This is a genomic window from Streptomyces pluripotens, from assembly GCF_000802245.2.
In the GTDB taxonomy this organism is placed as follows: Bacteria; Actinomycetota; Actinomycetes; order Streptomycetales; family Streptomycetaceae; genus Streptomyces; species Streptomyces pluripotens.
Genome location: NZ_CP021080.1, coordinates 230,687 through 461,372, shown reverse-complemented (window position 1 = coordinate 461,372; position 230,686 = coordinate 230,687). Strand labels below are relative to the sequence as shown.

At 71.1% G+C, this 230,686-nt stretch carries 190 protein-coding genes and 9 pseudogenes (2 of these 199 cut by a window edge); 105 read left to right on the top strand and 94 right to left on the bottom strand.

The window, feature by feature from the left end; translation table 11 throughout:
• Positions 1 to 1,197, top strand: the 3' portion of a protein-coding gene (locus LK06_RS01940; RefSeq protein WP_043405255.1) for a cryptochrome/photolyase family protein. It extends 180 nt beyond the left edge of the window; 1,197 of the gene's 1,377 nt are visible here — the last part of the coding sequence; its start codon lies beyond the left edge, outside the window; its stop codon occupies positions 1,195 to 1,197.
• 2 nt (positions 1,198 to 1,199) lie between these two features.
• Positions 1,200 to 2,707 (top strand): annotated as a pseudogene (locus LK06_RS01935) (cryptochrome/photolyase family protein).
• Positions 2,708 to 2,729: 22 nt separating this feature from the next.
• Here LK06_RS01935 and LK06_RS01930 read toward each other — a convergent pair.
• The gene (locus LK06_RS01930; protein WP_043434518.1) at positions 2,730 to 3,974 is read right to left on the bottom strand and encodes an NAD(P)/FAD-dependent oxidoreductase; all 1,245 of its coding nucleotides are present in this window, start codon (positions 3,972 to 3,974) and stop codon (positions 2,730 to 2,732) included.
• Positions 3,975 to 4,204: 230 nt separating this feature from the next.
• Here LK06_RS01930 and LK06_RS01925 point away from each other — a divergent pair, with 230 nt between their 5' ends.
• Positions 4,205 to 4,786 carry a DUF4383 domain-containing protein gene (locus LK06_RS01925; RefSeq protein ID WP_043405262.1) on the top strand — a complete coding sequence of 194 codons (582 nt, stop codon included), beginning with the start codon at positions 4,205 to 4,207 and terminating at the stop codon, positions 4,784 to 4,786.
• A gap of 108 nt (positions 4,787 to 4,894) precedes the next feature.
• On the top strand, positions 4,895 to 5,818 hold the full coding sequence (locus tag LK06_RS01920) for an SDR family oxidoreductase (RefSeq protein ID WP_039653883.1): 924 nt from the start codon (positions 4,895 to 4,897) through the stop codon (positions 5,816 to 5,818).
• A gap of 16 nt (positions 5,819 to 5,834) precedes the next feature.
• Here LK06_RS01920 and LK06_RS01915 read toward each other — a convergent pair whose 3' ends face one another.
• The 4 genes from LK06_RS01915 to LK06_RS01905 all read right to left on the bottom strand — a co-directional run bounded on the left by LK06_RS01915 (position 5,835) and on the right by LK06_RS01905 (position 9,665).
• Positions 5,835 to 6,314 carry a TspO/MBR family protein gene (locus LK06_RS01915; protein WP_039653994.1) on the bottom strand — a complete coding sequence of 160 codons (480 nt, stop codon included), beginning with the start codon at positions 6,312 to 6,314 and terminating at the stop codon, positions 5,835 to 5,837.
• 325 nt (positions 6,315 to 6,639) lie between these two features.
• On the bottom strand, positions 6,640 to 8,202 hold the full coding sequence (locus LK06_RS01910) for an FAD-dependent oxidoreductase (protein ID WP_039653885.1): 1,563 nt from the start codon (positions 8,200 to 8,202) through the stop codon (positions 6,640 to 6,642).
• Positions 8,199 to 8,348 (bottom strand): hypothetical protein, encoded by a 150-nt coding sequence (locus tag LK06_RS32950; protein ID WP_159025136.1) that lies wholly within the window; start codon positions 8,346 to 8,348, stop codon positions 8,199 to 8,201. Before LK06_RS32950 ends, LK06_RS01910 begins: the two co-directional genes overlap by 4 nt.
• A gap of 114 nt (positions 8,349 to 8,462) precedes the next feature.
• Positions 8,463 to 9,665 (bottom strand): lycopene cyclase family protein, encoded by a 1,203-nt coding sequence (locus LK06_RS01905; RefSeq protein ID WP_043405373.1) that lies wholly within the window; start codon positions 9,663 to 9,665, stop codon positions 8,463 to 8,465.
• Between the two features lie 243 nt (positions 9,666 to 9,908).
• Here LK06_RS01905 and LK06_RS01900 point away from each other — a divergent pair, with 243 nt between their 5' ends.
• From LK06_RS01900 to LK06_RS01885, 4 genes are read left to right on the top strand one after another with little or no spacing between them, the layout of a single operon-like run.
• Positions 9,909 to 11,249: a polyprenyl synthetase family protein gene (locus LK06_RS01900; RefSeq protein ID WP_086083010.1), complete on the top strand. Its 1,341-nt coding sequence runs from the start codon at positions 9,909 to 9,911 to the stop codon at positions 11,247 to 11,249.
• On the top strand, positions 11,246 to 12,805 hold the full coding sequence (gene crtI / locus LK06_RS01895) for a phytoene desaturase family protein (RefSeq protein ID WP_043435482.1): 1,560 nt from the start codon (positions 11,246 to 11,248) through the stop codon (positions 12,803 to 12,805). Before LK06_RS01900 ends, crtI begins: the two co-directional genes overlap by 4 nt.
• Positions 12,802 to 13,821 (top strand): phytoene/squalene synthase family protein, encoded by a 1,020-nt coding sequence (locus LK06_RS01890; RefSeq protein WP_043405269.1) that lies wholly within the window; start codon positions 12,802 to 12,804, stop codon positions 13,819 to 13,821. Before crtI ends, LK06_RS01890 begins: the two co-directional genes overlap by 4 nt.
• Positions 13,818 to 14,828 (top strand): DUF5914 domain-containing protein, encoded by a 1,011-nt coding sequence (locus LK06_RS01885; protein ID WP_043435479.1) that lies wholly within the window; start codon positions 13,818 to 13,820, stop codon positions 14,826 to 14,828. Before LK06_RS01890 ends, LK06_RS01885 begins: the two co-directional genes overlap by 4 nt.
• An 87-nt stretch (positions 14,829 to 14,915) precedes the next feature.
• Here LK06_RS01885 and LK06_RS01880 read toward each other — a convergent pair whose 3' ends face one another.
• Positions 14,916 to 15,968 carry a MerR family transcriptional regulator gene (locus LK06_RS01880; protein WP_043435478.1) on the bottom strand — a complete coding sequence of 351 codons (1,053 nt, stop codon included), beginning with the start codon at positions 15,966 to 15,968 and terminating at the stop codon, positions 14,916 to 14,918.
• Positions 15,969 to 16,234: 266 nt separating this feature from the next.
• Between LK06_RS01880 and LK06_RS01875 the strand changes: the two genes are divergently transcribed.
• From LK06_RS01875 to pglX, 3 genes are all read left to right on the top strand, one after another.
• On the top strand, positions 16,235 to 16,858 hold the full coding sequence (locus LK06_RS01875) for an RNA polymerase sigma factor (RefSeq protein ID WP_043435477.1): 624 nt from the start codon (positions 16,235 to 16,237) through the stop codon (positions 16,856 to 16,858).
• Positions 16,859 to 17,282: 424 nt separating this feature from the next.
• Entirely contained in the window at positions 17,283 to 21,980 is a 4,698-nt protein-coding gene (pglW, locus tag LK06_RS01870; protein WP_043435474.1) for a BREX system serine/threonine kinase PglW, read from the top strand.
• On the top strand, positions 21,977 to 25,585 hold the full coding sequence (pglX, locus tag LK06_RS01865) for a BREX-2 system adenine-specific DNA-methyltransferase PglX (RefSeq protein WP_043435472.1): 3,609 nt from the start codon (positions 21,977 to 21,979) through the stop codon (positions 25,583 to 25,585). The genes pglW and pglX overlap by 4 nt, the downstream gene beginning before the upstream one ends.
• Here pglX and LK06_RS01860 read toward each other — a convergent pair.
• On the bottom strand, positions 25,512 to 26,129 hold the full coding sequence (locus tag LK06_RS01860) for an ATP-binding protein (protein WP_234367329.1): 618 nt from the start codon (positions 26,127 to 26,129) through the stop codon (positions 25,512 to 25,514). The two genes, pglX and LK06_RS01860, sit on opposite strands and share 74 nt — an antisense overlap.
• Before the next feature lie 176 nt (positions 26,130 to 26,305).
• Between LK06_RS01860 and LK06_RS01855 the strand changes: the two genes are divergently transcribed.
• The 8 genes from LK06_RS01855 to pglZ all read left to right on the top strand — a co-directional run bounded on the left by LK06_RS01855 (position 26,306) and on the right by pglZ (position 37,362).
• A complete protein-coding gene (locus tag LK06_RS01855; protein ID WP_043435467.1) occupies positions 26,306 to 27,136 on the top strand; it encodes a helix-turn-helix domain-containing protein in 831 nt (276 codons plus the stop codon).
• On the top strand, positions 27,133 to 27,336 hold the full coding sequence (locus LK06_RS01850; RefSeq protein ID WP_043405283.1) for a DUF397 domain-containing protein: 204 nt from the start codon (positions 27,133 to 27,135) through the stop codon (positions 27,334 to 27,336). The genes LK06_RS01855 and LK06_RS01850 overlap by 4 nt, the downstream gene beginning before the upstream one ends.
• 353 nt (positions 27,337 to 27,689) lie before the next feature.
• The gene (locus tag LK06_RS01845) at positions 27,690 to 28,712 is read left to right on the top strand and encodes a hypothetical protein (protein WP_159025262.1); all 1,023 of its coding nucleotides are present in this window, start codon (positions 27,690 to 27,692) and stop codon (positions 28,710 to 28,712) included.
• A 45-nt stretch (positions 28,713 to 28,757) separates the two neighbouring features.
• Entirely contained in the window at positions 28,758 to 29,267 is a 510-nt protein-coding gene (locus LK06_RS01840; RefSeq protein WP_159025261.1) for a DUF4916 domain-containing protein, read from the top strand.
• 95 nt (positions 29,268 to 29,362) lie between these two features.
• Entirely contained in the window at positions 29,363 to 29,869 is a 507-nt protein-coding gene (locus LK06_RS35015; protein WP_308355298.1) for a tetratricopeptide repeat protein, read from the top strand.
• 95 nt (positions 29,870 to 29,964) lie between these two features.
• Complete coding sequence (locus tag LK06_RS35010) at positions 29,965 to 30,126, top strand: hypothetical protein (RefSeq protein WP_324618348.1); 162 nt, start codon at positions 29,965 to 29,967, stop codon at positions 30,124 to 30,126.
• A 415-nt stretch (positions 30,127 to 30,541) separates the two neighbouring features.
• Positions 30,542 to 34,450 (top strand): BREX-2 system ATPase PglY, encoded by a 3,909-nt coding sequence (gene pglY, locus LK06_RS01830; protein WP_086083008.1) that lies wholly within the window; start codon positions 30,542 to 30,544, stop codon positions 34,448 to 34,450.
• Entirely contained in the window at positions 34,447 to 37,362 is a 2,916-nt protein-coding gene (pglZ, locus tag LK06_RS01825) for a BREX-2 system phosphatase PglZ (RefSeq protein ID WP_043433816.1), read from the top strand. The genes pglY and pglZ overlap by 4 nt, the downstream gene beginning before the upstream one ends.
• Before the next feature lie 165 nt (positions 37,363 to 37,527).
• Here pglZ and LK06_RS01820 read toward each other — a convergent pair whose 3' ends face one another.
• Both LK06_RS01820 and LK06_RS34145 read right to left on the bottom strand, forming a co-directional pair.
• Positions 37,528 to 37,743 (bottom strand): hypothetical protein, encoded by a 216-nt coding sequence (locus LK06_RS01820; RefSeq protein WP_043405301.1) that lies wholly within the window; start codon positions 37,741 to 37,743, stop codon positions 37,528 to 37,530.
• A gap of 299 nt (positions 37,744 to 38,042) precedes the next feature.
• Positions 38,043 to 38,153: pseudogene (locus LK06_RS34145) on the bottom strand (CBS domain-containing protein); the annotation flags it as partial.
• Between the two features lie 126 nt (positions 38,154 to 38,279).
• Between LK06_RS34145 and brxD the strand changes: the two are divergent.
• Positions 38,280 to 39,629, top strand: coding sequence for a BREX system ATP-binding protein BrxD (brxD, locus tag LK06_RS01810; protein WP_043405303.1), 1,350 nt, complete (start codon positions 38,280 to 38,282; stop codon positions 39,627 to 39,629).
• Positions 39,629 to 41,827, top strand: coding sequence for a DEAD/DEAH box helicase (locus LK06_RS01805; protein WP_039653914.1), 2,199 nt, complete (start codon positions 39,629 to 39,631; stop codon positions 41,825 to 41,827). Before brxD ends, LK06_RS01805 begins: the two co-directional genes overlap by 1 nt.
• A 130-nt stretch (positions 41,828 to 41,957) precedes the next feature.
• On the opposite strand, the gene LK06_RS32940 is transcribed toward LK06_RS01805, so the two are convergent.
• Positions 41,958 to 42,134 (bottom strand): hypothetical protein, encoded by a 177-nt coding sequence (locus tag LK06_RS32940; protein WP_159025260.1) that lies wholly within the window; start codon positions 42,132 to 42,134, stop codon positions 41,958 to 41,960.
• A gap of 510 nt (positions 42,135 to 42,644) precedes the next feature.
• Between LK06_RS32940 and LK06_RS01800 the strand changes: the two genes are divergently transcribed.
• The 4 genes from LK06_RS01800 (at position 42,645) to panD (ending at position 47,082) form a co-directional block, all read left to right on the top strand.
• Positions 42,645 to 44,012: a wax ester/triacylglycerol synthase domain-containing protein gene (locus LK06_RS01800; protein ID WP_052269998.1), complete on the top strand. Its 1,368-nt coding sequence runs from the start codon at positions 42,645 to 42,647 to the stop codon at positions 44,010 to 44,012.
• Positions 44,013 to 44,474: 462 nt separating this feature from the next.
• On the top strand, positions 44,475 to 45,047 hold the full coding sequence (locus tag LK06_RS01795; protein ID WP_043405305.1) for a TetR/AcrR family transcriptional regulator: 573 nt from the start codon (positions 44,475 to 44,477) through the stop codon (positions 45,045 to 45,047).
• A gap of 107 nt (positions 45,048 to 45,154) precedes the next feature.
• A complete protein-coding gene (locus tag LK06_RS01790) occupies positions 45,155 to 46,138 on the top strand; it encodes a zinc-dependent alcohol dehydrogenase family protein (protein ID WP_043405308.1) in 984 nt (327 codons plus the stop codon).
• Between the two features lie 524 nt (positions 46,139 to 46,662).
• On the top strand, positions 46,663 to 47,082 hold the full coding sequence (panD, locus tag LK06_RS01785; RefSeq protein ID WP_039653918.1) for an aspartate 1-decarboxylase: 420 nt from the start codon (positions 46,663 to 46,665) through the stop codon (positions 47,080 to 47,082).
• A gap of 738 nt (positions 47,083 to 47,820) precedes the next feature.
• Here panD and gndA read toward each other — a convergent pair.
• Positions 47,821 to 49,260, bottom strand: coding sequence for an NADP-dependent phosphogluconate dehydrogenase (gene gndA, locus LK06_RS01775; RefSeq protein WP_039653919.1), 1,440 nt, complete (start codon positions 49,258 to 49,260; stop codon positions 47,821 to 47,823).
• 271 nt (positions 49,261 to 49,531) lie between these two features.
• Here gndA and LK06_RS01770 point away from each other — a divergent pair, with 271 nt between their 5' ends.
• Positions 49,532 to 50,743, top strand: coding sequence for a transglycosylase family protein (locus LK06_RS01770; protein ID WP_039653920.1), 1,212 nt, complete (start codon positions 49,532 to 49,534; stop codon positions 50,741 to 50,743).
• Here the strand turns inward: LK06_RS01770 and LK06_RS01765 are convergent.
• Positions 50,733 to 51,887, bottom strand: a complete 1,155-nt coding sequence (locus LK06_RS01765; RefSeq protein WP_071659057.1) for a DMT family transporter — start codon at positions 51,885 to 51,887, stop codon at positions 50,733 to 50,735. The two genes, LK06_RS01770 and LK06_RS01765, sit on opposite strands and share 11 nt — an antisense overlap.
• Before the next feature lie 309 nt (positions 51,888 to 52,196).
• Here LK06_RS01765 and LK06_RS01760 point away from each other — a divergent pair, with 309 nt between their 5' ends.
• The 4 genes from LK06_RS01760 (at position 52,197) to LK06_RS01745 (ending at position 58,697) form a co-directional block, all read left to right on the top strand.
• On the top strand, positions 52,197 to 52,970 hold the full coding sequence (locus LK06_RS01760; protein WP_039653921.1) for a (2Fe-2S)-binding protein: 774 nt from the start codon (positions 52,197 to 52,199) through the stop codon (positions 52,968 to 52,970).
• A 257-nt stretch (positions 52,971 to 53,227) separates the two neighbouring features.
• A complete protein-coding gene (locus LK06_RS01755; RefSeq protein WP_039653923.1) occupies positions 53,228 to 55,555 on the top strand; it encodes a GH92 family glycosyl hydrolase in 2,328 nt (775 codons plus the stop codon).
• Positions 55,556 to 55,701: 146 nt separating this feature from the next.
• The gene (locus LK06_RS01750; RefSeq protein WP_039654006.1) at positions 55,702 to 57,033 is read left to right on the top strand and encodes a wax ester/triacylglycerol synthase family O-acyltransferase; all 1,332 of its coding nucleotides are present in this window, start codon (positions 55,702 to 55,704) and stop codon (positions 57,031 to 57,033) included.
• Positions 57,034 to 57,173: 140 nt separating this feature from the next.
• Positions 57,174 to 58,697 carry an SDR family NAD(P)-dependent oxidoreductase gene (locus LK06_RS01745; protein ID WP_039653925.1) on the top strand — a complete coding sequence of 508 codons (1,524 nt, stop codon included), beginning with the start codon at positions 57,174 to 57,176 and terminating at the stop codon, positions 58,695 to 58,697.
• A 161-nt stretch (positions 58,698 to 58,858) separates the two neighbouring features.
• On the opposite strand, the gene LK06_RS01740 is transcribed toward LK06_RS01745, so the two are convergent.
• The gene (locus LK06_RS01740; protein ID WP_039653926.1) at positions 58,859 to 59,254 is read right to left on the bottom strand and encodes a hypothetical protein; all 396 of its coding nucleotides are present in this window, start codon (positions 59,252 to 59,254) and stop codon (positions 58,859 to 58,861) included.
• Between the two features lie 501 nt (positions 59,255 to 59,755).
• Between LK06_RS01740 and LK06_RS32445 the strand changes: the two genes are divergently transcribed.
• Positions 59,756 to 59,929: a hypothetical protein gene (locus tag LK06_RS32445; RefSeq protein WP_107067991.1), complete on the top strand. Its 174-nt coding sequence runs from the start codon at positions 59,756 to 59,758 to the stop codon at positions 59,927 to 59,929.
• A gap of 365 nt (positions 59,930 to 60,294) precedes the next feature.
• Here LK06_RS32445 and LK06_RS01735 read toward each other — a convergent pair whose 3' ends face one another.
• Together LK06_RS01735 and LK06_RS01730 are read right to left on the bottom strand one after the other, a co-directional pair.
• Positions 60,295 to 61,647: an amidase gene (locus tag LK06_RS01735; protein WP_043433812.1), complete on the bottom strand. Its 1,353-nt coding sequence runs from the start codon at positions 61,645 to 61,647 to the stop codon at positions 60,295 to 60,297.
• A 276-nt stretch (positions 61,648 to 61,923) separates the two neighbouring features.
• A complete protein-coding gene (locus tag LK06_RS01730; protein ID WP_052318942.1) occupies positions 61,924 to 63,000 on the bottom strand; it encodes a LacI family DNA-binding transcriptional regulator in 1,077 nt (358 codons plus the stop codon).
• A 238-nt stretch (positions 63,001 to 63,238) separates the two neighbouring features.
• On the opposite strand from LK06_RS01730, the gene LK06_RS01725 reads away from it, so the two are divergent.
• The 6 genes from LK06_RS01725 (at position 63,239) to LK06_RS01700 (ending at position 71,301) form a co-directional block, all read left to right on the top strand.
• A complete protein-coding gene (locus LK06_RS01725; protein ID WP_039653930.1) occupies positions 63,239 to 64,525 on the top strand; it encodes an ABC transporter substrate-binding protein in 1,287 nt (428 codons plus the stop codon).
• Positions 64,526 to 64,531: 6 nt separating this feature from the next.
• Positions 64,532 to 65,428, top strand: a complete 897-nt coding sequence (locus tag LK06_RS01720) for a carbohydrate ABC transporter permease (RefSeq protein ID WP_039653931.1) — start codon at positions 64,532 to 64,534, stop codon at positions 65,426 to 65,428.
• Positions 65,425 to 66,330 carry a carbohydrate ABC transporter permease gene (locus LK06_RS01715; RefSeq protein WP_043405314.1) on the top strand — a complete coding sequence of 302 codons (906 nt, stop codon included), beginning with the start codon at positions 65,425 to 65,427 and terminating at the stop codon, positions 66,328 to 66,330. The genes LK06_RS01720 and LK06_RS01715 overlap by 4 nt, the downstream gene beginning before the upstream one ends.
• A gap of 29 nt (positions 66,331 to 66,359) precedes the next feature.
• Positions 66,360 to 67,610 carry a glycoside hydrolase 5 family protein gene (locus tag LK06_RS01710; RefSeq protein ID WP_234367328.1) on the top strand — a complete coding sequence of 417 codons (1,251 nt, stop codon included), beginning with the start codon at positions 66,360 to 66,362 and terminating at the stop codon, positions 67,608 to 67,610.
• Positions 67,611 to 67,820: 210 nt separating this feature from the next.
• Positions 67,821 to 68,000: a hypothetical protein gene (locus LK06_RS35005; protein ID WP_043405317.1), complete on the top strand. Its 180-nt coding sequence runs from the start codon at positions 67,821 to 67,823 to the stop codon at positions 67,998 to 68,000.
• Positions 68,001 to 68,277: 277 nt separating this feature from the next.
• Entirely contained in the window at positions 68,278 to 71,301 is a 3,024-nt protein-coding gene (locus LK06_RS01700; RefSeq protein WP_043433810.1) for an alpha-mannosidase, read from the top strand.
• A gap of 214 nt (positions 71,302 to 71,515) precedes the next feature.
• On the opposite strand, the gene LK06_RS01695 is transcribed toward LK06_RS01700, so the two are convergent.
• Together LK06_RS01695 and LK06_RS01690 are read right to left on the bottom strand one after the other, a co-directional pair.
• Positions 71,516 to 71,998, bottom strand: coding sequence for a GNAT family N-acetyltransferase (locus LK06_RS01695; protein ID WP_043433809.1), 483 nt, complete (start codon positions 71,996 to 71,998; stop codon positions 71,516 to 71,518).
• 100 nt (positions 71,999 to 72,098) lie between these two features.
• The gene (locus tag LK06_RS01690) at positions 72,099 to 73,520 is read right to left on the bottom strand and encodes a lipase maturation factor family protein (protein ID WP_086083006.1); all 1,422 of its coding nucleotides are present in this window, start codon (positions 73,518 to 73,520) and stop codon (positions 72,099 to 72,101) included.
• Between the two features lie 405 nt (positions 73,521 to 73,925).
• Here LK06_RS01690 and LK06_RS01685 point away from each other — a divergent pair, with 405 nt between their 5' ends.
• Positions 73,926 to 75,992, top strand: coding sequence for a SpoIIE family protein phosphatase (locus LK06_RS01685; protein ID WP_039653940.1), 2,067 nt, complete (start codon positions 73,926 to 73,928; stop codon positions 75,990 to 75,992).
• Positions 75,993 to 76,048: 56 nt separating this feature from the next.
• Positions 76,049 to 76,948, top strand: coding sequence for an Fpg/Nei family DNA glycosylase (locus tag LK06_RS01680; protein WP_039653941.1), 900 nt, complete (start codon positions 76,049 to 76,051; stop codon positions 76,946 to 76,948).
• 3 nt (positions 76,949 to 76,951) lie between these two features.
• Here LK06_RS01680 and LK06_RS01675 read toward each other — a convergent pair whose 3' ends face one another.
• From LK06_RS01675 to LK06_RS34135, 3 genes and pseudogenes are all read right to left on the bottom strand, one after another.
• The gene (locus LK06_RS01675) at positions 76,952 to 77,608 is read right to left on the bottom strand and encodes an anti-sigma factor family protein (RefSeq protein ID WP_039653943.1); all 657 of its coding nucleotides are present in this window, start codon (positions 77,606 to 77,608) and stop codon (positions 76,952 to 76,954) included.
• 175 nt (positions 77,609 to 77,783) lie between these two features.
• Positions 77,784 to 78,290 carry a hypothetical protein gene (locus LK06_RS01670; protein ID WP_039653944.1) on the bottom strand — a complete coding sequence of 169 codons (507 nt, stop codon included), beginning with the start codon at positions 78,288 to 78,290 and terminating at the stop codon, positions 77,784 to 77,786.
• Positions 78,291 to 78,433: 143 nt separating this feature from the next.
• Positions 78,434 to 78,625, bottom strand: a pseudogene (locus LK06_RS34135) (sigma-70 family RNA polymerase sigma factor); the annotation flags it as partial.
• Positions 78,626 to 78,830: 205 nt separating this feature from the next.
• Between LK06_RS34135 and LK06_RS01660 the strand changes: the two are divergent.
• Complete coding sequence (locus tag LK06_RS01660; RefSeq protein ID WP_039653948.1) at positions 78,831 to 79,985, top strand: CapA family protein; 1,155 nt, start codon at positions 78,831 to 78,833, stop codon at positions 79,983 to 79,985.
• On the opposite strand, the gene LK06_RS01655 is transcribed toward LK06_RS01660, so the two are convergent.
• Both LK06_RS01655 and LK06_RS01650 read right to left on the bottom strand, forming a co-directional pair.
• Positions 79,986 to 81,410 carry an amino acid permease gene (locus LK06_RS01655; protein WP_039653949.1) on the bottom strand — a complete coding sequence of 475 codons (1,425 nt, stop codon included), beginning with the start codon at positions 81,408 to 81,410 and terminating at the stop codon, positions 79,986 to 79,988. It lies immediately after the preceding gene.
• Between the two features lie 173 nt (positions 81,411 to 81,583).
• Positions 81,584 to 82,054, bottom strand: coding sequence for a universal stress protein (locus LK06_RS01650; protein WP_039653951.1), 471 nt, complete (start codon positions 82,052 to 82,054; stop codon positions 81,584 to 81,586).
• Between the two features lie 91 nt (positions 82,055 to 82,145).
• Between LK06_RS01650 and lysX the strand changes: the two genes are divergently transcribed.
• Positions 82,146 to 85,427 carry a bifunctional lysylphosphatidylglycerol synthetase/lysine--tRNA ligase LysX gene (gene lysX / locus LK06_RS01645; protein ID WP_078858883.1) on the top strand — a complete coding sequence of 1,094 codons (3,282 nt, stop codon included), beginning with the start codon at positions 82,146 to 82,148 and terminating at the stop codon, positions 85,425 to 85,427.
• On the opposite strand, the gene LK06_RS01640 is transcribed toward lysX, so the two are convergent.
• The gene (locus LK06_RS01640; RefSeq protein WP_043405328.1) at positions 85,372 to 86,868 is read right to left on the bottom strand and encodes an MFS transporter; all 1,497 of its coding nucleotides are present in this window, start codon (positions 86,866 to 86,868) and stop codon (positions 85,372 to 85,374) included. The two genes, lysX and LK06_RS01640, sit on opposite strands and share 56 nt — an antisense overlap.
• 171 nt (positions 86,869 to 87,039) lie before the next feature.
• Between LK06_RS01640 and LK06_RS01635 the strand changes: the two genes are divergently transcribed.
• Complete coding sequence (locus LK06_RS01635) at positions 87,040 to 87,888, top strand: polysaccharide deacetylase family protein (RefSeq protein ID WP_043405330.1); 849 nt, start codon at positions 87,040 to 87,042, stop codon at positions 87,886 to 87,888.
• Positions 87,889 to 87,940: 52 nt separating this feature from the next.
• Here the strand turns inward: LK06_RS01635 and LK06_RS01630 are convergent, their stop codons facing one another.
• Positions 87,941 to 88,612, bottom strand: coding sequence for a class F sortase (locus tag LK06_RS01630; protein WP_039653956.1), 672 nt, complete (start codon positions 88,610 to 88,612; stop codon positions 87,941 to 87,943).
• A gap of 333 nt (positions 88,613 to 88,945) precedes the next feature.
• Here LK06_RS01630 and LK06_RS01625 point away from each other — a divergent pair, with 333 nt between their 5' ends.
• Positions 88,946 to 89,641: a hypothetical protein gene (locus tag LK06_RS01625; RefSeq protein WP_039653957.1), complete on the top strand. Its 696-nt coding sequence runs from the start codon at positions 88,946 to 88,948 to the stop codon at positions 89,639 to 89,641.
• A gap of 249 nt (positions 89,642 to 89,890) precedes the next feature.
• Here the strand turns inward: LK06_RS01625 and LK06_RS01620 are convergent, their stop codons facing one another.
• Both LK06_RS01620 and LK06_RS34130 read right to left on the bottom strand, forming a co-directional pair.
• Positions 89,891 to 90,655, bottom strand: a complete 765-nt coding sequence (locus LK06_RS01620) for a bestrophin-like domain (protein ID WP_043405333.1) — start codon at positions 90,653 to 90,655, stop codon at positions 89,891 to 89,893.
• Between the two features lie 31 nt (positions 90,656 to 90,686).
• Positions 90,687 to 90,824, bottom strand: coding sequence for a hypothetical protein (locus LK06_RS34130; protein WP_234367650.1), 138 nt, complete (start codon positions 90,822 to 90,824; stop codon positions 90,687 to 90,689).
• Between the two features lie 822 nt (positions 90,825 to 91,646).
• Between LK06_RS34130 and LK06_RS01615 the strand changes: the two genes are divergently transcribed.
• The 3 genes from LK06_RS01615 to LK06_RS01605 all read left to right on the top strand — a co-directional run bounded on the left by LK06_RS01615 (position 91,647) and on the right by LK06_RS01605 (position 95,839).
• Positions 91,647 to 92,606, top strand: a complete 960-nt coding sequence (locus tag LK06_RS01615; RefSeq protein WP_039654553.1) for an SCO0930 family lipoprotein — start codon at positions 91,647 to 91,649, stop codon at positions 92,604 to 92,606.
• 279 nt (positions 92,607 to 92,885) lie between these two features.
• Positions 92,886 to 93,698: an SAM-dependent methyltransferase gene (locus LK06_RS01610; RefSeq protein WP_039654554.1), complete on the top strand. Its 813-nt coding sequence runs from the start codon at positions 92,886 to 92,888 to the stop codon at positions 93,696 to 93,698.
• Entirely contained in the window at positions 93,695 to 95,839 is a 2,145-nt protein-coding gene (locus LK06_RS01605; RefSeq protein WP_039654555.1) for a putative bifunctional diguanylate cyclase/phosphodiesterase, read from the top strand. Before LK06_RS01610 ends, LK06_RS01605 begins: the two co-directional genes overlap by 4 nt.
• 180 nt (positions 95,840 to 96,019) lie before the next feature.
• On the opposite strand, the gene LK06_RS01600 is transcribed toward LK06_RS01605, so the two are convergent.
• Positions 96,020 to 96,904: a LysR family transcriptional regulator gene (locus LK06_RS01600; RefSeq protein WP_039654556.1), complete on the bottom strand. Its 885-nt coding sequence runs from the start codon at positions 96,902 to 96,904 to the stop codon at positions 96,020 to 96,022.
• Positions 96,905 to 96,988: 84 nt separating this feature from the next.
• Here LK06_RS01600 and LK06_RS01595 point away from each other — a divergent pair, with 84 nt between their 5' ends.
• From LK06_RS01595 to LK06_RS01575, 5 genes are all read left to right on the top strand, one after another.
• Complete coding sequence (locus LK06_RS01595) at positions 96,989 to 97,696, top strand: succinate dehydrogenase (protein ID WP_052270075.1); 708 nt, start codon at positions 96,989 to 96,991, stop codon at positions 97,694 to 97,696.
• Positions 97,697 to 97,698: 2 nt separating this feature from the next.
• Complete coding sequence (locus tag LK06_RS01590) at positions 97,699 to 99,645, top strand: fumarate reductase/succinate dehydrogenase flavoprotein subunit (RefSeq protein ID WP_039654557.1); 1,947 nt, start codon at positions 97,699 to 97,701, stop codon at positions 99,643 to 99,645.
• Positions 99,642 to 100,391: a succinate dehydrogenase/fumarate reductase iron-sulfur subunit gene (locus LK06_RS01585; protein ID WP_039654558.1), complete on the top strand. Its 750-nt coding sequence runs from the start codon at positions 99,642 to 99,644 to the stop codon at positions 100,389 to 100,391. Before LK06_RS01590 ends, LK06_RS01585 begins: the two co-directional genes overlap by 4 nt.
• Before the next feature lie 364 nt (positions 100,392 to 100,755).
• A complete protein-coding gene (locus LK06_RS01580) occupies positions 100,756 to 101,526 on the top strand; it encodes a GNAT family N-acetyltransferase (protein WP_039654559.1) in 771 nt (256 codons plus the stop codon).
• Positions 101,526 to 102,392, top strand: coding sequence for a lysophospholipid acyltransferase family protein (locus tag LK06_RS01575; RefSeq protein WP_078858718.1), 867 nt, complete (start codon positions 101,526 to 101,528; stop codon positions 102,390 to 102,392). Before LK06_RS01580 ends, LK06_RS01575 begins: the two co-directional genes overlap by 1 nt.
• On the opposite strand, the gene LK06_RS01570 is transcribed toward LK06_RS01575, so the two are convergent.
• Entirely contained in the window at positions 102,368 to 104,716 is a 2,349-nt protein-coding gene (locus LK06_RS01570) for an excinuclease ABC subunit UvrA (protein ID WP_039654560.1), read from the bottom strand. The two genes, LK06_RS01575 and LK06_RS01570, sit on opposite strands and share 25 nt — an antisense overlap.
• Before the next feature lie 69 nt (positions 104,717 to 104,785).
• The gene (locus LK06_RS01565) at positions 104,786 to 104,974 is read right to left on the bottom strand and encodes an antitoxin (RefSeq protein WP_039654561.1); all 189 of its coding nucleotides are present in this window, start codon (positions 104,972 to 104,974) and stop codon (positions 104,786 to 104,788) included.
• A 126-nt stretch (positions 104,975 to 105,100) separates the two neighbouring features.
• Here LK06_RS01565 and LK06_RS01560 point away from each other — a divergent pair, with 126 nt between their 5' ends.
• Entirely contained in the window at positions 105,101 to 105,592 is a 492-nt protein-coding gene (locus LK06_RS01560) for a phosphatase domain-containing protein (RefSeq protein ID WP_039654562.1), read from the top strand.
• A 14-nt stretch (positions 105,593 to 105,606) separates the two neighbouring features.
• Here LK06_RS01560 and LK06_RS01555 read toward each other — a convergent pair whose 3' ends face one another.
• Positions 105,607 to 105,822, bottom strand: a complete 216-nt coding sequence (locus tag LK06_RS01555; protein ID WP_039654563.1) for a dodecin — start codon at positions 105,820 to 105,822, stop codon at positions 105,607 to 105,609.
• A gap of 293 nt (positions 105,823 to 106,115) precedes the next feature.
• On the opposite strand from LK06_RS01555, the gene LK06_RS01550 reads away from it, so the two are divergent.
• Positions 106,116 to 107,372: an extracellular solute-binding protein gene (locus LK06_RS01550; RefSeq protein ID WP_039654564.1), complete on the top strand. Its 1,257-nt coding sequence runs from the start codon at positions 106,116 to 106,118 to the stop codon at positions 107,370 to 107,372.
• 17 nt (positions 107,373 to 107,389) lie between these two features.
• Here the strand turns inward: LK06_RS01550 and egtD are convergent, their stop codons facing one another.
• From egtD to egtA, 4 genes are read right to left on the bottom strand one after another with little or no spacing between them, the layout of a single operon-like run.
• Positions 107,390 to 108,352, bottom strand: a complete 963-nt coding sequence (gene egtD, locus LK06_RS01545) for an L-histidine N(alpha)-methyltransferase (protein ID WP_039654565.1) — start codon at positions 108,350 to 108,352, stop codon at positions 107,390 to 107,392.
• Positions 108,349 to 109,125, bottom strand: a complete 777-nt coding sequence (gene egtC, locus LK06_RS01540) for an ergothioneine biosynthesis protein EgtC (RefSeq protein WP_039654566.1) — start codon at positions 109,123 to 109,125, stop codon at positions 108,349 to 108,351. Before egtC ends, egtD begins: the two co-directional genes overlap by 4 nt.
• On the bottom strand, positions 109,125 to 110,528 hold the full coding sequence (egtB, locus tag LK06_RS01535; RefSeq protein ID WP_234367327.1) for an ergothioneine biosynthesis protein EgtB: 1,404 nt from the start codon (positions 110,526 to 110,528) through the stop codon (positions 109,125 to 109,127). The genes egtC and egtB overlap by 1 nt, the downstream gene beginning before the upstream one ends.
• Positions 110,525 to 111,877 carry an ergothioneine biosynthesis glutamate--cysteine ligase EgtA gene (gene egtA, locus LK06_RS01530; RefSeq protein WP_039654567.1) on the bottom strand — a complete coding sequence of 451 codons (1,353 nt, stop codon included), beginning with the start codon at positions 111,875 to 111,877 and terminating at the stop codon, positions 110,525 to 110,527. The genes egtB and egtA overlap by 4 nt, the downstream gene beginning before the upstream one ends.
• 271 nt (positions 111,878 to 112,148) lie before the next feature.
• On the opposite strand from egtA, the pseudogene LK06_RS01525 reads away from it, so the two are divergent.
• Positions 112,149 to 113,017, top strand: a pseudogene (locus tag LK06_RS01525) (TIGR02452 family protein).
• A 65-nt stretch (positions 113,018 to 113,082) separates the two neighbouring features.
• Here the strand turns inward: LK06_RS01525 and LK06_RS01520 are convergent.
• Positions 113,083 to 113,529, bottom strand: coding sequence for a type II toxin-antitoxin system PemK/MazF family toxin (locus tag LK06_RS01520; RefSeq protein ID WP_039654569.1), 447 nt, complete (start codon positions 113,527 to 113,529; stop codon positions 113,083 to 113,085).
• A gap of 816 nt (positions 113,530 to 114,345) precedes the next feature.
• On the opposite strand from LK06_RS01520, the gene LK06_RS01515 reads away from it, so the two are divergent.
• Positions 114,346 to 116,226 carry a dynamin family protein gene (locus LK06_RS01515; protein ID WP_159025166.1) on the top strand — a complete coding sequence of 627 codons (1,881 nt, stop codon included), beginning with the start codon at positions 114,346 to 114,348 and terminating at the stop codon, positions 116,224 to 116,226.
• A gap of 112 nt (positions 116,227 to 116,338) precedes the next feature.
• Here the strand turns inward: LK06_RS01515 and LK06_RS01510 are convergent, their stop codons facing one another.
• The 4 genes from LK06_RS01510 to LK06_RS01495 all read right to left on the bottom strand — a co-directional run bounded on the left by LK06_RS01510 (position 116,339) and on the right by LK06_RS01495 (position 120,622).
• Positions 116,339 to 117,826 carry an SPFH domain-containing protein gene (locus tag LK06_RS01510; RefSeq protein ID WP_052270076.1) on the bottom strand — a complete coding sequence of 496 codons (1,488 nt, stop codon included), beginning with the start codon at positions 117,824 to 117,826 and terminating at the stop codon, positions 116,339 to 116,341.
• Between the two features lie 160 nt (positions 117,827 to 117,986).
• Positions 117,987 to 118,205: a hypothetical protein gene (locus LK06_RS01505; RefSeq protein ID WP_071659186.1), complete on the bottom strand. Its 219-nt coding sequence runs from the start codon at positions 118,203 to 118,205 to the stop codon at positions 117,987 to 117,989.
• Positions 118,206 to 118,231: 26 nt separating this feature from the next.
• Positions 118,232 to 119,686 (bottom strand): amidase, encoded by a 1,455-nt coding sequence (locus tag LK06_RS01500; RefSeq protein WP_039654573.1) that lies wholly within the window; start codon positions 119,684 to 119,686, stop codon positions 118,232 to 118,234.
• A 372-nt stretch (positions 119,687 to 120,058) separates the two neighbouring features.
• A complete protein-coding gene (locus tag LK06_RS01495) occupies positions 120,059 to 120,622 on the bottom strand; it encodes an NADPH-dependent FMN reductase (RefSeq protein WP_039654575.1) in 564 nt (187 codons plus the stop codon).
• A 96-nt stretch (positions 120,623 to 120,718) separates the two neighbouring features.
• On the opposite strand from LK06_RS01495, the gene LK06_RS01490 reads away from it, so the two are divergent.
• The gene (locus tag LK06_RS01490; protein ID WP_174673794.1) at positions 120,719 to 121,399 is read left to right on the top strand and encodes a TetR/AcrR family transcriptional regulator; all 681 of its coding nucleotides are present in this window, start codon (positions 120,719 to 120,721) and stop codon (positions 121,397 to 121,399) included.
• Positions 121,400 to 121,587: 188 nt separating this feature from the next.
• Complete coding sequence (locus LK06_RS01485; RefSeq protein ID WP_043432403.1) at positions 121,588 to 122,589, top strand: LacI family DNA-binding transcriptional regulator; 1,002 nt, start codon at positions 121,588 to 121,590, stop codon at positions 122,587 to 122,589.
• 86 nt (positions 122,590 to 122,675) lie between these two features.
• Here LK06_RS01485 and trxA read toward each other — a convergent pair whose 3' ends face one another.
• On the bottom strand, positions 122,676 to 123,050 hold the full coding sequence (gene trxA / locus LK06_RS01480; RefSeq protein WP_043432395.1) for a thioredoxin: 375 nt from the start codon (positions 123,048 to 123,050) through the stop codon (positions 122,676 to 122,678).
• A gap of 139 nt (positions 123,051 to 123,189) precedes the next feature.
• Here trxA and LK06_RS01475 point away from each other — a divergent pair, with 139 nt between their 5' ends.
• Complete coding sequence (locus LK06_RS01475; RefSeq protein ID WP_043432402.1) at positions 123,190 to 124,620, top strand: dihydrolipoyl dehydrogenase family protein; 1,431 nt, start codon at positions 123,190 to 123,192, stop codon at positions 124,618 to 124,620.
• Between the two features lie 35 nt (positions 124,621 to 124,655).
• On the opposite strand, the gene LK06_RS01470 is transcribed toward LK06_RS01475, so the two are convergent.
• The 3 genes from LK06_RS01470 to LK06_RS01460 form a co-directional block, all read right to left on the bottom strand.
• Positions 124,656 to 125,300, bottom strand: coding sequence for a peptide deformylase (locus LK06_RS01470; protein WP_039654578.1), 645 nt, complete (start codon positions 125,298 to 125,300; stop codon positions 124,656 to 124,658).
• 200 nt (positions 125,301 to 125,500) lie between these two features.
• A complete protein-coding gene (locus LK06_RS01465; RefSeq protein ID WP_039654579.1) occupies positions 125,501 to 125,956 on the bottom strand; it encodes a MarR family winged helix-turn-helix transcriptional regulator in 456 nt (151 codons plus the stop codon).
• Positions 125,953 to 126,441 carry a MarR family winged helix-turn-helix transcriptional regulator gene (locus LK06_RS01460; protein ID WP_039654580.1) on the bottom strand — a complete coding sequence of 163 codons (489 nt, stop codon included), beginning with the start codon at positions 126,439 to 126,441 and terminating at the stop codon, positions 125,953 to 125,955. Before LK06_RS01460 ends, LK06_RS01465 begins: the two co-directional genes overlap by 4 nt.
• A 607-nt stretch (positions 126,442 to 127,048) precedes the next feature.
• Between LK06_RS01460 and LK06_RS01455 the strand changes: the two are divergent.
• From LK06_RS01455 to LK06_RS01440, 4 genes and pseudogenes are all read left to right on the top strand, one after another.
• Positions 127,049 to 127,726 (top strand): annotated as a pseudogene (locus LK06_RS01455) (ATP-binding cassette domain-containing protein); the annotation flags it as partial.
• A gap of 11 nt (positions 127,727 to 127,737) precedes the next feature.
• A complete protein-coding gene (locus LK06_RS01450) occupies positions 127,738 to 128,388 on the top strand; it encodes an ATP-binding cassette domain-containing protein (RefSeq protein WP_043432393.1) in 651 nt (216 codons plus the stop codon).
• A 494-nt stretch (positions 128,389 to 128,882) separates the two neighbouring features.
• On the top strand, positions 128,883 to 129,329 hold the full coding sequence (locus tag LK06_RS01445) for an SPW repeat domain-containing protein (protein ID WP_052270078.1): 447 nt from the start codon (positions 128,883 to 128,885) through the stop codon (positions 129,327 to 129,329).
• Positions 129,330 to 129,637: 308 nt separating this feature from the next.
• Positions 129,638 to 130,417: a COG4705 family protein gene (locus LK06_RS01440; RefSeq protein WP_039654582.1), complete on the top strand. Its 780-nt coding sequence runs from the start codon at positions 129,638 to 129,640 to the stop codon at positions 130,415 to 130,417.
• 153 nt (positions 130,418 to 130,570) lie between these two features.
• Here the strand turns inward: LK06_RS01440 and LK06_RS01435 are convergent, their stop codons facing one another.
• The 5 genes from LK06_RS01435 to LK06_RS01415 all read right to left on the bottom strand — a co-directional run bounded on the left by LK06_RS01435 (position 130,571) and on the right by LK06_RS01415 (position 135,144).
• On the bottom strand, positions 130,571 to 131,944 hold the full coding sequence (locus tag LK06_RS01435; protein WP_039654583.1) for a sensor histidine kinase: 1,374 nt from the start codon (positions 131,942 to 131,944) through the stop codon (positions 130,571 to 130,573).
• Positions 131,941 to 132,603 (bottom strand): response regulator transcription factor, encoded by a 663-nt coding sequence (locus LK06_RS01430; protein WP_043409845.1) that lies wholly within the window; start codon positions 132,601 to 132,603, stop codon positions 131,941 to 131,943. Before LK06_RS01430 ends, LK06_RS01435 begins: the two co-directional genes overlap by 4 nt.
• Positions 132,578 to 133,291 (bottom strand): phosphatase PAP2 family protein, encoded by a 714-nt coding sequence (locus LK06_RS01425; RefSeq protein ID WP_043432391.1) that lies wholly within the window; start codon positions 133,289 to 133,291, stop codon positions 132,578 to 132,580. Before LK06_RS01425 ends, LK06_RS01430 begins: the two co-directional genes overlap by 26 nt.
• Positions 133,288 to 133,617, bottom strand: coding sequence for a hypothetical protein (locus LK06_RS01420; RefSeq protein ID WP_039654586.1), 330 nt, complete (start codon positions 133,615 to 133,617; stop codon positions 133,288 to 133,290). Before LK06_RS01420 ends, LK06_RS01425 begins: the two co-directional genes overlap by 4 nt.
• 192 nt (positions 133,618 to 133,809) lie before the next feature.
• A complete protein-coding gene (locus tag LK06_RS01415) occupies positions 133,810 to 135,144 on the bottom strand; it encodes a pyridoxal phosphate-dependent decarboxylase family protein (protein WP_159025257.1) in 1,335 nt (444 codons plus the stop codon).
• A 552-nt stretch (positions 135,145 to 135,696) separates the two neighbouring features.
• Here LK06_RS01415 and LK06_RS01410 point away from each other — a divergent pair.
• Together LK06_RS01410 and LK06_RS01405 are read left to right on the top strand one after the other, a co-directional pair.
• Positions 135,697 to 136,578, top strand: a complete 882-nt coding sequence (locus LK06_RS01410; protein WP_039654588.1) for a GNAT family N-acetyltransferase — start codon at positions 135,697 to 135,699, stop codon at positions 136,576 to 136,578.
• Positions 136,579 to 136,755: 177 nt separating this feature from the next.
• Positions 136,756 to 137,700, top strand: a complete 945-nt coding sequence (locus LK06_RS01405; protein ID WP_052270079.1) for a SecDF P1 head subdomain-containing protein — start codon at positions 136,756 to 136,758, stop codon at positions 137,698 to 137,700.
• Positions 137,701 to 137,939: 239 nt separating this feature from the next.
• Here LK06_RS01405 and LK06_RS01400 read toward each other — a convergent pair whose 3' ends face one another.
• Together LK06_RS01400 and LK06_RS01395 are read right to left on the bottom strand one after the other, a co-directional pair.
• Entirely contained in the window at positions 137,940 to 138,851 is a 912-nt protein-coding gene (locus tag LK06_RS01400) for a hypothetical protein (RefSeq protein ID WP_234367326.1), read from the bottom strand.
• A gap of 186 nt (positions 138,852 to 139,037) precedes the next feature.
• Entirely contained in the window at positions 139,038 to 139,385 is a 348-nt protein-coding gene (locus LK06_RS01395; RefSeq protein WP_039654589.1) for a VOC family protein, read from the bottom strand.
• Positions 139,386 to 139,692: 307 nt separating this feature from the next.
• Between LK06_RS01395 and LK06_RS01390 the strand changes: the two genes are divergently transcribed.
• From LK06_RS01390 to LK06_RS01380, 3 genes and pseudogenes are all read left to right on the top strand, one after another.
• The gene (locus LK06_RS01390; protein ID WP_039654590.1) at positions 139,693 to 140,256 is read left to right on the top strand and encodes a GNAT family N-acetyltransferase; all 564 of its coding nucleotides are present in this window, start codon (positions 139,693 to 139,695) and stop codon (positions 140,254 to 140,256) included.
• Between the two features lie 279 nt (positions 140,257 to 140,535).
• Entirely contained in the window at positions 140,536 to 141,786 is a 1,251-nt protein-coding gene (locus LK06_RS01385; protein ID WP_167747955.1) for an IS701 family transposase, read from the top strand.
• A 108-nt stretch (positions 141,787 to 141,894) separates the two neighbouring features.
• Positions 141,895 to 143,166: pseudogene (locus LK06_RS01380) on the top strand (Na+/H+ antiporter); the annotation flags it as partial.
• A 160-nt stretch (positions 143,167 to 143,326) separates the two neighbouring features.
• Here the strand turns inward: LK06_RS01380 and LK06_RS01375 are convergent.
• The gene (locus tag LK06_RS01375; protein ID WP_039650013.1) at positions 143,327 to 144,193 is read right to left on the bottom strand and encodes a helix-turn-helix domain-containing protein; all 867 of its coding nucleotides are present in this window, start codon (positions 144,191 to 144,193) and stop codon (positions 143,327 to 143,329) included.
• Positions 144,194 to 144,442: 249 nt separating this feature from the next.
• On the opposite strand from LK06_RS01375, the gene LK06_RS01370 reads away from it, so the two are divergent.
• From LK06_RS01370 to LK06_RS01350, 6 genes and pseudogenes are all read left to right on the top strand, one after another.
• A complete protein-coding gene (locus LK06_RS01370; protein ID WP_052269806.1) occupies positions 144,443 to 144,715 on the top strand; it encodes a carboxymuconolactone decarboxylase family protein in 273 nt (90 codons plus the stop codon).
• Between the two features lie 55 nt (positions 144,716 to 144,770).
• Positions 144,771 to 145,190: a (R)-mandelonitrile lyase gene (locus LK06_RS01365; protein ID WP_039650017.1), complete on the top strand. Its 420-nt coding sequence runs from the start codon at positions 144,771 to 144,773 to the stop codon at positions 145,188 to 145,190.
• Between the two features lie 12 nt (positions 145,191 to 145,202).
• Positions 145,203 to 145,391 (top strand): zinc-binding dehydrogenase, encoded by a 189-nt coding sequence (locus LK06_RS35000; RefSeq protein WP_324618363.1) that lies wholly within the window; start codon positions 145,203 to 145,205, stop codon positions 145,389 to 145,391.
• Between the two features lie 60 nt (positions 145,392 to 145,451).
• Entirely contained in the window at positions 145,452 to 146,486 is a 1,035-nt protein-coding gene (locus tag LK06_RS01360; RefSeq protein ID WP_043435046.1) for an alcohol dehydrogenase catalytic domain-containing protein, read from the top strand.
• A 227-nt stretch (positions 146,487 to 146,713) separates the two neighbouring features.
• Positions 146,714 to 146,872: pseudogene (locus LK06_RS33930) on the top strand (IS256 family transposase); the annotation flags it as partial.
• 100 nt (positions 146,873 to 146,972) lie between these two features.
• Positions 146,973 to 147,446, top strand: coding sequence for a hypothetical protein (locus LK06_RS01350; protein WP_039650022.1), 474 nt, complete (start codon positions 146,973 to 146,975; stop codon positions 147,444 to 147,446).
• A 222-nt stretch (positions 147,447 to 147,668) separates the two neighbouring features.
• Here the strand turns inward: LK06_RS01350 and LK06_RS01345 are convergent, their stop codons facing one another.
• A complete protein-coding gene (locus tag LK06_RS01345; RefSeq protein ID WP_039650025.1) occupies positions 147,669 to 148,550 on the bottom strand; it encodes an SDR family oxidoreductase in 882 nt (293 codons plus the stop codon).
• Between the two features lie 88 nt (positions 148,551 to 148,638).
• Here LK06_RS01345 and LK06_RS01340 point away from each other — a divergent pair, with 88 nt between their 5' ends.
• Complete coding sequence (locus LK06_RS01340; protein WP_039650027.1) at positions 148,639 to 149,217, top strand: TetR/AcrR family transcriptional regulator; 579 nt, start codon at positions 148,639 to 148,641, stop codon at positions 149,215 to 149,217.
• 864 nt (positions 149,218 to 150,081) lie between these two features.
• Here the strand turns inward: LK06_RS01340 and LK06_RS01335 are convergent.
• From LK06_RS01335 to LK06_RS01295, 9 genes are all read right to left on the bottom strand, one after another.
• Positions 150,082 to 151,047, bottom strand: coding sequence for a pirin family protein (locus LK06_RS01335; protein ID WP_039650031.1), 966 nt, complete (start codon positions 151,045 to 151,047; stop codon positions 150,082 to 150,084).
• Positions 151,048 to 151,336: 289 nt separating this feature from the next.
• On the bottom strand, positions 151,337 to 151,678 hold the full coding sequence (locus LK06_RS01330) for a hypothetical protein (RefSeq protein ID WP_039650032.1): 342 nt from the start codon (positions 151,676 to 151,678) through the stop codon (positions 151,337 to 151,339).
• Positions 151,675 to 152,355 carry an RNA polymerase sigma factor gene (locus tag LK06_RS01325; RefSeq protein ID WP_043435049.1) on the bottom strand — a complete coding sequence of 227 codons (681 nt, stop codon included), beginning with the start codon at positions 152,353 to 152,355 and terminating at the stop codon, positions 151,675 to 151,677. Before LK06_RS01325 ends, LK06_RS01330 begins: the two co-directional genes overlap by 4 nt.
• Positions 152,356 to 152,419: 64 nt before the next feature.
• The gene (locus tag LK06_RS01320; RefSeq protein ID WP_043435052.1) at positions 152,420 to 152,875 is read right to left on the bottom strand and encodes a hypothetical protein; all 456 of its coding nucleotides are present in this window, start codon (positions 152,873 to 152,875) and stop codon (positions 152,420 to 152,422) included.
• A 340-nt stretch (positions 152,876 to 153,215) separates the two neighbouring features.
• Entirely contained in the window at positions 153,216 to 154,568 is a 1,353-nt protein-coding gene (locus LK06_RS01315; RefSeq protein WP_039650039.1) for a VWA domain-containing protein, read from the bottom strand.
• Positions 154,565 to 155,431 carry an AAA family ATPase gene (locus tag LK06_RS01310; RefSeq protein WP_039650041.1) on the bottom strand — a complete coding sequence of 289 codons (867 nt, stop codon included), beginning with the start codon at positions 155,429 to 155,431 and terminating at the stop codon, positions 154,565 to 154,567. The genes LK06_RS01315 and LK06_RS01310 overlap by 4 nt, the downstream gene beginning before the upstream one ends.
• 283 nt (positions 155,432 to 155,714) lie before the next feature.
• Positions 155,715 to 156,356: a LutC/YkgG family protein gene (locus LK06_RS01305; protein ID WP_039650043.1), complete on the bottom strand. Its 642-nt coding sequence runs from the start codon at positions 156,354 to 156,356 to the stop codon at positions 155,715 to 155,717.
• On the bottom strand, positions 156,353 to 157,831 hold the full coding sequence (locus LK06_RS01300; RefSeq protein ID WP_039650045.1) for a lactate utilization protein B: 1,479 nt from the start codon (positions 157,829 to 157,831) through the stop codon (positions 156,353 to 156,355). The genes LK06_RS01305 and LK06_RS01300 overlap by 4 nt, the downstream gene beginning before the upstream one ends.
• Positions 157,828 to 158,583: a (Fe-S)-binding protein gene (locus LK06_RS01295; protein WP_043435055.1), complete on the bottom strand. Its 756-nt coding sequence runs from the start codon at positions 158,581 to 158,583 to the stop codon at positions 157,828 to 157,830. The genes LK06_RS01300 and LK06_RS01295 overlap by 4 nt, the downstream gene beginning before the upstream one ends.
• A gap of 243 nt (positions 158,584 to 158,826) precedes the next feature.
• Between LK06_RS01295 and LK06_RS01290 the strand changes: the two genes are divergently transcribed.
• On the top strand, positions 158,827 to 160,128 hold the full coding sequence (locus LK06_RS01290) for an alpha/beta fold hydrolase (RefSeq protein ID WP_039650211.1): 1,302 nt from the start codon (positions 158,827 to 158,829) through the stop codon (positions 160,126 to 160,128).
• A 600-nt stretch (positions 160,129 to 160,728) separates the two neighbouring features.
• Here LK06_RS01290 and LK06_RS01285 read toward each other — a convergent pair.
• Positions 160,729 to 161,244, bottom strand: coding sequence for a linear amide C-N hydrolase (locus LK06_RS01285; RefSeq protein WP_267894057.1), 516 nt, complete (start codon positions 161,242 to 161,244; stop codon positions 160,729 to 160,731).
• Between the two features lie 114 nt (positions 161,245 to 161,358).
• Between LK06_RS01285 and LK06_RS01280 the strand changes: the two genes are divergently transcribed.
• Complete coding sequence (locus tag LK06_RS01280) at positions 161,359 to 162,171, top strand: amidohydrolase family protein (protein ID WP_039650049.1); 813 nt, start codon at positions 161,359 to 161,361, stop codon at positions 162,169 to 162,171.
• An 8-nt stretch (positions 162,172 to 162,179) separates the two neighbouring features.
• On the opposite strand, the pseudogene LK06_RS34125 reads toward LK06_RS01280, so the two are convergent.
• Positions 162,180 to 162,489 (bottom strand): annotated as a pseudogene (locus LK06_RS34125) (site-specific integrase); the annotation flags it as partial.
• Positions 162,490 to 162,604: 115 nt separating this feature from the next.
• Between LK06_RS34125 and LK06_RS01270 the strand changes: the two are divergent.
• A complete protein-coding gene (locus tag LK06_RS01270) occupies positions 162,605 to 163,348 on the top strand; it encodes a PIG-L deacetylase family protein (protein ID WP_039650051.1) in 744 nt (247 codons plus the stop codon).
• 67 nt (positions 163,349 to 163,415) lie between these two features.
• Here the strand turns inward: LK06_RS01270 and LK06_RS01265 are convergent, their stop codons facing one another.
• Entirely contained in the window at positions 163,416 to 165,011 is a 1,596-nt protein-coding gene (locus tag LK06_RS01265; protein WP_039650053.1) for a cytochrome P450, read from the bottom strand.
• A gap of 118 nt (positions 165,012 to 165,129) precedes the next feature.
• Here LK06_RS01265 and LK06_RS01260 point away from each other — a divergent pair, with 118 nt between their 5' ends.
• Together LK06_RS01260 and LK06_RS01255 are read left to right on the top strand one after the other, a co-directional pair.
• Positions 165,130 to 165,732: a TetR/AcrR family transcriptional regulator gene (locus LK06_RS01260; protein ID WP_043435058.1), complete on the top strand. Its 603-nt coding sequence runs from the start codon at positions 165,130 to 165,132 to the stop codon at positions 165,730 to 165,732.
• 218 nt (positions 165,733 to 165,950) lie between these two features.
• The gene (locus LK06_RS01255) at positions 165,951 to 166,676 is read left to right on the top strand and encodes a DUF2470 domain-containing protein (protein ID WP_039650057.1); all 726 of its coding nucleotides are present in this window, start codon (positions 165,951 to 165,953) and stop codon (positions 166,674 to 166,676) included.
• A 67-nt stretch (positions 166,677 to 166,743) separates the two neighbouring features.
• On the opposite strand, the gene LK06_RS01250 is transcribed toward LK06_RS01255, so the two are convergent.
• From LK06_RS01250 to LK06_RS01235, 4 genes are all read right to left on the bottom strand, one after another.
• Complete coding sequence (locus LK06_RS01250) at positions 166,744 to 167,796, bottom strand: hypothetical protein (protein ID WP_039650059.1); 1,053 nt, start codon at positions 167,794 to 167,796, stop codon at positions 166,744 to 166,746.
• A 47-nt stretch (positions 167,797 to 167,843) separates the two neighbouring features.
• Complete coding sequence (locus LK06_RS01245) at positions 167,844 to 169,097, bottom strand: FUSC family protein (protein WP_174673792.1); 1,254 nt, start codon at positions 169,095 to 169,097, stop codon at positions 167,844 to 167,846.
• Between the two features lie 275 nt (positions 169,098 to 169,372).
• Positions 169,373 to 169,867 carry an FBP domain-containing protein gene (locus LK06_RS01240; RefSeq protein ID WP_043405479.1) on the bottom strand — a complete coding sequence of 165 codons (495 nt, stop codon included), beginning with the start codon at positions 169,865 to 169,867 and terminating at the stop codon, positions 169,373 to 169,375.
• A 259-nt stretch (positions 169,868 to 170,126) separates the two neighbouring features.
• On the bottom strand, positions 170,127 to 170,798 hold the full coding sequence (locus LK06_RS01235; RefSeq protein WP_039650061.1) for a PAS domain-containing protein: 672 nt from the start codon (positions 170,796 to 170,798) through the stop codon (positions 170,127 to 170,129).
• 291 nt (positions 170,799 to 171,089) lie between these two features.
• Between LK06_RS01235 and LK06_RS01230 the strand changes: the two genes are divergently transcribed.
• Positions 171,090 to 174,266, top strand: coding sequence for a cytochrome P450 (locus tag LK06_RS01230; RefSeq protein ID WP_043435061.1), 3,177 nt, complete (start codon positions 171,090 to 171,092; stop codon positions 174,264 to 174,266).
• A gap of 80 nt (positions 174,267 to 174,346) precedes the next feature.
• Here LK06_RS01230 and LK06_RS01225 read toward each other — a convergent pair whose 3' ends face one another.
• On the bottom strand, positions 174,347 to 175,378 hold the full coding sequence (locus LK06_RS01225) for an SDR family oxidoreductase (protein WP_039650065.1): 1,032 nt from the start codon (positions 175,376 to 175,378) through the stop codon (positions 174,347 to 174,349).
• 225 nt (positions 175,379 to 175,603) lie between these two features.
• Here LK06_RS01225 and LK06_RS01220 point away from each other — a divergent pair, with 225 nt between their 5' ends.
• Positions 175,604 to 176,488, top strand: coding sequence for an alpha/beta fold hydrolase (locus tag LK06_RS01220; RefSeq protein WP_052269790.1), 885 nt, complete (start codon positions 175,604 to 175,606; stop codon positions 176,486 to 176,488).
• Between the two features lie 4 nt (positions 176,489 to 176,492).
• On the opposite strand, the gene LK06_RS01215 is transcribed toward LK06_RS01220, so the two are convergent.
• On the bottom strand, positions 176,493 to 176,777 hold the full coding sequence (locus LK06_RS01215; protein WP_043405472.1) for a hypothetical protein: 285 nt from the start codon (positions 176,775 to 176,777) through the stop codon (positions 176,493 to 176,495).
• Between LK06_RS01215 and LK06_RS01210 the strand changes: the two genes are divergently transcribed.
• On the top strand, positions 176,776 to 177,021 hold the full coding sequence (locus LK06_RS01210; protein ID WP_039650069.1) for a hypothetical protein: 246 nt from the start codon (positions 176,776 to 176,778) through the stop codon (positions 177,019 to 177,021). The two genes, LK06_RS01215 and LK06_RS01210, sit on opposite strands and share 2 nt — an antisense overlap.
• Positions 177,022 to 177,131: 110 nt before the next feature.
• Here LK06_RS01210 and LK06_RS01205 read toward each other — a convergent pair whose 3' ends face one another.
• The gene (locus LK06_RS01205) at positions 177,132 to 177,533 is read right to left on the bottom strand and encodes an anti-sigma factor antagonist (RefSeq protein ID WP_039650219.1); all 402 of its coding nucleotides are present in this window, start codon (positions 177,531 to 177,533) and stop codon (positions 177,132 to 177,134) included.
• Positions 177,534 to 177,708: 175 nt separating this feature from the next.
• Entirely contained in the window at positions 177,709 to 178,665 is a 957-nt protein-coding gene (locus LK06_RS01200) for an NADP-dependent oxidoreductase (protein ID WP_043435062.1), read from the bottom strand.
• A gap of 65 nt (positions 178,666 to 178,730) precedes the next feature.
• On the opposite strand from LK06_RS01200, the gene LK06_RS01195 reads away from it, so the two are divergent.
• Positions 178,731 to 179,687 (top strand): GlxA family transcriptional regulator, encoded by a 957-nt coding sequence (locus LK06_RS01195; RefSeq protein ID WP_039650073.1) that lies wholly within the window; start codon positions 178,731 to 178,733, stop codon positions 179,685 to 179,687.
• A gap of 314 nt (positions 179,688 to 180,001) precedes the next feature.
• The gene (locus tag LK06_RS01190; RefSeq protein ID WP_039650075.1) at positions 180,002 to 180,466 is read left to right on the top strand and encodes a pyridoxamine 5'-phosphate oxidase family protein; all 465 of its coding nucleotides are present in this window, start codon (positions 180,002 to 180,004) and stop codon (positions 180,464 to 180,466) included.
• Positions 180,467 to 180,517: 51 nt separating this feature from the next.
• Here the strand turns inward: LK06_RS01190 and LK06_RS01185 are convergent, their stop codons facing one another.
• Together LK06_RS01185 and LK06_RS01180 are read right to left on the bottom strand one after the other, a co-directional pair.
• Positions 180,518 to 180,826, bottom strand: coding sequence for a DUF4235 domain-containing protein (locus tag LK06_RS01185; protein WP_039650077.1), 309 nt, complete (start codon positions 180,824 to 180,826; stop codon positions 180,518 to 180,520).
• A gap of 535 nt (positions 180,827 to 181,361) precedes the next feature.
• Positions 181,362 to 181,805: a nitroreductase family deazaflavin-dependent oxidoreductase gene (locus LK06_RS01180; protein ID WP_039650079.1), complete on the bottom strand. Its 444-nt coding sequence runs from the start codon at positions 181,803 to 181,805 to the stop codon at positions 181,362 to 181,364.
• A gap of 363 nt (positions 181,806 to 182,168) precedes the next feature.
• Between LK06_RS01180 and LK06_RS01175 the strand changes: the two genes are divergently transcribed.
• The 3 genes from LK06_RS01175 (at position 182,169) to LK06_RS01165 (ending at position 184,461) form a co-directional block, all read left to right on the top strand.
• Positions 182,169 to 183,425: a cytochrome P450 gene (locus LK06_RS01175; RefSeq protein ID WP_039650081.1), complete on the top strand. Its 1,257-nt coding sequence runs from the start codon at positions 182,169 to 182,171 to the stop codon at positions 183,423 to 183,425.
• Positions 183,426 to 183,437: 12 nt separating this feature from the next.
• On the top strand, positions 183,438 to 183,626 hold the full coding sequence (locus tag LK06_RS01170; RefSeq protein ID WP_039650082.1) for a ferredoxin: 189 nt from the start codon (positions 183,438 to 183,440) through the stop codon (positions 183,624 to 183,626).
• A gap of 301 nt (positions 183,627 to 183,927) precedes the next feature.
• Positions 183,928 to 184,461 carry a flavoprotein gene (locus tag LK06_RS01165; RefSeq protein WP_043435065.1) on the top strand — a complete coding sequence of 178 codons (534 nt, stop codon included), beginning with the start codon at positions 183,928 to 183,930 and terminating at the stop codon, positions 184,459 to 184,461.
• On the opposite strand, the gene LK06_RS01160 is transcribed toward LK06_RS01165, so the two are convergent.
• Together LK06_RS01160 and LK06_RS01155 are read right to left on the bottom strand one after the other, a co-directional pair.
• Positions 184,458 to 185,315: a hypothetical protein gene (locus tag LK06_RS01160; protein ID WP_043435067.1), complete on the bottom strand. Its 858-nt coding sequence runs from the start codon at positions 185,313 to 185,315 to the stop codon at positions 184,458 to 184,460. The two genes, LK06_RS01165 and LK06_RS01160, sit on opposite strands and share 4 nt — an antisense overlap.
• 218 nt (positions 185,316 to 185,533) lie before the next feature.
• Entirely contained in the window at positions 185,534 to 186,103 is a 570-nt protein-coding gene (locus LK06_RS01155; protein WP_043435069.1) for a TetR/AcrR family transcriptional regulator, read from the bottom strand.
• Between the two features lie 291 nt (positions 186,104 to 186,394).
• Here LK06_RS01155 and LK06_RS01150 point away from each other — a divergent pair, with 291 nt between their 5' ends.
• Positions 186,395 to 187,447, top strand: coding sequence for a nitroreductase family protein (locus tag LK06_RS01150; protein ID WP_199806279.1), 1,053 nt, complete (start codon positions 186,395 to 186,397; stop codon positions 187,445 to 187,447).
• Between the two features lie 118 nt (positions 187,448 to 187,565).
• Here the strand turns inward: LK06_RS01150 and LK06_RS01145 are convergent, their stop codons facing one another.
• A complete protein-coding gene (locus LK06_RS01145) occupies positions 187,566 to 188,411 on the bottom strand; it encodes an endo alpha-1,4 polygalactosaminidase (protein ID WP_043405459.1) in 846 nt (281 codons plus the stop codon).
• A gap of 139 nt (positions 188,412 to 188,550) precedes the next feature.
• Between LK06_RS01145 and LK06_RS01140 the strand changes: the two genes are divergently transcribed.
• Positions 188,551 to 189,519 carry an aldo/keto reductase gene (locus tag LK06_RS01140; RefSeq protein WP_039650094.1) on the top strand — a complete coding sequence of 323 codons (969 nt, stop codon included), beginning with the start codon at positions 188,551 to 188,553 and terminating at the stop codon, positions 189,517 to 189,519.
• A gap of 353 nt (positions 189,520 to 189,872) precedes the next feature.
• Positions 189,873 to 191,699 (top strand): ricin-type beta-trefoil lectin domain protein, encoded by a 1,827-nt coding sequence (locus tag LK06_RS01135; protein ID WP_234367322.1) that lies wholly within the window; start codon positions 189,873 to 189,875, stop codon positions 191,697 to 191,699.
• A 9-nt stretch (positions 191,700 to 191,708) separates the two neighbouring features.
• Here LK06_RS01135 and LK06_RS01130 read toward each other — a convergent pair whose 3' ends face one another.
• The 3 genes from LK06_RS01130 to LK06_RS01120 form a co-directional block, all read right to left on the bottom strand.
• Positions 191,709 to 192,941 carry a lipoprotein gene (locus LK06_RS01130; protein WP_043405453.1) on the bottom strand — a complete coding sequence of 411 codons (1,233 nt, stop codon included), beginning with the start codon at positions 192,939 to 192,941 and terminating at the stop codon, positions 191,709 to 191,711.
• Between the two features lie 196 nt (positions 192,942 to 193,137).
• Positions 193,138 to 193,848 carry a DUF4232 domain-containing protein gene (locus LK06_RS01125; protein ID WP_039650097.1) on the bottom strand — a complete coding sequence of 237 codons (711 nt, stop codon included), beginning with the start codon at positions 193,846 to 193,848 and terminating at the stop codon, positions 193,138 to 193,140.
• A 187-nt stretch (positions 193,849 to 194,035) separates the two neighbouring features.
• On the bottom strand, positions 194,036 to 195,427 hold the full coding sequence (locus LK06_RS01120) for a serine/threonine-protein kinase (protein ID WP_043405450.1): 1,392 nt from the start codon (positions 195,425 to 195,427) through the stop codon (positions 194,036 to 194,038).
• A 47-nt stretch (positions 195,428 to 195,474) separates the two neighbouring features.
• Here LK06_RS01120 and LK06_RS01115 point away from each other — a divergent pair, with 47 nt between their 5' ends.
• Entirely contained in the window at positions 195,475 to 196,023 is a 549-nt protein-coding gene (locus LK06_RS01115; RefSeq protein ID WP_039650101.1) for an RNA polymerase sigma factor, read from the top strand.
• 40 nt (positions 196,024 to 196,063) lie between these two features.
• Here LK06_RS01115 and LK06_RS01110 read toward each other — a convergent pair whose 3' ends face one another.
• Positions 196,064 to 198,472, bottom strand: coding sequence for a SpoIIE family protein phosphatase (locus LK06_RS01110; RefSeq protein WP_039650103.1), 2,409 nt, complete (start codon positions 198,470 to 198,472; stop codon positions 196,064 to 196,066).
• 440 nt (positions 198,473 to 198,912) lie between these two features.
• A complete protein-coding gene (locus tag LK06_RS01105; protein ID WP_039650106.1) occupies positions 198,913 to 199,905 on the bottom strand; it encodes a GlxA family transcriptional regulator in 993 nt (330 codons plus the stop codon).
• A gap of 53 nt (positions 199,906 to 199,958) precedes the next feature.
• Between LK06_RS01105 and LK06_RS01100 the strand changes: the two genes are divergently transcribed.
• The 4 genes from LK06_RS01100 to LK06_RS01085 all read left to right on the top strand — a co-directional run bounded on the left by LK06_RS01100 (position 199,959) and on the right by LK06_RS01085 (position 203,418).
• Positions 199,959 to 200,354, top strand: coding sequence for a cupin domain-containing protein (locus tag LK06_RS01100; protein WP_039650108.1), 396 nt, complete (start codon positions 199,959 to 199,961; stop codon positions 200,352 to 200,354).
• Between the two features lie 189 nt (positions 200,355 to 200,543).
• Positions 200,544 to 200,783 (top strand): hypothetical protein, encoded by a 240-nt coding sequence (locus LK06_RS01095; RefSeq protein WP_043435072.1) that lies wholly within the window; start codon positions 200,544 to 200,546, stop codon positions 200,781 to 200,783.
• A gap of 3 nt (positions 200,784 to 200,786) precedes the next feature.
• Positions 200,787 to 201,164 (top strand): hypothetical protein, encoded by a 378-nt coding sequence (locus tag LK06_RS01090; protein WP_039650112.1) that lies wholly within the window; start codon positions 200,787 to 200,789, stop codon positions 201,162 to 201,164.
• A gap of 499 nt (positions 201,165 to 201,663) precedes the next feature.
• Positions 201,664 to 203,418, top strand: coding sequence for an RICIN domain-containing protein (locus LK06_RS01085; RefSeq protein ID WP_039650114.1), 1,755 nt, complete (start codon positions 201,664 to 201,666; stop codon positions 203,416 to 203,418).
• Positions 203,419 to 203,634: 216 nt separating this feature from the next.
• Here LK06_RS01085 and LK06_RS01075 read toward each other — a convergent pair.
• A pseudogene (locus tag LK06_RS01075) lies at positions 203,635 to 203,999 on the bottom strand (alpha-hydroxy-acid oxidizing protein); the annotation flags it as partial.
• Positions 204,000 to 204,374: 375 nt separating this feature from the next.
• Here LK06_RS01075 and LK06_RS01070 point away from each other — a divergent pair.
• On the top strand, positions 204,375 to 204,806 hold the full coding sequence (locus LK06_RS01070) for a subtilase-type protease inhibitor (protein ID WP_039650118.1): 432 nt from the start codon (positions 204,375 to 204,377) through the stop codon (positions 204,804 to 204,806).
• Positions 204,807 to 205,383: 577 nt separating this feature from the next.
• Here LK06_RS01070 and LK06_RS01065 read toward each other — a convergent pair.
• Positions 205,384 to 207,003: an FAD-dependent monooxygenase gene (locus LK06_RS01065; RefSeq protein ID WP_043435075.1), complete on the bottom strand. Its 1,620-nt coding sequence runs from the start codon at positions 207,001 to 207,003 to the stop codon at positions 205,384 to 205,386.
• A gap of 330 nt (positions 207,004 to 207,333) precedes the next feature.
• On the opposite strand from LK06_RS01065, the gene LK06_RS01060 reads away from it, so the two are divergent.
• Genes LK06_RS01060 through LK06_RS01050 form a run of 3 tightly spaced genes read left to right on the top strand, consistent with a single transcriptional unit; the run spans position 207,334 to position 209,964 of the window.
• A complete protein-coding gene (locus LK06_RS01060) occupies positions 207,334 to 208,188 on the top strand; it encodes an SDR family NAD(P)-dependent oxidoreductase (protein ID WP_043405440.1) in 855 nt (284 codons plus the stop codon).
• Between the two features lie 6 nt (positions 208,189 to 208,194).
• Complete coding sequence (locus LK06_RS01055; protein ID WP_052269792.1) at positions 208,195 to 209,163, top strand: DMT family transporter; 969 nt, start codon at positions 208,195 to 208,197, stop codon at positions 209,161 to 209,163.
• 3 nt (positions 209,164 to 209,166) lie between these two features.
• On the top strand, positions 209,167 to 209,964 hold the full coding sequence (locus LK06_RS01050) for a polysaccharide deacetylase family protein (protein WP_078859033.1): 798 nt from the start codon (positions 209,167 to 209,169) through the stop codon (positions 209,962 to 209,964).
• Between the two features lie 176 nt (positions 209,965 to 210,140).
• On the opposite strand, the gene LK06_RS01045 is transcribed toward LK06_RS01050, so the two are convergent.
• On the bottom strand, positions 210,141 to 211,187 hold the full coding sequence (locus LK06_RS01045) for an MGDG synthase family glycosyltransferase (RefSeq protein WP_052269794.1): 1,047 nt from the start codon (positions 211,185 to 211,187) through the stop codon (positions 210,141 to 210,143).
• Positions 211,188 to 211,464: 277 nt separating this feature from the next.
• Here LK06_RS01045 and LK06_RS01040 point away from each other — a divergent pair, with 277 nt between their 5' ends.
• Positions 211,465 to 212,301, top strand: a complete 837-nt coding sequence (locus LK06_RS01040; RefSeq protein WP_052269795.1) for a ribonuclease BN — start codon at positions 211,465 to 211,467, stop codon at positions 212,299 to 212,301.
• A gap of 796 nt (positions 212,302 to 213,097) precedes the next feature.
• Positions 213,098 to 214,432 (top strand): S1 family peptidase, encoded by a 1,335-nt coding sequence (locus LK06_RS01035; RefSeq protein ID WP_039650127.1) that lies wholly within the window; start codon positions 213,098 to 213,100, stop codon positions 214,430 to 214,432.
• A 103-nt stretch (positions 214,433 to 214,535) separates the two neighbouring features.
• Here the strand turns inward: LK06_RS01035 and LK06_RS01030 are convergent, their stop codons facing one another.
• Complete coding sequence (locus LK06_RS01030) at positions 214,536 to 216,677, bottom strand: SpoIIE family protein phosphatase (RefSeq protein WP_043435107.1); 2,142 nt, start codon at positions 216,675 to 216,677, stop codon at positions 214,536 to 214,538.
• A gap of 368 nt (positions 216,678 to 217,045) precedes the next feature.
• Between LK06_RS01030 and LK06_RS01025 the strand changes: the two genes are divergently transcribed.
• Positions 217,046 to 217,651, top strand: a complete 606-nt coding sequence (locus LK06_RS01025; protein ID WP_039650129.1) for a response regulator transcription factor — start codon at positions 217,046 to 217,048, stop codon at positions 217,649 to 217,651.
• Between the two features lie 132 nt (positions 217,652 to 217,783).
• Here LK06_RS01025 and LK06_RS01020 read toward each other — a convergent pair whose 3' ends face one another.
• From LK06_RS01020 to lanKC, 4 genes are all read right to left on the bottom strand, one after another.
• On the bottom strand, positions 217,784 to 219,631 hold the full coding sequence (locus tag LK06_RS01020) for an ATP-binding cassette domain-containing protein (protein WP_052319036.1): 1,848 nt from the start codon (positions 219,629 to 219,631) through the stop codon (positions 217,784 to 217,786).
• A 5-nt stretch (positions 219,632 to 219,636) separates the two neighbouring features.
• Positions 219,637 to 221,403, bottom strand: a complete 1,767-nt coding sequence (locus tag LK06_RS01015; RefSeq protein ID WP_043435080.1) for an ABC transporter ATP-binding protein — start codon at positions 221,401 to 221,403, stop codon at positions 219,637 to 219,639.
• 231 nt (positions 221,404 to 221,634) lie between these two features.
• Positions 221,635 to 221,748 carry a SapB/AmfS family lanthipeptide gene (locus tag LK06_RS01010; protein WP_039650133.1) on the bottom strand — a complete coding sequence of 38 codons (114 nt, stop codon included), beginning with the start codon at positions 221,746 to 221,748 and terminating at the stop codon, positions 221,635 to 221,637.
• Positions 221,749 to 221,799: 51 nt separating this feature from the next.
• A complete protein-coding gene (lanKC, locus tag LK06_RS01005; protein WP_043405434.1) occupies positions 221,800 to 224,520 on the bottom strand; it encodes a class III lanthionine synthetase LanKC in 2,721 nt (906 codons plus the stop codon).
• A 191-nt stretch (positions 224,521 to 224,711) separates the two neighbouring features.
• On the opposite strand from lanKC, the gene LK06_RS01000 reads away from it, so the two are divergent.
• From LK06_RS01000 to LK06_RS33605, 3 genes are all read left to right on the top strand, one after another.
• Entirely contained in the window at positions 224,712 to 227,189 is a 2,478-nt protein-coding gene (locus LK06_RS01000; protein WP_174673791.1) for a SpoIIE family protein phosphatase, read from the top strand.
• Positions 227,190 to 227,249: 60 nt separating this feature from the next.
• Positions 227,250 to 227,522, top strand: coding sequence for a hypothetical protein (locus LK06_RS00995; RefSeq protein WP_039650137.1), 273 nt, complete (start codon positions 227,250 to 227,252; stop codon positions 227,520 to 227,522).
• Between the two features lie 389 nt (positions 227,523 to 227,911).
• Complete coding sequence (locus tag LK06_RS33605) at positions 227,912 to 228,088, top strand: hypothetical protein (protein WP_086083000.1); 177 nt, start codon at positions 227,912 to 227,914, stop codon at positions 228,086 to 228,088.
• An 83-nt stretch (positions 228,089 to 228,171) separates the two neighbouring features.
• Here the strand turns inward: LK06_RS33605 and LK06_RS00985 are convergent, their stop codons facing one another.
• The 4 genes in view from LK06_RS00985 to LK06_RS00970 are tightly spaced (at most 47 nt apart) and all read right to left on the bottom strand, a layout consistent with a single transcriptional unit that may run on beyond the window.
• On the bottom strand, positions 228,172 to 228,378 hold the full coding sequence (locus LK06_RS00985; RefSeq protein ID WP_043435083.1) for a hypothetical protein: 207 nt from the start codon (positions 228,376 to 228,378) through the stop codon (positions 228,172 to 228,174).
• 47 nt (positions 228,379 to 228,425) lie between these two features.
• Entirely contained in the window at positions 228,426 to 229,088 is a 663-nt protein-coding gene (locus tag LK06_RS00980; RefSeq protein ID WP_039650141.1) for an SRPBCC family protein, read from the bottom strand.
• Between the two features lie 16 nt (positions 229,089 to 229,104).
• Positions 229,105 to 230,211, bottom strand: coding sequence for an XdhC family protein (locus LK06_RS00975; RefSeq protein WP_043405431.1), 1,107 nt, complete (start codon positions 230,209 to 230,211; stop codon positions 229,105 to 229,107).
• Positions 230,204 to 230,686, bottom strand: the final stretch of a protein-coding gene (locus LK06_RS00970) for a vWA domain-containing protein (protein WP_078859034.1). The gene runs 738 nt beyond the window's last position; the window shows 483 of its 1,221 coding nt (coding positions 739-1,221); the start codon falls outside the window, past its right edge — the gene reads right to left on this strand; the stop codon is at positions 230,204 to 230,206. The genes LK06_RS00975 and LK06_RS00970 overlap by 8 nt, the downstream gene beginning before the upstream one ends.

Here is a 230,686-nt window from a genome sequence, read left to right as displayed (position 1 = left end):
CTCGACGCCTCCCTGCGCGAGCGCGGCGGACGGCTCGTGGTGCGCTCCGGTGACCTGGTGCGTGAGGTGTGCCGCGTGGTGACCGAGGCGGACGCCGACGAGGTGCACATGGCGGCGGCGCACAGTGCCTTCGCCGGCCGCAGGGAAGAGCGACTGCGACGGGCGCTGGAGGCCGACGGGCGCCGGCTGTTCGTGCACGACGCGGTGACCGTGGCCGTACCCCCCGGTGAGGTGACGCCCTCCTCCTCCGACCATTTCGCCGTCTTCACGCCGTACTACCGGCAGTGGTCGCAGGCCCGTTGGCGCGCGGCCGTGGCCGCCCCGCGCCGGGTGCCAGTGCCGGACGAGGTGGAGGGCGAACCGCCGCGGGCACGCGGTGACATCAGCGGCGTCTCGCCCGCCCTGCCGGCCGGTGGCGAGAGCGAGGGCCGCAAACGGGTGACCGCCTATTGGCGCAAGGGCCTGGACGCCTACGACGACACCCGCGACGACCTGGCCGCCGACGCCACCTCCCGGCTCTCCGCGCATCTGCATTTCGGCACCCTGTCCCCGGTGGAACTGGTCCAGCGGGCCCGCCGCCACGGCGGCCCGGGCGCCGAAGCCCTCGTGCGGCAGCTCGCCTGGCGCGACTTCCACCGCCAGGTACTCGCCGCCCGCCACGACGCCGCCCGCACCGACTACCGCACGAAGCACGACCACTGGCGCACGGAGCGCACCGCGCGGGCCGACATCGAGGCCTGGCGTCAGGGCCGCACCGGCTACCCGGTGATCGACGCGGCGATGCGGCAGTTGCGCCAGGAGGGCTGGATGCACAACCGGGCCCGCCTGCTGACCGCCAGTTTCCTGACCAAGACGCTCTACGTCGACTGGCGCGTCGGCGCCGCCCACTTCCTGCAGTGGCTGGTCGACGGCGACATCGCCAACAACCAGCTCAACTGGCAGTGGGTGGCCGGCACCGGCACCGACACCCGGCCGGGCCGAGTCCTCAACCCCGTCATCCAGGCCAAGCGCCACGACCCCGACGGCACCTACGTCCGCCGCTGGGTGCCCGAACTCGTCGGCGTCGACGCCCCGGCCGTGCACGAGCCGTGGAAGCTGCCCGGCCTGGACCGTGCCGCGCTCGACTACCCGGACCCGATCGTGGACCTCTCCGAGGGCCTGGACCGGTTCCGCCGGGCCCGCGACCGGCAGGAGTGAGCGTGACCGGCCCCCATTGGTTGTTCGGAGACCAACTCGGTCCGCACTTCCTCGCCCCCGCGACGGCGGTCCGGCCCGCGACGCCCCGGTGGTGATGATCGAGGCCCGCTCGGTGTTCCGCCGGCGCCGTTTCCACCGGGCCAAGGCCCATGTGGTGTTGTCCGCGATGCGCCACCGGGCCGCCGAACTCGGCGACCGCGTGCATCACGTGCGCACGGAGACGTACCGGGAGGGCCTGCGCGAGGCCGTCGGCGACGATGCCGTCACTGTGCACCATCCGACCTCGCGCGCCGCCCTGCGCCTGGTCCGCTCCCTGGAGCAGATCAGCGTGCTGCCCGCGCGCGGCTTCCTGCTGCCGCACGGTGCGTTCCGCGCCTGGGCGGAGGGACGTGACGGGGGGCGGTTGCGTCACGAGGACTTCTACCGCTGGGTGCGCCGCGAGCTGGACCTGCTCATGGAGGACGGCGACACACCGGCCGGCGGACGCTGGAACCACGACCACGCCAACCGCGAGCCCCCGCCCCGGGGGAAGCGCACCCTCAGCGCACCGCGGCCGTACCAGCCCCGCGAGGACGACATCGACGAGCAGGTCCGCGCCGATCTCGACCGCTGGGAGCGCGAGGACGGCATCCGCTTCGTCGGCCGCGACGGGCCCCGCCTCTTCCCCGCCACCCGACGTGAGGCCCTCGCCGCCCTGCGCCGCTTCACCGAGCACCGGCTCGCCGGGTTCGGTCCGCATGAGGACGCCATGCTCGCCGGCGACCCGGTGTTGAGCCACAGCCTGCTGTCGTCCTCCCTCAACCTCGGGCTGCTCGACCCGCTGGAGGTGGTCACCGCCGCCGAGGATGCCTGGCGTGCCGGCCGCGCCCCCCTCAACAGCGTCGAGGGCTTCGTCCGGCAGGTCGCCGGCTGGCGCGAGTTCGTGTGGCAGTTGTACTGGTACTTCGGTGAGGAGTACCGGCACCGCAACGCCCTGCGCCACCACGCCCCGCTGCCGGACTGGTTCCGGGAACTCGATGCCCACGCCGTGACCGCTCGCTGCCTGGCCACCATCCTCGCCCAGGTGCGCGACACCGGCTGGACCCACCACATCCCGCGCCTGATGGTGCTCGGCAACTACGCCCTCCAGCGCGGCTGGGACCCGCGGGCGGTCACCGACTGGTTCCACCGCTGCTTCGTCGACGGCTACGACTGGGTGATGCTGCCCAACGTCACCGGCATGTCCCAGTACGCCGACGGCGGCCTGATGACCACCAAGCCCTACACCTCGGCCGGCGCCTACATCCACCGCATGAGCGACCTGTGCGACGGCTGCGCCTACCGCCCCGGCGACCGCACCGGGGAACGGGCCTGCCCCTACACCACCGGCTACTGGGCCTTCGCCCGACGCCACCGCGCTCTGCTCGCCGGCAACCGACGCACCTCCCGCGCCGTGCAGGGCCTGGACCGGCTCGGCGACTTGGACGAGGTGCTGGCCGCCGACCGGCGCTGGGACCGGCAGCCGCCCTGACCCGGTCCACCAGCCCACGCGTTCAGCCGAGGTCCGCGGCCACCTCCCGGGCCGCCCGCGCCCCCGAGGCCAGTGCCCCCTGCAGCGACCCGGTGGCCCGGTGGTCGCCGCACACGTACCGTCCGGCGGTCACCCGGGTACGGCGGCTGAGCGGCAGCGGCGGCTCCATCGCGGGCAGGGCGGCGGCCACCGTGCGGACGGTGAGCAGTTCCCAGCCTGCCGTGTCCGCGTCGTAGCACTCGGCGAGCGCCTCCCGCACCGCCTCCTCGCGGTCTCGGCCGTCGCTGCCCAGGACGGAGGTCGCCACCAGCGCGTACCCGCGCGGCGCGTAACCGGGGTGGACCTCGCTCAGCACGACGCTGTTGGCGAAGCGCCGCCGCACGTCCGTGAGCAGGGTCGGCTCGCCCAGCGGCGAGCGGGGGGCGAGGTGGTAGAGGGTGGTGACCGAGCGGTACGGCGGTACCACCACACCGGGCAGCAGCCGGGCCGCCGTCGCCGCGTCCGTCGCCACGACCACCGCCCGCGCCGGCACCGTACGCCCGTCGTGGTCGAGGACGCCGTCATCGGTCAGGGCCCTCACCGGCGACTCCCGCGCGACCGTGTCGGGGGGCAGTGCGGACGCCAGCTGTTCGGGCACGGCACCGATCCCCGCGGCGGGCAGGCAGAGCGTGCCGCGCGCCATGCTGCGCCACACCAGGTGGAAGAACCGTCCGGAGGTGACCAGGTCGTCTTCCAGGAACACCCCCGACAGGAACGGTCGGAAGAACCGCTCCACGAATCCGTCGCTGAAACCGGCCGCCGCCAGTGCCCGCCGCGTGGAGACATCGGGTGCCCGCCGTACCAGCACCGCCGGGGCCAGCGCGTCGCGGCCGGTCAGCGCGGCCAGCGCCGCCAGGTCCCGGGGCCCTGCCAGACCACGGGCCAGACCGCTCAGCGCCTGCCCGGGCGCCCGTCTCGGATCGGCGAACCGCAGCCGCAGCCCGCCGTCGTGCATCAGGAAGCCGGGCGTGAACGGCCGCAGTCGCAGGTCGCGCAGCGGCAGGCGGCCGCGCACCTGAGGGTAGGCGGTATTGAACACCTGGAACCCCCGGTCCACCACGCAGCCCTCGACCAGGTCGGTGCACACCCGGCCGCCGACCCGGTCCCCGGCCTCCAGCACCCGTACCCGCAGCCCCAGCGCGTGCAGGTCCCGGGCACAGGCCAGCCCGGCGAGCCCGGCACCCACGACGATCACGTCCCACGGCTCCGCCGTCCGCCCGCTCGTCATTTCCGTCCACCCTTCCGGCGCGTCCGGCCCGGTGGGACGCGCACCGTCCGTCTCTTCCTTCCCCTTCACGCACGGTTGCGGATGCGCGCCGGCGTCCGGACGGCCTTCACCCGCGGGGTCTGCAACCGATCGGTGTCTGCCACCGGAAGAGGTCGGTGACGCGTGGGTGAGGCCGCACGGCCGCAGCCCACGGAAGACAGGGGGCTCGCAGGCGTCGGAAAGGACGTTCCATGAGACTTCGCGACGAACTGCCGGTGGACCACCACCTGGCCACCGTCTACCGCTACGGCGCCGGACTGTGCGGTGTCGTCCTGCTGGTCTTCGGTGCACTGGGCTTCGCCGACCGGCTCAGCCCGTTCGACACCGACGGCACCCGCATCGCGGGCATGTCGACCAACGGGCTGCTCAGCCTGGTCTCCGTGCTGTTCGGGCTGCTCCTGCTGACTGGCGCGGCGATCGGCGGGAACGTCGCCTCGGCTGTGAACATCACCATCGGGGCGCTGTTCGTGCTGAGCGGGTTCGTGCACACCTTCATCCTCGATCGGCCCGCCAACATCCTCGGCTTCGGTATGGCGAACGTCTTCTTCAGCTACGTCATGGGGCTGCTCATCGCGACCTTCGGCATGTACGGCCGCGTGTCGGGCAAGCTGCCGCACGACAACCCCTACTGGCGCCGCCGTCATCCGCGCGAGGCGGCCCAGGAGTCGCTGGCCGCCCGCCGCCGGCAGCATGCGCCGGCGGCCCGGCAGATGTCCGGAGCACCGGCCCTGCGGCAGGGCTCCGTTGCGTCGGCGGCTCGTTCGCGGCAGTGACGTGCAGGCACGTCCCGCAGCACGGCCGGTCCACCTCGTGCTGTTCCTGCACGGGGAGGCCGGCCCCCTGCGAGGTCGTCCGGAACCACCGAAAGCGAGGGACTTCCCATGTACCCCACCGGCAGAGCCCAGAACTCGCCCCTGCGAGGCCGTGTCGCCGTCGTCACAGGAGCCGCCCGCGGGATCGGCGAGGCGCTGGCGCGGTGCCTGTCCGAGGCCGGTATGCGCGTCGCCCTACTCGGCCGCGAGGCGCAGCCCCTGCACGCCGCCGCGTCCGCGCTCACCACCCCCAGCCTGTGCGTCGAGGCGGACGTCACGGACACGGAGGCACTCGACGGGGCCGCACGGCAGGTGGCCGACCGGTTCGGCGATGCTTCGGTGGTCGTGGCCAACGCGGGCGTCGCGGCGGGCGGTCCCTTCCGCCTGACCGACCCCGGCCTATGGCGGCACGTCGTCGACGTCAACCTGACCGGCTCCGCCAACACCGCCCGTGCCTTCTTGCCCCAGCTCGCCCACACGCACGGCTACTTCCTGCAGATCGCCTCCACGGCCGCCTTCGGCTCGGCGCCGATGATGAGCGCCTACTGCGCGTCCAAGGCGGGGGTGGAGTCCTTCGCCCAGGCCCTGCGCGGCGAGGTCGAGCCCGACGGGATCGCGGTCGGCATCGCCTATCCGCACTGGACCGCCACGGACATGATCACTGGACTGGACGACCACCCGGTGCTGCGTGCCCTGCGCGCCCACCAGCCAAGGTTCGCCCGCCGTGTGCACACGCCCGAGCAGGTGGCCGCCTGGCTCGCAGCCGGTGTCGAGCGCCGCTCCGCCCAGATCTACGCCCCGTCCTGGCTGCGCTGGTGCCAGCCGCTGCGACCGCTGTTCCCCGCCCTCGTCACGCGCGTCGCCCGCCGCGAGCTGCACCGCACGTCCGCCGTCGAACTCGCGTCGGACACCGGGGTCATGGGTGCGGTCGGGCGCGCTGACTGGGAGGCCTACACGTCCGCCGCACGCGGCCGATCCGCACCATCGCGGTAGCCGGGCAGATGCCCGGCTACCGGTTGCGGCGGACGATCGAGGCGTTCAGCGCCGTCGCGAAGCAGCACCAGGCGGCGTACGGCGCGAGCATCAACGTCGCCGAACGGTCGACGCGGGCGGTACGCCGCAACAGGTCGGCGTTGCTCACATCGAGGAGCAGCGTGCCGGCCAGCCCGGCGGCGGGACTGCGGAGGGCGAAGAACAGCCAGTTCCAGCCCGCGTTCAGCGCCAGGTTCACGGCCAGGCTTTGCACGAGCCTCCGGCGCCGGCCTACGTCCCCGGTCCGGCCCAACGCGTGACCGGTCGCATAGGCGATCGCGGCGTACAACGGCGTCCACACGGCGCCGAACGCCCAGGAAGGCGGTTGCCAGTTGGGCTTGCGCAGCGCGCGGTACCAGGCGCTGTCCGCGTCGACCGCCCAGGCTCCGGTCACGGCCGCGGCGGCCACCGCCGTCGCCGCCGCGCCGTAGCGCAGCCGGGCGCTGGGCGGGGGCACGTCGCTGAGTGTGCTGATGAGCCTCATACGGGATGAATTCCCCCGCGCACGCGTTTTTCACGAGCCAGATCACGAGCCGTGAACCTCGCAGGGCACCACGTCCAGCCGGCCCGTGGTGCGGTCACGCGCCGCTACGGCACCGCGGGTGGGCGGGACCGCAAGCGCCGGCAGGGATATGTGCGCCGGTCGCCGACCACTCACCCGCAGTCGCAGTCGACCGGTGCCACCGAGCCGCGTGCGACGGCGAGGCCCCCCGAGACCTTCTTCCCGCTGCCCGGCGCATCCGCCCTCGGTGCCGAGGACCGGGGAGCGGCCGTCGAAGGCGTCATCTGCCGTCGGCGAGCCGAGCGGCCCGGCGCAGGACAGCGCCGCGACCTCCGTCGGGCACCGTCCACAGCGGGTGCCCGCGCAGGCCCCAGCGGCCGAGGAGGGTGTTGGCGGCGAGGAAACCGCTGGTCGCCGCCCGCTCCATCAGCGCCACCGGCAGTCCGGTGCGCACGGCGTCGCCCGCGACGACCAGGCCCGGCGTGGGTGTGTGCACGGCGGGCCGGTCGGCGTAGCCGCCGACGGGGAACAGCGGGCAGTCGGCGTGCCACTCCTGGCGGGAGTCCACCACCCGGGCGGTGCACGTTTCGGGGTAGACCCGGTGCAGCTCGCCGAGCAACTCCTTCTGCCGCGTCTTACGGCTGGTGTCGCCGGGCAACGCGTAGGCGTGCAGTTCCAGCACCGAGCCGCCCGTGCGGGCGGCCCAACGGGCGGCCTCGCCCTCCCAACGGTCCAGGACACTGACGTTGTCCAGTGGGCCGTACCCGCTGGTGCCCAGGAAGCCGGGCCGGTCGTCGCGGACCGGCCGGTCCAGCCACAGCCGGGAGACCAGGAACGCCGGCGCGGTGCGCAGTCGCGCCACTCGGGCACGCCACGGTTCGTCGCCCAGGGTCTCGGAGCGGGCGACCAGGGCACGCAGCGGAGCAAGGTCTGTCGCGAGTACCACCGCGTCGTGGTGTTCCTCGGCTGTGCCGTCGGCGACGGTGAAACCACCGTCCGGCAGCGCTGTGACCGCCTCGACGGCCGCCGATGTGCGCAGGTCGGCCCCGCGGCGGGTCAGATACCGGGCGAGCGGGGCCCACAGGGCCTGCGGGAACGGTTCGGTGGGCACGTCGAACAGCAGGCCTTCCGCCGAGCCGAGGAAGTAGATGTGGAACATCAGCGCCATCTCGGCCGCGGACAGCAGGCGCGGGTCGGCGAAGAAGCTGCGGGAGAACACCTCGAAGGCCAGGTGCCGTGCCGCCGCGGGGAAGCGGATCGCCTCCAGGAAGTCGTGGGCGCTGGTCCGGTCGAGCCGGTCGTACACCTCGGGCACCCGCACGTCCAGCAGCGGCAACGCCGCCCGCACGTTCATCCCCGCCAGGTCGCGCACCTGGAAGGAGGGGCTGAGCGCGACGAAGCCGAGCGCGCTGAGCGGCGGGGTGCGCGGCACGTGCCGGAAGCTGTCGCACGCGCCGGAGGCGTGGCGCAGGGGGTAGTCGGGCAGACCGGTAAGTCGGGACAGGGCAGGATCGGTACGGCGCAGCAGGGCCCGCAGGTTGTAGTACTGCGGGAAGAAGGCGTGGAACCCGCGGCTCATCGTCACCGTGCTGGTGTCGGCCAGCCGGGTGGGCCATCCGGCCAGCCGTCCCCCTAGCTGCGCCTCACGCTCGTACAGGGTGACCCGCACCCCGCGCTCGGTCAGCGCGGTGGCCGCGGCGAGCCCGGCGATGCCGCCGCCGACCACCGCGGCGTGCGGCGGCATCGCCGGGTCCGCGCGCAGGGCGCCCGGACCGGCGGGCAACAGACGGGCCCGCCGGTCCCGTCCGGGGCGGGGCAGGGGGTGCCGGGTGCGCTGGGTCATCGCGGGTTCTCCTCGTCTCCGGTGCTGCGCGGCTGCGCACTGTCCGCCGACCAGCGGGTCACCACGGAGTGGTCGAAGGCTCCGGCCAGTTCGGCACCTCGCAGCAGGGGCGTGCGGCGCTGGGCGTCGGTGTCGTCGGGGGACATGCGGCAGCGGCTTTCTGCGTCGGGCGGCGGTGGGGGGCATCACCCAGGAGGGGTGCTGGGGGTGTAGCCGCTGCCCGCGGCGGGGCATGCGGCCATGGCTCGCGGTGTCAGACGTCAGACGGCGGGAGGGCTCCGGCGGGGGGTGAAGGGCAGGGACAGGGCAGAGACGAGCATTGCCGCGACGGGCACGTGCAGGCCGATACCCAGGTCCTCCGTGAGACCGGTGCGGCCGTCCAGGAACCGCAGCAGCCGCGGAGTGGGCACGGCCGTGAAGAGGCGGGTGAAGAAGGCCGGGCCGTCCACCCGGCCGCGGTCGAGGGCGTGCAGCAGCGTCGCGTCCATCAGGCGGGCGCGCGCGGGGTGGGGCCGCGGGGGCAGCGGGTCCCGGCCGTCGTGGAGCGCGGCGGCCACGACGCACGTCTGCCGTTGGACGGCGCTGAAGGTGTAGCCGGTGGAGGGGCGGGTGGCCCCCGCACAGGCACCGATCCGGTACACGCCCGGCGCGGTCCGCCGGGGGAAGACGGCGTCCGTCATCGGGACCACACCCTGTTCGCACCCGATGACCTCATAGCCGTCCAGACCGAGCACCCGTGTGCTGTAGTCCCGCAGGGCCTTGTCGTACGCGGCGCAGTCGAGGGGGCGGTGGGAGAACTCCGTGTACTCCACGAGCGCCTCGCTCGGGCCGACGGGCAGGACGTAGCCGAAGGACAGCCCGCGCGCCGGCTGCGGCGTGCGGAAGTCCATCAGCTCCACCACGGACGGCTCGAAGGCAGGACCCGTGGTGCGGACGAACCAGCCGCGGAAGTGCTGGAGCAGCGTCGTCCGAGCGGGCGGGAGACGGGGCAGCGGCCGGGAGTCGAACACGTGTCGGGCCCGTACGGTGACTTCGGTGCCGTCCGAGCGCCGGGCGTGCACCACGACGGCGCCGCCCTGCGCCGGGGTGATCCGGTGGACGGCCGCCTCGACACGCGTCACCCGCCCGCCGCTGTCCGCAGCAGCGCGCTCGGCCATCGCCTCGAAGGCGTCGGAGCGCAGCATCTTGTAGCGCAGGGGGGTGGTGCTCGTCGTCACGGCCGTGCCGTCGGTCCCGTGTACCCGCAGCCGTTCCCAGGACGCGGTCAGTTCCCCGTCGTAGGGGCCGCCGTCCGGTTCCCAGAAGCACCAGGTGCGCGGCGCGGTCCGCACGGGACCCGGCGGGGCGGCCAGCAGGACCGTGCGCGGCGGCTCGGCGCCCGTCGGCGGCCGGGCCAGTCGTACCGCGAGCGACAGCCCGGCCGCTCCGGCGCCCACCACGGCGACGTCGGCCTTCAGTTCCACCCCGGACGCTCCTTCCCGTGTCGCCGACGCCGTGTTGCCGACGCCTCGGCGGTCTTCCTCGTCCCGCGCTGTCGCACCGGGCCGGGTACCACGCATCTTCCAGACGACCGGACCGTCCGGATGCACCGCGCGGCCGTTCGCGTGCGGCCTGTCCCCGATGCATCAGCCGAACGGCGCATCCGGTTCGGTGCCGCAAGCGGAATGTCAGATGTAGCGATGTCACGACGTGCGAGAGGAACCGCGATGCGCTCCACCGAGGCCAGCCACCGGCACACGGCACCGCCGGGTGCGCCGCCCGACCGCTCTCGAAACGACGGACCGCCCGACGGCACCCGCGGCCCGGCGGCCGAGTACGGCGAGCACGGCGAGCACGGCGAGTACAGCGAGGACGGCCTGGGCCGGGGCGGAGACCCCCGTGTCGTCGACGGCGACGTCGCGGGTGCGGTCCGCGCGGTGCTCGCCCGGCTGCTGGCCGCCCGGCTGGCCCGGGGCCGAGCCCTCGACACGCTCTTCGCCCGGGACCTGGCGGAGCGGGTCGCTGACTTCGCCCTGTGCGGTGGACGGCGTATCCGCCCCCGCCTGCTGTGGTGGTCGCTGCGGGCCTGCGGTGGTGGCGAGGCATCCCAGGTACGGGCAGCCCTGCACGCCGGCGCGGCGCTGGAGCTGCTGCAGACCTGCGCCCTCGTCCACGACGACCTGATGGACGCTGCCCCGACACGCCGTGGCCGGCCCGCTCTACACCGTGCCGTTGCCGAGCAGTACGCCGATTCGGCGCCCATGGCGGCGCGCCGGCTCGGCGAGGCAGCGGCCGTGCTCGCTGGCGACCTGGCCCTGGCCTGGGCCGACGACCTGGTGACAGACCTGCTGGTTGAGGAGGGCGACCTACCGCCCGGCGCCGCCCGGGGGATGCGGGACGTCTGGCGTGCCACACGCATGGAGATGGTGGCCGGCCAGTACCTCGACGTACAGGGCCAGGCGACCGGCGTGCGCACCCTGACCCCGGCCGTGCGCGCCGCGTGCCTCAAGAGTGCCCTGTACAGCGTCGAGCGCCCCCTGGAACTCGGCACCGTCCTCGCGGGCGCCAGCGCAGGCACCACGCGCGCACTGTGCCGGGCCGGCCGCTGCGCCGGCCTCGCCTTCCAACTGCGGGACGACCTCGACGACCTGTTCACCGACCCCGCCGTCACCGGCAAACCCTCCGGTGGCGACGTGCGCGAAGGCAAGCCCACCTACCTCCTGGCGGTGGCCCGCGCCCGCGCCGCCGCGGACGGGAACCGGACCGCGCTCGCCGTGCTGGACACCTCGCTGGGCCGGCCCGACCTGAGCGAGGACGCCCTGGACCGGGTGCGCTCCGCCGTGACCGCGACCGGCGCCCCTGACCTGGTCCGGGGCAAGATCGAGCGGTTGTCCGGGCAGGCCCTGCGCCACCTCGCCGACGTGGACCTGGAGCCCCGCCCGGCGGCCGAGTTGCGCACGCTGTTCGCCGAGGTCACCGGGGCCCACGGAGCGGTGCCCGAACCGGCCGGCGGTCTGCCGCTCGCCGCCGCGCTCGTCGCTTCCCCGGCCGTGGGGGGAGAACGGTGAGTCGATCCCTGAAGGGACCCACCGACCACGTGGTGGTCGTCGGCGCCGGGCTCGCCGGCCTGTCCGCCGCCCTGCACCTCCTCGGCGCGGGCCGCCGGGTGACCGTCGTCGAACGCGACGCCGGTCCCGGCGGGCGTGCCGGCCGGATCGAGCGCGCCGGCTATCGCATCGACACCGGTCCCACCGTACTGACCATGCCGGAGGTCGCGGACGAGGCGTTCGCCGCGGTCGGCGCGTCGATGTACGACCGCATCGATCTGATGCCGCTGCACCCGGCCTACCGCGCGTCCTTCGCTGACGGCGCTACGCTCGACGTGCACACCGACGCCGACGCGATGGAGGCGGAGGTGGAACGCTTCGCCGGCCCGGCCGAAGCAGCCGGCTACCACCGGCTGCGGCAGTGGCTGACCGAGCTGTACCGGGCCGAGCGACACCGTTTCCTCGACGCCGACTTCGACTCCGCCCGGCAGCTGCTCGGTCCCGACCTGGTGCGGCTCGCCGTGCTCGGCGGCTTCGGACGCTGGGAGTCAGCCGTGGCCCGCCATCTGCGCGACGAGCGGCTGCGCCGTGTCTTCACCTTCCAGGCCCTCTACGCGGGCGTGCCCCCGACGCGCGCCCTCGCCGCCTATGCGGTCATCGCCTACATGGACACCGTCGCCGGCGTGTACTTCCCGCGCGGTGGCATGCACGCCCTGCCGCGTGCGATGGCCGAGGCGGCCGAGGAGGCCGGCGCCGTCCTCCACTACGGCCGGCCCGTCACCTCACTGGAACGCTTAGGCGACCGGATCACCGCCGTGATCACCGACGAGGGACGCATCCCCTGCGACGCCGTCGTCCTGACCCCGGAACTGCCGGCGGCCTACCGCCTCCTCGGCCGCACCCCGCGCCGCCCGGTGCGGCTGCGGCACGCCCCCTCGGCCGTCGTCCTGCACGCCGGCTGTGACCGCACCTGGCCCCAACTGGCCCACCACACCCTGTCCTTCGGACACGCCTGGCGGCGCACCTTCGACGAACTCACCCGCACCGGCGAGCTGATGAGCGACCCCTCCCTGCTGATCACCCGTCCCACCGCCACCGACCCCGCGCTGGCTCCGCCAGGCCGGCACCTGCACTACATCCTCGCCCCCTGCCCGCATACCGGCCTCGGCCCCGGGCTCGCCGACTGGCACGACCTCGGCCCTCGCTACCGCGACGGCCTGCTACGCGAGCTGGAACGCCGGGGACTCGACGGCATCGCCGCGTCGATCGAGGAGGAGTGCCTGGTCACCCCGGCCGACTGGACGGCGCAGGGCCACGCGGCCGGTACCCCCTTCTCCGCCGCGCACAGCATGGCCCAGACCGGCCCGTTCCGCCCCCGCAATCTGGTGCGCGGCACCACCAACGCCGTCCTCGCCGGCTGCGGCACCACGCCTGGCGTCGGAGTACCGCCCGTCCTGCTGTCGGGCAAGCTCGCTGCCGCTCGCCTCACCGGTGTCACCAGCGGGACCCGCGCCGGCCGCACCACCGCCTCCCGGGGCATCCGGACCCCGGGTTCTCCCCAAGGAGCCCGCCCATGACCGCCCGGGAGCTGGACGCCGCCGGCGTCACCGACCCGGAGCTCCGCGCCGCGTACACCCGCTGTCGCGAGCTGAACGCACGGCACGGCCGCACCTACTTCCTCGCCACCCGGCTGCTCACCCCCGGCCAACGCCCTGCCGTGCACGCGCTGTACGGCTTCGCCCGCTGGGCCGACGACATCGTCGACTCCCTCGACGACACCGCCGGCCCGGACGTCCGCGCCGCTGCCCTCGACCGGCTGGCCGCCGACCTCGCCCGCGGCCTGGCCGGCGGCACGGGTGCCGAACCGGTGGTGCGGGCACTCGCCGACACCGCGCACCGGTACGCCATCGACCACCGCCACCTCACCGACTTCCTCGCCTCCATGCGCAGCGACCTGACGGTCACCGACTACGCCACCTACGCCGAGCTGCGCGGCTACATGCACGGCTCGGCCGCCGTCATCGGCCTGCAGATGCTGCCCGTCCTCGGCACCCCGGGCCCGCGCGAGGAAGCCGAGCCCTACGCGGCCGAACTGGGCGTTGCCTTCCAGCTCACCAACTTCCTGCGGGACGTGGGGGAGGACCTGGACCGCGGACGGGTCTACATCCCCCAGGACGTCCTGGCCGCCCACGGCGTCCACCGCGACCTGTTGCACCACTGCCGCGACACCGGCACTACCGACCACCGGGTCACGGCGGCGTTCGAGGAGTTCGCGTCGCTCACCCGCGCCGCCTACCGTCGCGCCGCGCCCGGCGTGGCCCTGCTCGACCCGGTTTCCCAGCCCTGCATCCGCACCGCGTTCGTCCTGTACGGCGGCATCCTGGACGCGGTCGCCGCCACCGGGTACGCCGTGCTCCGCCATCGCGCCGTGGTGCCTCGGCGGCGCCGGGCGCTGGTCGCGGCCGACGGCCTGATCCGGCTGGCCGCCGCCCGCACCGCCGCCCGCAGGACCCGCGGCCGGCCCGCACCGGCCGCCGTACCGCCCGTGCACCGCACCGCCCACGCACCGGTCCGCCACGAGGAGATCGTGTGAGCCCCGTCCCACCGTCGCGTCGCCGTCGTGTGCCGGTGAGCCTGCGCCGCGCCCCCGTCGCCTGGGAACGCCAGCGCCCCACCTGGCGCGAAGCGAGCCCCGCGCTGATCGCCGACGCACTCGCACGCGCCCAGGCCCGCCCCACCGGTAACTGGTACGTCGTCGGTGCCTCCCGCGCGCTGCGCCCCGACCGCCCGATGGCCCGCTCCGTGGCCGGGCGGGAGGTCGTCCTGTGGCGGAACGGAGAGGGGCGTCTGGTGGCCGGGCCGGGCAGCTGTCCGCACCTGGGGGCGCCCCTAGGGGACAGCCCGGTGCGCTGCGGCACCCTGGTGTGCCGCTGGCACGGGCTCGCCCTGGACGGAGGGCCGTTCGCCGGCTGGGAGCCGTGGCCGGCCCATGACGACGGGGTACTGGTCTGGGTGCGGCTGGACGAGGTCGGGGGAGAACAGCCCGTAGACCGCCCGGCGGTGCCGGAGCGCCCGATGGTGGCCGCGGCGCTGACGGCCGTCTACACCAGGGTCGGCGCCTGCGAACCGGAGGACGTGGTCGCCAACCGCCTCGACCCCTGGCACGGTGCCTGGTTCCACCCGTACTCCTTCGTCGACCTGGCTGTGGTCCGAGCCCCCACCCGGGGCGAGGAGGACGACTCGTTCACGGTGGACGTGTCCTTCAAAGTGGCGGGGCGACTCGTCGTCCCGGTCCGCGCGGTGTTCACCGCTCCCGGCCCGCGCACCGTCGTCATGCGGATCACGGCGGGCGAAGGGGAGGGCTCCGTGGTGGAGACGCACGCCACCCCGCTCGGGCCGGACGCCGGCGGACAGCCGCGCACGGCAGTTGTGGAGGCCGTCATCGCCACGTCCGGGCGGACCGGCTTCGCTGTGGCCCGTCGCGCCGCCCCGGTGCTGCGCCCGGTCGTGCGAGCCGTCGCCGGCCGGCTGTGGCGCGACGACCTGGCCTACGCCGAGCGCCGCTGGGCGCTGCGTTCCGCGGGACGATTCCCCGGCTGAGTGGGACGGTCCCCGGCTGGGCGGGACGGTCCCGGCACCCGGTCCGGCTTGCCCCGCCGACCGGGGGCTGCTGCAGGCCCGGGGGCGTCAGCCGGCCCCGACCGGCGCGGGGCGTGCGCCGCGGTCCTCGTCGTAGAGGCGGCTCAGGACTGCCACCGCGTCCCGCAGCCCGGTGCAGTGTGGAAAGCCCGACCTCGCCGGCTGGCCCCAGCCCGGTCCGGCCGGCAGCACCACGGGCCGTCGCCGCGCGCCGGCCGCTCCCCACTGGAGCCCGGCCACGTGCCGGGCCAGCGGCACCGAGGCCGTCGAGCGGGTCTGCGCCCACAGCACGACAGCGGTCGGACCGGTGCGGCGTACGCACGCCTGCAACGCCTCCGCCGGCACGGCCGCGCCCAGTGTCCGCGTCGGTACGCCCCGCTCGCCCAGCGCGGCGGTCAGCGCCTCCAGGGCCAGCGAGTGCTGCTCGCCGGGTGTGCAGGCCAGCACCACGGGCGGGGCCTTGGCCGGCGGCGGAGCGCTGGGCAGCAGCAGCGGAGCGCTGCGCAGGGTGCTGGAGATGTGCCAGGACAGCAGGTGCTCGACCTCCACGTAGCGGTCACCGGACGACTCCCACTTGCGGCCCACCGCGCGCAGCGTCGGCACCATCACCTCCTCCCACGCCACCGCCAGGCCGTGGTGCCGTACGGCGTCCCGCAACCGATGGTCGAGCTCCGGCGCGTCCAGCCGTACCGCGGATCGGGCCAGGCCGCGGCACTCCTGCCGCACGTCCCCGAGCGGTAGCCCGCCGCCGGGGCCGCCGGGGCGCGCCGCCGCGGCGGCCGGCGGGACGTCCGGGACCGCTCCAGGGCCGGGCGGTCGGGGTGCCGGCGCCTCGCGGCTCTCCTGCCCACCGCCCGGTGCGAAGCGCAGCAGGGCCACGCGCGCCGCCTCCGCCGGCGGGGCTCCGGAGGCCGTGAGCCGGCACATCTCCTCCGCCATCGCGATGTCCGTGGGCGACCAGCGGCGGTGGCCACCGGGCGAACGCCCGGTCGGACCGAGCCCGTAGCGACGGTCCCAGGAGCGCAGGGTGGTGGGCGAGACACCGAGCCGGCGGGCGAGCACACCCGTGGTGACGGCCGCTTCGGCGGGTGGGCCGGTCATGGTCTGGCCTGCCGGTGGGGCGCCGTCCGGTTCGGCGGTGGGGGTGGAGGTGGGGGCGGGGTGCTCGTGGTCATGGCGAAGATCAGCGTCCTGGTGCTGTCGGCTGGCCCGCGGAAGCGGGACACGACGGTGTGGAAACGGGACACGACGGTGACGAGAAGCTATCGATGCGAGAACGATGCGAGTTGTCCCCATACTTCCCCCGTGCGCAGTCTGAGGCAAGGCCGGAACGACGTACCCGGCGCCGATCGCCCAGGAGGCACGCGATGAACCGGCTTGCGACGATCCATCCCGAGACGGCTCTCTCCTGCGCACGGACCGTCGAGTCTTCCGCCCCCGAGTCTTCCGCCCCCGAGTCTTCCGCCCCCGAGGCGGACGGCCTCGGCACGGACTGGTCGGAACTGCACCAGCGGTGGTCCGGATACGTTCACGCGCTCGCCCGGCGGACGCTGGGAGACAGCCGGGACGCCGAGGACGTGACGCAGCAGGTGTTCGCAGCCGCCTGGCGCGGGCGCGCCGGCTACCGTGCCGAACGGGGACCGATCCCCGCCTGGCTCGCGGGCATCACCCGGCGCAAGGTGGCCGACGCCCTCGCCGCGCGCGCCCGCCGCGCCGAACTGACCGCGCGGGCTGCCGAACGACCCGCGACGAGTCGGGCCCCGGAGCGCGACCCCGACACCGCGCTGGACCGCCTGGTCGTCACCGCCGCCCTGGCCCGGCTCTCGGCTCCCCAGCGACGCGTCCTGCGGCTCGCCTTCTACCAGGACCTCACCCAGACGCAGATTGCGGCGGTCACCGGATGGCCGCTGGGCACGGTCAAGAGCCACACCCGCCGCGGGCTCGACCGGCTTCGGACCTGCCTGCAGGACGACGGCGTGCGCGCCGCCTGAGGCGCGCGTATTGGACCGCTGCACCATCGATGCGACGAGGAGGCTGCGCCGCCGGGCGAGGCGCACGAGGCAGCCCCAGGTATCCCCCGCAGCGGCATCGACGTCCGGCGCCGGTACGGCTCCGCCTTCCGGCCCCCACCGGGTGCGCTGCGGCGGAAGACCGTGACCGGGCGCGCCAGACCCTCCTGGCACAGGAGTGGGGCCGCGACCGCGAGGCGACCGAGGGGGCGGGCGTCCAGCGCAACCGCATCGAGTGGCTCGTCGACGACGCCTGAGCGAAAGAATCCCCGCCGCCTGAGCAGCGAGCCGGTATCCCGTGTTCCAACGTCTCTTCCCGTGTCAGAGACAGGCACTAGGATCTGCCATCTGGGTCTGACCGCGGGGAACGGCGACCCTTGCGGGAGACGAGAAGCGGGGAACAGGCATGCGGGAAGGCCGGTGGGTCACGGTCACCGAGTCCGAGTTCGATCACGAACGCCGCGGCCTGGAAGCGATCCGCGCGAAGCTGCCGGACTCCGACCCCTGGCGCGCCTGGTCGAACTTCACCTTCACCGCGCACACGGGCCATGTCCGCGAGGTCGACCTCCTGGTCGTCGCCCCCGGCGGCGTCTGCATGATCGAGCTCAAGGACTGGCACGGCTCGCTCACCTCGGAGAACGGCACCTGGGTCCAGACCACGCCCCGCGGACGCCGCCGCACGCACGGCAATCCGCTGCACCTGGTCAACAAGAAGGCCAAGGAACTGGCCGGGCTCCTCGCGCAGACCGGCGGCAAGCGGGTCTGGGTCGCCGAGGCCGTCTGCTTCACGGACAACGGCCTCCGCGTACGCCTGCCCGCCCACGACCAGAACGGCGTGTACACCGTCGCCCAGCTGGTCGACATGCTCCAGCAGCCCCCGCGTGACGAACGCCGCCGCATCACCGCGATCGGCTCCCGCGAGATCGCCGCGGCCCTGAAGAAGGTCGGCATCCGCAAGAGCGAGGCGCAGTACAAGGTCGGCCCGTACGAGCTGGAGCGGAAGTCCTTCGACTCCGGACCCACCTGGGCCGACTACCTCGCCCGCCACAGCGACCTGCCCGAGGCCGCCCGGGTCCGCATCTACCTCAGCGAGCGCGGCTCGGACGCCTCGCTGAGGCAGTCCGTCGAGAACGCCGCCCGGCGCGAGGCAGCGGTGCTCGGCCGCTTCAAGCACCCGGGCGCCGTCGAACTCAAGCAGTACTTCCCCTCCGGCCACGCCGCCGGCCCCGCGCTGATCTTCGACTACCACCCGGACACCCTGAAGCTGGACGAGTTCCTGGTCCAGTACGGTGAGAAGCTGGACATCCTCGGCCGGATGGCGCTGGTCCGCCAGCTCGCCGAGACCATGCGCTCCGCGCACTCCAGCCGCATCCACCACCGGGCGCTCGCCGCCCGCTCCGTGCACGTCGTCCCCCGCCCGCGCGGCCGGAAGGGCCGGGCCGTCGGCGAGGAGGCCGCCTGGCTCGCCCCACGGCTCCAGATCTCCGACTGGCAGATCGCCACCCAGCGCAGCGCTGACTCCTCCCAGGGCGTCACCCGGTTCGCGCCGACGGCCCTGTCCTCCATGCACCTGGGTGAGGACGCCGACCCCTACCTCGCCCCCGAACTCACCGCCCTCCACCCCGACCCGGTCTACCTCGACGTCTACGGCCTCGGCGTCCTCACCTACCTCCTGGTCACCGGAAAGGCCCCGGCCGCCAGCCAGGCCGAACTGCTGGCCCGCCTGGAAGCGGGGGAGGGCCTGCGCCCCAGCTCCCTGGTGGACGGCCTGTCGGAGGACGTGGACGAGCTGGTGCAGGCCGCCACCGCCTACCGCCCCGGACAACGCCTCTCCAGCGTCGACGAGTTCCTGGAACTGCTGGAAGTCGTCGAGGACTCCCTCACCGCCCCCGCCACCGAGGCCGCCGCCTCCGACGGACAGGGCGAGGGCGATGCCGGGGCGGCTCCCTCCGAGAAGGACCCGCTGGAGGCCGTCGCCGGTGACGTGCTCGCCGGCCGCTGGGAGATCCGCCGCCGCCTCGGCACCGGCTCCACCAGCCGCGCCTTCCTCGTCCGCGACCTGCAGGCCGAGGCCCACAAGACCCGCCCGCTGGCGGTGCTGAAGGTCGCCCTCTCCGACAGCCGCGGCGAGATCCTGGTCCGCGAGGCCGAGGCCATGGGCCGCCTGCGCCCCGACTCCCGCATCATCCGCCTCGTCGAACCCGAGCCGCAGCACATCGGCGGCCGTACCGTCCTGGTCCTGGAGTACGTCGGCGACGAACGGGACGACACCGGCCAGGGCACGGCCACCGAGGGCACCCCCCGCCCCCGCCGCCGCGAGGAGACCGTCGCCCGCCAGCTCCGCGAGAACGGCCGCCTCCAGGTCGACCAGTTGGAGGCCTACGGCGACTACCTGTTCGGAGCCGTCGACTTCCTGGAGGGCGAGGGGGTCTGGCACCGCGACATCAAGCCGGACAACATCGCCATCCGCATCCGCCCCAACCGCACCCGCGAACTCGTCCTCATCGACTTCTCCCTCGCCGGCTACCCGGCGAACAAGACCGACGCGGGCACCGACGGCTACCTCGACCCCTTCGTCGACGTCATCACACGCGGCTCGTACGACTCGCACGCCGAGCGGTACGCCGTCGCCGTCACCCTGCACCAGATGGCCTCCGGTGAGTTGCCCAGGTGGGGCGACGGCAGCCTGCTGCCCCGCATGACCGACGCCAAGGAGTGGCCGTACCCGACCATCGCGGCCGAGGCCTTCGACCCGGCCGTCCGGGACGGGCTCGTCGCCTTCTTCCAGAAGGCCCTGCACCGCGACGCGGGCAAGCGGTACCCCGAGCTCAAGCCGATGCGGGACGCCTGGCGCAAGGTCTTCCTCGACGCCTCGCAGACCGTCCCCTCCAGCCACCGCACCCGCCACCCGACCGCCCCGCCCACCGGGCAGGGGTCGTCCGCGCCGAGCGCTCCCTCCGTGGGCATCGCGGACGCCGAGCCGGAGACCGCCGAGCAGCAGCGCGACCGTCTCGCCGCCGACGTCTCCGGGGACACCCCGCTGACCGTCTCCGGCCTCACCCCCGCCGCCCAGTCCTTCCTCTACGGCCTGGGCATCACCACGGTCGGCGAACTCCTGGACTACAGCCGCCGCAAGCTCGTCAACGCCCCCGGCCTCGGCGCCAAGACCCGCAACGAGGTCCAGCAGCGCCAGCGGGAGTGGGGCGAGCGGCTGCGCGCGACGCCGGTCTCCCCGCTCACGGCCAAGGGCCGGGCGGAGGCCAAGGAGGAGCTGGAGCAACTCACCGCCGCCGAGTCGGCCGTGGCCGGCCAGCTCGCGACGGGCGACTCGGCCGGCACGCTGCCCCCGCGCACGCTGCGCTCCGTCAGCCTCGACACCCTCGCCACCGTCTTCGTGCCCGCCGTCAACAACAACGGCTCCAACCGCAACAAGGCGGAGATGGTCCGGCTGCTGCTGCGCCTGCCCGACGAGCACGGTGCGCTGCCCGGCATCGGCGTCTGGCCGAAGCAGAAGGACGTGGCCGACGCGCTCGGCCTGAGCCACGGCCGCATCCCGCAGATGCTCAAGGAGGAGCGCAAGCGCTGGAAGGCGGAGCCCGCCGTCCACGCCCTGCGCGAGGAGATCGTCGAACTGATGGTGAGCATGGGGCGGGTCGCGTCGGCGGTGGAGATCGCCGATGCGCTCGCCATCCGGCGCGGCACCCACCTCGCCGGGCGCGAGCAGCGGCGCGCGATGGCGCTGGCCGCTGTACGGGCCGTGGTCGAGGCCGAGCAACTACTTCCGCAGGAAGCCGAGTTCCAGCACCAGGCCAACCGCAAGGCGACCGACGAGTCCCTCGGCGCCGGCCTGCTCGCCCTCGACGTACGAGAGGACGACGGCCCGGACACCCCGACCGCGCCCGGCCTGCTGGAATACGCGACCCGTCTCGGCAAGACGGCTGACCGGCTCGCCAGGCTGGACACCCTGCCGACGGCCGCGACCGTCCTGGCCGAACTGGGCGCGCTGACGGTACCGCCCGGCGCGGTCGACTGGGACGAGCGGCGCATGGTGGAGCTGGCGGCTGCGGCATCGGTGAACGCCGCCGCCACCCCGCGCCTGGAGATCTACCCGCGCGACCTGTCCCTCGTCCGGGCGTTGCGCCTGACCCAGGCCGGACTCGTCCGCTGGATTCCGGGCGTGCCGGAAGGCCGTCAGCCCGGCCTGACCGGTGACGACGTGCACGAGCGGGTACGCGCACGCTTCCCCGAGCTGGTCGTCCCGGACGGTCGGGGCGGCACCGTCCACGCACTGCCGACGGGTGGCCCGCTCACCAAGGCCCTGCGCGACGCGGGCTTCGAACTGTCGCTCAACACGCGCGAGGACACGGGCACGCTGCGGTACCTGCCGACGCGGATCGAGGACGCGTCCAGCTACCTCACGACGGGTGCGTGGCGGCAGTCGACGCGTACGGGTGCGGTGACGCGCTACGCCGACGACCCGCAACTCGCGGGCGCGGTGCGCGCGGAGGAGCGACTGCTGGCATCGGCCCGCCGGGACGGGTATCGGGTACTGACTGTACGGCAGCACCTGACACGGGACGCGGTGCGCGAACTGGGCGCCGATCGGTTGGGCGTGGCCGCGTTGTCGGTGACGGAGCTGTTCCTTGACGCCCTGCACGCGCAGGTCACGCCGGGCACCAAACCGACTTGGGAGACCCTACTCAAGGCCGACGCCGCCGAGCCGGGCTCGAAGGGCGCCGTGCGGTTCGCGGAGTACGCGCGGACGGCGTGGGGCGCGGTCGAGCCCCGGATCGCGGAACTGCTGGGCAACGACAGCGGTCCGGCAGCGGGGCCCGTTCTGCTGACGGAGGCTGGCGTGTTCGCGCGGTACGACGCGATGGGCGTCCTGGACCGGCTGGCGTCGGCGGCCCGTCGGGGCGGGCGGGGGCTGTGGCTCCTCGTCCCGCAGGCCGACCCCTCGCGCGAGCCCCGGCTCGGGCAGGTGGCCGTGCCGTACCAGGCCGGCCTGGGGGAGTGGATCCAGCTTCCGGACACGTGGGTGGGCAACGCCCACCGCGGTTCCGGTGAGGGTGTGGCAAGCGTTGTCGAGGGAGACGCGAAGTGATCGACCGCAAGGCTCTGTTGGACGACCTGAAGCAGCAGGTCAAGGCGGTCGAGGCCGACCTCGGGCGACAGGTGGGGGCACTGGACGAGGTCGGCACGCGGCTCAGGGCCGAGTACGAGCGCGCGCGCAAGCTGGGGCGTACGGCGGCCACCTGGAACTCGTGGCTGGACGAGCGCGTCACGCAGGTCGCGGTGGCCTGGGTGCTGGGAACTGTGTTCGTACGGTTCTGCGAGGACAACCGGCTGATCCCCGAGCCGTACCTGACGGGGCCGGACGGTGACCGGCGGGAACTGGCGGAGTCGCGGTACGACGCCTACGTGGAGTCGGACGACGATCCGACGTACCGGGGCTGGCTGGAGAAGGCGTTCGACGAGCTGGGCCTGGGGCAGGCGGGCCGGCTGCTCTTCGACAAACGGCACAACCCGCTGTACCAGATCCCGCTCTCGCACGACGGTGCACGGGAGTTGGTCGAGTTCTGGCGGGGACGGGACGAGGCGGGTGTCCTCGTCCACGACTTCACCGACCCGCTGAACGAGGACGGCACGGAGGGCTGGGACACGCGGTTCCTGGGCGACCTGTACCAGGACCTGAGCGAGGCCGCCCGGAAGACGTACGCGCTGCTCCAGACACCGGAGTTCGTGGAGGAGTTCATCCTCGACCGGACGATGAATCCCGCGGTGCGGGAGTTCGGGTACGAGGAACTGAAGATGATCGACCCCACCTGCGGATCGGGGCACTTCGTACTGGGGGCGTTTCGGCGGCTGGTGCGGCTGTGGGGGGAGGGTCAGCCGGGACGTGATGTGCACGAGCGGGTGCGGGCTGCGCTGGACTCGGTGCACGGGGTGGACATCAACCCGTTCGCGGTGGCCATTGCCCGGTTCCGGTTGCTGGTCGCGGCTATGGCGGCTAGTGGAGTGCGGACGCTGGGGGAGGCAGCTAAGTACGAGTGGCCGATGCATCTGGCGGTGGGGGACTCGCTCATCAAAGCGCGGCAGCTGGAGTTGACGCTGGGCGGGGATGAGGAGGAGGACGACCCGCTGGCCTCCTTCGCGTACGCCACCGAGGATGTGCATGCGCACCCCGGGATCTTGCAGCAGGGGCGTTATCACGTGGTGGTCGGGAATCCACCGTACATCACGGTGAAAGACAAGAAACTGAACGCGCTGTACAAGAGCCTGTACAACGCCTGTGCTATGCAGTACGCGCTATCGGTGCCTTTCGCTCAACGATTCTTTGAGTTGGCCAAGCGCGGCGATACAGAGGGCCATGGGTATGGCATGGTCGGTCAGATCACCGCGAACTCATTCATGAAGCGGGAGTTCGGCACCAAGCTCATCGAGAACTACTTCACCCACGAAGTCGAACTCACTGAGGTCATCGATACTTCTGGCGCCTACATCCCTGGGCACGGCACGCCGACGGTCATCCTGATCGGCAAGCGCCGTTCCGGAACCGGCCGGTCGACGACGATTCGTACGGTCCGCAGTGTGCAAGGGGAACCGTCTGCCCCAGATAAGGCCGAAGAGGGGTTGGTCTGGCAGGCGATCGCCGGGCAGATCGACAAGCCAGGTTCGGTGAGTCAGTGGGTATCGGTGGGCGATCTTGACCGGATGCGGTACTTTGCGCGCCAGCCGTGGATTTTGACTGACGGTGGCCTGGAGTTGAACGCTCAAATTGAGGGCGCGCAGGTGGCCAAACTCTCGTCCGAAGCGGAGAGTGTTGGGTTCTGTGCTGTAACCCGAGAAGATGACGCCTATTTGATCGGTGCAACTGCCGCGCGGCGATTGGGTGTTCCGCCTAGTTCCATTCGATGGTTTTATGGGGGTGCGTCCGTCAGGGAGTGGGGTGTTCAGGACGGCATTGGTACTGTGTTTCCCTATGATGACGCGACGCGGGCAGCGCAGATTGATGCTGCTACTCAGCGGCTACTTTGGCGCAACCGTGTGCTTCTTCGGCGGCGCAGAGCCCTTTCTGGCACGCAAGAGGAGCAGGGCCTGACATGGTTCGAGTTTTCCAGTTTCAATGGTAGGCGCTATTGGTCCCCCTTCCTCATCGCATTTTCCTTCGTTGCTACACACAACCAGTTCACTCTGCGCCGTGATCGAAGCGGGTTCATTCGCACTGCTCCGGTGATCAAGCTGCGGGAGGGGGCGAGTGAGGAGGAACACCTTCGGTTGCTTGGGCTGCTCAACAGCTCCACTGCTGGCTTCTGGCTCAAAATGGTGAGCCACGACAAGGGCAGCCAGGGGGTCAACGAAGGGTATAAGTCCCAGATTTGGGAGAGGTTTTACGAGTTCACCGGCACTAAGCTCCAGGAGTTCCCCCTCCCTGCTGCCTATCCTGCTGCTCTCACCACCGCTCTCGACACCCTCGCCCAGCAACTCAGCTCCACCACTCCCACCGCAGTGGCCGAGGTCACCACCCCCGCCACCGTCATCCTCCGGGAAGCCCGCGGTGCCTGGCGGTCCATCCACGCCCGCATGATCGCCCTCCAAGAGGAACTCGACTGGCAGGTCTACTCCCTCTACGACCTCCACCCCGAAGATCTCCGCGTTTCCGAGGACCCCGACGCCCCCGATATCCCCGAGCTCGCACTCGGTGAGCGCGCTTTCGAAATCGTCCTCGCGCGCCGCGTCGCCGCAGGCGAAGCCAGTGACGAGTGGTTCAAGCGGCACGGCTCCACGCCCGTCACGGAGATCCCCGGCCACTGGCCCGCCCCCTACCGGGAGATCGTGCAGAAGCGGATCGACGCGATCGAGTCGAACCGTGCGATCGGCATGGTTGAGCGCCCCGAATACAAGCGCCGTTGGGCCACTGAGGGTTGGGACGCGCTCCAGGACAAGGCGCTGCGCTCCTGGTTGCTCGACCGGATGGAGAACCGCGAGCTCTGGTTCGACGAGAACGGTCAGCCTGCCATCCTCACCCTGGCCCGCCTCACCGACGCGCTCTCGCGGGACGAGGACTTCGTCTCCGTCGCCAAGCTCTACGCGCCCCGCAAGGAGCTGGCGAAGGTCGTCGCCGAGCTGATCACCGACGAGCACGTGCCGTTCCTCTCCGCCCTGCGCTACAAGCCCTCCGGGCTGAAGAAGCGAGCCGACTGGGAAGAGGTGTGGGACCTCCAGCGCAAGGAGGACGCCGCGCCGGACGAGCCCGCCAAGCGGAAGATCCGGGACTCCATCCCGGTGCCGCCGAAGTACACCTCGGCCGACTTCCTCCGCCCCTCCTACTGGAGGGCGCGCGGCAAGCTCGACGTGCCGAAGGAGCGGTTCGTCTCCTACGGACAGACCAACGCCGCCACCCCCGAGTTGTACGGGTGGGCAGGCTGGGACCACCGGGAGCAGGCGCAGGCCCTCGCCACGTACTTCACCAACACCGCGCTGTCCACCGAGGAGATCACGCCGTTCCTCGCCGGCCTGCTGGAACTCCAGCCGTGGCTGGGTCAGTGGCACAACGAGTTCGACATGCTCTACAGCGGCTCCCCGGCGGACTTCTTCGCCGGCTACCGCCAGCAGAAGCAGGGCGAGCACGGGCTCACCGACGACGATCTCCGTAACTGGCGACCCCCGGCCGCGACCCGAGGCCGACGCGCTGCCGCGAAGAAGTAGCCGCAGTGGCTTCGGTGCCATGTCCGTACGTCGGTGCTGAATCTGCCAGATGAGGAGCCGCCACCGGGTGGGCGTGCGGATGGTCGCCGGTCGGTAGACGTACCTCCGCCCATACGGTCTTGCCGGGGGCGGCTGGGCGAGGGGCGACGCCCCAGTCGTCCGCGAGGGCGGCGACGAGAAGGAGGCCCCGGCCGGACTCGGATACGGAGTCGGGGGTCGGGGGAATGAGTGAGGGCTGCTTCTCGGCGCGGGTGTCGGTCACCTCAATGCGGAAGGTGTCCTCGGCCAGGGTGAGTTGAACACGAAAGTCCCGGCCGGCGACGTGGCCGTGGCGTACCGCGTTGGCGCTGAGTTCAGCCGTGATGAGGGTGAGCGTCTCGTTGGCCGGGGTCGTGTAGGGGTGGCCCCAGTCGTTCAGGCGGTGCGAAACGAGTCGGCGGGCGAGACGGGCACCACGTGGGGTCGAGGTGAAGCGCATGGCGAACTCACGTTCGGTTGCGGAATGCTGGGGCACGTGCCCGTTCGGGGGAGTTGCTGACTTCATGCGGTCAACGGTTGCGGACTCTGCGTAGCGTTGAACAGGAGCGACGTGCTGACGGGTGCGGGCTGTACACGTGGGCGGTGCTCTTGTAGGCGGCGTCGGGCGTGACCGGTTCCCGGGTCGTGCGTTGGGCGGGCGGAGTCCGGTGACTGCGATGGTCGTACGGGAGGAGCTGCGGCGTGGACGACGAGGTTCAGCAGTCGGAGTACGAGGTCGGGACGGGCATGCTGTGCGTGTTCGGGAGGCAGATGAAGCTGTTCCGGGAGCGGGCGGGGATGGACCGCGCGAAGTTCGGGTCACTGACCGGATACTCCGCCTCGACGATCGCGTCGTTCGAGCAGGGGAGGCGCATTCCACCGCCCAAGTTCATCGACCGGGCGGATGAAGTGCTGGGAGGGGGCGGGGTGTTGAGTGCGAGCAAGGAGGAGGTGGCTCGGGCTCAGTATCCGGCGTTCTTCCGGGACGCGGCCAGGTTGGAGGCCGAGGCGGTTGAGCTTCATGTGTACGCGAACCAGGCAGTGCCCGGGCTCTTGCAGACAGAGGAGTACGCCCGAGCCATCTTCATGATGATGAGGCCGCCCATGGATGACGAACTGATTGAACAGCGAGTGTCCGCGCGCCTGGCCCGGCAGGAGATTTTGGGCGGCCGTGCTGCACCGCTCGCCAGCTTCGTCATCGATGAGGCCGTATTGCGGCGTCCGATCGGAGGGTGGGGAGTCCTGCGTGGCCAGCTTGAGCACGTCCTCCTGACGGGGGAGCGGCGGAACATCGAGATTCAGGTGATGCCGCTCGACCGTGAGGAGAACGCCGGTATGGCTGGCCCCTTCACCTTGATCGAAACGAGGGAAGGGCGGAGGATCGCGTACGTTGAGGTACAGAACGTGAGCCGACTGCAGACGGAGCGGGATCGGGTCCGTGCGCTGGAGGCCAAGTACGGAATCATCCGGGCGCAGGCCCTGACTCCACGTGAATCATTGGCGTACGTAGAGAAGTTGCTGGGAGAGCCATGAACGCGCACGTACATCAGCCGCCCATAGACGAGTTGGCATGGCGCAAGAGCAGCTATAGCAGTGAGGAAGGCGGCGAATGCGTCGAGGTCGCCGCCCGCCCCGGCACGGTCCACGTCCGTGACTCCAAGGACACTGCCCGTGCCGCACTCGCCGTGGCCCCCACGGCGTGGACCGCGTTCATCGAGTTCGCGGCCCTCTGACAGGGACGGGGCCCCTGGGTAGGTGTGTTCTTGCCCAGGGTTCCTGTATCTATCCTGGCAGGCCAGAACCCCACCCTGCCGTCCACGAAGCAATGGTCGGGGTCCGTCGTGCGCAGCACCTTCAGCAGTCCTGGCGTTGCGGGACGTCAAGTGCAGCAGTCGATCACTACCGGTCACGTCCCCAGCACGCGACAGCCATGCTCCGACTCACAGCCTGAGAACCTGAGAACGTCATCGCCCCTGGCCACAGCATCGAGAGGCATTTTCGAGCGGCACAGGATGGATGACCGGGGCGCCTGGGGCTTTTCACCCCGTTTGCTGCGAGATAAACTAACGTTGTTTCGTCTTGCTTCATGGGTGGGGGCTCTGTGTTAGATGTCAATGCAACCATCGCGGTGCTTTCCGGAGTTGCGAGTGGAGCCGCCGCGGGTGCCTCCAAAGTCCGCATGACGCGCCATGCGGTCAAGGACTTCAAGGTGACGGCGGGCTGGTTGAAGGACACGCGCGCCGACCGGAAGAACGTGGCGGAGGCCAAGCGGCTTCTCGGCTTCCAGCAGCGTGACGGCTCGGTGTACCGGAACGACAACGTTCACCCCCTGTACAACGGCGCGGCATCAATCCACCCGGACAATCGACGAGCCCTCCTCGCAGCAGCGGGCGACGACTACCTGGAAGCGGTCCGGCAGGGATCTCTGGAAATCCTGCCGCGCGTCGAGGCCCGGCTGGATGATTCGCTGGTACTCGTGGGGAGCCCGACTTCGGAAGGCATCTCTCGGCTCATCTTCGGATACACGGAAGCTATGGATGTCGAGGACTCACTGATTCTGGACACCCCACCCCTGGATCTTCCCTTCCGTCTGATATTGGATCGCAGTCAGATTCCCGAGCGGGCTCTCGCACGCCGGTTCGTGGAGGACCGAGGCGCCACCGCGCGGCCGAACTGGCGCATCGAGTCCGAGTCCCGGGCGTTCATTCCCGAACTGGGGGAGGACGGTTGGCTGCGAACGGACTACCTCCTGGTGACCCGGCTTCGTAACTTCCTGACCGCCGACGGGTTCGCCCAGGGGCACAGTCTCGTCTCCGTCGCGGGGACACACGGTGTCGGTACCCGTGCCCTCAGCCTTCTCCTCAGAGACCGTGCCCTTCTCAAAGAGATCGCAGCCGTCACCGGCCGCCACGAGAACCCTTCCTTCCAGGCTCTCTTCCGCATAAGCGACATAAAACACGACCCGAAAGCCGGGAGCCGCGGCCGTCGTATAGAACTCGTTCAGAAGCCGGTGGTGATCGGGGACAGCCCGCAGCAGTGGCAGGAGGCCGGCCGCCAGGCGAGTCACACCGTACAGCGATGGCTCGCGTCAGACACGAATGCCGACTGACGGACATTGCTCGACATGTTGAGCACGGCACAGGAGAAAATACCTTTGACGAAGGACATCGTCGGCGCAGGGGATCGCTGGATTCCGGACGCCGAGTACGCGGCAATTCGGGCGCGGGTGCCGATTGTCTGCGTCGACCTGCTCCCTGTCACTCGTTCACCCGTTCGGAAGGTCGGCCTCATCCGCAGGGACACCTACGACGGGGGCCAGGGCTGGTGCCTCGTCGGAGGGGCGATCATCCTGGACGAGTCGATCGGGGAAGCCCTGGCCAGGCACCTGCGTACGACGCTGGGGCCACGATTCCACTTTTTTCAGGAGACCCTGAGCCTGGGCTCGGTGGCCGAGTACTTCCGGGATCGCCGTCCGCAGGCGCTGCATGATCCCCGGAAGCACGCGGTGGCCCTGAGCCACGTCGCCGAGTGCGCGGGTGTGCCCCAACCCACTGGCGAGGCGCTGGACTTCCGCTGGTTCCGGGTGGACGCGCTTCCATCCGCGAGGGAATTCGGCTTCGGCCAGGACCGCGTGGTCAGCAAACTGCTGAGCTCGTGGCGGTGAGTTCATCATCCGGAGCAGCGCGGGCTGCGGGTGCCGATGCCTGAGGCGATCCGTCGACCCTGGCCGAGGCCCTGGCCGTCGCGACGCGGCTGTCGGTGGCCCTGCACCGCACCGGCGACTACCCCTCGGCCTGGGAGACCTCCCGTACCGCGGCGGACCTCACGCAGCCGCTGCTTGGCGCGGATCACCGTCTGGTACTGGCTGCCCGTTCCAGGGCCGGCCGGGCGCTGTTCCGACTGGGCAGGTACGCCGAAGCCGAGTCGTCGCTCCGCAGTGTGCGTGCCCTCCAGGAGAGTCTGTTCGGGGCCGGCGACCCCGACACCTTGGACAGCGGCTACGGCCTTCAGCTCGTGCTGGGAAACCTCGGCAGACGTGAGGAATCGCTCGCACTCCTCCGGGCCGCCGTCACCGGCCGGCGAGCGGCACTGGGCCCTGCGCACCCGCTGACCCTGCGGTCCCGTGCCAGTCTGCTGGAGACGCTGCCCGCCTCCGAGGTGGTCACCGAAGAAGGCGGCGCGCTGCTCTCGCTGCCGTCGGAATGCGCCCGGCTCCTCGGCCCCGATCACACGGTGACGCTGGGCGCCGGACACAACCACGCCTGAGCGCTGTACCTCCTGGGCCGCTTCGAAGAAGCCGACGAGGAGATGCGGCGGGTCGCGCAAGCGTACGTGCGGCGCTTCGGGCCGAGTACCCGATCGTGCTCGCGGCCCGACAGCTCCTCTCCCGGACCCGGTCCGCGCTCGGCCACGTGGATACGGGGATCGAGCTGATGACCGATGTCGTGGCACGGCGGGAGCGCGGCCTGGGTCCCGAGCACCCCTTCACGGTCGCCAGCCGTCAGCTGCTGGACGAGTACTGATCGGGTCGATGGCGCCCGCCCCAGCCGCCTGGCGCATGAGAGCGGGATGCGCGGACGGTGCACGGGGGTATACGGCGCGGGGTCGGTCGGAGTACCGATGTAGGGTGCTATGCGCAGGACGTACGGGTGATCGTTCAGTACGAGGGGGGCAAGGATTGCAAGCGCCGCGTGCCCGCCTCCCTTGACCTGGCCGATGCCGTGAACGTCCTTCTCGCCCGGCGGCATGTGTGACCGGTCCGCTCCTCCGCACCGGGCAGGACCACCGGCACGTCGCACCGCTCACAGGCCGCCCGTAACGTCCGGGCCCTCATCTACGGCCTGGACCGGTGACCGGCTTCGGGTCGGAGTGGCGGACCCGCACCACATCGCGTACGAGCAGCAGCACCGAACACCGTCAGGGAGAGCGAGACCCTCAATGGCCCAGCAGCCCCTCCTCCGCGATGTCATCGACATCAAGAAGTCCATCTCCACTTCGGACTTCGTGCTGTCCCTCGCCGAGGCGACGACACCCGAGGGCGCCCAGCACGCGCTGCAGGACTACGTCGTCACCGAGCGGCTGCTGGAGAACTTCGACGAGGCGCTGGCCCTCATCAAGTCCTCGCTCGACGGGCACCGATCCAAGGCGGCGTATCTCCACGGCTCGTTCGGTTCCGGTAAGTCGCACTTCATGGCGGTGCTGTACGCGCTGCTCAGCGGCAACCAGGCCGCTCGCGCCCGCACCGAGTTCGACCCGGTGCTGACCAAACACGAGTGGCTGACCACGGACGGCAAGAAGTTCCTCCTCGTGCCGTACCACATGCTCGGCGCCAAGGCCCTGGAGCAGCGCGTGCTCGGCGGGTACGTCACACACGTCAAGAAGCTGCACCCGCAGGCCCCGACCCCGCAGGTGTACCGGACCGACTCCCTCTTCGCCGACATCGGCGCCATGGTCGCCAACATCGGCGACGAGGCCGTGATCCGCGGCCTGGGCGGCGGCACCGACGCGGCCGACGGCGAGGAGGACGAGTGGGGCGAGGGCTTCGCCTGGACCCCGCAGCTCCTCGCCACCGCGCTCGCCGCCGAGGAGGACCACGAGGGAGGCACCCCGCTCGACCTCCGCCATCCCACCACCCCGGCCGAGCTGCGGGCCAAGTTGGTCAACGACGCCAGCACCACCCTCCTTCCCGGCTTCGCCCAGAACGCCGCCGAGAACGAGCACGGCTTCATCTCTCTGGACGCCGGCCTGTCCGTCATCGCCGAGCACGCCAAGTCGCTCGGCTACGACGGCCTGATCCTGTTCCTGGACGAGCTGATCCTCTGGCTCGCCACCCTCATCCACGAGCAGAAGTTCGTGGCCCGCGAAGCCAGTAAGATCACGAACTTCGTGGAGGGCGGCGACGCCCGGCGTGCCATCCCCGTGGTGTCGTTCATCGCCCGTCAGCGCGACCTGCGCGAGCTGGTCGGCGAGGAGGTATCCGGCGCGGCGGAAGCCTCCATCCAGGACACCCTGAACCTGGCCTCGGGCCGGTTCGACAAGATCACTCTGGAGGACCGCAACCTCCCGCAGATCGCCCACGCCCGCCTCCTCAAGCCCAAGGACGCCGAGGCGGAACGGCTCATCGGCGCGGCCTTCGAGCAGACCAAGCGGGTGGGCCCGCAGGTGTGGGACACGCTGCTCGGTTCGGCGAAGGGCACGACCGGCGCCGACGCGGAGTCGTTCCGGCTGACGTACCCGTTCTCGCCGGCGTTCATGGACACCCTGGTCCACATCTCGTCGGCGCTGCAGCGCTCCCGTACCGGTCTGAAGCTGATGGGTCAGCTCCTCGCCGACCACCGCAACGAGATCCGTCTCGGGCAGCTCATCCCGGTCGGCGACCTCTACCCGGTGATCGCGGAGGGCGGCGACAAGCCGTTCACCGACAGCCTGAAGGTCGTCTTCGAGGCCGCCGACAAGCTGTACAAGACCAAGCTGCGGCCCTACCTCCTCAGCTCGTACGACGTCACCGAGGACGACGTCAAGCAGTACCGCACCCAGCCCGGGACCGTCACCGACCAGCAGCGCGCCAACCGCTGCCGGATGTTCCTCGGCGACAACCGGCTCGTGTGCACGCTGCTGCTGTCCGCGCTCGCGCCCAGCGTGCCCAGCCTCTCCGAGCTGACGATCCGGCGGCTCGGCGCGCTCAACCACGGATCGGTCCTCGCGCCCATCCCGGGAGCCGAGGTCGGCATCATCAAGAACAAGGTCGCCGAATGGGCCGCCCGGTTCCCGGAGATCAAGGAGACCGGCACCGACACCAACCCCGGCGTACGCCTGGAGCTGTCCGGCGTCGACGTGGACTCCGTCATCGCCAACGCCCAGGTCAACGACAACCCCGGCAACCGGGCTGCGCTCGCCCGCCGTCTGCTGTCCGAGGAACTGGGCGTCGAACACGGACAGTTGAGCGACCAGCTCGGCCTCACCTGGCGGGGCACCGCCCGCACCACCGAGATCGTCTTCGGCAACGTCGCCGACGAGGACGAGCTGCCCGACCACGACCTGGTCCCGCAGGAGGAGGGCCGCTGGCGGATCGCCATCGACCTCCCCTTCGACGAGGGCGCGTACGGGCCCCGCGAGGACGTCAACCGGATGCAGCGCCTGCGCGAGCGCCAGCAGGGCGCGCGGTCCCGTACCGTCGCCTGGCTGCCCGCGCACCTGTCCGCCCAGCGTTTCGCCGACTTCCGGCGGCTCGTCGTCATCGACAAGGCCCTCGCCGACGAGCACCGCTTCGACACCCAGTACGCCGGTCACCTCAACGCCGACAACCGCAGCCGTGCCAAAGGCCTCCTGGAAACCCAGCGCGAGGCCCTGCTCAAGCAGGTCAAGGGGGCCTTCAAGCAGGCGTACGGGCTCGCTCAGAAGCAAGTCGCCGATGTCGTGCCCGACTTCGACGACCACCTCGTCGCGCTGCCCGACGTCGACGGCCTCACCCTGTCCTTCGGACAGAACCTGCACGACGGCATCCGGCACATCGCAGGCAAGCTACTCGCCCACCAGTACTCGGCACACCCCGACCTCGACCCCGACGCCACCGGCACCGCCGTCAAGTCCGCCGACGCCCGCAGGGTGTTCACCCACGTCCGGGCCGCCGCCGAGGCGCGCGACGGACGGGTGGAGGTACCGGCCGCCGATCGCAAGCTCATGCAGCGGATCGCCGGACCCCTGCGCCTCGGGCAGCAGAAGGAGGCGTACTTCGAGCTGTCCCGCTACTGGGCCGACCACTTCCGCCAGCTCGCCAGCGCCCAGGGTGTCACCGGGGACCTGACCCTCATCACCCTGACCGACTGGACGGACAAGCCGGACCCGCGCGGCCTGCCCGACTTCCTCGCCCGGCTCGTCGTCGCCGCCTTCGCCGAGATGGACGACCGGGTGTGGGTGCGCGGCGGAACCGTACTCGACCCCCCGCCAGAACTGTCCGCCATCAAGGACCACGACGCGCTGCGCAGCCAGCCGCTGCCCGCCGAGCCCGACTGGGACACGGCACGGCAGCGCTTCGAGACGATCTTCGGGAAGAAGACGCCCACCCTGCGCCGCGGCCGGATGGTCAACCAGTTCGCCCACCAGATCATCGAGACCGCCCGTGCCGACCGCGACCACGCGGCCGACCTGGTGCACCAGCTGGAGTCCCACGCCTTCTTCCTCGGCCTCGACCAGACCGCCGACTCCGGACGGCTGGCGCTCGCCCGCCGCTCCCTGCAACTGCTGGACGCGCTCACGGCGGAGGCCGGCAAGGGCGCGGCCGGGGCGAAGAAAACAGTCGAGGCCCTCGCCTCCTTCGACCTGGGTGCGATCAGCGCCGACCGGTACGGCACCTCCGTCAAGCAGGCCCGCAGCGTCGCCGAGGCCGTCGCCTCCGCACCCTGGGGCACGCTGGAACTCGCCGCCGGTCTCGGCCCCGAAGGCGAGGCGCTGCTGGACTCGCTGCGCAATGTGGCCCGCGACGACCAGCGCACCGCGGACCTGCGCGAGGCGCTGACCCGCACCCAGCGCGAGGTCGTCGCCCTGGTGAAGCGCAGCCAGGCCGCTGCCACCCCGCCGCCTCCTCCCGTCGCGCCGCAGCCCACGGCGGACGACCTGTCCCTGAACACACCGACCAGTGATCCGCGCATCCCCTACACCCCGCAGGAGACACCCTCCTCGGCGAGCTCTGGTGCCCCGGCCTCTTCGGGCGGCGGCACCGCGCGGACGTCCGGTGGCCGCCGTACGACCGCGGCACGAGCCGCCGCCGACCTCCAGGCGGAGCTGTCCGAACTGGCCGCCCGCCACCCCGACGCGACCATCGAGATCACCTGGAAGGTCGTCGAATGACGGACACCGTCGCTGTCGCTCCGGGCGCGGTGCGGCTGAACACCGCGACCGTCACCCCGTACCTGTCCGCGCAGTCGTCCCTTGCCGCCTCCCTGACGGGGGACGGCGGGGGCAGGCGCCGGATCGTGCTGCTCCGGTCCGTACCCCGGTGGGAGGGCCCCGCCGAACCCACGTGGGGCGAGGGCAGGACGGCCGGCGTCGCGGTGGCGCCCTCGCCGCTCGCCGTCCACGAACTCGTCCTCGACCACCTGTCGGGTCGCCGGCCCGGCCCCGCCGTGCTGGTCGTCCTCACCGACCGCGAGCAGAACGAACTCGACCCGGCGATCCTCGCCCGCGTCCACAAGATGCGCATCGACGCCGTCGACAGCTGGGACGTCGTCCGCAACGCGTTCGGCGCCCGGCAGATCGACCCGCGCCTGAAGGACGTCAACTGGGCCGCCGAGGCCCTGCTCGACGCCACCCCGCCCACCACGGGCGGCTGGCCGCCCGTGCCCGGCGGATGGCTGTCCCGGCAGTACGCCCTCACCGCGCTCACCCAGCGCCGCCTGCGCCTCGGCCGCTACGACACCGAGGACAGCACGCGGCGCCCCGGCGACGACCGGCTCGACGCGCAGGCCCTGCTGCACTGGTCGACGCGGTCGGGCGCGCCCGAACGGCTGCTGGGGCTGCGCGGCCCCGAGCGCGCCGGCCTGACCGCCTTCCTCGGTGAGGAGGACCAGGCAGGCCTCGCCGGACGCGCCCTGCTCGCCCTCGTCGACGCCGAGCGAGGCGCGGACGCCGCCGCCTTCGGCCTCGTCTGCGCGGCACTGTGGCAGCACGCCGATCCCGCCCCCGAGACCTACCGGGCCAGGGGCCGCGCCGAACGGTACTTCGGCGACCAGCCCCCGGCCGTCGGCGATCAGCTCGATGTCCTGGTGACCGTCTTCGGCCGGTCCGCCGAGGAGTACGTGACCGCCCTGCTGACAGCCGCCCACCGCCACGGCGGCGACGCCGACCACGCCCGTGAGGCACGCCGCGTCACCGGCACCGTGCTCGACCGGGCGGCCGTGCTGGCCCGCCAGTTCGGGGCGGAGGCCGCCGTCGGGGCGAGCCCCGTCCTGCGCGGTGGACTCGATGCCCGGTTCGCCGCCGTCGGCCGGGCCCTCGCTGCGGGCGGCACGGCCACCGTGGCGGAAGCCGTCCGGAACTTGGCTGACCACCGGCTCGCCACCGACCCGGAGGAGGCCTCTTGCGTCGAACGCGCCCGCATGGGACAGCGCCTCGCCCGCTGGCTGGCCACCGACCCGTCGGCTGACGCCCCGACCGTCGCCGATGCCATACAGCGCCACCTCACCGAGACCGGCTGGGTCGACCTCGCCCTGGAGCACATCGAGGCCGGCGGCGACCCGGGCCCCGTCCTCAAGGCCGCGTACGACGCCCTCGGCGCACGCGTCAGGGGTCGGCGGAGGCAGATCGACGCGTCCTTCGCACGCTCACTCGCCTCCTGGACGGAGTCCGGCACCCAGCCCGGCGGCATGCTCACCGTCGAGACCTTCCTCGACCGCGTGGTCGGGCCCGTCGTCCGGCGCACCGGGGAGCGGCGGGTGCTGCTGCTCGTGCTCGACGGCATGAGCGCGGCCATAGCCAACGAACTCGGTGAGCAACTGCGCCGCTCCTGGGCGGAGTTCGACCCGCTGCCCGAGGGCGTCCCGCTCCGCCGGGCGATGGCCGCCGCACTGCCCACCGTGACGGCCGTGTCCCGCACCTCCCTCTTCGCGGGCACGCTGATGAAGGGCACCCAGGCCGACGAGAAGCGTCTCTTCCCCGCGCTGAGACTGTGGGGCGGAACCCCGGCCGCCGTGTTCCACAAGGACGACCTGCGCACCGAGACCGCGGGCGACACCTTCGGCCCGGCACTCACGCAGGCGCTCACCGACGGCCGGACCCATGTCGCCGTCGTCCTCAACGCCATCGACGACCGTCTCGCCAAGGAGCAGAAGCTCGGCGACGGAACCTGGCGGGTCGACGACGTGCCCGGCCTGCGCGACCTGCTGCGGGTGGCGGCTGCGCAGGGCATGGCGGTCGTCGTCACCAGCGACCACGGCCACGTCGTCGACCGGCACGGCACCAAGGCCGACGCCGCCGAACCCGCGTCCGCCCGGCACCGCCTGCCCGGCGGGCCGCTCGCCGAACGGGAGATCGCCCTCTCCGGGCCGCGCGTGGTGTGGCCCGGGCCCGGCGCGTCCATCGTTGCGCTCTGGGACGCCGACTCCCGCTACACGGCCCTCAAAGCCGGCTACCACGGTGGCGCCTCGCTGGCCGAGTTCACCATCCCGGTGCTTGCCTTCCTGCCCTTCGGGGCGGAACCGCCGAAGGGGTGGCGGGAACTGGGCGATCAGCGTCCCGCCTGGTGGGCGCCGGAGGAGGCCGGAAATCCGCTCCCGGAAGAGCCCACGGCACGGACGACCGGCGCGGCATCCGTCCCCGCACCGAAGAAGCCGACGGCGAAGTCCCAGAAGGAACACGCGGAACTCGCCCGGACCCACGAAGCCCTCTTCGACGTCGCGCTGACCGCCGGGAGCGACGACGCCCTGCTCACTCCGACCCTCGTCTCCCGGACCGAAGCGCTCGTCACGGCGCTCATCGACTCCGAGACGTACCGGGCGCAACTCGGTGGCCTGGCCCGCAAGCCCCAGCAGGAGCAGGTCCACAAGGCACTCACCGCCCTCCTGGACGCGGGCGGCACCCTGCCGGTGACCGCACTGGCCCAGCGCGCGGGCATGCCCACCGCCCGAGCCGACGGCTTCGCCGCCGTCCTGCGGCAACTCCTCAACTACGACGGCGTACAGGTACTGGAAACCCTGCCGGACGGGCGCACCCTCCGGCTCCACGAGGCGCTCATGCGGGAGCAGTTCGCCTTCGGAGCCGGCTGAAGGTCTGCGTGCGTGGGCGGTGCCGGGCGGCCCATTGCTCCTGGGGGTAGGCCGACACCGCCTTCGCCTAGGAGCCTTGGAGTCCCTGGCATGCACGGCGCCGGGCGAGGCCTTCGAACGGCCCGGGAAGGGCGGCCCGGTCGAAGCGGGCCGCCCCTGAACGAGCTATGAGTCGCGCCTGACGTGCTTGAGCACGTTCATGCCTGCGGTGAGGACGGCCATGAACGCGGCGCCGCTGGTCGTCAGCGTCGCCAAGGGGCTCGCGTGGAGCGCCATCGTCACGATGGCAGTACCGAGGGAAGCCACACCAGATGCGAGGGTGACGATGGTGATGTCACGAGCCGGATGGTTACAGGTCTGCTGGGTCGAGTGGATCGACACCGTTCCTCCATGGAAATACTCGCTCGCTGGAATCGGGCACAACTGACCTAGGTCAGTTGACGTTTTGTCCAGCGCTGCGCGTTCGGGCGCTACGGAGCCCGCAACCAGCCGGTTGCTGATCGGAACGCGCACGGCGAGCAAGTCAAAGAGACCCCCAAGGGCGGACAGACGGAAACGATGACACGTTATCGCCAACTCGCCCACATAACAACGCACTTCTCCGAAGCGTGGCTGCGACCCGGCAGCGCCCACCCGGTGGTGCGGCCCGAGACACCACCGTCACGCCGCGAACGCGCCCAGCAGCGTCGCGACTCGAAATCCCCGACGATGAAGAACGGCCGTGCCGCGCCCTCGAAACGTTCCGTGACGTCCGCGGCGGTGACGATGCCCGAGAAGCAGCCGTCGTCGCCGCCCGCGGACCACGTCGACGAAGTGGCGACTCGACACACAGGACCGTGTGGAGCGCGGGCCTGCCAGCGGGGCCGGCCGGCTCCCGGTCCCGCACGGAGGGACTCGGGAAATGGAAGACTGGTGCTGTGAGCACTACCGGATCCCAGCGCCCCGCCCAGGTGAGCGCAGCCCGCCGCCGCACCGTCATCGACGCGCTGCGGCGCGGTGCCGTACCCGACAGCGGTCTCGACCTGCTGGCCACCGGACTCGACCGGTTCGAGGCGGCCCTGGACGCGGAACTGGACGCCGTGGCGTCCGGTGGGTCCGTGTTCAAAGCCGTGCGGGGCGAGTACGGGTCCGGCAAGACCTTCTTCACCCGCTGGCTGGGTGAGCGGGCCAAACGCCGCAACTTCGCCGTGGCCGAGATCCAGATCTCCGAGAACGAGACCCCGCTGCACCGACTGGAGACGGTCTACCGGCGGCTCACCGAACGGCTCACCACCTCCAGTTTCCGGCCCAGCGCGCTGCGCCCCGTGGTCGACGCCTGGTTCTACGCCCTGGAGGAGGACGCCCTCGCGGCCGGCGCGACCGAGGACGAACTGCCGGGTGAAGTGGAGAAGTTGCTCGTCGCACGGCTCGCCGAGGTTTCCCGGCACGCCCCGTCCTTTGCCACCGCGCTGCGCGGTTACCGGGCCGCCCTCGCGGACGGCGACGAGGCGACCGCCGCGGCCGTCCTGGCGTGGCTCGGAGGCCAGCCGCACGTCGCCGCCTCCGCCCGCCGGTCCGCCGGCGTGCGCGGCGACCTCGACCACTTCGGCGCCCTCGGGTTCCTGCAGGGGCTCCTGACCGTCCTGCGCGACTCCGGGCACACGGGGCTGTTCGTCGTCCTCGACGAGGTGGAGACGCTGCAGCGGGTCCGGTCGGACGCCCGCGACAAGGCGCTCAACGCGCTGCGACAGCTCATCGACGAGGTGCACTCCGGTCGCTTCCCCGGCCTCTACTTGGTCACCACGGGCACACCGGCCTTCTACGACGGCCAGCAGGGCGTGCAGCGCCTCGCGCCGCTCGCCCAGCGGCTGGCCACCGACTTCACCACCGACCCGCGCTTCGACAACCCACGCGCCGTGCAGATCAGGCTCCCCGGCTTCGACCAGGAGTCGCTGGTCGGACTCGGCGTCACCATCCGGGACCTGTACGCCGACGCCGCCGAGTCGTCCGCGCGTGTGCGGGAGGTCGTCGACGACTCGTACGTCGAGGATCTCGCGCTGGCCGTCGGCGGGGCACTGGGCGGGAAGGTGGGGGTGGCCCCCCGGTTGTTTCTGAAGAAGCTCGTCGGGGACGTGCTCGACCGCGTGGACCAGTTCGACGACTTCGCCCCCCGGCAGCACTACCGGCTGACCGTCGCCAGCGGTGAACTCACCGACGTGGAGCGGAACCTGGCCGCCACGGTCACCGGGGGCCCCGCATCGGCCGACGACATCGACCTGGAGCTGTGATGCCGGATGCGGGGAGCCCGGCCGGCGAGGCGCCGGGCGACGAGGGCGCCGACGTACTCGACCGGCTCGACCCCGTCGTCCTGCACCACATCGTCAACACCCTCGGCTGGCCCGACCTGCGACCCCTGCAACGAGCGGCGATCACCCCACTCATGGACGGGCAGGACGCCGTACTGCTGGCGCCGACGGCTGGCGGCAAGACCGAGGCGGCCTGCTTCCCCCTGCTGTCGGCGATGACCGAGCAGAAGTGGGCCGGCACGTCCGTGCTGTACCTGTGCCCGCTCAAAGCACTCCTGAACAACCTCATCGGCCGTGTCGAGGCCTATACCCAGTGGCTGGGGCGGCGCGCGGCACTCTGGCACGGCGACACCAAGGAGTCGCAACGGCGGCGCATCCGTACCGAGGCACCGGACATTCTGCTGACCACGCCCGAATCGCTCGAAGCGATGCTGATCGGCGTCAAGACCGACCACGTCCGCCTGCTGGGGGGCGTACGGGCCGTCGTCGTCGACGAGGTGCACGCCTTTGCCGGGGACGATCGGGGATGGCACCTGCTCGCCGTGCTCGAACGGCTGGAACGGGTGACCGGACGGCGTATCCAGCGCGTGGGCCTCTCGGCGACCGTCGGCAACCCCCACCAGTTGCTGCACTGGTTGCAGGGTGCGGGCGCCGACAGCCGTACCGGCCACGTCGTCGCCCCGGGAGCGCACCTGCCGGCCACCGACGCCGGTGTGCCCGGCGACGAGGCGTGCGCCGACCCTTCCCGCAGGCCCGCGGGTGCGGTGGAACTCGATTACGTCGGCTCCCTGGACAACGCCGCCAAACTCATCGCGGCACTGCACAAGGGAGAGAAGCGGCTCGTCTTCTGCGACTCACGCCGCCAGGTCGAGGAGCTGGGCGCCGCGCTCCGGGCCCGCGACGTGACCGTCTTCCTCTCCCACGCCTCCCTCTCCGTCGACGAACGCGCCCGATCCGAGCAGGCGTTCGCCGAGGCACGCGACTGCGTCATCGTCTCCACCTCCACCCTCGAACTCGGCATCGACGTCGGCGACCTGGACCGCGTCATCCAGATCGACTCGCCGGTGTCGGTCGCCTCCTTCCTGCAGCGCATCGGCCGCACCGGCCGGCGCCCCGGCACCGCACGCAACTGCCTGTTCCTCACCACCCGCAAGGACACGCTGCTCCAGGCGGCGGGCCTCCTGCTGCTCTGGTCCCGCGACTGGGTGGAACCGGTCGTCCCCCCGCCGGAGCCACGCCACCTGGTGGCCCAGCAACTGCTCGCCGTCACCCTGCAGCAGCACAAGCTCGGCGACCGGTTGTGGGACCGGCAGTGGAACGGTCTCGCCCCCTTCGACGGATCCGCCGCACCGATCCTGCGCTTCCTCACCGAGCAGGGATTCCTCGACAGCGACGGCGGCATGCTGTTCGTCGGACCCGAGGCGGAACGACGCTTCGGCAAGCGGCACTTCATCGAACTCACCGCCTCCTTCACCGCACCGCCCCAGTTCACCGTCCTGTCCGGGCGTACGGAGATCGGCCGCACCGACCCGAGCGTGCTCACGGAAGAACGCCCCGGTCCGAGGCGGTTGCTGCTCGGCGGACGCAGCTGGCAGGTCACGTACATCGACTGGCTGCGCAAACGCGTCTTCGTCGAGCCCGCCGACGGCGGCGGGATCGCCAAGTGGATGAACGGCGGCGTCGCCGGACTGTCGTACGCCCTGACACGTGCCATGCGCGAGGTGCTGCTGGGCACCGACCCGCCGGTTACCCTCACCCGTCGTGCGCAGGCATGCCTGGCGGAACAGCGTGCGACGGACGCACCCGACACCGTGCACCCGGGCGGCACGCTGGTGACGCGGGTCGGCAAGGACGTGCGCTGGTGGACGTGGGCCGGTTATCGCGCCAACGCCACACTCGCGGCCACCCTCCGGTCGGTCGCCGATCCGCTGCAACGCCCCACGGACAGCTGGCTGCGGCTGCGCGAGGACCTCACTCCGGCCGACTGGCGCGTGGCCCGCGAGGACAGCGGCGACACCCTCGTCCTGCCCGACGTGGATCACCGCGCGGTGCGCGGCCTGAAGTTTTCCGTCGCTCTGCCGGAGCGTCTCGCCGTTGCCACGGTCGCCGCCCGCCTGGCCGACCTTGACAGCGCACGCCTGGTGATGGCTGAACCGGCGCGCTTCCAGCACGGCACCTGACAGGCCCGTTCCAGAGAGGGCGGTCGCCACGGAGCCGGTTTCGAGGCTCCGCGGCGGACGACGACACCCCGTACCCGCCGGACCGCACGGACGTCGAGCCGGCCCGGCTCGACGTCACCGTCCTGCTGCGTCACGGCCTCGCCGCCGAGCGCCGCGCCCGGCGCACCGGCACGTCCGGCTCGGCTCCGGGCAGCGGAAGTCCCCACGTCTGCGGGGCGCTCGGCCGTACGGTCAGGCCGTCGCGCTCCAGGAAGCGTGCCACGGTCGCCCGGTAGCGGTCGGCGACGCTCCACGAGCGTGGTGTCAAGGAGGTCGCGGTCGGGCAGCCGCAGGAAGAGGCTGGAGATCTCCCGCCAGGACTTCGGGCCCTCGCCGAGCAGGGGGCGCGGCTCGACGACCGACTCGGGCAGGAAGTGCGCACTGCACTCCTCGCAGAAGTAACTGGCGATGCCCGCACCGCACTCGGGGCAGCGGCCCTGGAGCCAGCCGCCCCGCGCCGGCGGAGGCGAAGGGGTCGTGATCGAGTTGCCCCCGGCGCGTGAAGGAGGAGGCTGGTTGTGGACCTTCCGCACGCACCCGAACGTGCGCGACAGCCCGGCCGGCCGCATACCGGTCGGGACAGGAGCAGTACGGGAGCGCCTGTCTCCCGTGAGTGATTACCACTCACGGGCCGCCCCGTCCGTCTGCAACTTGCTGGGCGTTCGTGTGGGGATGTTCTGATTTGCCTCTGCGGCCGACCGGCACCCTCACGATGCTCCGCAGGAGCTTCGTTCCCGCCCGGCCTCCGGAGCCGGGGTATCCACGAAGGAGAGCCCCGATGGGCGGCGCGCTCACTGCCACCCCGGAACCGATGACGCTGGAGGACGCACAGGTCCTGGCGCTGGAATCCGGGCCGATCCGAGGTCACACCCTCAAAGTCCTCCTGATCCGGGACGCACCGGGCCGCTCGCTCCTCCCCGCTCTGCGGGACAGGGTCGAGTCCGGCCTGGAGAGCCTGCCGCGCTGGCGGCAGCACCTGATGTCCTCCCCCGGGTCTCCGGCCGGTCTGGCCTGGCAGGACGAAGCACAGTTCCGCATCGACCGGCATGTGCGCGAGGCGGGCGGCGGCAGCCCGGTGGACGAGGCCGGTCTGCGCCGGATCGTGGCCGCCGTCATGACCGAAGCCCTGGACCGGTCCGAACCCCTGTGGACCCTCGACGTCGTGCCCCGCCTGGCCGACGGACGATGGGCGCTGATCTGGAAGGTGCACCACTGCCTGGCGGATGGCGTCACGACGATGCACGCGGGAAGCCGCCTGATCTGGACATCGGACCCGCCCGAGGTGCCGCAGTCCGCCGTCCGAGGCGCACCCGAAGCACCCCTGCCCGGGGGCGCGGAACCGGGCCGGCGGTCCGCGCCGGGCCTGCCCGCGCAGGTACGGGCAGGTGCCCGCCTCGCCCGGGCGGTGGGGTACCGAGGGCTGCTGCTGCGCGAGTTCGGGCCGCTGGGCCGGCTGTCTCCGTTGGCTGCACCCGTGGGTGGCCGACGTGTCGTCGCGTTCGCCCGCTGCGAACTCGCCGATCTCTACCGCATCGGCCGGGCTGTCGCGCCGCACGCCACCGTCAACGACGTGCTGCTCGCCGCCGTTGCCGGTGCGCTGCGGACCTGGCTGCTCACATGCGCCCCCGGCGCGGCGATCAAGGCCGAGGTCCCGGTGAGCATGCACCGTGGTCCGGTCACTGCCGAAGCGGCCGGGAACCGGGACTCCTTCCTGCTGGTGAGCCTGCCCGTCGCGGAGCCCGATCCGCTCACCCGCCTGCACGCGGTGTCCGTCGCGACCGGCCTGCGCAAGAACCGGCACGATGCACGGGCGGTCTACGCGCTCGGGCGAGCCGCCGCCCGGACGCCGTCGCCGGTGCGCCGGATGGTTCAGCACCTGGTGCACAGTCCCCACGAGTACTCGCTGAACGTGTCCAACGTGCCGGGCCCGTCCGTGCCGGTGCACGTGCTGGGCCGCCGGGTGGACAGCCTCTGCTCGATCGCGGAGATCGCGCCGCGGCACGCCTTGAGGGTCGCCGCCGTCTCGCTCACCGGCACGCTCTTCGCCGGGCTGTGTGCCGATCCGGGAGCCATCTCCGATGTCGATGCGTTCGCGCGGGACATCGAACTCGAGGTCGGGACCCTGCTCGCGAGGACGGGGGCGTGAAGGACCTCGGAAGGCTGCGGCAGCGAGCGGGAATCCGCGCCACCGTACGCCGCCGGCTCCGGGACGGGGCCGGCGGCAGGGCCGTGACCTCGCCGAGTGCGATGGCGGCCATGCGGTTCTCCGGCCATAGCAGCGCAGATCCGTGACCGCTCCCTGACGCCTGCGGTTCCCCCGCGCCGGAGCCCGTCGCTGTGCAGCTCAGCCGGTCGCGGCGTGCCCGTACACCCGCCGGATCGACGCCGACAGGTGTGGCCGGCGCTCCGCGCGGCCATCGGTCCGGCCCGGGCGTTCCCTTCCACCCGCCGGCTCCGGAGAGGAGCGCGGTGCCGCAGCGCAGCCGGTGGACCGAGCCGAGGCGGGGCGGCCCGGCGCCTCGGAGGAGGACGCGACGCCGTTCCCCCGCGCTCACGATTGCCCTTCTTAATCAGACGGACTAGTCTGTTCGATTAAGGAGGTGCGGTCATGGTGACGCGGGTCAGGAAGACGAAATCGGAGGAGAGGATCCTCACGGCGGCAGCCGAATTGTTCTATGCGAACGGGCTGCGCGGAGTCGGCATCGATCAGGTCATCGCGGCGTCCGGTGTCGCCAAGTCCACGCTCTACGCGCACTTCCGCACCAAGGAGGAACTCGTCGCGACATACCTGCGGCGGACCGACGACTCCTGGATGGCGCAGCTACAGGACGCTGCCGCACGCACCGGGGGCGGCCCCCGCGAGCAGCTCGTCGGGCTGTTCGACGCGCTGACGGACGCCTTCGACCGGCACGGCTTCTTCGGATGCCCGTTCGTCAGTGCGGCGGTCGAGGCCGACCTGGACTCGGAGGCCAGGGCCGTCACCGTGCGTCACACGCGGCGCCGTCAGTCGTGGCTGACCGAGCTGGGCGAGAGGGCCGGCGCTGCTGAACCCGACGCGCTCGCACGGCAGATCGGTCTCCTGATCGACGGCGCACTGGCATCGGGGCGGCTGCTCCAGGACCGTGCCGTCGTGGAGGAGGCGAAGTCAGCGGCACGTCGGCTAGTCGCCGACCGCACCTGACCGCGTTCGAGCACATACCCAGGCCCGGCGCCGCGGCTTCCGGCCCCCTGTTCACCAGGCAAGACAGAGCCTTTGTTCACCAGGCAAGACAGCAAGGAGACGCCGTCATGCGCGCAGTGGTCCTCGAGGAGTTCGGCACCCCGCTGGTCCGCCGTGAGATCGACAAGCCGGCCGTCGCTCCCGACCAGGTTCTGGTCAGGGTGGTGTCCAGCGGTGTCAACCCGCTGGACACCAAGATCCGGGCCGGGAAGGCGGCCCACGCCAAGCGCACACTGCCGGCCGTCCTCGGCCTGGATCTGGCCGGCGTCGTCGAAGAGGTCGGCGCGGACGTCCGCGGCTTCGCCACGGGCGACGAGGTCTTCGGCATGACCGGCGGCGTCGGCGATGTACAGGGCTCGCTCGCCGAGTACGCGGCCGTCGACGCCCGCCTGCTCGCCCACAAGCCGCGCTCGCTCACCCACCGCGAGGCCGCGGCCCTGCCCCTGGTCGTCATCACGGCCTGGGAGGGACTGGTCGACCGTGCGCAGGTCCGCGCCGGGCAGAAGGTCCTCATCCACGGCGGAGCGGGCGGGATCGGCCATGTGGCCGTGCAGATCGCCAGGGCCCGAGGCGCCGAGGTCTTCGCCACAGCGTCGCTCGCCCGGCTGGAGTCCGTCCGGCGTCTGGGGGCCACCCCGATCGACTACACCACCACCCCCGCGGACCAGTACGTCGCCGAGCACACCGGCGGCGAGGGCTTCGATGTCGTCTTCGACACCGTCGGCGGCGCCGTGCTCGATGCCTCCTTCACGGCGGTCCGCACCTACACGGGCCACGTCGTGAGTGCTCTGGGCTGGGGGACGCACAGCCTCGCGCCGCTCTCTTTCCGCGGCGCGACCTACTCCGGGGTCTTCACTCTGCTGCCCCTGCTAACCGGGCGCGGACGGGAACACCACGGCGAGATCATGGGGGCGGCAGCAGCGCTCGCCGACGCGGGAGCGCTCAAGCCCCTCGTCGACCCCCGGCACTTCACCCTCACCGACGTCGCCGCTGCCCACGCGGCAGTGGAGAGCGGCGACACAGACGGCAAGATCGTGATCGATGTCGGCTGACGGTGACGTCCGGCGTACGGGCCTCGGGCAACCTCCGAGCGGGTGCGGTGGCTGCACGGTGGGGGCGGAGTCAGGCCGGACCGTGCATCACATGGTTTGAACCACAAGGCTGCCCGGATCGAGTGCTCCACAGGCGACGGTGGGGCAGCCAGTCGCAGGTCCACTCGACCGCCTGATGCCTTGGGGCCCAATGAAGCCCCAGGCTGCCGGGTGCGTTGAACGACTTCCAGGTCGATGCGGAGGTTGGCTCCGTGCTCAATGAAGTGCTTACCTGGCGCATCGTCAGGTAAGTCAGCATCTGGTCAGCATGAGTCCTTGCACACCCCGAGGCAGGTGCTCGAGCGGTTCCTTGGACGGCGATGGCACAACAGCCTGCTTCTACGCGGAAGCGCAGGGGGGAACCTTCTTGTCCGAGTGGGATCGATGTTCCTCAGCATCTTCGAGTGCGAAGAGTGTCGGTGTACAGTGAGTAACGCCCTTGACCTGCAGAAAGCTGGCAGGGAGCCGTCTTCCAGGAGTCCAAAGTGCTGCGCACCATGTTCAAGTCCAAGATCCACCGTGCCACCGTCACTCAGGCTGACCTGCACTACGTGGGATCGGTGACCATCGACGCCGATCTCCTTGAGGCTGCCGACCTGCTGCCGGGCGAACTCGTGCACATCGTCGACATCACCAATGGCGCCCGGCTGGAGACGTACGTCATCGAAGGCGAACGCGGGTCCGGAGTGATCGGGATCAACGGGGCCGCGGCCCACCTCGTCCGTCCGGAAGACCTGGTGATCATCATGAGTTACGCCCAGGTCACTGACGCCGAGGCACGGGAGCTGCGGCCACGGGTCGTGCACGTCGACGGCGGCAACCGGATCGTGGCCCTCGGCGCCGACCCCTCCGAGCCGGTACCCGGCTCGGAGCAGATGCGGAGCCCGCAGGCCGTGTCGGCCTGATCGGCGGACCGGGTCAAGAACCGGCACGAAAACCGGGGGCGAAGCGCGGGGCGAAGCCCGGGAGCGCGCGGACCCGTGAGCGATATCGCGATGCGCGACGACCGGGCGGTCGGCCGCGCGGAAGCCCTGGGCGAGGGCAAGATCGCCGGACACACCGGTGACTTCGGCCTGGCACGGGAGGGGTGCGTCCCAGGAGGGTTCCGAACGGCCCGTGCCGCCCCCGGACGGCCCCCTTCGGTGCCGCCGACGGGTGAGTGCCTGAGCGGTGCCCGGGTAGGCGGGGGAGTAGTCCAGAGGCGACGTCCAGCGACTGCCGGAGGACACCGATGACGAACCCCTTCCTCAACCCCGTGACACCGGGGCCGCCCCCGGGGCCGCCTCCAGGGCCGACCCCGCCGGATCCTTATCCCAGCCCGGTCCCGCCGCCGGAACCGGGCCCCGGTCCGGAGCCCGCACCACCGCCCCCGCCGGGCCCCGGACCGACCCCACCTCCCGTGCCACCGGCGCCGGGCCCGCCGGAGCCGTCACCGTCCCCGATCCCCCCGGGTCCCGAGCCGGTTCCGAACCCCGAGCCCGGCCCACCTCTCACCTGAGGACAACGGGGGCGACGAGCGCACCGAGCGCACCGAGCGCACCGAGCGCGACGCGAGGGGGTGGGGAGCCGCGGGGTCGGGATCGCGACACCACACGCGTGGGACGGCCGTTCCCCCGTCCCACGGTGCGCAGGCGCAGGCCCAGCTAGGCCGAGACCTCAGCGCGGTCCCCACCCCACATCGTGTGGAAGGACCCCTCCCGGTCCACCCGGCGGTACGTGTGCGCCCCGAAGAAGTCCCGCTGCCCCTGTGTGAGCGCCGCGGGCAGCCGCTCCGCGCGCAGCGCGTCGTAGTACGCGAGCGCCGCCGCGAAGCCCGGCGTCGGCACTCCCTGCCGTGTCGCCGCGACCAGCACCTCGCGCCAGTCGTCCTGGGCCGCGGCGATCTCCCGGGCGAACGTCTCGTCCGACAGCAGGCTCGGCAGGTCGGCGCGGGCGTCGTACGCGGCGCGGATGCGGTCCAGGAAGGCGGCCCGGATGATGCAGCCACCCCGCCAGATGGAAGCGACCTTGCCGAGGTCGATGTCCCAGCCGTACTCTTCGCTGCCCGCGGCGATCTCGTGGAAGCCCTGGGTGTACGACACGATCTTGGACGCATAAAGCGCCTGCTCGACCCGGTCCGCGAAGGTCGCCGCCTCGGACTCGCCGAGCGTGGCCGGCTTCGGCCCGGTCAGGCCCCGCGAGGCCTCTCGAAGGCCGGCGTGGCCGGACAGGGAGCGGGCGAAGACCGCCTCGGCGATGCCGGAGACCGGCACGCCTAGGTCCAGCGCGATCTGCACCGTCCAGCGGCCGGTGCCCTTCTGCTCGGCCTGGTCCACGACCACGTCCACGAACGGCTTCCCGGTCGCCGCGTCCACGTGGGACAGCACCTCGGCCGTGATCTCGATCAGATAGGAGTCGAGCCGCCCGGTGTTCCAGGTCCGGAAGATGTCCGCGATCTGCGCGGGGGAGTAACCGGCGACGTCCCGCAGTAGTTGGTACGCCTCGCCGATCAGCTGCATGTCGGCGTACTCGATGCCGTTGTGGACCATCTTCACGAAGTGCCCGGCACCGTCCGGCCCGACGTGGGTCACGCACGGCGCGCCGTCCGCCGCCTTCGCGGAGATCTTCTCCAACATCGGACCCAGCGACTCGTACGACTCTGTCGAGCCGCCCGGCATGATGCTCGGCCCGTGCAGCGCGCCCTCCTCGCCGCCGGAGATGCCCGTACCGACGAAGTGGATGCCCTGTGCGCGCAGTTCCCGCTCCCGGCGCCGGGTGTCCGCGAAGTGCGCGTTGCCGCCGTCGATGATCATGTCACCGGGTTCCAGGAGGGGTGCGAACTCCTGGATCACCGCGTCCGTCGGCTCGCCCGCCTTCACCATGATCACCAGTCGGCGCGGGCGCTCCAGTGCCGCCACGAACTCCTTGGCGGTCTCGGCCGCGACGAAGGCGCCCTCGTGCCCGAACTCCTCCACCAGCGCCTGCGTGCGCGACACCGTACGGTTGTGCACGGCGACGGTGTAGCCGTTGCGCGCGAAGTTGCGGGCGAGATTGCGGCCCATGACCGCGAGTCCTGTGACGCCGATCTGCGCTGTAGTGCTCATACCGCCTGCTCCCTAGCTGCCTCGTGACCGCGGCTCCGTCCGTACGGGCCCTCGCCCATCCTGGCGTGCCGCTACGGCGAGTGCACATCCGACTCGCCACGTTCCCATACGTGGCGACCGTGCCTTGGGGCTCACTCACCAGCGATTTACCCCAAGGAGGTTCGCCGGCCGGCCACTTGACGGGAGCGTACGGCTGGTTTGCGGCCTTGCCATGGCCTGTTCCCGGCGTTTACTTTTGCCCCTCCTGACGCATGTCGAGGGGATTTCGGACATGGCCGTACGCGGCCGGCACCGCCGGTACCAGCCGAACAGGATCAACCGCACCTCACTCACCGTCACGGCAGGCGGCGCCGGTCTCGCGCTCCCGCTGGTCGCAGCCGGTTCGGCCAGCGCCGCCGACGCGGTCACCTGGAACAAGGTCGCCGCCTGTGAGTCCAGCGGCAACTGGAGCATCAACACCGGCAACGGCTATTACGGCGGGCTGCAGTTCACCCGGTCCACCTGGGAGGCCTACGGCGGCACCCGGTACGCCCCGCGCGCCGACCTGGCGACCAGGGACCAGCAGATCACCGTGGCCGAGAGGGTGCTGGACGGGCAGGGGCCGGGCGCCTGGCCGGTGTGCTCGGTGCGGGCGGGGCTGACCCGGGACGGTGGCAGCCCCGGCCGGCACGCGCAGAGCACCTCAGCGCACCCAGTGGAGAGCGGCTCCGGGCAGTCCGGTTCAGGACGGTCCGGTTCTGCAAGGTCCGGTTCAGTGTCACCGGGTTCCGCGACGTCCCGTTCGGTGCCTGACGTACGGCCGCAGGCCATTCCTCAGTCCCGCGCCGGCCGGGCCGAGATGTACACGGTGGTGCGCGGTGACACCCTCTCCGGCATCGCCGTTGAACGTCATGTCCAGGGCGGCTGGCAGCAGTTGTACGCGGGCAACCGCACGACGATCGGCGCCGACCCCGATCTCATCCTGCCGGGTCAGCGGCTCAGGCTGCGTACGGGGGCCGCGACCGGCACCCACACCGGGAGCAGGACACCGGCGAAGAAGACCTCCTCCGGGTCCCCTCATCGAACCTCCCCGGCCGGCCACTCGCTCGTCGCGCCGGTGAACGCCCCCATCGGCACCGGCTACCGCGCGGCGGGTGCCCACTGGTCGAAGGGCTACCACACCGGCGTCGACTTCCTGGTGCCGACCGGTACCTCCGTGCAGGCAGTGGAGGCCGGTCAGGTGGTGGCCGCGGGATGGGCCGGTGCCTACGGGTACCAGGTCGTGCTCCGGCACGCCGATGGCCGCTACACCCAGTACGCCCATCTGTCGGCCATCTCCGTGCGGGTCGGCCAGCACGTCGGTGCCGGCCGGCGCATCGGCCGCTCCGGTGCCACCGGGAACGTCACGGGCCCGCATCTGCACTTCGAGGTGCGGACCGGACCCGGTTTCGGCACCGACATCGATCCGCTCGCCTATCTGCGTGGCGGCGGCGTCAGGATCTGACGCGTGCCCGGCGCCGCCCCGGAACCGGCGCACAGACTCCCCTGGGGCGCGGGTCGTACGACGTGGGAGGCTCCTGGTCGGGCTGCGGTCCGCCGTCCTGGCAGGGCTCCACGACGGAGTGTGGGACGGGTGCGGGCGGTTCGCGGTGTACCGGCCCGGCCGGTACACCGCCGGTCGCGGCGTGCTCCCGTCGGTCGGCCCCGTCCACCTCGGACCACGCGGCGGGGCGTGGGTGCGGCACGGGGACGAACGCGTCACCCGCCGAAGGCGCCGCACAGGCGCCGCGAGCGGGTTCCGCGACCGCAGGCGTGCGGGTACCGTCTCCCCGCTGCGTCGTCAGCATGACGAGGCCGCCCGCCGCCACGGCGCCGCAGCCGAGGGCGAGCACGGTGCCGGTATCGCCGTAGCGAAACGTCTCGCCGAACAACGCGAGACCGACCGCGGCGGCCAGCACCGGGTTGACCACGGTCTGTGTGGCCAGCGGGGCCGCCAGGCCGCCATCCCGGTAGGAGGCTTGGGACAGCAGCACGCCGGCGACGGCGAACAACGCGACCACGGTGAGGGAGAACAGCTCGTCCAGGGCGATGTCCCGGGTCCAGTCCACGGCGACGGTCTTGGTGAACACCGACGCCATGCCGAAGGCCGTACCGGCGCCGGTGGCGAGTACGACGCTGCGCACCGCCGGATGCCGGCGCGCGGCCAGGCCCGCGCACATCAGCGCCACGATCACCCCGCCGGCGGCCAGGGCGACCGCCAACCGCAGGGCCGGGTCGAGGGAGTGCCTGTCGGAGGAACCGACCAGGGACAGCAGGCCCGCCAGACCCGCCGTGGCCATCAGCGCGCCACGCCACGCTGCCGTATCGGCCCTGCGGCCGACGAACACCGCCGCCATGGGCAGCGCGAACACAATGGTCAGCGCGCCGAGCGGCTGGACGAGGCTCAGTGGCCCGCAGGCCAGTGCCACGACGTGCAGCGCGCTGCCGAGGCCGTTGAGCACCAGTGCCGCCCACCAGCCGGGCCGGCGCAACGGCAGGTACGCCCCACCGGGGGACGACACCGCGATCCGCTCCTGCACGATGGCTCCCGCCGCATAGGCGACGGCGGACAGGAACGACAGCAGAACGGACGAAGCGAGCGCGCTCATCTTCGGTGTCCCCCGGGTCCGCGGAGGAGGCCCGGAACTCGCGTGCGGAGTCCCTGAACCCGCATCGTGAGGTCCTGCGACGGCGTGCGACGAGAGACGGGCTCCGGATGGGGCGGACGGTCGGCTTGCATGGCGAACACTCTGCCCGTCCACGGGCTTGCCGTCGTCGTACCTGAGCACGCAATGCGTCCTACTACCGATGGAGTACATCAACCGGGTGATCATCCTCAGGAGGGGGTGACGGGGGTTGAACCACGGCAGGCCACCCCCGAGCCCGTCCTCCGGCCGGGCCTGGTAGGAGTGCTTGCCGTGGACCTCGAACCCGAACTCGCCGCGCTCCGCCCGCTTGGCGGCTTCTTCGTCCTGCGCACGTGCGTGGGAGCATCAGGAGTCGCCCGCGGTCAGGAACTCGCCGGGCTGCCGACCCTCGCAGAGACCTACGCACTGCTGACGCCGGACGCCCAGGACAACCCGCTGGCTTCCCGTATCACCATGGTTGCGGACCGGCTCCGCACCCGTGAACTCCGGGTCTCCGCCTCCCTTACACAGCAGGCGCTGGCCGCTCGGCTGTGGTCGGCGGCCCTCGGCTGCGCCGTCCTGTACGGCCGGCTACCCGACCTCGATGCGCGCCTGCTGCGCTGGGACTTCCGCGCTTCCGCCCCCGACGACCTGTGGCTCACGGCGCTGCGCCCACGGCCGGCCGACGCGGCTACCCTCGCCGGTATCGTGTTGCACAGCCATCTGGTGCCGCTGGAAGCCGGCTTGAAATCGTGTTACGGCATCGCGGCGGGCCTGCTGCGGGGCAACGCGGCCTCCGCCCTTGCGGGGGCGGCCCGGGAACTGGAGCGTTGGGCCCGCGCAGGCGGCCTGTCCGATGTGGTGGCGCGGACCCGAGCACTCACCGCCGAACTCTTCACCCACCCGGACCTGCGCACCGCTGGCACCCCCACCGACGCCAGCGTGGGCACGGCCTTCCGGCGCCGCAGCTGTTGCCTGTACTACCGGGTCCCCGGGGGCGGGGTCTGCGGCGACTGCTGCTTCATCCGGCCGCCCCGCTCTTCCCCGGGGGCTGCGTCCGGATGACCGCCGAGGGGCCGGGACGGCACCGGCACGGTCGCTGGTCGCCCGCAGGTGACGTCCCCTGCCGGGTTCGGCAGGGGAGGCGCCGAGCGCCCTCCGACCGGCGCGGACCGGATCCGCGCCGGCCGGAGCAGTGGCCCACCTCCACACGCACCGTCACATGCGACGCGCGCCGAGCGGTATCGGCTGGTTGCTCTGGTTTGCGGTGATCGACCCTCAGGATGCAGGCAACGACGTCGAACCTGCGGAGGTCATCCGGCATGAGAGGGACCCGGCGCGCGAGGCTCTGTCTGGCCGGGGTGATGGCAGCGTCCGCGCTGATCGCCACCCCTGGCGCACAAGCCGTCGAACGGCCCCGGACCGACGGCCGCCTCACCGACCTGGTCAACCCCTTCATCGGGAGCCAGAACGAGGGCAACACCTTCCCCGGTGCGGCCGTGCCCTTCGGCATGGTGCAGTTCTCCCCGGACACCGGGCACCGCACCGGCTACGACTACGCGCAGCACCGCATCCGCGGCTTCTCCCTGGTCCACCTGTCGGGTGTCGGCTGCCGCATCGGGGGCGACCTGCCCGTGCTGCCCACCACCGGCGAGGTGACGCAGACGGACTACGCCCGGTATGCGGCGGCCTTCTCGCACGAGGACGAGGAGGCACGTCCCGGCTACTACCGCGTCGGTCTCGCCTCCGGCATCCAAGCCGAGCTGACCGCGACCGCACGCACCGGCGTGCAGCGCTACACCTTCCCCGCCACCGGCAAGGCGAACGTGCTGCTGAACGCGGCCCAGTCGCTGCACAAGTCGGTCGGCAGTTCGGTGGAGATCCTCGACGACCGCACCGTGCGCACGGAGATCACCGGGCACGGGTTCTGCCGGGACACCGCCCCGTACACGGTGTACACGATCACCCGCTTCAGCCGGCCCTTCACCGCCTACGGCACGTGGGACGGGCGGACCGTCACCCCGGGCGCCCGTACCGGACACGGCGGCGCCTACGTCCGGTTCGACACCACTGGGAACCGCACCGTCGAGGCGACCACGGCCCTGTCGTACGTGGACGCGCGCGGTGCAGCGGGCAACCTGCGCGCCGAGGGCGGCCGGTCCTTCGACGCCGTGCGCCGCAGGGCCCGGGAGGAGTGGGAGGCGAGGCTGTCCGGCATCCGTGTCCAGGGCGGCAGCCCTGTCCTGCGCCGCACCTTCTACTCCTCGCTCTACCGGTCCTTCCTCTCGCCCAACACCGGCAGCGACGCCGACGGCCGCTACACCGGCTGGGACCGCCGCGTCCACCAGGCCGACGGCTTCACGTACTACCAGAACTGGTCGCTCTGGGACACCTACCGCACGCAAGCCCAGTTGCTCGCGCTGCTGGCGCCCCGCGAGGCGAGGGACATGGCCAGGTCGGTGATCGCGGTCGACGAGGACGGCGGCTGGCTGCCCAAATGGGGCTACGGTCCCGTCGAGACGAACATCATGAGCGGTGACCCGGTCACCCCGTTCCTGACCACGGCCTACCAGATGGGCCTGCTCAAGGGCTTCGAGGAGCGGACCTACCGTGCGCTGAAGAAGAACGCCGACGGCGTGCCGCCCGCCGGCTACCCGGGCGTCGGTCGGGAAGCCAACGCCGCATACATCGCGGGTGGTTTCGCCCCGTACATCAAGGACCGCCCGTACGCCAAGATGGGTGACTCCGACTACCACCACGGCGCCTCCGTCACCCTCGAATACGCTCTCGCCGACGCCATGCTCGCCCAGATGGCCCGCGGTCTTGGCCACCGGGACGACGCCGCCCGCTACGCCGCCCGCTCGCGCAACTACCGCAACGTCTTCGATCCCACGACCGGGTTCTTCCGCGCCCGCGATGCCTCCGGCGCGTTCACCGGCTCACCCGACCCGGCCCGCGGCACCGGCTTCCACGAGGGCACCGCCTGGCAGTACCAGTGGCTCGTCCCGCAGGACCTGCCCGGCATGATCTCCCTGATCGGCGGCAAGCGTGCCGCCAACGCGCGGCTGGACTCCTTCTTCGCCTATGACAGGCTGCTCGCCGACCCGGAGAAGACCGCCCGCGAGGTGTGGGTGCACGGGGACGCGTACGCCTACTACAACGCCGCCACCTACAACCCCATGAACGAGCCCGACCTGATCGCCCCCTACACCTATCTGGCGACCGGCCGGCCCTGGCAGACCACGGACGTGGTGCACGCGGCGCTGACCCTGTTCACGGACGCCCCGACCGGGATGACGGGCAACGACGACCTCGGCACGATGTCCGCCTGGAACGTCCTGTCGTCCATCGGGCTCTTCCCGATCCAGCCCGGCTACGACACCTGGGGCCTTTCCACCCCGGTCTTCGACCGAGTCCGCCTCGCGCTGGACCGGCGCTACTGGCCCAGCGGCGGACTGACCATCAGCGCGCCGGGCACCTCGGCCACCGACCGCTACATCCAGGCCGTCCGCGCCGACGGGGCACCGCACGCGCGGACCTATCTGACGACGGGTGGGCTGCGCTCCCTGCACTCGCTGGCGTTCACGGTCGGCCCGCGCCCGTCTGAGTGGGGTACGTCACCCGAGGCAGCACCACCGGTGCTGAAGTGACCTCGCCTGTCACCTGGGTCCCGCCCATTTCAGAGGGGTGGGACTTAATCTGCTGTTAACTGTACGTAGCTCGATCGTGCTTGACCGTAATCGGTTGGCGGAGATTGACTGCAGAGACATCCGTCGTCGACGTGCGAGGCAAGCCCGTGACTTCCGATCTGCTCGCTCCCCTCGACTTGGCCTTCTGGAACATGGAGTCCGACCGGCACCCGATGCACCTCGGGGCGCTCGGCGTCTTCGGCGCGCACTCACCCACGGCCGGAGCCCATGCGGCTGACCTGCTCGCCGCCCGCGCCGCTGCCGTGCCCGGGCTGCGCATGCGGATCCGCGACACCTGGCAGCCGCTCGCCTTCGGTGGCGCCACCCGTGAACCCGACCCGGACTTCGATCCGCTGAACCACGTACGGCTGCACGCGCCGACCGCCGACTTCCAGGCCGTCGCCGGCCGGCTGATGGAGCGACCACTGGAACGCGACCGGCCGCCGTGGGAGGCCCATGTACTGCCCGGTGAGGACGGGGTCTCCTTCGCGGTGCTGTTCAAGTTCCACCACGCCCTGGCCGACGGGCTGCGCGCGCTCAGGCTTGCCGCCGGCGTCCTGGACCCGGTCGACGTGCCCGACCGTGCGCCCCGCGCCGTCGAGCCGCCGCGCAGCCTGCTGCCGGACGTGCGCAAGCTGCCCGGACTGGTCCCCGGGCTGGTCAGGGGTGCGCTGTCCGACGTGGGTAGGGCCCTGGACATCGGTGCCTCGCTCGTCCGGTCCACCCTCGGGATGCGTCCCTCCTCCGCGCTGGCCTCTGCGCCCAGCGGCACCCGCCGTACCGCCGGGGTGGTGGTGGACATCGACGACGTGCACCGAGTGCGCAAGAGCGTCGGCGGCACGGTCAACGACGTGCTCATCGCCGTCGTCGCCGGTGCCCTGCGCCGCTGGCTGGACGAGCGTGGCGACGGTAGCGCGGGCGTGGCGCCCCGCGCCCTCATTCCCGTCTCCCGGCGTCGGCCGCGCACCGCCCACCCACAGGGCAACCGGCTCTCCGGTTACCTCATACCGCTTCCGGTGGACGAGTCCGACCCGCTCGGCCGCCTGGGTGCCGTGCGTGCCGCGATGGTCCGCAACAAGGACGCGGGCCCCAACCGCGGTGCCGGCGCCGTGGCCCTGCTCGCCGACCATGTTCCGGCCCTCGGCCACCGGCTCGGTGGCCCACTCGTGGGCCAGGCTGCCCGGCTCTGGTTCGACATCCTGGTCACCAGCGTGCCGCTGCCCGGGCTGGGGCTGAGGCTCGGTGGCCATGAGCTGACCGAGGTCTATCCGTTGGCGCCGCTCGCCCCCGGTCAGTCGCTGGCGGTCGCGATCTCCACATACCGCGGTCGCGTGCACTACGGGCTGGTCGCCGACGCGCAGGCCGTGCCCGACCTGGACCGGTTCGCGCGCGCGGTGACGGCCGAGGTGGAGACGCTGCTGGTCGCGTGCGAGAGGTGAAAGCCCGGGCCGCGGTCGGCGGGCTGCGGCAGCGGGAAACCAGCGGTTTGGTTCCGGGGCCCCGTGCTCCGTAAAATTCCCTGTTCGAAAGCGGGCGCGAGTCGGAGCGCTGCGCGGGTGATCAGGGAAGCGGCAGCGCGATGACGGTGACAGAGGACGGGGCCGTGCCCATGGTGGCCCCCGTCGAGGCCTTTGGGGAGACCCCCGCGGACGCCTCCACGGATGAGGCGGTGCACAGGCCCGGTATCGACCCCGAGCGCCTGGCCGTCTGCCTGAGCGTTCTGGAGGAACTCGACCAGCTCGACGTCGACCATCCCGATGCGATCAAGGTGCGCCGAGCCACCTCGCACATCTACCGGACGGTCAAACAGCGCCGCAGGCAGGAGCGTCGTGCGGCCAAAACCGCACACGACCGCGCGGTCACGGAAGCCACGGCCACCGGCTCCGCCGATCGCATCGACGACGAGACCGAGGGTGTCCTGCCGTCCTCCAAGGTCGAGGAGGGCAGGATCGCGGGGATACTCCAGCGTCCGCGTTCCTGCTACACCTGCAAGCAGCGCTACGTGGAGGTCGACTACTTCTACCACCAGCTCTGCCAGAAGTGCGCCGCCGAGAACCGTGCCCGGCGGGACGCCCGTGCCGATCTCACCGGCAAGCGTGCCCTGCTCACCGGCGGCCGCGCCAAGATCGGTATGTACATCGCGCTGCGCCTGCTCCGTGACGGCGCGCACACCACCGTGACGACCCGCTTCCCGAACGATGCCATCCGCCGTTTCAAGGCCCAGCCCGACAGCGACGAGTGGATCCACCGGCTGAAGATCGTCGGCATCGACCTGCGCGACCCGGCCCAGGTTGTCGCCCTCGCCGATGCGGTGGCCGCCGAGGGACCGCTGGACATCCTGATCAACAATGCGGCCCAGACGGTGCGGCGCTCCCCGCAGGCCTACAGCGAGCTGGTCGCCGCCGAGTCTGCTCCACTGCCCGCCGGCGAGCTCCCCGCCGCCCAGGTCATCGGCGCCTTCGGCTCCGGCGCGGTCACCGAACTGCCGGTCGCGGGCGGTGGCGCGCTCTCCGCCCAGGACGTCACCGGCCTCGCCCTGGTCTCCGGCTCGGCGTCCCTTGAGCGGATCGCGGCCGGAACGGCGATCGACGCGGGCGGTCTGGTGCCCGATCTGCATGACACCAACAGCTGGGTGCAGACGGTGGAGGAGGTGACGCCGGTCGAACTGCTGGAGGTCCAGCTGTGCAACTCCACGGCACCGTTCATCCTGATCAGCCGCCTGCGTCCGGCGATGGCGGCCTCGTCGGCCCGCCGCACCTACATCGTCAACGTCTCCGCCATGGAAGGCGTGTTCAGCCGCGGCTACAAGGGCGCGGGTCACCCGCACACCAACATGGCCAAGGCTGCCCTGAACATGCTCACCCGCACCAGTGCACAGGAGATGTTCGAGCAGGACCGCATCCTCATGACGGCCGTGGACACCGGCTGGATCACCGACGAGCGGCCGCACCCGGAGAAGGTGCGTCTCGCCGAGGCCGGTTTCCATGCACCGCTCGACCTGGTCGACGGTGCCGCCCGCGTCTACGACCCGATCGTGCGCGGCGAGGCGGGCGAGGACCTGTACGGCGTCTTCCTGAAGGACTACGTGCCCGGCAAGTGGTGAGCCGCGGGGCGGAAGGCGGTGGTCGGAGGGCGACCGGGGCTGTTCCGCTCCGGGCGTCCGGCCGGGTCGTACGGGTCGGCGCACGGTGGACGCTGGTACCGCCGTCGTGCCCCGGTTCCTTGCGGAGGCCTTGGGTGACTGTCAGGGGCCCTGGCCGACGGTCAGTCGACCGCACCGAGGCGGGAGTTGCGGGCCGCCACCAGCTCCAGCACTGTGCGCCAGTCCTCCAGCACGCCCGCGTCGAAGCCCGCAGTGCGGCTTTCCTGGTCGGCCTGTCGCAGCCGCAGCACATCGTCGTCGGCCGGGGTCGCGTCGCCGCTCACCAGCCGGAACACCCGCTCTCCGAGCAGGGGGCGCACCGCCTCGGCCATGCTGCACGCCCGTGTTGCCTCGTCGCCCCGGCACAGCACCGGTCCGATGCCCTGCACCAGGCCGGCCACCTGCAGCTCCTTGTCGGCGGGACGGCTGCGGCGCAGCAGTGCGGCGGTGCGCAGCGCGTGCTGGTGCCGGCCGGCGTAGAGCAGATCCATCAGCTCCTCGACGCTGCGCAGTTCCATGCGTCAGTCCTTCCGCGAGACAGCCGTCATCCGTGCGCCAGCAGATCATGGCGAGCTTGCGGTCCGGCCAACGGTACTTGAACTGAGCCGTTTCCAGCGGGAAGAACACCGACGCAAGATCGAAGACATGTTCGACTTGGTAGGCCATGGGAGTGATTCGGCGGGCCAGGTGAGTGATGCACCTTGTGGTAAAGAGCGGCATATTGAGGTGTATTGAGAGGGCGGGTGACATGCATTAGTTACACCTTGTTTGCACTCCCTATCGAGCGGACGTCCGCTCATTTGGTTAATCTGGAGCGGACGGACAGCAGCAACGGGTCCCACCCACACCCATCGTCCGTCCCGGGGCGAGCCGGTTCACAACGGCCTGCTCTGACACGAGACACCGGCGCCACCGCGTCCGAACTGGCCTTCCATTCAGACCCGAGCGGGCGCTGAACGCCGGAGCGTAGACGGGCCCGGTACGCCCCAAGGGTGAGCCCGACACATAAGGAGTGCGCGGTGACACCGGAGAAGACGAATCGCGAGCAGCGCCCCAAGGAACGTCCGGAACGCACGGGCCGCCGGCCCGACGAACTCGGCAGCCTTGACGTGTGGGCCCGGTCCGCCCCGATCCGCCTCGCGGGTTACGAGGACGACCTCGCCGAACCCCACATCCTGCCCAGCGTCGACTGACGCCGAGCCGGACCCGTCGCGATCGCCGATGGCATGGGCGTGGCAGGCTCACGCCCATGCCGGTACAGGGGCCGCAGCCGCAGACCGGTCGCGGCCCCCGCCTGGTGGCACCGGACCGTCGCCGCCGTCGAAATCCCACGCCCGGAGCGCGGAGGCCACCGGAGAAACGGCCCGCACGCCCCGTGGACGAGCCCGCCGGGGCGCACCACTGCCGAAGGGCCCTGCCGGACCATGAACGGCTCGGCGCGTCTCACCGCGGGCCCCGCCGGTCCCCGGACCGTGGCGGGCGCCGCCCAGCCGCTTGGGCACCACGTCGAGCCGCCCGGACCCGGCAGCGTGTGCGTCCGTGATCCGCGTGACCGCCGCTACCGCTGGTCCGACACCGGAGCCGTCCGCTGCCACGGGTGCAGGCGTTCGAGTTCCTCCGCCAGGTCCAACAGGACGGACTCGGTGCCCGGCCGGCCGACGAGCTGCACCGCGCCGGGGGCGCCTGAGGGCAGGGTGCCGAACGGGACCGACATCGCGGGCCAGCCGGTCAGGTTCCAGGGCGGAGTGAATGGTGAATAGGCGGTGTTGGCGAGGACATTGCGCAGCCAGCCGCGCTTGTGCCACGGGCCCGCCTGCGGTGCGCGCCGGGCCAGGGCGGGGGTGAGCAGCACATCGTGCTCGACGAAGAACGGAGCCAGCCGGGCGCGGAGCCGCTCGCGGTCCTCGCCGGTGCGGACCGAGCGGACGAAGCGCCGGCCCACGGCGGCGTGCACCCGGGTCCGTCGCGCCAGCCGCGTCGGGTCCAGACCCGCGGCGTCCGCCGCGGTCCCGGCCGTCCAGAACCGCAGCGAGGTCACGCCCAGGGAGAGGGGATACGGCGGCTCGGCCCGCCGTACGCGGTGCCCGGCCCGTGCCAGCAGCCCGGCCGCGTGCCGGACCGCGGTCGTATACGGTCTGCTCACACTCACCCCGGTGAGCGGGCTGCGCAGGGCGACGGCGATCCGCAGTCGGGACGGTTCCCGCTCCGGGGTGAAGTCGGCGTTCGCGAGGACGGCGAGCATCAGCCGGAGATCCGCGACGGTTGTGGCCAGCGGGCCGTTCTCCGACATGCCGAACCAGTCGCCGTTGCCGATCCCGGCCGGCACCACCCCGTGCCCGGGCTTCAGCGTGACCAGCCCGCAATTCGCCGACGGGATGCGCAGTGAGCCCATCCCGTCGTTGCCGAGCGCGATCGGCACGAACCCCGCGGCCACCGCCGCCGCGCTGCCGCCGGAGGAACCGCCCGCCGTGCGCGAGGGGTCCCACGGGTTGCGCGTGGTGCCGTACACGCCCTCCGTGGTGCCGAAGACGCAGAGCTCGGGCACGTTCGTCAGGCCGATGACCACCGCGCCGGCCGCCCGGAGCCGGGCCACCGTGGCGTGATCCGCCGAAGCCGGGGTGTCCGGTGTGGCGGCGGAGCCATCGCGGTGGGCCTCCCCGCGCACCGCCAGGTTGTCCTTGACCGCGACGGGGACCCCCGCGAGCGGGAGTCCGGCCAGGTCGGGGCGGGAGGCCAGCTCGTCGGCCTCGGCCAGCGCCGCCTGTGCGCGAACCTTCCGGAAGGCGCCGATCCGGCCGTCGTGCCGTTCGATCCGCGCAAGGTGTTCGGCCGTCACCTCCCGGGGGGTGACCCGCTCCTCCCGTACGGCGGCGGCGATCTCGGAGGCGCTTCGCCCGGCCCAGTTCCCCACGGGCACTCCTCGGTCTGTCGTCTGCTGGCAGCCGGCAAATCGTCTGCTGCTCGTGCTACTCGCTGGTATGAATCAAGACGCAGGGAGAACTGTGCCTTGCCGAGGGCTGGTACGTCGAGAGGTCGGCGGCGTGTGAGCGTCGAACGGCCTGGGGCCGGGAGACGGACGGTCGCGAGGGCACGACGTCATGCCGTCCCGGCTTCGGTGCGGCGGTGCCGGCTGGTGCGGCGCCGGGCGCTCACTCGGTCACGTACCCGCCGGCACCGCCGCAGCGCCTCACCGGACGGACCGCGGCGCGTCCGGGGTGGCGTCGCCGACCGCCGCCCCGGTGCTTTCCCGACCGGTCAGCCGGGGCACCGGCACCCCCACCGCACGCGCCGCCTCCCCGTCCAGCAGCGCCAGCAACTCCCGCGCCGCCGTCCGGCCGAACTCCGCGCTGTCCCGGGAGAGCGCGGACAGCCGCGGTGTGACCATGCGGCACAGCGCCGAGTCCTCCCAGGAGACCACCGACACGTTCTGCGGGACACGGAAGCCCAGCTCGGTGGCGACGGCTACGCCCGCCACGGCCATCACGTCGTTGTCGTAGATGAGGGCCGTCGGGACGGGGGAGCCGCCGAGCACCCGGCGGGTGACCGCCGCGCCCTCCGTGTCGGAGTAGTCGGTGGTCACCGAGCGGACCTCACCGAGGCCGCGCCGCTCCGCCTCCCCGTGCAGGGTGGCGATGCGGCGCTGGGTGTGGGCCAGTTCGGGAAGACCGGCGATGTGGACGATCCGACGGTGGCCCAGGGCCGTCAGTTCGTCCACCACGGAGGCCATCGCCCCGGCGTCGTCCGCCCACACCGCGGACAGACCGGGGTGGCGTACGTCGAGTGCACCGCCGATCAGCACGGCGGGCAGGCCGAGTTCGTCGAGGAGGTCGGGGCGGGGGTCCGCGGTGCGTGGGTCGGCGACCAGAACGCCGTCCACCCGGTGCTCCGCCCACCAACGCCGGTACACCGCGCACTCCTCGGTCACGTCGTTCGCCACCTGAAAGAGCAGCCCCAAATGGCGCTCGGCGAGCACTTCCTGGATGCCGGAGACGAGGTGGAGGAAGAACGAGTCGATGCCCAAGGTGTGCGCCGGGCGGGCGAGGACGAAGCCGACCGTGGCCGCGCCCTCGCCGGACAGCGCGCGGGCGGCCGTGCTCGGGCGCCAGCCCAACTGCTCGGCGACGCGGTGGATCCGGGCACGGGTGGCCTCGGAGACACCGGGGCGGCCGTTGAGCGCGAAGGAGACGGCGCTCTCGGAGACTCCGGCTCGCCGGGCGATGTCCTTCATGGTGGGCCTGCGTGCGGGGGACCGTTTGACCGGCACGTTTCGCCCCCCTTCCTGTTCCTCGTGTTACCGGACGATCCAGGTCTAATGCGCTTGAGTGACAGGACCATAAAGCGCATTAGTGGCCACTGGCAAGTTCTCGCTCAATCCCTGCTGACCTGCACTAATGAAGGATGAATTTCTTTAGCTCAGGCGAATGCATTGACATTTCCCGAAGATCCCCGGCAAGGTCCCTGGCACCATCAACTGCCCGCTGCAGCAAGGGAGCCGTGCCACCGTGTCCATGTCCCGCAGAACCCTCACCGCTGCTGTCTTCGCCCTCGTTCTGCCGCTGAGTGCCTGTGGTTCGGGCGGTGACGGGGGCGGCTCGGCCGACGCCTCCGGCAAGGTCGAGGGTGACATCACCTTCCAGACCTGGAACCTGCGCGCCAATTTCAAGCCCTACTTCGAGGGACTGATCGCCGGCTTCGAGAAGAAGCACCCCGGCACCCACGTGAAGTGGATCGACCAACCTGCCGAGGGCTACCCCGACAAACTCAGTGCCGATGCGGCCGGCGGTACCCTGCCCGACGTCGTCAACGTCTCCCCGGACCTGGTCGCCCCCCTTGCCGAGGCAGGCCTCGCACTCGATCTCGACAAGGTCGCCCCCCAGTACAAGTCCGACTACCTTCCTGGAGCTTGGGCCAGCCATCAGATACCGGGCAAGCGAGGCACGTACGCCTTCCCCTGGTACCTGAACACCGGCCCGTTGTTCTACAACAAGGCTCTGTTCCGCAAGGCCGGACTCGACCCGGACCGACCGCCGAAGACGTACGACGAACTCTTCGCCGACGCTCTGCGGATGGCGAAGGAGAGCGGTGGCAGCGTCGCCACCCTCGCCAACGTCCCCACCATCGAGGACTTCGGGCGTTATGGCGTCCCGCTGATGAACCAGCAGGGCACCGCGTTCTCCTTCAACGATGCGAAGGGCGTCGAGCTTCTCACCAAGTACAAGGAACTGTATGACGCCAAGGCACTCGATCCGCAGGCCCTGACCGCAACCCCCGAGTCCTCCGGCAAGAAGTTCCTCACCGGTGCCGTCGCCATGAACCCCGGAAGCGCCCTCGACCTGGGCAACTTCAAGAAGAACGCCCCGAGCCTGTACCGGAACATCGGCATCACCGACCAGATCACCAGTACCGGGCACGTCAACATGTACGTGATGGGGGTGATGGTCAACTCCCGCACCAAGCACACTGCGGCCGCGGTGGCCTTCGCGCACTTCGTCACTGACGCCCAGAACCAGATGTCCTTCGCCAAGAAGGTCGCCATCTTCCCCAGCACCGCGCACTCCCTCGCCGACCCGTACTTCAGTAAGGAGGACGGCACCGACGAGACTAGGGTCCGCGTCGCCGCCGCCAAGTCACTGAAGAACGCCGTCAACTACACGCCCGTGCTGTTCAGCGACCAGATGAAGACCGCGCTCCGCAACGAGGTGGCCAAGGCACTGCAGGGCAAGGAGAGCCCCAAGGCAGCCCTTGACAACGCTGTCAGTACCGCCAACCGCCTGTTGAAGCAGGGCTGACCGGTCATGACCACCCCCACCACACCGGCCCGGGTGCGACGCCAGCTCCCGACCAGCCCCTGGCTGTTCGCCGCTCCCGGTCTGCTGGTCACCGGTGCCTTCGTGCTCTACCCGTTCGTCTCCACCCTGATCAACTCCTTCACCGACCGCCGCACCCTGCTCCCGGGGCGGTTCGTGGGCCTCGCCAACTTCCGTGAACTGCTCCACGACGACATGTTCTGGACCGGCCTGCGCAACAGCACCCTGTACATCGTCGGTGTCGTACCGGCACTCGTGGTGCTGCCGCTGCTGCTCGCCCTGCTCGTGCAGAAGAACATCCCCGGCATCACCTTCTTCCGCGCCGCCTTCTACACCCCCGTGGTCGCCTCCATCGTCGTGGTGGGGCTGATCTGGGTGTGGCTGCTCGATGAACGCGGCCTGATCAACTCCCTATTGGAGAGCGTCGGCATCGGCCGGGTCGGTTTTCTCAGCGATCAGTGGCTGCTCCTGCTGAGCGCCATGACCGTCACGGTGTGGAAGGGGCTCGGCTACTACATGATCATCTACTTGGCTGCGCTGGCGAACGTGCCGCGCGAACTACACGAGGCAGCCGCCGTGGACGGCGCCGGACCGGTGCGCCGCTTCCTTTCCGTCACGGTGCCCGCCGTCCGCTCCACCATGGTCCTGGTCGCCGCGCTCTCCTCGGTCGCCGCGTTCAAGGTGTTCTCCGAGGTGTATCTGATGGCCGGGCCGAGCGGGGGCCCGGCCGGCGAGGACACCACCCTCGTCATGCTGGTGCAGCGCACCGGCACCGGCCTCACTGGCCGCGTCGGCTACGCCTCCGCCCTCTCCGTCGTCGTGTTCGCCGTCACCGTCGTGCTGATGCTGCTGGTCCTGCGCGCCGATCGGAGGGAGGAACCGTGAGCCTCCTGGAGAAGGTGCGGCCAGGACGGCCCGCCGCGCCGCCCGGCGAGCCGCGCCCCACCGGCCGACGCGGCGGAAGCATCCGAGCCGGGGATCTGGTCTGGCGCTACCTCCTGCTGCTCGCCGTCCTCGCCCTGACCGTCGGTCCCTTCCTCTGGCAGCTGTCCACCTCCCTCAAGGGCCCCACGGAAGACATCTACAGCTCCACGCCGACGTTCCTGCCCAGTCACCCCACCCTGCACAATTACGCACGGGTCGCCGACACCATCCCCGTCTGGGACTACGTCCTGAACTCCCTGAAGGTCGCCACCGCCAATGTCGTCACCAACTGCGTTGGTTCGGCACTGGCCGGGTACGCCCTGGCCCGGCTGCACTACCGCGGCAGGCGCGCGGCCACGCTCGTCTTCGTGCTGGCCATGCTGGTGCCGGTCGAGGGCATCGTCATCGCCCAGTTCACCACCATGCGCGAACTGGGTCTGAACAACACCCTCGTCGGGGTCGTCCTGCCCGGTGCCGTCGGCGCCATGAACGTGCTGCTGATGCGCAACGCCTTCCGTAAGCTGCCGTACGAGATCGAGGAGGCTGCCTACGTCGACGGCGCTGACGTCTGGCAGCGGTTCCTGCGGATCGCCCTGCCCGCCGCCAAGGGCACCCTCGCCGTCGTAGCGATCTTCGCCTTCATGGGCGCCTGGGACGACTTCCTGTGGCCGTTGATCGTGCTCAGCGACCCGTCCAAGTTCACCCTGACGATCGGCCTCAACTATCTGCACGGCACTTTCGCCGGCGACGAACGGCTCGTCGCCGCCGGCACCGTGATCGCCGTGGCCCCGCTCATCGCTCTCTTCGCCTGTCTGCAGCGGTACTTCTTCCGCGGGGTCGGCGAGGGCGCCGTCAAGGGCTAACCGACGTCAACCTCCCCGCAAGGACACCCATGCCTGCTGCCGTGCGCTTCGGCGTCAACTACACCCCCAGCGAAGGATGGTTCCACCACTGGCTGGATTTCGACCTCGACTCCGTACGCGCCGACCTCGACGCGCTCGCCGCGCTCGGCCTTGACCACATCCGGGTCTTCCCGCTGTGGCCCTACTTCCAACCCAACCGCGCTCTGATCCGCCCACGCGCCATCGACCAGCTGGTGGCCCTCGCCGACGCGGCCGCCGAACGCGGTCTGGACGTCAACGTGGACGGTTTGCAAGGACACGTGAGCAGTTTCGACTTCCTGCCCGCCTGGACCCGTACGTGGCACCGCCGCAACCTCTTCACCGACCGGGACGTGAGCGACGGACAGGCCGCCTACCTGCGCACCCTCGCCGCGGCCCTCGCCGACCGACCCAACTTCATCGGCATGACGGTCGGCAACGAGGTCAACCAGTTCGCCGCGGACCCCCACCCGGACCCCGACCGGATCACAGCCGAGGACGCCGGACGGTGGCTCACCCTGATGCTCGCCGCCTGCGCCGAGGGCGCCCCCGGCCGGATCCATCAGCACGCCTCGTACGACGCTGCCTGGTATCAGGACGACCAGCCCTTCACACCCGGCCACTCCGCACGGCTCGGCGATCTCACCGCCGTGCACTCCTGGGTCTTCAACGGCACTGCCCAGCGACACGGCGCTGATTCCGTGCCGGTCGAGCACCATGCCGCCTACCTGGTGGAACTGAGCAAGGCCTGGGCGGACACAGCGCACCGGCCGGTGTGGCTGCAGGAGGTCGGTGCACCGGCGCCCCTCGTGCCGGCCGGGCGCGCCGCCGCATTCGCCGAGGCGACCATCGGCAACGTCCTTGACTGCCCGGACCTGTGGGGCGTCACCTGGTGGTGCTCGTACGACGTCTCCCGAGACCTCGCCGACTTCCCCGAACTCGAATACTCCCTCGGCCTGCTGACCGGCGACCGGCGGCCCAAGGACATCGCGGCCGCACTGGCCGAGGCGGCCCGGCAGCCGTATGCGACACCCACGGTGCGCGGCACGGCCCTCGTCGTGCCCGCCGACCCGGCCCGTCGCTCCCGCTGCGCGCCCGGCGGAACGGTCTTCGACGCGTACTTCCGGCTCGTCGCCGACGGGGTCCGTCCCACCACCGTGCTGGACGTCCGTGCCGACGACAAGGAACACCTCGCCGTGCGCGGCATCACCGAAGTGGTCACTCCCGACCAGGTACTGCCCACCCCGCAAGGAGGCAGGTGACCGTGCACCCCACCAGGCGCACCGTTCTGATCACTGCTGGCGCAGCCGCACTCGCGCCCGCCCCGCCCGCTGCAGCGGCTCCGCGCACCACCGTCGCGGCCCCGCCGTACGCCACCTACAGGTACCCCGACCCATTGCCTTCCGGCCGGGCCGGGGGCGGCCCCGCCGTACACCTACCTGGCCGTGGCCCCGGCCGCCGGGAGCGTTCAGGTGAGGCAGGTCCGCGGGTGGCGGACCGTGGCCATGGAGCTCACCGGGCTCTGCGGCACCGTGCACGTCCTCAGCGTCCGGCCTCACCGCCACGAAGGCCCGGTGCGCTGGCGGCTCGGCGGGCTCGCGGTCCGCGACGCCACCACCACCCCGGCCGCTCCCCCCACGGTGCCCGCGTGACCGCGGTGAACGGCGGCGACCTCCGCTACGCCTGGGAGCCCGCCGACGGCACCGTCCGCCACTGCGCCGTGCACCGTCGCCTCCCCCGACGGCACCTGTCGCTTCCTCGGCGCCACCTGCCAGCGTGCGTACTTCGTCGGCGGTCCGCGGCCCGCGCAGGGGGAGCGCGCCGCACGGTTCGAACGGCCCACGGTGGGGGAGCTCTACAACGCCTCGACCCCCGTGACCTTCACCCACACCTGGTGATCACCCAGAACCCCCACAGGGAGCACCCCTCATGCATGACGACCGCACTCTGGTGGAAGCCCGCCTCAGGCGAGTCCTCGACGAACGGGTCCGTCCCGCCGTGTACCCCGAGTCCGTACCCCTGCGGGTCGAGGTGTGGCACGCGCCCGACGAACCCGTGCCGGTCGCGAAGGGACTCGCTGCCGAGCCCGCACCGATCGAGGTGGGCGCCCGGTGGGGTGCTCCGTGGGGTACCAGCTGGTTCCGGGTGACCGGGACGGTGCCCGAGGCGTGGGCTGGAAGGACCGTCGAGGCACTGCTCGACCTGGGCTTCGACGAGAACATGCCCGGCTTCCAGTGCGAAGGGCTGGTCTACCGGCCCGACGGCACCCCGGTGAAGGGCCTCAACCCGCGCAACCAGTGGGTGCGCGTCGGCGCGCCGGTCGCGGGCGGCGAGGAGGTCCGCCTGCACATCGAGGCCGCCTCCAACCCGGTCATCCTCGACTACCACCCCTTCCGCCCCACCCGGCTCGGCGACAAGGCGACCGCCGGGCACGAGCCGCAGTACGTGCTCACCCGTATGGACCTCGCCGTCTTCGACGAGAGCGTATGGCAGCTGGTGTTGGACCTGGAGGTGCTCGGTGAGCTGATGGCTGAGCTCCCGGTGGACTCCGCCCGCCGCTGGGACGTCCTGCGCGCGGTCGAGCGGGCCCTGGACGCCCTCGACCTGCAGGACGTGGGCGGCACGGCGGACGCCGCGCGAGCGCGGTTGACGGAGGTCCTCGCCGCCCCGGCCGCGCCGTCCGCGCACCGGATCAGCGCCGTCGGCCACGCGCACATCGACTCGGCGTGGCTGTGGCCGCTGCGCGAGACGGTCCGCAAGGTGGCCCGTACGACCGCCAACATGACCGCGCTCATCGCGGACGAACCGGAGTTCGTCTTCGCCATGTCCCAGGCACAGCAGTGGGCATGGGTGAAGGAGCACCGGCCACAGGTGTGGGCCCGGGTGAAGAAGGCCGTGGCCGAGGGCCGGTTCGTCCCGGCCGGCGGGATGTGGGTGGAGTCGGACACCAATATGCCGGGCTCGGAGGCGATGGCTCGGCAGTTCGTACACGGAAAGCGGTTCTTCCTGGACGAGTTCGGCATCGAGAACGAGGAGGCGTGGCTACCGGACACCTTCGGCTTCGCCGCGGGTCTGCCGCAGATCATCAGGGCGGCCGGCTCCAAGTGGCTGCTGACGCAGAAGATCTCGTGGTCGCAGACGAACAGGTTCCCGCACCACACCTTCCGGTGGGAGGGCATCGACGGTACCCGGATCTTCACCCACTTCCCGCCCGTCGACACCTACAACTGCTCCATGAAGGGCAGCGAGATCGCCCACGCGGCCCGCAACTTCAAGGACAAGGGCGGGGCCCGACACTCCCTCGCACCGACCGGCTGGGGGGACGGAGGTGGCGGCACGACCAGGGAGATGGTCGCCAAGGCGGCCCGGCTGCGCAACCTCGAAGGCTCCGCCACCGTGGTCTGGGAATCACCGCGCGCCTTCTTCGAGAAGGCCGAAGCCGAGTACCCCGAGGCGCCCGTCTGGGTCGGTGAGTTGTACCTCGAACTGCACCGCGCGACCTTCACCAGCCAGGCTGCCACCAAGCAGGGCAACCGGCGCAGCGAGCACCTCCTCCGCGAGGCCGAGCTGTGGGCGGCCACCGCCGCCGTTCGCGGCGGATTCCCCTACCCGTACGAGGTGTTGGACCGCATCTGGAAGACGGTCCTGCTCCACCAGTTCCACGACATCCTGCCGGGCTCGTCCATCGCCTGGGTGCACCGTGAGGCACGGGCGACCTACGAACGCGTCGCCCGTGAACTGAACTCGATCATCGAGGGCGCCCAGCGCGCGTTGGCCGGGGAGGGCACGACCCCGCTGGTCTTCAACGCCGCCCCGCACTCCCGTCACGGAGTCCCCGGGGGCGCCGCCGCCGCCGTCCCGGCCGTGGCCGGCAGGACGACGCTCACTGCCCGGCCGGACGGCGGTCACGTCCTGGACAACGGACTGCTGCGGATCGTCGTCGACGGCCGCGGGCTGGTCGTCTCCGTCTACGACATCGATGCGGCTCGTGAGGTGATCGCCCCCGGCGAGACCGCCAACCTGCTCCAGCTCCACCCGGACTTCCCGAACATGTGGGATGCATGGGACGTTGACTCGTTCTACCGCAACACCGTCATCGACCTGACCGATGCCGAAGAGGTGAGCGCCGGTGCGGACGGGGCGTCGGTGCGGGTCACCCGCTCCTTCGGCCACTCCCGGATCACGCAGGTGTTGTCCCTGCCGCCGGGGGAGCGGCGGCTGGAGATCGCCACCGAGGTGGACTGGCACGAGACGGAGAAGTTCCTCAAGCTGGCCTTCCCGCTCGACCTGCATGCCGAACGGTACGCCTCCGAGACCCAGTTCGGTCATGTGTTCCGCCCCACGCACACCAACACTTCATGGGAGGCGGCCAAGTTCGAGGTCTGCAACCACCGTTTCGTCCACCTTCAGGAACCGGGCTGGGGCGTGGCGGTGGTCAACGACTCCACATACGGCCACGATGTGACCCGGACCGTGCGTTCCGGGGGCGCCCGCGGTACGACCACGACGGTCCGTGTCTCCCTGCTGCGTGCCCCGCGCTTCCCCGACCCGGAGACCGACCAGGGCGTGCACCGCTTCCGGCACGCCCTGGTCCCCGGCGCCTCGATCGCCGACGCGGTCCGAGAGGGCTGGTGGGCCAACCTTCCCGAACGTCGTACGACCGGTGCCCACGCGGTCGCCCCACTGGTCACCGTGGACGACGACGCGGTCGTGATCACGGCGGTGAAGCTCGCCGACGACGGCAGCGGTGACGTGGTGGTCCGCTTCCACGAGGCCCTGGGCGGCCGGACCCGGGCCACCCTCACGGCCGGCTTCGAGGTCGCGGCCCTCACCGTGACCGACCTGCTGGAGCGGCCGGCCGGGGACGGGGAGCCGCCGGTGTGGGACGGTGACCGGATCTCCGTACGGTTGCGGCCTTTCGAGTTGATGACCCTGCGGCTGCGCAGGGGCTGATCGACCGCCGTGCGGCGCCGGTCCGGAGGCGGTCCCAGAACGGGTGGGCGCCGGGGCCCGCCCGTCCCGCCTCCGGACGGCGCGTACGTCGTGCTGGGGCGGGACCCGGGGCTGGAGGCACGCGCGGGCCCGGCACGTCTTGGGGCTGCGCCGCCGGCCGTCTCGGGGCGACGGCGGGGCACGGCCACCTCGGTGCGGTGCGGTGGCCCGGACCTCAGCTCACGGTGCGGCGGTAGACCTGTCGTGAGCCACCTTCCGGACCCGGTTCGCGGGCCTCTGCCGGGCTGAAGCCGAGACGCTCGTAGAAGACGCGCCCACCGCTGGCGACGGCACCTGGGTGGTCGGCCCCGAAGGTGACCACCTCCAGGGCGCCCGGCGCCTGGACGAACCGGCGCACCGCCTCCGCCACCAGCGCCCGCCCCACGCCGCGCCCGCGTGCGTGCGCGGACACGACGAGCCAGTCGATGTGCTGGACCGGGGTCCGTCTGTCGAACAGCATCCCCCCGAGGAGACCCGCCCGTGCCACCGCCTCCGCTTCGGGGGAGACGGCGACCAACGCCGTGGACCGGCGGATGTGCCGTTCGACGGCACTGTGGAAACCGGGCTCGTCGACCATCGGACCGAACCAGTGTTCGACTTCGGCTGCGAGGCTCAGGAAGCCCGGGAAGTCCCGCTGCTGAGCACGTCTGACGATCATCCGGGCAGTCTGGCAGCCCGGAGACCAGAGTGGACCGGCGGCCCGGGCGCAGCCTCCCCGGCCGTGCCGCACGGCCGCGCGTGAAGTTCCTCCGCGGTGTCTACGGCCTCTGCGCCACCCCCGCCAGTCGGGTGGGCGGCAGATACTCGCGGACGTAGGTCCGCCGCCAGCATGCGCCGGTCCGGCGCAACTCCTGCCAGGAGGTGTAGCGGTACCGGAAGAGCCGGGCCCGGACATGGCGGGGCGGGGTGTCCGGCGGGAAGGGGGAGCGGCGCAGGAGCCGCAAGGTGTCGCGGTCGTTCTCCAGCAGACGTTCCACCAGGGCGCCGAACCACTCCCCGGCATAAGCCGGGGACAGCGCGGCGAACCACATCAGCCAGTCCAGGCGCAGATGGTAGGGGGCGAACTGACGTGGCCAATGCCGCAGGTCACCCGGCTTGCCTTTGAACTCGTACTCCCGCCACTCCGAATCCTCGCGGGGCACGTCGTCGAGAGTGCCCTCGACCACCACTTCGAAGCGCTCCCGGCTCACGCTACCGAAGGCACCGTAGGTGTTCACCAGGTGCAGCGGATCGAAGGAGCGGTTCATCACCTGGCGGCGGGAGACCATGTTGACGGCCGGATGACGGCTCAGGAAGAGCAGCAGCGCGGCGACCGCGAGCACCACGACCTCGTACCACAGCGGTGCCGAGGTAACGGAGGGCGCGGACCCGGGCAGGCGGAGCGCGGACAGGGCCAGCACGATGGTGATCCAGTTCAGCCAGGAGAAGTTGCCGGAGAGCACCAGCCACAACTGGGTGACGATCATCAGGGCGGCGGCAGCCGAGGCGATCGGCTGCGGGGTGAACAGCAACACGGGCACGACCAGTTGCGTGACGTGGTTGGTGGCTGCCTCCACCCGGTGCAGCGGCTTCGGTAGATGGTGGAAGAACCAGCTCAGCGGGCCGGGCATGGGCTGTGTCTCGTGGTGGTAGTACAGGCAGGTCAGCTTCCGCCAGCAGGCATCGCCCCGCAGTTTGATCAGTCCGGCGCCGAACTCCACCCGGAACAGGATCCAGCGCAGCAGGAACAGTACGACGACGGGCGGTGCCACCTGGTCGTTGCCGAGGAAGGCAGCCAGAAAGCCCGTCTCCAGCAGAAGTGACTCCCAGCCGAACGCGTACCAGGTCTGGCCCACGTTGACGATCGACAGGTACAGCATCCACGGCACCAACCAGAGCAGGATTCCGGCCCACAGCGGCAGTTCTGAGTCCGCTCCGGCGAGCAGGGCCGCTGCTACCGCGCATCCCGCCCAGGCACAGGTCGCGAAGAAGCGGTCCGAGTGCCGCAGGTAGAACAGGCTCGGCGCTCGTTTGAAGGGCACCAGCGTCACGAAGCGGGAGATCGGCAACATGCCGCGCTCGCCGAGCAGGGCCCGGAACTGCAGGGCCGCCGTCAGGAAGGCGACGAGGTACACGGCGGCCAGAGCCCGCTGGAAGACCAGCCGGCTCAGCCAGTAGTCGGGTGCGGTGAACCAGTTCACGGCTGTGCGCGCCCTTCTGCGTGGACCGGACCGCCGCGGCTCTCGCAGATCCGGGCGAGCGCCGTCGTGATTCCGCTTTCGATGGTCGTGGTGCCGTATCCATCATGGCGTTCCACCCGACTGCCGGCCAAGCGCATGCGATGCGGACGACGGTGGGGGTGGTCACTTTCAGTGAGGTGTCGGGTGCGCTGTGAGCGCGTGTGCCGTGCGCCGCCGCCGGTGTGCGCCCTGGGCGCCGCTCGCCCCGCCAGGATCGGGCCGGTCGCTCCCCGGGGCCCGGCCGGCAGGGGGGTCTTCCGTCGGCTGGGACGCCGTTTCCCACGGTGGAGTGCGAGGGCGGGTCCTGTCCGCCGAGATAGGCGCGACCGGGTCGAAGATTCGGGCAAATCCTGGCAAGGTGGGCGCATGGCTGATCGGGGAGCGAGCGCCCTTTCACTCCCGGAGGACTGGCCCGCCCATCCGGATCCGATTCTCGCGCTCAATCGCATGGGGAGCTTCGACTGGGACTTGGACGCCGGTCTGTTCCACATGGACGCCCAGGCCCTGGAGGTGTTCGACCTGCTGCCCGGGGAGTGGGACGGGCGCCCGGAGTCCCTTGCCCTGCGGGTGCCGCCGCCCGAGGCGGCCCGGCTCGACGCGGTGATCGCCCAGGCCATCAAGGACGGCAGTGAGAACTACGGTGCGTACTTCCGCATCCGGTGCCGTGACGGTACCCCGCGCTGGACGCACACCCAGGGTTACATCCGGCGTGGCGAGTCGGGCCGTCCGCGCCGGGTCGTCGGCATCGTCCGCGACGCCACGCAGGAACTCGCCGATAGTGCGGCCCGCAGCCTGCGGGCCGCCCAGGACGAGGCCTTCCGCCAGCAGACCAACATCGTCCAGGTCATCTCCGCCGCGCTCGCCCACGCGCGCAGTGTCCGGGACGTCATCGATGTCCTCAAGGACACCCACGGCATCCGCCACCTCGGCGCGGCCAGCCTGGTCATGGGCCTAGTGGAGGCGGGCCGGATCCGCCTCGTCGCCGAGGGGCCCGCTGGCAGTTTCGTCCCCGGCACGCGCGTCACCCGGATAGACGAGCCGTACCCGATGAGCGAGGTTGTCCGCACGCTCGTACCGCGGTTCATCGAGTCCCCTGAGGAGTTCTCCAGGGGCTATCCGATTCTCTGGCCGCACCTCACCGACCTGCACATCACCTCGGCTGCCTATCTGCCGTTGATCGCCCAGGCCCGCCCGATCGGTGCCATGGGCCTGCTCTACAGCGACCGGCGGGGTTTCTCCACCGAAGAGCGCGCCGTGCTGGTCGCACTCGGCAGCAGCATCGCCCAGAGCCTGCAACGGGCCATGCTCTACGAGCAGGAGAAGGACGTCGCCCAGGGCCTGCAGCAGGCCATGCTGCCGCGCACCATCCCCAGTGTCCGTGGCGCCGACATCGCCGTCCGCTACCGCTCGGCCGCCCTGGGCCGGGACATCGGCGGCGACTGGTACGACCTGATCCCGCTGCCGGGCGGCCGGGTCGGCGCGGTCATAGGCGATGTCCAGGGCCACGACACGCATGCGGCGGCCGTGATGGGCCAGCTGCGGATCGTGCTGCGCGCCTACGCGGCCGAAGGGCACACCCCGGCCACCGTGATGGCTCGCGCTTCCGTCTTCCTCCACGAACTCGACACCGACCGGTTCGCCACCTGCCTGTACGCGGAGGCCGACCTGTCCACGGGAGTGGTCCAGGTGGTCCGCGCCGGGCACATCGACCCGATGATCCGGTACGCCAACGGCACCTGCCGCCGCATTCCCGTCGAAGGCGGACTCCCGCTCGGCCTGTCCGCCGAGTTCGGCGGGCTGGAGTACCCCGTCTCCACCATCGAACTCGACCCCGGCAACACACTGCTGCTGTGCACTGACGGACTCGTGGAGCAGCCCGGAGCGGACCTCGACGACGGGTTGCGGGGCCTCGCGGCGCTCATCGCGGACGGCCCGGACGACGTGCGCGCCATCGCCGACCGCCTGATTCAGATGGCCGAGGACCGGGCTGGCGACGATGACGTGGCCCTGCTCCTGCTGCGCCGCCGTGCCCCGGAAGCTCCCCGGGCCGGCGGCCGGCTCCAGCAGCACGTGGCGCCCGGCGACCCGGAGGCCCTCATCCACGCCCGGCATATGATCCGCGCCGCCGTCCGCGCCTGGGGTGCACGCGACCGAGCCGACGAGATCGAGCTGGTCGCAGACGAACTGATCACCAATGCCCTGATGCACACCGAGGGTTCGGCGATCGTCACACTGAGGGCCCTCGCCGGCTCCGAGCGCAGGCTCCGGATCGAGGTCGAGGACTCCTCCAGTGCGCTGCCGCGCCGCCGTGAGGCCGGGGAGGACGGTGTCTCGGGTCGGGGGTTGCTCCTCGTGGACCAGCTCACCGACGTGTGGGGGGTGGAGGCGCGCGGCGGGGGCAAGGCGGTGTGGTGCGAGTTCCGGGTGCAGTGAGCACCGTCGTCTATCGAACGCAGGGCGTTGCCGGTGCCGGATGGCACCCTGGACGTATGCCGGAACTGCCCGAGGTAGCAGCACTGACGGACTTCCTCACCGAGCACCTGGTCGGCCGACGGGTGGTGCGGGTGATCCCGGTCGCCGTCAGCGTCCTGAAGACGTACGACCCGCCCGTCACCGCGTTCGAGGGCGGTGTGGTGGCGGCTGTGCACCGACACGGCAAGTATCTGGACGTCGAGGCGGGGAGCGAGCGGGACACCGCAGGGGTCGGCACGGCGGACGGGAGGCTGCACCTGGTGATCCATCTGGCCCGTGCGGGCTGGCTGGAGTGGAGGGACCGGCTGCCGGACGGTCTGCCCGGACCGGGTCGGGGCCCGCTCGCGTTGCGCGTGGCGCTGGAGACCGGGGAGGGCTTCGACCTGACCGAGGCCGGTACCCAGAAGCGCCTCGCGGTGTACGTCGTCCACGACCCGCGGGAGGTTCCCGGTGTCGCCCGCCTCGGCCCGGACCCGCTCGCCGCCGACTTCGACGAGAGTCGTTTCGCCGCGCTCCTGGGCGATGAGAGACGCCAGCTGAAGGGCGCCCTGCGCGACCAGTCACTGATCGCGGGCGTCGGCAACGCCTACAGCGACGAGATCCTGCATGCGGCGGGGATGTCCCCGTTCAAGCTGGCCGCCTCCCTCACCGCGGAGGAGACCCGGCACCTCTACGAGGCCCTGCGCACCACGCTCACCGAGGCGGTCGAGCGCTCCCGGGGTGTGGCCGCCGGACGCCTGAAGGCGGAGAAGAAGAGCGGCCTGCGCGTCCACGGCCGTACTGGCGCACCCTGCCCCGTGTGCGGCGACACCATCCGCGAGGTCTCCTTCAGCGACTCCTCGCTCCAGTACTGTCCCACGTGCCAGACGGGTGGCAGGCCGCTGGCGGACCGCAGATTGTCCCGGCTGTTGAAGTAACTCTCAGGGCGTCTTGAGGGTGACCAGGTGCTGTCCGTCCCCGGTACGCACCTCGTAGCGGGCGATCTGGCCAGGGTGCATCGTGGTCGCCCCGAGCGCCGTGAAACTGCCGTCGCTTCGACCGGAGTCGGTCCAGCTGCCGACGAGCTGCTGTGAACCGTCGCGGCCCACGACGACGAGGCGGCAGAGGTGAGGCCCGGTGCCGTCCTTCACCCGCAGCAGCAGTTGACTGCCCGCGTCCCCGTCCTCGGCCCTCACCTCGGCCCACACTCCGGTCTGTGGGTCGGTGGCCGCGGTGACCCGAGGGGCGGAGCCGCCGTCGTGTCCCGTGAAGGCGACGATGCCCGGGCCTGCTGCGGCGAGCACCACGGAGGCGGCCAGCCCGTACAGGAACCGGCGCCGCCGCGCCCGGCGCCGCCGTGTGATCTCGCCGAGCAGCTTGTCCAGCAACCGGGGGCCGGGCTGCGCCAGGGGATGCACGAAGCGCGGTGTGGCCTGGCGGTACAGCATCAATTGGCGGGTCGCGGAACCGAATTCGGACATCTGCGCCGCGCACCGAGGGCACCCCACGAGGTGGTCCTCAAAGCGGAAGGCCTCAGCCTCGTCCAGCACGCCGAGCGCGTACGCGCCGACGTCGCGATGCCTTTCCAGGGACCTCATGCCGAATCCTCGTGCCGATGGGTGCGGGTGGGGTTACTCCGTGCTCCCACCCGTACGCAGCCGACAGCCGAATCACTCAAGCCACGCAGAGAATCGCGGGCGAGAGATTCGGAGCCGCTCGGCCCGCGGATTGGTCTGATTTCCAGAAAATTTCCGGGGCTGTGGCGAGCCCGGCTCAGAAGAGGTGGATCGCAAGATGTCCGAGCGGGAGCCCGAGCTGCCAGGCCGGGGTCCACACCTTCGGACCGTCGTCCTCGCTGAGCCCCATACCGCCACCAGGTACCGCGTCCAGGTCCGGTGCGAGCAGTTCGGTCTCCTCCAGCCACCGCCAGGCGTCCGCCGCGAGCGCCAGGTCGGGCGCTGGGCGGTCGGACTTGGCGGCCTGATCAATCAGCTCAGCCATGCGCTCGTGCACCCAGTCCCGCCACGGCTGGTCGTAGGCGGTCAGCGACAGCCAGTTCTCCAGCTGGGAGATCACCCGGATGCCGGAGAGCTCCCCGTCGGTGTCGGACAGGAAGACGGTCAGCGCCAGCGCGTCCCGGCCGGCCCGGAACTCGAAGGATGTCGGCGGCATCAGATCGCCGGTGCGGAGCAGTTCGTCGGCGATGTACTCGGCGTACAACCAGGCCATGGGGACGACCAGTTCACCGCCGTCGGTGCTCTCGTGACCTCTGTGCAGCATCCCTTCCCTGCCCTTCCTCCGGTACGCGCGCGTCGCCCGAACCCCCGGACCCGGCTCCGTCTGGAGCGCGGATGAGGACAGCCCATTGCCCGAACGGGGTCCACAGCAAGGCGCTTTGCCGAAGTTTGACCAGGCTTCCGGTTTCACTGCAGGTCGGCCGTGTGGTCCCGAAGGGTTCGGCGCGGGGTTCGGCGCAGGGTGCGGGGCGCGTAGAACGCGCGGGACTTCACGGTACCGGGTGGAGCGCCGGGGGCTCTCGCGGCGTCCGTCACTCGGGTCCCGGAGGTGTACACGAGTGCCGGTGCGTCACGGTGCTCCGGCGTGAGTGTCTTCACATGCGGGCCGTCCGTGGCGGTGTGCGCCCGAGGGTGGTCCGGTGGTCCGCCCGATGTGCGTTCCGCCCGCCACTCTGGCCGTTCACCTGGCAGAGGTCCGGACGGGCTAATGAGAGCTCCTGGTCCGTTTACGAAGAGGGTCAGATTCGTACTCATATGCCCGTCACGATCTTGTCAGTAAATACGACAACTCTGGGGTGAGCTGATGATCGGACGCAGACCACAGGTGGCGCTGGCCCTGACCTTGACCGCCGTCCTCGCGGCGGCGGCCGCCTGCCAGAACCAAGAACGGCAGGAGTCCGGGCACCCGGCGCCCCCCGCACCGGCCGCCCGAGGCTTCACCCTCGTCGCTTCCGGGGACGTCCTGCCCCACGATTCCGTCATCGATCGTGCGGCCTACGACGCCGGAGCGAGCGGCTTCGACTTCAGGCCCATGCTCTTCGGGGTCGAACCGGTGGTCTCCCACGCCGACCTGGCGCTGTGCCACATGGAGACCGTCTACGGTGCCGACGGAGCCTACTCCGGGTACCCCTCCTTCAAGTCCCCGCCGCAGATCGCCCGAGGCCTCGCCGCCATCGGCTACGACGGGTGCTCCACGGCCTCCAACCACGCCCTGGACGACGGCGCACCGGGAATCCGGCGCACCCTGGACGCCATGGACGAGGCGGGGCTCGAGCACGCCGGAACCGCCCGCAACGCGGCCGAGGCCGACTCGGTCACGATCCTGCGGGCGGGCCCGGCCAAGGTGGCGCATCTGTCGTACACCTACGACACCAACGGCATCCCGCTGCCCACCGGACAGCCGTGGGCCGTCCACCTCATCGACACCGACCGGATGATCGCCGATGCTCGCGCCGCCCGCCGGGCCGGCGCCGACGTGGTCGTGGTCTCCGTGCACTGGGGCACCGAATGGCAGGACGCCCCCGACCGGATGCAGCTCACTCTCGCCAAGCGGCTCACCGCGTCGGCCACGAACGGCCGCCCGGACATCGACCTGATCCTGGGCACCCACGCCCACATCCCCCAGGCATACGAAAAGGTGAACGGCACCTGGGTGATCTACGGCATGGGCGACCAGATCGCCGGTGAGATGTACAACAACCGGGGCGCCAGGGACCCGCGCGGCAATGAGTCCACCATCGGCCGTTTCACCTTCGCCCCGCCGGCCAGGCCCGGCGAGCGCTGGCAGGTCACCAAGGCGGAGTTCATCCCACAGCTGTACGACCTGGACGCAGGCCGCGTCGTGGACGTCAACCGGGCGATCTCCCGCGGTGCCGAACTGGAAGGAGTGCGCGATCGCATCCGGGACGTGGTGCTCAGCCGCGGGGCCGCCGAGGACGGCCTGGTCATGGGAGAGTGATCATCCGGCAGACGGCTGCGACGCCAGCGCCGAGCGCCGGTAGGAGTAGCCGAAGTAGATTGCGCACCCCACCACGAACCACACCGCGAATCGCGCCCAGGTCTGCCAGTGGAGAAACGTGATCAGCCAGACCGAGAAGACGACACCGAGTGCGGGCACGACCGGCATCCCGGGCGTACGGAACCCGCGCGGCAGTTCCGGCTGCCGGTAGCGCAGTACGATCACCGCCGTGCACACCACCACGAACGCCAGCAGGATGCCGATGTTGGTGAGTTCGGCCGCCTGGCCGATCGGGACGAACCCGGCGATGACCGCCGAGGCCACCCCGACGATCCAGGTCACCCGGGTGGGCACATGGCGCGTCGGGTGCGTTTTCGCGAACCACTTGGGCAACAGCCCGTCCCGGGACATGGAGAACCACACCCGGGTCACGCCCAGCATGAACGTGAACATCACCGTGAGGATGCCGATGATGGCGCCCGCCGCGATCACGTCCGCGAGTCCGTCCAGCCCCACCGACTTGAACGCCGTGGAGAAGCCACTCTCCCTGTCGATCTCCTTGTAGTTCTGCATGCCGGCCAGGACCAGGCAGGCCGCCACGTACAGCACCATGGAGATCGTCAGCGAGTAGATGATCGCCTTCGGCATGTGCCGCTGCGCGTCCTTCGATTCCTCGGCCGCCGTGGACATCGCGTCGTAACCGAACACCGCGAAGAACACGGTTGCGGCACCGGTGAAGGCGCCGCTGATGCCGTAGGGGAAGAACGGGTGGTAGTTCGCCGTGTCGATGTGGAACACGCCCACACCGATCACCAGCAGCACCACCAGCACCTTCACGACGACCACCAACGTCTCGAAGCGTGCCGCGCTGCGGATGCCCAGATTGAGCAACCAGGCGATCAGCAGGCACAGCACGACCGCGAACAGGTCGACCCGGTGCCCGCCCCCGGTGCCGGGCGCGCCCAGCATCCAGTGCGGCAGGCGGGCACCCGTCTCTTCGACCAGGAAGCCGAAGTAGCCGGAGATGCCGATCGCCACCACCGCCACGATCGCTGTGTACTCCAGCAGCAGGTCCCAGCCGATGAACCAGCCCGCGAACTCCCCGAGCACGGCGTATCCGTACGTGTACGCCGACCCCGCCTTCGGGATCAGCCCAGCGAACTCGGCGTACGACAGTGCCGCGCAGGCGCTCGCGGCACCGGCGATCAGGAAGGACACCAGCACTGCGGGCCCGGCCGTGCCGTTGGCCACCGCGCCGGCCAGCGTGAAGATGCCCGCGCCGATGATGCCGCCCACACCGATGGCGGTGAGCTGCCACAGCCCCAGCGACCTCTCCAACTGGGTGCCCTCACCGACCTCACGCTCTTCGATGTACTCGATGGGTTTGCGGCGGAGAATCCCCTCACCCGCACGAAGCTTGGCCATACGCCTCACCTCTTCGCTGAAGGAAACGGCTGACGGCGGATCATGATGTCTCAGGAGCGCCCTGGACGGAAGACGCCACGCACAGCCCGGTGTGGGGGCGTGCGCCCTCGCCGCCCCGCGCACCGCGCTGGCCTGGCCGGGACTGCCTCCGTCGCCCCGCCGTGGTCGCGGCCCTACGGAACGACGGTCACGGGCCAGCGCCCCGCCTTCACCAGCCGGACCGCCACCGAGCCGATGAGCCGGTGCCCCGCCTGTTGCGAGGCACCCACGACCACCGCGTCCGCCTTGAGCTCATCGGCAGCCGTGACCAGGCCGTTGTAGGGGTCACCGGGAAAGGTGTGGAACTCCCAGCGCACCTCGAACATCCCCTTGACCCGCTCGGCCGCCGCCCGGATCTGCGCGATCAGGTCCTCGGCGATCTCGTCGGTCGTTTCCGAGACCGGCGCCCCGAGCGCGGCCCCGGCCGCGAGCACGGGCTGCACGTACACCACGGCCAGCAGAGCGTGCTGCCGCCGGGCCAGACCAGCCGCGTACGCCGCGGCCCGCAGCGAGGAGTCGGAGCCGTCCACCCCGACCAGGACGACCTTGGGCCCGTCCGTGCCGAGCTCGAATCGGTGCGCGTGCTCTTCGTGCTGTTCCGTCACGGCCGCGAGGCTATCGGAGACGCCGGTTCCCGTCGCGGCCAGGGGCCGTCTCGACGGGCGAGGCGCCCGGGCCCTTCCTACAGTCGGAACCATGACAGCCACCGCGCAGCCCGCCGCCCGGAGGGATGCCACGGCTCCGGTACGTCTGGCCGCCGGGGGGCGCCTCGGTTGGGTACCAGAGGCCTTCGCGACGCTCTTCGCCGGGCTCGGCCTGCTCTGCGCCCTGCTCGCGTTCATCGCTCCGCTGCGCAGGCTGCTCCGGCCACTCGTCCGTACCCTGGACCTGCTCCTGATCCCCATCAGCGCCAACCTGGCCTACGCCGTCTTCCTGTTCCTGCTGGCCGGCGCCACCGCCGCCCGCAAGAAGGTCGCCTGGTGGCTGGTGGTCGTCTACCTCGGCCTGCTGGTGCTCAGCGACGTGCTCGGTGCCGCCCTCGGCCTGTACGCACAGTCGCTGCCGTCCCTGGTGCTGTGCGCCCTGCTGCTGGTTCTGCTGGTGGTGGCGCGCGGGGAGTTCTACGCCGCCTCACGGCGCGGCGCCCTGTGGCGGGCGCTGGCCGTGCTGGTGGCCGGGCTCGCCGTGGCGATCCTGCTGGGCTGGGGGCTGGTCCTGCTCTTCCCGGGCACCCTCCCGGCAGGCCAACACCTGGCCTGGGCAGCCGACCGGGTGTGCGGCGGCCTGGTCTCCAACCGCTCCTTCGACGGTCGCCCACCACACCAGGTCACCTTCGTGCTCGGTCTGCTCGGTGCGCTCGCCCTGCTCAATGCCGCCGCCACGCTGTTCCGGTCGCAGCGCCTGGAGGCCGCGCTGCACGACGACGAGGAGACCCGCATCCGCGCCCTGCTCGCCGCCCACGGCGCGCAGGACTCCCTCGGCTATTTCGCCACCCGGCGCGACAAGGCCGTGGTGTTCTCACCCAGCGGCAAGGCGGCCGTAACCTACCGGGTTGAGGCCGGGGTGTGCCTGGCCAGCGGCGACCCCGTCGGCGACCTGGAGGCCTGGCCGCACGCCGTCGCCGCCTGGCTGGACGTGGCCCGCCGCTACGCCTGGGCACCCGCGGTGATGGGGGCGTCGGAGAACGGCGCCCGCTGCTACGCCCGTGCCGGGCTCGGTGCCCTGCAACTCGGCGACGAGGCGATCGTGCAGGTGAGCTCCTTCGACCTCGGCGGCCGGGACATGCGGGTCACTCGGCAGGCCGTGCACCGGGTCCGCCGCACCGGCGCCACCTGCCGCATCCGACGCCATGCCACGCTGACGGATCGGGAGATGCGGGAGATCGTGGACAAGGCCGACGCCTGGCGCGACACCGAGACCGAGCGCGGCTTCTCCATGGCCCTGGACCGGCTCGGCGACCCGGCCGACGGCGACTGCCTGCTCGTCGAGGCCCTCGATGAGGACGGCCGGCTCCTTGCGCTGCTCTCCTTCGTGCCTTGGGGCCGTGACGGCGTCTCCCTGGACCTGATGCGTCGTGACCGGACCGCCCCCAACGGGGTGACGGAGTTCATGGTCGCCGAGTTGTGCGCCGCCGCCGTGAAGCTGGGTGTGCGCCGGATCTCGCTGAACTTCGCCGTCTTCCGGTCCGTGTTCGAGGAGGGCGCCCGCATCGGCGCGGGTCCTGTCCTGCGGCTCTGGCGCCGACTGCTGCTGTTCTTCTCCCGGTGGTGGCAGCTGGAGGCGCTGTACCGTTCCAACGCCAAGTACCACCCCGAGTGGTACCCGCGCTTCATCTGCTACGGCGACACCGCCTCCCTCGCCCGTATCGGCCTCGCCTCCGGCATCGCCGAGGGTTTCGTGACCGTACCCTCACTGCACCGGCTCTGGGGCAAGGGGCATGCGAAGTCCGGGCAGCGGCCCGCCACCACCGAAGGGTTGCCGTCCCTGACGGCGCTCGGCCTCGACGGAGGGGACCAGGCCGGAACCATCGCCCCGGACGCGGACCTGCCCGAGCAGGTCCGCGTCCGGCACCGCACACTCGACCGTCTACGCGCCAGCGGAACCGACCCCTATCCGGTCGGCGTCCCCGCCCCCACCCATGCTCTCGCCGACGTCCCGTCCGACGCGGACGTGACCGTCGCCGGCCGCCTCATGCTGGTCCGAGATTTCGGCGGCATCGTCTTCGCCGTGCTGCGTGACTGGTCCGCCGACCACCAGATCGCCCTCACCCGCGACGCTTCCGGCGCCGCCACCCTCCGCCGGTTCACCGCCGACACCGACATAGGAGACCACGTCACCGTCACCGGCCACACGCGGCCGAGCGACACGGGCGAGCCCACGGTCTTCGTCACCTCCTGGCAGCTCACCGGCAAGTGCCTGCACCCGCTGCCCGACAAGCGGCGCGGCCTCACCGACCCCGAGGCCAGGGTCCGGCGCCGCCATCTCGACCTGGCGACCAGCCCCGCCGCCCGCGCCGTGCTCCGCGCCCGCTCCGCCGCCGTACAGGCGCTGCGCCAGGGCCTGCTGGGGCGCGGCTACACCGAGGTCGAAACCCCGATGCTCCAGCAGGTCCACGGCGGTGCCCATGCTCGCCCCTTCACCACCCACATGAACGCCTACGACCTGGACCTGTACCTGCGCATCGCCCCCGAGCTGTATCTGAAGCGGCTGTGCGTCGGGGGCCTGGAGAAGGTCTTCGAACTCGGCCGGACCTTCCGCAACGAGGGCGTCTCCTACAAACACAACCCCGAGTTCACGATGCTGGAGGCGTACCAGGCCCACGCCGACTACGCCGTGATGCTCGACCTCACCCGCGAACTGCTCCAGGGGGCGGCGACGGCCGCTTTCGGCGCGCCGGTGGTCCGCAGGGGCGGCGAGGAGTACGACATCTCCGGGCAGTGGCCGGTGAAGACGGTGCACGGCGCGCTCTCCGAGGCGCTGGGGGAGGAGATCGGACCCGGCACCGAACTGCTGCGGCTGCACCGGCTGTGCGACCGTGCGGGCGTCCCGTACACCGCCGATGACGGGCCCGCCGAAGTGGTGCTGGAGATGTACGAACGACTGGTCGAGGAGCGCACCGGACCGCCCACCTTCTACAAGGACTTCCCGGCCGCCGTCTGCCCGCTCACCCGTCGACACCGCACCGATCCACGACTGGCCGAACGCTGGGACCTGGTCGCCTTCGGCACCGAACTCGGCACGGCCTATTCCGAGCTGACCGACCCCGTCGAGCAGCGCAGCCGCCTCACCGAGCAGTCACTGCTGGCCGCGGGCGGCGACCCGGAGGCCATGGAACTCGACGCGGACTTCCTGGAGGCCCTCGAATACGCGATGCCCCCGACCGGCGGACTCGGTATCGGCGTCGACCGGGTCGTCATGTTCCTCACGGGCCTGACGATCCGGGAGACCCTGTTGTTCCCGCTGGTGCGCCGCCGCTGACTCCCGGGTCCGAAGCGGTTCCGCGGACGCCGCGTCCGGGCAGCGTCAGCAGCGCGACCACCGCGGCGGTCAGACCGAGCGCCGCACCGAGTTCGAAGCAGGCGCGGACCCCGGGCACCAGGAAGTTCCGGTAGTCCTTGAGGCCGGGCAGCGTCGTGGCGGGCATCCGCTGCTGGGTGACCGTGACGATCCCGACGAACAGTGATCCACCCAGACCGGCGCCGAGTTGTCGGGACGCGTTCAGTCCCTGCGGGAGCGCATCGCTGCCGGGACGCGCGAACGTCGTGGGCAGCGCCAGCACACCACAGCCGAAGGCGATCAGCAGCAGCGGCAGCAGTGCATCGGCGAAGTGGAGGTCAGCGCTCTGCACGCTCAGCAGGACGAACCCGGTGGCCGCCACGGTGCTGGCTCCGGCCACCGTGGCGCCGAGACCGGCGCGTGCCGCAAGCGGGGGGAGGACCAGACACCCCAGCACCACTCCCGCGACGGCGGGCAGCAGGGCCCAGCCGATCCGTATCACGGAGAGTCCGCCGATCACCTGCAGGGCGAGCGTCAGGACGAACAGGACACCGGCGAGGCCCGCCGCCAGCAGGGTCACCACCGTGTAGGCGCCGAACGCCGCACGTTCCCGGTACAGCCGGGCCAGCAGGGCAGGCACCCCTTCGCCCCGCCCGAACCACCCCAGTGTGGACGGCACCAGCGCCCCGGCAACGGCGACGACGATGACCGTGGTCGAGGACACGCTCCGGCCGCCGAGCCAGTCGGCGAACCAGGCCAGGAAGCCCAGCGGTACCACCGCCAGCGCGGCGCCCCCCACCCGGGCCCGGGACGCCCGCGCGGGCTCGGACTCGGTCAGCGCCAGTGGGGTCAGCAGCAGGAGCACCGCCCCGGCGGCGGCCTGCACCCAGAACAACGCCCGCTCCGTCGACGTGGTGCTCAGCAGCACGGAGCACGGCAGCACGACCGCGGGTGCGGCACAGGCGACGACCGCGAAGTGGACGTTCAGCGCCCGGGCCCGGCCCGGACCTTCCGGATGCGTGGACTCGATCAGTGCCAGCGCACCGCTGGTGATCGCCGCCGCCGCGATCCCCTGTGCCGCACGCGAGGCCAGCAGCACGCGGGCGTCGGACGCCACCGCGGGCGCCGTGGCGGACGCGATCGACAGCACGAGTCCGGCCATCAGCACCCGCCGCTGTCCGAATGCCTTTCCGAGTGCTACTGCGAGCACCGGCAGCGCGGCGAAACACACGCTGTATGTGGACAGCAGCCACGTCAAGCCGTTGAAGGACAGCTGCCAGTCGCGCACGATCAGCGGTATCCCCACCGCGAAGGCGGTCGTGTCGAAGACGACGAGTACCTGGGCCAGGGCCAGCAGCACCACTGCCAGCCCGCTGCGCCACACCGTGGCCGTCTGCCCGGTGGCTCCCCCCTGTGTGACCAACTCGGTTCCCCCCGACTGGTGACGGCGCCTCCATGCGCGCGGAGCAATTGCTTATCAGAAGTCGCCAGGAGGCACCACAACGGTTCCGGCACTCGGCCGTTCGAGTGCATTCGGGCAGCCGCACCGGTGTCGTTGTGGTGCGCCGGAGGCCTGCGGGGCGACTGATGAGTCATGCAGAAAGATCAACTCTTCACGCGGCGCCGGGTGATTCTCGCGAGCGCCGCCGCCCTGGGAGCCGCGGGCACCGCTGGAGTCGTTCTGGTGGGCGGTGACGAGGAGCCCGTCCGGACCACCGCGCCCGAGCCCGCACCCGTCGCCGGCCCGCAGGCCCGTCAGGCGCCCAAACCCTCCGCCTTCCGGCTCCGGCCGCTCACCGGATACGGACCGCCGCGCGCCGCACCCCGCAAGCTGAAGGTCCGCAAGGAGCCCATCCTGAGCATCTCCGGTCGCGGTCGGCACATGATGCTGACGTTCGACGACGGCCCCAATCCGCACTACACGCCGCACATCCTCGACACCCTTGCCCGGTACAACGTCCGGGCCATGTTCTTCGTGTGCGGGGAGTGCGTCGTGGACAACAAGGAGCTGTTGGCCCGGATGGCTGACGAGGGGCACGTGGTCGGCAACCACACGTGGACGCATCCGCTGCTGACCACCCTGAACCGCAAGGAGATCCGCTCCGAGATGGAGCGCACCAGCGACGTCATCGAGGACGCCTACGGCGAGCGCCCCCAGTGGTTCCGCGCGCCCTACGGGGCTTGGAACCGGGCGACCTTCCAACTCGGCGCCGAAATGGGCATGGAACCGATGGCCTGGACGGTGGACAGCCGGGACTGGACCACACCCGGTACCGACATCATCGTCGACCGTATCGAGAGCGGCGCCGCCCCCGGTGTCGTGGTGCTCTCGCACGACGCCGGAGGCGACCGTTCGCAGAGCGTCCGCGCGATCCGCGAATACCTTCCCTACCTCATCGACTCCGGATATCACCTGACCGTGCCGCATCGCCGAGTCGGCTGATCGACATCACCGAGTCGGAAGGACCGGGGGTTTCGCCCGCCGGCGCGGCACCTCAGGTGACCGCGACCAGGCGGGCGAAGACGACGACGTTCCCGTCGTAGCCGTTCTGCTTCGAGAAACCGCCACCGCAGGTGATCACCCGGAGTTCCGGAGTCCCCTTCGAACCGTACACACGGTCGCCGGGGAAGTTGCTCTTCTCGAAGACCTCGACTCCGTAGACCTCGAACACCGCGGTCTTTCCGTCCTTGCGCAGGACCTCGACCCGGTTTCCCTTCCTGAGTGCCCCGAGGCCGTAGAACACCGCGGGGCCTTTGGTGTTGTCCACATGGCCGACGATGACGGCGGTTCCCTTTTCGCCGGGGGAGACGGCGCCGGTGAACCAACCCGCCAGGTTGGGGTCGTCCGGTGGTGGCGCGCCGATCCAGCCGTCGGTGTCCAGACCGACCGGCATGACCGGCGCGTCGACCTGGATCACCGGGATCCGGACCCGGTCGACGGCGGAGAACGCCAGCGGGGCGGGTGCAGCGGCGACCACGCCCGGCGTGGCGCGGCTGTCGGGCGCCGCCGCCGAGGCGGGTTGCGGCGGGCCGACGTCGAACTCGCCCGAACCGTTCCGAATGAGCGCCAGGCCGGTCAGCAGAACAAGCGCTATGACGCCCCACGGGGCACGCTTCTTCCGCCGTTCCTCCTCTTCGATGAGCTCGGACAGCTCGGACGCAGACATTCGCCATCCCCTCTCGACGCAGCCGTCGCCACGTCCATCGCGCATGGGAAAACGCTAAGTCCCGCGCGCGCGGTGGGCGACGGGGCGAGAGGCGAATGGGTGGCCCGCCACCTGGTCGGTGCGCCATCCGAGTTGCAGCTCGCGGAGAATTTCTGACGGTGTGTGACCTGCGGCAATATCTGATTGTGTGGTTTTCGTTCGGCGTGTTGCCTCACCAGGACGGACCATTCTCGACATGCGGGCGTGTTCCGGGGGTCTGAGGGTCTATCCGGGAGGTGTTTTCTCGCCGATCGACCGGGGACGGGACCCGGGGCGCCTCCCGCGGAGGAAGACATGCGAAACAAACGCGCCCTGGCGGCCGCGTGCGCCGCGGTCGCCGTGCTCGGGCTCGCCGCACCCGTGGCCGTCGCGGACGGTATGGGCCACGGGGGCGGACCGGGCAACAGCTCGGACATCAGCCCGGACATGGGCAGCTTCAGCGGCACCTTCACCGGCCACTTCAACGGCAACGGAAACGCAAACTTCGGCGACAGGGGTCGCGGTGATGACCCGGGTCGAGGCGGCGACCGGGGTAACCGGAACGACAACGGCGGTGGCGACCGCGCCGACGACTGGGGCGGTCGTGGCGGCGACGGCGGTCCGCGCAACATCGTCGCCACGCCCAGTGTGATCGCTGCCGGAGCCCGGCTCACCGTCACGGTGGACGGCTGCCGCGGCGGAACCATGTCCTCCCGCGCCTTCCGTACCACCCGGCTGTCGTCGTCCCGCGACGACAGCGCGCGCGGAACCGTCACGATTGACCGCGACGCCCGGCCCGGCCGGTACGACATCACGGTCCGCTGCGACAGCAGGTCCCTGACCCGGCCGGACGCCTTCACCGTGCTCGGCGGGGTGCACGGCGGTGTCGGGGGCGGCACCTCCGTCGGTGCCACGCCGGCCGACATGGCGATCGGCGGCGGACTCGTCGCCTCGGCCGTGATCACGGGTGGTGCGTTCTGGCTGCGTCGCCGGCACGAGAAGCGGATCTGACACCGTCGGCCTCACCGTCGTGTCCTCCTCCAGACGTCCTCCGGTACGTCGTTTTCCTGCCGGGCGCCGCGTGCGTCCGGCAGGACTCCGGCCCGGTTCCACCAGGGGCGGGGTCCTGCCGTGGAGAGCGGTCAGACGCCGTCCCCGTGGGCGCGGCCACCGGAGAAGTGGTCTTGCTCGGGATCCGGACCGTGTCGAAGGCTTTCGATGTGACCGTGGCGGTGCCCCGGCAGCCACCGTGGCCGGGGACTATCCCGTGACGTTCGGGAACAAGTTCAGGAACGGCTCCGCGGTGACCGCGATGCCCCGGCTGAAGGGGGAGTCGAAGTCCCAGATGAGGAACAGCATGAAGGCGATGGTCGCCGAGAACAGCCCGGCCAGAACCAGTTCGCGCCTGGTCCGCTGGATCTGCAGCGCGAAGACCATGCCGACGGTGATGACCGCGCCCGCGAGCAATCCCCACCACACCACCGCAGGCATGGTGGGCCCGGTCGAGTCGGCGCGCGCGCTGCGTGCCTGGTCGGCGGCGGCCATCTGGTCCAGCAACGGCTGGTAGGCCTGCGCCTCGAAGTCGTTCCTGGGCTGGTAGTCGGTGACGTCCTCCCGTACCCGCTGCAGCAGTTCGGCGCCCCGGTCGGTGACGCGTTCGTCGCGCGACATCGTCTGCCACTCGGTGTGCACGACGTAGCCGGCATAGGCGTCGACGTCGTCCCGGACACGTTCCCGGACGTCCGGCGGATAGACCCGGACCCGCTCCGAGATCTCGTGCAGTGCCTGGGCCTCGGACTGGACATAGTCCTGGGCGGAACTACGGGCCTCCCACACGCCCGCGATGGCCAGGCCCAGGACGATCGCGTACACGACACCGATCCACATCGTCATGTACTCGATGACGTCCGGGGTCTCGCTGGGGTCCTCGTCCTGCGGAGCCCTCCGGTGCCGTACGAGGGTGACGACGACCACCACGGCACAGGCCGCGAGCATCGCAAGGACGAGAACAAGCCAATCCGACAACAGGTGCCTCCATGATTCGGCGGTCCGCGCATCAGCGCGGGCGCAGCGCGGCGACGGCGACGACCGCGGGAACGGTGATGAGCAGGACGAAGGTGACCGGCGTGGTGTGGTCGGGGGCGGCGCGCCTGACCGAGTGGGGGTGGTAGGCCGGGTAGCTGACCGGGGCCACCGAGGGCCGCGGTGCGGGCTTCGGGGTGGGCTTCGGCCCGGGGCCCGACGCGCGTGTGGGTGTGGTGGTGGGGGCGGGCCGGGGCGCCCGCCGGGACGGGGCGGGCCGGGCGGGCGGCCTCGCCCGGGGAGTGCCCTCGGGTTCGGGGCGGGGTGCGGGGAAGGACCGATGAGGGCTCGGCGTTGGCTCCGGTGGCGGTGGCGGTGGCGGTGGCGGTGGCGGTGGCGGTGGCGGTGGCGGTGGCGGGGTGGGCGTTGGGGTGGGCGGGCTCGGCGGCGGGGTCGGCCCGGGACACGGCGGGGGCGCCGGCCAGTGGGGGCCGCCCGCGTAGGCCATTGCCAGGGTGCCGTCCGGTCCTGTGGAGGCGGACGCGCAGGCATCGGCCGACGCGCTGCCGACCGGGCAGCCCAGGAGGGTCCAGCTCAGCGCCAAGAGGATCAACACCCTTGTGGCGGGCGCGCGTCGGATCACTTCGGGTGCATGCACGACGAAGATCATGAGGTGCGACACACGGCGGTACGCCGTAGTGCGCCGGGAATGCACCGAAGGGGGTACGCGGTGCGAACAACCGTTTGGCGCGTCGAAGAGCCCTGTCCGGTTATGCCCCTGTGCCTGTCTGTCCCGCCAATGACGGCCCGCGTGACGGCCCGTGTGATCGGCCCGCGTGGCGGTCGGCCTGACGGTCCGCGTGGCGGCGGCGCGGAAAGAAATCCCGAAGAATCTGCCGTCCCGTTGAACGCTCTGGCCCCTGAGCCGCGTACCCATGGCCGTGCGGTGGCGCAGCAGGCGCCGCACCATCAAGGTGACAATGGGGAGTTGACGATGAAGACCTCCTGGCGGACCGCCGCACTGGTGGCCACAGCCGCCTCGGTGCTGACGCTGACGACGGCGTGCGGTCAGGACAACACCACCACTCCCGCGTCGGCGGCCCAGAACATCGGGGCCACGGCCGCGGCGGGCGACTACGGCAGCTCGGGACCCGGATCCGACACGGGCAACGGCTACGGCGCCGACGGTAGCCAGAGCTCCAGCTCCCCCAAGCCGGCCGCGCCCGCCGGCAAACTGTCCGTGGCCGCCAACCCCGACCTGGGGAGCGTGCTGACCGACAGCGCCGGTATCACCCTGTACCGGTTCGACAAGGACACGGCGAATCCGCCCAAGTCGAACTGCAACGGTGACTGTGCCACCACCTGGCCGCCGGTCCCCGCTGACGACGCCACGGCAGGCGCCGGCATCGACAAGGCGCTGCTCGGTGAGGTGACCCGCGCCGATGGCAGCAAGCAGCTCACCATCGGCGGCTGGCCCGCCTACCGCTACGCCAAGGACGTCAACGCCGGTGACGTCAACGGCCAGGGCGTCGGGGGCAAGTGGTTCGCGCTCGCCCCCAACGGCAAGAAGGCCTCCCTCAACGCGTTGCCCGGTCTGTCCGTCCACAAGGACCCCAAACTCGGTGACATCGTCGTCGACAAGAACGGCATGACGGTCTACCGCTTCCTGAAGGACAAGGCCTGGCCGAAGTCGGTCTCGAACTGCGTCGGCGGCTGCCTGGCGAAGTGGCCGGCGGTCGCCCCGGTCAAGGCCGATGACACCCAGGGGGTCAAGAAGAAGGGGTTGATGGGCTTCACCCGTCCTGACGGAGTGAAGCAGATGACGGTCAACTGCTGGCCGATCTACACCTTCTCCGGGGACAAGGCGCCCGGAGACACCAACGGTCAGGGCGTGGGCGGCACGTGGTACGCCGTCTCGCCCGACGGCAAGCCGGTTGGCGCGCCGGGCAACTAGATCACCTCCCCAGGGTCGATCATCCCGCCCGTCCGGCGCGCGGCCGAAGGTCCGCCCCCTCCGCACCGCACGGAGGGGGCGGACCGTTGTCTGGGGCGATCGTGTGTCATGCCACCGGTGTAGCCGTGACACAGCGCGGTCATCCGAGCACTTCCCGCAGGCAGTGACCGGGAACGGACGGTCAATTTCCGTTTCAGGTCGCTCCTTTGGCGAGCGATCAGTAGCCTCAGCTCGAACACTGGATCGCCTACGCCTGTCGTCCTCGCCTTGGAGAGATACATGGAGCGTCCCGCCTGGGCCCCCCGGAGCATCGACATCTCGGTGCCGAGCGTCTCGCGCATCTATGACTACTACCTGGGCGGATCCCACAACTTCGAGGTCGACCGCGAGGCGGCCCGCAAGGCGATGGAGTTCATGCCGGGGCTGCCGAAGATCATGCAGGCCAACCGGGCGTTCATGCGTCGGGCCGTGCGCTTCGCGGCCGGGGAAGGCATCACCCAGTTCCTCGACATCGGCTCCGGCATCCCCACGTTCGGCAACGTCCACGAGGTGGCGCAGGCGTCCGTGCCCGGCGCCCGGGTCGTCTACGTCGACAACGACCCGGTGGCCGTCGCTCACAGCCAGGCGGTCCTGGCCGGGAACGAGGACGCGGACGTGATCGCCGCGGACCTGTGCAAGCCGCAGGAGATCCTCGCCAGTGACTGCCTGGAGCGGTTGATCGACCTGAACCGGCCAGTGGCTCTCCTGCTCGTTGCCATACTGCACTTCGTGGAAGACGCGAACGACCCGTCCAGTGCGGTGGCCGAGCTGCGCGAAGCGCTCGCGCCCGGCAGCCTGCTGATCCTCACCCATGCCTCGTACGAGGGAATCCCGGTGACCGCCGAGCGGGCCGAGGGCGCGGTGGACGTGTACAAGGACATTCGTAACCCGCTGATCATGCGGTCGCGCGAGGAGATCGCGCGGTTCTTCGAGGGGTACGACATGGTGGAACCCGGACTGGTGCCGATGCCGTGCTGGCGCCCGGAGTCGGAGCCGGAGGACGAGGACCCGTACGCCTTCTCCGGATTCGCCGGTGTGGGGCGTACGGCGTGAGCGCGGAGCCGGACGGGCCGGAGGACAGACTGCGCCGGCTGACGACCATCTGGAGCCGGGCGCTGTTCCCGGTGACCTCGACGTCGCTCACCCGGATGGAGTTCGAGGAGCAACTCCTACCGCTCGCAAGCCGGTTGAACGAGCTACTGCGGGCGCGCGGCTTCGACGCGGACGGGGCCAAGGCGGTGGGCGCCGCCCTGGTCAACGCGCACTGCACTGACCCCGAGGCGCTCGTGCGCACGCTGGACTGCGTCGACGCCTACCTGGTCCTGTACTGCGGTGAGGACGGCCTCCAGGAGGAACTGCGTCTGCGCTCCTCACGGCTGCAGCACGCGATGGCCGCCGGGTACGCCCAGGCGCTGCGCGAACGTACTCTGGCCGAGCAGGAGGCCATCGCCCAGGCCGCGTTGCGGGCCCAGGGCGTGGTGGCGCAGGCGCTGCACGCCAGCGAGGCCCGCTTCCGCGCGGTCTTCGAGGGCGCGGCCATAGGGATCGGCATCGCCGACCTCGACGGCAACGTCCTCCAGGTCAACGAGGCGCTGCTGCGCATGTTCGGCCTCTCCGAGCCATCACTGCGGGGCCGCAGGGTGCTCGACTGGACCCATCACGAGGACGCCCCGCAGACCTGGAAACTCTACGACGAACTGGTGCGTGGCGAGCGCGAGCACTACCACGTGGAGAAGGCCTTCAACCGCCCGGACGGCACCGTCCTGTGGACCAACCTGACGGTCTCCCTCCTGAGGGACGCCGACGGCAAGCCGCAGTACCAGCTCGCCCTCATGGAGGACACCACCGAGCGGCGACTGCTCAACCTCCGCCTGCGGTACGAGGCCACGCACGACGCGCTCACCGGACTACCCAACCGCACCCTGTTCTTCGAGCGGCTGGAGAAGGCCTTGGGCGCGGGTGAGGGGCAGCGCTTCGGGCTGTGCTACCTCGACCTGGACGGTTTCAAGACCATCAACGACAGTCTCGGTCACGCGGCCGGCGACCGTCTGCTGGTCGAGGTCGCCGACCGGCTGCAGTCGTGTGCGACCGCACCCGGTGAGATGGTCGCCCGGCTCGGCGGCGACGAGTTCGTCGCACTGACCACCGGACCCGGCACCGAACGCACGGTGGACGAACTCGCCGAGCGCATCATGAGCGCGCTGGTCACCCCGATCGGTATCGACGGCCGGGACCTCATGGTGCGCGGCAGCCTCGGCATCGTCGAGGGACCGGCGGGCGAGCGCACCCCGGCAGAGGTGCTGCGCAGCGCCGACATCACCATGTACCGGGCCAAGTCGGCCGGCGGCAACCGTTGTGAGCTGGCCGATCCCGAGGCCGACGCCCGCGCGATCACCCGCCACGGACTGACCACGGCCCTGCCCACGGCGCTGGAACGCGGCGAGTTCTTCATCGAGTACCAGCCCCTTGTCCACCTCGGCGACGGCAGCGTGCGCGGTGCCGAGGCACTGGTCCGCTGGCTGCACCCGCAGCACGGGGTCCTCGGCCCCGACCGCTTCATCCCGCTCGCCGAGCACACGGGACTGATCGTTCCGCTGGGCCGCTGGGTCCTGGAGGAGTCGATCCGTCAGGCCCGCGCCTGGCGCGAACGCCACGAGGACCGGACAGCGGGCGAGCCCCTGCGCATCAACGTCAATCTCTCCCCCTGCCAGCTCAGCCACCCCGGACTGGTCCAGGACACCGTGGACATCCTCGAACGCGCCGGTGTCGCCCCGGATGCCCTGTGTCTGGAAGTGACCGAGACCGCGCTGATCGGTGCCGACGACGACCTGCTCAAGCCTCTGCACCGGCTGGCCGAGATGGGCGTCGACATCGCCCTGGACGACTTCGGTACCGGCTACTCGAACCTGGCGAACCTGCGCCGGCTGCCGGTGCGCGTCCTGAAACTGGACCGCTCCTTCACCCAGGGGATGCAGCAGTTCCCGGCGGACCCGGTCGACCTGAAGATCGTTGAAGGCATCGTCTCCCTCGCCCACAGCCTCGACCTGGCGGTGACCGTCGAGGGCGTGGAGACCGGCGCCCAGGCGGAGCAATTGCGGATACTGGGCTGCGACACGGCTCAGGGTTGGTACTACGCCAGGCCTGGGCCTCCGGAGCGGCTGCACGACCTGGCGCTGGTGGACGCGACGGGCTGAGCCGCGTGCGGCTCAGCCCCGCACGGTAGGGGGCCGTCCGCACTGCCGTGGACGTGGGGTGCCGCTTTCCGGCCGGCCGGTCAAGGACCGGGCACCGCACCGGTCTTGCCCCGGTCGCCACCGGGAGAATGGGAGCCCGTCCGGCGGTGTCCTTGCGGCCTGGCGGACTTTTGGGCCCGCTCACCGTTCCAGCAGCATCCGCTGCAACTCCCGCGCAGCTCGGGGCGGAGCCACATCGCTTCGGTGGGCCAGTGCGATGGTGCGGTGCAGACCGGGCCGCGCCAGCGGCGTGACGCGCAGGTCCAGGCCCGACCGGGTGGCGACCATCCGGGGAACGACCGCCACACCCAGCCCCGCCCGGACGAACCCGAGCACCGCGTCCATCTCGCCCCCCTCCACGGCGAACTCCGGATCGAACCCCTGTGCGCGACACGCCGCCACGGTCAGTTCCCGCAGGTCGTACCCGTGCCGGAACATCACCAGTCGCTCGCCCACCAGATCGGCGACGTGGACGGTGCGACGGCCCCGGCCGGGCGCCGGGGCGTTGGGCGACGACACCACGACCAGGTCCTCCCGGAGCAGCTCCACCGTGGTCAGGGCGGGCGACGGCGACGGCAGCGGTAGCACGATCAGGGCCAGGTCGAGCGCACCCCGGGCCAGCTCCCGCACCAGGTCGTGCGAGCCGCCCTCCTCGATGAGCAGCTGGATGCCGGGATAGCGGTCGTGAAAGGCGCGCAGCACGTCCGGCAGCAGCCCGGTGCACAGACTCGGTGTGGCCCCGAGTCGTACCCGCCCTCGCCGCAGCTGCACCAGCTCCTGCACCTCGTACCGGGCCGTGTCCGCGTCGGCCAGGATGCGCCGGGCCAGCGGCAGGAGTGCCTCGCCCGCGTCGGTGAGCGTGATGTTGCCCCGGGCGCGCAGGAACAGATCCGCGCCCAGTTCCCGCTCCAGCGCCCTGATCTGCTGGGAGAGGGAAGGCTGGGCGACATGGGCGAGTTCGGCGGCCCGGGTGAAGTGACGGGTCTCGGCGACCGCCACGAAGTACTGGAGCTGCTGGAACTGCATCCCTTCACAATAGCGTGAGGCTATCGAAACAAGCTGAACCATGTCTTGGACCGATCGCTCCGTTCGGCCCTAGCGTGCTGTGCCATGGCTCTGGCAACGCGGACGGACCGACGGTCGTCCAAGGTACGCACGAGGTGGGACTCCACCATCGGCAAGAAGACGGTGATGGCCGTCAGTGGCCTGACCATGCTGCTGTACCTGGTCGCCCATGTGATGGGAAATTTGAAGATCTTCTTCGGTCCGCAGGAGTTCAACCACTACGCACACTGGTTGCGCACCGTTGGTGAACCGTTCATGCACTACGAGTGGACGCTCTGGCTCGTCCGGATCGTCCTCGTCGTGGCCGTGGTCGCCCACGCGACGTCCGCCTACCAGCTCAGCCGTCGTGGTATCAAGGCCCGGCCCACCCCGTATGTGCACGCCAGACACCGGGCCAGCTATGCGACCCGCACCATGCGCTGGGGCGGGATCATCCTCGGCCTGTTCCTCATCTGGCACATCCTGGACCTGACCACCGGCACCGTGCACCCCGGAGGCTTCCAGCAGGGGCACCCGTACCAGAACGTGGTGGACACCTTCTCCACCTGGTACGGCAATGTCATCTACATCGTCGCGATGCTCGCGCTCGGCCTGCACATCCGGCACGGCTTCTGGAGCGCGGCCCAGACCCTCGGTATCGGCAGCCGCGCCTGTGACCGGGCGCTGAAGGCCATCGGCGACGTCCTCGCGTTGCTGCTCACGGCCGGATTCGTAGCCGTGCCCGTGGGCGTCATGACCGGAGTGGTGAGCTGACCATGACCTACACCGACTACGGGACCGGCGCGCCGGTCCACGACTCCACGGCCCCCGCCGGACCGATCCACGAACGCTGGGACAGGCGCCGTTTCGAGGCGAAACTGGTCAACCCCGCCAACCGGCGGGGACACACGGTGATCGTCGTCGGCACCGGACTGGCCGGCGGCTCCGCGGCCGCCACGCTCGCTGAACAGGGTTACCACGTCGTCCAGTTCTGCTACCAGGACTCCCCGCGCCGCGCGCACTCCATTGCGGCGCAAGGAGGCATCAACGCGGCGAAGAACTACCGCAACGACGGCGACTCGATCCACCGGCTCTTCTACGACACCGTCAAGGGCGGTGATTTCCGGGCGCGGGAGTCCAACGTCCATCGGCTCGCGCAGATCTCCGTGGAGATCATCGACCAGTGCGTGGCACAGGGTGTGCCCTTCGCCCGTGAGTACGGCGGGCTGCTCGACACCCGCTCCTTCGGCGGCGTCCAGGTGTCCCGTACGTTCTACGCCCGCGGCCAGACGGGCCAGCAGTTGCTGCTGGGCGCCTACCAGGCGTTGTCGAGGCAGATCGCCGCGGGAAACGTGGAGCTCCATCCGCGCACCGAAATGCTCGATCTGATCGTCGTGGACGGACGGGCCCGCGGGATCGTGGCGCGTGATCTCGTCACGGGCAGGACCGACACGTACTTCGGCGACGCCGTCGTCCTGGCCAGTGGCGGCTACGGCAACGTCTTCTACCTGTCGACCAACGCCATGAACTCCAACGCGACCGCCGTCTGGCGAGCCCACCGGCGCGGCGCCTACTTCGCCAACCCCTGCTTCACGCAGATCCACCCGACCTGCATCCCGCGCACCGGCGAGCACCAGTCCAAGCTGACGCTGATGAGCGAGTCGCTGCGCAACGACGGCCGGATCTGGGTGCCCCGGGCCAAGGGCGACGACCGTCCGCCGCACCAGATTCCCGAGGACGAGCGCGACTACTACCTGGAGCGCATCTACCCGTCTTTCGGCAACCTGGTCCCACGGGACATCGCCTCCCGGGCCGCCAAGAACGTCTGCGACGAAGGAAGAGGCGTCGGTCCCGGCGGGCAGGGCGTCTACCTCGACTTCGCCGACGCCATCCAACGCATGGGCCGACGGGCCGTGGAGGCGAAGTACGGCAACCTCTTCGACATGTACCGGCGGATCACCGACGAGGATCCGTACCAGGTGCCGATGCGGATCTACCCGGCCGTGCACTACACCATGGGCGGCCTGTGGGTGGACTACGACCTGCAGACCACCGTCCCCGGCCTGTTCGCGATCGGCGAGGCCAACTTCTCCGACCACGGCGCCAACCGGCTCGGAGCGTCCGCGTTGATGCAGGGCCTGGCCGACGGCTACTTCGTACTGCCGGCCACCATCAACGACTACCTGGCCCGCAACCCGCGCCAGGACCCGATGACCGCCGACCACCCGGTGGCCCGGCAGGTGCTGGCCGACACCGAGGATCGGCTGAACATGCTGCTCGCCGTGGACGGCGACCGCACCCCCGACTCCTTCCACCGTGAACTCGGCGAAGTCATGTGGGAGTTCTGCGGCATGGCCCGTACGGACGCGGGTCTGCGCAAGGCCTTGGAGCGCATCCCCCAGATCCGCGAGGAGTTCTGGCGGCGCATCAAGGTGCCCGGTACCGGAGCCGAGTTCAACCAATCGCTGGAGAAGGCGAACCGCATCGTCGACTACCTGGAACTGGCCGAGTTGATGTGCCTGGACGCGTTGCACCGCACCGAGTCATGCGGCGGCCACTTCCGAGAGGAGTCACAGACCCCGGACGGTGAGGCCGCCCGCAAGGACGAGGTCTTTTCCTACGCAGCCGCCTGGGAGTTCACGGGTACGGGGCAGGCTCCGACCCTGCACAAGGAAGACCTGGTCTTCGAGTACGTCCACCCCACCCAGCGGAGCTACGCATGAAGCTCACCCTGCGCGTCTGGCGGCAGCGCACCGCCGATTCCGAAGGAGCCATGGCCACCTACGAGGTCGATGGCATCACACCCGACATGTCCTTCCTGGAGATGCTGGACGTCCTCAACGAACAGCTCATCCTCTCCGGCGCGGAACCCGTTGCCTTCGACCACGACTGCCGGGAGGGAATCTGCGGCGCGTGTTCGCTGGTGATCAACGGCCACGCGCACGGACCGGAGCGCACCACCGCCTGCCAGCTGCACATGCGGTCCTTCCACGACGGCGACACGATCGACGTCGAACCGTGGCGGGCCGCTGCGTTCCCGGTGATCAGAGACCTGGTGGTGGACCGGTCGGCGTTCGACCGGATCATCCAGGCCGGCGGGTACATCACCGCGCCGACCGGTTCCGCACCGGAGGCCCACTCCACCCCTGTGCCCAAGGCCGACGCGGACTTCGCGTTCGAGCACGCCGAGTGCATCGGGTGCGGGGCCTGCGTGGCCGCGTGCCCCAACGGAGCGGCGATGTTGTTCACCTCCGCCAAGGTCAACCACCTGAACGTGCTGCCCCAAGGTGCGCCCGAGCGGGAGACACGGGTGCTGGACATGGTGGCGCAGATGGACGCCGAGGGCTTCGGCGGGTGCACGCTCACCGGTGAGTGCGCGACGGCCTGCCCGAAGGGGATCCCACTGGTATCCATTACGAGCATGAACAAGGAGTGGCTGCGGGCCACCCGGAGGACGAGGGGGAGATAGCGCCTCCGCACTGGACGTTCGCCGACAAGGAGGCGGGCGGGCGGGGCCGGGAGTGGTGCTCATCCCCGGCCCCGTCTGGTTTCCGTCCCGCCGGAGGCTGCCCGCATGACCTTCGGGCCCGCACACGACGGGTGACCTCGTCCCGGAACGCGTGCTCGACACGGAAGAAGCCGCACGGCTACTCGCCGGGTCGGTGAGCAACGACGACTGAACGCCCGCTACCCCGGCGTTCAGCATTCCCACATCCGCTCTCCCGGCACAGGTCACGCGTACGCCAACCGGCATCGGAAGAACAGGAGCGGCGGGCCGCACACACCAGCCCGCCGTACCTGTCGCCGTACCGGCCCGTGACCAGGAGAGAGCCATGACCGGCGTTTCCACCCTCGACCGTCCCCCGCAGCCCGCGGCCCCCACCCGCTACACCGTCACCCTCGCCCGCGACGAGGCCGACGTGCGTGCCGCCCAGCGGCTGCGGCACGACGTCTTCGCCGGGGAGATGGGGGCCCTGCTGACCACCCCGCAGCCGGGCCTCGACGTCGACGCCTTCGACGCCTACTGCGACCACCTGCTCGTCCACGAAACCCGGACCGGGCAGGTGGTCGGCACCTACCGGCTGCTGCCGCCGGAGCGGGCAGCCGTCGCCGGACGGCTGTACTCGGAGAGCGAGTTCGAACTGGGCGCGCTGGACGCGATCCGGCCCGGCCTGGTGGAGGTCGGTCGCTCGTGCGTACACCCCGACCACCGCGACGGCGCGGTCATCGGCCTCATCTGGGCGGGCATAGCCCGCTACATGGTCGACCGGGGGCACGAGTGGCTGGCCGGCTGCTGTTCCGTACCGCTCGCCGACGGCGGGGCGCTGGCCACCGCGACCTGGGCGCGAGTGCGCACCAGGCACCTGGCGCCCGAGGAATACCGGGTGCGGCCACTGCTGCCGTGGCTGCCGGAGATTGCCGCGCCGACCGGGCACCGCGAGCTTCCCGCACTGCTGCGCGGCTATCTGCGCCTGGGCGCGTGGGTGTGCGGCGAGCCTGCGCACGATCCGGACTTCGGGGTCGCGGACCTGTACGTCCTGCTGCCGATGCGCCGGATCAACCCGCGCTACCTGCGGCACTTCCTCTCCCTCGTGCCGGCCTGATGAGCGTCTGGCTGCCCACCGCGCCCTGCACCCCGGGCGCCTGCGTGGAACAGGCCAGGACGACCGCGGCCGTACCGCGCGCAGTGGTGCGGCTGGCCGCGGTCACGGCCCTGGTGCTGGCCGGAATCGTGCTGTCTCCGCTCGGCGGGCGGATACCAGCAGAGTGGGTCAGGCGGTGGTGCCGGATGATCGTGCGGTCTGTCGGGGTCCGGGTCCGCATCACCGGCACCGTCGCGCCGGACGGGGGGATGCTGCTGGTCGCCAACCACGTCTCCTGGCTGGACATCCCGCTGCTGGCTGCCGTACGGCCCGCCAGGATGCTCGCCAAGACCGAGATCGGGCAGTGGCCGGTGGCGGGCGCGCTGGCCGCCCGCGGCGGGACCCTGTTCATCGAGCGGGACCGGCTGCGTGCCCTGCCCGGCACGGTCGCCCGGATCGCCGGTGCTCTGCGCGAGGGAGCGGCGGTGGCCGCCTTCCCCGAAGGCAGCACCTGGTGCGGTCGGGCCCACGGTCGCTTCCGTCGGGCCGTCTTCCAGGCCGCGCTGGACGCGGGCGTGCCCGTACAGCCGGTCCGGCTGCGCTACCGGCAGCAGGGCGGCGGGCCCGGCACCGTGGCGGCGTTCGTCGGTGAGGACACCCTGCTGGCGTCCCTCTGGCGGGTGGCCCGTACCCGCTTGCTGGTTGCCGAGGTGGAGGTGCGGTCGGTGATACCACCGGGCACCCACGCCGACCGTCGCTCCCTTGCCCGTGCGGCCCAGCCGGCTGCCCCGGAGCCCGCCTGGACCCACGCGGCGCTGGTCGGGGACGGTTCGGCGGCCCCGCCGCGGGCCGCAAGCCGGGCTCAGGCCACGATGCGTGCCAGGTAGGGTGCCGTGGCGCTGCCCGCCGCCCGGGCCACCCGCTCCGGTGGCCCGGCCGCCACGATGCGGCCGCCCCGGTCACCGCCGCCCGGCCCGAGATCGATCACCCAGTCGGCGTCCGCGACCACCGTCATGTCGTGCTCGACCACCACGACCGTGTGCCCGGCGTCGACCAGGCCGTGCAGCCGGTCCATGAGTACCTCCACATCAGCCGGGTGCAGCCCGGTCGTCGGCTCGTCCAGCAGATAGAGGGTGTGGCCGCGGCGCCCGCGCTGCAACTCGCTCGCCAGCTTGATCCGCTGCGCCTCACCGCCGGACAGCTCCGTCGCGGGCTGGCCGAGCCGCACATAGCCGAGGCCCACGTCCAGCAGCGCGCCCAGGCTGCGGGCCACGGCCGGGGTGTCCGCGAAGAATTCCGCCGCCGCCTCCACCGTCAGGTCGAGTACCTGGGCGATGTTCCGCCCCCGGTACGTCACTTGGAGCGTCTCGGGGTTGTACCGGGCACCCCCGCAGTCCGGGCAGGGCGCGTACGTGCTCGGCAGGAACAGCAGCTCCACACTGACGAACCCCTCACCCTGGCAGGTCTCGCACCGCCCGCCCCCCGAGGGTCCACCCCCAGCCACGTTGAAGGAGAACCGCCCGACGCCGTACCCGCGCGAACGGGCCTCCCCGGTCGCGGCGAACACCTTGCGCACCACGTCGAACAGGCCGGTGTAGGTGGCCAGGTTGGAGCGCGGGGTGCGGCCGATGGGCTTCTGGTCCACCCGGACCAGCCGTCCGACCCCCGCCAGATCCTCCGTCACCTCGCCGATGAGCGTGGACTTGCCGGAACCGGAGACACCGGTCACAGCGGTGAGCACGCCGAGCGGGAACTCGGCCGTCACCGCCCGCAGATTGTGCCGGTTCACCGGCCCCACCTTCAGCCAGCCACGGGGTCCGCGGACGTCACGTGCCGGTCCCGGGGACTCGTCGAAGAGGTACGCGGCCGTCGCCGACTCCTCGACCGCGGCCAGCTCGGCCGGCGGCCCGCTGTACAGCACACGGCCGCCGTGCTCGCCGGCACCGGGACCGACGTCCACCAGCCAGTCGGCGCCGCGCACCACCTCCAGGTGGTGCTCCACCACGAACACCGAATTCCCGGCTGCCCGCAGCCGGGCCAGTACGGTCAGCAGCGCCTCGGTGTCCGCCGGGTGCAGTCCGGCGGACGGTTCGTCCAGCACGTAGACCACGCCGAACAGCCCCGAGCGCAACTGTGTGGCGAGCCGGAGCCGTTGTAGTTCGCCCGCCGACAGCGTGGGGGTGGCCCGATCGAGACTCAGATAGCCGAGGCCCAGCTCGGCCACCGGCGCGATCCGGGACGTGAGGTCCTCGGTGAGGACCCGGGCGGTCTCCGTCGTACCGTCGAGCTGTCCGGCGAGGTCGGTGAGCGGCAGCGCGGCCAGCTCGGCGATGTTCCGCCCGCCGAAGGTGACCGCCAGTGCCTCGGGCCGCAACCGGCTGCCCTTGCAGTCCGGGCAGGGCGTGCTGATCAGGAACCGTGCCGCCTTCGCCCGCAGCGTTTGGGACTTGGTATCGGAGAACGTCTTCATGACGTACCGGCGGGCGCTCATGTACGTGCCCTGGTAGGGCCGTTGGATCCGGTCCGCGTCCCGTACCGGATGGACGGTGACGACCGGCTGTTCGTCCGTGAACAGGATCCACTCCCGCTGCCCGGCCGGCAGTTCGCGCCAGGGCCGGTCCACGTCGTGTCCGAGCGCGTCGAGGATGTCGCGCAGGTTCTTGCCCTGCCATGCGCCCGGCCAGGCGGCGATGGCACCGTCGCGGATGGACCGCGAGGGGTCCGGAACCAGCAACTCCTCCGTCGTGCGGTGCACGTGCCCGAGACCGTGGCACCCGGGGCAGGCGCCGGCCGCCGTGTTCGGCGAGAACGCGTCCGAGTCGAGGCGTTCGGCGCCGGGCGGGTAGTGCCCGGCACGCGAGAACAGCATGCGCAGCGAGTTGGACAGATGGGTGACCGTACCCACCGATGAACGTGAGGAAGGAGCCGAACGGTGCTGTTGGAGGGAGACGGCGGGTGGCAGGCCGGTGATCCCGCCGACCCTGGGCGCCCCTACCTGGTGGATCAGCCGGCGCGCATACGGCGCGACCGACTCGAAGTAGCGTCGCTGTGCCTCGGCGTAGATCGTGCCGAAGGCCAGGGACGACTTCCCCGAGCCGGACACACCGGTGAACACGGCGAGTACGTCCCGCGGGATGTCCACGTCGACGCCCTTGAGGTTGTGCTCGCGCGCGCCGCGCACGCGGACGTACGTGTCATGGGGGCTGTGCATCGGGGGACACTCCGTACGGGCCGACCGGGAGGGGGACAAACTCCGCGATTCTAGACCGCCCCCGGTTCGTCAGGACTGCGGGGGTTGCTCCCGCCGGGTACCGAACGCGTCCCTCAGCCTGTCCTGTGCGGTGTCGACCTGGGACTGGTACGCGTTCCCGGTGCGCCGGTCGGTGGAGTCGCCGACCGCATCGATGCCCTTGTCGACCATCTCCTCATGGCCCTTGAGCATGCCCTTGATCTTGTCCATGAGGGACATGGCAGCCCTCCTCATCGCTTGAGGTTCGCCTTCCCAGGGTCACCGGCCCCTTCCCGGTTCGCACCTCGGGCCGTCAGCGGTCCAGCGCGAAGAGAGCGGTGGTCTGCAAGCCCGTAGGGTGACAGGGTGACGGACAGCAGCGGACGGCCCCTCGCCGTGTTCGACCTGGACAACACCCTGGCCGACACGGCCCACCGGCAGCACTTCCTCCGGGCGCGGCCACGTGACTGGGCTGCGTTCTTCGCTGCCGCGCCCGGGGATCCGCCCATGCCCGAGGGGGTGGCGCTTGTGGTGGACAGCGCCCGCGAGTGCGAGGTCGTGTACCTCACGGGTCGCCCCGAGTGCTGCCGCCGGGACACGCTGGAGTGGCTCGCCAGGCACGGGTTGCCCGGCGGACGCTTGTACATGCGGGGCAACGCCGATCGCAGGCCGGCGCGGTTCACCAAGCTGGAGATCCTGCGCCGACTCGCCCGCGACCGCGAGGTCCGGCTTTTCGTGGACGATGACGAACTGGTGTGCGGCGACGCGGAGCGTGCCGGGTTCACCGTCGTACGGGCCCGCTGGGCTGCGAAGTCGGCAGCGCTGGAAGCGGCGCAGGAGCGGGAGGGCCGGACCTGACGTCCTCCGGTGGGTCAGTCCCCGTCCTCGATGCGGAAGCCCACCTTCAGGCCGACCTGGTAGTGCTCGATCCGCCCGTCCTCGATCTGGCCGCGGACCTGGGTCACCTCGAACCAGTCCAGGTTGCGCAGGGTCTGGCCGGCGCGGGCGATGCCGTTGCGGATGGCCTGGTCGACGCCCTCGTGCGAGGTGCCGACGATCTCGGTGACCCGGTAGGTGTGGTTGGTCATGGGGATGTTCCTCTCCGCCCGGAGGCTGTTCGGCGTGCCGGTGCCTGCCCCGCGTCCGGCGTGACCGGCGAACCGGCCTGACGGGTGGGACCGACGAGACGCGCCGCATTCCACCGTGCCGCATCCGCGCTCGGACCGCACGGCGTCCAGGTAGGCCCCGTGGCAGCCCTTGACCCTCCGCGTTGGTCCATACCAAAATCCACCACACCCGTACGAGCATGCGTGCTCGTCCCCCCACGTCGGGCCCCCACCCCCTGTCCGCGCCACCCCCGTCAGACAGAACAGGACCCTTCGTGAGACGTCGCCTGCTCGCCCTCATCTGCATCACCGGTTCCCTCGTCAGTGCCTGCGGGATGCTTCCCAGCGCTCAGAAACGCGAGACCGTCACCGTGTGGCTGATGAAGGGCAGCGCCTCCAAGCAGTTCCTGGAGCGCTTCACCGAGGACTTCGAACGCACTCACAAGAACCTGCGGCTCGACATCCGCATCCAGGAATGGACCGGCATCGTCGAGAAGGTTCGCACGGCGCTCAAGGATGACTCCGGGAACGGCCCGGATGTCATCGAGGTCGGCAACACCCAGGTGCCGCTGTACGCGGACGGCGGCCGGCTGGTGGACCTCACGCTGGAATCGATGCGGGACTGGGGCATGGAGAAGTGGCTGCCCGGTCTCGCGCAGCCCGGCAAGGACGGCAACAGGCAGTACGGCATACCCTGGTACGGGGCCAACCGTGTGGTCATCTACCGCAAGGACCTGTTCGAGCAGGCCGGCATCACCCGTCCGCCGAAGAACCGCGACGAATGGCTCGCCGACACCGGGAAGCTCGATTCCGGCGGCACCCAAGGCATCTACCTCGCTGGACAGGACTGGTACACCCTCTCCGGCTTCATCTGGGACGAGGGCGGCGACCTGGCCCAGGAGAAGGACTACGAGTGGAAGGGCACTCTGGACACGCCGGCCGCCCTGCGCGGGATGGACTTCTACCGGCGGCTGCAGGCGCTGGGTGCGGGGCCGGTGGACGCCGATGAGGAACACCCGCCCCAGGCCGGGGTGTTCGCGGACGGCAAGGTGGCACAGATCGTCGCCGTACCCGGACTCGCCCGCTCGATCGTGCAGCAGAACCCGGATCTGAAGGGCAAACTCGGCTTCTTCCCGGTACCCGGCAAGACCGCAGCACGGCCCGGCACCGTGTTCACCGGCGGCTCCGACCTCGTCATCTCGCAGCACACCAAGGACCAGTTCGCCGCGACGGCCGTCGTCGGGGCGCTCACCGGCGCCAAATGGGACACCGAACTCGCCCGCACCATGAACTACGTGCCCAACAAGACCACGCTGGCCGGAGCGGTCGCGGGTGAGGAGGGGGTCGCCGCCATGGCCGCGGGCGCGGCTCACGGCCGGGCGACCCCCCACACCCCTCAATGGGCCGATGTCGAGGCCGACAACCCGATCAAGAAGTACATGACCCGGGTGCTCGACGGAGCGGACCCGCAGACCGAGGCGCGCCGCGCCTCGAAGAAGATCACCGAGGCGCTCGCTCCGGATCTGGGCTGACCCACCGCACTACCGCACTACCGCACTACGCTCAGCGACAGCGCAAACCGGCCCTGTGTGTCCGTCCACCAGTCAGTCAATGCCAGTCCGGCAGCAGCCAGTTCGGTGATGACTCGCTGCTTGTGGAATTTCGCGGACACTTCGGTGCGCAGTTCCTCGTCCGCTGCGAAGTGCACGGCGAGGTCCAGCGCCGGCACCTTCACCGTCTGCGCGGTGCGGGAACGCAGCCGCATCTCGATCCACTCCCGCTCCGCGTTCCACAGCGCCCGGTGGTCGAAGGCGTCCGGGTCGAAGTCGGCGCCGAGTTCGCGGTTGACGACGGTCAGCACGTTCTTGTTGAACGCGGCCGTCACCCCGGCCGCGTCGTCGTACGCCCGGACCAGGACGTCCTCGTCCTTGACCAGGTCCGTGCCGAGCAGCAGCCCGTCGCCCGGAGCGAGCAGGGTGCGCACGGAGGCGAGGAACGCGGCACGCTCGGCGGGCAGCAGATTGCCGATGGTGCCGCCGAGGAAGGCCAGCAGGCGGGGTCCGGGTGTCGCCGGCAGCGCGAGGGGTGCGGTGAAGTCGGCGATCACGGCGTGGACGTCCAGGCCCGGTAGGTCCGCGATGAGCGCCCGTCCGGCCTGCGTGAGGGCGCTCTCGCTGACGTCCACGGGGACATAGGAGGCGAGTGGAGTGAGCGCGTCGATCAGGTAGCGGGTCTTCTCCGAGGAGCCCGAGCCCAGTTCGACGAGGGTGCGGGCACCGCTGGCGGCGGCGATCTCGCCGGAACGGGTGGCGAGGATCTCTCGTTCGGCGCGAGTGGGGTAGTACTCGGGTAGTTCGGTGATCTGCTCGAACAGCTCACTGCCGCGCGCGTCGTAGAACCACTTGGGCGGCAGCCACTTGGGCATCTCGGTGAGGCCGTGCAGGACGTCTGCGCGCAGCGCGGCGTCCGTCGCGTCCTCGGGGAGGGTGCGGGTGACGTGCAGGGGACTCACGTACAGGGCTCCTTCGGGACGGCCGCTGAATCCTCCAGCGGGGCGAGCAGCACGCCGGCGCGGCTCGCGGTGAGCAGGGTGCGGTCGGGTACCTCCTGCCAGAGCGGATCGTCGTCGTACGGCTCGGAGGCGACGACCGTGCTCCGGCCGGGCTCGGTGCGGTACCACAGGGTGTCTCCCCAGGCGGTGGCAGTGATCGTGGTGCCATCCGTCAGCAGGAGGTTGAGGCGGGACGCGGGGGCGGACCGGACGAACCGGAGAACCGTTTCTCCGAGAGCCTGGACCGGTTCCTCGCCGGCTCGCAGCCGGTGCAGTACCAGCGCCCAGACGAACGCCGAGTCGTTCCCCGCCTGCAGTGACAGCAGGTCGACCGGGGGCAGCGCGGACACCAGTGAGGCAGCGGCGTCCGGCCATCCCGGGATGGCGCCGTTGTGGCTGAACAACCAGCGTCCGGCCGCGAACGGCGCTGCCGCCGCCTCGCCGTCCGCGCCCGCCAGCGTTGCGTCCCGGACGGCGGCCAGCACGGCACCGGAGCGCACCACCCGTGCCAGGTCGGCGAACGACAGGTCCGCCCAGATCGGCCCCGCCCGCCGGTAGCGCGCCGGTACGGGATCCCCGGGTGCGTACCAGCCCACCCCGAAACCATCGGCGTTGACGGTTCCGTAGCGCTGCCGCCGCGGTTCCCACGACTGGCGGAACAGGCTGTGTGGGGGCTCCATGAGGACTCGGCCGAGCGGCTTCTCGGGCCCCAGCCACGCCAGATGACGGCACATCAGTCCCTCTCCGAACGGGCGGTGCGGAACCCGGAGAAGATCTGCCGGCGGATCGGATAGTCCCAATTGCGGAACGTGCCCCGGCAGGCCACCGGGTCCACGGCGAACGAGCCGCCGCGCAGCACCTTGTACTCGGAGCCGAAGAACACGTCCGAATACTCCCGGTAAGGGAAGGCCCGGAACCCCGGATACGGCAGGAAATCACTCGCCGTCCACTCCCACACGTCACCGATCAGCTGGCGCACGCCCAGCGGAGACTCACCAGCCGGGTAGCTTCCGGAAGGCGCCGGCCGCAGGTGCTGCTGGCCCAGGTTGGCGTGCTCGGGCCCCGGGCCGGCGTCGCCCCACGGATAGCGGGCGGATCGCCCGGTGGTCGGATCGAACCGGGCCGCCTTCTCCCACTCCGCCTCAGTGGGCAGCCGGCGCCCGGCCCAGCGGGCGTAGGCATCGGCCTCGTACCAGCACACGTGCAGCACCGGCTCGTCGGCCGGGACCGGCTCCGTGACCCCGAAGTGGCGCCTGAGCCACTGGCCGCCCTCCTTGCGCCAGAACAGCGGGGCCGAGATGGCGTGCCGCCTGACGTGCGCCCAGCCCTTGGGTGACCACCAGCGCTCGGTGCCGTAACCACCGTCCTCGATGAACCCCTGGTACGCGGCGTTCGTCACGGGGGTCGTGTCGATCCAGAAGGGCGCCACCTTTCGTGGGTGCGCCGGGCGTTCGTTGTCCAGCGCCCACGGTTCCAAGGAGGTGCCCATCGTGAACGAACCGCCTGGTACGAGGACTTCGGCCGGACCAGTGAACAGCGGTGCTGGTTTCGGGTCCGGGGCGGTCAAGGCCTGCGGCCCCTTGCGCAGCTGATGGGTGATCAGCATCGTCTCATCATGCTGCTGTTCGTGCTGGGCGATCATTCCGAAGGCGAATCCGGCCTCGGTCAGCCGGGTGCTGTGGAAGTCTGCCGCCGCCAACAGGTCCAGGGCCCGGCCGCGTACCTCGGATGCGTACGTGCGGGCCTCGGCGGGCGCCAACAGCGGAAGCGAGGGCCGCTCGGCACGCGGATGCTCGAAGGCGTCGTAGAGGCTGTCGATCTCGGGCCGCATCGCCTCCCGGCCGCCGACCGCCCGCAGCAACCACAGTTCTTCCTGGTTGCCGATATGCGCGAGGTCCCACACCAGCGGGGACATCAGCGGGGAGTGCTGGGCGGTCAGGTCCGGCTCGTCGACGCAGGAGGTCAGCAGCGTGGTGCGGTCCCGGGCGGTGGCGAGTGAGGTCAGCGCGCGCTCGCGGAGGGCCTCGGTGTCCAGCTCGGTGCCGGCAGCAGTGCCGGATGCGGTGCCGGATGCGGTGCCGGCCGGGGCGGCGGTGTCCTCCTCAGGGGCCGTGGTGGGGGCCTTGGGGGCGCTCATGTGCGGATGTCCTTCCTGCCGCGGGCAACGGGGGTGCCCCCGGTGGTGGGGCCGGGCCGGGACGGGGAACGGTTCGTTGAGCGCACTCCGTCCAGCAGGTCGTCTGCGGGGCAGCGGCCCCGGACGACGTAGCGGTCCCGGTACGCCGCTACGGCGTCGGTGACTTCGCGGGTGGCCCCGAGCCGTGGTAATGCCCGCAGCGCCGCCGCGAAACAGGCGGTGGCGGCCTCGCGGACGTCCGGATCGGCGAGACCCCGGCGGGCCGCACCGGTCCACAGTGGATTGTGCGGGGCGGGGAGGTCCAGGGTCCGCTCGGCGAGCGGCTTCACACTCCGGTACGCCGCTTCGGTCGCCTCCGGATCGTCGAACAGTGCCGCCGTCACCGCGAGCGGCACGATCCAGCCGTCTTCGCCGGGCTGCGCGTCGATCATCCGTAGTTCCAGGTGGCCGCGCGGCCGGATCGGCGGGAACAGGGTGGTGAGGTGGTAGTCGAGGTCCGCCCGGGTCGGCGGCCGGGGCGACCGGGAACGGGCCCACTGCCGGAAGGTGAGCCCGTCGGGAACCACCCAGGGCCCGTGGTCCCGGCGCACGCACATCACCGGCGAGTCCAGCACGTGCCGTGCCCAGGCGGACCGGGGATCGCCGCCCAGCGGGGGAGCACCCGCGCGGCCGGCCCCAATCTGTGTCCACCTCAGCTGCCGGGTGGACATCCAGCCCGTGGGCTCCCGGCCGGCCAGCGGGGAGTTGGCGAACGCGGCAACCAGGACAGCGCCCAGCTGGTGGGCCAGCCACCAGCGTCGCCGGTGCCCGAAGACGCCGGATCCGTCGTGGCCGGCGTCCACGCACACCTGCACGGAGGCCGTGGCGCACATCATGTGGCGGCCGGCCGGACCGGTGCGGTCCAGGCACGTCTCCATGGCGTCGTAACGCGGCTCGCGCAGGAACCTGTGCGGCGTGTGCCAGGGATCGTGGCCGATGCCGACGAGCCCGAGGCCGTCCTCGGCGAGAACGGCACGGACGGACTCCAGATCGGCGGAGACCGTGCCCATGCATTCCATCAGCGAGGCGGCGGGCGGTGAGCTGAGCTCCAGTTGGCCGCCGGGTTCGACGGTGAGCGCCGATCCCAGGGGCACGGCCCGCAGGGCGGTGTAGGCCGCTTCGAGTCGTTCGGGTGTGACGGGGAGCTGCGGTTGGCGCAGCTCATGGACGAGCCATTCCAATTCGACGCCGAGGGTGCGCGGCGGTCCGGTCTTGAAGCAGATGCCCCTGACCAGGGCGTCGACCTCCGCTTCGGTGACGGCCGTATGGTGCTCAATACGGTCACCGCCACCGCTCTGTGTATCGGACATGTCGGGATCCTCCTGAGATTCCACCATGTCACCGGCCCATTGAGTGGTGGGCCGGCAGGCACTCGTCCTACCCAAGACCCTCACACCGATTCGCACAAGAGTGCCCTCCTGGACGTTCCGGATCGGTCACTTTCTGCTTCCCTGCGCGTTGCGGGTCGTTGCGGGGGCAGGAAACTCCGTTGCACCGCAGCACCAGCATCACCCAGGATTCCCGCATGAGCACGACGGGAGACCGCGCAGGCGCCGTCGCGGCGCCCACGGGGGTGGCGCCGTGAGCGCGCGCTTGCGCGGGATCGCTGCAGCGACGGAGAACATCGTGGCGGCGGGCCGTTACCTGGCCCCGGACGGTCGAGAGGTGTCGATCGCGGCGGCGATCGGGGCCGCCCGGGCAGGCACCCGGATGTTCGGGCCGGAGCCGGTGCGGCTGCCCGAGCCGTCGGCGCCCGGGGCCGATGTGGTCCTCACGTCCGGCACGGTCATTGAGGTCACCGCCGGCACGGTCATTGAGGTCACCGGCGAGAGCAGTCTGGAGGCGGCTCGCCGACTGAGCGGGGCACCCGTCGCCGCACTGAACTTCGCCTCGGCTCGAAATCCGGGCGGTGGCTACCTCAACGGCGCGCAGGCCCAGGAGGAAGCCTTGTGCCGGCCTCGGCCCTACACTCCTGCCTGCTGGGCGCTCGCGCCTTCTATGACCACCACCGTGCGGTCCGTGACCCGTTCTACACGGACCGGGTGGTCCATTCACCGGCCGTCCCGGTCTTCCGCGACGACCGGGGCCGACTACTCGCGGAGCCCTACCACGTGGGTTTCCTCACCGCCGCCGCCCCCAACGCGGGCGTCGTACGGCGTACCGCGCCGGAGCGTGTGGCAGAGCTGCCCGGGGCCCTGGTACGCCGGGCCGAACGGGTGCTGCAGACGGCCGCGCTGCACGGCTACCGCCGGCTGGTGTTGGGCGCGTGGGGCTGTGGGGTCTTCCGTAACGACCCGGCGCAGGTCGCGGACGCCTTCCGGAGACTGTTGGGGCCCGGCGGCCGGTTCGCCCGCTCTTTCGACCAGGTGGTCTTTGGCGTGCTGGACCGGACACCGGGAGCCGTGGTGAGGAAGGCGTTCCTGGAGGCGTTCGGCGAGCAGCGGGGGTAGCTCCCTGCCCGGCCGCCGAGGCCGGCGGGCCAACCGCCGCCGTCCCCGCCGTCCCGAACGTCGGGTCAGGTCCAGCCGTAGCGCTCGTGCAGCCTCCGGCGAACGAGGTCGAAGCGCATCCGGTCCAGCGCGCACGCCTCGCGTCGCATGCCCTCCTCGTGGAGCCGCAGCACACGGTCCACGTCCACCCACGAGTCCCGGCCAGAGCGGTCCCACGGTCCGCTGCCGATGGCGACCCACTCCCGGTCCCCGTCGTGCTGCTTGCTGGAGAGCTGTACGGCGAGGACGGTTCCGGCCGCCTCCCGGGCGACGACCAGCACCGGGCGGTCCTTGCCCCGGCCGTCGTTCTCCTCGAAGGGCACCCAGGTCCACACGATCTCCCCGGGGTCCGGGTCGCCGTCATGGGCTGGGGAGTACTCGGTGCGCACCCGGCCGACCTCGCGCGGGTCGGCCTCGACGGTGGCGTGCGGGCCCTGGCGGCCGGGGATGTTCTCTTCGATAAACGTGCTCACGGGGGCACCCTAGCGACCCGCTCGCTGGGCGCGAAGGGCGCCCGTCTTCCTGTCCCGCCCGGACTCCGGGCGAACCGCCCCGAGTCCGGGCCCGGTGCCGTGAACCAGACGCGGCGGAGAAGCCGCCACAGATCCTCGTGGCCAGTCCCGGAGTCAGACATCCAGACAGGGCCACGGCAATGGTCACTGGACCCCTTCCATCTTGCCTTTCTGTTGAGTCACCGGCTCCGGTGCGAGCGGCGGGTGGGTTCCTCGACCTGGTCGGCAGCCTGATCGCCCGACGGTGGTCGTCCGTCACCGCGCGATCTCGTTGTGCGTCAGCACCAGCAACGCTCATAGCGGCAGGGCCGCGTGACGGGCATTCATCGTGACCTCCGCCGAGGTCTGCCAGCATTGAGATTCGCGACGTCGTGCTCGACCGGTGCCCGTTCGCCGCTGTTCGGCCGGTTGGTCTCCTTTCCAAGGTGAAAAGGCCGCGATTCGACGCGTCCGCCCGGGACGTGTCCAAGCCCCCGGAACGGCAGAATTGATGAGTGCTCTTCACATCACGCACCCCTCTGTGCACCCGCCCCACCTGGCGATTTTCCTGATTGCTCACGCCGTCTCGTCGACCTGGGCTATACCTGTGCCGTGACAGTGCCGAGGGACGTAGACGAAGTACGCAACGAGCTGCGCGCCGTGCTCGATCGGTGCGAGGTGTGGCTTCGCGCCGCCTCAGCCGCCCCCGAGACTCCGGCGGAATGGCCAGAAGAGGTCTTAGGCGACGCGGGCACGATGACACGGCTGAGGACACGAGCGGCCTCAACCCTGATCAACGTGGCGTTGCTGGGTGCCTTCTCCTCGGGCAAGAGCTTCCTGCTCAGCGGCCTGCAGGGCGGGCTTGAGCTGGTCGAGGTACCGACCGCCGACGGTCACACGGCGGACAAGTTCGTGGGCCTTTTGCCCTCATCCCCCGTTCCCACCACGGCGTGTCCCGCCACTGTGGTTCCGGTGGACGGCCAGTCCAGCTTCGACGCTTCGGGCACTGGCTATTTGCGGGTGCGTTTCACCGATTCCGGCGAGGCCGGGTGGGAGGACGTGGGGAATTCCCCGGCTCCCTCTGTGGTCGCGGCGTATGCGGTTCAGGATGCGGATGTGACCGATCGACTCAGGCCTCACCGCGGACGTGAGGTGGCCGAACTCGAGATCATGCTCGCCAGTGCCAAGCTTCCGGCGAAGCTCTACGACCTGCCCGGCTATGGTTCCCCGAATCCGGTCCACGACATGATCGTCCGAGCCGCGATGGCCGACGCGGACTGCTTCATGTACGTGTCGCATGCCAGCCGTACCCTCTCGGAACGAGACCTTGACCTGATCCGCTTCTTGTACGACCACTACCTGTTGTCGGGGAAACGGGTGGTGTGGGTGGTCACCGCCATCGATGCGGCAGCGAATCTCGACCTCCGGAACATCCCGGAGTGGAGGGCGACGGTCGCCCGCAACAACGCCTACCTGCGGGACAATTTCAAGCTGGCGAACGGCCAGCCGGATCTCGGCTTCATCGGTGAAGGCTTCCTGCCTGTCTCCCCCGCTTTGGAAGCACGTGCGGACAAGCTTGGCGCAGAGGGAGCGGAGGCCGCGGCACAGCGGCAGCGTGCCGAGAGCCGTATGGAGACACTACGCCAGTCGATCGAGGATCTGATCAGTACCGGGACCGGTGCCCGACACATCGCCGCCGTGGCGATGGAGGCACGGATCCTCATGACCCCGCGGCACCAAGCGCTTGCCGTGCGGCTGCGCGCCGAACGCCTTGAGATCGACGAGCTCAAGGAGTTGTTGAAGAGCGAGCGGCAGCAACTGGAGCTCCTGCACACGGCATTGCCGCGCATGCGCGAGGACCTTGAGCGCAAACTCCACAACCGCATCACGCGGACCGCTTCCCCCTTCGCCCGCCTGTCCGCCCATCTCCATGCCGAGCTGGACGAGGTCATCAGGGCCACGGACCTCAATAGGCCCACCAAGGCGAACCAGATTCAGGTGTCGAAGGCCCAGGCGCTCCGTACGTGGATCGAAGCGCCTGCCGGTCCGGCGACGCTGTGGACCGAGGAGTTCGAGGGTTTCAAGAAGGACCTGGTCCAGGCGGTGGACCAGGTTTTCGGCGACAAGGATCTCGCGGGGCGGCTTCCGGACTTCGTTCTTGACGTGAACAGCCTCTCGCTTCCCAAGCAAAGCCGGCGTTCGACCACCCGCCACGACGTGGTCCAGCGCGCGGCTGCGCTGCTCGGCATCGTCACACCCGTCGCAGCCAGCGGGGGCTGGTTGTACGGTCTGGCTGCGGCCGGCACGCTCTTCCCGCCCGCCGGCCTTGTCGCTGGGGTCGCCGCCCTGGTCTACATCGGTGTTCAGCGCCGGAAAGGCCGGATCAGTTCCCTGCAAGTTCTCCAGGACGAGTGGATCAGCGCAATGGACGACGAAGTCGCCGCGATCAAGGAGCAGTTCACGCTCGCTACGGGTATTCAGGGAACCGATGTCATCGATCATCTGATGGATAATCTGGCGCAGTACCGGGAGCAGCTCGAACAGTCCCGCGAGCGCATCAGCGAACGCATCACGAACCCGGAGAACCAGGTCCGGCAGGGCCTCATCGACCAGCTCGAACCGCTTTGCGCCGAAGCACACGTTCTCGTCGAGTCCCTCCGGGCTCTGGAGGTGCTATGACCGGGCGACGACTTGCGCGTCGCGACGAGTCCGGTGTCGCCATGTCCCCACGGCACGAGCACCCAGCATCCGTCCACGCCAGCCCCATGACGCGGATGCGAGGTGAGCAATCTCAGTGTCGGTCCTGCTGTTCCACGGGCACCTCGTGCACTGGTGGTGCCGGCACAGCGTCCGATGAGGCCGGAGCACCGTTCGGTGTCTGTCCGTTGTCGCCCATCGTGGCGAGCAGCTTGCGGGCGAGGCCCAGGCCTGTGCCTCCCATGGTGAGCGCCTTGGCGAACAACTCGCCCATGCCGTCCGCCCCATTGAGGAGCACCATGTTGTCCACGTTGCCGAACGCGGACGCGCCTGCTTCGACGATCTCCGGCCACTTCTCGGCGAGTTGCTGGGCGACGACCGCCTCCTGGTTCTCGGCGAGGGCGGCGGCACGGGCCTTGATGGCTTCGGCCTCCGCCAGCCCCCGGGCTCGGGTCGCCTCGGCCTTCGCCAGGCCCCTCGCCTGTGCGGAGGCAGCCTCGGCCTCACCGGTGGCCCGGGTGGCGGCGGCGCTTGCCGCGCCACGGGTCTGGGTCGCTTCCGCTTCGGCGGAGGCGGCGGTCTTCACCCGGGTCGCCTCGGCAGCGGCCGCCAGCTCGGTCTCCTTCGCCTTGGCCTCGGCCGCTGAGATCCGCGCGTCGCGGTCCGCCTCAGCCAGAGTCCGCTTCTCGTAGGCCTTGGCGTCGGCAGGCTTGCGGACGTCGGCTTGGAGCTGCTGTTCCCGCCGTTGGGCCTCCAACTCGGCCACCCGCGTCTCCTGGACGACGACCTCCTGCCGGGCCGCCGCTGCGGCGAGTGGGCCCGCCTGCTGGGACCTGGCCGCCGCCTTGTCCCGTTCGGCCTGGTAGCCGGACTGCAGGATCTCGCTGTCCCGGGTCGCCTCCGCCATCCGGGCGAACGACTGCTGTTCGGCCTCGGTGGCGAGGCGGTTCGCCTCCGCCTGCGCGATGCGTGCGTCCCGCTGCACGGCAGCCGCGTGCGGCATGGCCAGGTTCTGGATGTAGCCGGTCGGGTCCTCGATCTCATGGATCTGCAGAGAATCCACGATCAGGCCGAGCTTCTCCATTTCCGTGCCGCAGGCCGCCCGGGTCTGTCCGGTCAGTTTCTCCCGGTCGCGGATCATGTCTTCCACGGTCAACCCGCCCACGATGGAGCGCAGATGACCCGCGAACACGTTGTGTACCCGTTCCGACATCAGCCTTTGCTGGTCCAGGAATCGGCGGGCCGCGTTCGCGATCGACACGAAGTCGTCGCCCACCTTGAAGATGACCACGCCCCGCACCTTGAGCGGAATGCCCTGATGCGTCACGCAGTCCACGTGCAGTTCGGTCTCGTTCAAGTCCAGCGAGAGTCTGCGAACGGCCTGCACACCGGGCAGCACCAGCGTGCCGCGGCCGGTGACGATGCGGAACCCCATGCCCTCCTCAAGGCCCTCGGTCCGGTGCGTGGACCCGGAGATGACGAGTGCCTCGTTCGGTTCGGCGACTCGCCACATCATCTTGAACAGCCCGATCAGCACGAGAACGGCAGCGACGACCGCCCCCGCAACGACGCCGACGACCATCGGCACTCGCCCCCCTTATACGTGGTGCCCGACCGGCACCGGACGTAGGGAGTGTGCGCCTGCCGGGACCCGTCGAGAAGAGACCGGCGGGTGCTTGTTGCCAACCTGACGCAGACGACGCTCCACCGGGGCCGGTGCGCTCCCGGCGGCCGGCGCGGGCTCAACGACCGTACGCGGCCGTGACATAGACGGTTCTCGGCGGCATGTACTCCACTACCGTCACCACCGTACCCGGCTCGATCCGGCCGGTGCCGTCGACCGGGTGGGCGAGGAAGTGCTCCGCGCCACCGCGCACGCGCACGATCACCTCGCCGACCAGCCCGGGCCCGACCGTCCCCGTCACCCGCCCCATCAGTCCGATCATCGACGCACCCCCCATGGTTTCAGGGTACGGGCGCAGCGACGTCACGCAGCCCGGGAGTCCGCAGTCGGTGTCGGCGGCCAGAGCTCGTGCCAGCGCAGCTCCGCTTCCAGCTGGGCGGCCAGCGAGACGAGCATCGGCTCGCTGCCGGCCGGGCCTAGCAGTTGGGCGCCGACCGGGAGGCCGCTGCTCGGGAGGCCACCGCTCGGAAGGCTGTTGCCCGCCACGAAGCCGGCGGGCACGTTCACGCCCGGCCAGCCGAGCACGTTCCAGGGCCAGGCGTACGGGCACGCGGCGATCATCGCGCGGTCGGTGGCCACCCCGCCGAGCTGGTACAGGGCGCCGATCCGGGGCGGAGGAGCGGCCGTTGTCGGGGCGAGAACCACGTCGTACGACTCGAAGAACGCGCCGATCCGTCGGTGCAGTACTGCCTCCGCGCGCCGGGCGGCCCTGAGCGGCACCCCGCCGAGCAGTCGTCCTAGTCGGGCGGCACTCCGGGTGCGCGGGTCGAGCAGTGCGGGATCGGGGGCTTCGCGTACCCGTTCGGCGATCCCCGCCGTGGCGCGCGGCACGAAGGCCAGGCCGATCTGGCCGTAGGGCGGATCGGCCTCCTCGACCATGTGCCCCAACGAGGCCAATTCTTCCGCGACTTCCACGACCCTGGCCCGTACCTCCCGGTGGAGGCGGGCCGGTACGGCGGTGAACGGTGGTTTCAGGGACAGGGCGATGCGCAGCCGGCCCGGGTCGCGGCCAACAGCATCCGACACGGTGAGCGTGGGCGGCCGGTGGGGATCCCGGTCGTGGTTGCCGCTCGCGGCGTCCAGCAGCAGCGCCGCGTCGGCGACCGAACGCGCCAGGGTGCCGTTGACCGTGATGCCGTGGAAGGACTCGCCGCGCGGCCAGGTCGAAATGCGGCCACGCTGGGGCTTGATACCGATCAGATGGGTCCAGGCGGCCGGGATGCGCACCGAGCCAGCACCATCGGAGCCGAGCGAGGCCGGGACCAGCCCTGCGGCGACCGCGGCGGCCGACCCCCCCGAGGAGCCGCCGGGGGTGTGTCCGGTGTGCCACGGGTTGCGCGTCTGGCCGAATGCCGGGCCCTCGGTGAACGGCCACTGTCCCAGCTCGCAGGTGTTCGTCTTGCCGACGATCACGGCGCCAGCCGCGCGCAGTCGCCGCACCGCCTCGCCATCCTCGATCGCCGGCGGGAATTCGCCCCGGCAGCCGAACGCGGTCGGCTCGCCCGCCACGTCCATGTCGTCCTTCACCGCCACCGGTACGCCGAGGAGGGGGCGCCGTGCTCCGGCGGCCAACTCCCGGTCGGCGGCGTCCGCTTCGGCGAGGGCGGCCTCGGCGCGCACGATGCGGAAGGCGTTCACCGCCGACTGCGTGGCCTCGATCCGGGCCAGGGTCTGCTCCACCAGTGCGCGGGACGTCACCTCCCCGGCGGCGAGCGCACGTCGGGACTCCAGAAGACCTGCGGCACGGTCGGGTGTCATGGGGGAGCACCTCCGGGAGGCTCCGGGCACGATGTCTACCGAACGGTAACCTTCGAAGGGGGGTCCTCGCGCGGCTTTCTTTGGACATGACATCTCGACGGACGGTGTAGACGTCCCGTGCATACGCGGCAGTCGCGCATGCGGTGATGTGGAAGGTGCCGTGCCGGTGTCCTGATCGGCGCGTGTTCGGCCGGGCGGGACCGGGGTGTCCCGTCCCGGCGGCCTGGGGTCCCCGGCGCGGGCCGGCGCAGGCGCTGCGGCCGTGCGTCGCTCGCCCGTGATGGCCGATGTCGGCGGGCGGGGGCCGTTGCCGACCGTGAAGCGGAGGGGTCCGGAGCCTGCACGGCTCCGGACCCCTCCCGAAGGTGTCGCTCAGGCCGCCGCGGCCTCGCCCGTGTTGCCGTGCAGGCGCGCCACCACCTCGGTCAGCTGGGCGGCGACCTCGGCGTCGTCGACCGGGTGGGTCTCGGCGAAGCGGGTCAGGGAGCCGGGGATGGACAGCTTGATGTCCTCGATCACCTTGCCGCCCGCGATGCCCACGGCCTTGCGGGCCTCGTCCTGCGCCCACACGCCGCCGTACTGGCCGAAGGCGGTGCCGATCACGGCCACGGGCTTGCCGCCGAAGGCCCCGGCGCCGTACGGGCGGGACAGCCAGTCGATGGCGTTCTTCAGGACGGCCGGGATGGTGCCGTTGTACTCGGGAGAGAAGAGCAGGAAGGCGTCGGCCGCCTGGGCCGCCTCGCGCAGGTTCACAGCGGCAGCGGGAACGCTGCCTTCAGTGTCGATGTCCTCGTTGTAGAACGGGACCTCGCCCAGGCCCTCGAACAGGTCGATCTCGGCGCCCTCGGGCGCGAGCTTCACGGCCGCCTCGGCGAGCTGGCGGTTGGTCGAACCGGCGCGGAGGCTGCCGACGAGCGCGAGGATGCGAACAGACATGGGAACTCCAAGGAACTGAAGAGCGGTGTGGGATCCGGACCGGGGTCCGTTTAATTTTCTACCAGCTAAACGGACCGCGGTCCAGTTCTGTTCCCGATGTCGTACGCTGTCTTCATGTCCAGCGCGCAGCCACCCTTGCCGAAGCCCCAGGAGCCGTTCGACGCCTCCAAGTTGCTGGAGGTCGGCCCGGTTCCCGGCGATCCCTGCCTGCGCGCCGACGCGGCCCGCAACCGGGCCCGGCTGCTGGAGGCCGCAGCCCGCCTGATCGCGGAACACGGGGCGGCCGGGGTCACGATGGAGGCGGTGGCCGCCGAGGCCCAGGTGGGCAAGGGCACGGTCTTCCGCCGCTTCGGCGACCGCACGGGGTTGCTGATGGCCCTGCTCGACCACTCGGCCAGACAACTCCAGAGCGACTTCATGAGTGGCCCCCCGCCGCTGGGCCCCGGGGCGCCGCCCCTGGACCGGCTCCGGGCGTTCGGCCTGGCGGTGCTGCGCCGCTCCGCCGATCAGCTGGATCTGCAACTGGCCGCCCAGCCCGACGCGGACCGCCGGTTCTCCCACCCCGCGGCCGGCGCACTGAGCACACACATCACGGTGTTGCTGCGGCAGATCATTCCGGACGCCGACTGCGATCTGCTGGCGCAGACCCTGATGGCCTCCCTCGATCCGGCCCTGATCCACCATCTGACCCGGCAGCGGGGGATGCCCAGGGAACGGCTGGAGGCCGGCTGGACCGACCTGGTCGCCCGGGTGACCCGCACCGAGCCGCCCCGCTGAGCCCGGTTGGCCATCGGTTCCGGTGCGTACCCCAGTGCCGCCGGCAGGGTTCCCCCTGCCACCGGTGAACGGCGGCGCCGCACGAGCACGTCCCGGACCGGTCCGACGGTGGTCGGGGCGGTCGAACGGCGCACCAGGTTCCCCCGCCTGCTCCCGACCCGCGGACCTCTGCCAAGATGCGGTCTGTCATGGTGCAGATACCGAACACGCCCACGAGCGCCGACGTCGCCCGCCTGGCCGGCGTCTCGCGTGCCACCGTGTCCTACGTCCTCAACAACACCAGGGCCGTGCGCATCAGTGAGCCCACGCGGCAGCGCGTGCACGAGGCCGCGCGGGAACTGGGGTACGTGCCCCACGCCGCCGCCCGCAGCCTGCGGGCCGGACACAGCCGTATGGTCCTCATATCCGCGCCCGCGATCCCGGTGGGCCCCCTCTACGGCACGTTCCTCAACGAACTCCAGTGGGCACTTGGCCGCCTCGACTACACCGTCGTGCAGTACGGCACCGTCGGCCTGCGCGGGGACGAAGCGGCCCGTTCCTGGGCGGAGTTGAGGCCGGTCGCCGTCCTGGTGCCGGGCCCCGGGCTAGACCCTGGGGGCGTTGCGCTCCTCAAGCGCTCCGGCGCCCGGGCCGTGGTCACCTTCGGCCCCGAGCGCGTCGAGGGTGCCCACGCCCTGCTGATGGACCACGACGCCGTCGGCCACTGCGCCGGTGCACACCTGTACGAGCGGGGCCGGCGCCGGATCGGCGTCGTCATTCCCGAGGAGCCGGGTCTGGAGGTCTACTCCCGGCCCCGGCTCGCGGGCGTGCGCCAGGCCCTGCACGGTACCTGCGCGACCGTGACGGAGCTGCCGCTCGCCTACACGGAGCGGGCCGCCGCCCGGCTCGCCGGCCAGTGGGCCGATTCGGGCCTGGACGCCGTGTTCGCCTACAACGACGAGTACGCCATGCTGCTCATGCGCGCCCTGCAGGACGAGGGTGTGCGGATTCCCGAGGACGTGGCTGTGATGGGTGCCGACGACCTGATGCTCGGCCGCCTGCTGCGGCCCCGGCTGAGCACGGTCCACATCGACCTGCCCTCGGGCCGCGACCTCGCCGAGCTGGTCGACCGCGCGGTGCGCGACCCCGGCGGCGAGCCAGCGGTGCATGCGGTGCTGGGGGCCGCGGTGGTGCGGCGCGAGTCCAGCTGATCCGTCCCGCGGTGCAACCGGTCCCGCGGCCGCAGGAGCAGACGCGAAGGCGGCCCCGTGCGGGGCCGCCGTGCCCGCCGCGAGGACTACTGGCCGTTGTCCTGCTGGGCGGCGATGCTCTTGCGCACCTCGTCCATGTCCAGCTTCCGGGCCTGGCCGATGATGTCCGTGAGCGCTGCCTCGGGCAGGGCGCCGGGCTGGGCGTAGACGGCGACCTTTTCGCGGACGATCATCAGCGTCGGGATCGACTGGATGCCGAAGGCAGCAGCCAGTTCCGGCTGTGCCTCGGTGTCCACCTTGGCGAACACCAGGTCCGGGTTGTCCGTGGCGGCCTTTTCGTACACCGGCGCGAACTGCCGGCACGGTCCGCACCAGTCCGCCCAGAAGTCGATGAGGACGAAGTCGTTCTCATCGACCGTCTGGTCGAAGTTCTCCTTGGTCAGCTCCACAGTGCTGCTCATGGCGTGATTCCCTCTTCCTGGTGTGGCGGTGCCGTCGGCGCAAACACGACCGACGGGCCGCGTATTCCACACGTGGACGCCTGTCGTCCGCGCACGTACCCATGTGGCCACGGCGCACACCACCCACCAGACTGACCCCATGACGCAGACGGAAACCATCGCCTACGACGTCGTGGTGCTCGGGGGCGGGCCCTCGGGCGAGAACGTCGCAGACCGCACCCGTGCCGCCGGTCTCACCACCGCGGTCGTGGAGAGCGAACTGCTCGGTGGCGAGTGCTCCTACTGGGCCTGTATGCCCAGCAAGGCGCTGCTCAGGCCGATCATCGCCCGGGCCGATGCGCGTCGCCTGCCCGGCCTCGCCCAGGCCGTTCAGGGCCCCCTGGGCACCCAGGCCGTCCTGGCCCGGCGCGATGAGTACGCCGCCCGCTGGAAGGACGACGGCCAGGTCTCCTGGTTGACCGGCACTGGAGCCGATCTGCACCGCGGCCACGGCCGTCTGGTCGGCCCCCGTACGGTCACCGTGACTGCTCCCGGCGGTACGGTGACGACGCTGACCGCGCGCCACGCCGTCGCCGTCTGTACCGGGACCCGTGCCCGGTTGCCGGACCTGCCAGGCCTCGCCGGCGTAGCGCCCTGGACCAGCCGCGAGGCCACCAGCGCCAAGGCGGCCCCCGGCCGGCTGATCGTCGTCGGCGGCGGTGTCGTCGCCACCGAGATGGCCACCGTCTGGCGGGCGCTGGGGTCGCACGTCACCGTCCTGGTGCGCGGCAAGGGGCTGCTGAACCGGATGGAGCCGTTCGCTGGGGAACTGGTCGCCGATGCTCTCACCGGGGCGGGCGTCGACCTGCGCACCGGCACCTCCGTCGAGTCGGTCACCCGCGACAACGGCACCGTGGCGGTGGTCACCAGCGCCGGCGACCGGATCGAGGCCGACGAGATCCTCTTCGCCACCGGCCGCGTCCCGCGCACCGACGACCTCGGCCTGGACACGGTGGGCCTGGAACCCGGCTCCTGGCTGGACGTGGACGACAGCCTCCGCGTGAGCGGCACCGATTGGCTGTACGCCGTCGGTGACGTCAACCACCGGGCGCTCCTCACCCATCAGGGCAAGTACCAGGCCCGCATCGCCGGCGCCGCCATCGCCGCCCGCGCGGCCGGCACCCCCCTCCTGGACGGCCCCTGGGGCTCCCATGCCGCCACCGCCGACCACGACGCCGTGCCGCAGGTCGTGTTCACCGATCCCGAGGCCGCCGCGGTCGGTCTCTCCCTCGCCGAAGCGGAACGGGCGGGGCACCGCGTCCGCGCCGTCGACGTCGAGTTCTCCTCCGTTGCCGGGGCGGGGCTGTACGCCGACGGTTACCGGGGCCGGGCCCGGATGGTGGTGGACCTGGAGGACGAGATCCTGCGCGGTGTCACCTTCGTGGGCCCGGGTGTCGGTGAGCTCATCCACTCGGCCACCGTCGCGGTCGCGGGGCGTGTCCCGGTCAGCCGACTGTGGCACGCCGTACCGTCGTACCCGACGCTCAGCGAGGTGTGGCTGCGGCTGTTGGAGGCGCTCCGGGACAACTGAGCCCGGCCAGCCGAATCCGCCCACCACACCTGCTGTCAGGGGAGTTCGAAGCCCAGCGCCCGAGCCGCCGCTTCCGGAACCGGTTGGGCCCACAGAGCCGCCACCGCTTCGTTGCTGGACAGGGAGCGGGGTTCGGCGCGGTCCAGGTAGAGCATGCCGTCGAGGTGGTCGGTCTCGTGCTGGACGATGCGGGCCGGCCAGCCCGTGAACACCTCGTCCAGGGTGCGGCCGTGCTCGTCCACACCGCGCAGCCGCACCTCGGAGTGCCGGGCCACCACCGCCTGCCACCCCGGTACGCTCAGGCAGCCTTCGAAGAACGCGGCCCGCGCCGTGCCGACGGGCTCGTACACCGGGTTGACCAGTACGCGGAACGGCAGCGGAACGCGGCCCCGGGCCACGGCGATCTCCGCGGGCACCGGTGCCGGGTCCTCCACGACCGCGATCCGCAGTGGTACGCCTACCTGCGGAGCGGCCAGGCCCACGCCGGGAGCGGCACGCATGGTGACGCGCAGCGCCTCGACGAAGCGCGCCAGCAGCGCGGGCGCGAGCTGACCGTCGTACCGCTCGGTGCCGCGCCGCAGTAACGGCTGTCCGGCCGTGACGATGGGCAAAGGGCCGCCGGCGGCGAGGAGTTCCTCGACCCGTTCGGCGAGCGGTGCGTGATCAGGGGGAGGCGCCATCGGGTCAGGATGCCATGTCCCCGTGCCCTTCCTGCGGCACCGGTCGTCACTCCTCGGGAAGACCTGGCTCTCGCGGTCCCGCCGCCGGACCGTCCCTCGCCCCCGCGGGGCGGTCCATCGGCGTGTCGGGCGCCGGCGCGACGGCACACACCGTGCGGCCGTAGACCCGCTTCACCCCGTACTTCCGGCGTGTCTCCGCGTCATCCCCGCAGGGCGGCCAGTTCGGCGTTGGCCCGCTCGGTGACCAGGGTGAGGACGCGGGCCGTCACGGCCCGGTCCTTCGCGGGAATGCCCGCGTACAGCCGTTCGGCGATCGCCGTGGTCTGCTCGGAGCCCGCGGTGTACAGCTCACGTCCGGTGGCCGTGATGCGTACCCGGGACGGCCCTTCGGCGGTCAGCATCCCGGCGGTCGTCAGTTCCTCGATCGCGCGGTGCACGTCGGCCGCTTCGGTCTTCACCGTGTCGGCGACCTCGCCCACCAGGGTGGTCCGCTCGATCGGCCCGTCGGCGGCGGCCGTGCGCCGGAGTGTGACGAACTGAAGGAAGGAGACGCCGTGTGGGGCGAGGACGTGCTCCAGCAGGGCGCGGGAGGCGTAGTGGGCGAGGCCGACGGTCCGGCCGTCGACGCGGGGCGTGGTGGTCACGGGGAGTGTCATGACTGCTCCGTCTCTGGATCGGTGGTGCCGAACGGGTCGAGCGGTGCGTCGAGAAGGACCGACAGGGCCTGGGTGAACTCTCGGGTGCGTGGGCTGTCGGGCCCGCCGAGGGGTGACAGCAGCTGCCGCAGCAGTTTCTGGACGATGCCGATCGCCTCCTGGGTGGCCTCGCGGCCCTGCTCGGTGAGCGCGAGCTGGACGGCCCGCGGATCGGAGGGGTCCCGGGTGCGCGTCAGGAGTCCGCTCGCTTCCAGGCCGCGGGCCAGCTTGGAGACGTACAGGGCCTCCAGGCCGGTGTGGTCGGCGAGGCGGCGCTGGCTGGGCCGCAGGCCGGAGCGCTGCATGCCGTACAGCGACGCCAGGAGCGAGTACTGGGCGTGGGTGAGACCGAGTGGGCTCACCGCGCGGTCCACCGCGACCCGCCACTTCGTCGACAGCCGCCACACCAGAAAGCCGGGTGTGGCTCCTTCGGAACGTTTGCTCATGGCTTATAGAGTACATGGTAATTATGTACATGGCTACCATGTACATGGCTTGTATATCGTCGGCCGCGAGGTGCCCGGCCGTCCGGTTGGTCCGAGGTGCCGGCCGGTCCCGGCCGGTGCGACGGCGGTTGCAGGCCTCGCCTGCGGCACGGGGGGCACACGCCTGCCCGATGCGACGCGAGACGGCCGGGGGCCCGCACCGGCTCCCGGCCCAAGCGCACCCCCACCGGCACCACCCAGCCCGAGCCGCACCCGCCCCACCCCGCCTGCGTCGACGACATCCGGCGCCACCCCGTACGCGCCCGGTGCCGCCGGTCGCGCCGGCACCCTCTGGAGCCCCGCTGGCTGGACCGGCCGCGACGAGCCGCGGCCCCGGCCGGCCGTCGCCCCCACCACCGCAGTGAGGGGAACGGGCATCCCTTCCCGCTCCCGGGGTCGTACCGGTGCTGCAGGGCCCGGAGCGGCCGAACCGCACCGCGGAGGCTCCGCGGCACCCGTGGCCGGTGGCGCCCGCCGCGCCGCGGACACCGCGGCGGGCGCGATCCGCCCCCGGGTGTCCCGGCGTCAGGCAGTGCCTGGGGGCGCGGACGGCTCCAGCGCTCCGCCCGTGCTCACCGCCCGCGGCCTCCGCGCCCGCTACGGGGGATTCACTGCCCTCGACGGCGTCGCCCTCGTCGTGCCGCCGGGCCGGGTCACCGCTGTGGTGGGGCCCAACGGGGCGGGTAGGAGCACGCTGTTCCACTGCCTGGCCGGGACGTTGCGGCCGGTGGGCGGGCAGGTGCTGTTCGGCCGACGGGACATCACCCGGACGGCCGCGCACGCCCGGACCCGGCTCGGCATCGCCCGGACCTTCCAGGAGCTGGCCGTCTTCCCGTCGCTGACCGTCGCCGAGAACGTGCGGGTGGGCGCCGAGCAAGGCCGGGTCACCGATCCGGGTGCCGTGGAGCGGGCGCTGCGGCTGTTCGGGCTCGACGGGCCGGTGCGGGCGCTGCCTGCCGCCGGCCTGCCCACTGGCACGCTGTGCCGCGTGGAGTTGGCCCGTGCCCTGGCGGGTAGCCCCCTCGTGCTGCTCCTCGACGAACCGGTCGCGGGGCTCGACACCGCAGAGGTGACCGCGCTGGCCCGGGTGTTGGGGGCGCTGGCCGCTGACGGTATCGCACTGCTCGTCGTCGAGCACGACATCGACCTGGTCGCCGACGTCGCCGACGTGGTGCACGTCATGGCGGCGGGACGGATCGTCGCTTCCGGGCCACCAGAGAGCGTTCTGGACGTCCTCGACGCGTAGGAGGCAGGCGCGTGACGATCTCGCTGCGGCAGGCACGCGTGCGCTACGGCCCCCTGGAGGCCCTGCACGGCGTCACCCTGACCGCTCCCGGTCCAGGGATGACGGTGCTGTTGGGGCGCAACGGCTCCGGCCGTTCGACGGTCCTGCGGGCGTTGGCCGGGACGGTGCCCCTGGTCGGCGGCACGGTGGTGTGGGACGGCACCGACATCACCCGGACGCCGGCCTACGAACGGGCACGGCGCGGGTTGTGTCTGGTGCCCGAGCGGCAGGCGGTCTTCGGCTCCCTCACCGTGCGGGAGAACCTCGAACTCGCCGCCCCCGCGCCCGCCCCCGCGCTGGCGGCCTACCCGCAGCTGGAGCCCCTGCTCGGGCGCCGGGCCGGCACCCTTTCGGGCGGTGAACAGCGCATGCTCGCCCTGTCCCGCGCGTTGTTGGCGGGCGCGCGTGTGGTGCTCGTGGACGAGCCCGTACAGGGCATGTCGCGGGCGGTGGCGGCCCGCACGTACGAGTTGCTCGGCTCGCTCCACGCCTGTGTGGTCATCGCCGAGCAACGCTTGCCGCCCCTGCTGCGGGCCAGTGCGCCGATCGTCTACGAGCTGCGGCGTGGTGTGGTCGTCTTCAGCGGCGAGGCGGGCGAACTGGAGCGCCGCAGGACGCCCTGAGCCCGTCGTGCTGGGGCACTGGGCGGAGTCCGCGTCGCCGGCCCGACACGCTGCCGCTGAACCGTGCCCGGCCGTTGACACCCGTGCGGGGTTCGGAAGCCAGGTCGCCGTCCCTGGCCCCGGCACGATCGGGCCGGGACCGGCGCCGACGACGGCCTTGCGGCTGGTCGCCGTCCCCGGCCCGGGGCTCTTGTCCGTCACCCGACGCAAGGACGGCCTCGGCCACGAGCCGGCCAGACGCATCCGGCCAGACGCATCCGGGGAGGCGTGTCCGAGGAGGCGTGTCCGAGGAGGCGTAGCAGAGACGGGCAGAATCGGCATATAGGGCGTCTGGGTATAAACAGGACATAAGAGGGGGCCATTTGGCCCGCGACAGCGGGACGTCCGCGGCGCACCATATTTACAGAAGCGGGTAAATCGCCACTTTCGGTCAAGTTCACTTCGCCCACTGTGATACCAGCGCAGTAGGTCAGACATGGCAGGAGGCGTCTGACGTGACTGAACGCACACTCCCGGGTATCGAGGAACACCCGGACATCCTTACGCTGCGTGCCAGCTCCGAGCGGGCGACGACGACAGTGACAGCGCAGGTGCTGGAAGGGTTCGCCCTGCTGGCCGGCCTGTACCTGGCGGCATCGGCCTGGATCGTGGGCTTCAACGCAACCCTGCCGGCGCTGGCCGTCAGCAACCTGATCGCCGGGCTCGCCTTCGCGTTCTTCATGGGCGGCGGTTTCGGCTCCGCCTTCGAGCGGACGCACGCGATGAGCTGGGCGGCCGTCGCGATCGGGCTGTGGACCATCATCGCCCCCTTCGCGGTGTCCGGTGCCAGGACGTCGCACCCCGCGATGGTGGTCGTCAGCAACGTCGTGATCGGCGGCCTCGCCGTGGCGCTCGCCGCTGCCACGAGCGTGCTGGGGCAGATGGCCAGGCGCCGCTCCTGAGTCGCCCTCCCGTGTACCGGTGGGGACCGCGTGCACAGACGCGGTCCCCACCGCGGTCTTCGGCCCCACCGGCGTTCGGGCGTCGGACCTGGCCCGTCGGAAGCACGCGGTTCCGACGGGCCAGCGGCGGGCAGGCCACGCCAAAGCCCGCCGTATCGCTAGACCAGCCACATGACCAGGGATTTCACCAAGACGTTCAGGTTGCTGTCAGGTTGTCCGCGCGGTTGTGAAACTCATGCCCCGGAACCGTCAAAACAACAGCAAAGACATCTGTGGCAACACCAGTTCACCGTGTCATCGTGCGCCTCATGACCACAGAGCACCTCCTTGAAGACCGCCCGCTTGCCCCCCTCCGTGCCATGGCCAACAAGGTGCCGGAAGTGACCCTCTACTTCTGGATCATCAAGGTGCTCACCACCGGCATGGGGGAGACCGCGTCGGACTTCCTGGCCCGTCGACTCGGCCCGGTGCCGGCGGTCGCGCTCGGCGGTCTCGCCCTGGCGGCGTCCCTGGCCGCGCAGTTCGCCGTCCGCCGGTACACCGCGTGGGTGTATTGGACCGCCGTCGTCATGGTCAGTGTGTTCGGCACGATGGCTGCTGACGTCCTGCACGTGGGCCTCGGCGTCTCCTACGCGGTGTCCACGCCGCTCTTCCTCACCGCGCTGGTCGCCGTGTTCGCCCTGTGGTACGCCAGTGAGCGGACGTTGTCCATCCACGGCATCCGGACCCGCAGGCGTGAGGCCTTCTACTGGGCGGCCGTCCTCGCCACCTTCGCCCTCGGCACCGCTGCCGGCGACCTGTCGGCAACCGCCGGCATGGGCTACCTCGGTTCGGTCGTCCTCTTCGCCGTCGCCATCTGCGTGCCCGCGGTAGCCCACCGTTTCATGGGCCTGAACGCCGTGACAGCCTTCTGGACCGCCTACGTGATCACCCGCCCGCTCGGTGCCTCCCTCGCTGACTGGATGGCGCTCGGGCACGCCCGGGGAGGTCTCGGACTGGGGCTGGGGCCGGTCACCCTCGCCTGGACGGTGGCCATCGCTTGCTTCGTCGGTTTCCTGGCGGTGTCCCGCCGGGACACCGAACGGTAGGACGAACCGCAGGTGGGGCGGGGCGCCGGTGCTCCTCGTGGTGCGTTTTGTCCCTGAGCCGGCACCTGCCGCGACATGTTCGCTCCGCGCAGAGTGGTCAGCCAGTGGGAGCCCTGTGCGCGGTGGAGCCCTGTGCACACGGGGCGGAGCCGGTCAGCCGGCGGGCAGGCTGACGGTGAACCGGGCCCCGGGAGCGTGTCCGGCGTCGTAGGACACCTCGCCGCCGACGGACCGGGCCAGGCGTCGTGCGAGCGCCAGTCCCAGGCCCGCTCCGTCGTGGCCGTCGCCGGAGTCGGCGCGCCGGCCGGGGTGGAACAGTTCGTCCAAGAACGCCTGCGGTACGCCGGGGCCGTCGTCGGTGACATGGATCCGTACCGCATCCGCATCGCGCCGGGCGGACACGGTCACGCTGGAGCGGGCGTAGCGGACGGCATTGGACAGCAGGGGGCTGACGATGCGTTCGAGCAGGGCGGACCCGGCCCCCGCCTCCAGCCCCGGCTCCGCGGCCTCCAGTACGGTCAGCACCGGGCCCGACGGGTCGAGGTGCTGGAGCAGGCGTTCGAGGACGGTCGCGACATCGGTCGTGCCAGGAGCGGCCGAGGGGTCCTGCGCACCTTCACGGGCCTGGTGGAGCAGTGTGTCGCAGATGGTCCGCATGGACTGGGCGGCCTCGCTGATCACCTCGTGCGTGGCGCGGGTCTCTTCGTCCGTGCGGGGGCGGGCCCGCCACCAGTCGAGCTCGATGATGATGCGCGTGAGGGGGGTGCGCAGTTCGTGGGAGAGCTCTCCGGTCAACTGCTGCTCATGGCGCAGTACGGTCCTCACCCGGTCCAGTAGGGCGTCGAGCGAGATGCCCAGGCGGGCGAGTTCGGCCGGGAGCCCTTCTGTGTCGAAGCGTTCGGTGCACGCCACGGCGCCGCGCTGGGTGGCCTGGTCGGTCATGGTCCGCACCGGACGCAGCGCCCGGCTGACGGCGAGCCGGGTCAGCGCGTAGGTGCACACGAGCATCGCGGCGTCCAGGATCAGCGAGCCCAGGAGCAGGGTGTCGGCCGAGCCGCGGTACGGGGCGAGGTCCAGGGCCGTCACGACGGTGACAGTCCGATCGCCGTGCAAGGGCTGGGAGCACAGTCGGACGGAGTGGCGGCGTGCGGTGCCGACGGTCGTGCAGGCGTGCCGCTGCTGGGCGGCGAGCCGTTCCGCGGCCCTGGTCAGTGGGCTGTGAGTCGTGGTGGACGGCGGTTTTTCGATCAGGTCTGCCCCGGTGTAGATCCACGTGTTCGCGTCGAGGAGCTGGTCGTTGGGGGTTTCGAGAATGCGCACTCGCGGTCCTCGGGTGTCGACGGTCGCGGCGGCGACCGCCGCCCGGCGCCGCAGCTCGTCGTCGGCCTGGTGCCTGAGATGTCGATCCACCATGACGTGGAAGACCACGGTCAGCACGGTCATCAGGAGCGCAGCGGTGGCCACCGCTGCCAGTGACAGCCGGCCGCGCAGGGTGCGGGGAGCCAGACGGCGCAGGACGGACTTCATGACAGCCGGTGTCCGATTCCGCGTGCCGTGCCGATGGTCAGGCCGCTGCCCGCCTCACGCAGCTTGCGGCGCAGCCGGGTCAGGTACTGGTCCAGGGTGTTGTCGAGGACGTGCGCTCCTTCGGGCCAGCCCGCCCGGATCAGCGCGCGGCGGCGTACGAAGGCCCCCTCTCCGGCGGCGAGAGTGGCCAGGAGGCGAAATTCCGTCGGGGACAGGGCGAGAGGGACACCGTGCACGGTTGCGTTGTGCCCGACCGCGTCCAGGACGAGGCCGTCCGCCGTGGCCGCCGGCCGCGGTGTGGCCCGGCGAAGCGCGGCTCTCAGACGGGCCGCGAGTTCGGCCAGGTGGAACGGTTTGGGCAGGTAGTCGTCACCTCCGGCAGAGAATCCGGACAGTCGGTCGGTGAGCCGGTGCCGGGCGGTGAGGAAGATGACCGGAGCGTGGAAGCCATTGGCGCGCATGGCCTGGCACACGTCCCTGCCATCCGCGTCCGGCAGCCCGACGTCCAGGATGGCCGCCGTGACATCGGCGCTGGTCAGCCGCAGGGCGGCGGCACCATCGGCGGCGAGGACAGGATCGAAATCCTCTTCCACCAGACCTCGGCACAGCACCCCTCGCAGGGCGTGGTCGTCCTCAACGACCAGGATCTTCGGGCGCATGCTTCTCCGTCTGCCCTTCGGGAAAGCGGCGGGCCGGGCCCGCGATGAACGGTTCGGGCAGCCACCGTGCCACCGACCACAGGCACACTCCCAGCCAGCCCATGGCGAACAGCCAGCCGCCGACGACATCGGTGAACCAGTGCACGCCCAGATAGATCCGGGTCAGTCCGACGGACGCACCCCAGCAGGCGATGACGACCCGCAATGACGCCGATCCGCGCGGAGCACGCAGGGTGACCGCGATGATCAGCAGTCCGGCGGCGATGGCCGATGTGGTGCTGTGGCCCGAGGGGAAGGAGTAGCCGGTGGCGTGCGTGGCCCAGTCCGCGTGCGGCGGGCGGGCGCGGTGGACGAGCTCCATCACCCCGTACCGCAGGGCTTGTCCCACGGCCAGACAGGCAACGCACAGGCCGACGGCGCGCAGCCGGTGCCGTGCCGTGCGTCCGGCGACCAGGCCGGCCAGCAGGGCCAGGGCGTAGGGGACGACGCCGGTCCCGGTGGCGGTCAGGCCGCGGGCCGTGATCCGTGCCGCCTGGGGACGGTGCCCGACCGACCAGGACAGGAAGGTGGCGTCCGGCCCGAGTGCCCGTCCGGCCTGAACCGTGACCAGCACGGTCAGCGCACCGAACACGATCCACGCGCCGAGGCCGATGCGTCCGGTGGGACGGAAGGCCGCACCGCGGCTCATGCGGTGACCAGCAGCGCGTCCGGCGACCTGGTGGCGAGCAACCGCGCCGGGGCCGTGGAACGTTGCCGCAGCACGAGTGCGGCCTTCAGCGTCATGAGCCCGCAGAGGGGGGCGAACGGCGCGAGCCCGCGGTTCGACCGGAGGGAGGCCGCACCGGCCGGCCGGCCCGGCGAGCACTGTGCCGGGCGCATCGCATCGATGTACGTGGCACCGTCGATGGGCGATCCGTCGAGTGCGAGGATCGCTCGTGCTGTCGCCCGGCCGGCGGGCCGGGCTTCGGGAGCGTTCACGGCGAACTGCGACGCGAGGTGCAGCGATGCGGTCATGGGCCCTTCCTCGAGATCGCTGTGGCGGCGAACGACGCCAACGAACGACTACAGCACAGTAGACGGTCTACGGAACTGTAGACGATCGGCGGGTCGGGGATGTTCCCGGTGGGACCGGGACCGGCGGCCGGAGCCGGTAGCCTCTCCAGGCGGGCGGCGGTCACCCTCCGACATGTGCCCGGCCCGGTGCGCTCAGCGCAGCCTGGTGCAGCGCTGTGTGAGACCCCGGGCCACTGCCATGGCGTGGGGTCGAAATCCGGGGCGCGGGGGGCTGGCCACGACCATGCGGAACGCGTGCAGTTCGCCGGTGTCACGCACGACACCGGTTTCACGGCCGATCCGTTCCAGCACCGCCGGAGCGGTGATCCGGTACGTACTGATCGTTGGCAGGCTCTGCGTGGGTCGCTCGTCGTGCCACAGACATTCGGCCGCCACCTGCAGGACCACCGCGTTCGTTTCGCTCATCGTGGCCCTCGCCGGCACACAGACCACGATTCCTACGGTGGGTTCGAACAGGAGCCGCATCCCGGCCCGCTCCATCTCATCTGCGAGGGTGCGGGCGCCCTCCAGGATCTGCTCTACGTCGCTTCCCAGTCCTTCGGCCGTGAGCGGGCAGACCTGGTTCTGCAACCAGTGGGCTGACGCGTACATCCCGTTGCGGGACATCGTCAGGGACAGTTGTCCGTAGCTGTGTCCCCTTCCCTCGACGAAGACGTAGGGGCTCTGCCGGTGCACCAGCTCCCGCAGTTCCGGGTCCCGGTACAGGATCACGCCGCACCCCACCGGCATGGACGCCATCTTGTGCGGGTCGATGCCGATGGAGTCGGCGTGCGCGAGTGCGGCCACGTCCCGCGTGCTGCGCCCCAACCGCCCCGTGGTGGTCAACGTCGCCAGGAAACCTCCCCAGGCACCGTCCACGTGCAACACGAACGGTGTCGTCCGGCGCAGCTCGACGAGGTCGGCAACAGGATCGATCTGCCCTGCACCGGTCGTTCCGCACGTGGCGACGACCACAGGCAGCCGTCCCGCCACAAGTGAGCCCTTGACGGCCTGCGCCACGGCGCCGACATCGATCCGCTCGTGGGCGTCGCAGTCCAGCCGTTGGAGGCGCACCCCTTTCAGGGCTCCTGCGATCCGCTCCACACTCACATGCGTGGCCCGTGAACAGATCAGGTCGACAGACGACTCTCCGGCACGCTTGGTGTGGGTCCACACAGCGTGCAGGGACGCTGATGTTCCGCCCGAGCACAGGTACCCCCACGCCTCCTGCCCCAGCCCCAGCATGCGCGCATACGACTCGATCACCTGGTCCTCAAGCGAGGACGTCACCGGGGAGAGTTCTCGGGCGGCCTGGTTCTGTTGGTACACCGCCCCCATGAAGAGCCCGAGCAACGCGGCCTTTGAGGGCACCGGCACTTGATGCGCGAAATTACGAGGATCGGCCTGGTCCACCGCACCTTCCGACAAGAGCTTCGCCAACTGCGCGGCTGCGGTCTCCAACTCCTCCTCCCAGGGGGAAGTTTCCACGTGCGCGAAGGTGTGAGTCGATGAGAATTCTTCGCTGTACCAGCGGGCAAACATCTCACCGAGTCCAGAGTGGTGCAGTACCACGCGACCTCACAGCAGTACGGAACAACAGAACGAAGGGAACCAGAGGGCGTGGTGCCTCGTCGCCCCCCACCCTCAAACCTATGGAGGAGTTTGCGATCTTAACTCCCCGAATCCTCGGTCATTCACGTGCGCGCGCCGGCGTGAAGGGTTCAACGGGGGTGTTCGGTCCTGACGGTGTGTTCTGCGGTGTGATCGCTCCTGGTCAGACCGGTGGGCCGGGCGTCGAAGGGGAGGACCTTGTCGGCCAGGTCGAGGGGTTCGAGCCTCGGACGCCGGCCTCCGTCATGTGACCGAGCACCGCTCCCGATTCCTCCTTGCCATTGGCCTGGAGGAACAGTTAGCTTTTTCCGGCCGTGTCAGTGTCACGGCCCCGCTTCGTCGACAAGGAGGTGTGCCGCACATGCGCAGGAGTGCTCAGCAGCCGAACCCGCGTTCCCTCACCCGCCACCTCCTCACGACGGAGACACCTTGTCGATTCGTATCACCCCCCTGACCGAGTACGACCGCGGTCCGTTCAGCCACCGTCTGGCCTGGCTGGCGTCCGACGCCCACGGCATTCCCGTCGGATCGGCGTTCCTGCGCCTGTTCACCCATTCCGGGCAAGAGCACCTGGCCGAACTCACACTCGATGTTCATCCGGTCGAGCGACGCCGCGGCATCGGCTCGCGGCTGCTCAACGAGGCCGTGGCCGCTGCCCGGGAAGACGGCAGGCGTTGTGTTCTCGCCCAGGCCGAGGCCGGATCCCCTGGCGCCCACTTCCTGCCGGCCCGGGGCTTCCGCAAGGTCCTCACGTTGACGTTCGCCCGGTTGCCGCTGGCCGAAGTGGACATCACGGCCCTCAACGAGCTCATTGAGCAGCCGCATCCCGGATACCGGCTGGCGTCGTGGTACGGGACCGTTCCTGATGGCCTCGCCCGCACCTTTGCCGCATCGCGCCGAGCCCTGGATGACATGCCGATGGACGACACCGACTACGGGACGGTGGCCTGGGACGTCGATCGGGTCCGTGCCGCCGCGCAGGCCATTGATGAGCGGGGCGAACTGCTGCACACGGTCGTGGCCATCGACGACTCGGACGGTTCGATCGTCGGGTTCACCGAGCTGGTGGTTCCCGGCGACGGCAAGGGCGACGGCCAGCACTACGGGACCGGTGTTCTGCCCGAACACCGTGGACACGGCCTGAGCCGGTGGATGAAGGCCGAGTCGATCCGGCAGGCCCGCGAGCGCCACCCCGAGCTCGACGGTCTGCTGACCGATACCGCCGACAGCAACCAGCCCATGAGGAACATCAACACCATGCTCGGCTACGAACCGACGCACCAAGCACTCGAATATCAGATCGACCTGTGAGGTAGCGGGCTGTGACCCGGTCCGCGATCGCCGCACGGAGGCGGGGGCGTTGAAGGCCGGCTTTCGCTCCGAGAGCGGCGCGTTCGAGGCGATGGCGATCGCGTGCCGTTCCCGCTGCTTCGGGCGGGGAATCTATTGGCATGCGTCGGGACTGCTCGTCTTGGGAGACTGCATGTCATGCGTCACTTTCAGATCAGACACACCGCCGTTCCCTTGTGCCTGGGGCTCGCCGTACTGACCGGCTGCTCGCACTCATCTGGCCGGCAGCCGCACTCAGCGTCGTCCGGTGCCGCCGCCGCGGCACCGGACGGCACGGGTGAACGGGACGTGTCGGTGGTCACTTTCACCGCGTCCACCCCCGCCTCGGCCGACGACCTGCGGCGATCGGCGGACCGGCTGAGGAAGCGCGCTGACACGCTCGGGATCACGGGTGTACGGGTCGAGGTAAAGGACGGCTCGATCGACGTCACCGGTCCCCGTTCGGCAGAGGGGCGTCTGAGGGATCTGGCTGCGCCGGGACGGCTCCGCTTCCGGGATGTGCTGGCGGCGCAGCCCAGCCCTGGCCGAACGACGCCGAACTCCTCGCAGCCCGGGGCCAGTAGCGGTCAGGACGAGACCAGCGCTGCTCTGCGAGCGGAGTACCAGGCACTGGACTGCTCCGACGGCCATGCGTACACCGAGGCTGAGCAGGGTGCCGGCCCTGGGGATCCCATCGTGGCCTGCGGCCTCCCAGCCGGGACCGGGACACCATCGGTGAAGTACCTTCTGGGGCCGGCCGTCCTTGAGGACACCGACGTGGCCTCAGCCAAAGCCGATCAGGACACGAACCAGGGCATGGGCTGGTTCGTCCAGTTGAAGTTCACAGCCAAGGGCGGTGTGAAGCTCACCGACGCCACCGGCCAACTCGCCAGCAACCCCGCGCCGCGGAACCAGTTCGCCATCGTGTTGGACGGCCGGGTGATCTCCGCACCCTACGTGAGAGAGTCGCTGACCGGTGGTACTGCCGAGATCGCTGGAAACTTCACGGAGAAGGTAGCCCGAGACCTCGCCGCCAAGCTCAACTCCGGTGCCATCCCTGCTTCTTTGAGGTTCAAGAGCTCCACCCACGTCACCCGGCCTTGAGGACGGTTCGGCACAGATCAACGGGCGCGACACGGCCCGTTTCGGGGATGTCCGCCTCGGGACGGTCTATCCGGTGAACGCGAGGTTGGGGAGACGGAGCATGCACAGCGTGGCGTGATGAACACCATCACCCGTCTGCATACCGGGTTGCATGCGCCGGGACCGAGGTGGGCGGCGGCGCACGCCAGCGCTCCGGTGCCGGGGGAGAGGGCGCGCCGACCGGGGGCGTTGCCGTGGTGTCAAGCGCGGTTCAGCCCGATCTCCCCGACATCCAGCCGTGCCGCCGATGCCGGGGCGGCGACGGGGTGCTCGAAACCCTGAAGCACTCCGCCGACTAGGAAGCACAGCGCGCCGGCAAGGGTGCCCCAGTTCGCCACCATCACGTCGACCATGACGCCCGTCGCCGGGCGAGCGTAGGCCGCCAGGGCCGACACGAGGAACAGGAAGGAACCGAGCTGGTTGACCGCGACGACCCACCAGCCCAGCTCATGCGTCCGGACGCCGAGCCGGCCGTGACACACCTCGACCAGCGCGAGATGCCCGGAGATCAGGAACAGCGCGCAGCCGATCATGTCGGGGCCCCAGACGAACTCGTTCGTCTGCTGTGCCGAGAGGCCGTGGAGGAACGAGTCCACCAGGTTGATCCCGAAGACGAGTGTGCCGGTGAAGAGCAAGAAGGTGCTGAGCCAATCGATGCGCATCGGCTCGAAGCTCCACCACCGCCAGCGAGGGGTGATCAGCTCATGGGGTCCGTGTTCCGGGCGGGGAGCGTTGATCACCTGAAGCAAAGAGGCGTATCCGCCGGTGTTGAAGAACAGACCACCCACGAAGTAGACCACGGCGCTCGTGGTCGCACCGCCCCATCCGAACTGGGCCACAGCGGCTCCGAGCACGAACAATGCTCCGCCGATCGCGAACGCCGAGGACGCGGTGGAATTCAATCTGCGCAAACGTCCGAGTGCCGCGGCGTCCGCATGGCGGTGGACACCTTGCGCATGCCCTGCAGGACGGATCACCACCGCGCCGCGTTTGCGCGCGAGGCGGGACTCCCACTCCGCTGTTCCCCCCTCGTCGAGCGGTTGGACGATGCGGGTGGTGAACGGTCCTGCGCCTTCGGTCCGCACTTCGGGGCGCTCGTCAGCTCCGGCCATCGCCCGAGCCTAACGCCGTGGGGGCAAGGCCCTCACAGCGGGCGGACGCGCACGACGCCCCGCGGTCCTGGCGTGCGAAACGGCTGAGGGAGGCCAGCCCACTCCGCGCACTGGGCAGGTGTTCTGGCCAGGGTGCCGGATGAGCACGCCACCGTGTCGCGAGCTGGCCAGGGACGTCCGCCGGGCTCAGCTGTGGCTGAGGACGTTGACCACACGGCCGTTGGGGTCGCGGACGAAGAAGCGGCGCACGCCCCACTCCTCGTCGCTCAGGGGATGGACGATCTCCGCGCCGAGCGCTGTCATCTCGGCGTACGCGGCGTCCACGTCCTCGACCTCGATGCTGAGGTCTGGGGCGACCGGCGCCGTCTGGTCCTCGGCCATCACGCTGACCTGCACCTCGGGGTTCCCTCTGGGCGCGAGGGTCATGATCCAGCCGTGGTTCATGACTTCCTCGAAGCCCAGGACCCCGTAGAACTGCGCACTCTCGTCGAAGGACTGCGAGGGGATGTTGGGAACGACCCGGCGGACGTGCATCTCGCGGCTCCGGTGATGGGTGCGGGCGCGGCTGAGGACCGGGCCAGCGTAGCCGTTGCGGGCGCCAGCCCGCTCGGACAACGAGCGGGCTGGCAGGGATCTTTCGGGGTCTGCCCCCAAGTGACCGATCCTTCGGGGCAACGGCCAACGGACTACGGACTACGGACTACGGACTACGGACTACGGACAACGGGGACGGGCCGGCACCAGGCGCCCCCGTCTCTCCATCCTGCGACGTCAAGGCAACGCCCCCGAGTTCCCGAGGAAATCTGTTGGCTGCCCGACTTGCCTCAGGCATGATCGACTCGTGGACACCTACCTGGAGACCGAGCGCTTGGCCCTGCGCCATTTCACTGCCGACGACGCGGACCTACTGATCGAGTTGGACAGCGACCCGGCGGTGATGCGCTACCTGACCGGCGGCATTCCGACCGCGCCGGAGGTCGTCCGCGAGCGCTACCTCCCGAACATCCTCGCCGGCTACGAGAAGTGGGACGGCGACCTCGGCCTATTCGCCGCGCACGAGAAGGACGGCGGCGCGTTCATCGGCTGGTTCATCCTGCGTCCCGAGCCGGAGGGCCCGCTGGACGAAGTCGAGCTCGGCTACCGGCTGCGGCGGGCGGCTTGGGGCAAGGGGTATGCCACCGAGGGCTCGCGTGCCGTGCTGGGCAAGGCGTTCACAGGACTCGGTGTGCGGATGGTCTGGGCTGAGGCGATGTCCGTGAACCACGGGTCGCGCAACATCATGGAGAAGCTCGGAATGAGGCTCACGGACACCACCCCCACTCCCTCCGACATGGAGATGATCGAAGGCTCCGAGCACGGAGGCGTACGGTACGAGATCACCAAGGAGCAGTGGGAACAGCAGTAGCCTCGGTACGAACGGCCGTTCTGCATCCACGCCCACCGGTACCGGTAGGTGGACGGCAGGACCCGTACCAAGCCGAACCCTGCTCTGGCTCCCGGTTGTTCCCGCGCGTCTGGCAGAGGCTGGCCAGACACCGGCCACGGTCAGCCCCAGGGCGCCGACGGTCAGGTTGCGGGGTCCGTCTTTTCGGATGCCCTCCTAGTAGTGCTTGGTCAGGTCGTCTTTGGTGGTGCGTGCCCTTCGGGTTGTGTGTCGCGTTGAGGGTGTGTGACTCCGGACGAAATGGCTGCGGTGCGTGATGAGTTGGAGGCGTTTGCTGCGGAGGTGTTCGAGCCGTTCGCGCGCAAGGACCAGCGCCGGTGGGGGCAGGTCTACCTGCGGGGACTGCTGACCGACGGCAAGCGCAAGTCGGTCGAGCCGATGGCCGCTCGCCTCGGGGAGGACGGGAACCGGCAGGCTCTGGCCCACTTCATCACCGCCAGCCCGTGGGATCCGGCCCACATCCGGGCCAGCCTGGCCTGGAGGATGGAGACGGCGATCCGCCCGACCGCGCTGGTCTTCGACGACACCGGCTTCTTGAAGGACGGCACTGCCTCGGCGTGTGTGTCGCGGCAGTACACCGGCACCGCGGGCAAGGTCACCAACTGCCAGGTGGGCGTCTCGCTGCACCTGGCCTCCGATCATGCCTCGGCAGCGGTCAACTGGCGGTTGTTCCTGCCCCGGACCTGGGACCCCGCCTCGCCGGAAGCTGACCCGGGCAAGATCGCCCGTCGTGTCACTTGCGGCATCCCGGAGGATGCCGGGCACGTGGAAAAGTGGCAGCTCGCCCTGGACATGGCCGATGAGACTCGTTCCTGGGGGATCGATGTGCCGCTGGCCATCGCAGATGCCGGATACGGCGACGCCGCGGCCTTCCGTCTCGGCCTGAACGCACGGGGCATGCGCTACGTGGTGGGCATCTCCACCACCCTGTCGGCCCAGCCCGCCGACGCGGTTCCGGTGGCCGAGCCGTACTCCGGGACCGGACGGCCACCGGTGCCGAAGTACCCCGAGCCTCCGCGTTCGGTGAAGGAGCTGGTCATCGCGGCGGGCCGGAAGGCCGCACGGCCGGTCCAATGGCGGGAAGGCTCCCGGCCCGGCACCGGCCGCTCCGGCTTCAAGCGGATGTACTCCCGGTTCGTGGCCTTGCGGATCCGGCCCGCCGGGCGTCAGATCCGCCAGGCCACCGAGGGCCCGGAACTGCCCGAGTGCTGGCTGCTGGCCGAGTGGCCCGCGCGCGAGAGCGAGCCGGTCCAGTTCTGGCTGTCCGACCTGCCCGCCGACACCCCGCTGACCACCCTGGTCCGCCTGGCCAAGCTCCGCTGGCGCATCGAGCACGACTACCGCGAGATGAAGCAGGCTCTGGGGCTGGCCCACTTCGAGGGCCGGACCTGGGGCGGCTGGCACCACCACGTCACCCTCGTCTCTGCCGCCCACGCCTTCTGCACCCTGCAACGACTGGCCAGAGCCCCAAAAGACGCGGCGCCGGCCTGAGCCTCTACCAAGTCGTCCGCGAGCTGCAGACACTCCTCGCCACCTGGACCGGCGCCTGCCCCACCTGCCACCGCGACATACCCACGGCCGCACCGACCTGACCAAGCACTACTAGTAGGCGCCGCCGTTGCGCCCACCGACGCCACCACCGTGGGTGTGGTCTCCCGGCTGCTACCGAGGCGCAACGTCGCACTGCTGCGCGCCGAGTCCCTGATCAACGACGGTACGGCGCTGGTCATCTACAGCCTGGCGGTCGGCGTCACCGTGGGATCCGAGCACCTCGGCGCGGCCCACGTGAGCGGCCTCGTGGCCCTGTCTTACGGCGGCGGCATCGCGGCGGGCGCATTAGTCGCATGGCTCGGCATCCGGCTCCGCCGCCTCGTGCGCAGGCTCGGCGAGACCGTGCTGGACAACCTCACGATCATCCTGATCCCGTTCAGCGCGTATCTGCTGGCCGAGCAGGTCGAGGCGTCGGGCGTGCTCGCGGTGGTCGTATGCGGGCTGATCATGAGCCAGGCCGGACCGAGCCTGGGCCGGGCAGAGGCCCGCCGGCAGACGATGGCGTTCTGGTCGCTGGCGATGTACCTGCTCAACGGCGCACTCTTCGTCCTGGTCGGACTTGAGGCACAGGCAGCGGTCCGCGCTCTGTCGGGCACCGCCCTGTCCGAGGCGCTCTGGATGGTGGCCGCGATCTCCTGTGCGCTGGTCATCGTCCGGTTCCTGTTCCTGTCCGTCGCGGTGTACACCATCAGAGCTCTGGACCGGCGCCCGCAGCAGCGGGAGCGCCGCATGGGCAACCGTGCCCGCGTGGTCAGCGCTCTGGCCGGGTTCCGCGGGGCGGTCTCCCTGGCGCTCGCGCTGTCCGTGCCCTACACCCTCGTTTCCGGAAGGCCGTTCCCCGACCGCGACACCATCGTCTTCGTCACCGCCGGCGTCGTCGTGACCACCCTCGTGGTGCAGGCCCTGGTCCTGCCGCCGGTGGCACGCTGGTCCCACCTGCCCCACGACACGGAAGCCGACCGCGAACTCGCCCTCGCCCGGACCACCGCGTCCGAGACCGCACTGGACGCCCTCCCCACGGTGGCGGCCCGCCTCGGCACCGACCCCGAGGTGAGCGAGCGGCTCCGTGCCGAGTACGAGACCCACCTGGACACGCTCCGAGCCGCCGCGACAGTGAGCACCCCGAACGCGCCGGACACGGATCTCGTCCGGCGCCACGAGCAGGACACCGCCTTGCGCCTGGCCCTCCTGGAACACAAGCGCTCCGCCGTCATCGCCCTGCGCGACCAGCACCTCATCGACGACACCGTCCTCCAACAGGTGCAGGCCCAGCTGGATGTGGAAGAGGTCCGCCTGGCCCCGGCAGCGGATCCGGAGTGAGGGCACGTGGACCTGCTCGGTACCGCCTACGCACCGGACGCGTTCGCACAGGTCGTCGCCCCGGGCGGGGCGGGGACGTCGTCACCAGCATGGCTGGGCATCGGGAGACGGCCCTGCGCACCGGGGAACTGGCCATGTCCCCGACCCCCGCCTCCTGAGCTCATTGTGCGGGAGCGGCAGGCAGCTGCCGATCGGCGGCCCAGGACGCCAGTATGCGCAGTCCGTCGTACGTGGGAGAGCCGACCTCAGCGGTCCACACGACCAGCTGCTGGTCGGGGTCGGTGCTCGCGGTCAGGGTGTCCCAGTCGAGGGACAGCTCACCGGCGACCGGATGGTGCAGCACCTTTGTGCCGACGCTCAGGGTGGCCACGTGTTGTGCGGCCCACCACTTCCGAAAGTCCGCGTCCTGCACGGACAGCTCCCCGACCAGACCCGTCAGTCGCGGATCGTCCGGGTATTTCGCGGCTTCCATGCGCAATTGCGCCACGGCGGTACGGGCCACGGTCCTCCAGTCGGCATAAAGGGTACGCATCGCGGGATCGGTGAAAAGAATCCGGAGGTAGTTGCGGTGCTTTTCCGGGACCGCTGCGAAATCGGTGATCAACGCCGATGCCAGGGGATTCCAGGCAATGACGTCCATCCGGCGGCCCATTACGATCGCCGGGGTGGTCGTGAGATCGTCAAGCACCCTGCGCAACTGCGGCTGCACCTTCTGCACGGTCCGGCGCCGGAGCGTCGCCGTCTCCTTGCCTGCCAGGCCGAACAGGTAGCGCCGCTGGTCGCCATCAAGCTGCAATGCCTCGGCCACCGCCTCCAGGGCTGGCGCGGAGGCGGGCATACGGCCCTGTTCAAGGCGGGTGTAGTAGTCCGTGGAGATCGAGGCGAGCTGCGCGACCTCCTCCCTGCGCAACCCGCTCACCCGGCGCGGCCCGCCCGGGTCCGGCAGACCCACGGCCCGCGGGGTCAGCTCGGCCCGGCGCGCCTTGAGGAACTCGCCGAGCTCGTTGAGATGCGGTGTCGAAGTCATGACTCCAGTGTGGCAGCGCGAGCCCGTTCCGTGAGGGGGAGGAATTCCTCCCGGGATGCTCGCCTCCTCGGATAAGACTCTCCCCTTTGCAGTCCTAGGCAGCGGTGCGAGCCTGGAGGTGAACGACGGCAAGGTGGTCTCCTCCGATTCCTGCCGCCTCCCGGAACTCACGATCTGAAGAAGGGTACGCATGCTGTGACGGAAAGAGCATCCCCCGCCCAGAAGGCGCTCGGTGACGTGGCGCCCAAGATGGTGGAACTGACGGACGACGTCCTTTTCGGCGACGTATGGAAGCGCCCCGTACTCTCTCCACGGGACCGCAGCCTGGTCACGGTGACCGCCCTCGCTGCCCTGTACCGGGGCGAGCAGTTGAACTTCCACCTGCGCCTGGCCCTGGACAACGGACTGAGTCGCGAGGAGCTCGCCGAAGCGCTCACGCACCTGGCCTTCTACGCCGGATGGCCCAACGCGATGGACGCGCTCGGCCGCCTCAAGGAGATCACCGGCCCGGCCGCAGGCTGAGCCCCCTGACCCCAGGATCCCCTGATCCCAAACCCACAGCGAGGAACAGCGCGCCATGGAGTTCGTACAGCAGCAGGCCACCGGCAAGGGCCCGGACGACTGGTTCACCGGCGACGTCTGGTTCGACGTCCTCCACGCCGGCGCCGAGCCGTCCCGTATTCGGGCCAACATGGTCCGCTTCGCCCCCGGCGCCCGCACCGCCTGGCACCACCACGCGGTGGGCCAGACCCTGCACGTCGTCGCCGGGATCGCTCTGATCGGCACGCGCGACGGCACCGTTTTCGAGGCCCACCCGGGCGAGACGGTCACCTGCCCGCCCGGCGAGGAGCACTGGCACGGCGCCGCTGAGGACCGCTTCATGCAGCACCTCGCCCTGTGGGACGGCACAGCGCCGGACGACGACCTGCCCGAGACCACCTGGCTGGAACACGTCACCGACGAGCAGTACGGCGCACCTCGCACCCGCAGCCACTGACCACCGACCCCACTGACCCCCGCCCTCTGGACGGGGGAGGAGCTCCAGCCACCGCTGGCCAAGCCCTCGTGCCCGTTAGTTGCCGATGGACACATCCGCCCTGTACTCGACACCAGTTGGTTCTTCGGCACCGCCGACCAGGTCGTCGAACGACTCCGCTCCCACCGCTCCGAGGGAAAGATCGTCCTCACCGTTCCCTGATCCCGGAGTGCCGACACCGGCCCCCACCATTAACCCCCTTCAACGAAAGCGACTTGTCCCATGCGCGCCACCTACCTGTACGAAGCCGGCGACGTCCGTGTCCAGGACGCACCCGATCCGGTCATCGAGGAGCCCACCGACGCGATCGTGCGGGTCCTGCGCTCCTGCGTCTGCGGTAGCGACCTGCATCCCTACCACTCCCTCACGGCCGCCGACGGACCGGTGCCCATGGGCCATGAATTCCTCGGCACCGTGGAGGAAACCGGTTCCGAGGTCTCCGGCCTTCAGCGCGGCGACCTCGTCGTCGCACCCTTCGCCTACGCCTGCAACACCTGCGAGTTCTGCCGCTCCGGCCTGCACACCTCCTGCCCGAAGGGCGGCTTCTTCGCCGCTGGGATCGGCGGCGCACAGGCCGAGGCCGTCCGCGTCCCCCAGGCGCGGGGCACCCTCGTCAAGCTCCCGAACGACGTCGACGAGAAGCTGTTGCCCTCACTCCTCACCCTCGCCGACGTCTACGGCACCGGCTACCACGCCGCCCACCAGGCTCGCATCACCCCGGGCGACTCGGTCACCGTCATCGGTGACGGAGCCGTCGGCCTCCTCGCCGTGCTGTCCGCCAAGCAACTCGGTGCCGAGCGCATCATCCTGATGGGCCGCCACAAGACCCGCACCGACCTCGGCCGCGCGTTCGGCGCCACCGACGTCATCGCCGAACGCGGCAACGAGGGGGTGGCGAAGGTCCGCGACCTCACCGGCGGCCACGGCACCCGAGCCGTCCTCGAAGCCGTCGGCCACATGCCCGCCTACGAGATGGCCGTCGGCGCCGTCCGCCCCGGCGGTGTCATCAGCCGCGTCGGCGTCCCCCAGTACGAAGACGCCCCCATCGGCTTCGGCAGCCTCTTCGGTCCCAACATCACCCTGACCGGCGGCCCGGCACCGGTCCGCGCCTACATCGACCGACTGCTCCCCGCCGTCCTGGACGGCACCGTCGACCCGGGCCGCGTCTTCGACCGCACGTTGGCGCTGGAGCAGACGCCCGACGGCTACCGCGCCATGGGCCAGCGCGAAGCCCTGAAGGTCCTCCTCACCCCGTGACGCTGCAGGACACCAGCGGGGACGAACCGAGTGACTTCGTTGCGCGATGAAGCATCAGCGACTTCGCCCCGCTCCTTGCGCCTCACGCCGACAACGCCGACGCACTCTCGCGCTGGATCGTCCAGGTCCGCGGCGCCGACCTGCCCCACCTGCATGCCTTCGCCCGAGGTCTGGAACGAGACCGCGACGCCGTGAACGCCGCCCTCACGCTTCCGTGCAGCAACGGCCCCACCGAGGGCGCCGCGTTGAAATGCGTCTACATGGCGCTGATGAGCCTGGACCCGACCGGCAAGGGCCGCCGCCGCTGGACGATGCGCTGGAAGGCACCCCTGAACGCCTTCCAGATCGCTTTCGATGGCCGCCTGACCCCCACCGGCCAGCGATAGCTCAACAACCAAGATCACCCGTTAAGTTGACGCACCCCCCTGCACCCGGCTGCCGCTGGCCATCGCGGGCCTCGTCGCGGCCGGCGCCGGCATCACCACCGTGGCCACCCACCACCCCACCTCCCCGGCCCGGGCCGTTCAGAAGGGCGGCAGCTGGCAGCCACAGAAGATCACAACCGCCGCATACACCCTGCAGCGGGAAGACGACGGCCGGGTCAGGGTCGCGATCAGCGACCCGGCGGGCAAGCTCCTCGACACCGGCCGACTCCAGCGCGACCTCAACCGCCTCGGCGTCCCGGCCGTCGTCTACGCCGGAGACCCCAGGTGCACCGACACGCCGACCAGCCCTGGCGATCACTCATCGAACAAGACGTGGGACATCGAACTGACGAAGGGCGGCAAGCCCGTTCTCTCCGTCCGACCCGACAGGATTCCCGCCGGACAGCACCTCCTGGTCGCCTTCCCTCTCCTTCGCACCGACCCCGACCGCGCCGCTTACGCCATCACGGCCGGCAGGATCGACGGAACCCCGCCCGCGTGCGTCCCCGCCTGGCCCAAGGGGTCTGCCAAGTGACGCGGCCCAGCAAAGCCCGGGATCGCCGACGTCATCCGCCGGACCGGGAGCCAGCCCATCCAGGCTTGATCGCCGATCTCGAGGACGACCACTACGCGACCACCGGCTGACGCCGACCCACCCCATCGGTCCCGTCGGCGGTTCGTCCACCGACCGGAAGCTGCCGGAACCGAGGAAGCTCTGGCCTGCGGCGGCTGGACTCGTCGTGGTGCCGGACGGGCGTCAGGGCTGAATGTTCTCCAGGTCCTGGAGGAGGCCGGGGTGTGTCGGCTGCCACCCGAGGGCAGCGCGGGTGCGAGCGCTGGAGGCAGGCTGGTCCATGGCGAAGACCGGGCCGAACGGGCCGAAATTCTCCTGCGGAACCTCTTCAACCGGCAGGCCCAGCCGTCGGCCGATGACTGTGGCGATGTCCCGTACCGTGTCTCCCTCGTCGCCGACGGCGTGCCAGGACGTCCCGGCCGGTGCCGACTCAAGGACCAGGCGGAACAGGACCGCCGCGTCGAGCGCGTGCACGGCCGGCCAGCGCTGGGTGCCGTCGCCCGGGTAGCCGGACACCCCGGTGCGGCGCGCCGCGTCGGCCAACAGGCCAGCGAATCCTCCCTGTCCCTTGTTGTGGACCGTGCGCGGCATGCGGACGGCCGTGCTGCGCAGACCGCGCGGGGCGAGGTCCAGCAGCGCCGTGACCGAACGGCCTCGACCGCCCACCGGCCCGTCGGTCGGCAGCGGGTCGGCCTCGGTGGAGGCGCGGCCGGGTACCCAGGGTGTGCCCGAGACCGTGACGATCGGACGGTCGGTCCCGATGAGTTCCTGCCCCAGCGCGGCGAGAGCCGCGCTCTCCTCGCCGATGGCCTGCGCGAGTGCGTCCGGACTGCTGTAGTCGCGTCCGAACGCCAGACTGATCACGCCGTCGCACTGCGCTGCGCCGGACCGCAGGACGTCGAGGTCCGCCAGGTCTCCTCGCAGCACCTTGGCGCCGGCCCTCTCAAGGGCCTGCGCGGAGTCGTCCGATCGGGCCAGTGCGAGAACGGTGTGGCCGTTGCCGAGCAGTTCGGCGACGACGGCGGAGCCGATGGTGCCGGTTCCGCCGGTGATGAAGACGTGCATGAGCTCTCCCTGAAAGTGATGGGACTGTTGTCCTATCACTGACCCTACATCGTGACGGGACCGTTGTCCCATCGCCTATCCTGGGCTCATGGCTAGATGGCAACCAGGGGCGTCCCAGCGACTCGTCGTCGCGGCCGTCGACCTGTTCACGGAGCAGGGGTACGACGCCACCACGGTGACGCAGATCGCCGAGCGCGCAGGCGTCACCAAGAGCACCTTCTTCCGGCACTTCTCCGACAAACGCGAGCTACTGGTCGCCGGCCAGGAGACGCTCAGCAGGCTGCTCGCCGACGGCATCACCGAGGCACCCGCGAGCGCCAGCCCGCTCCAAGCGGTGGCAGCCGGTCTCCAGCGCGCGTCGAGCGCCATGGGGCCGGCCAACCGCGAACTCGGCCCCCGCATCACAGCAGCCGTCGCGGCCAGCACCGAGCTTCAGGAGCGCGACGCCCTCAAGAGCGTCGGTCTCGCGGCCGCCATGACAGCCGCGCTCATCGCCCGCGGCGTCCCCGACCCGACCGCGCATCTCGCCGGAGAGCTGGGCGTCCTCGCGTTCAAGCAGGGCTACGCGCGGTGGTCCGAAAGCGATCGTGATGACTCGGAAGGGCTTGCGCCACACGCACTCACGGCCCTGGAAGACCTGCGTGCGGCAGCCGCGTCGCTGGGCTGACCGGTGCCGCTTGGCTGCCGTCGGCCGGGCCCCTGCCGGCGCCATGAGTGCCGGCAGGGGCCGTCGGCCACCGCAGCCGACGTCGTGTGCGAGCAGCTGACATGGGTGCCGGTCGGGACGCAGGGCTGCTTGTAGCGACTCCGCCTGCCGGTTCAGCTCTCCGGGACGAAGGCACGACGCTTCGGCCCCAGTCCGGCCACGGCCCCACCATCGCATGCGCCAATTCAGTCGGGAAGAATTTGGAAGGAGATTCTTGGGTCTGATGGCTTACCCAATCCGGAAACGGTGATGGGGACCAGAGCATGCCAGGAAACCGATGACCGGGCTTAGGTATCAGAGACGGGGCATCGAGGGACCCGCGTGACACGGTGAAAGCTGGATTGCCTGAACCCCAACTCCCAGGAGACTGAAGGTCGAGTCCGCCGGAAAGAGACCTGAAACCGGCGCCGCGCTCTGCGACGGCTTTGTGCCATGGCCGACGCAACTTCCGGAGCGCGGAGCGATGCTCAGCGAGGATATTCAAGGGAGATGCACGGCCGCGCCGGATTCGACCTCCTCCGCCACCGCATCCTCCTGCACTGACAGCTACCCACTGCCACCACCGACTACGGACCAGAGCCGTCTATGGGACACTCCCGAAAACGGATGGCGTCTGAGACCTGATTACTTGTCAGTAGAGTCGGCACGGGGTCAGCATTCGTCCGCCTAAAGCTGCCCGCAGACGCCCACGCTTTGGAACCACGGTCAGCTCCCGCGAACGTCGCAGGGCAGCATGACAAGCGCCGTTCCGGTGGGGACTGTGGCTGGTGGCCATGCGGAGGTAATGTCGGGGACGCTGGACAGTGATTCCGGCGTTTCCCCAGGTCAGCGCACCCTGCCGCGTGGTTTCAACGGCACGGCCGGCAGCTCGGGTGCGGGCAGAGGCCCGCCGTCGTAGCCCTTTACCTCCCCGAACCGGGACCCCTTCATCCAGTCCTCGCGAGCCTGCACGATCTCCTCATGGGAGCGGGCGACGAAGTTCCACCACATGATCAGCTCCTCCTCGAAAGGCTCGCCGCCCAGCAGCATGATCCCGGCGTCCGACTGGGCCCGCAGCGGCAGTTCGGACCGTCCGCAGCCGAGGTAGAGCATCGATCCCGGAAGGACCGGCACCCCGTCGACGAGTACCTCACCCGACATCGCCAGGACGCCGTACTCGAAGTCCGGTTCGAGTGGCAGACGGACTCCGGTGCCCCGTGCGAGGGCGAGGTCGGCGCCGACGATCGGGGTGTACGCCGTACCGGGGGAGCGGGAGCCGTCCAACTCGCCGAGGATGACCGTGGCGGTCAGTCCCGGGGCAGTGACCACCGGCAGCTCGGCGTGGAACTCGAACTCCGGCTCGGTGTGGCGGTGTTCGTCGGGGAGCGCCACCCACAGCTGGGCACCGTGCAGTAGGCGTGCGTGCGGTTTGGGGCTCTCCTCGGAGTGACTGATTGCCCGGCCGGAGGTCATCAAGCCCAACTGGCGGGGTCGGATGGTCTGCAGACTGCCCGTCGAGTCGCGGTGCAGCACCTCTCCCTGGTGCAGCCAGCTGACCGTCTGCAACCCCGTGTGCGGATGCGGCGGGACCTGCATGCCGGGCTCGTCGGCGATGTCGTCCGGGCCGTAGTGGTCGACGAAGGCCCAGGCGCCGATCATGCGGCGGCCGAGGTTCGGCAACAGGCGGCGTACCTCGGTCGACTCGCCCAGCCTTACCCGGCGGGGGCTCAGCAGTTCGCGGACGGGTTCGGCGACGACGAATCCGCGGCCACCGCAGACGCTGGGCACGGGTGCGCGGTCAAGGTTGCTCATGCTGCCCAACCTAGCGGTGCGGGTGCCGGGCAGGTGAGCGCGACGACCCGCGGGTTCCGTGGCCGGGGCCGGTCACCTGTGCCGAGGCCGGGCCGGCCGGGGTGACCGTCGGCGGGCGTCGGCGTAGCGGGCCACGCCGGCGGGGCCGGCCGATCCGAGCCGGAGCCGGGCGCCCGCGTGGTGGTGGGCCGGAGCGGAGACCCTCCCGGGAGTGGTTCAGAACTCCGGCGCCGACCGTGTACCGGGGGCAGCGGCGGATCTGCTCGCGCCGGACCGTGGCCGGGTACGGTCACGGCTGCGATGCGTATGGCGACGGGGCGGGCGCGGAAGGGACGAGGGGACTCGGGACCGGAGAGCGGGAGGCGGGGGTCGGCCGTGGGGGCCGGGCGGGCTCGGTCGGGCGGGTGGGTCCATCGCGAACGGTGAAGAAGACCAGTGCCGCCACGGCGGCCAGGACCAGCACGCCCACCACGGTCCGGTGCAGCAGGATCCGGCGCGTCAGCACCGCCCCGGTCGGTGGGCGCAGTGGTCGCAGGGTCGCCGGGCTGACGGAGTGCGCCCGCGCGGCCAGGGCGGCCCGCAGCCGCTCCTCCACCGGCGTTGCCGTGGTGCTGGTACCCGACTCGTTCATTGCAGCCCTTCGAGACGTCGGCCGAGCGCGACCAGCGCCCGACTGGCGGTGGACTTGACGGCGCCCCGCGACAGGCCGAGGGTCGCCGCGATCTCGGCCTCGGTCAGATGTGACCAGTAGCGCAGTACCAGCACCTCTCGCTGACGCCGGGTCAGGGTGTCCAGCGCCGCCAGCACTTCCCGGTGGTCCTCGTGGAGGAGAACGTCTTCTTCCGGAGCGGGTGCGTGTTCCTCGGGTGCTGGGGTGTGCGACCGCACGGTCCTGCGGCGGCGCAGCACCGAGCGGGCGGCGTTGATGACGCATGTCCTGAGGTACGCCTCCGGGTCGTCCAGTGAGGCGAGCCGGTGTCCGTGCCGCCGGAAGAGCGCGGTGAAGGCATCCTGCACGACGTCTTCGGCCGTGGGCACGTCGTCCACGAGCAGCACCGCGAGGCGCACCAGAGACAGTCGGCGGTGGTGGTACAACTCCTCGATCCCCGGGGGTGTTCCAGGGGTACTGCGGGGCTGAGTACGGTCGAGGTCCCCGGCGCTGGGCGCCGCCGGTGGTGCACCCGCACGGGTTCGGAGGAGGAAGCGGGCCCGCAGCGCCTGCGGGAACCGCCACCGGGGCGCCGGGCGTTGCGGGGGGACGGGGCGCTGCCAGGGTGGGGCCGCCGCCGGTGGTACGGCTGTGGTCATGGGTCTCCCGGGGCGGGTGCGGGGGGAGCGGGCGTGCAACGGCTCCCCCCGCGCACCGCCCGCCTCAGTGCTGCAGCGGAACCGGCGACGGCGCGGCGTGGTGGTGCGGGGCGGGTGCCGGATGCCCGGGCACGTGCCCGACGACGGTGGGTACGGGACTGGGGGCGACCGGCCCGGGTGTGGTCGGCACGGGCACCGGTGCGGGGGCGGTGGTGTGGTTGGTCGAGGCCGGTGCCGGGGACACGGTCGCTGTGTGGGGGGATGACGGCACGGGGGACGCGGTCGTCGTGTGGACCGGGGTCGGCACCGGGGTCGGCGCCGCTTGGCTGCCCGCCGCCCCTGAAGCGGGCGTGGGCGTCACGTCGGAGCGGGCCGTGGTGTGGCGGCCGTCCTGGGTCGTCTGGACCGCGTGGGCGGTCACGGCGCCTGCAACGGCCAGCGCGGCGCCTGCGGCGGAGATCCCGAGGGCGGTACGCAACCTGCGGGGCCGGCTGGGGTGGGGGATACGGTGTGCGGACATGACTTCCTTCGATTGGTCGGGGTCGGACAGGTGGTCGAGGTGGAGGCCTCCATCCCGACAGACGTCCGACCCCGGCCCAGGTTGCAGGTGTCGCGTGACGAAAGTTCTCCGCGTCTTCCGCCGTCCTCCGTCGACCTCCGTCGACCTCCGTCGACCTCTGCCGGTCGTCCCGGACCCGCCGGCATGACGGGTCTGACCCGCTGCTCCGCCCGTCCCCGGCCGGCGCTCGTGCAACCGTGCAGCGTGGGTTGCGCGTCCGTCCTCCCAGGGCCATGTCGCGCCCGGAAGCCCCCAGCGGACGTGCCCACCGCGCCGGCTCTCGGCGAGGGACGCGTCCGCGTCACACCGGCAGCAGCCGGGCGACCAGCGCGCCGAGCTGCCGGGCCGTACGGCACTCGTGCATCTCGACCAACTCGGCGTATGCCGGCGCGGCCGAGTCGCCGGTACCCCACCGGTCGCGCGGTTCCGGGTTCAGCCAGTACACGCGGCGCGCCCGCCGGGCGAGGTCACGGACCGCGGGCAGGTTCGGGTCGCTCATGTTCGTCCGGGCGTCCCCGAGGACGAACACCGTGCTGCGCGGGCCGACGGCAGCGCCGTACCGCTCGGTGAACTCGCCCAGTGCCACGCCGTAGTCGCTGCTGCCGTGCCAGCCGGTGAGCGTGGCCTCGGCGCGGATGCGGGCACTGAGCCCTTCGGGGTCGGCGCGGCCGTGGTCGAGCAGGCCCGTCACCTCGTCCAGCCGGTTGACGAAGGCGAACACACGAATCTTGCTGAACTGGTCGTGCAGCGCCTGCACCAGCAACATCGTGAAGTCCGAGAAGCCGGACACCGAGCCCGAGACGTCGCAGAGGAGTACCAGTTCGGGTCGGACCGGGCGGCGCCGACGCAACACCGGGCGCATCGGCACCCCGCCCGTGGACAATGAGGAGCGCAGGGTGCGGCGCAGATCGATCGTGCCGCGGGCGGCACGCCGGCGGCGCGCGGCGAGGCGCGTGGCCAGTTTGCGGGCGAGTGGCGACACCGTCCTACGCAGTTCGGCCAGCTGGTCCCGTCCCGCGGACAGGAAGTCCACCCGGTCGGCGGTCGGCCTGATGGCCCGTCGGGCGATCTCGTCCCGCCCCCGCCGCTCTGCGACCCGGCGGCGCGCTTCCGCCCCGACCATCCGTCGGAACGCCTCGATGCGGTGCCGGATCTCGTCGTCCAGCAGCCGGTCCGTGAAGGTCGCGCCGCTCCCGTCCCGGCTCCGGGCATCGGTGCGCACCCGGGCCAGCAGGGTCTGCGGGCGGAGCCGTTCGAGGGTCTGGTAAGCCGACCAGCCGTCCGAGTCCGGCGAACTTCCGTAACCGCCCAGGCCGTCGACTGCCTCGGCGGCCAGCCGGGCGAGCTGTGCCCGGTCGTCGGCGGTCAGTGCCTCGGCCAGCCGGTCGCGCAGCAGCTCCCGGTCCGCCGGATCGTGGTTCGTCCCGCCGGTCCTGTGCGGAAAGTACAGGTCGAAGATCGGGTCGAACACAGCCCGTTGAGCCGTGCTGTGCAGCAGCGTCGCGGCCAGACCCTCGCGCAGCAGTTCCCGGTCGGCGAGGCCCAGTGTTGCCACGGCTCGGGCCGCGTCCACGGTCTCCCCGGTGCCGATCCGCACGCCGTGTGTGCGCAGCGCCCCGACCAGGCCGGTGATTCGCTCGGTGAGAGCGGTCACAGCGCGCCCAGGTCACCCAGGTCGAGCTTGGCGGCCGCCTTCTGGATGTCGTCCTGGTGCTTGAGGATCACCCCGAGACTGTCCCGGACGACCGTCTCGTCCAGCGTGCCGGCGCCGAGGGCCAGCAGGGTGCGCGCCCAGTCGACGGTCTCGGCGACGGACGGCACCTTCCGCAGGTCCATCGCGCGCAGTGCCCCGATCACCCGGACCACCGATGCGGTCAGCGCCTCGCCGAGTTCCGGCACCTTCAGCCGTACGATCCGACGCTCCAACTCCTCCTCCGGGAAGCCGATGTGCAGGAACAGGCAGCGCCGGCGCAGCGCTTCGGATAGCTCCCGGCCGGCGTTGGAGGTGAGGACGACGAAGGGGCGGCGCGTCGCGGTGACCGTGCCCAGCTCCGGAACCGTGACCTGGAAGTCGCTGAGTACTTCGAGGAGCAATCCCTCCATCTCGACGTCGGCCTTGTCGGTCTCGTCGATGAGCAGCACCGTGGGCGCGTCGCCGCGGATGGCGGTGAGCAGTGGACGCGGGAGCAGGAACTCCTCGCTGAAGATGTCGGTCCGGGTCTCGTCCCAGCTCTCGTCGCGACCTGCGCTGATGCGCAGCAACTGCTTGGCGTGGTTCCACTCGTACAGGGCCCGGGACTCATCCACGCCCTCGTAGCACTGGAGCCGGACCAGCCTGGCCTCGGCCACTTGGGCGACGGCCTTGGCCAGCTCGGTCTTCCCCACCCCGGCCGGGCCCTCGACCAAGAGCGGTTTACCCAACTGGGCAGCCAGGAAGACGGTGGTGGCGACGGCGGGGGAGGCGAGATAGCCGGTCTCGGCGAGACGGGCGGAGACATCGTCGACGGATGTGAACAACGGGGCCTCCGGCAGGGTCGAGGAGCAGGGTCAGACTCCTATCTAAGCGCTTGTTCAGCACGCTGTCACCCGGCGATTCGTCACCCGGCGCTCTGGGACGACCGAAGCAGGTCGTCCCAGAGCGCCGGGTGACGGCAGGACGTGGGGACGTGCACACGGCCCGTCTCCTGCGGCCCTCGGCGGGCGGGACGGGCTTGTCCGTCGAGGGCCGCAAGAGCAGGGCTTGATCGTCTGCGGGGCGGCGACACGGCGGCGTGGTGTCGGAGTGGCGGCCGGCGTCTTCTCAGCCGAGCAGGACGACGTCCAGCTTGCGTGGTCCGTGGACGCCCTCCACCCGGTTCAGCTCGATGTCGCTGGTGGCCGATGGGCCGGAGATCCAGGTTGAGGGACGGGCCGGGTCGAGGCGTTCGAGGGCCTGTGGGACGGAGGCGACGACCTGGTCCGGGACCCGGACGACACAGATGTGGTGGTCCGGAATGAGTGAGATGCGGCGCCGGCCCTGACCGGGGGAGCCGTCCAGGACGAGGGTGCCGGTCTCGGCGATCGCCAGGGTGCAACCGGTCACCACGCTGTCCACCCGGTCCAGTTCGTGTGCCGTGCTCGTCGCCCGGTCGGCGAGCCGGACGGGGTCGGCGGCGGACAACCATGCCGGTGGTAGCCCGGATGGAACCAGTACCTCTTGTGTGCCGTGCTCCGCCAGCAGCCGCATGACGAGATCCGGAAGCTGTTCCGCGTCGCAGCGGTGCACGATCGCTCGGTAGTCCGTCAGGTTCTCCGCGAGTAGTTGCACCGTCTGCTCGGTGCTCCGTTCTCCGTGCGCGCGCAGATAGTTTCGGGGCACGGCCTCGGTAGAGGTCCTGCCGTCCGGCACCACATCGGTGAGCGCTCGCCGCACCCGACCCAGAATCCGTTCCCTGCTGCTCACCCGGTGCCTTCCTTCCCGCCGTGCGTGCGCTGCCACCAGTCCCGGAAGGGCTCCACCGGCACGGCCGGGAGATCCCGGGTGCCACTCCACGCCCGGCCCGGTCCCGGCAGCGTGCGCGGATGCAGCCGACGGGTGCCAGAGGCCAGGCGCTGCCCGGCACGGAGGGCGCCGGGACGGGTGAAGGCCCAGCGTGCCGCCCGCATGGCCGCTCGTTCGGCCGCGTGCCCTTTGGCGGGCTTGAGTACGACCCTGTTTCCCTCCCGCACCGCGGGTCCGCCCTCCACCACCCGTTCCCGCAGGTGCACCAGCACCTCGGGGATGTCGATGGCGACCGGACAGACGTCGTAGCACGCACCGCACAGGGAGGACGCGTAGGGCAGGGAGGCATCGATCGCGCTCGCCGTGCCCCGTAGTTGCGGGCTGAGGATGGCTCCGATCGGGCCTGGGTAGACCGAGCCGTAGGCGTGCCCGCCCGCCCGCTCGTACACCGGGCAGACGTTCAGGCAGGCCGAACAGCGGATGCAGCGCAGGGCCTGGCGGCCGACCCGGTCGGCGAGGGTGTCGGTGCGGCCGTTGTCGAGTAGGACGAGATGGAAGGTGCGGGGGCCGTCGCCGTCTGTGGTGCCAGTCCACATGCTCGTGTACGGGTTCATGCGTTCGGCGGTGGCGGAGCGGGGGAGTGTCTGGAGGAAGACCTCCAGGTCCCGCCAGGCCGGTACCACCTTCTCAATGCCCACGACCGAGATCAGCGTCTGTGGCAGGGTCAGGCACATCCGGCCGTTCCCCTCGGACTCTACGACGACCAGGGTGCCGGTCTCGGCGACCATGAAGTTGGCGCCGGAGATGCCGACCTTGGCCCGCAGGAACTTCTCCCGCAGATGCCGGCGGGCCGCCTCGGCGAGTTCGGCGGGCGCGTCGGTCAGCCCCTCGGGAGCGGGCCTTCCCCACCGGCCCATCTCGGTGCGGAAGATGTCCCGGATCTCCCCCCGGTTGCGGTGGATGGCCGGAACCAGAATGTGCGAGGGGCGGTCCTTACCCAACTGCACGATCAACTCGGCGAGATCGGTCTCGTAGGCACGGATGCCCTCTGCCGCGAGGGCTTCGTTGAGCCCGATCTCCTGGGTGGCCATCGACTTGACCTTGACCACCTCCGACTCTCCGGTCTCCTGGACCAGGCGGGTCACGATCCGGTTGGCCTCTTCGGCGTCGAGGGCCCAGTGGACCGTCCCACCGGCCGCCGTGACCGACTCCTCCAACTGCACGAGATACCGGTCGAGGTGACGCAGCGTGTGCTCCTTGATCCGCATACCTGCCGTCCTGAGCGCCGCCCAGTCGGACAACTCGGCCACCGCCTGGGCTCGTTTGGCGCGAATGGTGTGCGTGGCGTGCCGTAGATTGCCGCGCAGGGTTGCGTCACGGACGGCTCGGCTCGCTGCTTCCGGAAAAGCCGGCATGCCCACGAACGTTCCGCTCATACCGCCGGGTCCTCCTCCGCGCTCGCCAGGATCTCCGCGATGTGCACCGGTCGCATGTCCGACTGCAACCGGCTCATCGTCCCGCCGAGGTGCATCAGACAGGAGTTGTCGGCGGCGCACAGCACGTCCGCGCCCGTCGACTCAGCACTTCGCACTTTGTCCGCGCCCATGGCCGCAGACAGCTCGGCGTTCTTCAGCGCGAACGTGCCGCCGAACCCACAACACTCCTCGGCTCCGGGTAGTTCGACCAGCTCCAGGCCTCTGACCGCCTGAAGAAGCCTGCGGGGCCGGTCGGCCAACCCCAGACCGCGCAGTCCGTGGCAGGTCGGGTGGTAGGTGACCTTGTGCGGGTAGCAGGCGCCCACGTCCGTCACGCCCAGCACGTCCACCAGGAACTCCGTCAGCTCGAACGTCTTGGGCACCACCGGCGCCAGGGCTCGCGTGAGCGCGTCTCCGCGCCCCTCGGCGGCTGCCCGTTCACCCATCCGCGGATACAGCTCCCGCACCATCGCCCCGCACGATCCGGAGGGCGTCACGATTGCCTCGTACGCGCCGAAGACATCGGAGAAGTGCCAGGCGAGCGGCTCCGCCTGATGCCGGTAGCCGGTGTTGTAGTGTGCCTGTCCGCAACACGTCTGGGTCATTGGGAAGTCGACCTCTACGCCCAGCCTGGTGAGCAGTTTCACCACGGCGCGGCCGGTATCCGGATAGAGCGTGTCGTTGACACAGGTCAGGAACAGGCCGACACGCATCGGGGCTCCTCGGGGTCGGTCATCGGACGAGTGCAGGGTAGTAGGCGTACACCGTCGGGGGGATAGCACGCTCACTGCGTGGCGGGCCGGACACCGGTGCACCGGAGACGGCCGGTGCTGCGGCGGGGCGCCCTCCCAGCAGCCGGGCCGCTGATCCGTGATCCGGACTCCCGGGGCTCGGCGGTGCACACTGGTGTGCTGAACTGGAATGCGTCCGTCGTCGCAGCCGTCCCGGGAGACCCGTTGAGCCGCAGCTACCGCCAGCCCGGCGTCGTCCTCACCGACCGCCACTTCACCGTGCCCCTCGACCACGACGACCCGGACGGCGAGACCATCGAGTTGTACGCCCGTGAGGCGGTCGCGAGCGACAGGGCCGGGCAAGAGTTGCCCTGGCTGCTGTACCTCCAGGGTGGTCCCGGGTTCGGGGCGAATCGTTTCATCGGACGCCAGGCCTGGCTCGACCGGGCACTGAAGGACTATCGGGTCCTCCTCCTCGACCAGCGCGGCACCGGCCGTTCCTCACCGGCCACCAGGCAGACGCTCCCCCTGCGCGGCGGTCCTGCCGAGCAGGCTGACCACCTCACCCGCTTCCGCGCCGACTCGATCGTCCGCGACTGCGAGACCATCCGCCCCGTTGTCACCGGCGGTGCCCCGTGGACCGTACTCGGTCAGAGCTTCGGCGGCTTCTGCACGGTGTCGTACCTTTCCCTCGCCCCCGAGGGCCTGGAGAGCGCGGTGATCACCGGCGGCTTGCCCTCTCTGCACGCCCAGGCCGACGACGTCTACCGCGCGGCCTATCCGCGCACAGAGCGCAAGGTCGTCGCGCACTACGCCCGCTACCCGCAGGACGTCGAGCGGGCGCGTCGTATCGCCGAACACCTCCTCTCCCACGACGTCGTGCTCCCCAACGGCTACCGCTTCACGGTGGAAGCCTTCCAGTCCCTCGGCCTGATGCTCGGCACGAGCGACGGCAGCCACCGCCTGCACCACCTCCTGGAGGACGCCTTCGTGCGTACCGCGGACGGCATCGACCTGTCCGACGCCTTCCAGGAGCAGGTTCAGGCCCTGCTGTCGTACGCCGGCCACCCCCTCTACGCGCTCGTTCACGAGGCGATCTACGCCCAGGACGCCCGGCCCACAGCCTGGGCCGCCGAACGCGTCCGCGCTGAGTTCCCGCAGTTCGACGCATCGAAGGCGGTCAAGGGCGACGCCCCGGTCCTCTTCACCGGAGAAACGGTCCACCCCTGGCTGTTCGACAACGACCCGGCCTTGCGCCCCCTGCGCGAGACGGCCGGCCTGCTCGCCGCCCGCACTGACTGGCGCCCGCTGTACGACCCGGCCCGCCTCGCCGTCAACGAGGTCCAGGTCGTCGCGGCCGTCTACCACGACGACATGTACGTCGACACCACCCACTCCCTGGAGACGGCCCGGGCGATCCGCGGCCTGCGCACCTGGGTCACCGACGAGTTCGAGCACGACGGCCTGCGCGCGGGCGCGCCCCGCGTGTTGGATCGGCTGCTGGCGATGGCACGCGATGAAGCGTGAGGCATGAACACGCCTGGTCGGACCAGCGGCATCGGCGCTGGTCGGCGGACGTCACGGGGGACAGCCTTCGTGGCCGTCCTGGCCGACGCGATGCGGAAGGTCGGATCGACCGGATGATGGTGAGCGCGATGCGCAGCCGCGTGGATACTCTGGGCGTCCAGCGCCACCAGGGTCTCCTCCAATCGGCGGCTCCGCCCGGCCCGGCCGCCAGTGACTGATGATCAGCGAACTCAGCGTGGCGTCGAGGGCGCTGCTCCCGCGCCCGGCCGCGGAGAGGAAGCGCCGTGGACGGTCCTGGGTCTCGCTGACCGAAGTGCTGGATTCGAGCATCTGCTTGCCGGCGTCGGCTGCGAAGGCAAGGAGGACCACGATGTCGGCCCGTGGGGTGGGGGATCGATGCCTGAGGAGTCGTCTGAATTCTCCGCCCATGGCGATTTCGTCCGGCGTCGTCGTGAACCCGGCTGCCCGGGCCGGACGCCGGATACGGGCCCGGGCGCCGCCTTGATGCCGGAGCGCACGGCCCGGATGCCGCGCAGCGGTGATGGCCCCTCTCCTGCTCCGCCCGTGGCGGACGACGGCCCGGTTAATCCGCAACCGGACTCAAGCCAAGAATGTGAACGGTTCCCGCGGTCGGAACTCGGCGGAGACCTCTCCGGCCAGCCCGTCCCGGGCCCTGTCGACCGCCATCGCCTCGGCTTCGGAAGCCAGATCCACCTTGTCCGGGTCCACCCACATCACCGACGGCTCGACCGTCGACTCGAAGTGGTAGCGCTTGGCGTCGTGATCGGCGATCGCGCGCCACAACGTGGAGACGTTGGGGCGATCGGGATCCTCCAGGCCCAACGGCACGCCGATCGCCCGCATCTGGGAGAACACCGACGCCACCGTCATCCTCCGGTCCTCGTACTCCGGAGAGCTCTTGAGGTTGTAGTTCAACCGAACGAACCGGTCCGCGCCGCTGATCGTTCCCGGCAGCATGCGGTTCCCGCCGATCAGGTCCCAGTACACGTTCAGGGCGAGTTGCTGGTCGTACACCGGCGAGTTCGTCATCACCCGGTACCCCGGACCGTGGTGGATGACGCCGCAGCAATGGCTCCAGCCTCCGAAAGCCCGCACGTCCCTACTGATTGGTAGCCCACCGACCGGGTTCCCGCTAGGATTCGGGTAAGCGATCGCTTAGTCGCTGGTGGGGTCTGCTCACCGCAGCGGCCGGGAGAAGGGGCCAGAACCGTGCCGGTCATCGATGCGTGGATGCAGCATCCGACCTTGCGCCACTCCAATCACGAGATGTTCGAGTCCTTGCGGAGATGGACCGGGCGCGGGCTCCTGGAGGAGGCACTGCCGGTGGAACTGACGGTGGCCGCGTTGAGGGCAGCGGACGTGGAGATCGGCCTGTCGGCTGCCTGGTATGGGCCGCAGGGTGCGCTGATCAGCAACGATGAGGTGGCCGGGTTCGTCGCCGAGGCGGGCGGCCGGCTGCGCGGGGTGGCGGGCGCCGACCTGGCCCGGCCCATGGAGGCAGTGCGGGAGCTACGGCGGGCTGTTCAGGAGCTGGGGTTCGTGGCCCTGCGGGTGGTGCCGTGGCTGTGGGAGCTGCCGCCCACCGACCGGCTGTACTACCCGCTGTACACGGAATGCGTCGAGCTCGGTGTCCCCTTCTGTACCCAGGTCGGGCATACCGGCCCACGCAAACCGTCGGAGACCGGGCGGCCGATCCCCTACATCGACCAGGTAGCGCTGGATTTCCCGGAGTTGACCATCGTCTGCGGGCACATCGGCTACCCGTGGACGACGGAGATGATCGCGGTCGCGGACAAACACGAGAACGTCTACATCGACACCAGTGCCTACACCGCCCGCCGCTACCCGGCCGCACTCGTGGACTACCTGCGCGGCCGGGGCCGCCGCAAAGTCCTCTTCGGCACGAACTACCCGATGATCAGCCCCGCCCAGGCCCTGGAACACCTGGACCGACTGGAACTCGACGAGGAAGCACGCGAGCTCTTCCTGTCCGGCAACGCTCGCCGCGTCTTCGCCCTGTAGGCCCGGGCTCAGCGCCTACTGTTCCCGGGCGCGGGAAGGGCAGTGACTCCGGTGATCGCCTCCGGGAGGGCGGACACACTTCCGTACGTTCTCCGCCTTCCTGCGTGGGGACTTCGCCATCAGCATGAGCAGGATCGCCCCGCCTTCGCCGAGGTGGGTGAGGCCGGTGTGTCGCCACTCGTGCAGGTCCCAGCCCGTGCCGCTCGCGCCACCCGGAGCCGTGTGCTCGTCCAGCAGCATCCGGGCGTGCCCGTACGAGAGCCGGGCACGCCCGGTGTCCGGGCAGAGGGCGCGCGGGCCGGCGACCTTGCCGGGGCCGCACCCTCCAACCGGCCGCGCACCGCAGCAACTCCCGAGCCTCCCCACAACCAGCCAACTACTACACGGCCATGACGACACGAGCGCCCAGGAGAGCACTACTAGTCTGCCGCCCATGACCGAGCCGAATACCACCGAGCTCCAGCCCCTGCCCGACGACTGGCAGCGCGCCCTGGCCGTGGTGGCCCACCCCGACGACCTGGAGTACGGCTGCTCGGCAGCCGTCGCCGCTTGGACCGACGCCGGCCGTGAGGTCGCCTATGTACTGGCGACGAGCGGCGAGGCCGGAATCGACACCCTGGACCCCGCCACGTGCGGCCGGCTGCGCGAGCGCGAACAACGGGCCAGCGCGGCCGTGGTCGGCGTCACCGCCGTGGAGTTCCTCGGCCATCGGGACGGCGTGATCGAGTACGGCCCTGCACTGCGACGGGACATCGCCGCCGCCATCCGTCGACACCGACCCGAACTCGTCATCACCCTCAACCACCGCGACACCTGGGGTGGTGTCGCCTGGAACACCCCGGACCACGTCGCCGTCGGTCGTGCCACCCTGGACGCGGCCTCGGACGCCGGCAACCGCTGGATCTTCCCGGAACTCGCCGAGCAGGGACTTCAGTCGTGGAACGGTGTCCGCTGGGTCGCCGTCGCCGGTTCCAGCCGCCCCACCCACGCCGTCGACGCCAGACCCGGCCTGGAGCGTGCGGTGTACTCACTGCTCGAACACCGTACCTACATCGAGGCGTTGACCGACCAGGATCCCGAAGCTTACGCCCGTGCCTTCCTGACCTCGAACGCGGAGGCCACCGGGGAACGGTTCGGCGGCACGCCGGCGGTGGCCTTCGAACTGTTCAGCAGGTAGCCCTGTGACGGGCGGACGCACCGGGTCGGCCCTGTCCCGGGGCATACGAGGGGACCCGGCCGCCGGGTCAGCCGTCCGCCCGGTGCGCCGGACAGGGGGAGGTCGATCCGGGGACGTCGTCCGGCACCGTGACGGGTGCGACCGCTCCGGCGGTAGGCCGGTGACCGGTCGGCCCGGGGACCTCCTCCCGTGCGGGTTCGGGCACCGGCTGCCTGGCCGGCGCGGCGGGCCGACGCTCCAGGTGCAGTCGCAGCCCCGCCGGCATCACGGTCAGCCGCTCGGTGACGCACAGCCGGTAGGTCGGGTCGGCCCGCACGTCGTAGCGACGCAGCAGCAGGCCGAGGATGAGGGTCGCCTCGTGGAGGGCGAACTGGCGGCCGATGCACGCCCGTGCCCCGGTGCCGAACGGCTTGAAGGCGTGTGGCGGCCGGGCGCGTACGGCGGCCGCGTCGAACCGGTCCGGGGCGAACTGCTCGGCGTCATCCCCCCACACCTCTGGATCCCGGTGGAGCATCGGAGTCAGTACCAGCGCCCACGCCCCCCGGCGCATCGGATGCTCCTCGGCGAGCACCGTGTCGTGCCGGGCCTCGCGTGCGAAGGCCGGAGCGGTCGGCCACAGCCGCAGTGACTCGTCCAGCACCCGGCGGAGGTAGCGCAGCTTGGCGACCTGGCCGTAGCCGGGCTGCGGGTCGGTGCCCCAGACGCGGTCCACCTCCGCGCGGGCCCGGGCGGCGACTTCCGGGTGCCGGGCCAGGTAGTACAGGGCGAAGGAGAGTGCACCCGAGGTCGTCTCGTGGCCTGCCACCAGGAATGTGATCACCTGCTTGCGGACGTTCTCGGCGGACAGTTTCTCGCCGGTCTCCGGGTGGGCCGTCTCCAGCATGCGGTCCAGCAGGTCCCCACTGCCGCCGCCCGACCGGCGCCGGGCCGCGACCAACTCGTCCACCGTGCGATCCAGGCAGGCCACGTCGGCCGCGTTGCGCCGGGCGGCGGCGCGCAGCAACAGCGGGGCCAGAGGGGCGGGCACGCTGTTCAGTCGCTGGGCGTAGGTGAGCGTGCCGACCATCGCGGTGACGAAGGGGTGCTGGCGGTCCCGCTCGAAGGAACCGAAATCGTGTCCGAAACCGGTCCGTGCGATCGTCTCCAGGGTCAGTTTGGTCATGTCCCCAGGAACGTCCACCGTGCGCCCGGCCGCCGTCTGACGGTCCCAGTGGTCGGTCAGCCTGCTGGCGACCGCCAGCATCATCACGTGGTAGCCCTCCATGGCCTCCCGGCTGAAGCCGGGAGCCAGGACGTCGTGTGCCAACTGCCAGTTCGGTTCGTGGTTGTAGGCGGTGAACAGCCCGTCCCCGGCCACCGGCCGCAGGTTGGCGACCCCCAACCCGACGTGCTTGGCGAATCGTGAGTCGTCGGCGAGGTCGGCGACGAACCGTGCCCCCGACACGAACACGAACTCCTTGCCGAAGGCCCGGCGGCGGAAGACCGGGCCCAGTTCGCGTGCGTAGCGCATGGAGTCCTGCAGCGGCCGGCGCCGGTCGGCGCCGAGCACATCGCCCAGCAGCGGCAGCCGGCGCGGCGGGTGGGGTATGCGGTGCAACTCGGGCCAGCCGTGCTCGGCGCTCCGGAAACCCTTCGCCAGCCCAGTATCCGTCGTCTCCGCCATGACGCGATCTCCCTTGATCCAGCGGGCCGTTGAACCTGTTTCGGGCGTGTTGTACGTGAGTTCAATAGTGGTTTCAGTGTGGGCCGCCGGCTGAAGCGGCGTCAAGTAAGGTGACGCCATGCCCGCGAACCAGGGGGAGCGTGCCCGGCGCAGACTCAGCACCGAGGAGCGTCGTGAGCAGTTGTTGTCGGTCGGCGCGCGACTGTTCTCGGAGAGCCCCTACGACGACGTGTGGATCGAGCAGGTCGCCGAGATCGCCGGGGTTTCCCGCGGGCTGCTGTACCACTACTTCCCGACCAAGCGGGACTTCTTCGCCGCGGTCGTCGAGCGGGAGAGCGAGCGGATGCTGCGCCTGACGGCAGCCGTGCCGGGAGTGCCGGTCCGCGAACAGCTCGCGGCGGGCATCGACACCTATCTCGCCTACGCCCACGCCCACGCCCACGGCTTCCGTGCCTTCCACCGGGCCGACGCGGCCGGTGACCAGGCCGTGCGCCGGGTCTACCGGCGGGCGTTGGCCGCCCAGGAACAGCAGATCCTGGCGGCGTTGGCGGCGGACCCCGAGTTCGGGTCCTGCGAGGGAGCGCCGCAGGTGCGTCTGGCCGTGCGTGGCTGGCTCGCCTTCACCACCGCCGTCTGCCTGGAGTGGCTGCGGGAGGGGGAACCGACCCGGGAGCAGGTGCGGGACCTGTGTGCCCGGGCACTGCTGGGCGTCATCGCCTGATGCGTGAACGGATTCGCGTCCAAGGTCGAGCAGCCCGATCCGCCTTCGATCTACCGACCAACCGGGCGAGGCTCGGGCCTCCGGACTACCGACCCCTGCCGTAATTCCTGGCCGGGCGTTGCGCTCTCTTCGCACGGCGTCGTGCGGGGGCGTGGTTGGCGTGCAGCCCACCCTTCGATAAGTTAGGCAAGGCTTACCTAATGGGAAGGGGTCTTGGTATGGGTGACACGCAGGACTGGACGGCCGTACCCGGTGTGGCCGAACGGGCAAGATCGGTGCTGGCCGCCGCGTGGTCTTGCGTGGTGACCGCGGACGGTGTCCGTGAGGAGCACGTCGGCGCGCACACCATGACCGCCGAGGGTGCGGTACGCCTGGCGGTGCCCGATGACAGCTCCCTGTTCGCGGTGGCCCTGTGCGCCCCGCGTCAGGAGCCTTCCGCCGTGCTGGAGTTCGCCGACGTGGCGCCCGTCCCGGTGTGCAACCGGATCCGTGCCCGGCTCCGGCTCGCCGGCCGGCTCGTCCCGGCCGGCCGTGCCGTCCTCTTCCGGCCCGCCCGGGTGGTCCTGCGGCAGTCGTCCGGGGCCGAACTCGTCGACCTCGACGAGTTCGCCGCCGCTCGGCCCGACCCCCTCACCGATGTCGAGCCCCGGCTGCTCACCCACCTCGCCGACGCTCACCCGGATGCCGTCGAGTGGCTCACCCGTCTGGTGCGGCCGGAGAGCCTGCACGCCGCCACTCGGGTGGTGCCCCTCGCCGTCGACCGGCACGGGCTGACTCTGCGCATCGAACGCACCCGCGCCCACGGCGACGTCCGGCTGCCTTTCCACGCGCCCGCCGACGACATCGCCCAGCTCACCGAGCGGATGCACGTCCTGCTGGGGCAGGCGAACGCCGCCACCTGCCCCAGTGCGCTGCAGTGGCAGCGCGCCGACGGCGACGGGTGAGACGAACGGTTCGCCGGCCGGGCACGCGGTCCGCTGCGGTCCGGGTCCGCGCGGTCCGGCGAGCGCTCTACCACTCCCCGTCCTCCACAGGCTCGCCTGGCGCGTCCTTCAGCGGTGTCACCTGGTCGGGGGACGGCGGCTGCCACGGGTCCGGATCGGCTCCCAGCCAGTCGCCGACCGGTTTGACCGGCTGGAGGGTTTCCGCGGGGGCGAGGTCAGCGGCGTCCGCGTCGTAGTAGTCGTACCAGGGCAGTCCCGCTCGTGTGTACGCCGCCCGGTCCACCGGCGACGACGGGGGAGCCTCGCCGGTGATCCGTCGCCAGTCCGGAGGCGTGACCAGGTGCACGAACACGCGTCCGGCGGGCTCCTCGGACCAGTCCGAGAGCGGCCGGTCATCCCGGTAGACCTCCTGCCGCATCGAACCACCGACGCCGAGGCCCATCGCGGCGGCACGGCGCCTGGGCGCCGCGCCCCCCGCCGGGGGACGTGGGGAGGCGTCGGGGGCGGACGCCATCATCGGCATGGCCGCCCCGTACAAGCCCCCCTGCGCCGTCGAGCGCTCCCGCTCGCGGCGCTCCCGCTCGCGGCGCCGCAACTCTGCCAGGACGTCCTTCCTGAGCGGGAACGACCGCAACTGGACCCCGCCCCACACCTCCTCGCCGGTGACCTGCCCCTCCACCGTCGCGCCCAGGCCGAGGGGTACGGCGACGAACTGGCGGACTGTGCCCTTGCCGGAGTTGATGCCGTCCAGCCACGGCTGGCGGGGCAGCACCACGTAGTTCTGCGGATTCTGGGAGAGCCGGTCGCTCCAAGGCTCGCCCGACACCGCGCACACCTTCCCCACCCCGACCTGCAGCGCGGCCGGCTCCGACGTACCAGCGAAACTCAGCCACATGGCCTCGCGGAGGTACATCGGTAGCATCACGCCACCGCGCGTCCGCCACTCCTCAGGGACCGTGTCGCCGTAGTCCGCGACCCGCCGGACCGGGAACTCGCCCAGGCCCGGCGGCAGCGGATGCGTCCCCGTCTCGGGCAGGCGCAGCGTGCGGATGAACCGCACCGCCACCCCACCCGGTAGCCGCAGTGTGTTCCCGTCGATCCGTGCCCCGACGCCGGTCATCCGTGTACCCCCTTGTGTCCCGCGCCGGTACCGTCCCGGCGCCTGCCTCACCGAGAACGCCCGCCGAGGCCGGTACGGTTCCGCCACAGCTCCTCCTGGACGCCGAGGCGCTCGCGCAGCCGGGTCATCCGCGGCAGCTTCGCCCGCTGCTCCCGGGAGACCCGGTCCAGTTCCTCCAGCAGGCGCCGGGTGCGGTGCTCGGTGTTCAGCTCGTCGATGATCCGGGTCGTTTCGGCCAGCGCAGCCCCCAGCAACTGCCAGTTCGCCCAGTCCTCGCGGATCTCCTCCTGCAGCAGTCCGGCCAGCCGGTCCCGGGTACTGGCGGCCGTGTGCAGTTCGGCTGTGAGCCGCGCCTCCGCCGACTCGGCGTTCTCGCTCAGGGGGGTGGTCACCAGGACGGCGAAGCTGACCACCGCGTCGGCGATCTCCGACAGCAACTGCGCCACGGTCGAGCCGACCCGGGGTGGGAACAGCTCCTCGGAACCGCGGGCCTTGGCCAGGTCCGTGAACGAGCGGGCGAGTACCCGCAGGACCACCGTGCAGATCTCCAGGGTATCCAGGCCGGTGCGCAGTACCACCCGGTGCAGCAGCCCCTCCTTGACGCGCGGGTTGAGCCGCAGACTGTCCTCGGCCTGCCGCAGCGCGGCGTCCACCTGGGTGATGTCGTGGTCCAGCCGGCGGGCTTCGTGCAGTCGCTCGGCCGCCTGCTCCCAGGGAGTGCGGCCCGCCGCCTCCTCTCCCATCCGCAGCATCAACTGCCGCACCCGGCGGGCCAGGTCCTCGATCGACCGACCCGCCTCGTCCACCCACACCGGGGGCGGGAGCAGCAGATTGCAGGCAGTCCCGACCACCGCGCCGATCAGCGTCTCCACGATCCGCGCCCATGCGGTGAACCCGACGGTGGTCACGCCGAGCACCAGCATGGCGCTGATCGCCACTTCGGCAACGTACTCGTCAACCCGCACCAGGTGGCCCACGGTCAGCGAGGCCACGATCAGCAGGGCGAGGCTCCACCAGGTCAGCCCCACCAGCCCGCTGAAGGCGACGGCCACCAGCACGCCTGCCACCACCGAGTTCACGCGGCGGATGCCGTTGGTGAGCGTGGCGTAGAAGGTCACCTGGACGACCAGCAGCGCGGTCAGCGGCGCGGTGAGCGGGGCCGGCTCGGGGCTCAGCCGGAGCGCGATGACGTAGGCGATCGTCGCCGCCGTGGCCGACCGCAGCGTCTGGACGACCACCGGTTCCCGGCGACGCCCCAGCAGGCGCAGCAGTCCAGCGGTCCACTTTCGTACGTCGTGCATCCCATGGCCTGTTCCCGTTCCCCGCGTGCGCCGAACGTGGCCGACCGGGGATTGCGCCCGCCGGCATGGGACCGCGCGGCGTCGCCGCCGCCAACCGCCCACGGATGCTGTGCGACACCGAGGTGCCCGAGGCGGTGCGGCCGGCCTTCGCCCGCGCGGTTTCGTCGCTCCACGGGGCTGTTCGCTCCGCCATCCGGCCGAGCACCGCTTGCTGCACGGCACCCTGCCGGTCCGGGCCGTGCCGCTCTTGGGCGTACGGCCGGAGGCTCGTCCGGTCAGACGTACAGCTTGTCGATGAACACCGACAGATTGCCCGTGGCGCGGGCGAGTTGTTCCTCCAGGGTCAGGCTCTCCTCGAACCGGGTGCCGGACTCCGGCACCTTCTTGCCCCTCAGGTACAAGGAGCATGCCAGGTCGGTGCACATGTACACGCCGATCGAATTGCCCTCGCGCCCCGCCGCCCCTGCCTTCCGCGCGGTCATCAGCGAGACCCCGCCACCGGGATGTGTGGTCAGGCACACCGAGCACATGCTGCGGTGGAGGAATCCCCGCGGTGAGGCCGAGGAGCGGAGGGCGACGCCGACGAGCCCGTCCTCCCGTTCGATGACCAGATAGCTTCGGTCGGGCGCTCCGGGGTCTCGCCAGCCGAGGAAGTCCAGGTCCGTCCAGGGGCATGCACGGAGATCGCGTGGGAGGGCCAGCCGCTTCGCCTCCCCCTTGGAGCAGTTGACGAACGAGTTGCGGATGTCATGCTCGGTGAGCGATCTCATGGGGGCGTCCTTCCGGGTGCTCCGCCGCCGTGGGCCTAGAGGCTCTAGGTTCTTACCTAGCCTAGGTAGGCAGTGGGGTGGGGGCCAATGGATTTCCGGGACGGTCTCGGTCACGCGCCCGGTCATGCCGCGGACCCCGGCGGTCCACGCGCCCAGCCCCGCCCCAAGCTTCCGGGCGCGTCGCCGTCCTCCTCGACGCCGAGGTGTCAGGGCTCCCTCTGCTGCATCCCGCCGCCTTCGGCCGTTCATCCGCCTGCGGCTACTCCGCCTCCCCGACCGGCGTCGCCCCTTCCGGCTTCGCCACCCTGGCCTGCGGCGGCCACACCCCGGGCAGCAGCACTCCCAACGCGTATGCGCGGGCGACCAGTTCGGTGCGGTTGGCCGCGTCCCAGCGGGCCGAGAGCCGTCGCAGGTGGTAATTCACGCCGTCTGTGGAGAGCCCCAGCTCGCGGGCTGCGCGGGCTGTGGTGGCGCCTGCGGCCAGCAGAGCCAGCACCCGCCCCTCCACAGGCGTGACCGCCGTCTGTCGAGGCTCCTGCCTGGCCGCGTGCTGCCTGCGGACCCGTAACATCACGAGCAGGGTCGGCGTCTCCTCCACACTGTCGCTCACGGGGTCGGCCGTCAGCTCTCCGTACCGCTCGGCCCCGCTGGGCGCCCGCCAGCGCACCGACACCTGGTAACGGGAACGGCGGCGCATGCGCAGCGCCTCGACGATCCGCTCCACCTGGGCGACCTGCTCAGGGCGGAACAGGTCCAGCACCTCCCGGCCCCGCAGCCGGCCCGGTGTCGTGCCGGTCTCCGCGGCCATCGCGGGATTGGCCAGCAGCACCGTGCCGTAGGCATCGCACACCGCGACCGGCACCGACACCCGGTCGAACAGTGTCAGTGCACGGTTGCGCCACACCACCGCGTCGACTTTCCCGCCTTCCACGGCACCTCCCGCTGCGTCGAGACGTCGCCCTCGTCCAGGACGAACTCATCCAAGCCCATCCGGGCCCGTCCGGACCCACCAGGCTCAGGCACGCCCCAGGGGCGAAGACCCGGAGGGCGACAGAGGTCGTGGTGCCGGCTCGTGGCCGTGGGTCACTGGTCCGGGCGGGGCGCAAGGCCTGCGGCTGGTTGTCCGCTGCACGATCGTGTAGTGCCGCGACCCGCAGGCGCCCGGCTCCTCCACCACCCTGGAACGAAGCACTCTGTTACGGCGAAAGGCAGTTGTCGCGTCATGTCCCCCACCGCACTGCAGTCCGGTCCGGCCGGCACGCCGCCCGGCATACCCGTGGTCGACATCACCGCCACCGGACCTGGCCGCACTCCCATCCAGCAGGTCATGAAGCTGATGCGCGCCCACGGACCGGTGCTCGTGCGCAGGCTGTACGGACGGGACGTGACCTTCATCTCCGACGCGGACCTGGTGGCCGACCTGGCCGACGAGGAGCGGTTCGCCAAACACATCGGACCCGCGCTGGAGAACGTGCGCGCCTTCACCGCCGACGGCCTGTTCACGGCGTACAACGACGAGCCCAACTGGGCCAAGGCGCACGACATCCTGATGCCCGCCTTCGCGCTTGGCTCGATGCGCACCTATCACCCCGCGATGGTCACGGTGGTCCGGCGGCTCGTCGCTTCGTGGGACCGAGCGGCGTGCACCGGGCAACCCGTTGACGTGCCCGGTGACATGACCCGAATGACCCTCGACACCATCGGACTGGCCGGGTTCGGCTATGACTTCGGCTCCTTCGCACGAGACGAGCCACATCCTTTCGTGGAGTCGATGGTCCGCTGCCTGGAGTGGAGCATGACCCGTATGGGGCGCGCCCCGGGCACGGACCACACGACGGCCGACAGGGCCTTCCGGAGGGACGCCGACTACCTCGCCGCGGTGGTGGACGAAGTCATCGCCTCGCGCGTCGGTGCCGGCTCGTACGGAGCCGATGACCTGCTCGGGCTGATGCTCGGCGCGTCGCACCCCGCCGACGGCACCACCCTGGACCCGGCCAACATCCGCAACCAGGTGATCACCTTCCTGATCGCCGGCCATGAGACGACCTCCGGCGCGGTGTCCTTCGCCCTCTACTACCTCGCCAAGAACCCGGCCGTGCTCCGGTTGGTGCAGCGCGAGGTCGACGCGCTGTGGGGGGATACCCCCGACCCGGAACCGGCGTACGACGACATCGGCCGCCTCACCTACACCCGCCAAGTCCTCAACGAGGCGCTGCGGCTGTGGCCGACGGCTGCCGCCTTCAGCCGGCACGCCCGTGTGGACACCCTGCTGGGCGGCCGACTCCCGCTGCGCGCCGGGCAGGCCGTCACCGTGCTCACCCCGATGCTCCACCGGCAGCCCTTGTGGGGCGACAATCCCGAGCAGTTCGACCCCGAGCGGTTCACCCGGCAGGCGGAGTCCGCCCGCCCGGTGCATGCCTTCAAGCCCTTCGGCACCGGCGAACGCGCCTGCATCGGGCGCCAGTTCGCGCTGCATGAGGCGACCATGCTGCTCGCCACGCTGGTCCACCGCTACCGGCTGCACGACCACGCCGACTACCAGCTCACGGTGAAGGAGACCCTCACCCTCAAACCCGAGGGCCTTACGCTCACGCTCACCCCGCGCACCCCTGTCGATCGCGTCCACGTCCCGCTCCCCGGCACCCCCTTCGCGTCAACTGGTGCCGGCCCGGCCCCGGATACCCTTCCGGCACGGGTGCGCCCCGGGACCCGTGCCCTTTTCCTGCACGGCAGCAACTACGGCACCTGCCGTGCCTTCGCCGCGCAACTCGCCGACGAGGCAGCCGCGGCCGGCTGCGCCACCGAGGTCGCCGCCCTCAACGCGTACGCCGGTGGACTGCCGACCGACCGGCCCGTGGTCATCACCGCAGCCTCCTACAACGGCCGTCCCACGGACGATGCCAACGCCTTCACCGCCTGGCTCGACGGCACCCCCGACCTGACCGGTGTCAGTTATGCCGTCCTGGGCATCGGTGACCGCAATTGGGCCGCCACCTACCAGCAGGTCCCCACCCGCATCGACGCCCGTCTCGCCGAACTCGGCGCCGCCCGCCTGACGGACCGCGCTGCCGCCGATGCGTCTGGCGATCTCGGCGGCACCGTGGCGGAGTTCACGACCAGACTGTGCACCTCCCTGCTCCAGCGGTACGGCGACCCGGATGCCACGCCCGACGCTCCGGCCGAGTCCGTCCACGCCTATGAGGTCCGCACGCTGAGCGGCGGCCCGCTGGACCGTGCCGCCGAGCGGCACGGTCTCGTCCCGATGACGGTCACCGAGGCGTACGACCTGACCGCGCCGGGACATCCCCGGACCAAGCGGTTCGTGCGCTTGGCCCTGCCCGAGGGCGTGTCCTACCGCACCGGCGACCACCTGGCCGTGCTGCCCGTCAATGCCCCGGCCCTGGTGGAGCGTGCGGTCACCGCCCTGGGCCTCGACCCCGACGTCGTCCTGGACATCCGGGGCACCCGGCCGCGCCGTGACGGTCTCGCCGTGGACCGGCCCCTGACGGTGCGCCAACTACTGACTCATCACGTGGAGTTGCAGCAGCGTCCGGGCGTACGGCAGCTGTCGCGGCTCGCCGAGGTCAATCCCTGCCCACCGGAGCAGACCGCCCTGGCCGCGCTGACCGGTGACGATCCGCGTACCCTGGTGGAACTCGCCGAGGACCACCCCGCCCTGCGGGGCGCCCTCGGCTGGCCGCTCCTGCTCGACCTGCTGGCCCCGCTGAGGCCCCGGCACTACTCGATCTCCTCCTCACCGGCCGCTCATCCGTCTCACGTGGACCTCATGGTCTCGGTGCTCGACGCACCCGCCCGCTCCGGCAAAGGCCGTTACCGGGGCACCGGCTCCGGGTACCTGGCCTCGCTCCGGCCCGGCGACACCGTGTACGCCCGGGTCCAGCCGTGCCGCGAGGCCTTCCGGACCGACGGCACGGCGCCCGTCGTGATGGTCGCCGCGGGCACCGGGCTCGCGCCGTTCCGCGGTGCCGTCGCCGACCGCTTGGTGGCCCGTGCCGCAGGTGCTGAACTGCCGCCTGCCCTGCTGTACTTCGGCTGCGATGCTCCCGACGCCGACTTTCTGCACGCCGGGGAACTGAAGGCCGCCGAGGCGGCCGGTGCGGTCGCGCTGCGCACGGCCTTCAGCGCCGCCCCGGAGAACGGCGCCGCCTTCGTGCAGCACCGCATCGCCGCGGAGGCGGCGGAGGTCTGGCCGCTGCTGACCGCCGGGGCCCGGGTCTACGTATGCGGCGACGGCGCCCGCATGGCCCCCGGGGTCCGTGCGGCGTTCCGCGCCCTGTACCGGGAACGCACAGGTGCCGACGAGGCGGCTGCCCGGCATTGGCTCGACGCCCTGGTGGCGGACGGCCGCTACGTCGAGGACGTGTACGCGGCGGGCTGACCCGCGGGCCGGAACACGCGGGTGCGGGCCGGCGCCGCCGCTGAACGGCCGTGGGGTACCCCTCGTTGAGCGGAGTCCGCTCAGCCGGCCTTCCGCCCGCGCATCGGCTCGGTGTCCATACCGGCGCCCGTCCGCAGGCCGTCCAGGAACTCCTGCAGCACCTCGGTCGCCGTCCGCCGCGGGTGCCAGCCCAGTTCATCGTGGGCCCTGGCGCAGCCCAGCAGGGGCAGGTGCAGCACCGCGTCGAACAAGTGCGGGGAGGCCGGCAGCAGATGAAGCCCCCAGGCGGCGGCGATGGCCGACCGGGCCGCCGTCTGCGGCAGCCGCACCGGACGCGTGCCCAGCAGCTCGGCGAGCACACCGGCGTCGAGCGGCGGATCGGCGGCCAGGTTGAACGGGCCCCGGGCGCTGTCCGCGTGCACCGCGAGCCGGTAGGCCTCGGCGGCGTCGTCCGTGTGCAGCGCTTGCACCCGCAGGCCCGGGACGTCCGGTAGGAACGGCAGCAGTTCGGGCCGGACCAACGGCCCGGGCAGGAAGCGCCCGCCGAAGATCCGGCGTTGCTCGCTCGCCGACTCCCGCTTGAACAGGAAGGCCGGCCGCATGCGGACCACCCGCACCTCGGGATGATCCCGCTCGAACACATCCAGTGTGCGCTCCAGGTACGCCTTCTCCCGGCAGTACGCGGCGGCTGGCCAGCCGTGAGTGGGCCAGGACTCGTCCACCTTGCGGTCCTTCGGCCCGGGCGAATACGCGCCCGCTGAAGACGCGTGCACCAGCACCGGAACGCCGGTCGCTGCGACAGCCTCGAACACCCGGATGCTGCCGAGCACATTGGTGCGCCATGTGGCGGCTGGATCATGCGTCGGTTGGAAGGCCCAGGCCAGATGGACCACGGCGTCGGCGCCCTCGAACCGCTCCGTGAGGTTCGCTTGTTCCGAGGCCAGGTCGACCGCGGCCCACTCGGTCCCCGGCGGTGACCACTCGGGCGTCCGCCGGGCCAGACCGCAGATCGACGTGATCCCCGGATCCTCCGAGAGCAGGCCCACCACGCTCGTCCCCACATTGCCGGTGGCGCCCGTCACGACCACCTTGCTGCCCGCTGAGCTGTTCACCTTCGGCTCCTTCCGTCCTCACGGCGGAGGCTGCGAGACCGGCCGGGTACCCGAGCAGCGCTTGCGCACACCCGGTGGGACGGGAGGGAGGTGCCCGTGCGCGTGCCGCATGACGCGAGAGGTAATCGACCGGTGGGTACGTGCGCGGAACGATCGGGGTCGGAGGGAACAGCGGACGGACCCGGTCCGCCGGACCCCGGACGGACCCCGCGAGGAGGAGGCCCCATGCCGTACTACGAGAGCCCCGTCGACGGTACCCGCCTGCACTACGTCGACCACGGCCCCGCCACCGGCCCCGTCGCCGTCTTCGTCGCCAGCGCGTATCTGGGACAGGAGATGTGGGAGTACCAGATGCTGCCGCTTGCGGAGGCCGGCTACCGCTGCGTTGCCCTGGACCGACGGGGCCACGGGCGGTCCGACGACGTCTGGGCGGGCTACGATCTCGACACCCTCGCCGCCGACGTGCACGGCCTCCTGGACCACCTGGACCTGCGCGAAGTCACCCTGGTCGGGCACTCCGTCGGTACCGCGGAGGCGGTGCGGTGTGTGACCCGGCACGGCACCGGGCGTGTGGCGCGCCTCGCCCTGGTCTCCGGCGTCAGCCCGGGACTGGTCCGCTCGCCGGGGTTGCCGGACGGTGTGGATCCTGCGCTGATCGACGCCGACGACCAGGCGTTCCGACGGGACCGCGCGGCGTACTTCGAGGCCTCGGCCGACGACTTCTTCGCCGTCCACCTGCCCGGCAACGAGGTGTCCCCGGCCTACGCCCGTTATCTGATCGGTCGCTGTCTCAGTGCCAGTCCGCGCGCCGCACACGGGATCCGGGCCCTGATCGCGGATCTCGACCTCACCGAGGAGCTGCCGGGTCTGAGCCTGCCGGTGCTCGTCGTACACGGCACGCACGATGCCTCCGCGCCCCTGGCCCGCACCGGGGAACGCGTGGCCCGTCTCGTGCCGGACGCCACCCTCAAGGTGTACGAGTACGGCGGTCACGGCATGTTCGTGACCCACGCGGATCTGCTCACGGCGGATCTGCGGGACTTCCTCGGCGGCGGGCCCGCCCGGAACACCGCGCCGGCCGGGTCCGCGACGGTTCCGCGGCGGGGCTAGCCGCTCACTTCGGCGAACCGGTGCCCTGCCCGGCAGCCGTCACGCGGGCAGGCACGCGACCTCCCCGCGGCCCGTCCAGGTGGATCAGCGCTCGCAGCCCGGTACCAGGGACGGTGGCGAGCAGCGCGTTCGCCTCGGGGCAGACGACCGGGCGCTCACCCGGCCGGGCGAACACCGGGACGTCGTGTGTTCCGCCACGCCGGCAGCGGCCCGGGAGCCGTTGCTCGATGGGCTGGACGCCTGCGCGGATGAGCCATCGGACCACCGTGCGTTTTACGCTGAATTGCATGACCGAACAAGCAGCTCCGCACATCTCCCGTCCGCGGATCCTGGTACTCGGTGTTTCCCCGGGCAGGCCCGGTGAGCCGCCTTTCCGCGTCGTGGAGATCGACGGTCAGGTGATCGGCGAGGCCAGGACCGTCACCGACGTACTGGAGGTCGCCGCCTCCCACGGCATCACCGTCCACGACATGGACGATCCGGACGTGATCCGCTGGGTCGGCGGGGACAAGTACACCTGGACGCTGCACTGAGCTATGGACCGGACGGCGGCCCGCTGCTGGACGGAGCAGTCCGGGCCGCCGGACCGGAAACCGGCGCCGTGATGCCCGGGATCAGGCGGGACGGCCTGGCTCGGGACACCTCAGGGCCCGGTCCGGGGCGCCGCGGCACGCCCGGACACGGTGCTGTCCTGCGCCAAGGCGGCGTCCGGCGTCGGATGCGGGGGCAGCAGCCGAGCCAGGCCGGTCACCCGGAAGACACGCAGGGTCAACGGGTGGGTACACACCAGATGGAGTCGACCGCCGTGCTCCAGTACCCGGGCACGGGCCCGATAGAGGAGCCGTAGCCCGGAACAGTCGAAGAACTCGACCAGCCGCAGGTCGATCACGACCCGGGCGCCGGTGTGCCGGGTGACCCGGTCCAGGACGGGAGCGATCTCCGCCGCCGCGGCGATGTCGATCTCGCCCCGGAACTCAAGCACCGTGTGCCCACGGTAGCCATACACACGCAGATGCCGGGTGTGCGGAGAGGGCTCGTCTCGCACGACGGCATCACCTCCCACCCGCGCCCGGACATCGGTTTCCCGACCGTCAAGTTACCCTCGATGGGAGGAATTTGAGCATGTTCGATTGACATATGTCTTCGAGTTTGGCTTGCATTCGTGCGAATGCCGTGGCACGGGCCCGGTGGGGCAGACCGTGCCCACCGACTGGTTCTGGTCAGTCCACCAGGAGGACCAGCTTGCCCGTCGTCCGACCCGTGTCGCCCAGCTCGTGCGCCTTCGCCGCGTCGGAGAGCGCGAACGCACCGGCGATCGTCGCCCTCAGCTTCCCGGATTCCGCCAGCTCCGCGACCGCTCGCATCCCGGCCCGGTCGGCGTCCACCAGCATGCGCACCGCCCGCACCCCCCGTCGCTCGGCCTCCGTGTAGAGCTCCGCGGAACCCGCCGGCAGGATCGATACCAGGACTCCGCCGGGTCGCAGCACCCGCAGGGACCGCACGGAGGTGTCGCCGCCGAGAGTGTCCAGGACGACGTCCACGTCCCGCACCGCCTCGGTGACGTCGGTGGTCCGGTAGTCAACCGGCTCGTCCACGCCGACCTCCCGGAGGAAGTCGTGCTTGCCCGCGCTCGCCGTCCCGATCACGTACGCACCGCGTGCCTTGGCGATCTGCACGGCCACATGTCCGACTCCGCCGGCCGCCGCATGGATCAGGACCCGCTGCCCGGGGCGCACGTCGGCGTGTTCGGTCAGCGCCTGCCAGGCGGTCAGGGACACCAGCGGCAACGCGCCCGCCTGAGTGTGGTCGACCGAGGCGGGTTTGTGTGTCAGGGCACGGGCCGGCGCGGTGACGTACTCGGCGTGCGAGCCGTGGCCGAAGGGATAGGGGAGCATGCCGAAGACCTCGTCCCCGGGCCGGAAGGCGGCCACGCCGGTCCCGACCGCGGTGACTTCACCGGACACGTCCCAGCCCAGGACGAACGGCGGCGCGCCCAGGAACCCGCCGGTGGCACGGTGCTTCCAGTCGGTGGGGTTCACCCCGGCGGCCCGCACCCGGACCAGCACTTCGTTCGGGCGGGGTTCCGGCCGCTCCATCCGGATCTCCCTCAGTACCTCGGGTCCGCCGAGGACGTCCTGACTGATGGCTCGCATCGTGTTTGCATCGTTCATGGTCATCCAGCGTGCCAGGGTCCATCGTTCCGGGAAATGGCACGAAGGCCAATGTCCGATAGGATCGTGCCATGCGTGGCACGCGAACTCCGGAACGCGTCGTCGTCCTGGCTCTCGACGGCGTCTATCCCTTCGAGCTGGGCATCCCCAGCCGTGTCTTCGGCGCCGCCGACGGGCACTACGAGGTGCTGACCTGCACAGTCGACGGCCGTCCGGTGCGTACCGAGTCCGACTTCACCGTCGGTGTCGCGCACGGGCCCGAGATTCTCAAGACGGCCGACACGGTGGTGGTCGCCTCCATGCCGCCCGACCGCATCCCCGCCGAACTGCCCGACGAGGTCGCCACCGCACTCGCCTCCATCCGCCCGGGCGCTCGGATCGTCTCCATTTGCACGGCCGCCTTCGTGCTTGCCGCAGCGGGACTGCTCGACGGCCGCAGGGCGACCACGCACTGGCAGGTCGCCGACCTGTTCCGCCGCCGCTTCCCCCAGGTCGACCTCGACCCGGACGTCCTCTTCGTCACCGACGGTCGCATCCTGACCTCGGCCGGCGCCGCCTCCGGCGTCGACGTCTGCCTGCACATCGTGCGCACCGACCACGGCAGCGAACTGGCCAACACGGTTGCTCGCCGCTGTGTCGTACCTCCGTTCCGGGACGGCGGTCAGGCCCAGTACATCGACCAGCCGGTTCCCGCCGACGGCGCCACGGGCACCGCCGCCACCCGCGACTGGGCACTGGAGCACCTGAGCGAACCGCTCACCCTCATGGACCTCGCCGAGCACGCCCGGATGAGTCGGCGTACTTTCGTCCGCCGTTTCAACGCAGAGGTCGGGCTCAGCCCTGGCCGCTGGCTGATCCAGCAGCGTGTGGTCCGTGCCCGGCATCTGCTGGAGTCCAGCGACCTGCCCGTGGACCGGATCGCCACCGAGGTCGGCTTCGCCACCGGAGCCTCGCTGCGGCAGCACCTGCACACTGCGATCGGCGTGTCCCCGCAGGCGTACCGGCGGACGTTCCGGCAGGTCCGCTGAACGCTCCGGCCCGTGCTGGTGTGCGGGCAGTGCACTCCCGTGCCCGGCGGACTGCGCCGGGCCGGTTCCAGCCCCAACGGCGCCGCACGGACCTACGCTCCCGGGAACCCCGGCAGCAGCAGTCGCCCGGCGAGGTCGTCCACTTCGTACGGGGTCGACGCATCCGGCGGCATCTCCGGCCCGGCTGCCCCGGACCTGCCTCCCTCGGCCCCAAGCCCGTCCGGGTGAAACCCGGGCGCCCACCGGTCCCCTGCGGTCACACTGGGCGTCATCCGCAATCACCCGTGAGCGCCGATGCCAGGAGGCCGCAGAACATGACCGCAGCGCCCGCCCGCACCGCCGAACAGCGTAAGAAGGAGACCCTTCACCGGCTGGAGCACGACGTCGACGCCTGGGTCGCCACCGCGGCCCCCGAGGGGGGCGCCCCCTACCTCGTACCGCTGTCGTTCCTCTGGGACGGCACGACCCTGTTGTTGGCCACCGTCGCCGACAGCCCCACCGGCCGGAACCTGTCGGTCACCGGCAGGGTCCGCCTGGGTATCGGCCCGACTCGGGACGTCGTCATCCTGGAGGGCACCGTCGGGGCGGTGACCCCCGAGGAACTGCCCGAGGAGGAAGCCGAACTGTTCGCTGCCAAGACCGGCTTCGACCCTCGTCGGCTCGCCACCCGCTATCTGTACTTCAGGGTGTTCCCGCGGAGCATCCAGGCCTGGCGCGAGGAGAACGAGCTGCGGGGGCGGGACCTGATGCGCGACGGGCGGTGGCTGCTGGATGAGTGACCCGGTGATGCGGGAGTGAAGTCGAGCGCCGGGTGGGGCCCGACGGCTGGTTCAGTGCCCGCTGTCCTTGACCGCCACCGGCCATGAGCCCGTCGACCGGGCGATGGCCTTGGCGCCCGCCCGGTCCGCGGCGCTGCGCACCACCGCGAAGATCGCGCCCTGGACAGCGGCCGCCAGGAGGATCTCTCCCCAGCCACGGTCCGGGTCCAGGGCATCCGGCGCGTCCTCCTCGTGCCGGATCGCCGTCCACGCCTTGCGGAAGGCCAGACCGGCCAGCGCACCGCTCACCCAGCTGAGCAAGAATCCCACCGGCTGGTAGACGAGCGGGAGCTTTTTCTTCTTCTGCTTTGCCTTGGCCATGCCTGAGTCCTTCCTTGTCAAGCGCCCCTCATGCGGACTCCCCCCGCGCGGCCACCCGTTCGCCGGCGTACCGGCCCCGGCAGGCGTACCGTCGGCGAACGGTCACCCGTCCGGCTCCGGATGATGGTGCCGGCCCGGCCGAGAGCCGGGCCGAGGGGTGCTCCGGGGCGACGGCGGACCGGATCGACCCGGGCGGGCGTGATGAGCATCCCGACGTCCGCTGCGATGAGGGTGCCATCAGCCGGATACCGCCGTCCGGCAGGCCGGACGGCGTGCGGTTCCAGCCGCCCCCAAAAAACCGCCAATGCGCGCCCCTGCCGTCGGTCTCGCCCGGGTGACCGGAGGCCGAGAGACGGTCGTCCCGGGCGAGGCAGGCTGGTCTGCGGGCGCGCGGCGAGCAACGGCCCCGCCACGACGGGCCGGACTCCAGGGATCGCGGCGGGGCCTGACGCACCAGCGACCGTCCGGAAGTCGTTTCACACCTTCCAGGAGCGGGTTCCGCCGGAACGGGAGGGGGTCCCGGTCCAGATCAGTTTCAGCCGAGGCGTTCCAGTACGAAAATCGGGATTTCCCGTGACGTCTTGCGCTGGTAGTCGGCGTACGGCGGGTACGCGGCGACCGCCCGTCGCCACCACTCGGCCTTCTCGGCGCCGGTGACCTCACGGGCCCTCATGTCGCGCTTGACCGGGCCGTCCTGCAGCTCGACGTGTGGATCGGCCGCGACGTTGAAGTACCAGACCGGATGCTTGGGCGCCCCGGCCTGGGAGGCGACCACCGCGTACGCACCGCCGTGCTCCACCCGCATCAACGGCGTCTTGCGGATCTTCCCGCTCTTCGCGCCCCGGGTGGTGAGGATGATCACCGGCAGACCGGTGTCGCGCAGTGTCGTCCCCTTCGTCCCGCCGGAACTCTCGTACAGCTCGACCTGTTCACGCACCCACTGCGTCGGGCTGGGCTCGTACTCGCCCTCAAGAGGCATGGAATCGGTCCCCTTTCGTCAGTTCAACGGCTGTCTGTCACCAGTGTCCAACATGGGTGACCGTACGGATCATTCGTACCGCGTGCCCCTTCGGTCGCCCAGGGGGCGGCCATCCGGGTGACGGCGGGCGCCGTGCCGCAGCGGCATGTCCACGCACCGGACGACGCGCGCAGGTGAAAGCCGTGGCCTCCCGGTGGCGGGGAACCGGCCGCCCGGGCTGGCCGGATCCCGTCCCCACGGTCAGCGCTCTTCGGCCGGATCACACAGATCGCGGAAGTGGCCGAACTTACCGTCGCCGTATAGGTGCCTTGGGCATCTAATGAAGATCGGTACGACGCACATCTTCGTCTGCGAGGTTTTTCCATGACGGAACTGACGGACACCACCGGCCCGGCGGCCCCGGCCGAACCCGTCGCCTTCCCCCAGGACCGCACCTGCCCCTATCACCCGCCCACCGGATACGACTCGTTGCGCGACGGACCAGCTCTCTGCCGTGTGACCCTGTACGACGGCCGTGAAGTGTGGCTGGTCACCGCGCACGCCACCGCACGCGCCCTGCTCGCCGACCCCCGCCTGTCCAGTGACCGTGGTCGGTCCGGCTTCCCCGCGCCAACGGTCCGCCTCGCGGCCGTCCGCAACAGCAGGGTGGCCCTGCTCGGATCGGACGACCCCGAGCACCACCGGCAGCGACGGATGGTCATTCCGTCGTTCACCGTCAGGCGCGCGGCAGAACTACGGCCTTGGATCCAGCGGATCGTGGATGGGCTGCTCGATACGATGGTCGCCCAAGGGGCGTCGGCCGAGCTGGTTTCCGCCTTCGCGCTGCCCGTCCCGTCCATGGTGATCTGCGGCCTGCTCGGAGTGCCGTACGCCGACCATGAGTTCTTCGAAGATCAGTCCCGCAGGCTGCTGCGCGGCCCGACGGTCGCCGACACCCTGGAGGCCCGGGACCGGCTGGAGGAATACCTCGGTGGTCTCGTCGACGAGAAGACAGGGAGGGCAGAGAAGGGGAAAGAGGGGGTGGAGACGGAGAGTGGTGAGGGCATCCTCGACGACCTCGCCCGTCGGCAGCTCCGCGACGGCACAATGGATCGCACGGAACTCGTGTCGCTCGCCCTCCTCTTGCTGGTCGCGGGCCATGAAACGACCGCTAACATGATCTCCCTCGGCACCTTCACGCTGCTGCAGCATCCCGAGCGGCTGGCCGAACTGCGCACCGCCCCAGAGCTGCTGCCCGCCGCCGTCGACGAGCTGATGCGGATGCTGTCCATCGCGGACGGACTTCGGCGCGTCGCGCTGGTGGACATCGACGTCGCGGGTACCACGATCCGGGCTGGTGAGGGCGTGCTCTTCGCGACCTCGGTGATCAACCGTGACGACGCCCTGTATGAGGAGCCTGACACCCTAGATCTCCACCGTCCCGTCCGCCATCATGTGGCGTTCGGCTTCGGCATCCATCAGTGCCTGGGGCAGAACCTGGCCCGTGCGGAACTGGAGATCGCCCTCGGCACCCTGTTCACACGCCTGCCCGGCCTGCGGTTGGCCGTCCCGGCCGAGGAGATTCCCTGCAAACCGGGCGACACGATCCAGGGGATGCTGGAACTCCCCGTGACCTGGTAGGAGGGTCTGCTCATGCATATCGACATCGACAAGAGCGTCTGCATCGGTGCGGGGCAGTGCGCACTGGCCGCTCCGGGTGTCTTCACCCAGGACGATGACGGCTACAGCACGGTGCTCCCGGGCCGCGAGGACGGTGCGGGTGACCCGATGGTCCGTGAGGCGGCCCGCGCCTGCCCGGTGAGTGCGATCAGTGTGACGTAGGGGCCCGGCTGAGTGGACACGCGAGGGTGGCCGTTACCTGCCTCGCGCCGTTTCCAGGACCGCCTCCCGTGAGCTGTCGTCACACCTGCTACGCCGGTTACGGCCTTGTGGCTCGAGAGACACGTCAGGGCACGGCGTCCGCCGCGGGCGGGCCGGGACGGCCGTTGGGCGAGCACGGTCCGAGGACCGGGTGGGAGACGTCTCTGGGGGTGGGAGGCACCACGGCGGCCCGGTGCCGCTCCGCCGGGCCGTGGACCGGGGTCCTGCTGGGCCGTCGCTCCGGCTTCAGTAAGGTTCGGCGATGACCTCACAGTCCTCGAAGCCCTTCCTGTACGTGGTCGTCTGCGCGGCCGGGATCGCCGCGGGCGTCGGCGAGTTGGTTGCCGCCGCCCAGGAGCAGCAGTGGGAGGTCGGTGTCATCGCCACTCCGGTTGCCATGGGTGGGTTCTTCGACGTCGAGGCCGTCGAGTCCATGACCGGCAGGCCCGTACGGTCCGCCTGGCGTTCCCCGGCCGACCCCCGACCGTTCCCGCCGCCGGATGCCGTGGCGGTGGCACCCGCGACCTTCAACACCCTCAACAAGTGGGCGGGCGGCCTCGCCGACACCCTCGCCGTCGGCACTCTGTGCGAGGCCGCGGGCCTGGGTGTGCCGATCGCCGTCCTGCCCTGCGTGAACGACGCGCTGGCCGCCCATCCTGCCTACCAGGACAGCCTGATACGGCTGCGGGGCATGGGGGTCCGCTTCGGCGAGCCGTACTCCGGCGGGACTCAGCGGGGTGCCTCGCGCAAGGAGTTCGCCTGGGGGCATGCACTGGAGCTGTTGGAACGGCGCTAACGGCAGGTCAGCGTCGGCCCCGCCAGCATGCCCCCGGTGTACAGGTCCTGACTTTTCGGCATCCAGTAGCCGAGTTTGGACACCACGGTGGAGCACTTCGCCCCGACGGTGATCTGGACCGTGACCTTCTCCGGGTGTCCGGGCTGCAGTTCGGTCAGCGTGCAGTCCAGTGAGTGCGGTAGCCGGCTCTTCACCGGGTACCGGCCGACCAGCGGGTTGATGCAGCGGGCGTCGGCCGTGCTGATCCGCATGCCGCTCCCCTCCTCGCCGATGAGCCCGAGCCGCGCGCTGCCGTCTCCCTCGTCGCTGTCCCGGCGGATCGTGTAGGTCAGCGTGGTGGTGGTGTTGCGGCGCAGCATCCTGTGGTCGACGGCGATGGCGTGGGAGGCCGTCGCCTTCGGCGCGGTCAGGGACAGCGTGGTCCGCACCGTGCCCTGCAGGTCGACGCCCGCGGGCGTCGACCGCACATGCACGGTGGCGGTGATGTCGTACGTTCCCGGGCCCGGGTATGCGAGTGAAGCGGGGAGTGTCCCGGTGCCCAGGGGCTTGCCCGCGCGTCGCGCCGTCCAGGTGCCGTCGGTGCGGCAGGTGTACCGGATCCGGATGCCGGCGCGTTGGCAGGTCGCCGGGGCTGAGAGGGCCAGGCGCGGACCCCCGCTGCTCGCGCACAGGTTGACCAGGGCCTGTTGCCCGTGCTCTCCGCGCAGTGTGCCGGCGACCGCGCACACCGTGGCCGGGTCCTCGGGTGCCGGGGCCGGCGCGGAGGCGGGCTGCCCCCAGGCGGGTGTGACGAGGGCCAGCGGCAGCACCGCCGACCCGGCAAGGAATCTGAGGGTGGAGGGACGCGTCGGCACCGTGTTGCCTCCCGGCCTGCCGGACCGGCCGTACGCCGGTCGTCTGCCCCGAGGATGGGCCGACGATACGACCGTCGGTCGGTTCCCACGCCGCACGGTCACCTGGGGGCAGCACGTCGTCCACCCTGTCGGTCCCGGCCTCGGAGGTCTGGCCACGATGACGGGGCCCGCCCGGGCAGTGGCTGCGTCATCGTCCGCGTGCCCGGCGGAGTCGGGGTCTAGGACGGCGGCGGGCGGTGCCCCTCCAGGAATGCGTCGACGACGGCCTCCGGGGAGAGCCCGGACATGTCCGTGCCGGCCCCGCTGCGATCCCACAGCCCCGCGGCGATCAGCGGGGACAGCAGGAACACCACCTTCTGCAGCGGATCGCCGGGGCTGACGTGCCCTCGTTCCTGGTGCATCGCGATGATCCGTGCCGCGTCCTGCAGGTTCGGCAGGAGGGCGGAGAGGGCGTTGCGCAACTCTGGGTGACGGGGGATCTCAGTCAACAGGGTCAGGACGGCACCGCCATAGGCGCGGTTCGTCATCTCGTACGCGTGGACGATCGCGGCGAGATCCGTCCGCACGTCGCCCCCTGCGGCCACCTGGCCGAAGGGCGATGCCGAGAGGCAGTGGAGCAGTGCCGCCTCGACCAGTGCCGCTTTGCTGCCGTAGCGGCGGTACAGGGTCACTTCGCTCACGCCCGCTCTCGCGGCAATCTCCTGGGTCGTGGCGGCGCCGTAGCCACGCTCCGCGAACACCTGGACTACAACCTCGAAGAGATTGTCGACGTTCACAACCTTGGGCATCTGTCTCCGGACCTCACACGGACGGGATCGTTCAGTCGCTTTATTGTAAGTGGTCACTTGCAATAAACCTGAGAGGGTCATTACCTTGGATGTCGTCTCCGGGGTGTCCGGAGCGGTCATATGAGGTGGTCTGCCCGCTGTGGTGGCAACCCGGACAGGGGTGTGCGAATGACTCAGAGCGGCGTGCGGCGGAGCGGGACCGAGAGCGCTGCACCCAGAGCAAGGGGATCTGCTCTCTGGCGCCTCAAAGTCCGGCTTCAGTTCACGGGCTGGCTCCAGTACCTCCCCACTGTGTGCATCGCGCTCGCCTTCGCCCTGGTCGCGGCAGCGGGGTGGGTGATCGGGGCCTGGCCGGTCATCCTGTTCTGGCTGCCGGCCGGTGCCGCGTCGCTGCTGCTCGTCACCTTCGTCTTCGACCTCGTCACGGTGAAGCTCGGACTGCACCCCGTCGAGGCCGTGCCTGAGCGCAGGGACGGCCTCGGAGCCTTCGACCTCATGCGCGCCCGACGCTCGTGCCGGTCGTTCCAGTCCCGGGACCTCGCTCCCGCCCACCGGACGGAACTCATGGAGTCCGTCCGTGCGCACACTCGGCCCGACCGGCTGATCGGCAGCAGCCCCGTGCGAATGGAGTACATCGCGGCACCGCTCACCGTCTGGCCGGTCGTGGGTGCTCACGAGTTCCTCGTCGCGATAGCCCCCCGCACCTACGACCGCCTGGCGGTCGTCGATGTCGGCCGCAGCCTGCAGAAGGTCGTTCTCGACGCCACGCGGATGGGGCTGGCGACGTGCTGGATCGGCCCGGGAGCCGACCAGAAGAGTGTGGTGCAACATCTCGGTGACCGGTTCGACCCCGAGAAGGACCACGTCATCTGTGTCTGTGCCGTTGGATACCGCTCACGGTTCATGCCGTCGGCCATCCGTGCCATGCAGACCCTTCAGCACCGCCGGTTGCCGCTGGCGTCGCTCTTTTTCGCTGATCCGCACTTCCGTGAGCCCCTGGATGTCACCCGGTTTCCGTGGGAGGCCTACGGGCGCTGCTACGAGGTGTGTCAATGGGCTCCCTCGTCGTTCAACGGTCAGACGACCCGGTGCGCCGCGGTGGTCGAGCCGAACGGGGGTGAGGAGAGGCCGGTGAGGTTCGACTTCTGTGCCTCCACCACATCGCGGTACTACGCGCCGGTGGCACTGGGGATCTGGTGCGCGAACTGGGAGACCGGCTGCCAGGAGCTAGATATCAACGGACACTTCGCCGTCCTGAGCCCCGGGGAACGAGGTGTTCAAGGAGCTCCCGAGCTGCCGCGTTACGACGTGAGCTGGGTGGTCGACCACCCAGCAACCACGTGACGCCGGGGGTGGGGCCAGCGCCGGGGCCCGGTGTGACGGGCCCCGCCCGGGCGGGGCGCCTCTCCTTCGGGCCGGTGGTCCGCGACGTGCGGGGCCAGGACCCAAGATCTTCAGGACATTAGGCCTTGCGGACGTACCCGGCTGTACCCGGAGTGGAGACGTTCCGATCGCGGCGGACGATGCTGAGCCGGCTGCCCCAGTGCGCGAGTGCGGAGCGCAGGCCTCCGTCGGTGTACTCGATGTCCACCACCCGGTCGTCGAACGCCTTGGCGTACACCCCGCACTCGTCGTATTGCCCGCATTCCTCAGCCACTGCGAAGTCCAGGCCGGTGCGCTCGTGTTCACCGGCCAGCTCGGCGGTGTTCTTCTGCGCGATGGCCAGATGCCGGGCGTGTGCATGCCGGGAGAGCAGGATGATGAAGGACGTCGCCTCATCGGCGGTGAGCAGGTGGTGGGAACGGGTGTAACTGTCGTAGTTGTCCGGCTCGATGGCGTCGAAGCCCTTCTCCGCGCAGCCGTCGATCCACCGGTTCACCCGCTTCGCGATCCGCGTCCGCTTGGCCGGCGTGCGGAGGTCGAGCAGCGGTTCGTTCCAGTCCTCGTCGATGACGACCTTGCCGTGCGCGTCGCGCAGCAGCAGGTCGGGCGGCCATGAGGAGCGTTCGGCGGGCTGGGCCTGGAAGGCGTTGACGTAGCAGATGTTGTACAGGCCGGGCGCGGGGGAGTCGGAACGGTCGCGGCTGACGATCCGCACGCCCTTCGGCGGGGGATAGGCGCCGCCGATCTGGTAGTCGAATCCGGCGTGACGCGGCGGCAGCCGCACGGCCGCCGGCTCTGGCGAGCTGCCCTTCCCTGCGCCGCCGGAAGCGCAGCCGGCCAGGGCGGCGATAACGATGGCCAAGGCTGACCAGGCGCCTGGGGTCGTTCGGGAACCCCCGACGCGGAAAACACCCGTGGGGGGCAAGTCCGCTCCATCCTGCCCACGCCGGGCGGCGCGGCACGACTCAGGATCAAATCGCCCGTACGCTCAAGTCGTCAAGTCGGGGCCCGGACACATCGTAGGCTCGGCCGTGACCATCGCCCCGAAGGCAGGAGCAGCAACGATGCAGTACGTGAAGCTCGGTTCCACGGGTCTGGACGTCTCGCGGATCTGTCTGGGTTGCATGACCTACGGGCTGCCGGACCGCGGCACGCACGCATGGACACTCGACGAGGAAGCCTCCCGCCCGCTCATCCGACAGGCGCTGGAGGCGGGCATCAACTTCTTCGACACCGCCAACGTCTACTCCGACGGCACCAGCGAGGAGATCGTCGGCAAGGCCCTGCGGGACTTCGCCGACCGCGACGAGATCGTGCTGGCCACCAAGGTGCACGGCCGCATGCGGCCGGGGCCCAACGGCGGCGGGCTGTCCCGCAAGGCCGTCATGAGCGAGATCGACCACAGCCTGCGCCGCCTCGGCACCGACTACGTCGACCTGTACCAGATCCACCGCTACGACCACGCGACTCCGGTCGAGGAGACCATGGAGGCGCTGCACGACCTGGTGCGGGTAGGCAAGGTCCGTTACATCGGGGCGAGTTCGATGTACGCGTGGGAGTTCTCCAAGGCGCAGTACACCGCTGAGCGGCACGGCTGGACGAAGTTCGTGTCCATGCAGAACCACTACAACCTGCTCTACCGCGAGGAAGAGCGGGAGATGCTGCCGCTCTGCGCGGACCAGGGTGTTGGTGTCCTGCCGTGGAGTCCGCTCGCCCGTGGACGGCTGACCCGTGACTGGGGCAAGGTCACCCGGCGCAGCGCCGCCGACAGTTTCGGCGATCAGCTGTACCTGGAGGGTGACCGCGCGATCGTCGAGGCCGTCACGCGGATCGCCGGTGACCGTGGCGTGTCCCCTGCCCAGGTGGCCCTCGCCTGGCTGCTGCACCAGGACACCGTGGCCGCACCGATTGTCGGTGCGGCCAAGCCGCGGCACATCGAGGACGCGGTGGCCGCCGTCGAACTGGAGCTGAGCGACAAGGAGATCGAGGAACTGCAGCAGTCCTACACCCCGCGTGCCATCAGCGGCCACTGAGTCGCCGCCGGGCCCCGTGCGGTGCGAGCCGCGTACCGCACGGGCCGGCGCCGGCCACTGAGTGAACGGTGGCAATGGGAAGAAGGGGATTTCAATTGACGGCATGTCAATAAGGGGAATTACTCGCGGAGTCGAGTACCGCAAGATCCCTTGTTCCCACGTGCGGTGTTGTGTAAAAGTGTGCGCTGTCGGCGCGCAGTCGCACTACGTTCACCCTGTTTGCGTCGGGCCGCTCCTCGTACACCGTTCACGCTTCACAAGAGCCGCCTCAGGTGGTCGTTCGAGCTGCCCCGCCGCCTTCCCGCACCGCCTGGTACGGACTAATTCCGTATCGCGTCTGGAGGAATGCAGTCGTGAATGAGGCAGGCCTGTCGGATGAACTGCTCAGCGACGAACTGAAGAAGTGGACGGGAACCACACCCGCCCTCGATTCTGTCGGTGAACTTTCCGACCGGCACTGGGAAGCGGCCTTCGCCTACGCCCGGCTGTGCACCGACGGCCCGCGTGCCGCCGGCATGTTGACCACCGCCGCCTTCACCCGGCTCTTCGGGGAATCACTCCGGCATACGGGGCCGAGCAAGGCCTGGCGGCCCCAAGTGCTGGTCGCCGTCCGCCGGATCGCAGCCGAGTGGGATGCCGAGGGCCGCCGGGAACTGCTGCATCCCGGGCTGCGCTCGCATGCCACCGCCCGGCTGCAGCCGCCGCCCGGTCGGCGGCTGCTGTCCCGCGCGTTCCAGCGGGTGCCGCAGACCTCCCGCGCCGTGTTGTGGCATGCCGAGGTCGAGGCCGAACCCCTGAGTGTTCCGGCCGCACTGCTCGGTCTGGACGAGGGGGACGTCCGTGCCGAACTCCACCGGGCCCGCGAGCGGTTGCGCGAGGAATGCCTTCACGTGCACCGCGAACTGGCGCCGGAGGCGGAGTGCCGGAGCTATCGGCGCATGCTTGATGTGACCTTCCGGCGCGGTGGCGTCGACATCGACGCGGACCTGCGCGAGCATCTGGCCCGCTGCACACACTGCAGCCGGACCGCCGGTCAACTCGTCGAGTTCAACGCGGGGCTGGGCGTTGCGCTCGCCGAGGCGGTGCTAGGTTGGGGCGCCCGCTGGTACGCGGAGTCCCGGGCGAGCCGCGCCGAGCGTCCGGCCGAACCGGCCCCCGCCGCCGTCGGGCCTTCGGGCGGTGAGCCTTTCGCACCTGTGGGCTCCACCGACCCGACCGAGGTCGTTCACCCCGGTACGTCCGGTGCTCGCAGGGCCACCGGGTTCCGTGGTCAACCCACCGGACGGACAGGCGTCGCCCGCGCCTCCTCAACCGCCGCATCCCGCCGGATCGCACACCGTGCGGCCCGCCGTGCCCGGCGCCGCACCCTTGCCGCGGGTGTTGTCACCGTTAGCGGCCTGATCGTGCTCCCCCTGCTGCTGTGGTCGCTCCTCGGCTCCGGTGGGAGCCCGGCTCCCAGGCCGGGCAGCTCCTCGTCTCGGGTACCTGGCTCGCCCTCTCCTGGCGCTTCCTGGGCCGATGTGAACGGCAGCGGCCACGGCTCTCTGCACGGCAGGCTGCGGAACCTCGCCTCCGGGCTGTGCGCCGGGGTTGTCGGTGAGCAGGCCGTCCAGGGCGCCGAGACCCAACTCACCACCTGCTCCACGGCACCGAGCCAGAAGTGGACGTACGAGACCGACGGACTGCTGCGCAACTCCGCCGCCCCCGACCTGTGCTTGGACTCCCACCTTGGCTATTCGGTCCGCCTTGCCCCCTGTGCGGTCACGGGCAAGGCCGCCGCGAACATCCGCTACGCCTTCACGGCGCAGGGCGATCTGGTGGCCCGCTGGAACCAGAAGCTGGCGCTCGCCCCTGCTGCCACCGACGGCTCCGGTGCCCTCGTCCTCAAGATCCGCACTCCCGGCGCCGCCCAGCGCTGGGAGATCGACGCCGCTCGCCCCGATCTGCGGATGCAGAACGTCAACTGGGACGCCCATAGGACCTCGTCATCACGCCCCGGCGAACCGTCCAGCGCCCCGGCTGCCACGTCCTCGGGGTCTGCGGCCCCGACGGCTGCGGTGACGCAATCCGACCCGGCGCCCACGCCGTCCGCCACCGCCGTCCGCTGCCCCGTCACCTCTCACGACTGCGTTTCGAACAGCGGCGGGCGACATCGAGGGGGCCGGCACCGGCGGCGCTGACCCGGGCGCTCAGCCGCCCGTCGGGCTCAGGAACTCTTCCCAGCCGCCGGTCGGTGACTGCCCGGGCGTGAGCGTGCGAAGTTTGCGCAGCACCGCCGGGTCCTGTGCCTCCAGCCAGGTCACGAGCTGTCTGAAGGACACGAACCGTACGTCCTCGTAGGAAGCCATCGTCCCGATGGCTTCCTCGACCGCGTCCATGTATATGCCGCCGTTCCAGCGCTCGAAGTGGTTGCCTATGAACAAGGGGGCGCGATTGGTTTCGTAGGCACGCCGGAAGCCGGCCAGGTAGGTGTCGCGGGCCTGGGCGCGCCAGGCATCGTAGTGCGCGCGGTCGCCGAGCGGGTTTCCGCCGGACTGGTTGAACATCATGTTGTAGTCCATCGACAGCACCTGGAAGGAGTGCCCGGAGAAGGGTATCGACTGCAGCGGGAAGTCCCAGATCCGGCCGTCCTGGACCTTGCTGGGCCAGATCTGCAGACCGCCTGGGGAACTGGCGTCGTATTTCCAGCCGAGGGCGGCGGCGGTGGGTAGCAGGTGAGACTGGCCCTCCAAGCAGGGGGTGCGGCCGCCGATCAGCTCCTTGCGGTAGTCGAAGGGCAGCGGTTCGAGGTCGGTGAAGCCGGTGTTGGTCTTCCACCTCGTCACGAAGTTGACGGCCTGCTCGATCTCGCTGCGCCAGTCGGCCGGAGACCAGTTGCGGACACCGGTCGCGCCGCAGAAGTGCCCGTTGAAGTGGGTGCCGATCTCATGCCCCTCCAGCCAGGCCGCGCGCACCTGCTGGAGGGTGGCGTGGATGTGCCGGTCGGAGAGGTAGCCGATCGCCGAGGCACCGACCGGGTGCTGTGGCGGGCGGTACAGGTGCTTCTTGGACTCGGGCAGCGTGTAGATGCCGCTGAGGAAGAAGGTCATGCCGGCGCCGTGGTCGGCGGCCACCCTCCGGAAACGGGAGAACAACTTGTTGCTCAGTTCGCCGGCACCGTCCCAGGAGAAGACCACGAACTGCGGGGGCCGCCGGCCCGGTTTCAGCCGGGCTGGCAGCGGCTGGTGCGGCTGGGCGCCGGTGTCGGCCGTGGAGCCGTCACCGATGAGCTTCGCCGGTCGGGCCTGCGCGGTGCCCTTTCCTGGTGCCCCGTCTGGTCCGCTGATCTCGAGGCCAGTGCCGGAGGAGCAGGCGGCCAGCGTGCCCAGGGCGCCCACCGCAGCGCCCGCCGTCAGCACCCGTCTGCGTGTGATCCCGCTCATGCTTGTCCTCGATTTCCTCGTCGCGGCCCGGGCGGGGCCTGCTCGCTGTGTGGTCGACGGGTTCGATGGCGCAAGGGGCGCGGAGGGTCGCGGCCGACGGTGCCTGTTGCCGTCCTGTGACAGTTGTGGCGCACTCATGACGAACCCCGCTGCCCGGGATGCCGGCCAGCGGGGTTCGTCAGGGGGACCGAGCTGCTCAGGGACCGGTGCCGGGCCTGAGCACGGTCAGGAAGACCGACGAGGAGTTCCCGGAGACTGGCACCGCTCCCCCCGCCCACGCCACCTGCAGGTGGTCCCGCTCGTCCGGCGGGGTGACCAGCAGCGCGGTCGGCGTGGCCGTACTGGCGCCGCTGATCTCCGGGTTGGAGAAGGTCAGTCCGGCCCAGGCGCTCTGCCCCGGCTTGAGCGTGATGGTCGTCGGGGAACCCGACTCGCGCTCGGGATCCGGGCCGAGCTGGGTGCCGGAGGCGTTCACGAAGGCCAAGCCCGGATAGCCGTGCACGGTGCAGGTACGGGCGGACTTGTTGGTGAGCACGACCGGGAAGTTCTCCTGACCTGCGCCGGGGTCGTTACGGCCCACGGCGGCGCGCAGTTCGGAGGTGTGGCAGCGGGAATTCGCCGAGGTCGTAGGGGTGTCGCTGCCCGAGGAGGTGGTCGTCCCCGGGGCCGAGGCCGTGGCCGTGGTGGTGCCGACGGGGGTGGAGGTGGGGGGTGAGGCGCCTGCGGACGTCGTGCCGGACGCCGGGCTCGTGGTGTCGTCCGCCGCGGGTGCGGCGGTACCGGAAGCAGTGACCGGTGGGCTGGTCTGGGCACCGTTGCCGTTGCCGCAGGCGGTCAGGAGGCCCAGCACGGCGACCGTGCCCACGAGCAGGGCCCCGTGCCGGGCGGACCGTGGTGTGTACGCCATGTCGTTCAACGCTCCTGGGTCTCTTTGAAGATCTTCGCGTGGATCCTCGTACGGCTCTTCGGGCACGCGGGGGAGCGCGTGCCTGCGGCGCCGGGTGCGCCGTCGTCACATTCCGATGCGGCGGAAGCTGGAAAAGTTCGGGACACGCGGGATTCTTTTCCCCGCGTTGACCATCGGCAGGCACCCCTCAGGTCACCTGCAGCGAACGGAGTACACCCTCGGTGGCGTCATCGGCACCCTGCTGGCGCACCTGTACGTACACCTGCGGCTGCTGGGAGCTGCCCGCCGGGGTCAGCGCGGACTCCGTGACCGAGCCGCCGTCCGGGCAGCCGCTCCAGGCCCGGACCAGGCCGTGCCAGTCGGCGCCGGCGAACGTGCGGCTGCCGGAGTAGTGGCAGTCGGGGTGCGCGAGGTCCCGTACCCGCGCGGTGACGTCGCCGTGCTCACTGACGCCGACGAACACGCCGTTCACGGCGGCTCTCAGATCGGACCACCGGGTCAGGTCGTCGGCGATCACCAGCCCGGGTTCGTGTCCCGTCGCCAGGCCCAGAGCGTGCGGGTTCCAGCCCGAGTCGCGCAGTGCGCGGCCCCAGTCCGCAGGCACCCGAAGGGTGACCCGTCCGGTGGCGTCCGAGACGCGCGTCTCGGACGCCACCGTGCTGCCCCGCTGGATCACCACCGTCGTCGCCACCGCGGCGGACGCGGCCGTGAGGATCGCGGCGAGCGCCAGCGTCACGGTGCTGAGCCTGCCCCGCACGCCGTCCAGCCGCCGCGTGGACTGGGCCGACAGGCCCGCTGCCAGCCGGTCCAGTTCCTGAGCGAACGCCTGTGCGCCCGGCCAGCGTCGAGCCCGGTCCGGCTCCAGCGCGCGCAGCAGCGCCCGCTCCACGGGCTCCCCGACCTCCGGCCGCAGTCGCCCCGGCGGAACGGTCTTCCCCGGCGGACCCGGCACGGTTCCGGTGAGGAGTTCGTAGCCGACCGCGCCTAGGCTGTAGACGTCGGCCCGTTCATCTATGCCCACGCTGGGCTGGGCCTGTTCCGGCGGCTGGTAGCCGGCCGAGCCCGCGGCAAGAGTGAGCCCGGAGGCCTGGGCGAGGCTCTTGGCCAGGCCCAAGTCGGCCAGCAATACCCGCCGGGTGCCGTCCGGGGCGGTGTGCAGCAGCACATTGGTCGGCTTGATGTCCCGGTGGACGATGCCCGCCTCGTGCAGCGCGGCGGCACTGCGCGCGGCCTCGGCCGTGAGGACCAGCGCGTCCGACACCGCGAGCGGGCCGGAGGCCAGCAGGTCGGCGAGGGTGCCGCCGTCGGCGTACTCCATCACGAAGTACGGCCTGCCGTCGGGGAGGTCTCCGATGTCGTAGACCTGCACCACCCGACTGGAGCCCGCCCGGCGCAGTAGTCGCGCCTCGGACAGGAAGCGCTCCCTGATGTCGAGCCGGTGCGCCCAGTTCTCGGCGAGGACCTTCACCGCCACCGGGGCATGGAGCTCGGGGTCGTGGGCGAGCCACACGGTGGCGAAGGCGCCGGTACCCAGCGGCCGTTCGAGGTGGTAGCGGCCGATCCTCTCCAGGGAGTGCATACGACTATCATGCCTGTCCTGAGATCAATGCGAAGGGGGGCCCGTCCGTGCAGGACCTGGCGCCGTTGGAAGACCTCGCCGGTCGTGCCGCCGCCGGCGACAGCGCGGCCCTGGAGCAGCTGCTGGCCCAGATCCGACCCGAGGTCGTGCGTCGTTGTGGGCGCTTCCTGCCCTGCCGGGAAGACGCCGAGGAGGCCGCCCAGGACGTGTTGGTACAGGTAGCCCGGCACATCTCGGGATTCGAGGGCCGCAGCCGCTTCGGCACCTGGCTGTACACGGTGATCGCCAACTGCTGCCGGCAGAAGTACCGGGAACTGAAACGGAGGGCTGCGGAACAGCCCGCCACCATCGAGCCCGCGCACGTGGTCGACCCGCGTACCACCAGCGTCATCGCCGGCTCTCGGGTGGATCTGCTGGAGGCGCTGGACCGCCTGGAGCGGGAGCGACCGCATCTGGTCGCGCCACTGGTCTACCGGGACATCTGCCAGCTGGACTACGCCGAGGTCGCCGAACGCGTCGGTGTCCCGCTCGGTACCCTCAAGTCGCGTCTGCACGAGGCCCGCAAGCAGGTGCGGCCCTGGCTCGCGGCCGGCTGACCACTTGCTCACCCAGTGCCTGTTGCGGCACTAGGCGTAGCTAGGCGTCGTGCTCGTCGTACGTGTCGTGTGCCTCGGGCTCGTAGAGCGGTAGTTCCGCCCAGATCGTCTTGCCCTCTGCGGTGTGCCGGCTGCCCCACCGCTGGGTGAGCTGCGCCACCAGCAGCAGGCCCCGGCCGCCCTCGTCGAAGGTCTTGGCCCGGCGCAGGTGCGGAGCGGTGTGGCTGGTGTCGGACACCTCGAAGATGAGCGTGGTGGCGTCGTGGATCAGTCGGAGCCGGATCGGGTGCGAGCCGTACCGGATGGCGTTGGTGACCAGCTCGCTGACCACCAGTTCCGCGGTGAACGCGGTCTCGCCCAGTCCCCAGTCGGCCAGCTGGTGCACCACCTGTTTGCGCACCGGCGCGACCAGCGCCGGATCGGCGGGGATGTCCCAGGTCGCCACCTGGGCGGCGGGCAGCCCCCGGGTGCGGGCGAGCAACAGCGCCACGTCGTCCGCGGCGTCCCCGTGCGGCAGCAGGGCGTGCAGGATCCGGTCGCAGGTCCCGTCCAGGGAGTCCGCGCTCGTTCCGAGGGCCTCGCGCAGCAGCGCCCACCTGGCGTCCACGTCCGGCTCCCGGGACTGCACCAGACCGTCCGTGTACAGGGCGAGGACGGTGCCCTCGGGCAGTTCCAGCTCTTCGGATTCGAACGGCAGGCCGCCGAGGCCCAGCGGCGGGCCGGCGGGCAGATCGAGCTGCTGGGGCCGGCTACCCGGCCGTAGCAGCAGCGGCGGCGGGTGGCCGGCGCGGGCCAGCGTGCAGCGCCGTGATACCGGGTCGTAAACGGCGTACAGGCAGGTCGCACCGACCTCGCCAGGGCTACCGTCGCCGCCGGACTCCTCCGACAGCCGCACCACCAGGTCGTCCAGGTGGGTGAGGAGTTCGTCCGGGGCGAGGTCGATGTCGGCGAGGGTGCGTACGGCGGTGCGCAGCCGGCCCATGGCGGCCGACGCCCGGACGCCGTGCCCGACGACGTCTCCGACGACCATCGCGACCCGCATTCCGGACAGCGGGATCACGTCGAACCAGTCGCCGCCCACCCCGGCCCGTGCGGCCGGAAGGTAGCGGGAGGACGCCTCCAGCGCTGCGGTGCGCGGCAGGGTGCGCGGCAGCAGGCTGCGTTGTAGCGCGAGGGCGGTCTCCCGCTCCCGTGAGTAGCGGCGGGCGTTGTCGACGCAGACCGCGGCCCGGGCCGTGATCTCCTCGGCCAGCAGCCTGTCGTCGGCGGTGAAGGAGTCCGGGCGCTGGTGGCGGGTGAGGACCGCGACACCGAGGGTCAGCCCGCGCGCCCTGATCGGCACCGACATCGAGGAGTGGATGCCGAACCTGCGTACCCGCTCGCCGCGCGTGGTGTTCCACGTCAACCACTGCTGCATGTTGCCCGCGGTCATCGAGGTGATGATGGTGTGACCGGCGGTGAGGGAGTCGGCCTGCGGGGAATGGGGCGGGTACTCCTGCGTCTCGCCCGGCTCCAGCACGGCTTCCGGCACCCCCCGCAGCACCGACTGGTGGGCGAACCGGCGCAGGGTGACCGGTGCCGTGATGTGTGCCGGGGGCTCGCCGCCTTGCTCGTGGGGATCGAGCAGGTCGATGGTGACGAAGTCGGCGAGGACGGGCACGCACACGTCCGCCAGCTCCTGAGCGGTCCGGGTCACGTCGAGGGTGGTGCCGATGCGCACGCTGGCCTCGTTCACCACCTGCAACCGCTGCCGGGCCCGGCGGTTCTCCGTGACGTCGTGCCCGGCCAGAGACACGCCCCGGATCCGGTCTTGTGCGTCCACGACAGGGGCCATACGGGCGAGCCAGGTGTGCGCCCTGGGCTCGCTGCTGGCTGGCATGGACGTCTCCACATCCATCGGACGGCCCGTGGTGAGCACGAGGAGCATGTTCCGCTCCAGCTCCTCGCTCTGCGGCCTGCCGTCGATCTCCGCCAGGCGCAGCCCCCGCACCCGCTTCTCCGGAAGGCCGATGACGTCGGCCATCGCGTTGTTCATCTGGCGCAGCCGCAGTTCGTCATCGAACACGGCGATCGCGCACGGTGACTGGATCAGGCCCGCCCTGGTCGGCAGATCGTCCGCAGCAGGCGGCTCGGCACCCGTCAGCGGGGTGACCACGAGCCAGTCACCGGGGCGGTCGTCGTGTGAGGGCCTGTGATGGGCGAGCAGCCAGACCGCGAGGGTGTGGCCGTCACGGTGGCGCAATCCGACCGTTCCGTCCCAGCGCGTGCCCGAAGGCACGGCCGGGGCGCCGTACTCGGCCAACAGTTCGACGGCAGGGCGGCCCACGACCTCGTCCGCCGGGTGGCCGAGCAGGCGCCGCGCGCCGTCGTTCCACTCCACCAGCGTTCCGTCGTCGTTGATGACAGCCCGGGCCGTCGCCGCGTCGTCGAACGGATAGACCCGGCTCATCGTCGCCGCTCCCAAGCGCACACTCACAGTGAACAGGTGGCATAACGTCTGTACCAGCGTAGTGCTTCACGCCCTCCTATGAGCGGCGACCCCGGTGGCGTGGCCGGAGGTCCGGTCATGACCGGGAAGCGGTCACGGGGAGAACCGGCGGGTGCGCCACCGGGTACGGCCGCCCCGTCCGGGCTTTGGCGATCACACGGCACAGGAACATGGGAATCTGTCCATCCATGATCAATCGCCACCGGTCCCGGTTCCGGGGGACAGCTGTCTTCGTCGGTTCGAGCCTGGCCGCCCGGTCTTCGCCGAGCGTTCGCTGGCTGCCCGGCTCTCGTCGAGCGTTCCCGTGCGGAGCCGGGTCGGTCCCGCCGGGGGCTACGGTGTCGCCGAACCGCGTCGTTCCTGCCGGAGGCCACGGTGCCACCCAAGCGGAAGGCCGCCGGTCAGTCCGTCCCCGGGCCGAACCGGCGTCGGTACGCCGATGGAGCGAGCCCCGTCTCGCGGCGCATCAGAGCGCGCAGGTTGGCGGCGGTGCCCAGCCCGCTGCGCCGCGCGACCGTCTCGAAGCGCGACTCACCCCGCTCGATCAGCCGGCATGCCAGGGTCAGGCGTTCCCCGGTGAGCCACGCCAGTGGTGTCGTGCCCAGTTGCGCTCGGAAGCGACGGTGCAGTGTCGCAGGGCTGACCGAGGCCCGTGCCGCCAGGTCGGCCACCGTCAGCGGAGCGTCCAGCCGTTCCTGTGCCCAGGCCAGAACGGGCGCGAGGGACTCATCGGGGATCTTGGGCACGGGGCGTTCGATGAACTGTCGTTGCCCGCCGTCACGGTGTGCGGCGAAGACAAGTCGCCGGCTGACGGAACTGGCGACCTCCGCGCCGTGGTCCCGTCGGACGATGTGCAGACCCAGGTCGAGAGCTGCGGCACTCCCCGCGGCGGTGAGGACGTCACCGTCGTCGACGAACAGCACGTCCGGTTCGAGCCGGACGGTGGGGAAGCGGGTTCGGAAGGAGTCCGCCCACTGCCAGTGCACGGTGGCCGGTCGCCCGTCGAGGACCCCGGCCTCGGCCAAGGTGAAGGCCCCGCTACAGAAGCCCACCAGCCTCGCACCGCGTGCGCACGCCCGCCGGACGGCGTCGAGTACGGCCGGGTGGCGGGGCACATCAATGTCGGGCCGGTTGGGGACGATCAAGGTGTCTGCTGAGTCGGCGGCTTCCAGCCCGGCGACTCCCGTGAGGGTGAAGAAGCCGTCACGCATCAGCGCGCTCGGTTCGGGCGCACAGAGGCGGAAGTCGTACAGGCTGCGACCGATCTCGGGCCTGTGGAGGCCGAAGACCTCGGTTGCGCAGCCGAGCTCGAAGGGGTTCGAGTTCTCGTCCACGATCACGACGACCCGGTGCGGGCCCGCCGTGTGGGCGACGTGCGAGGATTCCATCGGCATGTGCAATTCCTAGCACTCACACGGGCCGCGCCCATCCGGCGAGGATGCACTCCATGAGCAGCGAACCCATTGCCCTCGGCAAGGCCCTGGCCTCCTTCGACGCGCTGTGGAGCCCCCGCATCGTCACACGCGTCAACGACTACGACGTGCGCATCGCCAAGGTGGAGGGCGAGCACGTCTGGCACGTCCACGACGACACCGATGAGTTCTTCCTGGTGCTCGACGGGGAGTTGCGCATCTGCCTGAGTGAGCCGGCCGGAAAGCGCACGGTCCGGCTCACGAAAGGTGAGGTCTTCACCGTTCCGCGGGGGACCGAGCACAAGCCGTACGCGCCCACCGGCGCCGCGATCCTCATGTTCGAGCCCACCGGGACCGCTACGGTCGGTGAGCGACACGGCGAGGTCCCCGACCACGTTGACGCGACGACGGGGCACGCGCTTGACCTCTGAATCCCCTTCGCCCCCTCCAGGGCGAGCGCTGGTGGGCGCCGGCAGCCCGTCCTGGAGGGGGCGAAGGGGACACTGCCGAGCCGGACCACGGCAACCGGACAGGGTGCTCCCGGTCGGCAGGTACCGCGTCAAGCCCGCACTGACCTGGTGGTATTTACGGTTGAGTACCCGCACGGTACGGTGTGGCCCATGCCTGCTCTCAACGTGGAGTTCAGCGAACGGGAACTAGCGGACCTGCGGCGGATCGCCAAGGAGCGCGGTACGTCCATGAAGGCTCTCGTGCGTGAGGCGGCTGCCGCCGACATCGCCCGGCACCGGGCCTTGGAGGAGGGCGCCGAGGCCTTCCGGCACTTCTTCGCCGCCCACGCCGAGGAGTTCGCGGCAGCCTTTCCCGACGACGAGCCCCCCGCCAAGGGCGAGGCCGCCTGAGCAATGTCCTCCGCCATCCACATTGATGTTCCGTGGTTGCTCCAGCGGCATGAGGAGGTCCTGCCCGACCAGCCGGCTGTGGATGACTTCTCCGCGCTGGTCGCGGCCGTCGCGCGGCACCGGGTGGACCCGCCCCGGCTCGGCGTGGACTCCGACCCTGCCTGGCGGGCCGCCGCCCTGTTGCACGCGCTCGCCGTGCTCAAGCCGTTGCCCGCGGCCAATGCCCGCTTCGCCTGCGCGACCGCGGTGGCCTACATGTTCGTCAGCGGCGTAGGCATCGACCCGCCCTACGGGGCGCTCGTCGATCTCGCCCGCGACCTTGTCTCCGGTAAGGCTGACGTGTACGGCGCGGCCGAGCGGCTCCGTTCCTGGCAGCTCTGACACACGGCTTCGAGACCCGCTCCCGGCCGGCGGGGGAAGCCGCCGGGGCCGCCGGCCGAGGGCGGACGAACAGGGCCGGCGGCCGGTCGCGCGCGGGAGAGCCGCCGTTCCGCGCGGGGCCTTCCGAGAGGGCCGGGGACCAGTTCACCACCGGGCGCCGTGGACCGGGAGCGTGCGTGGGCCCTCGGCGCGTGCGCACGTTTCACACGGGGTGCCCGTCACAGTGCAGTGGGCCCACCGGACCGGTCCGCCGCCGTATTTCCGACTTCCTCCCTAACCCGTGGGTGTGGTACGGGAGCCTTGTTGCCCATGTGGAAGTTGTGCAAGGGTTGCAGCAGTTGCACTGCGGTAAAGCCTCGTGTTTTCACGGGAGTTGAGAAACCGGGCCCGGTCGGGCGCCGGTGCGTTCCCGCTCCCGCGCACCCGGGGTTCGCACCGCCCTGCGTGCCATTACACCAAGCGCCAAACAGCACCAAACAGCACTAAAGGAACCCGTTCCGTGCTCACCCCCCACCCCCCTCGTTCCCCCCATCCTTCGTCCGGCAAGGCCCCCAGGGAATCGGACGAGTTGATCGCCGGTCCGCTGCGCGCCGGCTCCGATGCGGAGGCTTCCCGGTCCGCCGCGCTTCTGATGGCCCGGCACTGGGAGCCGGTGCAGGACTACGCCGTCATCTGCCTGGCAGTCGTCGGGCCGCTCGCCCACTTGGTCACCGCCGCCGCCTTCCACCAGGTACTCGACCGGCTCGCTCTCGGCGAGTCCGGCGAGGCGCTCCGGCCGCGTCTTCTGGTGGCCGTCCGGGACACGGTGGTGAACTGGTCCCGCGCGGACCGGATCGCCACCGTGTTGCCCGGGCTCGAAAAGCCGGCCGGAGGCCGGGGGATGCGCGCCGCGAGGACACTGATACCGGAAAACCGTGCCTTGTCCGACCACTCGTTCCACGGCCTTGCCCGGCCGGAGCGGACGCTGCTGTGGCATATCGAGGTCGAAGCCGAACCGGTCAGCGTTCCGGCCGACTTGCTCGGCATGGAGGACGAGAGCGCGACGACCGCGCTCGAACGGGCGCGTGAGAAATTCCGGGAGGGCCTGGTGTGCGCCCACCGGGAACTCGCGCCCAGCAAGGAATGCCGCTACTACAACCGTCTGCTCGACGCTCCACTCCGCCGGGGCGGCGCCTTGTTGCCTGACGTCCAGGAACACTTGGTCGGCTGTGTCTATTGCCGGCACGCCGCAGAGCAACTGGGTCAAGCCGACGCGGCCTTGGGCGTGTTGCTCGCCGAGGCGGTCCTCGGCTGGGGCGCCCGCCGCTACCTCGACTCGCGCCCCGGTCGCCGCCAGTTGGATCCCACCCGCACCCCTGGCGGCTCCCGGGGCTCCGGCGGGCGCCGCCAGGGCGGGGCGAAGCCCGGACTGCTCACCCGTGCCCTGCTGCCGCGAGTGCTGCGGCGTGGTGACGGCACCACCGAGTCGCGAGCCCCGGCCGCCGCGCACCGCGCCCTGGGGCAGAGCGACGGTGCCCCTGGACCTTTCGCCCCCACAGCCGGCCGCACAGCCGCCCGCCTGCCGCTCGGGGAGCCTGGCCCAGCACGGTCATCCAGAATGCTGCTCATCGGGGTGGGAATGGTTTCGGCCGGGCTTCTGGCGGCTGCCCTCGTGATCAACGTGTGGCCGCACGGCGGATCCGGCACCGGTCCGGTCGCCTCCCCCACCAGCGCCGGCGCCCCGTCCCCGTCCGCCACCGCGACGGCTCCCGGTTGGGCGGTCCGGCCCGCCACCGGCCGTCCGACCCGGCTGCGCAACGCCGCCGCAGGTCTGTGCCTGGACATCAAGGGCAGGCCCGAGGTCGGTGCGAGCGCGGTTCTCGCGGACTGCTCCTCGGCCGTCACGCAGCGGTGGGCGTACGAGACCGGCGGACTGCTGCGCAGTTCGGCTGATTCGGGCTTGTGTCTGGACTCGCACGCCGACGCCGGCGTCGTGATCCTCGGCAGATGCACCGGCACCGCTTCGACCCGGGGCGACGACGTGCGCTACGACCTCACCCCTCAGGGCGAGTTGCTGCCCCGTTGGGACCAGGAGCTGGCGCTTGCCAACGCCGGCGTGACACCCGGTGCCGACCTCGTGGTCAAGGTCCGGGACCGCTCCGCGGGCCAGCGCTGGCTGACCGATCCGCCGTCGGCGAGCCCGCGGTCCGTGTCGATCGCCGGCACGAACGGGCCCTTCGTGCAACCGGCGGAGCGGTCGGACCGGTACGCCTAGTCCCCCGTTGTCAGGGGGTGGTTCGAACATCCCGCACCGCGCCCGCGGCGCCCGGCACGCACGCTCGCCGCACCGGCCGAAACCCCAAGTGCGTCCAGTACGGGGGCTTTCGTCCGGCACGCCGAGAGCACGCACCCGACGTCGCGGGCACCGCACAGGACCGTCGAAACACCCCCGAGGGATCGGCCCACCACGGTCCGTGGGTGAGGGGCAAGCGGGGTCCGCCACGCGGTCGGCCGCTGTGACCGTACCGAGTCCGGGGTGCCCGGACAGTGCCAGGGGCAGGTCCAACTCCGCCGGCACACAGTGGATGACTGTTCCACACCTGCCTGTCCGTCCAGGCCGAGTCCGTAGACGTACGGCCGTCCGGGCAGTACTGCACGCGCACCGAGGGCGAGGACCTTGAGCACGTCGTCACCGGTGCGCACACCGCTGTCGAACAGCACCGTCAGTCGGTCGCCGATCGCCTCTGCCACCCGAGGTGGCACGTCGGCCGCCGCGACCGAGGCGGCCACTTGCCGGTCGCCACGGTCGGAGACCACCAGGCCCCTGGCGTCCTCCGTGAGCCGTGCGTTCGCCGGCTGCCTGAGCACCGGCGATACCGACGAGTAGGCCCGCAGTGGGCCCCTGGCGGCCACCTGACTCTGGTGATCGTTTCATGAACACGAGGAGTCATGAAGGGGTTGGGTGTGGTCGGTGCTGGAATGTTTCAGGACGATTAACAAAGCGCTGATTTTCGGCCATTCGGTAGCCCGCTGGGAGCGGAAACCGCTCAGTTCCAGGGTTACGGCGTTCGATTTCCGTAACTTCACGCCACTGATTCAACACGAAATGTTACTGAAACCTATGGGTTCGATGTGTGTTTCGCCGTTGGAGTCGGCAGAGTGGCGCTCGCCGCTCCGATGCCGACCGCTCTGGAGCAGGCACCTGACTGTTCGAGCGGAAGGATGCACACAATGCGGAACACCGCGCGCTGGGCAGCGGCCCTCGGCCTCACAGCCGCCGCCGTCTGCGGCCCCCTGACCGGGACCGCCGTCGCTGCACCGGTCGCCGCCCCGTCGTCGCTCTACGCCCCTTCGGCGCTGGTGCTCACCACCGGCCACGGCAGCGACGCGGCCACGGCCACTCCGGAGCGCGCCGTCACCCTCAGCTGCGCCCCCACGGCCTCCGGCACCCACCCGGCCTCGTTCCAGGCCTGCGCGGAACTGCGCTGGGTCGGCGGTGACTTCGACGCCCTGCAGCCCCGACTTGATGTGTGGTGCACCAAGCTGTACGACCCGGTGGTCGTCACGGCCCAGGGCGTCTGGGAGGGCAAGCGCGTCTCGTACGAGCGCACCTTCGGCAACATGTGCATGCGGGACGCGACAGGCAGCGTCTTCGCATTCTAGGACCGGGATCGCGTGGTCCTCGTATACGCCGGATCAGGTCCGCAACTGGGGAGTGCGGCCCCTGGGACGGGGAACCAGCGATCTCGCGCCGGGGTCGACGGGCGGAGTGGGGCCGCCCGCCGATTTCCGGGCACACAGCCGCTCCCCGGGTAGGTCCGTGGGGGACCTCCCGGGGAGCGGCGAAAAAGAACTGGTTTCAACCGGTGTTCAGGCCTTGAGCGGGTGACGCGGGTCGCGGCGGGAACAGCGGCGACCGTACCGAAAGGTCACGGAGCGAGACGGAAAGAGACACGCAAACGCTCCGCGGAGACCACGGCGCCGACCCCGGCTCGACTCCACCGGAGTGACCCACCAGCAGCGACCCCCTCGCCGGACGGTGCTCCGGCGGGCGGACAGCCGACTCGTGCGATCCCGACGACGGTCACCGGCTCCTCGCCGACAGATGCGCGGCGAGCACCTCGCGGGCCCCGGACACCGGGGGAAACACACCCTGAACGGAGCCCCGGGCTGCCTATGCGCGTAACCGGTGTGCCCCGGGCCCCGCGGTCCCGAGCGCGGACCGCTCCCGGCCCACCGGTCAGGTCGCGAATACCCGGGCCAGGGCCGCGGACAGACATCCGGGCCCCGTCGGCGACACCCGTGCACCCAGATGGCCGTCCGGGCGCACGAGGAACGCGGTGCTTCCGTCGCTCACGTACCTTTCACGGAACTCTCCCCGCCCGTCCCGCAGCACTGCCAGCGGCAGTGCACCAGGATCGATCCGGTCCGCGAGCACGCAGCAGACGGCCAGCCTGCCATGCGCCAGACGGCCTGCCTCGTCCGCCAGTTCCCCCAAGCCCCGTGTTGCCTCGACGGAGTCCGCGTAGAGCAGCAGGACGTGGTCGCGTTCGCGGAGCACGTCGTACAGCCGGAGCGGGAAGGCCGCGATCGGGTCGAGCAGGCCGCCGCAGTCAGGCGCACGGTCGCCCGCGGCCGGGCCCGGTGCGGATGCCGAGGGCTCCACGATCGGGCTGTCCGGGTAGGCGATCAGCAACTGTGCCTCACGCACCATGACCGCCTCGGGTGCGTCCGGGTCGGCTTGCACTCCGTGCGCCGCCTGCCGCAGGGTGCGCACCACCACCTCCTCGCCGACCGGCCGGCGTTCGGCGTCGTAGCTCTCCAGCAGCTTCGGTTCCGCGTCGCCCGCCACCGCGAGCGCCAGCTTCCAGGCGAGGTTGCAGGCGTCCTGGATCCCGGTGTTCATGCCCTGGGCGCCGGTGGGCGGATGGATGTGTGCGGCATCGCCCGCAACGAACACCCGACCCTCTCCGTATCGGTCCACCAGACGGTGGCTGATGCGGAACACCGAGGACCAGCGCATGGCGGATGCCGTCGTCGACCGGGGCGACAGCCGGTCGATGACCTCCTGGATGTGCTCCAGACGCGGGGCGTGCCCCGCCTCGATGCCGTGGGCCACCGAGTCCAGCGCATCCCGCCCTCCCACTGTGGAGAGTTCCGGCGGCACACGCATCGACATGCGGTAGCGGCATCGGCCCGGCAGGGGGATGCAGACCAGTAGGTCGTCCACCTCACCCTCGGCGGTGCGGTGCATCGCCCGCAGGCTGTACCCGGGTGGCAGATCCCAGTCCACCTCCACGTCCGCGAGCATGTACTCCTCGGGCAGCGCGCCGCCCTCGAAGGAGAGCCCCAGCGCTTTGCGTACGATGCTGTGCGCGCCGTCGCACCCGACCAGGAAGCGGGAGCGGATCTCCGTCTCGGCTCCGGACGAGGTCACCAGCCGGCTGGTGACGCCGTCGGCGTCCTGCGTGAAGGAGACCAGTTCCGTGCCGCGTTCGACGTGCGTGCCGAAACAGATCAGCCGTTCCTCCAGGATGCGCTCGGTCTCGTACTGCGGAAGGCATGCGAAGCGGTACGGCACCTCCGGTGGCAGCGTCAACTCGATCCGCGCCTGTTCCTCGCCGTTCACATAGATCAGCTGGCCGAGCAGGGGAACAGCTGCGTCCAGGGCCGCCCGGTCCACGCCCATCCGCTCCCACAGTTCGAAGGTCCGCGGCTGGACCCCGACTGCCTTGGCGTACGGCAGCCGTTGCGGCAACCGGTCGACCAGCCGGCAGTCCACGCCACGCCTGCGCAGTTCGAGGGCGGCGGTCAGACCGACCGGGCCCGCTCCGGCGATCAGTACCTCGGTGTGTGTCATGCGCTCTCTCCCACCAGGCGCCCTGTCGAACGACCAGAGCCCCACCCGGCCCCGGCCGTGGTTCCAGCTCCACCGGCCTCGGCCCCCGGACCGCCACGGGTGTCCCCGGGCCCTTCCCGTCGCGCCCCGGGCCCTTCCGCGTTTCGCCTCCATCGTGGCCCCCTGAGCCCGGCCCGGCGACTCAGGGTCCACACGTTCGAGTGGCCGCGAGGGCGCGGCCGGGGCTTCGCCGTGCGCGGTGTTTCAGTCTGTGGCGCCCTGGATACACCGCGAGGGTTCGGCCCCCTGAGTCCGCGAGCCCGCGCATACCGTCGCAGTGAGGTCGTCATCATGTCCCATGCCCCGCCCCCCGCAGGACCGTCGAACCGCGCCCGGTCGGTGACGGGCCCCGTACCGGAGGCGGCCCCCGGTCCACGGCCCGCCGAGGGCCGGGCCGGTGCCGGGGGGACTGCCCTGGTCACGGGCGCCTCCTCCGGCATCGGCGCGGCCGTGGCCCGACGGCTGGCCGCCGACGGATGCTGGCGACTGGTGCTGAACGGGCGTGACGTCACCCGTCTGGAGCAGGTCGCCGCGCAGTCCCGTGCGCTGGCCCTGCCCGGCGACCTGACCCTGCCCGGCGCCGACCGCCGGCTCACCGACCTCACCCTGAAACATCTGGGACGGCTGGACCTGCTGGTGGCGGGCGCCGGTGTGGGCTGGGCCGGGGACTTCACCGGTATGCCCCCCGGCCGGATCGACGAGATCGTCGACGCCGATCTGACGGCCACCGTGCACCTGGTGCGCGCCCTGCTGCCGCACATGGTCGCAGCGGGATCGGGGCGCATCGTGCTCATCGGGTCCTTCGCGGGCAGCGTGGGGGTACGCGGCGAAGCCGTCTACTCCGCGGCGAAGGCCGCCCTGGCCGCCTTCGCCGACGCCTTGCGGTACGAGCTGCGTGATACCGGCGTGGGCATCAGTCATGTGATTCCCGGTGTGGTCGACACGCCCTTCTTCGACCGGCGCGGGGCCCCGTACACGAGAACATGGCCAAGACCGGTGCCCGCCGAGCGGGCGGCGGACGCGGTTCGGACCGCCGTCCTGCGGGGCAGGGACGAGGTGTACGTCCCGGGCTGGCTGCGCGTTCCCGCCCGGGTGCGCGGCGCCGCGCCCGGACTCTACCGGCGGCTCGCCGCTCGTTTCGGGTGAGCGGCCGTGCTTGCCGTAACGGTGGTGCTCGCCCTGCTCGCGGCCCTGTCCAACGCGACCGCTTCGGTCCTGCAGCGCCGGGCCGCCGTGCAGGAGCCGGACGAGGGCGGCGGCGCGGGATCCGCCGTACGGCGGTTCATCCGCCTGCTGCGCCGACCGTACTGGCTGGCGGGCGTCGGACTGCTGGCGGTGTCCGGCGTACTGCAGGCCGGGGCACTGGCCACGGGCAGTCTGTCCCTCGTCCAGCCACTGCTCACCGCCGAGTTGCTGTTCACTCTGGGGGTGGGCAGCCTCATCTTCCGTCGCCGCCCGGAGCGCAGGACCTGGCTGGCGTTCGTCGCCCTCGCCGCCGGGCTGGTCCTCTTCCTGTTGGCGGCTTCGCCCGCCGCCGGCCGGAGCACCGCGCTGCCCCGGGACTGGCTCATGGCCGGCGGCGGGGTGCTCGTCGCGGTGGTACTGCTCGTGGCGGTCGCCCATCCGCTGAAAGGCGCACCCAGAGCCGCGCTGCTCGGCCTCGCCTCCGCCGTCTGCTTCGCCACCACCGCGGCACTGCTCAAAGAGGCCGTGGGGCAGCTCGGGCAGGGGATCACGGTGATGTTCAGTCACTGGTCACCGTACGCCACGGCCTGCGTCGGGTTCGTCGCCTTCCTGCTGCTGCAGAGCGCGCTCGAAGCCGGGTCGCTCACGGCCTCTCAGCCCGCCCTCACCCTTGGTGACGCGCTCACCAGCGTCGTGCTCGGCTCGGTCTTGTTCGCCGAGTCGATCCACCTCGGACTGCGGGTGCTGCCGGAGCTGATCGGCATCGCACTGATCGGCATGGGCAGTGTCGGACTGGCCCACGTGGCGTCCATGGGCACGGAATGGGATGAGCCCGCAGGTGACCTCCCGCCGGGCGGCAGCGGTGAGCGGGCACAGACGGCCCGCGAGTACGGACCGGGCAGCGCGGAATCGCGCCGCACCGAAGAGGGCGGGTGAACCATGTCCGTCATGACCGGCCGCTTCTGGCCGGCCGCGGCAGCCCTACTGCCGGCCGCCGTCGCCGCGGTGCACATCGGTCCGGCGGCCACCTGGCTCCCCGGCGTGCGACGGCTGCTGTTTCCCGGTCTGTCCGGAGCCGGGCGGTCCGGGCACGTTGCGCTGACCTTCGACGACGGGCCGGACCCGGTGTCGACGCCGTATTTCCTCGACGTGCTGGACCGGCTCGGGGTGCGGGCGACGTTCTTCGTGCTCGGCGAGGAAGCGGTGCGCCACCCTGCGCTGGTCCGGGAGACGCACTGGCGTGGTCACGAACTCGCGGTACACGGCTGGACCCACGACCGACCCTGGCGGCCGTCCCCCGCCCGGGACCGGGAGGAGGTCGCCCGGACCGCGCAGGCCCTGTACGACCTCACCGGCCGGTACCCGCAGTGGTACCGCCCTCCGTACGGCATCCTCACCACAGGACGCTGGCTGGCAGCCCGGCGTGCCGGGCTGCGCACGGTGCTGTGGTCGGCGTGGGGCAAGGACTGGCGGGCCGATGCCACCCCGGCGTCCGTAGGGGCGCGGATCGCCATGGACCTGCTCGACGGCGGCACCGTCCTGCTCCACGATTCCGACCGCCACGCGGCTGCTGGCTGCTGGCACGCGGCGCTCGGCGCGCTCCCCGCGATCGTCGGTGAGTGCAGGGCGGCGGGACTGACGGTCGGCCCGCTCAGCGACCACACGCCGCTGGGCCACCGCACCACACGCCCGCCTTCCTCCCGAACGGTTGCGTCGCCTCCGGCCCCCAGCCGCTGACTCCCGCACCGCGTTGCCACCTCGGAGTCCGGTCCCACCCCGGCTGATCGTGCCGGGGTGTCGATCGGGTGCCCGGCCCGACGGGCGCGTCGCCGGGCACCGGGGCGCACCTGCGCGGTGGCGGAAGCCGGTGTTCGGACCGGCCGCCCCGACACCCGGCGGGGTTGCCGGACGGTTCACCGGCGGAGAACGCACTCCATCGGGTCGTCCCGGAAGAGCGCATGGCCACGGGCCACCCGGTTCGCACGCTCCCAGCTCGCCCGGGACAGCCGGTCGAGGGCCGCCAGCAGCGCGGGCCCGTCCGCGGCGAACTCCGACAACCCGAGCGCGTCCATGCGCCGTACCCCGTCCGTTCCGTGACCGGGCAGCGGACGGAACCCCACCACGGGCAGCCCGGCGGCCAAGGCCTGGACGGCTGTCTGGCCGGCGGCGTTGTCCAGCAGCGCGTAGGAGGCGGCCAACAGGCCGGGCATGTCGTCGACCCAGTCCAGAGCGATCGCCGACGCCACCCGGGACACCTGGGCGAGGAGCCGTTCGTTGCGACCGCACAGCACCACCGGAAGATAACCGGCCCCGACGAGCAGTCGGGCGGTGGCGGCCGGGTGGGACGCCGCCCCCCAGGCGCCCGCCGACAGCAGGACCGGCAGGCGTCCAGGAGCCCGCGCGGCGAAGCGCTCCTGCCAGTGTGTCGCTCCGGGGGGCGGTCTGAGGAACTCCGGTGCGACCACCGGGCCGGTCGTCACGACCGGCCGGCCCAGGGCCCGGCACACCTCGGACGCCGCTTCGTCCGTGAGGCACAGGTACCGGTCGTTGCCGGGATGCAGCCACTGCCGGTGCACGGCGAAGTCGAGCAGGAAGACGTCGCTCGGCACCGGTAGCGCGCCACGGGACCGCAGATCGCCGGTGAGTTGGGCGGCCAGGTGGAAGACGGACAGCACCACGTCGGCCTCCAGCCGGTCGACGAGCTCCAGCAGCCGACCGCCGGCGAGCCGGGCCAGTGGCACCCCGCTGGGGCGCGGCCAGGCGCCGCCGCGCAGGAACGCCCTGTAGATGCCCGCGTACATCCAGGGAAAGTGCCGTACCGAGGCCTGGTAGAAGCGACGCAGCCCGGTTCCCAGACCGTGCGGCAGCAGCCGCAGGACGTCGAAGACGTGCGGTTCGTGCCCGTGCACCGTGGCGCGGCGCGCGAGCTCCGCGGCGACCGTGTCGTGGCCGGCCCCCATGCTCGCACTCAGGATCAGCGGCCGCCGTCGGCGGCCGGGCTCGGGCTGTGGCGCGTGGGGCGCTGCGGCAGGAGTGTGCACGGGTTCCGATTCTCCGGCCACGCGGCCCGCAAACGGCTGAGTCGGCGCCCGTGTCGCCCCATTCGGTGGTCACGGGCCGTGCCGTCGCACCCGTGGGATGCAGCCATCCGGTCCTGCGGCGAGTTGCCCGGCCCATGCCGGGATGGATGAATCGGGGGAGAAGGGCGTGTGGGTGGCGAGCACGGGAGGAGCCGTGATGCGGTGGCGGCGCGGCCTGCACCGCGTTTGGCAGTGGCTCGAAGTCAGGGCACTGATCGAGCACGGTCGTGAGCTGGAGCTGATGCACCGGGCCATGGGCTTCGCCACGCTGGCCCTGGTGACGCTGGCACCGCTGCTGATCGTGGTCGCCGCGGCCGATCCCCTGGCACTCGGCGGTTTCGCCTCATGGCTCACCGACGGCATGGGGCTGTCGGGGAAGTCCGCCCATGAGATCACCGACGTCATCAGTCCCCCGCACAGCGTCATCGGCACCACCAGTGTCTGGGGCGGCGTCCTGCTCGCGGTCTTCGGCGTGGCCTTCGGCGGCAGCGTCCAGAACGCCTACGAACGGATCTGGGGCCTCACCTCCGGTCCCTGGCACCGGGTCTGGCGGCAGGCGACATGGCTGGTGGTCTTGACGGGATACCTCTACCAGGAGGTGGCAACCAAGACCGAGCTGTACGGTGGCCAGCGGATCTCGCTGTCCGCGGTGAGCGGTGTGTTGTTCTTCTGGTGGGGGCAGCGCTTCCTGCTGGGCGGCCAGGTCCACTGGCGTTCCCTGCTTCCGGGAGCGGTCGCCACCGTCGTCGGCCTGGCCGGGCTGCGGGCCTTCTCCTACCTGGTCTTCACCCCACTCATCGTCACCAACGCCCTCAGCTACGGTGCCGTGGGAACCGTACTGGTGGTCGAGTCCTGGCTCATCGGCGTCGGATTCGTCACCTACGGGGGTGCGCTGTTCGGGCGCTGGTTCTGCGAGCACCACTGGATGCCGTCGCACGACGACCGGGCTGACGGTACGAACCGCCGGTCGGGGGATGAGGAGGAGCCGGACTAGGGTCCGGCCCTGACGCACCGTTGATCCTTGCCGTGACGCCTCCGGCGGGCAGGGCGCGAGGCCGCGGATCGTCGCCGACGGCGAAGTGTGGTCGGCCCTGACGAGGGCGGCTGCGAAGTCCGGAGCGTGGCCGAGATCTCCGCGGCAGTCCGCCGCCGTCACCGTTTCCGACACCCGTACGAGGGGCTGCGAGTAGCAGTGGGTGGCGCGCATGCTGACGCTGGTGCCACCCCATGCCGCCGTACCGCACGATCGGGCGGCTGGCCCGCGCGGATCTAATACACGGCCAAGCCGGCGGTCAGCAGACCGCGCGGGATCCGGGCACGTGGCGGGTGCCGTGCTTCCCTGGCACGCGCGGAAGGGGCCGGTGCCGTACTCCTTGTGAGGGGCCGCGTCCTCCTGGGGGAGCCTGCCCGTCGAGGTTCGGGAACGCGGCGTCTTCCAGGGCGGCTTCAAGCGGTGCCGACGTGTGGTCGAGCCGGCTGGACGCGGGTGGTCGGCGGGCCGGTTGCCGCGTGGGGCCGGCGGAGAGGGCCGTCGTTCTCGGGCGTGGACGTCGCCCTGTGCGGGTGCGTGTTTCCGACCGGCTGACGCGGCACGCGGAGCACGTGGCCCCTGCGCCGTCATCGAGCGGAGCACATGGCCAATTCGCCGTCATCGAAGAGAAGTCGGGAAGCGGAAATGAACGTACCGCGCGGCCGGCCCGTACCTACGGCCATCCAGGCGCCCCGGACCGACTGCCTGAGAACAGGCAGACCCCGTCCCCCAGGAGGTCGAGAAGTTGAGTCACAAGCGAATGCCCAAGCGGAAGGCCGCGATTGCGGTGGGCGGGGTCGCGGCGCTCGGAGCAGCGGCCCTCCTGCTGCCCGACGCCAACGCCTCCCAGGGCGGGCACCAGGCGTCGGGCGCCGCCGGGACCGCGAAGACGATGAAGGCCACCGGCGCCTCAAACCTCGCTGTCCAACTGCAGAAGTCCCTCGGTGACGCCTACGCCGGGGCGTACTACGACAGCGGCAGGCGGCAGCTCGTCGTCAACGTGGTCAGCGGTGACGACAACGTCGTCGCCCAGGCGAAGGACGCCGGTGCGGTCGTCCGCCGGGTGAACCACAGCACTGCCGAACTGAAGGCCGCCGCACGGACACTGAAGAGCAGGGCGACGATGCCCGGCACCTCCTGGGCCATCGACCCGCGCACCGACAAGATCCTCGTCACTGCCGACTCCACCGTCACCGGTTCCCGTTGGGGCACACTGCAGTCGACGGTACGCGATCTCGGTTCCGACATGGCGGTCCTGAAGAAGTCCGCCGGCACCTTCAAGACCTTCGTCTCGGGTGGCGACGCCATCTTCTCTCAGGTGCAGGGTGGCAACATCCGTTGCTCCCTCGGCTTCAACGTCACGGCATCCGACGGCAGTCCGGCATTCCTGACGGCTGGTCACTGCGGGGTCGCGGCCAAGGACTGGTCAGATTCCCAGAACGGCGGGCCGGTCGCCACCGTCGACCAGGCCACCTTCCCGGGCAACGACTTCTCCCTGGTGAAGTACAACGACCCGACCACACAGGCGCCGAGCGAGGTCAACATCGGAGGCGGCCGGACCGTACAGATCAACCAAGCCGCGGACGCCACCGTAGGCGCGACCGTGTTCCGTATGGGGTCCACCACCGGGCTGCACGACGGCCAGGTCACCGGCCTCGACGCCACCGTCAACTTCCAGAGCGAGACGAACCCGAACGGCGTCGACACCGTCACCGGTCTCATCCAGACGAACGTCTGCGCGGAGCCTGGTGACAGCGGGGGCTCCCTGTTCACCCAGGACGGCAGCGCCGTCGGCCTCACCTCCGGCGGCAGCGGCGACTGTACCAATGGCGGCGAGACCTTCTTCCAGCCCGTCACCGCTGCCCTGCAGGCCACCGGTGCGACCCTCGGTCAGGGCGGCAACGGCGGCGGTGCCAATGACGGCAACGCCGGCAACGCCGGCAACGGTGCCCATGCCACGGGTGGCCAGGCGGGCGCCCAATCGGGTGCGGGGGGCGACGGGGTCGGCGGTGGCACCGATCCGAACGCTTCGGCAGGCAACCCCGCTGGTAACGGGTCCGCAGATGACGGGTCGTCCCTCACCGAAACCCGCTGAGGCAGACCCGGTCACTCGAACCCCCGGCCGATCTCACCGCGGTTCCGGTCGGCCGGGACTGGTCCGGCCCTCCGGCGGGAGGGCCGGACCGCAGCCGCGCCCGTCAGCGGTCACCGCGTGCCCGCAGCAGCAGCACCGCTACGTCGTCCAGCCGCTCTCGGGCCGCCGCACTGTGCCGGAGGATGTCGTCCGCCAGGCTCTCCAAGGGCTGGTCCCCGATCTCCGAGAGCAGCCCGCACAGATCGACCAACGCGTCCTCGATGTCGATGCCGGGGGACTCCACCAGCCCGTCGGTGTAGAGGACGAGGGCCGAACCTGGAGTGAGGGACACCTCGGTGGTCGGATAGACCGCCGACGCGTCGATCCCCAGGAGCGGTCCCCCGGCCAGGTCTAGTACCCGTACTCGTCCGTCCGGTCGGCGCAGCAGCGGTGGCGGATGCCCGGCGCGCGCCATGACGGCACGCCCACGTGCCGGGTCCAGCCGCAGATAGAGGCAGCTGGCGAAGAGCTCCGCGCCGAGGTCGATCAGCAGCCGGTTGGTGCTGCTCATGACCTCGTGCGGCGCCTGGCCCACCGTGGTGTATGCGCGTACCCCGGTGCGGATCTGGCCCATCAGACCCGCCGCCGTCACATTGTGCCCCTGAACATCCCCGATCACCGCCGCCGCCAACGGCCCGGTGGGCACCACGTCGTAGAAGTCGCCGCCGATCTCCATGCCATGGGTGGCCGGCAGATACCGGGCGGCCGTCTCGACGCCCGGCAGCGGCACCAGCGAGTGGGGTAGGAGCACTTGTTGCAGGCCGTGTGCCAACCGGTGTTTGGCGTCGTAGAGAAGGGCGCGTTCCAGGGCCTGTGCGATCAGTCCGCCCAACGATGTGAGCACGGCCCGCTCGTCGGCGGGGAAGGCATGTGGTTCCGCATACGCCAGCACACAGGTACCCACCGGACGCCCGGATGCGATCAGCGGTAGATAGGCCCAGGCCGTGAAGCCGTCCGGAGTCTCTCGCCGGTTCGGGTAAAGCCGTTCCAGTTGTCCCCGCGACTCGAAGAAGGCGGGCACCCCGGTGCTCAGGGCCTGGGTGCCCGGAGTGCGTTCGGTCAGCGGCAGCCCGTCGAACCGCTCCACGACGTGTGGGGCCGGATATCCCCGGTGCCCCAGCACGTGCAGCCGGCCGGCTTGCGATCCCAGAACCGCCAACGCCTGGCTGCCGACCGCCGGGGCCACTTCTTCCCAGACCAGTTGGACCACGTCCTGCACCCCCACCGCCTCGGTCAGCGCGCTCGCCAAGCTCAGCACCTGGGAGATCGTCACCAGCCGGGACGGGTTCGAGTCCGACTGCGCCGCCCCACGCGTCATCTCCGCAACCGGTCGGGCCAGGCTGACCCGCAGGCTCAGCCCGGTCGTGCTCGGATAGAGACGGAACGACAGCCATTCGCCCGGCGGGCGCAGGGCCACGAACGAAGTCACCTGCTGGCTGATCAGTGCGGCCCGATAACGGTCCTCGTACATCGGGTCGTTCAGCCAGGGCACCGACACCCAGGGCAGGGTGCCGAGCAGTTCTCCGGCGGGTCTGCCGAGCAGTTCGGCAGCCGCCGCGTTCACGAAGCCGATCCTGCCATGCAGATCCAGTGACACCAGTCCATAGGGCAGTCGGGACACCATGCGCGCAGCCTCGATTGACCCCAGCGTGTCCGCCACGCCCGACACGGGTGAGGCGAGGACGTCGGCCTCACGACCGACCGGCCGGTTTTCCTCGGCGGCCCGCTCCAGCCGCAGCGCCAGCCGGTCGCAGGCCGCCGTCAGATGGTCGCGCTCGTGGTCGGACAGCTCCGGCGGATGAGCGCCGGGCCAGGTGACGAACACCGCGCCGTACACCGCGTGCCCCGTTGCCACGGGCATCGCGGCCAGCGCGAACGGGTACGGCAGGACCACCGAGATCCGCGGATAGCGAAGGGCCATCTCCTCCTCACCGCCCACCCACACCAGTTGCCGTCGGCGTACCGCGTCGGCTACCGGGATCGGCGCGTTCAGCCCGACGCGCTCCCACGGCGCGGCGAATGCCCTGGGCATGCCCGCCATCACCGCCATCTCCAGGACCGGCTCGTCGGGCCTGAGTAGATACACCGCGCCGGAGTGCGCACCCACCTCCTCGACCATCGAGACCAGTGCGAGCGACAGCATCGGTTGGCGCGCCGATGCTCCGCCGGCCGCCGACGCTCGTCCCGGCCCTGGCCCGTCGGACACGCTGACCACCTCCTCGTACGGCCGCGCGTCATATCCCCAGGTCAAGACTCTCCCGTGCCGCCGCCTCGCGCACGGCGAACGCCCCGCGCGCCCGGCGGAACCCGGTGACCTCCGTGTGTGCACCTTTCTGGAAATGTGCGCGAGTACCCCATGTGCCGAGACCCACCCCTGAGAGCCGATGCGCGAGGTGCGCACGCATGAGCCGTGTGCGCCCCCGCGCACCTTGATGGCCGATTCTTCTCGGCCCGCAAACAAGGGTCCGGCCCAAGAATAGGCACGCGCTTTCCACGCCCGGGCTGACGGGACCCGTGGACTGTGAAAGCAAGGACTGGAACGACGTACGGTGACCATCCGAAGGGGGCGGGGGAGTGATCCGGGTACTCCTGGTGCACGAAGAGAGTCTGTTGCGATCGGTTCTGGCGGAGTGGCTACGCCGGGAACCCGGGCTGGACGTGGACGACACGCCATGGTGGGGCGCAGCCGCGCGGATCAGGTCCTTATGCCCGGACGTCTGCGCGGCGGATCTGGACTGTTCCGACGGCCACGGGGTGCCACCGCTCGGGGACCTGTGTCCCTCCGGCACGGGTGGGCCGCCGGCGCTCGTGGTGCTGGCGCACGCGAGCCGGCCGGGCTTGCTGAAGCGGGCAGCCGAGGCGGGTGCGCTGGGCTTCGTCGACAAGGCCGGCTCGCCAGACCGGCTGGTCCGTGCCATTCGGAGCGTTGCTTCGAGGGAACGTTTCATCGATGCCTCGCTCGGATTTGGCTTCCTCAAGGCGGCCCAGATGCCGCTGACCAGGCGCGAACTGAGCGTGTTGTCCCTCGCGGCGGCCGGCGCGTCCATCGCGGAAATCGCCGGAAGCCTGCATCTGTCCCACGGCACGGTCCGCAACTACATGGCGTCCATCACCCGTAAGACCGGCGCGCGCAACCGGATCGATGCGATCCGGATATCCCGCGGGGAGGGATGGGTGTGACCGGACCCGTCCCGCCGGTCAGGTGACCGAGCCGTCCGCGAACCGTGGATGTGGGTACGGGACCGGGAGTTGCTCACCTTCGTCCAGGACACGCCCGCCCCCGGACCGGCAGCATGAACGGTCGGACAAGACCTAACCGAGCAGGGGGGCCCGGCGTGTCGTCCAGCCACCGGCCAGGTCCCGGTACAGGGCCGAGGTCCGCAGCAACTCCTTGTGTGTGCCACAGACGGTGCGCGCCCCGTCCATCACCAGAATGCGGTCGGCGCGCCGCGCCGAGCTGATCCGGTGGGCGACGACCACCAGGGTGCCTCCAGGGCGTGTCGCGAAAGCCCGTTCTGCGCGTGCCTCGGACTCCGGGTCGAGATGGCAGGTGGCCTCGTCGAGCAGTGCCAGCGGGGCGGGTGACAGATAGGCCCGGGTCAGCGCGATCAGCTGTCGTTCGCCCGCCGAGAGCGCCGCCGGATCGACCCGGCCGCCGGGCCCGCCCGACGCCTTCAGGAGCGCGGTCAGCCCGACCCTCTCTGCCGCCGCCAGCAGCTCCGCCTCCGGCACCGGGGCCGGACGGAAGAGCGCCAGGTTCTCGGCCAGGGTGCCGCCATGGACGTACGCCTCCTGCGGGATCAGGACCCGTGACGCGGCTGCCTCCGGTGTCGGCACGGCATACCCGTACACCCGCACCGAGCCGTTGCCCGGTCGCAGCAGCCCGGCGACCAGAGCGGTGAGCGTCGATTTCCCGATTCCGCTCGGTCCCACGACGGCCAGGTGCCCGCCCGGTGGGACGACGAGGTCCAGCCCGTCCAGGACGGGCTCGCTCGCGGGGCCGTAGGCGAAGCTGACAGCGGCGAGACTGAGCGCGGGCACGCCGGAACAGCGGGACGCCGGGGTGTGCGACGCGGCCCAGGCCGGCGGCTCTGCGGGTAACGGATGAGCGGCCGGAGGACGGACGGCCACAAGCCGCTCGTCCGACCGCTGTCCGGCCGGTGCTCGCCCGGCCGGGAGCCGTTCGTCGGGCGATGGCGCGGCCGGCGGTGCTCCGGCATACGGCCGGGCGGCCAGCTGCTCCCCGGCGGGTGGTGTGATCAGGCGGCGCAGGACGACCGTGAGGCGGGCGCCGCCGGTACCCAGACCGTGGACGAGGTTCTGCAGGGCCGGCAGCAGGGACTGGGTGACGTAGGCGAGTGCACCCAGCAGCCCGCCCGGCGTGACGCCACGCCCCAGCAGCCACGGCGCCGTGGCGAGCAGCAGTACCACGGGCAGCTGACCTCCCACCGCCATGGCGGCCACGCGGGCCACGCTCCAGCGGGCCAGCGCCTGGGCGGCCCGCAGTTCCGCCTCGGTCCGTTCCCCGACGCCGGCCGCGACGAGTGCCTCGGCACCGGCCGCCGTGACGTCCCGCAGCCCGGGGCACACCACGCCCAGTTCCGCGGCGAGTGCCTCGTCTGCGGCGAGGAAGGCTTCCTGGCGGCGGGCCAGTGGCCGGAGCGTCGCTGCGAACACCGCCACACCGGCCAGCAACGGCGGTAGGACCACCGCCAGCAGCAGCGGAGCCAACGAGAAGAGGCCGATCAAAGCCCCGGCGGCGGTGAACAGGAACGAGCGGGAGACCATCACCAGACCGGCGAGCGCGTCCCGGGCGATCTCCACCTGCTGGGTCAGTCCGGACAGTGCCCCCGCGTCCGCCTCCCGGACCCCGCGCGCGACCACCGAGACGACCAGCCGGTCCCGGACCGGCTCCACCAGCGAGGCAACCACGCCGTACACCCGTCCCGTCCCGTACGCTCCGGCCCCCACTGCGAGCCCCGCGGCCGTCAGCCACCACAGGCCCGCCGCTGCGTCCCCGGCCAGGAAACCGGCGTCGAGTGCCTGCGCCAGGGCGTATCCGAGGACGAACGTCTGGCCCGCCTCCAGCACGGACCAGGCTGCCAGCCGGACCAGCACCCACGGACGCGGACGCAGGAACCGCCACACGTGGTTTCGCATGTCCATCAGCCTCGGGCCTCCGCTTCGGTCCCGACCCGTCCGGCGCCACCAGCGGCCTCGGTGTCCGCCCCGAACACCGCGCGGTACTCCGGGTCCCGCCACAGCTCACGGTGCGGCCCCAGCGCCCGCACCCGGCCGCCGTCCAGCCAGGCCACCAGGTCCGCACGGGCGGCCGTCGCCGCGCGGTGGGCGACCAACAGACGGGTCGGTCCCAGGCCCGGAGCCAGCAGGGACTGGGCGATCTGGTGCTCAGTGACCGTGTCGAGACTGGAGAGGGCGTCGTCGAGGATCAGCAGCCGGCCGCCGTGCGCGAAGGCGCGGGCGAGGCCGAGGCGCTGGGACTCGCCGCCGGAGCGGGGGGCGTCGGCGCAGCGGGTCGCGTAGCCGTGGGGCAGCCGGCGGACGAAGCCGTCGGCGCGGGCCGTGCGGGCGGCCGAGCGCACCTCAGCGGCGCAGGGGGTGGTGAGCCCGAAGGCGATGGCGTCCGCGACCGTCGTACCGAGCAGGGCGGGGCGCTCGAAGGCGTAGGTGACGGCATGGCGCAGGTCGGCATGCGCGAGGTCGCGCAGCGGGACGCCGTCCAGGAGGACCTCACCCGCGTCCGGGTCACAGAGCCGACCGGCCACCTCCGCAAGCAGGGACTTTCCGGTGCCGGAGCGGCCGACGACGGCCAGGGCCGTGCCCCCCGGGACGACGAGGTCGACCCCGTCGAGGACGGTTCGGGCGCCCCTGCGGGCGGTGACCTCCCGCAGCTCCAGCCGCCCGGGCCCGGGCGGCAGGCTCTGGGTACCGTGTGCCGGTACCGGCTCGGCCCGTACCTCCGCGAGCCGCCCCAGCGCCGCGCGCGCTCGGCCGAGCGCGGCCAGCTGTCCGACCAGTTCGCCGATGCCGGTCGCGAGCACCGCGTACCGGGACGCGGCCAGAACCTCGCCCACCGACAGTCGGTGTCGGACGAGGAGCAGTCCGGCCACCGCCAGCACACCCAGGTTCAGCAGCGGTGCCACCGTGACCGCCTGCGCGGCGGCCCGCCCTTGCACCCGCCACATGCGGTGCCCTGCGGTGGACAGTTCGGGCAGCGGTGCGAGGATCCGCTCTGTCTCGCGTTCCTCGGCGCCCGCCGCACGGATGGTACGGAAACCGCCGATCGCCTCGGTGAGGGTCGTAGCGATTTCCCCCTGCACACGCTGGTAGTCGGCAGCACAGGCTGACGTGTCGCGGGCGAAGGCGCGCAGCAGGAGGGCCAGGACCGGTGCCCCGGCCAGGAACACGGCCGCCAGCCACGGGTCGATGAGGCCGAGCGCCACCACTCCGCCGATGGGGCCGGCAAGCGCGGCGAGCAGCGCGGTCAGTGCGCCCGGCGCGGTGCCGGCCTGCGCAGCGCCGCCTACCAGCCGTGCCACCAGTTCCCCGGAGCCGAAACGGGCCACCGCGCGCGGGCCCAGCGCCAGGACGTGTCCGGTCAGGTGGCGGCGCAGCCACGCCGTGGCCCGCGCGTCCGTCGTCCCGGTCAGGACCCCCGTACAACCGTCCAGCAAGGCGATCAGCACGACGACACCGGTGCAGCAGGCCACCCAGCGCACCGCCGGAACACCTGCCAGCAACAGGTCCAGAGTGTGGCCGAGCAGGGCGGGCAGTACCAGACCGGCCGCCGTGGTGGCCGTGCTCACTGCGCACAGCGCGGCGCATCGGGCGCCCGTGTGGCGCAGCACCGCACGCGACAGTGCAGCGCCGGTCGGGGGAGGGGAAGGGGGGCCGTCGGAGCTCGGGATCATCGGCTGCGACCTCGCTCGGGTCGGACGGGAACGGGCTCGGATCGGAAGTGGCCGGGTACGGGTGGGTGGGCGGACGACGGGAGCGGGCCACCGGCGGGACAGGGGGCCGGGCGGGTAACGGAAGCGCCATCGGGTGGTGGACGCGTACCGGGCGACCGGAACGGGAAGGCTCCGGACGGCTCCCCCCACGCGTGGAGGGAGCCGCCCGGAGCCGTGTAGCCGCCGACTCGGTCAGACGCAGAGCAGAACGCTCGTGGTCGAGACGCAGGACAGCAGGCTGGCCGTGCTCGCAGCGGCGGTGGTGATGTCTTCGGACTCAAGGGCCTGCAGGTCGAGAAGTGCCATGGTTGGGTTTCCTTTCCCATATGTTGGGGACGGGGTTGTGCCACGACTCCGTCAGGTCACGGAGCCGCGTATGTGGGCCGCTGGTGGCGGCGGGAGGAAAGGCAGGTGCGCGGTGCGCTCGGCGCCGCGGGCCGCGGCGAGCGCGAGCAGGCAGCCTGCCGTACCGGTGGCGAGGTCCATGGAAAGCCGCATCATCTGGTGGCCGGGAAAGGCCAGTTGGCCCTGGTACGACATCGCGAACCAGCCGAGCCCGGCGATCTGCTGCTCCAGCCGTTCCGGGGTGGCACCCGGGGCGGAGCTGCGGGCGAGGTGCAGGATCATTCCGGCGCGGCCCTGGAAGAGGCCGGGCTGGGCGTAGAAGCGGGAGGTGGCGGCGGTGACGATGCCCGAGCGTGCCCGCTGGAACTCCTCCATGTCACTGGCTGTGCCGGGTGGCGCCGGCTCCCGGCCGTCGTCCGCAGTCCGGGTGGGGCTCCCGGAGCCCTCGCCGGTGGCGTCCACCTGTGCCAGGTAGTCGTCGAGGACCAGCCCGATCCCCGCACTGCCGTCGCCCAGGTAGGGCAGCGTTCGCCAGCCCTCGTCCACCTCCAGGCCGCCGCCTGCCTGCTGCACCACACAGCAGGCCAGGTCACGGCGGAGTGCCTCGGCCGCTGCGCTCAGGAATCGGGCCTCGCCGGTCTGCTCGTACCATCTGAGCAGGAACAGCGCGGGCCCGGTCGCGCCGCGCAGCAGCCCGGCGCGTCGTCGGGTGTCCGGTAGCGGTTCGCCGAGGCGTCGTACGAGGATGTCGGCGGCCTCGGCGGCGTGTCGTCGCAGGTCCGGCTCGCCGGTTGTGTCCGCGAGCCGGCCGAGGACCAAGCCGAGCCCGGCGAGCCCGCCTTTCAGATCGGAGGCAAGGTTCCGCCAGTTCTCCTGCAGGATGCCGGCTATCAGGTCCAGCGCCCGCTGCCGGTGGCCCAGCTGGTCCAGGACCAGGGCCACGCCCGCGAGGCCGTCGTACAGGCCGAGCGGGGAACCAGGCGGTGGAGGGGCGGTGTGGTGCAGCAGCCACTGCTCGCCCTCGTCGTACCGGTCGGCTCCGGAGGCCTCCAGTGCGTACAGCACCCCGGCCGCGCCGTGGGCCAGTCCGAGGCCGCCGCCGTCGGAGAACTGGGCGATGTCGCCGGGGAAGAGCCGGTCGTCGCGTTCCGGGGTGGCGGAGGCGAGGACGGCCTTCACCATGGAGTCCCGGCTGTAGGGCCAGTCGCCCGGCACCACCGGCGGGGCGGTCCTACCGTGCCGTCCGGCCCCCGGCGGGTCGGTGCCGTCCCCGGTCCGCGCCGCGTCCGGATCACGGGTGATCTCCGTGACCGCCTCGTCCAGAAAGCTGCGCGGCACGTCCGGAAACTGCTCGGCTATCACTTCGGCGAGATGCGCGGCCTTGCCGCGGTCCACGACGAACAGGGTCGTCACCGGGAGGAACAGGGCCATGCGCAGACAGGCCAGCGCATAGAGGTCGACGTCCGTTCCGCGGCGGTCCGGCGGGGCGAAGAAGCCGGGATGGGCGACGACCTGCCGGGCGTTGTCCTCGGCGGGTGCGGCGGCCTCGAAGTCGATGAGGTACACCGACTCCTCGTCCGGGGTCACCATGATGTTGAAGACGTGCAGGTCGTTGATGGCGAGCCCGCGCTCGTGCACCGCCGCGACCGCCCGCTCCACCGCGGCGTGGATGCGTAGTGCCCACGCCGTGTACGCGGCGACCTTCTCCGGGCTGGGGTCGGGGGTGAGCAGCGGGTGCCGTTTGGCGAAGAACGAGTTGAGCGGGCTGCCCTCGATGAAGTCCATGACCAGGAACCGGTGGTCGCCCAGTGTGAACCAGTCCCGCACCTCGGGGACCACACCGGTCCCGGCGGCCCGCTCCAGCGCGGCCTTCTCCCGTTCCAACCGGACCACCGCATCCGCGCGATCGGCGGCCAGCCCTGCGTGCGGCCGGGCTTCCTTCAGCGCAACCCGGCGCCCGTTACGGGTGTCAGTGCCGGCGTATACGCCGCCGCCGTTGGAGAAGTGCAGCGCCTTCTCGATGCGGTACGGCAGCTCGCCGGTCGTCGTGGTGTTGCGGGCGTCCAGGTGCGGCTGCAGGAATTCCGGCAGCGTCACCCAGTCCGGCACGTGGAAGGACGGCGCCCGCCGGTCCGGAACCAGCCGCCCCGAGCCGTCGGCCACCGCGGGCACGAGCGAGCCGCGTTCATCGACCACGTACCGGCGGGCGAAGGCTCCGTAGCGGACGTAGAGCGGGCCGTCGTACCAGCGCAGGTCGGTGAGGATGTACGGCCCCTCCAGTCCCGCCAGCAACTCGCCCAGTTCGTCCAGGGTCCGCTGCAACTGCTCTTCGTCGGACGGGTAGATCGTCACGAACTTGCCGCTGGTGTCGCGGCCCGCGTACTTGGCGTTGCGCAGGTGCAGCAGGTGCGGGCCCGGTACGAACTTGAAGGGGATGCGGCGGGGCACGCAGTAGTCCCACACCGTCCGGGCAATCTGCTCGGCGTTCGCCGCGGTGGCCGAGGAATGGATCTTCCATCCCTGGGCGGGTGACGGGAGCGGTGTGCCATCGGTGTCGAGCGGTGTGAGCATGAGCCAGTCGCCGGTGCGCGCCGCGTGCCAGCCCTCCGGAACGGTGCGACACGCCGTTTCGAGCAGCGGCGCGGGGTGCTCGCGGCCGTCGGCCGAGAACCGGTCGGGCGTGTCGTAGAAGTGCCTGTCGGCGAGCGCGTACACCTCGTAGCGCTTGTCCATGCGCCCCCCATCCCTCTTCGCTGGCTGACGCTTAGACACTCGCAGGTTTCGGCTGGTCGCGGAAAGTAACGACTGTCATGAGAGTGCTGTGCGGAACTCACAGGTCAACATGTGTCCGGTGGCTTTCGAACGGAAGAGGTCGGCGCCCGGACCGTTCGCAGGGGCTGCGCGGGCGGCCTGCAGGCGTTGTAATGGCGAACGTGGTGAGTGAGGGCGCTGCGATCAGCGGGTCGAGGATGGAGCGTGCCGAAGCTGCCCTCGACGCGCTCACCGCGGTCCCCGGCACGCCCGATCTGCTTCGCCGGATCCTCGAACAGGCCCTGGTGTTCGCCGGGGCGGCCTTCGCCGGTGTCTACACGCCCGGCGACGATCCCTCCCATCTGGGACTCGCCGAGTCGGCGGGGCTGCCGCGCACCCTGTACGGGCTCCGGGACGGTTATCCGGCCGCAGGCGGTTCCCCGGTCGCTGAGGCCCACCGCAGCGGACGACCGGTGTGGCTCGGACCCGCGGCGCGGGCTGGCTACCCCGGGGAGCGGCGCACGCCGACCGCGGACTTCTCGCTGGCCGCCCTGCCGCTGCGCCCGCCGGGCAGCGGCTGTCTGCTGGCCGTCAGCGAGCACCCCGGCGGCTTCGGCGGTCACGACCGCACCTGCCTGGGGCTGATCGCCCGAGCGGTGGTGGTCCCCGTCCCGGCCGCCACCGTCGCAGACACCGGTGTGCTGCCCAAAGACTCCTTCAGCCTGGCCATGGACACCGGGCGGGTCGAGGTCGGCGACACGATCCTGCGGCTTTTCGGGATCGGGCGAAACGACTTCGACGGCCGTGTGGAGACGCTGCTCGAACGCACCGTGCCCGAGGACCTGCCGGCGCTGATGTCCGTGGTCGAGGCCGACCACATGTCGATCGGCGACCGCGAGCTGGAGTTCCGCGTCCTGCGGCCGTCCGGCACACCCAGGTGGCTCAGACTGCGGGGCCGGCTGCTGCCGAAAGGGGAGGGCCGTCCCGCGCGGCTCGTCGGTACCGTCGTCGACGCCTCCACTCTGCGTTCCGGTGTCACCGACGTGACCCGCGTACAGCGCCTGGCCGCCGCTCTCGCCACCGCCGGCACCGTCAAGGACGTCGGCCAGGCCGTCGTGGCAGCCCTGCGCAAACCGTTGCAGGCCGACCGGATCGCGCTCGCCGAGCTGGAGCACGACCGGCTCGTGGTCACCGTGCTTGACCCGCCCGAACCCGAGGCCTGGCCCGAGGTGTGGCGCAGTGAGTGGCGCACCGAATGGCCCGACGCACCGGTGCGGACCATGCCCACCCTGGCCGCCGCATTGCGCGAGGGCCGGGCCCGGATCTGGCCCGCCCGGACCGAACTTGAACCCGCTCTCGCCGAGGTCGGCCCCGGCGGCCTCGCGGTGCTGCCGCTGCCCGCGGGCGGCCGTATGGCCGGCGCCTGCCTGATCGGCTGGGACCGCCCGCACGACTTCGGCCCCGACGAACGTGCCCTGCTCACTGCCTGCGCCGGCCTGATCGGCCAGGCGCTGCTGCGCGCCCATGCCTTCGACGCCGAACACGAACTCGTCGGCATGCTCCAGCGCACCCTGCTGCCCCGCCGGCTGCCCCGGTTGCCCGGTGCGGTCGCCGTCGCCCGCTATCTGCCCACCACGGCCGGGCTGGAGGTCGGCGGTGACTGGTACGACGTGATCCCGCTCGCCGACAACCACGTCGCCCTGGTCATCGGCGATGTACAAGGCCACAACGCGGGCGCCGCCACCCTGATGGGCCAGATGCGCACTGCGCTGCGCGCCTACGCCGCCGAGGGGCACGCCCCGGACGTCGTCGTCGCACACGCCAACCGGCTGCTGTTGGACATGGAGACCGATCTCTTCGCGACCTGTGCCTACGTCGATGTCGACCTGGAGGAGGGAACCGCTTGGTGCGTACGCGCCGGCCATCTGCAGCCCGTGCTGCGGCATCCGGACGGTTCTGCCGAGATCGTGCAGGCCGAGGGGGGCCCGCCGCTCGGTGTGCTCGGTCAGGCCGAGTTCCCGATGACACCGCTCCGGCTCCAGCCCGGCATGGTGCTCGCACTGACCACCGACGGCCTGGTGGAGTCCGCCGGCGCCGACATCGACACCGGTATGGACCGGCTCGCCCGTGAACTGGCCGCCGCCGACCCGGGTCACCTCGGTCTGGTCGCCGACGCTCTGCTGACCGGCGCCCACCGCGGCGACGACGTGGCCCTGCTGTTGATGCGCTATGACGGGATGACGGTACGGCCGCTGCGCGAGAGCTGGACGGTGTGGCGGTTGCCGGAGGCGGTCCGGCACGCCCGCCGCTTCACTCGACGTACCCTGCGCGGCTGGGGCGTCCCCGGCGAGACGGTCGATGTGGCGCTGCTGGTCGTCTCGGAGCTCGTCACCAACGCCCTCGTGCACACCGAGGGCCAGGTCCGTCTCGATCTGAGCCTGGTCGGCCAACGGCTGCGGCTCGCCGTCGCGGACTCCTCGCCACGCAGTCCCATGAAGCCCACCAGCGTCGGCTGGGAGGCCACCGGTGGTCGGGGCATTCTGCTGGTGGAGGCGGTGTCGGAGGCCTGGGGCACGCTCCCGGTCAGCGGCGGCAAACAGGTGTGGGCGGACCTCGCCCCGGCCGCCGAGTCGCCACTCGGGTACCGGTGAGGTCCGATCGAGGCCGCTTCGAGAGGCGTACTGCGGGACCCCGACCTAGGGTCGGTTGGTGTGGCGAACACCTTCGAGGAACTGGTGCAGAAGCAGCGTGCGGCCGATGCGGCCCATGCCATGGTCGAGGAGCTGCGGGACACCTACGGCCCACCGGCCGAGCGGGGGATGACCGGCGCCCAGTCGGGCACCTATGAGACTGCTCTGCGCGCCTGGCGGGATCTCGCCCGCGATGCGCAGACCGCGGTGAGCGAGTACGCCAAGGAATCGGGCCGGCCCCGTGCGGAGATCGAGGCCGAGGTGGAGCGGGTGGCGGCGGAACAGGGTGGCTGAGGTGGTCCCGCGGCACACGCCCGGCACCCGTTCCGTTCGCTGGGGTGCCCGGTGTTCTGGGGTCGGTCGGGGCGGTTCGGCCGGCGTGTGCGGGCGGACCGGTTCTGCCGTGTTCCAGCCGGAGCGAAGGACATCCCCGGCACCGGATGCACCGGCGTCGGGCGTGCCGTCGACCGGGGCCGCCCCGGGCCGCCCACGGTGCCGGCGGTGCGTTCGGCGGTGGCGGTCCCCCCGGTGGGGGCACAGGGCCGATCCGTCTCCGTCTGACGGCCTCCGCCTGCCCCGGGTTTGCGGGGTCCGCGGTCGGGGACCCGGTCAGGCACAGGTCGCACACGGCCGCCCGACGGGCCGGTCCCGTCGACGGCGGGAGACAGAAGGGAAGATGAGACGTGACTGCGCATCCCAGTGACAAACGGGCCGTACCGCACCCGGAGACCGGGTGGGCGAAGGCCCGCCGTCCGCGTGAGCGGGGAGTGCGCACTTGCTTGCCCGCCGTCGTGGACCGGGCATCCGCCGCGCAGCGGGGTGCCGCGGCCCAGGACAACATCGTGCGCGGCGAGGACTGAGCGGGACGCACCGCCGTGGGGCGGGGCCCGGCGGGGCCGGTTCGGGACCGGTGCGGGTCAGGAATGCGTCCTGGCCAGCAGGTTCAGGACTCCCCAGGCGTGCCGCTCTCGCCGAGCCCAGGGAAGATCCGCCCCACACTGCCCGCGTGCGCCTTGGGACCGCTGTCGGTCATCGCGTACGGGCAGGTGGGCAGGGCCACGATGTCGTTCTGCAGGTCGACGGCGACGAGCCACGCGCAGTTCGCGTGCGGCCCGGACGGTCCTGCCCGGTGAAGGCGTCCGGCAGCCACCGGTGCCTGCCGGACGCCCCCCTTGCGTACGCCGCCTGGCGCGGGACTCAGCAGTGCCGGGACCTCCGGCCAGACCCGGACCGCCTCCGCCGCCGCACCCTCAGGATGATCACCGCCAGCACGATTCCCGCCAGCACCACACCGGCGGCCCGCTCGGCCACTGGCACCCCCACCGCCCGCAGCAGGTCGAGCGGCTCCACCTCCTCCTGCTCCTCCTGCTCCTCCTGCTCGGAGGGTCCGGGCTCCTCGCCGCCGAGCCCGGCGGACCGATCGCCCAGCCGTTTCGCCAGACACGCCGCGAACTGCCCCACCAACCGGTCCCCCACCTCTGCGAGCACACCGCGGCCGAACTGCGCCGGACGCCCGGTGACCTTGAGGTCGGTCAGCACCGACACCGCCGTACCGCCGTCGCGTTCGCTCAGCGTTCCGGTGACCGTGGCCCTTGCCGTGCCCTGCCCCCGGGTCTCCCGGCCGCTCGCCGAGAGCACCAGCCGGTGCGCGGTCTCGTCCTGCTCCTCGAAGACCGCGGTGCCCCGGTAGGTCAGGGTGACCGGCCCCACTTTCACCTTCACCGAGCCGCTCACCGTCGTGCCGTCGAACTCCTCCACCACCGTGCCCGGCAGGCACGGCGCCACACGTTCGATGTCGAGGAGCGCCTGCCAAGCGTCGTCGACCGGGACGGGGACGGTGAACTCGTGGTGCAGCTCCATGACGTGCTCCTCGCAGTCAAGACGTGGCGGGCGGGTGGATGGCCCCGGTGGTCAGGGTCAAGGGAGTGCCGCTGCCGCCCCAGCGCAGGGCGACGATCTCGGCGGCGACGGACACGGCGACTTCTTCCGGCGTACGCGCCCCCAGGTCGAGCCCCAGCGGCGAGCGCAGCCTGGACAACTCGGCCTCGCTGAGTCCGGCCCTGGACAGCCGTGCGCGCCGTTCGTCGTGCGTGCGGCGGCTGCCCATCGCGCCGATGTAGGCGGCAGGCCGGCGCAGCGCCTCCTCAAGCAGCGGCACGTCGAACTTGGGGTCATGGGTGAGGACGCAGATCACCGTGCGCCCGTCGGTACCAGCCGACTGGAGATAGCGGTGCGGCCAGTCGACGACCACCTCCACCCCGGGCGGAAAGCGTTTGGGCGTCGCGAACACCGGTCGGGCGTCGCACACGGTCACCCGGTAGCCGAGGAAGTCGCCCATGCGGGCCACCGCAGCCGCGTAGTCGATCGCCCCGAAGACCAGCATCCGCGGCGGCGGTGCGAACGACTGCAGGAACACCGATACGGTGTCCTCGCGGCGCTGCCCCTGCGGCCCGTAGTGCCGCAGCACCGTGGCGCCCAGGGCGAGTTCGCCGCGTGCGTCGGCGGTCACCGCCGCATCGAGCCCGCTTGTGCCGAGCGTGCCGACCACGGCGTCCGCCCACACGGCGAGCACCGCCCCGCGCGGTGCGGGCCCGTCGACCACGGTGGCCGCGGTCACCGGTTCACCGGCGGTGACCGACGCTGCGATGCGGCCGAACGCCGGATCGGAGGCGGGTGTCACGGCCCGTACCAGGAGAGTGATCTCGCCGCCACAGGTGAGCCCGACCGCGAAGGCGTCCTCGTCGCTGTAGCCGAAGGTCGCCAGGCGCGCCTCGCCGCTCGCCACGACCTCCTGGGCCAGCTCGAACACCGCCCCCTCCACGCAGCCCCCGGACACGCTGCCCACGACCTCGTCACCGGGGCCCACCGCCATGGCGGCGCCGGGCCCTCGCGGCGCACTGCGGCTGACCGCGACCACCGTGGCGAGCCCGAAGGGGACCCGGGCCGTGTACCAGCGTTCCAGCGCCGGCAGGATCTCACGCACGCTCTGCTCCTTTCACCGGGGTCGCACGGCTCGCTGCCCCGCGTACCACCGACGCCAGCCGCTCCAGCGCCGCAAGGCTGTGCCCCTCGACGAACGCGTCCACGCTGGGCAGAGCCGCCGCCATACCGGCAGCCAGTGGCGCGTACCCGGGGCGGGCCTTGCGCGGGTTGGCCCAGATCACCTGGTGGGCCAGCGTGTGCAGACGGCGCATCTGCGTGCCGAGCAGCTCCGGATCGCCGCGCTCCCAGCCGTCCGAGAGCAGTACGACGACCGCACCGCGCGCCATGCCGCGCTGCCCCCAGCGGATCAGGAACTCACGCAGCAACTCACCCAGCCGGGTGCCGCCGCGCCAGTCGGGCACGGCCTGCGCGAGGGCGGCCATCGCCAGGTCGGGGTCGCGGTGGGCGAGTTCACGGGTCACCCGGGTCAGCCGGGTGCCGATCGTGAACACCTCCGTGCGACCCCCACGCACCGC

Excerpts from the sequence above, each read along its gene's own strand:
- LK06_RS01930 (WP_043434518.1), bottom strand. The coding sequence starts at position 3,974 with ATGACGAGCGGGCGGACGGCGGAGCCGTGGGACGTGATCGTCGTGGGT.
- LK06_RS01925 (WP_043405262.1), top strand. The coding sequence starts at position 4,205 with ATGAGACTTCGCGACGAACTGCCGGTGGACCACCACCTGGCCACCGTC.
- LK06_RS01920 (WP_039653883.1), top strand. The coding sequence starts at position 4,895 with ATGTACCCCACCGGCAGAGCCCAGAACTCGCCCCTGCGAGGCCGTGTC.
- LK06_RS01910 (WP_039653885.1), bottom strand. The coding sequence starts at position 8,202 with ATGACCCAGCGCACCCGGCACCCCCTGCCCCGCCCCGGACGGGACCGG.
- LK06_RS32950 (WP_159025136.1), bottom strand. The coding sequence starts at position 8,348 with ATGTCCCCCGACGACACCGACGCCCAGCGCCGCACGCCCCTGCTGCGA.
- LK06_RS01900 (WP_086083010.1), top strand. The coding sequence starts at position 9,909 with ATGCGCTCCACCGAGGCCAGCCACCGGCACACGGCACCGCCGGGTGCG.
- LK06_RS01890 (WP_043405269.1), top strand. The coding sequence starts at position 12,802 with ATGACCGCCCGGGAGCTGGACGCCGCCGGCGTCACCGACCCGGAGCTC.
- LK06_RS01880 (WP_043435478.1), bottom strand. The coding sequence starts at position 15,968 with ATGACCGGCCCACCCGCCGAAGCGGCCGTCACCACGGGTGTGCTCGCC.
- LK06_RS01875 (WP_043435477.1), top strand. The coding sequence starts at position 16,235 with ATGAACCGGCTTGCGACGATCCATCCCGAGACGGCTCTCTCCTGCGCA.
- pglW (WP_043435474.1), top strand. The coding sequence starts at position 17,283 with ATGCGGGAAGGCCGGTGGGTCACGGTCACCGAGTCCGAGTTCGATCAC.
- LK06_RS01860 (WP_234367329.1), bottom strand. The coding sequence starts at position 26,129 with ATGAAGTCAGCAACTCCCCCGAACGGGCACGTGCCCCAGCATTCCGCA.
- LK06_RS01850 (WP_043405283.1), top strand. The coding sequence starts at position 27,133 with ATGAACGCGCACGTACATCAGCCGCCCATAGACGAGTTGGCATGGCGC.
- LK06_RS01845 (WP_159025262.1), top strand. The coding sequence starts at position 27,690 with ATGGGTGGGGGCTCTGTGTTAGATGTCAATGCAACCATCGCGGTGCTT.
- pglY (WP_086083008.1), top strand. The coding sequence starts at position 30,542 with ATGGCCCAGCAGCCCCTCCTCCGCGATGTCATCGACATCAAGAAGTCC.
- pglZ (WP_043433816.1), top strand. The coding sequence starts at position 34,447 with ATGACGGACACCGTCGCTGTCGCTCCGGGCGCGGTGCGGCTGAACACC.
- LK06_RS01805 (WP_039653914.1), top strand. The coding sequence starts at position 39,629 with ATGCCGGATGCGGGGAGCCCGGCCGGCGAGGCGCCGGGCGACGAGGGC.
- LK06_RS01800 (WP_052269998.1), top strand. The coding sequence starts at position 42,645 with ATGGGCGGCGCGCTCACTGCCACCCCGGAACCGATGACGCTGGAGGAC.
- LK06_RS01795 (WP_043405305.1), top strand. The coding sequence starts at position 44,475 with ATGGTGACGCGGGTCAGGAAGACGAAATCGGAGGAGAGGATCCTCACG.
- LK06_RS01790 (WP_043405308.1), top strand. The coding sequence starts at position 45,155 with ATGCGCGCAGTGGTCCTCGAGGAGTTCGGCACCCCGCTGGTCCGCCGT.
- gndA (WP_039653919.1), bottom strand. The coding sequence starts at position 49,260 with ATGAGCACTACAGCGCAGATCGGCGTCACAGGACTCGCGGTCATGGGC.
- LK06_RS01770 (WP_039653920.1), top strand. The coding sequence starts at position 49,532 with ATGGCCGTACGCGGCCGGCACCGCCGGTACCAGCCGAACAGGATCAAC.
- LK06_RS01765 (WP_071659057.1), bottom strand. The coding sequence starts at position 51,887 with ATGAGCGCGCTCGCTTCGTCCGTTCTGCTGTCGTTCCTGTCCGCCGTC.
- LK06_RS01755 (WP_039653923.1), top strand. The coding sequence starts at position 53,228 with ATGAGAGGGACCCGGCGCGCGAGGCTCTGTCTGGCCGGGGTGATGGCA.
- LK06_RS01745 (WP_039653925.1), top strand. The coding sequence starts at position 57,174 with ATGACGGTGACAGAGGACGGGGCCGTGCCCATGGTGGCCCCCGTCGAG.
- LK06_RS01740 (WP_039653926.1), bottom strand. The coding sequence starts at position 59,254 with ATGGAACTGCGCAGCGTCGAGGAGCTGATGGATCTGCTCTACGCCGGC.
- LK06_RS01720 (WP_039653931.1), top strand. The coding sequence starts at position 64,532 with ATGACCACCCCCACCACACCGGCCCGGGTGCGACGCCAGCTCCCGACC.
- LK06_RS01710 (WP_234367328.1), top strand. The coding sequence starts at position 66,360 with ATGCCTGCTGCCGTGCGCTTCGGCGTCAACTACACCCCCAGCGAAGGA.
- LK06_RS01700 (WP_043433810.1), top strand. The coding sequence starts at position 68,278 with ATGCATGACGACCGCACTCTGGTGGAAGCCCGCCTCAGGCGAGTCCTC.
- LK06_RS01695 (WP_043433809.1), bottom strand. The coding sequence starts at position 71,998 with ATGATCGTCAGACGTGCTCAGCAGCGGGACTTCCCGGGCTTCCTGAGC.
- LK06_RS01685 (WP_039653940.1), top strand. The coding sequence starts at position 73,926 with ATGGCTGATCGGGGAGCGAGCGCCCTTTCACTCCCGGAGGACTGGCCC.
- LK06_RS01680 (WP_039653941.1), top strand. The coding sequence starts at position 76,049 with ATGCCGGAACTGCCCGAGGTAGCAGCACTGACGGACTTCCTCACCGAG.
- LK06_RS01675 (WP_039653943.1), bottom strand. The coding sequence starts at position 77,608 with ATGAGGTCCCTGGAAAGGCATCGCGACGTCGGCGCGTACGCGCTCGGC.
- LK06_RS01670 (WP_039653944.1), bottom strand. The coding sequence starts at position 78,290 with ATGCTGCACAGAGGTCACGAGAGCACCGACGGCGGTGAACTGGTCGTC.
- LK06_RS01660 (WP_039653948.1), top strand. The coding sequence starts at position 78,831 with ATGATCGGACGCAGACCACAGGTGGCGCTGGCCCTGACCTTGACCGCC.
- LK06_RS01655 (WP_039653949.1), bottom strand. The coding sequence starts at position 81,410 with ATGGCCAAGCTTCGTGCGGGTGAGGGGATTCTCCGCCGCAAACCCATC.
- lysX (WP_078858883.1), top strand. The coding sequence starts at position 82,146 with ATGACAGCCACCGCGCAGCCCGCCGCCCGGAGGGATGCCACGGCTCCG.
- LK06_RS01635 (WP_043405330.1), top strand. The coding sequence starts at position 87,040 with ATGCAGAAAGATCAACTCTTCACGCGGCGCCGGGTGATTCTCGCGAGC.
- LK06_RS01630 (WP_039653956.1), bottom strand. The coding sequence starts at position 88,612 with ATGTCTGCGTCCGAGCTGTCCGAGCTCATCGAAGAGGAGGAACGGCGG.
- LK06_RS01625 (WP_039653957.1), top strand. The coding sequence starts at position 88,946 with ATGCGAAACAAACGCGCCCTGGCGGCCGCGTGCGCCGCGGTCGCCGTG.
- LK06_RS01615 (WP_039654553.1), top strand. The coding sequence starts at position 91,647 with ATGAAGACCTCCTGGCGGACCGCCGCACTGGTGGCCACAGCCGCCTCG.
- LK06_RS01610 (WP_039654554.1), top strand. The coding sequence starts at position 92,886 with ATGGAGCGTCCCGCCTGGGCCCCCCGGAGCATCGACATCTCGGTGCCG.
- LK06_RS01600 (WP_039654556.1), bottom strand. The coding sequence starts at position 96,904 with ATGCAGTTCCAGCAGCTCCAGTACTTCGTGGCGGTCGCCGAGACCCGT.
- LK06_RS01595 (WP_052270075.1), top strand. The coding sequence starts at position 96,989 with ATGGCTCTGGCAACGCGGACGGACCGACGGTCGTCCAAGGTACGCACG.
- LK06_RS01590 (WP_039654557.1), top strand. The coding sequence starts at position 97,699 with ATGACCTACACCGACTACGGGACCGGCGCGCCGGTCCACGACTCCACG.
- LK06_RS01585 (WP_039654558.1), top strand. The coding sequence starts at position 99,642 with ATGAAGCTCACCCTGCGCGTCTGGCGGCAGCGCACCGCCGATTCCGAA.
- LK06_RS01580 (WP_039654559.1), top strand. The coding sequence starts at position 100,756 with ATGACCGGCGTTTCCACCCTCGACCGTCCCCCGCAGCCCGCGGCCCCC.
- LK06_RS01575 (WP_078858718.1), top strand. The coding sequence starts at position 101,526 with ATGAGCGTCTGGCTGCCCACCGCGCCCTGCACCCCGGGCGCCTGCGTG.
- LK06_RS01570 (WP_039654560.1), bottom strand. The coding sequence starts at position 104,716 with ATGCACAGCCCCCATGACACGTACGTCCGCGTGCGCGGCGCGCGCGAG.
- LK06_RS01565 (WP_039654561.1), bottom strand. The coding sequence starts at position 104,974 with ATGTCCCTCATGGACAAGATCAAGGGCATGCTCAAGGGCCATGAGGAG.
- LK06_RS01555 (WP_039654563.1), bottom strand. The coding sequence starts at position 105,822 with ATGACCAACCACACCTACCGGGTCACCGAGATCGTCGGCACCTCGCAC.
- egtC (WP_039654566.1), bottom strand. The coding sequence starts at position 109,125 with ATGTGCCGTCATCTGGCGTGGCTGGGGCCCGAGAAGCCGCTCGGCCGA.
- egtB (WP_234367327.1), bottom strand. The coding sequence starts at position 110,528 with ATGAGCGCCCCCAAGGCCCCCACCACGGCCCCTGAGGAGGACACCGCC.
- egtA (WP_039654567.1), bottom strand. The coding sequence starts at position 111,877 with ATGTCCGATACACAGAGCGGTGGCGGTGACCGTATTGAGCACCATACG.
- LK06_RS01510 (WP_052270076.1), bottom strand. The coding sequence starts at position 117,826 with ATGGTCGTCGGCGTCGTTGCGGGGGCGGTCGTCGCTGCCGTTCTCGTG.
- LK06_RS01505 (WP_071659186.1), bottom strand. The coding sequence starts at position 118,205 with ATGGGGGGTGCGTCGATGATCGGACTGATGGGGCGGGTGACGGGGACG.
- LK06_RS01500 (WP_039654573.1), bottom strand. The coding sequence starts at position 119,686 with ATGACACCCGACCGTGCCGCAGGTCTTCTGGAGTCCCGACGTGCGCTC.
- LK06_RS01495 (WP_039654575.1), bottom strand. The coding sequence starts at position 120,622 with ATGTCTGTTCGCATCCTCGCGCTCGTCGGCAGCCTCCGCGCCGGTTCG.
- LK06_RS01490 (WP_174673794.1), top strand. The coding sequence starts at position 120,719 with ATGTCGTACGCTGTCTTCATGTCCAGCGCGCAGCCACCCTTGCCGAAG.
- LK06_RS01485 (WP_043432403.1), top strand. The coding sequence starts at position 121,588 with ATGGTGCAGATACCGAACACGCCCACGAGCGCCGACGTCGCCCGCCTG.
- trxA (WP_043432395.1), bottom strand. The coding sequence starts at position 123,050 with ATGAGCAGCACTGTGGAGCTGACCAAGGAGAACTTCGACCAGACGGTC.
- LK06_RS01475 (WP_043432402.1), top strand. The coding sequence starts at position 123,190 with ATGACGCAGACGGAAACCATCGCCTACGACGTCGTGGTGCTCGGGGGC.
- LK06_RS01470 (WP_039654578.1), bottom strand. The coding sequence starts at position 125,300 with ATGGCGCCTCCCCCTGATCACGCACCGCTCGCCGAACGGGTCGAGGAA.
- LK06_RS01465 (WP_039654579.1), bottom strand. The coding sequence starts at position 125,956 with ATGACACTCCCCGTGACCACCACGCCCCGCGTCGACGGCCGGACCGTC.
- LK06_RS01460 (WP_039654580.1), bottom strand. The coding sequence starts at position 126,441 with ATGAGCAAACGTTCCGAAGGAGCCACACCCGGCTTTCTGGTGTGGCGG.
- LK06_RS01440 (WP_039654582.1), top strand. The coding sequence starts at position 129,638 with ATGACCACAGAGCACCTCCTTGAAGACCGCCCGCTTGCCCCCCTCCGT.
- LK06_RS01435 (WP_039654583.1), bottom strand. The coding sequence starts at position 131,944 with ATGAAGTCCGTCCTGCGCCGTCTGGCTCCCCGCACCCTGCGCGGCCGG.
- LK06_RS01430 (WP_043409845.1), bottom strand. The coding sequence starts at position 132,603 with ATGCGCCCGAAGATCCTGGTCGTTGAGGACGACCACGCCCTGCGAGGG.
- LK06_RS01425 (WP_043432391.1), bottom strand. The coding sequence starts at position 133,291 with ATGAGCCGCGGTGCGGCCTTCCGTCCCACCGGACGCATCGGCCTCGGC.
- LK06_RS01420 (WP_039654586.1), bottom strand. The coding sequence starts at position 133,617 with ATGACCGCATCGCTGCACCTCGCGTCGCAGTTCGCCGTGAACGCTCCC.
- LK06_RS01405 (WP_052270079.1), top strand. The coding sequence starts at position 136,756 with ATGCGTCACTTTCAGATCAGACACACCGCCGTTCCCTTGTGCCTGGGG.
- LK06_RS01400 (WP_234367326.1), bottom strand. The coding sequence starts at position 138,851 with ATGGCCGGAGCTGACGAGCGCCCCGAAGTGCGGACCGAAGGCGCAGGA.
- LK06_RS01395 (WP_039654589.1), bottom strand. The coding sequence starts at position 139,385 with ATGCACGTCCGCCGGGTCGTTCCCAACATCCCCTCGCAGTCCTTCGAC.
- LK06_RS01385 (WP_167747955.1), top strand. The coding sequence starts at position 140,536 with ATGGCTGCGGTGCGTGATGAGTTGGAGGCGTTTGCTGCGGAGGTGTTC.
- LK06_RS01375 (WP_039650013.1), bottom strand. The coding sequence starts at position 144,193 with ATGACTTCGACACCGCATCTCAACGAGCTCGGCGAGTTCCTCAAGGCG.
- LK06_RS01370 (WP_052269806.1), top strand. The coding sequence starts at position 144,443 with ATGGTGGAACTGACGGACGACGTCCTTTTCGGCGACGTATGGAAGCGC.
- LK06_RS01365 (WP_039650017.1), top strand. The coding sequence starts at position 144,771 with ATGGAGTTCGTACAGCAGCAGGCCACCGGCAAGGGCCCGGACGACTGG.
- LK06_RS01360 (WP_043435046.1), top strand. The coding sequence starts at position 145,452 with ATGCGCGCCACCTACCTGTACGAAGCCGGCGACGTCCGTGTCCAGGAC.
- LK06_RS01345 (WP_039650025.1), bottom strand. The coding sequence starts at position 148,550 with ATGCACGTCTTCATCACCGGCGGAACCGGCACCATCGGCTCCGCCGTC.
- LK06_RS01340 (WP_039650027.1), top strand. The coding sequence starts at position 148,639 with ATGGCTAGATGGCAACCAGGGGCGTCCCAGCGACTCGTCGTCGCGGCC.
- LK06_RS01335 (WP_039650031.1), bottom strand. The coding sequence starts at position 151,047 with ATGAGCAACCTTGACCGCGCACCCGTGCCCAGCGTCTGCGGTGGCCGC.
- LK06_RS01330 (WP_039650032.1), bottom strand. The coding sequence starts at position 151,678 with ATGAACGAGTCGGGTACCAGCACCACGGCAACGCCGGTGGAGGAGCGG.
- LK06_RS01325 (WP_043435049.1), bottom strand. The coding sequence starts at position 152,355 with ATGACCACAGCCGTACCACCGGCGGCGGCCCCACCCTGGCAGCGCCCC.
- LK06_RS01320 (WP_043435052.1), bottom strand. The coding sequence starts at position 152,875 with ATGTCCGCACACCGTATCCCCCACCCCAGCCGGCCCCGCAGGTTGCGT.
- LK06_RS01300 (WP_039650045.1), bottom strand. The coding sequence starts at position 157,831 with ATGAGCGGAACGTTCGTGGGCATGCCGGCTTTTCCGGAAGCAGCGAGC.
- LK06_RS01295 (WP_043435055.1), bottom strand. The coding sequence starts at position 158,583 with ATGCGTGTCGGCCTGTTCCTGACCTGTGTCAACGACACGCTCTATCCG.
- LK06_RS01270 (WP_039650051.1), top strand. The coding sequence starts at position 162,605 with ATGACCGAGCCGAATACCACCGAGCTCCAGCCCCTGCCCGACGACTGG.
- LK06_RS01265 (WP_039650053.1), bottom strand. The coding sequence starts at position 165,011 with ATGGCGGAGACGACGGATACTGGGCTGGCGAAGGGTTTCCGGAGCGCC.
- LK06_RS01260 (WP_043435058.1), top strand. The coding sequence starts at position 165,130 with ATGCCCGCGAACCAGGGGGAGCGTGCCCGGCGCAGACTCAGCACCGAG.
- LK06_RS01255 (WP_039650057.1), top strand. The coding sequence starts at position 165,951 with ATGGGTGACACGCAGGACTGGACGGCCGTACCCGGTGTGGCCGAACGG.
- LK06_RS01250 (WP_039650059.1), bottom strand. The coding sequence starts at position 167,796 with ATGACCGGCGTCGGGGCACGGATCGACGGGAACACACTGCGGCTACCG.
- LK06_RS01245 (WP_174673792.1), bottom strand. The coding sequence starts at position 169,097 with ATGCACGACGTACGAAAGTGGACCGCTGGACTGCTGCGCCTGCTGGGG.
- LK06_RS01240 (WP_043405479.1), bottom strand. The coding sequence starts at position 169,867 with ATGAGATCGCTCACCGAGCATGACATCCGCAACTCGTTCGTCAACTGC.
- LK06_RS01230 (WP_043435061.1), top strand. The coding sequence starts at position 171,090 with ATGTCCCCCACCGCACTGCAGTCCGGTCCGGCCGGCACGCCGCCCGGC.
- LK06_RS01220 (WP_052269790.1), top strand. The coding sequence starts at position 175,604 with ATGCCGTACTACGAGAGCCCCGTCGACGGTACCCGCCTGCACTACGTC.
- LK06_RS01210 (WP_039650069.1), top strand. The coding sequence starts at position 176,776 with ATGACCGAACAAGCAGCTCCGCACATCTCCCGTCCGCGGATCCTGGTA.
- LK06_RS01215 (WP_043405472.1), bottom strand. The coding sequence starts at position 176,777 with ATGCAATTCAGCGTAAAACGCACGGTGGTCCGATGGCTCATCCGCGCA.
- LK06_RS01200 (WP_043435062.1), bottom strand. The coding sequence starts at position 178,665 with ATGACCATGAACGATGCAAACACGATGCGAGCCATCAGTCAGGACGTC.
- LK06_RS01195 (WP_039650073.1), top strand. The coding sequence starts at position 178,731 with ATGCGTGGCACGCGAACTCCGGAACGCGTCGTCGTCCTGGCTCTCGAC.
- LK06_RS01190 (WP_039650075.1), top strand. The coding sequence starts at position 180,002 with ATGACCGCAGCGCCCGCCCGCACCGCCGAACAGCGTAAGAAGGAGACC.
- LK06_RS01185 (WP_039650077.1), bottom strand. The coding sequence starts at position 180,826 with ATGGCCAAGGCAAAGCAGAAGAAGAAAAAGCTCCCGCTCGTCTACCAG.
- LK06_RS01180 (WP_039650079.1), bottom strand. The coding sequence starts at position 181,805 with ATGCCTCTTGAGGGCGAGTACGAGCCCAGCCCGACGCAGTGGGTGCGT.
- LK06_RS01175 (WP_039650081.1), top strand. The coding sequence starts at position 182,169 with ATGACGGAACTGACGGACACCACCGGCCCGGCGGCCCCGGCCGAACCC.
- LK06_RS01170 (WP_039650082.1), top strand. The coding sequence starts at position 183,438 with ATGCATATCGACATCGACAAGAGCGTCTGCATCGGTGCGGGGCAGTGC.
- LK06_RS01165 (WP_043435065.1), top strand. The coding sequence starts at position 183,928 with ATGACCTCACAGTCCTCGAAGCCCTTCCTGTACGTGGTCGTCTGCGCG.
- LK06_RS01155 (WP_043435069.1), bottom strand. The coding sequence starts at position 186,103 with ATGCCCAAGGTTGTGAACGTCGACAATCTCTTCGAGGTTGTAGTCCAG.
- LK06_RS01140 (WP_039650094.1), top strand. The coding sequence starts at position 188,551 with ATGCAGTACGTGAAGCTCGGTTCCACGGGTCTGGACGTCTCGCGGATC.
- LK06_RS01130 (WP_043405453.1), bottom strand. The coding sequence starts at position 192,941 with ATGAGCGGGATCACACGCAGACGGGTGCTGACGGCGGGCGCTGCGGTG.
- LK06_RS01125 (WP_039650097.1), bottom strand. The coding sequence starts at position 193,848 with ATGGCGTACACACCACGGTCCGCCCGGCACGGGGCCCTGCTCGTGGGC.
- LK06_RS01120 (WP_043405450.1), bottom strand. The coding sequence starts at position 195,427 with ATGCACTCCCTGGAGAGGATCGGCCGCTACCACCTCGAACGGCCGCTG.
- LK06_RS01110 (WP_039650103.1), bottom strand. The coding sequence starts at position 198,472 with ATGAGCCGGGTCTATCCGTTCGACGACGCGGCGACGGCCCGGGCTGTC.
- LK06_RS01105 (WP_039650106.1), bottom strand. The coding sequence starts at position 199,905 with ATGCCGATGGAATCCTCGCACGTCGCCCACACGGCGGGCCCGCACCGG.
- LK06_RS01100 (WP_039650108.1), top strand. The coding sequence starts at position 199,959 with ATGAGCAGCGAACCCATTGCCCTCGGCAAGGCCCTGGCCTCCTTCGAC.
- LK06_RS01095 (WP_043435072.1), top strand. The coding sequence starts at position 200,544 with ATGCCTGCTCTCAACGTGGAGTTCAGCGAACGGGAACTAGCGGACCTG.
- LK06_RS01090 (WP_039650112.1), top strand. The coding sequence starts at position 200,787 with ATGTCCTCCGCCATCCACATTGATGTTCCGTGGTTGCTCCAGCGGCAT.
- LK06_RS01070 (WP_039650118.1), top strand. The coding sequence starts at position 204,375 with ATGCGGAACACCGCGCGCTGGGCAGCGGCCCTCGGCCTCACAGCCGCC.
- LK06_RS01065 (WP_043435075.1), bottom strand. The coding sequence starts at position 207,003 with ATGACACACACCGAGGTACTGATCGCCGGAGCGGGCCCGGTCGGTCTG.
- LK06_RS01060 (WP_043405440.1), top strand. The coding sequence starts at position 207,334 with ATGTCCCATGCCCCGCCCCCCGCAGGACCGTCGAACCGCGCCCGGTCG.
- LK06_RS01050 (WP_078859033.1), top strand. The coding sequence starts at position 209,167 with ATGTCCGTCATGACCGGCCGCTTCTGGCCGGCCGCGGCAGCCCTACTG.
- LK06_RS01045 (WP_052269794.1), bottom strand. The coding sequence starts at position 211,187 with ATGGGGGCCGGCCACGACACGGTCGCCGCGGAGCTCGCGCGCCGCGCC.
- LK06_RS01040 (WP_052269795.1), top strand. The coding sequence starts at position 211,465 with ATGCGGTGGCGGCGCGGCCTGCACCGCGTTTGGCAGTGGCTCGAAGTC.
- LK06_RS01035 (WP_039650127.1), top strand. The coding sequence starts at position 213,098 with ATGCCCAAGCGGAAGGCCGCGATTGCGGTGGGCGGGGTCGCGGCGCTC.
- LK06_RS01020 (WP_052319036.1), bottom strand. The coding sequence starts at position 219,631 with ATGCGAAACCACGTGTGGCGGTTCCTGCGTCCGCGTCCGTGGGTGCTG.
- LK06_RS01015 (WP_043435080.1), bottom strand. The coding sequence starts at position 221,403 with ATGATCCCGAGCTCCGACGGCCCCCCTTCCCCTCCCCCGACCGGCGCT.
- LK06_RS01010 (WP_039650133.1), bottom strand. The coding sequence starts at position 221,748 with ATGGCACTTCTCGACCTGCAGGCCCTTGAGTCCGAAGACATCACCACC.
- lanKC (WP_043405434.1), bottom strand. The coding sequence starts at position 224,520 with ATGGACAAGCGCTACGAGGTGTACGCGCTCGCCGACAGGCACTTCTAC.
- LK06_RS01000 (WP_174673791.1), top strand. The coding sequence starts at position 224,712 with ATGGCGAACGTGGTGAGTGAGGGCGCTGCGATCAGCGGGTCGAGGATG.
- LK06_RS00980 (WP_039650141.1), bottom strand. The coding sequence starts at position 229,088 with ATGGAGCTGCACCACGAGTTCACCGTCCCCGTCCCGGTCGACGACGCT.